Consider the following 163,887-nt stretch of genomic DNA (forward strand, 5'->3'; position numbering starts at 1 on the left):
TCGCCCAGCGCACCCGTGAACTGGGCCTGCTGCGGGCCCTCGGCGCGGACCGGCGGCAGGTGCGGCGCTCGGTGCTCGCGGAGGCGCTGCTGCTCGGGCTGGTCGGTTCCACGCTCGGCCTCGCGGCCGGGATCGGGCTGGCACTGGGCCTGATCCGGCTGATGAGCGCGTTCGGGATGAACCTGAAGGCCACGGAGATGGTCATCGGCTGGGGCACGCCCGTCGCGGCGTACGTCGTCGGTCTCGGCGTCACGTTCGTGGCCGCCTATCTGCCCGCGCGGCGCGCGGCGGCCGTCTCGCCGATGGCGGCGCTCGTGGATGCGGAAGTGGCCGGTGTGGGCAAGCCGTTGCGGACGCGGGCGGTCGTCGGTGCGCTGATCGGGGCGGTCGGCGCGGCGGCGCTGGCCGGGTGCGTGGCGGCCACGAAGACCGCCGAGGCGGCCTCGCTGCTCGGTCTCGGCGTGGCCCTGACCCTGATCGCGGCCGTCGTCGCCGGGCCGCTGCTGGTGCGGCCGGTGATCCGGGTGCTGGGCGCGGCCTTCCCCGTGCTGTTCGGCCCGGTCGGGCTGATGAGCCAGCGCAACGCCCTGCGCAACCCGCGTCGCACGGGGGCCACCGCCGCCGCGCTGATGGTGGGGCTGGCTCTGGTCGGCGGGATGTCGATGGCCAGCGCCTCGATGTCCGCGTCCTTCGACCAGCAGATCGACAAGACGCTCGGCGCCGACTTCATCGTCCAGAACACCAACTTCACCCCGTTCACCCGGCAGGTGCGGGACACCGTGGCCCGAACGCGCGGCGTGGCGCTCGTCGTACCTCAGCGGCTCACCCAGGTCGCCGTACGGCTGCCGAAGGGCGACCGGGTCACGACGGCGGCCGCCGCGTACGGCCCCGGGCTGGACGACGTCGTGCACCTCACCTACGCGCAGGGCGGTTCGACGACGGCGCTGGCGGAGGGTCACCTCGCCATGGACGCCGACTTCGCCAGGGACCACGGCGTGCACGTCGGCAGCGTCCTCCCCGTCGTCTTCCCGGGCGGGCGGCACGCCGGGCTGACCGTCGCCGCGCTCACCAAGCAGGAGACGGCCGAGGGCTTCGGCGCCCAGGGCGGCCTGTACTTCGGCCTCGCCACCCTCGAGAAGTACGCGCCGGGCGCACTGGACTCCGCGCTCTACGTCAACGCGGCCCCCGGCACGAAACCGCAGGACCTGCGCCCCCGCCTGGAACGCGCGCTGAGGCCGTACCCGCAGGTCCAGGTGCGCAACCAGACCGACTACAAGAAGCTGGTCCACGACCAGATCGCCGTCCTGCTCTATCTGGTGTACGCGCTGCTCGGGCTGGCGATCGTCATCGCCGTGCTCGGAGTGGTCAACACCCTCGCCCTGTCGGTGGTGGAGCGCACCCGTGAGATCGGGCTGCTGCGCGCGATCGGGCTCGGGCGACGGCAGTTGCGCCGGATGATCAGACTGGAGTCGGTGGTGATCGCGGTGTTCGGCGCGGTCCTCGGGCTGGCGCTGGGACTCGTGTGGGGCGTGTGCATGCAGCAGGTGCTGGCCCTGCGCGGGCTGACGGCGCTGGCGATCCCCTGGAGCACGATCGTCGCCGTCGTGATCGGCTCGGCGGTGGTGGGCGTGGTGGCGGCGCTGCTGCCGGCGCTGCGGGCGTCGCGGATGAACGTGCTGGCGGCGATCGCCCACGAGTGATGGAATCGCAGCGGTCACCAAGTCGGCTGCCGTCGAGGAGAGTTCATGCCGCGTCCGTTCCGCTTCGGGGTCAACCTGCTCACGCCCGCGCCGGCCGCGGAGTGGCGCGCGAAGTGCCGGCGCGCCGAGGAACTGGGCTACGACGTGATCCTCGTCCCCGATCACCTCGGGATGCCCGCTCCGTTCCCGGCGCTGGTCGCGGCGGCCGAGGCGACGCGTCGGCCCCGGCTCGGCACGTTCGTGCTCAACGCGGGGTTCTACAACCCGGCCCTGCTGGCCCGTGATGTGGCGACCACGGACGCGCTCACCGGCGGGCGCCTCGAACTCGGGCTGGGCACCGGGTATGTGCCGGCCGAGCACGAGAGGGCGGGGCTGCCGTACGGCTCACCGCGCGAGCGGGTGGACCATCTGCGGCGCACGGTCGAGGAGTTGGACCGACTGCTCGGCTCCGAAGAGCACCAGCCACGCCCCGCCCGGCCCCGGGTGCCGCTGCTCATCGGGGCGAACGGCGACCGGATGCTGCGGCTGACCGCCGAGTACGCGGACATCGCGGCCTTCACCGGAGCCCGGCCGGGATCCGCTCCCGGATCGCTGGAGCCGCTGACCGCCGAGGAGCTGGAGGAGCGGGTGGCGCGCTACCGGGGCCTGGCGGCGGGCCGGGCGGAACCGGCGGAGCTGAACCTGCTCATCCAGCTCGTGGCGGTCACCGACGACCCGGAGCCCGTGCTGAAGCCGCTGCTGGAGCGGCAGTCGCAGCTGACCCCGGACGCCGCGCTGGCCCTGCCCATCGTGCTGGCCGGCCGGCTGGAGGAACTCGTGGCGCGGGTGCGGGCGCAGCGCGAGCGGTTCGGCTTCTCCTACCTGACCGTGCTGGAGCCGTACATGGAGGCCTTCGCGCCGGTGATGGAGCGGCTGCGCGCAGAGTCCGCATGATGGAAATCCCCGCGCGCGGCTCACGCGGCATGCTCCGATGATCACATGACCGATCTCCGTATCCGCCCGGCAGCCCGCACCGACCTCGACGCCGTCCTCGCCTTCTGGAAGACCGCCGCCGAGGGCACCAGCATCAGTGACGACCGGGACGGGGTGGAGCGGCTGGTGGCCCGCGACCCCAAGGCGCTCATCCTGGCCGAGCAGGGCGGCGGGCTGGTGGGCACGGTGATCGCGGGCTTCGACGGCTGGCGCTGCCATCTGTACCGGCTCGCGGTGCATCCGGAGCGGCGCCGTCAGGGCATCGGCTCGGCACTGCTGGCCGCCGCCGAGGAGCGGTTCGCGGGGCTCGGCGGGCGGCGCGCGGACGCGATGGTGCTGGTCCGCAACGAGACCGCGCACCACGCCTGGGGCGCTGCCGGCTATGGCCCGCAGGAGCAGTGGCGGCGCTGGGTGAAGCCGCTCACCGACTGAACACCGAGCAGCCTTTGCCCATCCTTTACCATGGAAGGAGCACTCGGCCCTCTGTGAAAGGTTGTGAGCGTCCGCCCATGGGCGAGCCTCCCGGTCCGTGCCACCGCGCGTCGTGTCGTGCCCTGTCCGATCATGGGACGGGGGTGACCCGATGACCGAAGTGCTGCTCCTCCTGGTGGCCATCCTGCTGTCACTGGCCTGCGGCGCCTTCGTGGCGGCGGAGTTCTCCCTGACCACGGTGGCACGCGGCGAGCTGGAGCGGGCCGCCGAGCGCGGTGAGCGCGGCGCCGCCGGTGCCCTCAAGGCCGTACGGAACCTGACCTTCCAGCTCTCCGGCGCGCAGCTCGGGATCACCGTGACCAACCTGGTCGTCGGCATGCTCGCCGAACCGTCGATCGCCAAGCTGCTCGCCGGCCCCTTCCGGGCGATGGGTCTGTCGGACGATACGGCGAGCTCGGTCGCCCTGGTGCTCGGTACGGCCCTGTCGACGGTGTTCCTGATGGTCGTCGGCGAGCTGGTGCCGAAGAACTGGGCGATCTCCGCGCCGCTGGCCATGGCCAAGCGGGTCGGCAACCCGCAGCGCTGGTTCAGCGCGGCCTTCCGCCCCTTCATCACGCACCTGAACAACGCGGCCAACCGCGTCGTGCGCCGGTTCGGCATCGAGCCCGCCGAGGAGCTGGCCTCCGCGCGCGGTCCGCAGGAGCTCGCGGCCCTCGCCCGGCACTCCGCCAAGGAGGGCGCGCTGGAGCCGGACACCGCCGAGCTGTTCGTGCGGACGCTGAACCTGGCCGACCTGACGGCGGAGAACGTGATGACCCCGCGCGTCCAGGTCATCGCCCTCGAGTCGCAGGCGACCTGCGAGGACGTGGCGAACGCGACCCGGGCCACGGGCCTGTCCCGGTTCCCCGTCTACCAGGGCAGTCTGGACTCGGTCGTCGGGACCGCCCACATCAAGGACGTCCTGGCCGTCCCCGCCGACCAGCGGCGCCACCGCACCGTCGCCCAGGTGATGCGCGAGCCGCTGCTGGTCCCCGAGTCCCTGACCGTCGACCGGCTGCTGGACCGCCTCGGCGGCAGGCGCACCATGGCCGTCGTCATCGACGAGTACGGCGGCACGGCCGGCGTGGCGACCCTGGAGGACATCGTCGAGGAGGTCGTCGGCGAGGTGCGGGACGAGCACGACCCGCACGAGACGCCCGACCTCGCCCCCGCCGGGGCGGACGAGCAGGGCCGGGCCCTGTACTCGGCCGACGGCGCCGCCCGCACCGACCAGCTCGCGCGCGTGGGACTGCGGGTGCCCGAGGGGCCGTACGAGACCCTGGCCGGTCTGGTCGCGACCCTGCTGGGCCGGATACCGGTGACCGGTGACACGGTCCAGGTCGCGGGCTGGCGGCTGGACGTGGTGGACGCCACGGGACGCCGGGCGGCTCGGGTGCTGCTGCACGCGCCCCTGGACGACGAGCAGGCCCAGGAGACCACGGAGGGGGCGCGATGACCGCCGTACAGTTGCTGATCGGTCTGGCGACCCTGGTCGTCAACGCCTTCTTCGTCGGCGCCGAGTTCGCGCTGATCTCCGTGCGCCGCTCGCAGGTCGAACCCCTCGCCCAGGCGGGCGACCGGCGCGCGAAGAGCGTGCTGTGGGGCCTGCAGCACGTCTCCGCGCTGCTGGCCGCCGCCCAGCTCGGCATCACGCTGTGCACGTTGGTCCTGGGTGTGGTCGCCGAGCCGGCGATCGCCCATCTGCTGGAGCCGGTGTTCCGTGCGGTCGGCGTGCCCGTGAGCGCGGGTCACGCGGTGTCCTTCGTGATCGCGCTGACCCTGGCGACCTATCTGCACATGCTGCTGGGCGAGATGGTCCCGAAGAACATCGCGCTCGCCGAACCGGTGCGCAGCGCGCTGCTGCTCGGGCCACCGCTGGTCGCGCTGTCCCGGGCGCTGCGCCCGGTGATCTTCGCGATCAACGCCTTCGCCAACGGGCTGCTGAAGCTGCTCAGGGTGGAGGCGAAGGACGAGGTCGCGGCCACCTTCACGGACACCGAACTCGCCGAGATCGTCAAGGACGCCAGCCAGGCGGGTCTGATCGACGACCGGGCGCAGGAGCGGCTGCACGACGCCCTGGAGCTGGGCAGCCGGCCGGTGCGGGATGTCGTGGTACCGCTGGAGCGAGTGGTGTACGCCCACATGGGCGTCACCCCGGAGCAGTTGGAGCGGCTGTCGGGCGACTCGGGCTTCTCGCGGTTCCCGGTGGTCGACGTGGGCCGTCGGATCGTGGGGTATCTGCACGTCAAGGACGCGCTGGACGCCTCGCCGCGGGACGTGCCGTTCCGGCTGCGGGACATGCGGCCCATCGCGCGCGTACGGGAGCGGACCCCTCTGGACGACGTGCTCACCGCGATGCGCGGCAGCCGAACCCATCTCGCGGCAGTACTCGGCGACGACGGCCGCCTGGCAGGCCTGGTGACCATGGAGGACGTACTACGGCAACTCTTCGGCCAACCCGCGTGAGCCTCCGCCGTGGGAGCGGGGGCGGGCTGGAGCGCGGGTGGGGCCGGGGCTCGGGGTTCGGGTGGGGCTGGGGGCCGGAGGACCGGGCGGGTCCCGGGCACAGGAGGATCGGGCGGGTCCGGGCGCTGGAAGGCCGGGCAGTCCGGCGGGGCCGGAGCCCGGACAGGTCCGGGGGCCGGAGGACCGGGCGGGTCGGGAGGTGGGGTGGGTGGGGATTTCCGGGGTGACCGACCGGCGGGTATGTAGGCGGGATACCATCGCTGACGCCATGCAGACGAATCCCGCTTCTCCCCCGTACAGCAGCCTGGTCGCGGTCGGCGACTCCTTCACCGAGGGCATGTCGGACCTGCTGCCCGACGGCTCCTACCGGGGCTGGGCCGACCTGCTCGCCGCGCGGATGGCCGACCGCACGCCGGGCTTCCGGTACGCCAACCTGGCCGTGCGCGGGAAGCTGATCGGGCAGATCGTCGACGAGCAGGTGGACGTGGCGGCGGCCATGAACGCCGACGTGATCACGCTGGTCGGCGGGCTGAACGACACCCTGCGACCCAAGTGCGACATGGGCCGGGTCAAGGGCCTGCTGACCGAGGCCGTGGAGCGGCTGGCACCCTCCTGCAAACAGCTGGTGCTGATGCGCAGCCCCGGCCGGCAGGGCCCGGTGCTCGAGCGGTTCCGGCCCCGCATGGAGGAGCTGTTCGTCTGCGTGGAGGAGCTGGCCGGCAGGCACGGCGCGGTCGTCGTCGACCTGTACGGGGCGCCCGCGCTGGGCGACCCCCGGCTGTGGGACGTGGACCGGCTGCACCTGACGGCGGAGGGGCATCGCCGGGTCGCCGAAGCGGTGTGGCAGACGCTCGGCCACGAGCCGGAGGACACCGAGTGGCATGTGCCGATGCCGGCCACGGTGCCGCCGGGCTGGGTGACACGCCGGGTGGCGGACGTGCGGTTCGCCCGCGAACACCTGCTCCCCTGGATAGCCAGGCGCCTGACCGGCCGCTCCTCGGGAGACGGCCGCCCGCCGAAGCGTCCGGAACTGCTGCCGTACGAGGGGCAGGCGTAACAGGGTGACCGGGGTCTCGTAGCTTCCGCCGAACCGGGGCATGGCGTTGGCCTGCACAAACCGCCAGTAGAATCTGGACACGTGACTTCTGCGCCCGCCAAGCCCCGCATCCCGAACGTCCTCGCCGGACGCTACGCCTCCGCCGAGCTCGCCACGCTCTGGTCCCCCGAGCAGAAGGTGAAGCTGGAGCGGCAGCTCTGGCTCGCCGTACTGCGCGCCCAGAAGGACCTCGGCATCGAGGTGCCGGACGAGGCGATCGCCGACTACGAGCGCGTCCTCGACACCGTCGACCTGGCCTCCATCGCCGAGCGCGAGAAGGTCACCCGGCACGATGTGAAGGCGCGGATCGAGGAGTTCAACGACCTCGCCGGGCACGAGCACGTGCACAAGGGCATGACCTCCCGCGACCTCACCGAGAACGTCGAGCAACTGCAGATCCGGCTCTCGCTGGAGCTGATGCGCGACCGTACGGTGGCCGTCCTGGCGCGCCTGGGCAAGCTGGCCGGCGAGTACGCCGAGCTGGTCATGGCCGGCCGCTCGCACAACGTGGCCGCGCAGGCCACGACGCTCGGCAAGCGTTTCGCGACCGCCGCCGACGAGCTGCTCGTCGCCCACGGCCGCGTCGAGGAGCTGCTGGGCCGCTACCCGCTGCGCGGCATCAAGGGCCCGGTCGGCACCGCACAGGACATGCTGGACCTGCTCGGCGGTGACGCCTCCAAGCTCGCCGAGCTGGAGAACCGGATCGCCCGGCACCTGGGCTTCTCGCAGGCCTTCACCTCGGTGGGCCAGGTCTACCCGCGCTCGCTGGACTACGAGGTCGTCACCGCCCTCGTCCAGCTGGCCGCCGCCCCCTCCTCGCTCGCCAAGACGATCCGGCTGATGGCCGGGCACGAGCTGGTCACCGAGGGCTTCAAGCCCGGCCAGGTCGGCTCCTCCGCCATGCCGCACAAGATGAACACCCGTTCCTGCGAGCGCGTCAACGGCCTCATGGTGATCCTGCGCGGTTACGCCTCGATGACCGGCGAGCTGGCCGGCGACCAGTGGAACGAGGGCGACGTGTCCTGCTCGGTGGTGCGCCGGGTCGCGCTGCCGGATGCGTTCTTCGCGCTGGACGGCCTGCTGGAGACCTTCCTGACGGTCCTCGACGAGTTCGGCGCCTTCCCCGCCGTCGTCGCCCGCGAGCTCGACCGCTACCTGCCGTTCCTCGCCACCACCAAGGTGCTCATGGGCGCCGTGCGGTCCGGGGTCGGCCGTGAGGTCGCGCACGAGGCGATCAAGGAGAACGCCGTCGCCACCGCGCTCGCCATGCGGGAGCAGGGCGCCGAGCGCAACGACCTGCTGGACAAGCTCGCCGCGGACGACCGTCTGCCGCTCGACCGCGGCCGGCTGGCCGCGCTGATGGCCGACAAGCTGTCCTTCACCGGTGCCGCCGCCGACCAGGTCGGTGTGGTCGTCGGCCGGATCGAGGAGATCGTCAAGCAGCACCCGGAGGCCGCCGGGTACACCCCCGGAGCGATCCTCTGACCCGCCTCACGAAAGCGGACCTGGAGGCCGCCCGCGACCGTCTGGTACCGGACGTCGTCGCCGACGGCCTCCGGGTGCTCTTCTGCGGCATCAACCCGGGGCTCATGACGGCGGCGACCGGACACCACTTCGCCCGCCCCGGCAACCGCTTCTGGCCGGTGCTGCACCTGTCGGGCTTCACGCCGAGGCTGCTGAAGCCGGCCGAGCAGCAGGAGCTGCTGTCGTACGGGCTGGGCGTGACGAACGTCGTGGCGCGGGCGACCGCGCGGGCGGACGAGCTGACCGCCGAGGAGTACGTCGAGGGCGGGCGGCTGCTGAGCGAGAAGGTGACGCGGCTCGGGCCGCGGTGGCTCGCCGTGGTCGGGGTGACCGCGTACCGGGCCGCCTTCGGCGACCGCAGGGCGCAGGTGGGGCCCCAGGAGCGGGCGCTCGGGAGCACCCGAGTGTGGGTGCTGCCCAATCCCAGCGGCCTGAACGCCCATTGGACGGCGGCGACGATGGCGGAGGAGTTCGCCCGGCTGCGGCTGGCCGCCGAGGGCGGGTGATCACGGCGGGTCCGTCTCGGTCACTATGCCGAGGAGCTGGAACGGCAGCTCCTCGTACCCGTGGGACACACCGAGGGCGACCCATCTGCCCGACTCGGGCGCCTGCCACAGGTGCACGTCCGGCACGTGCTCGCTCAGCCCGGCCCAGGGTTCCGCCATGTTCTCTCCCTCCATCGCCCGGCCGAAGACGCTGCTCAGGCTGAAGCGTTGCGGCAGTCCCCACCGCTCGGTGAGCCGCTCCGCGAGAGCCTCGCGGTCGGCCTCGTACTGTGCCGCCGTCTCCTCCCGTTCCGTGCCGTCGTCCTCCCAGAAGTCGCCACTCGTCCGTAAGGCGGCCATGTGGAATCCGGGCCCGCTCTCGCCGTGCTCCGTCCGGCTGTGATCCGCGGGGAACCCACGGGCGCACAGCAGGTCGATGACGGTCAGGCACTTCGCGATGTCCATGCGATCCAGTAAAGCGGGCACCACTGACAATTGGCGGGCCGTCAGGCGCCCCGGCGGTCGAGGGTCCACGTGGCCGCGAGCAGGGCCGCCGCCGTCCACAGCGCGCTCACGGCGAGCCCGCTCCAGGGGCCGAGGGGGCCGTCCCAGGTGCTGTGCAGGACCACTTGGCCGGCCCGGTCGGGCAGGAAGTCGGCCATTCCCGAGGACATGTCACCGATGACGAAGGACCCGATCAGCAGGAACGGGATCAGGACGGCGAGGGTCGCGACGCCGCTGCGCAGCACGGCTGTGAGTCCGGCCGCGAACAGCGCCATCAGCGTGAGCTGGAGGCCGCAGCCGACCGCACCGCGCGCTCCCTGTGCCCAGGTCGGGCCGGAGGCACCGAGGACGGACCTGCCCACCAGCAGCGTCACCGCCCCGGTGAGCAGTCCGACGGCGAGGACGGGCAGCGCGATCGCGGTGGCCTTCGCGGCGAACCAGCGCCGCCGGTCCGGCACGGCCGCCAGCGTCAGCCGCAGCGCGCCGCCCCGGAACTCCGACGACACGGCCGTCGTACCGAAGGCGATCGCGGCGATCTGCCCGAAGCTGATGCCGAAGAACGCCGAGAACAGCGGGTCCTTGTCGCCGGCGTCGGGGGACGCGGAGGCGAGCGCGGAGAACGCGGCTGTGGCGAGCAGGATCGCGGCGAGGGCGCCGAGGAGCGAGCGCAGTGTCCGGATCTTGATCCATTCGGCGCGCAGAACCGGCGTGAACGGCATGGTCAGGCCTCCTGGGGCTGGGCGGTGAACTCGGCTTCGGCCGCGGTCAGATCGAAGTAGGCCTGCTCCAGGGTGGCCTCCTGGGCGGCCAGTTCCAGTAGGGGTACGCCCGCCTCGGACATGAGACGGCCGAGGTCGTCCACGCGCGCGTGCCGCACGACCCACGTCCCGTCCTCGTGCCGGGTGGCGTCGTGGCCGTGCCGGTCCAGCAGGGCGCCGAGCGCGGCGGCGTCGGTGGTGCGGATCCTGACCTGCGGCCGTACGCGCGCGTGGATGAACTCCTGGACGGGGGTGTCGGCGAGGAGGCGGCCGCGGCCGAGGATCACGAGGTGGTCGGCGAAGGCAGCGGTCTCGTGCATCAGATGGCTGGAGACCAGGACGGTACGGCCCTGCGCGGCGAGCCCGCGCAGCAGGGTGCGGATCCAGGCGATGCCTTCGGGGTCGAGGCCGTTGGCGGGCTCGTCCAGGAGGATCACCTCGGGGTCGCCGAGCAGGGCCGCGGCGATGCCGAGCCGTTGGCGCATGCCGAGGGAGTAGGTCTTCACCCGGCGCCGCGCCACCTCGGCGAGGCCGGTCTGCTCCAGGACCGTGTCGACCCGGTGGCCGGGGATGCGGTTGCTCGCCGCAAGGGCCCGCAGATGGTCGTGTGCGGTGCGGGAGCCGTGCGCGGCGCGCGCGTCCAGCAGGGCGCCCACCCGGCGCAGGGGCTCGCGGAGTGCGGCGTAGGCCCGGCCGCCGATGGTGGCGGTGCCGGAGGTGGGCCGGTCCAGGCCGAGGACGAGCCGCATGGTGGTGGACTTGCCGGCGCCGTTGGGGCCGAGGAAGCCGGTGACACGGCCGGGGCGGACGCTGAAGGTCAGGTGGTCCACGGCCCGCCGGGCGCCGTACTCCTTGGTGAGGTCGCGTACGTCGATGCTGGTCATGGCTTCAGCCTGGCGTGTTGCGGGAGTTGGCTCCTCCCCCGCCGGTGGAGACCGTCTCCCCCGGGCGGGGGAGGCCCGTTGTCAGTGCCGCTTGCGACGATGACGTCATGGTCCACATGCCCCGCTTCCTGCGCCCGCTGCTGCGCGGTACGACGTACACGCGGCTGCTGCATCTGTGGGTGCCCATGCTGATCGAGAGCGTGTGGCTGTTCATCGACATGTCGAAGCCCTGGGTGCCCGCGCTGGTGCTCGTCCCGGTGGGCCTCCTGCCCGCCGTGCGGACGGGCGAGGGGGTGCAGGCGCGGCTGCTGCTGACGCCCGGCGAGAAGGAGCCGGGCATCTCCGAGGCGCCCTCGGGGACATGGCGGGACCGGCTGCGCACGGTGCTGTGGCTTCAGGTGCGGTGGGTCTTCGGCTTGGCCGCGTCTCTCGCCACGGTGTGGTTGCCCGTCATCGCGGTCGAGCTGGCGCGCTGCGCGTGGGGGCGGGCGCCGTCCGGGGTGCCGCTGCTGGACCGGCTGCCGCCGGACCGCGCATGGGCGCTGCTGACGCCGCTTCCGCTGCTCGTGCTGTACGGCGTGGTCGTCGGCTTCGGCGAGCTGATCACGTTCTGCGCGCGCCGGCTCCTCGGGCCGTCCGCCGCCGAGCGGCTGGCCGCGTTGGAGGAGCGCACCGAGCAACTCCTGGAACGCACCCGCATCGCACGGGAGTTGCACGACTCCATCGGGCACGCTCTCACGGTGGCGGTGGTGCAGGCCGGGGCGGCGCGGGCGGCCGGTGATCCGGAGTTCACCGACCGCGCCCTGGAGGCCATCGAGGAAACCGGCCGGGCCGCGCTCGAGGACCTGGAGCGGGTGCTCGGAGTGCTGCGCGAGTCGGAGCGGCCGGTCAGTGCCCGGCCCACGCTGGCCGACGCCGACCGCCTGCTGGACTCGGCGCGTGCCTCCGGCGCCAAGGTCGACGCGGAGGTGACCGGCCCCGTGGCGGCGGTGCCGGGGCCCGTCTCGCGCGAGGGGTACCGCATCCTCCAGGAGGCACTCACCAATGTGCTGCGGCACGCGGGAGCCGTACCCGTGCGGGTCCGGGTGTCCGTCGCCGACGGCACGCTCGTGCTGGAGGTCCGCAATCCGCTGGCGGCCGCGATACCCGGGCCCGGGCGGGGCAGCGGTCTGCGCGGCATACGGGAGCGCGCCGCTCTGCTCGGGGGCAGCGCCCGTACCGGGCCGGACGAAGGGGACTGGCAGGTGCGCACGGAGCTGCCGCTCGGCTGATCTACGCTGGCCGGATGCCGATCACCGTGCTCCTCGTCGACGACGAACCCCTGGTCCGCGCGGGTCTGCGGGCCGTGCTGGAGGCCCAGCCCGACATCGCGGTGGTGGGCGAGGCGGCGGACGGGGCGGCGGTCATCCCGCTGGTGCGCCAACTGCGTCCCGACGTGGTCGCGATGGACGTCCGTATGCCGCTGATGGACGGGATCGAGGCCACGCGCGCGGTGCTGCGCACGGTCGACACCCCGCCGAGGATCCTCGTGGTGACGACCTTCGAGGAGGACGAGTACGTGTACGAGGCGCTGCGTGCGGGAGCCGACGGCTTCCTGTTGAAGCGGGCGCGGCCGGCCGAGATCGTCCACGCGGTGCGGCTGGTGGCCGAGGGCGAGTCGCTGCTGTTTCCCGCGTCCGTACGACAGCTCGCGGCCCGGTACGGCGGCCCTCGCCGCCAGCGTGCCCCGCTCGCGGAGGCCGGTCTGACGGAGCGGGAGGCGGAGGTGCTGCGGCTCATGGCCCGCGGGCTGTCGAACGCGGAGATCGCCGCCCGGCTGGTCGTGGGCACGGAGACGGTCAAGTCGCATGTGAGCGCCGTGCTGGCCAAGCTCGGCGCGCGCGACCGCACGCAGGCGGTGATAGCGGCGTACGAGTCGGGGTTCGTGGAGCCGGGGTGAGCCGGGCCCGCCCGTGCGGAGCCCGGCACTCGCCGGGGGCGCGCCGGGCCGAGTACGATCCGGCCAACACGCCCGCGAGCTGGAAGGACCGACGGTGGGGCAGCTGACCGGCGGCGATCCCTCGCTGCTGCGAAGGATCAATTCCGCGGTGGTGCTGCACGCGTTGCGTGGCACGGACTGCGCGACGCTCACCGAGATCACCCGGGCCACGGGACTGTCCCGGCCGACCGTCGAGGGCGTCGTCGAAGGGCTCATCGAGGGCGGGCTGGTCGTGGAGACGGCGGCCGACGAGGGCACCGCGCGCCGTCAGGGGCGGCCGGCGCGCCGGTTCCGCTTCCGGGCCGAGGCGGGGCATCTGCTGGGCCTGGAGATCGGGCCGCACCGGGTGGCCGCGCTGCTGTCCGACCTGGACGGGCGAGTGCTGGGCGCGCAGGCCAAGGAGGTCGACGAGGCGGCGCCGGCTGACGAGAGGCTGGACCGGCTGCGCGGGGCCGTCGCCGAGCTGCTGCGCCGGGCCGGGGTCGCGCGCGGCTCACTGCGGGCCGTGGGCGTGGGCACGCCGGGGATCGTGGAGGCCGACGGCACGGTGCGGCTGAGCACGGCGCTGCCGCAGTGGACGGGCCTGCAGCTGGGTGAACGGCTCAGCCGCTCCTTCAAGTGCCCGGTGCTGGTGGAGAACGACGCCAACGCGGCGGCCGTCGCCGAGCACTGGAAGGGCGCGGCCACCGAGTCGGACGACGTGGTGTTCGTGCTGGCCGGGCTGAGCCCGGGCGCGGGATCGCTGATCGGCGGACGGCTGCACCGCGGCTACGGCGGTGCGGCCGGGGAGATCGGCGCGCTGCATCTGCTGGGCCGTGAGGCGACCCCGGAGACGTTGCTGTCCACCACCGACGAGCCGCTGCACCCGCTGGACGAGCAGGCGGTCGCCGAGGTGTTCGCGCTGGCCCGGAAGGGCGACCAGCGCGCCCGGGCGGCCGTGGAGCGGTTCATCCAGCGGCTCGTGCACGACGTGGCCGCGCTGGTGCTGGCGCTGGATCCCGAGCTGGTGGTGATCGGCGGGTGGGCGGCCGGTCTCGACGGCGTCCTGGAACCGCTGCGCCGCGAACTGGCCCGCTACTGCCTGCGGCCGCCGCAGGTGGCCCTGTCCGTGCTGGGCGAGGCGGCGGTGGCGACGGGGGCGCTGCGCCTGGCCTTGGACCATGTCGAGGAGCAGCTGTTCGCGGTGGACGGCACGGTGACGCGGCGCTGAGCCCCGGCCGTGCCGAGCGCGGGCAGTCGTACCGCCGCGGCACCGTCGTGGCTGGTCCCGCCCCCGTGGCGGAGCCGCGCTTCGACACGGCCCCGCGCCCCAGTGGAGCTGTCCCCCACCCTGCGGTCAAGGGGTACCGGTACTCAGGAAGCCCGGCGCTCAGGGTCGTGGTGTATTTCCACGTCGGGTGAGTCGCCGAACGTCAGCCGGCAGGTGTCGGCGCGGTAGGTGGCGACGGAGAGTGCCGCGGTGCGGCCCCCGGCGAAGAAGCGGGTGGTGACGACCAGGACCGGGGAGCCGGGGAGCCGGTCGAGGTCCTTGGCGTCGTCGGCGCGGGCGGAGCCCAGTTCGACGGCGCGGTCCTGGCCCTCGAGGGTCAGGTGCTGGAGCTCGCGCAGCACCGCACGCGCGCGTGCCGGGCCGGACGGGGCGTCGATGGCGGTGAGATCCGGGACCGAGGCCGCCGGGACGTAGAGGAGTTCGGTGGCGACCCGCTGGCCGTGGGACATGCGGGAGCGGCGCACGATGTGCACGGGCTCGTCCACGCCGGTCTCCAGGGCCGTGGCGACGGCGGCGGGCGGCATCGCCTGGTCGCAGTCGACGGGCTGCCAGGCGTCCGAGGCGGCGCCCGGCCAGGCGTGCTGCTCGGTGCCGACGGCCACGCCCACCCGCGGGGGCGCGACGGTCGTACCGACACCGCGGCGCCGCTGCAGCCGGCCTTCCAGCTCGAGCTGTTCGAGAGCCTGGCGGAGCGTGGCGCGGGCCACGCCGAAGCGGGCGGCGAGGTCACGCTCGTTGGGCAGGATCTCGCCGACCGAGAACTCGGAGTCGAGTGCCTCGCTGAGCACGGTCTTGAGATGCCAGTACTTCGGTTCCGGCACCGATTCCAGCTGCGTGGTCCCCACCCTGTCCTCCGCAAGAGCCGTGGTCCGGCGGTTTTTCGCGCCCTTGTTTATTAAAGGTTGTTGCACTTCTCTGCGACCATAGGGCGGCCTTCACCCTTGGTCAAGACCAATCCTCGTTCCCCTGGGCGACGCGCGGGCGACCCGCCGCGGAGCGTTCACACGGCGTTCGCGCACGACGGTGTGCGTGACATCGCGGCAAAGCCCCCGTCGCGGGACGGGAGCTCATGGGGCGCGGGTGATGCGGCGGTGTGCTCCTCAGCGGTCGGCGAGGTGCCGCAGCTTGTCCGGGTTGCGGACGATGTACACGGTCGCGACGCGGCCGTCGGCGACGTCCACCTGGACCAGGCTCTCGGGCTTGCCGTCGGAGAGCAGCAGCAACGCCGGACCGCCGTTGGCCTCCAGGAAGCGGTAGGACAGGCCCGCGGCGGACTGCGGCGCGACGGCGACGAGGAACCGGCCGACCTTGTCGGCGGTGTGCAGGATCCGCAGGGGCGCCTTGGCCTTGCCGCCGCTGTCGCCGACCAGGCGGACGTCCGGGGCGAGCAGGGACATGAGCCCCTCCAGGTCACCGCCGGCCGCGGCGGCGAGGAAACGTTCGGTCAGCTCGCGCCGCTGACCGGGGTCGACCTCGTAGCGCGGGCGTCGTTCGCCGACGTGCCGGCGCGCCCGCCCGGCCAGTTGCCGTACCGCCGGCTCACCGCGGTCGAGCAGGGCGGCGATCTCGGCGTACGGATAGCTGAACGCCTCCCTGAGCACGAAGACCGCGCGCTCCAGCGGCGACAGCGACTCCAGGACGACCAGCAGGGCGAGGGAGACGCTGTCGGCGAGCACGGCGTGGTCCGCCGCGTCCGGGGCCGCGTCGCCGAACTCGGTGAGATACGGCTCCGGCAGCCACGGTCCGACGTACGCCTCGAGGCGCGTCTGCACCTGGCGCAGCCGGTCGATGGCCAGCCGGGTGGTGATGCGCACCAGGTAGGCGCGCGGTTCGCGGACCTCCGCCCGCTCGGCGCGGGACCAGCGCAGCCAGGCGTCCTGGACCACGTCCTCGGCATCGGCCACGCGGCCCAGCATGCGATACGCGACGCCCATCAGCAGGGGGCGGTGCTCTTCGAAGACATCGGTCGCGGTCCCGGTGGTCACCGCACCATCCCATCCGACACGCGCGGGAGCTGTCCACCCGGAATCGGCCCGTCCGGCGCGGGTCCGGATCACAATGACCGCGGACCGCCGGAAGCAGGCGGCCGGCAACGGGAGGTGGCCGATGCGATTCGCGGTGCTGGGCACGGGCGAGGTGGGCCGCACGCTGGGCGGCAGGCTGGTGGAGCTGGGGCACGAGGTGACCCTGGGGTCGCGCGTCAAGGACAACCCGGTGGCGCTGGAGTGGGCCACGGCCTCCGCGGAGCGTGCCCGCGCGGGCACGTTCGCGGAGGCGGCCGCCGCGGCCGAGGTGGTCATCAACGCGGTGGGCGGCCGGGTGGCGCTCGACGCCCTGCGGGCGGCCCGCGCGGAGCACCTCGACGGCAAGGTCCTGGTGGACGTCTCCAATCCGCTGGCCTTCGAGGACGGCCAACCGCGGCTGGACCCGGTGGAGTCGGACAGTGTGGGCGAGCAGATCCAGCGGGCCTTTCCGCACGCGCGCGTGGTGAAGACGCTGAACACGGTCAACTGTCAGGTGATGGTGGATCCGGGCCGGGTGCCGGGCGCCCACCACCTGTTCGTGTGCGGTGACGACGCCGGGGCCAAGGCGCAGGTGACGGCGCTGCTCGGCGAGTTCGGCTGGCCGGCCGAGCGGGTGCTGGACCTGGGCGGGATCCGGGCGGCGCGGGCGACGGAGATGTATCTGCCGCTGTGGCTCACCATGATGCGGCAGCTGGGGACCGCGGACTTCAACATCGAGGTGCGCCGGGCGGATTGACCACCGTCGCGGCGCCGGCGTACTGCCCTTGGGGGCTACCGGCCGGTAGCAATTGCTGACAAGCTGTCTACGGCGTCCGTCAGCACCCAGACGAGGAGCACCCCATGTCCGCCACCGCCTCCTTCAAGGTCCCCACTCCGCTCGGCCCGAAGGACGTGGCCGTGTCCTACGCGCGCGTGGGACACGGCGAGCCGCTGGTGCTGCTGCACGGCATCGGCCATCACCGGCAGGCCTGGGACCCGGTCGTGGACATCCTCGCCACCGAGCGCGACGTGATCGCCGTCGACCTGCCCGGCTTCGGGGCGTCCCCGGGGCTGCCGGACGGCCTCGCCTACGACCTGCCCACCACCAACGCGGTGCTCGGCGCCCTGTTCGAGACGCTGGAGCTGGACCGGCCGCACATCGCCGGCAACTCCCTGGGGGGCCTGCTCGCCCTGGAGCTCGGCCGCGAGAAGCTCGTACGGTCCGTCACGGCCCTGTCCCCGGCCGGCTTCTGGACGGAGGCCGAGCGCCGGTACGCCTTCACGGTACTGCTCGCGATGCGGGGCATCGCCCAGCGGCTTCCGCTGCCGCTGGTGGAGCGGCTGTCGCGCACCGCGGCCGGCCGTACGGCGCTGACGAGCACCATCTACGCGCGACCCGCGCGCCGCCCCCCGGAGGCCGTCGTCGCCGAGACGCTCGCACTGGTGGGCGCCACCGGGTTCGACGCGACGCTGCGTGCGGGCGCCACGGTCCGGTTCACCGACGAGCTGCCGGGTCTGCCGGTCACGGTGGCGTGGGGCTCCCGGGACCGGCTCCTCGTACGCCGTCAGGGCGTGCGCGCCAAGCAGCTGATCCCGCACGCCCGGCTGGTACGGCTGCCCGGCTGCGGCCACTGCCCGATGAACGACGACCCCGCACTCGTGGCGCGGGTCATTCTGGACGGCAGCCGCTGAACACGCCGGACGGCGGGCGAGCTTCGGAGCGCTGAAGCCGACGGGGAGCGGGAGTGGCCCTCGGTGCCGAGCTGCCCGGCCACCGGTGCCGCGCTGTACGCGCGCGTACGAACGGGCACGGATCCTTCCGCCGAGCTGGACGTGACGTGCCCGCCCGCCGCGCCCCGGGGTGGCCTCCCACGGCACCCGGCGGTACGCACGCGTGGCTGCGACGCCGTAAGGCACCGACGGCCGGCCGACGGGCTCGTGCGGAGAACGGGGCTCCGCCCGGCGGCTCTGCCCCAGGGCTCGTTGTTCACTTCGGGTTTGCGCGCGCGCCGCAGCCTCCCAGTAGGTGTGGCTCTGCACACCGGCCGGATCCCGCTCCTGGAGGCACAGCCATGTCAGACCGTCCGTTCCCCGGCCGCCGCAGCGTTCTGCGCGGCGGCCTCGCCGCGTCGGCGGCCCTCACCCTGCCCGTCGGCCTCGGCGCGGCCCCGGCGTTCGCCCGCTCCGGGCGCCCCCAGGCGAGCTGGGGCGTGCAGGCGGGCGACGTGTCCACCGACTCCGGCCTGGTGTGGGTGCGTTCGGACCGGCCGGCCCGGATGATCGTGGAGACCTCGGCCACCGAGTCGTTCCACAACCCGCGCAGATGGCACGGTCCGCTGCTGGGCTCCGGCACGGACTTCACCGGCACCACCCGGCTGCACGGTCTGCCGTCGGGCGAGCAGGTCCACTACCGCGTGCTGCTCGCCGACCCGGACGACCCGCGCCGCACGAGCGAGCCGGTCACCGGAACCTTCCGTACCGCGCCCGCCCGGCGCCGTCAGGGCGTGCGGTTCGTGTGGTCGGGCGACCTGGCCGGACAGGGCTGGGGCATCAACGAGTCCATCGGCGGCTACCGCATCTTCGACGCGATGGCGAAGGTCGACCCCGACTTCTTCCTGTGCAGCGGCGACAACATCTACGCCGACGGCCCCATCGCGGCGACCGCGACCCTGCCCGACGGCAGCGTCTACCGGAACGTCACCACCGAGGAGAAGTCGCACGTCGCGATCACCCTGGACGACTATCGGGGCAACTTCCGCTACAACCTCCTGGACTCGGCGCTGCGCCGGTTCAACGCCCAGGTGCCGAACATCATCCAGTGGGACGACCACGAGGTGCGCAACAACTGGTACCCGGGCGAGGTCATCGGCACCGGCACCCCCTACCCGGCCGGCACCAGGCTCGACGACCTGGCACTGCGCTCCCGGCAGGCGTTCTCCGAGTACTTCCCGATCTCGACCGTCAGCGAGCGCCCGGACGGCCGGATCTACCGGGTCGTCCACCACGGTCCGCTGCTCGACGTGTTCGTGCTCGACATGCGCACCTACCGCAACGCGAACTCCCCCGACAACCAGACCGCGGACCCGGTGGGCATCCTCGGCCGCGAGCAGCTGGAGTGGCTCAAGCGGGAGCTCGCCAAGTCCCGCGCGGTGTGGAAGGTGATCGCCAACGACATGCCGCTCGGGCTGGTCGTGCCCGACCCCGTCGAGGGCAAGCCGAACTTCGAGGCCGTCGCGCAGGGCGACCCGGGCGCTCCGCTCGGCCGTGAGCTGCAGATCGCCGAACTGCTGCGCTTCATCAAGCACCGGCGGATCACCGGCACCGTGTGGCTGACGGCCGACGTCCACCACACCTCCGCCCAGCACTACGACCCTTCGCGGGCCGCGTTCAAGGACTTCGAGCCGTTCTGGGAGTTCGTCTCCGGCCCGCTCAACGCGGGTGCCTTCCCGGCCAACGCGCTGGACGGCACGTTCGGCCCGGACCGGGTGTTCGTCAAGGCGCCCACCGCGTCCAATGTGTCGCCGGCCCAGGGTTACCAGTTCTTCGGCGAGGTCGACATCGACGGCGACAGCGGCGAACTGACGGTCCGGCTGCGCGAGTACGACGGCACCGTGCTGTTCACGCAGACGCTCCAGCCGGGCCGGGTCGGCCAGTAGGCACGGGCGGGGCCGCCGGTCCCGTACCCTTCATCCGTGCCGCGCACCGGCGTCATCCCACGGAGCGCGGCACGGTCAACGCCTCTGCCCTACGGCCCTTCGCAGGTCAGGCCGATTGTCAGTGGTCGCCTCTACGGTTTTCGTATGACGCGAGCACTGGATGACGACAATGCCACGATCTGGGGCCGAGCGACGCGGAGCCGACAGGACGTAGAAAATCCAACAAAACGGACGGAGCATGCTTTACCCATCGGTCACAAGCAGTTCGTGATCACGCAACACCGTTCCTTCACAGTGGCTGCATGACTCCAGAGATGTCTGATGTGACCCGGGCGAAGCACGGCCGCCCCGTACACCACTGGCGACGGGACGTCGTCGAGCTCGCCGCGCTGTTCACGGCCGTCGCCGTGGCCGACGGGGTGGCGAACCTGGTCGGGCACGGCCCGGACGGTCCCGCCCTGCTGGTGATCTCGGCGCTCGTGCTCGCCGCGACGGCCGGCTTCCACATCTGGTGGGCACGCCGCCACGGCCACGCACCGCCCGCCAGCGATACCGGCGCCCGGCCGGCCGCCGAGACGCGGTCGGCCGGGCCGTCCGGGCAGCCGGGCAACGGAACGGACGACGCGGCCGGCAGCGACGACGTGGCCGACACCGGTGCGCTGTGGCGGATGCGGACCACGGTGAAGGACGAACCCGGCTCGCTGGCGGCACTGTGCACCGCACTGGCCGGGCGGCGCGTCGACATCCTGAGCCTCCAGACCCACCCGCTCGCCGACGGCACGGTGGACGAGTTCCTGCTGCGGGCTCCGGGCGCTCTGGAGGCGACCGAGCTCACCCGGGCGGTCTCACAGGCCGGCGGGGAGTCCACCTGGATCGAGCGGGCCGACGCCCACGACCTGGTCGACGCCCCCACCCGAGTGCTCGGGCTGGCCGCGCGCACCGCGTTGGACGCCGCCGAACTACCGCTTGCGCTGCGCCAGTTGCTGGGTCGGTGCACGATCCGCTCGCTGCCCGGGACACCGGTCGGCGGGGGCCGCGGGCCCGAGCCGGTGCCGGTCGAGGGCGTACTGGAGGACACCCTGATGCGGCTGCCGGCCCCGGAGGGCGGGGTGCTCACCGTGGAGCGGCCGTATCTGCCGTTCACGCCCACCGAGTTCGCCCGGGCGCGGGCGCTGGTGGACCTCGACAACCGGCTCGGTCCACGCATCCCGCGCGGCAAGGACGTGTTGACGCTGCCCGAGGGCAACGACATCACCATCCGCCGGGCGGACACCGCAGACGTGGCCGCGGCACGGGCGATGCACGAGCGGTGCTCGCCGCGCACCCTCGGGATGCGCTACCACGGCCCGGTCGGCGACGCGGCCCGCTATCTGAACCACCTGCTCAGCCCCCGTTTCGGCCGGACGCTGGCCGCGCAGACCACCTCCGGCCGCATCGTCGGCCTCGGGCATCTGCTGTGGGACGGCGACGAGACCGAGGTCGCGCTGCTGATCGAGGACGACTGGCAGCAGCGCGGCATCGGCGGTGAACTGCTCGGCCGGCTCGTGGCGATGGCCGTGGAGGCCGGCTGCGAGAGCGTGTACGCCGTGACGCAGGCGTCCAACACCGGCATGGTCGCCGCGATGCGCGGCCTCGGCCTGCCCCTCGACTACCAGATAGAGGAGGGCACGCTGGTCATCACCGCCCGGCTGCACACCGCACGGGACGCCGCCCGGTCGCCGTACGACACCGGCCTCCGGCGCCTCGGCGGCCCGGCCCGCCGCGACTGACCCACGGCCCGGCCCTCGCCGACCTCCGTGTGCACCCCGGGCGGGCCCGGCGTCCAAGCGGGGGCCGGGCGGGACACCGGCCCGGGGCGGAGGCGGCAGCCGGGCGGGCGGCCGGGCCGGCCGACGACAAGGCTGCGGCGCCGACCCAGGGCAGAGGCCGCAGCCGGCCGGGGGCCGGTAGGGAGATGACGAGGCCGGGGTCCCGGCCCCGGGCTGCGGGGCCGGTCGCGCCCCGGCGGCAGCCGGGCCCCGGCGCGCTGACAAGACACCCGCGCCGCCGCGAATCCCCCGCCAAGGCACCCGGCGGAGGCGGCGGTGTCGGTGGCCGTCCCCCACGCCCTTCAGGCAGTGGGGGAAGTGCCGAACCTCGCGCCACGCACGGGGCGGCGGCCGGTGCCCCTCAGTGCACCGCTTCCCGCAGCGGCGCCGGCGTCCGGACGGGCTGCCCCAGCGCCTGGTCCAGGTCGGACCAGAGATCGTCGACGTCCTCCAGCCCCACCGACAACCGCAGCAGCCGGTCGCTCACCCCCGCGCCGCGGCGGTCGTCGGCGTCGACGATGCGGTGGCTGATGGAAGCGGGATGCTGGATGAGCGTGTCGACGCTGCCGAGGCTCACCGCCGGGGTGACGAGCCGGACCCGGGAGATGACCTCGTGCGGATCGCCGTTCACCTCGAAGGCGATCATCGCGCCGCCGATGCGCGGATAGTGGACACGAGCCACGCGCGGGTCGGCGGCCAGCCGGCCGGCCAGTTCGGCGGCGTTCGCGGAGGCGGCCCGCACCCGCACCGGGAGCGTGGACAGTCCCCTCAGCAGCAGATAGCCGGCCAGCGGATGCAGGACGCCACCGGTGGCGAACCGTATCTGCCGCAGCCGGCCCGCGAACTCCTCGTCACAGGCGACCACTCCGGCCAGCACATCGCCGTGGCCGCCGAGGTACTTGGTGGCGCTGTGCAGCACCAGGCGGGCGCCGTGCTCGGCCGGGCGTTGCAGAACGGGCGTGGCGAAGGTGTTGTCGGCGAGAAGGGGCACCGAACCGCAGGCGTGCGCGACGGCCCGCAGGTCGAGCTCGGCGAGGGTCGGATTGGCCGGGGACTCGACCATCACGAGCCCTGTGTCGGGGCGCAGCGCGTCGGCGATGCCGGCCGGGTCGGTCCAGGTGACCTCGGTGCCGAGCAGCCCGGCGGTGAGCAGATGGTCGCTGCAGCCGTACAGGGGCCGTACCGCGACGACGTGCCGCAGTCCCATCGCGGAGCGCGCGAGGAGGACCGCGCTGAGCGCCGCCATGCCGCTGGCGAAGGCGACCGCGGACTCGGTGCCCTCCAGGCGGGCCAGGGCGGTCTCGAAGCGGGCGACGGTCGGGTTGCCGAGACGCCCGTAGACCGGCGGTCCGACCGGGTCGGCACCGTCGGTGGCGAAGGCGTCGATGCGGGCGGCCTCACCTCGGCTGTCGTACGAGGGGTAGGTGGTCGACAGGTCGATCGGCGGGGCGTGCAGGCCCTGGCGGGCGAGATCGTCGCGGCCGGCGTGCACGGCCTCCGTGGCCAGGGCTCTCGATGCGGTGCGTACGCCGTCGTAGGCACCGGTGCTCGCTGTGTCCATGCGCGGAAGGGTGAACAGCGAACGGTTCACTGGATTCGAACACCGTGCTACGTTCGGCCAATGGCCGAATCTGTCGTACTGGATCCGGTGGATCTCCATCTGCTGCGGCTCCTGCAGAACGACGCCCGGACCACCTACCGTGATCTGGCCACACAGGTGGGCGTGGCGCCGTCGACGTGTCTGGACCGGGTGACCCGGCTGCGCCGGTCGGGCGTGATACTCGGGCACCGGCTGGAGCTGGATCCGGCCAAGATCGGCCGTGGGCTGCAGGCGTTGCTGTCGGTGCAGGTCAGACCGCATCGGCGGGAGCTGGTCGGGCCGTTCGTGGAGCGGATCCGGGCGCTGCCGGAGGCACGGACGGTGTTCCATCTGACCGGGCCGGACGACTATCTGGTGCATGTGGCCGTCGCGGACATGGCTGATCTGCAGCGGCTGGTGCTCGACGAATTCACGGCGCGGCGGGAGGTGGCCCGGGTGGAGACCCGGTTGATCTTCCAGCAGTGGGAGTGCGGGCCGCTGCTGCCGCCCGGCCACGCCCAGAGCTGAATCCCCCATACGTGGGTGACGAGGTGATCCTTCTCGTACGAGGATGGTCATATGTCTGAGACCAAGAGCCCGCTGCCCCGCCAGGTGGCAGACGCGTACGTGGACGACCTCATCGCCCTCGACCCGGTCACCGGTACCTACCTCGGTGTGAAGGAGAGTTCGAGCCGCCTGCCCGACTACTCGCCCGCGGGCCAGGCGGCCCTCGCGGAGCTGGCGCGGACCACCCTCGCGAAGCTGGACGAGGCGGAGCGGCAGCCGGGGGCGGAGACCGACGCGGAGCGGCGCTGCGGGCGGCTGCTGCGGGAGCGGCTGACCGCCGAACTCGCCGTGCACGACGCGGACGAGCACCTGCGCGCGGTCGGCAACATGGCCACGCCGGGCCACTCGGTGCGGGACATCTTCACGGTCACCCCGTCGCAGACGGACGAGGACTGGGCGGCGATCGCCGAGCGGCTGCGCGCGGTCCCGGGAGCGCTCGCGGGCTACCGTGAGTCGCTGCAACTCGGCCTGGACCGCAAGCTGTTCGCGGCGCCGCGGCCGACGGCGACGTACATCGAGCAGCTCACCGAGTGGACCGACACGGACGGCAAGGGCCGCGGCTGGTACGAGGACTTCGCCGCCGCCGGACCCCAGGCGCTGCGCCCGGAGCTGGACGAGGCGGCCCGCGCGGCGACCGGCGCCCTGGTGGAGCTGCGGGACTGGCTGCGGGACGTGTACGCGCCGGCGATCGAGGGCGCCCCGAACACGGTGGGCCGCGAGCGCTACGCGCGCTGGTCCCGCTACTTCAACGGCACCGATCTGGACCTGGACGAGGCGTACGCGTACGGCTGGTCGGAGTTCCACCGGATCCTCGGCGAGATGAAGCAGGAGGCGGAGAAGATCCTGCCGGGCGCCGGGACCCCGTGGGTGGCGCTCGCGCACCTCGACGAGCACGGCCGGCACATCGAGGGTGTGGAGGAGGTGCGGGAGTGGCTGCAGGGCCTGATGGACAGGGCCATCGAGAACCTGGACGGCACGCACTTCGAGCTCGCCGAGCGGGTGCGGAAGGTGGAGTCGCGCATCGCCCCGCCCGGCGGTGCGGCGGCCCCCTACTACACGGCCCCGTCGGAGGACTTCTCCCGCCCGGGCCGCACCTGGCTGCCCACCATGGGCCAGACCCGCTTCCCGGTCTACGACCTGGTCTCGACCTGGTACCACGAGGGCGTGCCCGGGCATCACCTCCAGCTCGCGCAGTGGGTGCACGTGGCCGAGAACCTGTCCCGCTACCAGGCGACGGTCGGCGGGGTGAGCGCCAACGCCGAGGGCTGGGCGCTGTACGCGGAGCGGCTGATGGACGAGCTGGGCTACCTCACGGATCCCGAGGAGCGGCTCGGCTACCTGGACGCGCAGATGATGCGGGCGGCCCGGGTGATCGTGGACATCGGCATGCACCTGGAGCTGGAGATCCCGGCCGACTCGCCGTTCCACCCCGGCGAGCGGTGGACGCCGGAGCTGGCGCAGGAGTTCTTCGGCTCGCACAGCAGCCGGCCGGCGGACTTCGTGGAGAGCGAGCTGACCCGGTATCTGACGATTCCGGGGCAGGCGATCGGTTACAAGCTCGGTGAGCGGGCGTGGCTGCTGGGCCGGGAGAAGGCGCGCGAGCGACACGGCGACGCGTTCGATCTGAAGTCCTGGCACATGGCGGCGCTGTCGCAGGGCTCGCTGGGCCTGGACGACCTGGTGGACGAGCTGGCCCGGCTCTGACCGCCCGGCATCAGCGCCGGAAGCCGCCTTCCGAGTTGATGACCTCCCCGGTGATCCAGCCGGCCTCGTCGGTGGCCAGCCAGGCGATGAGGCGGGCCGGGTCGTCGGGGAGGCCCCAGCGCCCGCCGGGGAACCGGGCCGCGACTGCGGCATGGGCCTCACCGGTGGCGTAACCGGTGTCCACCGGGCCGGGGTTGACGGCGTTCACCGTGATGCCCCGGTCGGCGAGCGGACCGGCCAGGGAGCGGGTGATCGAGGCGAGGGCGCCCTTCTGGAGGGCGTAGGCGATCTCGCCCGGCATGCCGCCGTCGCGGTCCTGTCCGGAGGTCATCAACACCACCCGCCCGCCGGGAACACCATCGGTCGGCCGGGCGCGTGAGCGGGCGTAGGCCTGGACGAGCAGCAGGACCGAGCGGGTGTCGACCGCCCAGTGCGCGTCGAGCATCGCTGCGTCGATCTCGTCCAGGGTGCCGTCCGAGCCGCTGAGGGCGTGGTTGGCGACGAGGATGTCCAGACGCCCGAACTCACCGACGACCGTGTCGATCAGCCGGGCCGGTTCCTCCGGGTCGGCGAGGTCACCGGGTCCGGACACGACACGGGCCCCGGGATCACCGAGCACCGCACGCACGGAGCCGACGACAGCCTCGGGACTGTCGGCGCCCCACGGCATCGCGGCGTCGTGCGGCACATGATGATGCAGGTACACGCTCGCCCCGTACGCCGCCAACCGCCGCGCCACGGCATGCCCGATCCCGGCCCGCCGACTCGCCCCGGTGACCAGGGCGGTACGGCCGCGCAGGGGCAACGGGTCGCGCCGCGGGTCTTGCGGTGCCGGGCTCTTGTTCGCAGGCATGGCGCATCACCCTAGGGGTGGGGTCGGCGGGGCGCGAGCGAATTGGGGGCGAGGCCGAGGCCAGGCACCTGGACCTGGGCCGACGGCGGACGGTGTGGGGCATGCGGATGCGAGGTCAGACACCGGGGACGCGACCGCATCGGAGAAGGGGGCGAGGCACGATCTCAGGCCAGGGCCGCACGACCACGGGCCGGGGCGAGGCCCGCGCGCTGAGGAACCGAGCGCAAGGACGCGCGTGTTGACGGGCCAGAGGCCATGCGCAATCAGGGAGCTGGTCGAAGCACATGCGCCGGGGGGCTGGGCCAGGGCGAGGCGCGCGCCGGGGAGCCGGCCGGGGCGAGGCGCGCACACAAGTGCTGGGCCCTGACCAAACCACGCACGCATGAGACCTGGGCCGGCGCAACGCGCGCAGAAGAGCCGGGCCGGGACAAGCACGCGCGCGGGAAGCTGGGCCAGGACACGACACGCGTGCACGAGGCGTGCACCTCGGCCGAGCCACGCGCGCGGAGGACCGGGCCGAGACAAGACACGCGCGCGTGCGAGCGAATGCGGCGACGACTTGGAGCATGACCGCCGGTACCGCACCCGCCGAGCCGCCTCCTCTCGACTCCGGGCCCAAGGACACCGACAGCCGACCGCCGGACCACCCCATGCCGCCCCGCCGTGGGCAGCCGTGGCGCAGGGCGGGTCGGGTGCGGTCCGGGGCTGCAGCCCCGGACCGCACCCACCGCTCCCAAAGCGTGGAGGGCTCCTCTTGCGTGGCCGAGGAAGGTCGCAGGGCCGGCCGGACCGTGACGGCCCGAGCCGGCTCACCCCTCGCCAGGGGCCACGTGTTGCTGGTGGTCCCGGCCCCGGCGCAGCCGTGGTCATGGCCGTCCCGTGCCCTTACATCGCTCCGCCGTCCGGCCGTTACCGGTGGCGGGGGCCGACGGGCAGGGGGCTAGCTGGTGGCGGAGTCGTCGCTGAGGAGGCGGGCCGGCATGCATCGGAAGGGGTCGGCGCAGCAGGCGCTGGAGGCGCCGCGGGCCGCCGGGCTGGCCGGAGTCGTGTTCGCGCTGCTGCTCGCGGCGGCGATCGTCCTGGTCCGGCTGGGGCTGCCCCAGGGAGCCGGCGCGGCCACCGCCCAGGGGTTCACCAACTCCGCGCGACGCGGCGCGCTGCAGACGGCCCTCGCGCTCGTGCCGTTCGCCGGCATCTTCTTCCTGTGGTTCATGGGCGCGATCCGGGCGCACGTCGGCGCGGCCGAGGACAGGTTCCTGGCCACCGTGTTCCTGGGCAGCGGCCTGGTCTTCACGGCCACGATGTTCGGCGCCGCCGCGGCGGCCGGTGCCGTGCTCTCGGTCGCGCACCCGGCCGGCACGGCGCCCGCACCCGCGTCCTGGGACTTCGGCCGGCACTTCGCGTACACGATGATGGTGGGGTACGCGATGCGGATGGCGGCCGTCTTCGTCTCCGTGGTGTCGGCGATCGGCCACCGTCTCGGGGTCCTGCCCCGCCGGCTCACCGCCCTGGGCTGCCTGACCGCCCTGACGCTGCTCTTCTGCTCGGGCAACGTGCCCTGGTCGGAGCTGGTCTTTCCCGCCTGGTCGCTGGTGCTCAGCGGGTACATCCTCGTGGCGGGCGCGCGCTCGCGCTCACGTCCCGCGCCTCGGGCGTGACGGATCGGCCGGGCGGGCCCGGTGCGGGCGACCCGGACGGGTTCCCCGACGGGCGATCTCGCCGTACCGGACTGATGCTGACAAACGGGACATGACCGCCGTCCGGGCATGCCGGGCGACTGGGCCGGCGCACCGGACCTGGCCACCGGAAGGCGGAGCGCCGATGCGGCTCGTCGTCGATCTCAACAAATGTCAGGGCTACGCCCAGTGCGCGTTCCTCGCGCCCGACGTCTTCGCCATGCACGGCGACGAGGCGTTGATCTACAATCCGCACGCCCCCGAGGAACAGCGGGAACGGCTGGCCCGCGCCGTCGCCGCCTGCCCGGTGCAGGCGATCAGCGCGGACGGGCTGGACGACGCGGGAGGCGTCCAGGAGGCGTCCGATGCCCGCTGACCACGTCGACTGGCTCAGGCGCGAGGGCCGGATCGTGATCGTCGGTGCCTCGCTGGCGGGCCTGCGCGCCGCCGAGACCCTGCGCGCCGAGGGCTTCGCCGGCGAGCTGACCCTGATCGGCGACGAGCCGTACGAGCCGTACGACCGGCCGCCGCTGTCCAAGTCCGTCCTGCTGGGCATGGCCTCACCGCACCGCACCGAGCTGCCGCACCGCAGGGAGATCGACGCCAAGTGGCGGCTCGGTGTCCCGGCGACCGGTCTGGATCTGGCGGCCAAGCGGGTACGGCTGGCCGACGGGGACGAGGTGGACTACGACCGGCTGCTCATCGCCACCGGGGTACGCGCCCGGCCCTGGCCCAGGGAGGAGGAGGCCCGGCTGGACGGCGTCTGCCTGCTGCGGACCCGGGACGACGCGGCCGATCTGTACCGGCGGCTGAAGGCGGGGCCGCGCCGGGTGTTCGTCATCGGTGCCGGCTTCGCCGGTTCGGAGGTCGCCTCGGCCTGCCGGGAGATGGGCATCCCCGTCACCGTGGCGGAGCGGGCGGGTGCGCCGCTGGTGGGCGCGCTCGGCGGCGTGGTGGGCGCGGTCGCCGCCGGCCTGCAGACCGAGAACGGCGTGGATCTGCGGACCGGGGTCACGGTGACCTCGCTTCAGGGCGACCCGGTCGGACGGGTACGGGCCGTCCACCTGTCCGACGCGAGTGTCGTCGAGGCGGACGTGGTCGTGGTCTCGCTGGGCTCGTTGCGCAACACCGACTGGCTGGCCGGGTCGGGGCTGGGCGCCGGACCCCGCGGGATCGCCTGTGACGCCGGCTGCCGTGCCTTCGACTTCCGGGGCATCGTCACGGACGACGTCTTCGTGGCGGGTGACGTCGCGCGCTCCCCGCACGCGCTGTTCGGCTACCAGTTCCTCTCGCTGGAGCACTGGGGCAACGCCGTCGCCCAGGCGGAGACGGCCGCGCACAACATGATCTGCCACGGCGCCGACCGGCGCCCGCACCTGTGGATGCCCGCCTTCTGGTCGTCGATGTTCGGCGTGAACATCAAGTCGGTCGGCGTGCCGCCCATGGGTGAACAGCTCATGATCACGCAGGGTTCGCTGGCCGAACGCCGGTTCGTCGGCGTGTACGGCTACCAGGGCCGCGTCATCGCCGCCGTGAGCTTCGACAACACCCGATGGCTGGAGTTCTACGCACGGCAGATCGAGCGGGGTGCGCCGTTCCCGGTGGAGTACCCGACGGTGGACCGGCGTCCCGAGGGCCGCCGGCCGGTGGCGGCCGACTTCCCCGACCCGTCGCTGCCGACCCACGGCCCCACCGTGACCCTCAGCGGCTACTCACCGGCCGACCAGCAGCTGGTCTTCCACCCCGCCCGCCACTGACCGCCGCCCGGCGCCGATGTTCCAAGGACTTGTCATGCCACAGGCCTCGCTGTCCCGCCAGATCACCGACTTCGCCAACCGCGCCAACCCCTATCCGCTGTACGAGGAACTCCGCAGGACGCCGGTGCTCCACGAGGAGGACGGCCCCTACGTCATCAGCTCGTACTACGACATCGAGGCCCTGCTCCACGATCCGCGGATCAGCTCCGACGCCGCCAATCTGGCCGCCGCCGGGGGCGACGAGCTGTCGGGGCCGGAGGCGACGGGGCTGCCTCCCAGCTTCATCCGGCTCGACCCGCCGGAGCACGACCGGCTGCGCAGGATCGCCATGAGCTCCTTCGGGCCCCCACACAGGCCGCGCCGGATCGACAGCATGCGGGGCGAGCTGGGTGAGATCGTCACCGGGCTGATCGACGGCTTCGGGGACGCACGGCAGATCGACCTCGTCGACCGGTTCGCGTACCCCTTCCCGGTGACCGTGATCTGCCGGCTGCTCGGCGTGCCGCGCGAGGACGAGCCCCGCTTCCGTGCCTGGGTCGACCCGATCGTCGCCGGTCTGGACCCCGACACCCGCACGAGCGCCGCATCGCAGCGGACCGCGCAGGAGGCCCGGTTGCAGCTCGGCATGTACCTGAACGGACTGGTGGAGCAGCGCGCCCGGGAACCTCGCGACGACATGCTCTCCGACCTGGTGAACAGTCGCGGTCCGGACGGCGCCATGACGACGATGGAAGTGCTCAGCACAGCGGTGCTGCTCCTCATCGCGGGCCACGAGACGACCGTCAACCTGATCACCAACGGCATGCTGACGCTGCTGCGCCACCCGGAGGTCCTGGAGCGGCTGCGCGACGACCCGGGCCTGTCGGTGCGGATCGTGGAGGAGCTGCTGCGTTACGAGCCGCCGGTGCAGATCGTGCCGCAGCGCACCTGTATCGCCGACATCGAGCTGCGCGGGGTCACCATCCCCAAGGGCTCGCGCATCTGGCTGATGCTGGCCGCGGGAAACCGCGACCCCGAGCGGTTCAAGGACCCCGAGCGCTTCGACCCGGACCGCGAGGACATCCAGCACCTCGGGTTCGGCAGCGGCATCCACAGCTGCTTCGGCGCTCCGCTGGCCCGTCTCGAGACCCAGATCGCCCTGTCGGAACTGGCCCGGCGCCTGGAGGGTCCCCGTCTGGTCGAGGACCCTCCGCCGTACCGGCAGAACGCGGTGCTGCGCGGTCCGAGGCACTTGAACATCGCGTTCGACGGCCTGCGTTGACGGCCCCCGGCGGTCCGGTCAGGGGCTGAGCCGCCGGAGCTGGACCAGGCCGAGCCAGGTCTCCGGGCCGGGCTGGGCGTACGCGGCGCGCACCGCGTAGGAGCCCGGCTCCAGGGGGATCCGCAGGTGCTCCTGGTGGGCGGCGGTGCCGCCCGGCCAGGCCGAGTCGAACAGCAGCACCGGGCCGGGCACCCGCCAGTGCACCTCGCTCCCCCACACGGCGGCGTGCAGGGCGGCGGGGACACCGGCGAGGAGCTCCGCCTCGGAGTTGGCGGCGGACCAGCGTACGAAGGTGGAGTGGTCCGGCAGGTACGAGGTGGAGGCGGGTTCCTCGCCGAACACCAGGGCCGCGCTGTCACCGACGGGCAGCAGACCGATGTGGCCGTCGACCTCGCACGCCCGGTCGTAGTCGGTGTCGAGTTCCTCGCTGTCGGCGCCCGCCCAGAACGGCAGCACCGTCTCCGGGACGGCTATCAGTGGGCCGCCGCCCGATTCCACCCACTCCAGCGCGCCTGGATCCGCGTATCGAGCCATGGGCAGAGAACCTACACGGGCGCCGGTCAGCAGCCGCACTCGCCTTCGACGGGCGCGGTCAGCGGGTCCGCGTTCCGCTGTTGCGGCCCCTGCCAGCTCTCGTAGGCGAAACCCTCGCGCACCCAGTACTCGAAGCCGCCGAGCATCTCCTTGACCGGGTAGCCGAGTTCGGCGAGGGCGAGGGCGGCGCGGGTGGCGCCGTTGCAGGCCGGACCCCAGCAGTACGTCACCACCGGGACGGACTTGTCCAGGAGCCGCTCGGCCTGCTCGGGGATGAGCGCGGTGGGCAGATGGACGGCGCCGGGGATGTGGCCCTGGTCCCAGGACTCGGTCGAGCGGGAGTCCACGACGACGAAGCCGGGGTCACCGCCGGCCGCGAGCGCGGCGGCCACGTCGGAGACGTCGGCGTGGAAGGCCAGGCTCGCCCGGAAGTGGGCGGCCGCCTCGGCGGGCGGGGCGGGAGGGACGCGCAGGACGGGGTTCTCATCGGTGATCATGGTGAAGAATCTACGGTCGGAGCCCCGCTCCCTGAAGGGGAGATCCCCGGCGCTCCCCTTGTCCACGCCGGGATTTCCCTGCTATCCATCCGGGATGACCGTGTATTCCCCGGACGCCACCGACTGGCGCATACTCGAGGTCCTCCAGCGCGAGGGCCGGGCCAGCTATGCCGAGCTGGCGCGGGCCGTCTCCATGTCGCCGAGCGCCGTCACCGAACGGGTCCGCCGGCTGGAGGAGGCAGGTGTGATCCAGGGCTACGCGGCGGTCGTCGACCCCGAGCGGCTCGGGCTGCCGATCCTGGCGTTCGTCCGGCTGCGCTACCCGAACGGCAACTACAGGCCGTTCCACGACCTGGTGGCCACAACCCCCGAAATCCTGGAGGCGCACCACGTGACGGGCGACGACTGCTTCGTCATCAAGGTCGCCGCACGCTCCATGGCGCACCTGGAGGAGATCTCCGGAAAGATCGGCGCGCTGGGCTCGGTGACCACCAGCGTCGTGTACTCCTCACCGCTGCCCCGGCGCGCGCTGGGCCGCTGACCCGGTCAGACACCCCGCTGCCGCAGCGTCGACCCCGCTCTCTCCCTGTACAGCCTCACCGCCAGGTTGATCCGGCGTTGCGTACGGAGACTTCTCAGCATCGGAATTGGAAGGATTTGCATCCTCCCCACGGTCGCCTAACCCAGGCTCTCAATTCGCTTGCTGTGCGGCTAGTTGACTCCATAGCATCAGGTTCACTGTCGCGAATCGATGGTTGTTCCGGTGCGTCGGGGGCCTGGTGTGACGTTGATGATGACGGTGGCGGCCGTCTGGGGTGTGCTGCAACTGTTCGCTGTTTCCTGGCCGACCCGCTCGGTGCGCTTGTTGACCGTGCTGCTGGCGCTTGCCCTGGGGGTGTACGGGTGCGGCGTGGCGACTGCGTTGGTGGAGTTCGCCTATACCCGTCTCTACGCGCACCAGTCGGGACAGTCGCTGGTGACGGTGGTGGACACCACCAGCTACACGGTGGCGCCCTGGGTGGAGGAACTGATCAAGGTTTCCCCTCTCCTGCTGGTCGGGTTGAGTCTGAAGGTGCGCCGCCAGTGGGGGCTGACCGACTTCACGGTGCTGGGTGCGGCGCTGGGGGGCGGGTTCGGTCTGCTGGAGGCGGTACTGCGGTACGGCTTGGACGCGAACCGGGCGATCGCCCGCGGTGGGGGCTGGATCATCCCGGACAGCTTGTCTCCGCCTTACGTGCCGGGTCTGGGGCAGGTGTTGACGGCGTGGCTACCAGCGCCGTTCAGCCAGTTGGACATGCTCGGTCCACCGGCCACCGAAACTTTCTCCCATCTGGTGTGGACGGCTATGGCCGGCTTTGGGGTCGGGCTGCTGTGGCGTGCACGAAGTTGGCTACGCCTGTTCTCGGTGGTCCCGCTCGCGGCCGCTGCCGCGTATCACACGGTGAACAATTACGCGGTCCAGAAACCCACCAGCCAGGCCGCGCACTGGCTTGAATCTCTGAACGGGCAGGCGTGGGCGGCGCCACTGACATGCCTGGCCATCGCCATGGTCGTCGACCTGCGCCACATCTACCGCGGCAAGCGCATCGTGCCGGGCCTACTGCTCACTTCTGAACGCGTCGACGGCGACAGCGCGGGAGCTCTGCTGCGGTACGCCGTCTGGCGTCCGCCATGGAGCCTGCTGATCGTCCTGCGCTATGTCAGGCTGCGGCGCTCCCTGCTGTACGCCGCCGCGTCAGCACCCCCCGCCGACACCGAGGAACTGCGTCGGGTGACCGCCGGGATCATCGCTCGGATGGACGCATCCGACAACCCGCACGTATGGCGGGGGCTGTACGTCCGCGGTCTGCTGAAGGCGGCCCGAGCAGCCCGTGGTTCCCGGGAGCGGTGGCTCCTAGTGATCCCGTGCGTGCTCGTACTGCCTTCGTTACTGTTCCTGGGTATCGGCTCGTTCACCTCGACTGCCGGTCTCCAGAAGTTCTTCAGCACCGGCTCAGGGCCGAGGATCCTCATGGGCTTCGGTATCGCCGCCCTGGCCTGGATCGCCTACCAGCTCACCACCCTGCTTCGTGCCTGGCGGACGGCGTCGGCCCAGCCCACGGCGGAACTGCTGGCGGTTCACCGCTTCCGTCTCGGTACCGCACTGGGTTCGGCCACCACCGGCGCACTCCTGCTGTGGCGTGGCTTCGGCGACGCCGGCCCCGGCGGCAGGGCGATCCACACGTTCCACCTGCTCGACGCGCTGAACACCTTCCTGGTCTATCTCGGCTTCGCCCTCCTCCTGCTCTCCCTGCTCGCCCTGTTCCCTCCCGGAGGCCTCGCGCTCGCCGGAGGCGGAGTGGCCGGCGCCCTCACAGCGGAGTCCATCGCCAATGCCGCCATCCTCGGCACGGCCGGGATCGTCCTCATGGCAGCCGGCGCGCGAGGGGACGGCATGTCCGGGCAGGGGGCGTCATCTTCGGGTGAGCCGCCTCGGAGCGGGCCGGAGGGGAAGAGCCGCGGAAGGATAGCGCAGGAGAGCGGAGATTCCTATGAAGACTTTCTCATGGAGAAGCTCGGTGGCACTCCGGGTCCCGATGGAAGGCCCGGCTTCAAAACTGGTGGTCGCCAATTTGACGGGCAATACACCGACCCGACGACCGGCAGTGAGACCTGGTACGAGGCGAAATCAGGCCGCTACTGGGACAGGGTGAACTCCAACGAGAAGGAAATGTTGAGGTTCAAGTCGAAGCTTGGCGATGCACGGCGAATTGCGCGTGAGAACGGCGCACAGTTTGGCTTGATATCGGAAAACGAGATACCGGACAACATCATCTCGTTCCTGAATCAGAAGGGGATTCCCTGGAGGGTCATTCCCCGGGGGTAGAATTGTACGGATGCGGTTTTCTGCCCGGCATCTTGACTCACCCAAACAGACGCAGCGCAAGGAAAGGTAGGCGTGATGAGTACGGACGTAGAGTTCGATTTCAGCATGTCTCAAGAAGAGTCAATCCCGAACATCATTGCTGCGGCCGAGGCGGCCGGATGGAGGTTCGAGGATGGCGAAAATCTGGCATACGTGACCGACACTGACCTATTCGAATGGTTCGCCGTGACGAAGAATGTAAGAGAAGAGGTGGTGCGTGAACTGGAGTCGGTACGCGTTCAAGGTCATGCCTGCGGCTTCATCATGACGCACCGAGAGGGCGACGCCGGCTGTATTTTCATCGTTGCCGACTCAGGGAAGTCCCTACTAGTCACACCGAATAAGAACATGGTCCCACGACAAGGGATGGAACGATTCGCGGACGGCGAATGGTACCTTGGCAAGCTACTCCCCATGTTTACCGGACTTCCGCTGGTTTCATATTCTCACTCCCAGGAATTGACATAGCCTTGCCGACGCACTGCGTGAAATCCCTACTTTCGATGACCTGCAGGGTTTCCCGCTACCGAAGGGGCACGGGCTGAATCGACCATGACCTGGACCTACTGCGAGCAGTGGAACAACCTGTACACCGCTGTCGCCTCCCCCGATGACCACTCCGCCGCGACACTGCGCGTGAAAATGCGCCTGGAAACCGGGTACACCTCAGTCATTTTCATGGATGCGCATGGCCGCGACACCCTCGACCATACATTCACCCTTATCAATGGCTCTCTCTTCCTGGAGACAGCGACCTCATACGATTACGGTGATTCACAGGAGCGCGGCGGATATGCAGAAGCGGAACGCACGGAATCCTACGGGTTCACCACCGATGGTCACGGCATTGACGTCACCAGCAACTGGGAGTCGGTTCCGAACTTCGGTGCCTACGATGCGTTGATCCGACGCGACCGCGCTGGCTGTCCCGTTGTGCGCTGCGACGAGTTCCACTCGGCCAGGACCGTAGGACAAGTCCCGCTAGACCAGGAATCCAACGAATGGGAGGCTGATCGGCAGGAGGATTCCTACCGCGGTTATCAGCATTCCTCTCGCCACCGCCCCCTTGGACCCGACCTTAGTGGCCAGCATGACGACGACGACAAGGTAGGCCAGCACAAAAAGCATGCCGGGAAAGAGTACGCAGAACAGTGCGAATGGCAGGAATATACCTCCCGACGCGACCATCATGGACATTTTCCAGGATGTGTTCTCCGCAGCTTTTACGCACAAGCAGGACACTAGCGCGATATAGAGGAGAAAGAAAAAGACATAGACATATATTCCACCATATCCGCCCACAATGCACACCATTTTCTCTGGAAGTTGGAGGGGGGAGATTTCTCCCCCCTCCTACGCCCACCACCGCAAGGTGGGGGAAAGTCTCCTTCCCGAGCTTGCGAAGGGAGGAGAACACCTCAAGACGCTACTGCGTGAGGTTGACGCCGAACTCCTCGACGGGGTCGTCGCAGTGGAAGACCAGAGACGGCTGGTTCCCGGGACCGTCTCCGATGAACGGCACGGGGGGCTTCACGTTCCACGGGTTGCCGCCGCTGCCGCGGTTCTTCGCGTCGCACCGCATATACGCGTTGCCGTCGACCGACTCCATGCCTGGGATGTTGGAGAAGTCCTTCCAGTCGCCTGCGTGGACCCGGTGGTTCGATGGACGGCCGAGGTTGTCGGTCATCTGGTCGTCGACGTACACGTACAGGTCGGGCATGTAGCTCTGGAAGACGAGCCCGTTGGACGAATCGATGTCCTTGTCCTCTTGCAGGTGCATCGGCTTGATACTGCCGTCGGCGCAGAACGCGCCGGCGATGTCGTGCCAGATGGGAGGAGCGTTACCAATCAGGCTGCCGAACGTGTTGGCGTCGCCGCTGTTCTTGAAGAACATCGAGTAGACGTCGCCAGCGAAGTTACGCACCGCGTAGTTCGTCTTGAGGCTGGAGTTGATCTCGTCCACCCATGCCTTGACATTGTCGTTGACGTACTTGTGGGCGATCATCGACCGGTAGCCGTGGACACCGCCGCCGACGGCCCGGAAGTCCACGCACTGCTTCGCGCTGTCCAGGCGGGCGGCCCGGAAGTGCGGGAAGTAGGCCTGGCCGGGGGTGTCGCCGTCCGTGTACGGGTGGGCTTCCTGGACGTTGCCGTATTCGAGCGCGTCCTGTGTGGTGTAGTCGATGTCCGGCGCCGTGATCCCGTAGTCCGCCTCGATCGCCTTCATGATCTTGGTGACGAAGTACGGAAGGTGCGCGTTGCCGACACGGGCCTGGTAGCTGGAGCCCACACTCCCGTCGACTATCTTCCCATCCTCGCCGATGACGAACGTGACCCCCACATCTGACTTGATCTTGTAGCTGTTGGGGTCCTGGAACGCCTGCGATGCTGGAAGTGACGTGTTGGGCCGCGGGTTTGCCATGCCCATCCACACCGGAACCGACATCGCGGGAGCGGACCCGTCAGCAGTGGGCTTGAACCCGCCGGCCTTGATGTCCTTGTACCACTCCTCCGCCGCGTCCCAGGTCTTCTGCCCCGTGCACTCGCCCTCTGCCTGCGGCGTGGTGCAGCGCGCCTCATTCGTCAGACCACTCGCGTCTGCCCCGGAGTTGTCCCAGCGCGGTCCTTGATAGGCAAGCCCCATGGCCCAGTCGTACAGGGCCACTTCCGACTTCAGCGGACTGGCGTTGAGCTGTCCTGCCGCCCAGCCAGGGTCGAGTTCCTGGTTCGGGTCGAAGACCGACGCGGCAGTCAGGGTGCGGTGGACAAACGTGCCCTTGATCGGCTTGAACGCCACGGAGTTCCACGCGATGTCATCGTCGCCAGTGCCGGTCTTGGTGTAGTTCGTCGGGGTCACCTTCGGCGTAGAGGTGAACTTGTGGGCGCCGAGTTGCACCCATTTGCCGTTGTTGGCGTTCTGGTCGACGACCCGGGTGTAGGGGCCGCCCTGGGCTCCGCTGATGGTGTACTGGGCGTTGCGGGTCTGCGCTCCGGTGTCCGGGATGTACGCGTACACGGCTGCCAGGTCGTAGGACTTCCCGGCGGTCCACTCGCCCTTGATGGTCATCCGGTTGTTGTCGCCTCCCAGATGGTTATCCTTGCGGGTGTGGGTGTACCAGAAGTGCCCGCCGTCTCCGCCGCCGATGGAATACAGGTCCGCCTTCGCCTCGTAGTGCTTGTCCCAGTCCGGATACAACGTGAACCGGAACTGACCCGTGGAGGACGCCTTCCCGCAGTCCGACCAGGTCTCTGTGCCGTTCGGGATCGAGGTGACGACGTCGGACCCCGCCGGCTGCGTGCCGCATACCGGGGTGCCGTTCTTGAGCCGGTATCCACGCCCTGGCTCGGCACGCAGGGTTGCGTATTTGATGTTCTCGTTGCCGCAGGTGGTGTCGCAGTCCTTCTTCCAGGTGGCGTTGGGCTGGTTCCGCCAGAACTGCTTGTAGCAGTCCTCGTCCGGACAGTCGACCGGGCTGGACGGATTGCAGTTGTTGTGAGCGTTGCAGAACGTGTCGAGCGGTGGCGAGACATGCGCCCGGTTGTACGGCGCGTTGCCTTCCACCGTGGCGGGCAGGTTCGTGCCGTTCCAGTAGGCGGGGCGGAACCCGGCGGTGGCGAATCCGGACTCGCCCTTCCAGTCCTGCCGGCCGTCGGTGCCGTAGGAGAATCCGGTGTCGATGGACCAGGCGGCCCAGCCCATCACCTTCTCCTCGTACGGCCAGTACTGCGGGTGTGCGGCGTCGGTGATGTTGTTGGGGTCCAGGTCCACGTTCATGAAGGGGTGGTCCCAGGCGCCCTGCTTGTACAGGGGATTGGCCGGGTTGTTGTACCAGCCCAGGCCCCAGTGCCCGCCGTTCTTCGAGGCGGCAGACTTAGGGTTGAGGCCGAGGTTGTAGTTCCAGGCGGCGGTGAACCAGTTCTCCACCTTGGCAGCGTTGTCGTTGTTGACGGTGACCTTCTGCCCGTCGGTGTGGACCTCGTTCCATTTGTCGGCGAGGATCTTCATCGACGCGGCGATGTTCGTCGCGTAGTCGATCGCGATCGCCTTCTGCAGCTTCGGGTCGAGACTGGTCTCGTTGGGCTTCTCGTGTCCCATCAGCCGCATGCCGTCGGTGACCTGGCCGACACCGTATCCGCAGTCGGACTTGTTCCAGTTGATGCGCCAGTAGCCCAGCAGGGTGTCCTTGGCGTCATGCCCGTAGTAGCCGTCCACGGCTGCCAGCGGGTTGCCCATCTGGCCGGGGATCGCGCCGGATTCGGCCTGCCACAGGTTGGACTCCTGCGCCAGGATGCCCAGCATCACGTTCGCGGGGATCTGCCCTCCCCCGTTCAGCTGGGGACGCGGGAACAGGCCCTGCGGGTCGATCGTGCCCAGACCTGCCCGCGAACGCCAGCCGCCCTGGGTGATCCACTGGGAGCGGAGCTGGTTGCGTACCGCCATGTTCACGGCCCATTCGACCTGGTTCGGCGTCGGCTGCAACGCCTGGACGCTCATGTCGTTCCGGGAGACGGAACACCACCGGTCGGTATCCGTGGGATCGTTGGAGACGTCATCCTTCACCCGGCTCACACCGCGCGGTTGGGACGAACCGGCAAGTGCCGGAGAGAGCACGTTCCCGTAACGCGGCTGGACCAGTGTGACGTGCTGGGTGAGCTTCTTCCCCGTGTCCGCGGCCGTGGACCTGATGACCGTGGTGGTGTCCTCCACCGCCGACTGCGGAGCCTGCCCGGACCGGTTCCGTACATCGGCCTGCGGCTCGTCGGCCTTCGTGAAGCCCTTTCCGGCGGCCTGGATGCGGGTCAGTCCGGCACGGATTCCCAGTGTGAGTACAGGCTCGACGGCCAGCCGGCCGTGGGAGGAGACGTCGGTGTCTGCCGGAACGTTCAGCCGGCTGACACCGCTGCCTCTCGTCCGGTCCGTGCCAGGGTGCCCGGTAAGGAAGACGCTTCCCTCGGCACCGGAGACCAGGTCGAGGTCTGCCAACGGCCCGGCTGCCACAATTTCCGGTTTGCCGTGCCGGTGAACACCTTTGCCTGGCCGGTTGTGGTGCCCTTCCGGTCCATGAAGCTGGTCTTTCCGCCGGGCATGGGCCGGATGTCGAACGGAATGCTGTCGCCGTGGGCAAGCTTGCGGATCCGGCCGTTCTTGCCGACCTGCACCAGGTCCTGGCCCAGGCCGGCCACCACGCCGTCGTTTACCGGAGCCGGAGAGGAAACCTGTCCCCGTAGCTCGCCACTCTTGTAGAGCGTCTTGCCGGCCATGTCCACCGTGATGACACGCGTCCGCAGCTTCGATGCGTCGTTCATCTCGCGGTACTGCGTGAACGCGGCCGTGTGCGTGACGGTGTTGCAGGACGGGTCGAAGTAGGCGAGTGTCCCGGTGAACGGGAGCTTCGTCACGTCACCGGTGCTGGTGTTGATGATCGCCGTGAAGGCACCGCCCTGCATCAGGTCCGGTTTGTTCGTGAACGACCGGGGCGCATACACAGCAGCCACATGGTCGCGGTCCATCACGCATGTGTTGCCGATCCACGAATCAGCTGGCATACCCGGCTCGGACAAGGCCGCGGCGGTCTTCCACTGGTAAGCGTCGGATTCGTCCGCGACAAGAATCTTGAACCATGTCGCGTCGGCCACGCCGGTGGCCACCCGGTCCGTGGATGTCTTCCACCCGTTACCCAGGCTATGGTCCGGATCACGATCCTCACACACCCCGCTGCTTTAGCGTCGACCCCGCTCTCCCCTTCACGACCTCCAGCTGCGCGTGGATGCGCCGCCGCAGGTCGGGGACGTGGCTGACGATGCCGACGCTGCGGTCGCGTTCGCGCAGGGAGTCCAGGACGTCGAGGACCTCGTCCAGGGTCTGGTCGTCGAGGCTGCCGAAGCCCTCGTCGATGAAGAGGGTGTCGAGGCGGACACCGCCGGCTTCGTCGGTGACGACGTCCGCCAGGCCGAGGGCGAGGGCGAGCGAGGCGAAGAAGGTCTCGCCGCCGGACAAGGTGGCCGTGTCGCGTTCGCGTCCGGTCCAGGCGTCGACCACATGCAGCCCGAGCCCGCTGCGGCCGCGTCCGGTGCGGTCGTCGGAGTGGACGAGGGTGTAACGGCCGGACGACATGCGCTGCAGCCGTGCGGTCGCGGCGGCGGCGACCTGCTCCAGACGAGCCGCGAGCACATATGACTCCAGGCGCATCCTGCGGTCGTTGTCGGCGGAGGTGCCCGCGGTGAGGGCGGCGAGGCGGGCGACCCGGTCGTACTCCTCGCGGAGCGGGGCGAGCCGGCGTACGGCCTTGGTGGCACCTGCGGAGAGGCGGTCCAGCTCGGCGCAGCAGCGGGCCGCCGCGTCGCGTGCGGACGCCGCCTCGCGCAGCCGGTGTTCGGCCGCGGCCGCCGCGCGCTCGGCGGCGGGCAGGTCGGCGGGCGGGTGCTGGGCGGCGGCCGCGGTGTCGGCCTCCGCCAGTACCGCGCGTACGGCGGCCTCCTCCGCCTGCCAGGCGTCCAGGCGGTGTTGCAGCTCGCGGTGGGCCGCGGCGTCCAGGAGGGCGGCGGCCGCGGCCTGCGGGGTGTCGAAACCGGCGCGGTAGGCGGCGTCGGCGAGGCGGGCGTCGGCGTCCTTCAGGCGCTGGGCCGCGTCCTCGGCCGCGCGTACGGCGTCGGCGGCGTCGGTGAGCAGCGCCGCCTGCCGCTCCAGCTGCGCGGCACGGGCGGCCACGCTGCCCAAGTTGCCGCGCGCCTTGGCCAACTCCGCCTCCAGCTGGGCCTGTTCGCGCTCCAGCGTCTCACGCCGGGTGAGCCGGGAGGCGGCCCGTACGGCGGCCTGCTGGCGGTCGGCGAGGCGCCGCTCGTGCTCGTGCTCGGCGTGCCGCAGTTCCTCGTGGGTGGCGTGCAGCGCGGAGGCGGCGCTGCGGGCACGGGTGTACTCCTGCTCCAACTCGACGGCGTCGGCTTCGAGTTGCGCGGTGGGCGTGTCGCCGGCCTCGGCCGTGGCGGCGGCCAGGGCCGCACGGACGCCGCCGAGCCGCCGTTCGTCCTCGGTGTGCTGCTCCTCGGCACGCTGGTACGCGGCGAGGGCCCGGTCCTCCGTCTCGCGGTCGACGTGTCCGGCGACCTTGCGGGCCGGCGCCGGGTGTTCGGTGGCTCCGCAGACGGCGCAGGGTTCGCCGTCGGTGAGGTGGGCGGCCAGTTCGGCGGCGATGCCGCTCAGCCGCTGTTCCTTGAGGTCCAGCCAGTGGGCGCGGGCGTCCAGGGCCCGCTGCTCGGAGGCGGCCGCTGTGCGCCGGGCCCCCTCCAGGTCGGCGGCCAGCCGGTCCCGGGTGCGGGCCGCGTCGAGGCGCCCCTGCATCGGTTCCCGCCGGACGGCGAGCTGTTCGGCGCGGGTGGCGGCCTCCTGGGCGGAGTCGACGCGGGACCGCAGCGCCGTCCGGGTGGCGTCCCACTCGGCGAGCCAGGCCTCGGCCTCGCGGAGCACGTCCTCGTCGGCGCGCTCCTGGCGGTCCAGCCCGGCGCGTTCCTCGGCGAGCTCGGCGAGCCGCCGCTCGGCGCGCCGGGCCGCGTCCAGGCCGCCCAGCTCCTCGGCGGCCCGGCGGGCGGCGGCGGCGAGTCCGGCCGCGCCCGCGTCGGCGTAGGAGCCGGGGAGCATGCCACGCGTGCGTGCCTCGGCCGCGGCCGCCCTGTGGTGCTCCTCCTCGGCGGCCCCGCGCAGTTCCAGCGCGGGCGCGACCGCCTCCGCCTTGCGGGACCGCTCCATGCGCCGCTGGGCCTCCTGATGGGCGCCCGCCCGCTCCTGAAGCCGCTCGGCGCGCTGCCGGGCCTCGGCGAACCGGCTCTGCAGGCGGGCGAGTTCGCGTACGTCGTCCAGGGCGCGCCGGGTCGCGGCGTGGGCCGACTCGGCGGCGGTGAGCCGGCAGTGGGCGACGGTGAGGCGTTCGCGGGCGGTGGCACGGGCGACGGCGGCGGCGCCGAGGACGGCGTCGGCCAGGCCGGGATCGCCGGGGGCCAGATCGGGCAGCTCCATGGCGTCGCCGGCCTCCTGCTGCATGCGGTGCGCGTCGGCGAGCAGGGCCGCATCGCCGTCACGCACGCGTGCCTCGGTGGCGCGGCGGCGCTCGGCGAGGCGCCGTTCGACGTCGGCGAAGCGCTGGGTGTCGAAGAGGCGGCCGAGCAGCCGGCCGCGGGCCTCGGCATCGGCACGCAGGAAGCGGGCGAAGTCGCCCTGGGGCAGCAGCACGACCTGGCAGAACTGCTCGCGGCTCATGCCGAGCAGCTGGGTGATCTCCTCACCGATCTCCTGGTGGGAACGGCTGCGGTCCTTCCAGACACCGGCTCGGGTGTCGTATTCGCGCAGCCAGGTCTGGGCCTTGTCGACGGTCGTGCCGGCGCCGCGCAGTTTGGGCCGCTCCCAGGGCGGCTGCCGGGTGATCTCGAGGCGGCGGCCGGCGACGGTGAGGTCGAGGCGGACCTCGGTGCGGGTGCGCGGCTGGGCGTGGTCGCTGCGCAGGCCGATGCCCTGACCGCTCTGCCGGGCGCCGGGGACCGCGCCGTAGAGGGCGTAGCAGACGGCGTCCAGGACGGAGGTCTTGCCGGCGCCGGTGGGGCCGTGCAGCAGGAAGAGCCCGGCGGCGGACAGGGCGTCGAAGTCGACGCTGTGCGCGCCGCCGAAGGGCCCGAAGGCGGTGATGTCGAGCCGGTGCAGCCTCACCGGGCCACCTCCCGCACGGCGGCGTCGGCGCGCACGGCGTCGAAGGCCTCGCGCAGGACGGCCGCCTCCCGTGCGTCGGGCCCGGCGCCGCGCACATGGGCGACGAAGTCCTGGGCGATCTGGTGGTCGCTGCGGCCCGCCAGGCGGCGCGCGTACGAGACGTCGGGGTCGTCCGGGGCGCGCTCGGGGGCGAAGACGAGGCTGAGGGTGTGCGGGAAGCGCTCGGCGAGCCGGGCCATGGGGTCGGCCGGGCGGACCGGGTCGGTGAGGGTGGCCTCGACCCAGGCCTCCTCGTGGCGGGTCAGCGCGGGATCGCCGAGGAGGCCGTCCAGCGTGCCCCTGATACGGGCCAGCGGGCGCGGCACCGGGCAGTCGACGCGCTCGGCGGATACGGAGCCGTCGGCGCCGAGGTCGACCAGCCACATGCTCTTGCGGTGGTCGGTCTCGGAGAAGGAGTAGGCGAGCGGGGAGCCCGAGTAGCGCACGCGCTCGGTGATGGTCTGGCAGCCGTGCAGATGGCCGAGCGCCACGTAGTCGACGCCGTCGAAGACCCCGGCCGGTACGGCGGCGACCCCGCCGACGGTGATGTCCCGCTCGCTGTCGCTGGTCCGGCCGCCGGTGACGAAGGCGTGGGCGAGGACGACCGAGCGGGTGCCGGGCGCGCGGGTGGCGAGGTCGGCGCGGACACGGTCCATGGCGGCGGTCAGTACGGCCTCGTGGCCGGGCCGGTCCACCGCGAATTCGTCCTTCACCAGGGCGGGTTCGAGGTACGGCAGGCCGTAGAAGGCGACCTCGCCGTGGCTGTCGGCCAGCACGACCGGAGTGCCGGCCGCCGACGGCTCGGTGCGCAGGTGGATGCCGGCGCGGCCGATGAGTCCGGCGCCGACGCCGAGCCGGCGGGCCGAGTCGTGGTTGCCGGAGATCATCACCGTGGGCACGCCGAGGTCGGCGAGGCGGTGCAGGGCGTCGTCGAACAGCTCGACCGCGGCGAGCGGTGGCACCGCACGGTCGTACACGTCGCCCGACACGACCACCGCGTCCACCTCGCGCTCGCGCACGGTGGTGACGAGGTGACCGATGAACTCGGCCTGGGCCCCGAGCATGTTCACCCGGTGGAAGGCCCGGCCGAGATGCCAGTCGGACGTGTGCAGGAGTCTCATGATCCCCGAGACTAACGGCCGGGTCTGACATCACGGGCGGTTACTCCCGTATCATCCCGGCACAATCGGTCAACTTTGCGGTTTTGCCCGAATTGATGCGCAGTGTCAGGCATCTCCGTAGGCCTCGCCGCCCAGTTCGACGCCTGCCGTGCCCGCCGTCACATCGGCGAGCCAGGCGCGGAAGGCGTCCACGTCGGCGTCCGGCAGGCCGATCTCGATGGTGACCGCCTCGCCGTAGTGCACGTCCCGCACCTCGCGTCCGGTGGCGCGCAGGTCGTTCTGGACCTTGCCGGCACGCTGGTGGTCCACGGTCACCGTGGCCAGCCGGAAACGGCGCCGGGTGAGCGTGCCGAGGGCGTCCAGGGCCTCGCCGACCGCGCCGCCGTAGGCCCGGATGAGTCCGCCGGCGCCGAGCTTGACGCCTCCGTAGTAGCGGGTGACGACCGCGACGACGTAGCGCATCTCACGGCGCAGCAGCATCTGGAGCATGGGGACGCCGGCGGTGCCGCCCGGTTCGCCGTCGTCGCTGGCCTTCTGCACGGAGGCGTCGGCGCCGATGACGTACGCCCAGCAGTTGTGGGTGGCGTCGGCGTGCTCCTTGCGCACGGAGGCGATGAAGTCCTGCGCCTCCTGCTCGGTGGCGGCCGGGGCGAGGGCGCACAGGAAGCGGGAGCGGTTGATCTCGGTCTCGTGCACGCCCGCGCGGGCGACTGTGCGGTACTCGTCCTGCATCCCGTCAGCCTATGCGGTGCCCGGGAGCGCCGGTCACGCGCGCGTGGCGCTACCTCTTCCTCCCGCGCGGCACGGTGAACGACGTCAGGAGGGCTGTGGCGGGGCCCAGGGCCGGCCATCCGGTGCCGTGCCAGGAGAGGACGGCGATCGCGGACGTGGGGAACTTCGTCCGCACCCGCTGCAGCGTGTCGTCGAGGCCGTCCCGTGCCAGCTCCAGGACCAGTTCCTCAAGACCGGGGTTGTGCCCGACCAGCAGCAGGGTCTCGACCTCGGGCGGCGCCTCGCGGACCACCTCCAGCAGCTCCGGTACGCCCGCCCCGTACAACCGCCGGTCGTAGCGCACCGGCGGCGGAGTGCCCCACTCCGCGGAGGCCAGCTCCCAGGTGCGGCGGGCGCGTACGGCCGGGGAGCACAGGGCGAGGTCGGGCAGGCAGTCCGCCTCGGCGAGGGCGCGTCCGGCGGCCGGGGCGTCGCGCAGCCCGCGCGGCGCGAGCGGCCTGCGGCGGTCCTCGACGCCCTCGGGCCAGGCGGACTTGGCGTGCCGCAGGACCACCAGCCGGCGCAGCGGGCCCGTGCCCGCCCGCACGATCACGCGAGGCTCCCGACGTCGCGGGCCAGGTCGAGGGCCAGAAGACGGTCGGAGTAGACGTACGTCTCGAAGCGGGCTCCGTCGGGCAGCTCCGGGGCGCTCTCCACGGCCCGCAGCACCTCCAGCACTCCGGGCAGGTCAAGGTCGTTCTCCCACGCGGAACGCAGCCGCGCCCGCACGTCGTCGGGCACGGGTCTCGAGGGCTGCCGCGCCCACCCCGCCACGGCCCGCCGCCACCGGGCCAGCCGCCCGGCGGCCTCTGCCGGCACGCCGGATCCCAGTCGGACGGGCTCACCGCGCGGCACGGAGAGCAGAGCGAGCCGAAGGGCAGCGGGATCGGAGAGCAGGCCCGGGAGCGCGGGGTGGGCAGCGGTCTGGGGGCCGGGCTCGGAGGCGCGGCCGAGCGGGACCTCAGGAGCATGGCCGGGAGCCGGCTCGGAGACATGCCCGCGACAAGCGGCCCCTCCAGCCCCTCCAGCCCCTCCAGCCCCTCCAGCCCCTCCTGCGCCTCCGACCTCTGGGGCCACTCCTTCCCCTCCAGCCTCACCCGCCGCCCCGCCCTCGCACGAGCCCACCGCCTCCGCCGTCCACTCCACTGGGGCCACCCACACCACCGGCCCGCTGCCGGAGGCGTCCGGGGCCTCGGCCGTCACATGGATCACCTGTGCCTCGCCCAGCCCCGACGGAAGGTCGTGGGCGTCCTCGAAGGGGCGGATGGACAGGGTGGTCGCGGCGGTGCGGAGGCCGGCGGGGTGGTGGGGTGCGGCGAGCGCCGCCCAGACCGGGGTGCCGCCCAGCTCCAGGGCACGGACCAGGAGGTCGGCGGTGAGCAGTACGCGCAGGGAGGTCGGATCGGGGCCGGAGGCGTGGGCCTCGATGCGGGTCAGGCCGCGGCGGGCGGGCGCGGCGGGGACGAGCTCACCGGTTCGGGCGTCGAGGATGCGCAGCACGGGCTGAGCGTAGGCGGGCGGGCGGTCGTACGCAGGCATCTCGTGCCGATTCCGGCCATGGTGGCGGGATGGCGGGCCGGGAATCGGACCCGACCCGGCACTGTTGCCCAGGCGAACAGTTTCCCGCAGCCCCGAGGAGGCGGCCGTGTACGGCGACGAAGCGACGATCCGCAGGATCCTGACCGAGCTGGGTGACACCTGGGCGGTGGTCGGCCTGTCCACCAACCCGAGCCGGGCGGCGTACGGGGTGGCGCAGGTGCTCCAGCGGTTCGGCAAGCGGATCGTCCCCGTGCATCCGAAGGCGGAGACCGTGCACGGAGAGCAGGGTTACGCCTCCCTCGCCGACATCCCCTTCGAAATCGACGTCGTCGACGTCTTCGTGAACAGCGAGCTGGCCGGCGCGGTGGCCGACGAGGCCGTGGTCAAGGGCGCGCGGGCGGTATGGTTCCAGCTCGGGGTCGTGGACGAGACCGCCTACGAGCGGATCCGGGCGGCAGGACTGGACATGGTCATGGATCGTTGCCCGGCCATCGAAATTCCTCTTCTCGACTAGTGAATCTTTCCTTCTACTCACAATCTGCTGCTGAATATTGACATTCCGGCCAGGCATCTGACCTGTGACAACTCAGTGACCGAGTGTGGGCTCAAGACACCGAAGATCCCGGGTCAAAATTTGGTTAACAGTCTTTTGCGGACGCGGAAAGCATCCCTAGCCTGTGGCCTCCTTGCTCGTTAACACCGCGTATAGATCTGAGAGGCCACTAGACATGGCGAACGTCGACCAGGCTGCGCCGGTAGCCACAAGCGACACCGGTGGCGGCCTGCGCCGCGATGTGGGGCTCATCGGCCTCATGTGGGCTTCGGTGGGTTCCATCATCGGCTCCGGCTGGCTCTTCGGTGCCGAGAAGGCCGTCGTGGCGGCCGGCCCCGCCGCGATCATCTCGTGGGTGATCGGGGCGGTGGCGATCGTGCTGCTCGCCCTCGTGCACGCCGAGCTCGGCGGCATGTTCCCGGTGGCGGGCGGTACCGCCCGTTACCCGCACTACGCCTTCGGCGGCCTGGCCGGTATGTCCTTCGGCTGGTTCTCCTGGCTGCAGGCCGCGACCGTGGCCCCGATCGAGGTCGAGGCCATGATCGGCTATGCCAAGCACTGGCACTTCGCCGACGGACTGCAGAACACCAACGGCACGCTGACCACCAGCGGCATCGTCGTCGCCGTGCTCCTCATGGCCGTGTTCGTCGCGGTCAACTTCCTCGGCGTCCGCGTCCTGGCACACACCAACAGCGCCGCCACCTGGTGGAAGATCGCGGTCCCGCTCGCGGCGATCTTCATCATCGCGATCGGCAACTTCCACCCGGCCAACTTCACCTCCGAGGGCTTCGCCCCGTTCGGCGCCAAGGGCGTCCTCACCGCGATCAGCTCCTCCGGCATCATCTTCGCGCTGCTCGGCTTCGAGCAGGCGATCCAGCTGGCCGGCGAGAGCCGCAACCCGAAGCGCGACCTGCCGCGCGCCACGCTGGGCTCGGTCGCGATCGGCGCGATCATCTACGTCCTGCTCCAGGTCGTGTTCATCGCCGCCCTGCCCCACGCCTCCTTCGCGAAGGGCTGGGCCAACCTGGCCTACGCCGGCATCAGCGGCCCCTGGGCCGGTCTCGCCTCGCTGGTCGGCCTGGGCTGGCTGGCCTGGGTCCTGTACGCCGACGCGATCATCTCCCCCGGCGGCACCGGCCTGATCTACACCACCGCCACGTCCCGTATCTCCTACGGCCTGGCCAAGAACGGCTACGCGCCGAAGCTCTTCGCCAAGACCGACTCGCGCGGTGTGCCGTGGTTCGGCCTGGCGATGTCGTTCGTGACCGGTGTGGTCTGCTTCGCGCCGTTCCCGAGCTGGCAGACGCTGGTCGGCTTCATCACCTCGGCGAGCGTGCTGATGTACGCGGGCGCCCCGCTGGCCTACGGCGTCTTCACGGACCGGCTGCCGAACCACGAGCGTCCGTACAAGCTGCCCTTCGGCAAGTTCATCTCCCCGCTGTCCTTCGTGGTCGCCAACCTGATCATCTTCTGGTCCGGCTGGGACACCCTGTGGCGCCTGGGCTGCGCGATCCTGATCGGCTACGTGCTGCTCGGCTCCTACGCCTGGTACGCGATCCGCAAGAACCTGCCCAACGCGCCGCGCCTGGACTTCAAGGCCGCGCAGTGGCTGCCGCCCTACCTGGTGGGCATCGGCGTGATCTCCTACCTGAGCACCTTCGGTGGTAACGGTGACCTGCCGCTGTGGTGGGACATCCTGGTCGTCGCGGTGTTCTCGCTCGCCATCTACTACTGGGCCAAGGCGACCGCCTCGAAGCCCGAGCAGATCGAGCGCGACATCGAGGAGGTCGTGGTCACCGACGCCCCGGCGCACTGACCCCGCTCCCCCTGGTGTCCCGTCGGCCGCACGCGGCTGACGGGACACCGTCATAATGCGGGGGTGATCTCCCCTTCCCCCCACCTCAGCTCCCCCCACCACGGCTCCGCGCCCGAGGAACACCGTACGGTCGTCGTCGTGGGCGCCGGGCCGGCCGGGCTCACCGTCGGCGGCATACTGCGGGCCGCCTCCGTCGACTGTGTCGTCCTGGAGACCGAGAGCAGGCAGTTCGTCGAGACCCGGCCCAGAGCCGGTGTCATCGAGGAATGGGCGGTGCGCGAACTCGGCCGACGCGGACTGTCCGCACGGCTTCCGGAGCGGGCCGGGGCGCACGGCGCGTGCGAGTTCCGCTTCGACGGCGAGCGGTACCGTTTCCCGTACGCCGACCTGACGGGCAGCCATCACTACGTCTACCCGCAGCCGTTGCTGGTGACGGACCTGGTCCGGGAGTACGCCGACGTACGCGGCGGCGACATCCGCTTCGGGGTGCGCGACGTCACGCTGCACGACCTGGACTCGGACCGGCCGGCGGTGTCGTACCGGTGCCCGGAGACGGGTGAACGGCGGCTTCTGCGCTGCGACTTCGTCGCGGGCTGCGACGGCGCGCGCGGCGTGACGCGGGACGCGATACCCGTCGAACGCAGGCGGATCGCGCGGCAGGACGACGGCATCGGCTGGCTGGCGGTGCTCGCGGAGGTCCCGCCGTCGACGGACTGTGTGCTGTTCGGCGTCCATCCGCGCGGTTTCGCCGGGCAGATGCCCCGCAACCCCGAGGTGACCCGGTTCTACCTGCAGTGTCCGCCCGGCGACGATCCGGAGAACTGGTCGCACGACCGGGTGTGGACGGAGCTGCGCGAGCGGCTCGGCGCGGCCGGAGCGCCCCCGCTCACCGAGGGCCGGCTGATCGAGAAGCGTGTCCTGGACATGCACCACTATGTCGTCGAACCCCTCGCCCACGGGCGGCTGTTCCTGGCCGGGGACGCCGGTCACCTGGTCGCGCCCATCGCCGCGAAGGGCATGAACCTCGCCCTGCACGACGCCTTCCTGCTCGGCGACGCGCTCGCGGCACACGTCACCCAGGGCGACGGCAGCGGTCTGGACGGTTACTCGGCAGCGTGTCTGCGCCGGGTGTGGGACTACCAGGAGTTCTCGCAGTGGCTGTCGGACATCTACCACGGTGTCGCATCCGGTGACCCGTTCCGCGCCGGCACCACACTGGCCCGGCTGCGCCGGCTGTTCACCTCACCGACGGCGGCGGCGGCCTTCGCCGAGCAGTACCTCGGCACCGCGACCGCCTACTGAATCCGCGGCGCCTGCCGTGGCGGAGCGGATCGGGTGTCCGCTGCCGACGAGGACGTAGGGGGCAGGTCGACCACGGCCGAGTCGATCAGCAGGGGCCGGCCGGCGGGCAGGGGTGGTCTCACCGCCCGGCTTGCCCGCGACCACACGCAGTTCGCCGACTGCTGCAGCATCCCGCGGCCGTACTGCTCCACGAAGACGGCCGTGTCGGCACAGCGCGGGTGGGGGTGCCGAAGTCTCCGATGGGTGCACGCATGGCCGCACGCCAACAGGCCGCCACAGTGCCGTTCAGCGCACGGGCGGCACCGAGACGGCCATCACCATCTCCATCGGTACGTCGCCCTCGTTGCCGTAGGTGTGCGAGGTGCCGGCCTCGAAGGTGGCGCTCGCGCCGGTCGGCACCAGGTGCTTCACGCCGTCCACGGTGAGGGTCAGTTCGCCCGCGGTGACATGGACCAGTTCCACCGTGCCCGCCGGGTGCGGCTCGGAGGGGCTCTGCTCGCCGGGCATCAGCCGCCAGTCCCACATCTCCAGCGGACCCGGCGCCTCCGTGCCCGCGAGGAGGCGGTTGTAGCTGCCGGCGTCGGTGTGCCACAGCCGTACGGCCTGGTCGGCGGGGACGATGCGGACGGTGGGGCCCTGTTCGTAGTCGAGCAGGGTGGTGATGCTGATGCCGAGGGCGTCGCCGATCTTGACGACGGTGCCGATGCTGGGGTTCGTCCGGGCCTGCTCGATCTGGATGAGCATGCCGCGGCTGACGCCCGCACGGGCGGCGAGCGCGTCCAGGGTGAAGCCGCGCTCGGTGCGCCAGCGCTTGACGTTGCGCGCCAGGGACTGGGTCAGCAGGTCGAGGTCCGACACATCACGTCCATCGAGGAGGAGTCCTGGGGTTCAATATATGGGATGACAGGGTTCACTTGACTGAACTACGGTGGGGTGTACCCGATCGTTCATCAAACTGTACTGCGAGGCAGGCCGTGACAGCATTCTTCGCCCTCATCACCAGCCTCCTGTGGGGCATGGCCGACTTCGGCGGCGGACTGCTGACCCGGCGTACGCCCGCGCTGACGGTCGTGGTCGTCTCCCAGGCCATCGCGGCGACGGTCCTCGGCGCGGTCGTCGTGGCGACCGGCGGCTGGAGCGAGGCCGGGCCCCGCCTCTGGTTCGCGTTCGCCGCGGGCCTGGTCGGACCGGTGGCCCTGCTCTCCTTCTACAAGGCCCTGGCCCTCGGCCCCATGGGGGTCGTCTCGCCGCTCGCGACGCTGAGCGTGGCCGTGCCGGTCGGGGTCGGTCTGGTCCTCGGCGAGCGGCCCGGGCTGCTCCAGGTCGCGGGCATCGCGGTCGCCGTCACCGGGGTCGTCCTCGCGGGCGGTCCGCAGCTGCGCGGCGCGCCCGTACAGCGGCGGACGATCCTGCTCACCCTGATCGCGGCACTGGGTTTCGGCACGGTCTTCGCCCTGATCACCGAGGCGTCGACCACCGTCACCGGCCTGTTCCTCGCCCTGTTCGTGCAGCGGCTGACGAACGTCGCGGTCGGCGGGGCCGCGCTCGCCGTCTCCGTCCGGCGGGGCGGCCGGGCGGTGCCGGAGGGCGGCTTCCCCTGGGCCTCGCTGCCCGCACTGGCCTTCGTCGGGCTCGCCGACGTGGCCGCCAACGGCACCTACGCGGTCGCCGCCCAGCACGGCCCGGTCACCGTGGCGGCCGTCCTCGCCTCGCTGTATCCGGTGGTGACCGCGCTGGCCGCGCGCGGCTTCCTCAGCGAGCGGCTGCGGGCGATCCAGGCGGCGGGCGCGGGACTGGCGCTGCTGGGCACGCTGCTGCTGGCGACCGGCTGAACCGGCCCGCGGTTTCGGTTCGGGCCGAGTCAGCCCTCGGGCTCGAGCTCCGCTAGCCGGGCCACCGCGTCCTCGTCCAGTTCCGCCAGCGCCCGCAGCTGCTGCGGCGTCGTCCCGTCCGGGATGGGCATCGGGGCCGGCGTCCTGAGCGGCGGCTGCCAGCCCTGCTCCGCCGTCCAGCGCCGGACGACCCGGGCGGGCGCCCCCGCCACCACGGCGTGGTCCGGCACCGTGCCCCGTACGACCGCGCCGGCCGCGACGACCACGTTCCGGCCGATCCGCGCGCCCGGCAGGATCACCGCGCCGGTGCCGATCCAGCAGCCCGGGCCGATCTCCACCGGCTCCATGCGCGGCCACTGCCTGCCGATGGGCTGGTGCGGGTCGTCGTAGGAGTGGTTGGTGGAGGTGACGTAGACGTACGGGCCGAAGTAGCAGTCCCTGCCGATGCTGACCGTCGTGTCCGCGATGACATGACTGCCGCGGCCGAGGACCACGCCGTCGCCGATGCGCAGGATCGGGTCCGGGCCGAGGTCCAGGTCCGGCATCAGGCCGGCGGTCAGCGTGACCTGTTCGCCGATGATGCAGTGGGAACCGAGGTGGATCCAGGGCTCGCCGAAGACCGTGCCGAGCGGGAAGGCGAGCCGGGTGGCCTCGCCGATCGCGCCGAACTTCAGGCGGCCGGGGTGATCGGCGGTGACGGAGCCGGTGCGCTGGGCCCAGGCCCAGGCCGCGTGTACGGCTCGCTGGGCAAGGCCCTGCCTCCAGGATGAGAACGTGTTCTTGCGCTTCGGCACGGGGTCACGTTACTCAGCGGTTGCCTTCGGGGAGAGGGTGGGCTGCTGTGATCTTTGCCCCACCCTTTGTCGTACCGTGCGGGGTACGGACGGATGCGAGGAGACGGTGATGGCACAGCAGGCGCTGATCGTGGGCATCGGTGGCAAGGAGCCCCAGGTCGATCCGGAGGCGTTCGTGGCGCCGACGGCTTCCGTGATCGGGGACGTCACGCTGCACGCGGGGGCCAGTGTCTGGTACGGGGCCGTGGTGCGCGGGGATGTCGAGAGGATCACCGTCGGGGCGCAGGCGAACGTGCAGGACAACGTCACGTTGCACGCGGATCCCGGGTTTCCGGTGAGCGTGGGTGAGCGGGTCTCCATCGGGCACAACGCCGTCGTGCACGGGGCGACCGTGCAGGACGACTGCCTCGTCGGGATGGGGGCGACCGTGCTGAACGGGGCCGTGATCGGGGCGGGGTCGCTCGTTGCCGCTCAGGCTCTGGTGCCGCAGGGGATGGTGGTGCCGCCCGGGTCACTGGTGGCTGGGGTGCCGGCGAAGGTGAGGCGCGAGCTGACCGAGGAGGAGCGGCAGGGGATCACCCTCAACGGCACGATGTATGCGGAGTTGGCGAAGGCGCATCGCGGGGTGCACGAGTAGGCCTTCGCGGCGCTTCAGTCCCCTGCGCCGACAGGCTCTGCTGCTCGCTCCGAGGCCTGGGCCTTCTTCGCCTTGCGCTTGATGATCAGCATGGTGGCGAGGCCGAGCACCACCGCCGCGGCCAGCCCCACGTAGGAGAACTTCTTCAGCCAGCCCTCGGCGACCACGCCGACGTAGTAGACGGCGGCCGTGGTGCCGCCGGCCCAGCAGATGCCGCCGAGGAGGTTGGCGATCAGGAACTTCCAGTACGGCATGTGGAGGACGCCCGCGAGCGGGCCGGCGAAGATGCGCAGGAGGGCGATGAAGCGGCCGAAGAAGACCGCCCACATGCCCCACTTCTCGAAGGACCGCTCCGCAGTGGCCACATGGCCGTCGCTGAAGTGCTTCGGGAACTTGTCGCCGAGCCAGGCCAGCAGCGGGCGACCGCCCTTGCGGCCGATCGCGTAGCCGATGGAGTCGCCGATCACGGCGCCCGCGGTCGCGCACGCGCCGAGGACGACCGGATTGATGCCCGAGTGCTGGGAGGACATCAGCGCCGCGGAGACCAGGATGATCTCTCCGGGCAGCGGGATGCCCAGGCTCTCCAGTCCGATCACCAGGGCCACCACGGCGTAGACGGCGGCCGCTGGCACCGTGTCGAGCCATTCCTGGACGTGCACCGGCGGGATCCTCCCCTGTCGCTGTCCTTGCCTTACGGGCCCGCGCATGTAAAGCGCGCCCCAAGGGAAGGCTACCTGGTCGGCGGTGGACGGCGGCCTGCGCGGACCCGCCCGGCGCCACCGTCCCGCCCTCGCGCCTTCGGTTTTCGGACATCCCCGTGTCACGCGGGAGGGGAAGGCTCCCCGCGGTATCGCCCGACCCGCCTCCCCCAGGTCCCCGCAGCGGGACCCGCTGCGGAAGGACGACGTCCCCGTGTCCTCACTGTCCCCGTCCCCCTCGCTCTCCTCCCCGCCGTGCCCCCGGACGGCGGATCCGCTCCCCGTCGGCTCCGGCGCTCTGCCGGACCTCGGCCCCGAGGCCGCTGCCCGGCCCGCGTCCCCGCTCGCGGCCCGGCACCTGCGGCTGGCCCTGTGCCTGGCTCCCCTGCTGCTCGCCGCCGGCTGGGCCGTCGCCAACCGGCCGGTGGTGTACGAGGGGGTCCGCCGGCTGGTCGCGGCCGACCCGGGGTGGCTGCTGGCCGGCGCCGGTCTCAGCTGCCTGAACTGTGTGGCGGCCGCGTGCGTCCGGCAGGGCGCGCTGCCCGACCGGGTGCCGCCGGGGCTGCTGCTGGCTTCGCAGTTCGCCGCGGGTGCCGCCAACCACGCGCTGCCGGGCGGGCTCGGCGCCCATGCCGTCACCCTGCGCTTTCTGCGGGGCCGCGGGGTGCCGCCGGCCCGGGCCACCGCGTCGATCGGGCTGTACTCACTGGCCAAGTCCGGCGCGAAGACCGTGGTGCTGCTGGTGTTCCTGGCCGCGTCGCCGGCCTGGCGGCGTCTCGGGAACCTGGTCCCGGACGGACGGCTCCTGCTCCCGGTCGCCGCCGTCGTGGGCGGGGCCGTCGTGGTGGCGGGAGTGCTGCTGACGGTCGTACGGCCGCTCAGGCGGCCGGTGACCGGGCTGCTGCGCTCCGCCCTCGCCGATGCGCGGGAGGTGCACACGCGGCCCTGCCGGGTGGCCGCGCTGTGGGGAGGGGCGGTCGCGATGCCGCTGGTGCAGGGGACCACCCTGGCGTGTGTCGGTGCCGCGCTCGGGCTGGGGCTGCCCTGGGAGCACGTGGTGCTCGCCTATCTCGCGGCGGGCACGGCCGTCGGTGCGGTTCCGGCGCCTGGCGGGTTCGCGGTCGACGCGGCGCTGGTGTGGACGCTGGTCACCTTCGGCTCCGCACCGGCGGTGGCCACCGCGACGGTCATCGGCTACCGGGTGCTGACCGACTGGGTGCCGCTGCTGCCGGGCACCCTCACGCTGTCGGCGCTGATCCGCGCCGAGGTGCTGTGAGTCCCGGTCACTCGCGGCGCGCCACCAGGCGGTAGGCGTTGGACAGGGCGAGGCGGTCGGACAGGGGGCGGATCGCGAACCGGTCGAGCACTGTCGCCGTGACGAGCGCGGGCACCCCCGCGAGGAGGAGTGCGGTGCGCGCGGCGCGGCGCAGGGCGCCGGGAGGCTCGGACAGCCAGGGGGCGTCCTCGCGCGGGGCGGTGTGGTCGAGGGCCAGCCAGAGAGCGGCGAGCAGGTCGACCGGGTCGTGCGCCGCGGCGTGCTGCTCGGCGACCACCGTGAAGCCCAGCTCGGCCAGCCGCCGCCGGAGATTGGCGACAGGCATGAAGTGCAGGTGCTGGGGCTGGAGCCAGGGCAGCCACCAGCGGCCGAGCAGCCGGGCATAGCGGCTCTCCGGGTCCGGCACCTCGATGAGGAGGTGGCCGCCGGGGCGTACGGCCTCGTGGGCGGCGCGGAGTTCGCGGTCCGGGTCGGTGCTGTGCTCCAGGTAGTGGAACATGCTCACCACGTCGTAGCGGGCGGTGAGTTCGGGGGCCAGCTCGGGGAAGGCGCCGCGGTGGGCGTGGTCCACGCGGCCCTCGCGGGCGGCGAGTTCGACGCCGTCGGTGAAGTCGAGCCCGTCGAAGGCGGTGCCGGGCAGGACGGCGCGGGCGCTCGCGCAGAAGTGGCCGTGGCCGGTGCCGACGTCCAGCCATGTCTTCGGGGCGGGATCGTGCGGGAGCATCGCCTCGGCGCGGGCCCGGTACATGGCGCCACGGCCGCCGAAGGTGCCGCTCATGCGCTGTTCACCGAGGCCGTCGTAGAAGTCCCGGTAGTAGAACTCCAGGCCCTCCTCGCTCAGTTGGGGATTCTGGAAGATGTGGCCGCAGCCGGCGCAGCGGTCGAGGGTGAAGCGGCCGGGCTTGTGCTGGAGCAGGTCGGTCGTGCGCAGGCGGGTGCCGAGCCGGTCCGAGCCGCACCAGGGGCAGTCGGGGCGGCGCGGGGCGAAGAAGCGGTCCGGGCCGGCGGCCAGGTCCCTGCGGTAGGCGGGGCGCAGGGCGGCGATGCGGGCCGCCTTGGCCTCCTTGCCGCTGTTGCTGTTGTTGCCGGTGTTGCCGTTGTGGTCGCTCATCGGCTCTCCGCTGCGAGTCGTTCGAGGTGGGCCGCCGCGGTCCGGGCGCCGCCCGCCGCGCGGAACGCGGTGCGGATCCGGGCGGCGGCGGCCCGGTGGGCGGGATCGGTGAGGACGGTGTCGAGGGCCGCGCCCAGCCGGTCCGCACGGACCCGGCCGAAGCGGACCCGGACGCCCGCGCCGGCGTCCACGACCTGTCCGGCCACGACGGGCTGATCGTCGCGAATGGGCGCGACGACGAGCGGAACGCCGTGCCACAGGGCCTCGCACACGGTGTTGTGCCCGGCGTGGCAGACGACGGCGTCCATCCGCTCCAGCAGCGCGAGTTGGGGCACCGACGGAAGGACCAGGACGTCCTTGTCGCCCGGCGGCACCGCAAGGGCCCCGCCCGGGTCGGCGATCACCGCCTGGACCCGGTCGGCGCGTTCGCGCAGCGCGGTGAGGCACTCGGCGAGGAACCGGCCGCCCGCGTCGGCGTTCGCCGTGCCCAGGGTCACCAGGACCTTCGACCGGGGCTGGTCCAGCAGTTCCCAGGGAAATCCGGGGCCCGCCGGGCGGTCGGCGAGGGAGGGGCCGACGTAGTGGATGTGCGGGGCCAGCGGCGCCAGGGGGCCGATGAGTTCGGGTGTGCTGAAGATCAGCAGGAGGTGCGGCGAGAAGCGTGGGTCGGCGGTGCCGGACGGGTCCCCGATCCGGGCGCGCAGTCCGGTCAGCCGGGCTCGCAGCCAGGCGGCGACCTTCGGCAGGCCGTCGTAGGCGCCGGTGAACTCCGCCGAGGTGGTGGCCGAGGTGGCCCACGGCAGTCCGAGGCGTTCGGCCACCAGGGCGCCGGCGAAGGCCTGCTGGTCGGCCACCACCACGTCCGGGCGGAACGCCTCGGCCGCCGCCCGGACACCCGGCGCCATGGCGTCGGCGAGCGGGAGCAGATACCGCTCCCACAGGAACTTCAGCGCCTCCGCGCCGCGCAGGTCCGGCGGCCGTACGGTGCCCTCGGCGCCCGGCACCGGGCCCGCGCAGCCGAACGCCTGGGCGTCCGCGCCCGCGAGCCGCCGCACCAGCGCCGGGTCCGCGCTCACCCAGGCCACGCGGTGCCCGTGCGCGGCCAGCCGGGCGGCGACGCCGACGGCCGGGTTGACGTGCCCGGTCAGCGGAGGCACCACGAAGAGGAAGGCGCTCATCGCACCCCCGCCCCGACACCGATCAGGTCCAGGATGTGCCCGCCCACGGCCGCCGGCGCCTCCACGAGCACCGAGTGCTCGTGCCCGGGCAGCACGACGGCCCGGTAGTCCGTCAGCAGCCCCCGCATCAGCGGCACCAGGTCCGCGAGGTCCGACTCGCCGCCGTACACGCCGAGGACCGGGCACCGTACGGCACGGATCGCGGCGTGGGTCAGCACCCGGCTGGCGGGGATGTCCCGGCCGAGGCTGGTCTCGCGGGCCAGCCGGGCCGCGCCCTTGGCCAGCCGGGCGGTGTTGTGGCCGCGGTGGGCGGTGATCCAGGCGAGGGCGGCGGGCTCGTTGTGCGCGAGTTCGCTCATGACCCGGTCGAGGATGCCGCCGAGTTTCGCCGCCCAGGCCACGGTCGCGGGCTCGGACTCGATCAGTGTCACGGTGGCCGTGCGCTCCGGGTGGCGGGCGGCGAAGCCGAAGGCGATGGTTCCGCCGTAGGAGTTGCCGACGAGGTGGACGGGCCCGGTGACGGCCAGCCGGTCGAGGAGGGCCTGAAGGTCGTCGATGTTGTGGTCGAGGGTGTAGCCGTGCGGCGGGCGCTCGCTGCGGCCGTGGCCGCGCAGGTCGTACATGACGACGTCGAGGCCGGCCGCGGCGAACGCGGGCGCGACGGTGAAGTAGTAGCTGGCCAGGCTGTCGGTGAGCAGCCCGTGCACCAGGACGACCGTGGCGTGCGGGACGCGGCCGTCGGCCGGACCCATGCGCTGGACGTGCAGCCGGATCCCGCCGACGTCGGCCATCGCCACGGCTCAGCCCGCCTGCGTGGTCTTCGGACGTGTGGTCTTCAGGCTCCACACGACGTACTCCACGAGCCGGCCGACGGTGAGCTCGATGATCTCGTCGAAGTCCATGCCGGCCAGGAACTCGGCGAGGTTGACCCGCTGCCCGTAGCGCTCCTCCAGCAGCCCGGCCAGGGTGACGAGGTCGATGCTCTCCAGTTCCAGGTCGCGGTTGAAGGTGGTGGACATGCCGATGACCGCGTCGTCGTCGCCGTACTCCGCGAGCACCGTGCGGAGCATGCCGGCGAGGTCGGCGAGCACGGTGTCCGCGGTGGGCTGCGCCGGGGCCGGCTGGGTGGGGTCCATCAGGAGTCCTGCCTTCTCGTGCGTGGGTGTCCGTCGTCGGCTCCGGGATCGGTGGTCCAGGCGACCACGTAGGTGCGCTGCGGCAGGGCGGGCGGGTTGGCCGCCGGTGCGCAGTGCACGGTGTAGAGGGGTTCCAGACGGCCGGAGACCAGCAGCCGGCTGCCGTCCGGGGAGGCCTCCAGCACCGTGAAGTCCCGTGGGCGGCCGCCGAATCCGACGCCCTCCGCCTTCGCTACGGCCTCCTTGGCGGCCCAGAACCGGGTGAACCACACGGCTTCCCCGCCGTCCGCGGCGTGGGCGCGCAGCAGGCGCAGTTCGGCCGGGCCGAGCGCGGTGGCGAGGGTGGCCGGGTCGCGTTCGGTGACCTCTTCGATGTCGATGCCGGGGCCGGGCCGCGGGGTGTGCGGCCGGACGATCGCCACGGCCGCCTCGCCGCGGTGGGCGAGCGAGACGTCCAGCGGGGGCAGCGCGCGTCCGTGCACCCCCGTGACGTACGGACGCCCCAACTCGTCGTTGAGCACGCACACTTCCGCCGGGAAGACGGGTCCTTCGCCCTGCCGCCAGAGCCACTGCCGTACGGCGTCCTTGGCCGCGATGCGACCGAGCAGCCACTGCCGGCGGCCGCGCGGCGGGCGCTCGGCGTACCCGGCGCGCTCGGCGCCGCCGAGCGCGTTGCGCATGATCAGCTCGCGGGAGGCGAGGTCCGGCCAGCGCTCGTGCACCAGCGCCCAGCCGCCGGGCATGGCCGCGGAGAGGGTGTGGCGCTCGGGGAAGCGTTCGACGGGCCGGGTGCTGGGGTCGTTGTCGAAGCGGCGGTCCTGCCAGCCGTCGATCACGGCCCACACCCGGCCGCCGACGGCGAGCTCGGCGTCGGCCTCCAGGACGGTGTCCGTGAGGGAGGTGATCCGCAGCACGCAGTCGACGTCCGCGCCCGGGGCCGGGTGGGGGCCATGGAAGCGCATGTGCCGCATCCGTACGGGGAAGACGACGGTCCGCTCGGTACGGGTCGCCATGATCCAGTAGCCCAGCAGCTGGCCCACGTTGTCCAGCAGCGCGCCGGGAGCGGCGGGCGCGGTGATCACTCCCCGGATGTGCCGCTCGCCGATCGCGGTGAGGTCGGTCAGGCCCTGGAACCCGGGGCCGTGGAACATCCAGCGGTCGCGGTAGATCTGGGCCGCGGTGTGCTCGGGGCGGCGTTCGGGGGCGGCCGGGAGGGCGCGGGACGGGGACGGGGCCGGGTGGTACGGGGCGAGTTCCACCGTGGCGCGGGCCGTGGGGCCGAAGGCGACGGTGACGCGGTCCGGACGGCCGGGGACCGGTACGACGGTGACGGTCACGTCGACGGGGGGTGTGGCGGTGAGCCAACGGTCGAAACGGGCCTCGTGCACGGCGACCGCCCGCAGGCCCGGGGCCGCCGCCTCCGCCGCGTCCATCATGTGCCGGACGATCGTGGTGGCCGGCACGACCGGCCAACGGTCCTCGATGTCCGGCCAGTTGGGGCGTTGGCGGAAGAAGCAGTGGTCCAGGAGGTGGGGCATGGTGTGGGGGGAGACGTGGACGGTGGTGGTCGTGGGGGGCGGGGGCACGGTCGGGGTCGTGGTGGGGGTGGGGGCTGGGGCGGTTCGTGCGGGGGCCGGGGGGCGCTGGAGGTTCGGAGCGGCGGGAGTGGGCGCCGCGGCGCCGGGGTCGGCGCCCGTCCGGGTGGGCCGGGCACGCCCCGCGATCAACTGCGCCGCGGTCTGCGCGGTGTCCCGCAGCAGGGCGGTCAGCTCGGCGGCGGCCGGGAAGTGCGGGGCGAGGTCGTCCAGTTCGCCGAGTCCTGGGGCGGCGGGGCGGGCTGTGGGGGCGGGCGGGGGCGCGGGGTGCGGGGCGGTGGACGGACCGGGGCGCAGGTCGGCGCGGAGTGCCTCCAGTGCCGGTCCGGTCAGTGAGACGAGGGCTCCGCCGAGGTCCAGCCGGATGGGTGGGAGGCGCCGGTGTGCCGGTGCGATCGCCGTGGCGGGCGTCGACTCGGCGGGCGTGGGTGCCGTGATGGGCGCGGGCAAGGCCGGTGTCGTGACCCGCGTCGCTGCGGTGTGCGGTGCCACCGCAGCCGCCACGGCCGCTCCCGCCGTCCACAACGCCGTGGCCACCCGGAGCAGTTGGGCCATGCCGCTGCGCTCTGGCACGTTGGCGGCGACGGCCAGGTGGTCGCGGTCGCCCAGGGTGTCGCCGATCAGGGAGGTGAGCCGGCCGGGGCCCATCTGGACGAAGACGCGGTGCCCGGCGCCGTACAGGGCCTCGGTCAGCTCGCGGAAGCGGACGGGTTCCAGCAGATGCCGCACGAACAGTTCACGCACCGCGCACTCGGCCTCGGGGAAGGGCGCGGCGGTCGTCCCGGACCACACCGGAACGGCCGGCGGGTGGAGCCGGAACCGGTCGGCGGCCTCCTTGATGGGCGCGAGGTACGGCCTCAGCATCGGCGTGTGGAAGCCGGAGCGGAAGGGCAGTACCTGGCAGATCACGCCCTGCGCGCGCAGGGACCGCACGAACTCCTCGACCGTCGCGCCGGGCCCGCAGACCATGGACTGGCGGGGCGCGTTGTCGTGCGAGAGCACGATCCCGGAGTCCGCCCAGGACTCGGCGAGCGCGGCGCGGACGTGCGCGGCCGAGGTGCCGAGGGCGGCGAAGGCGAGTCCGGGCACGGTGACGCTGTCCGGGTCGAACTCGGCCATGAAGGCGTCCACTTGGTCCGGTGCGTACAGCCCGCCCGCCGCCATGGCCGTCCACTCGCCGACGCTGTGCCCGGCGACCGCGTCCGGAACGACCCCCATGCGGCGCAGCGCCCGGTCGAGCAGGCGGCCGGCACCGACGACGCCGAAGCCGTGCCGTCCGACGTCACCGACCCGGACGTCCGTGCCCGGCGGTGGGGTGAGGCCGAAGTGGGCGGCGATGTCGTCGGTGCGGGGCGTGAAGTCGCCTTCCAGGCCGGGGAAGACGAACACCGGCCCACCGGCGCCGCCGGCCGGGCCGAGCAGCGGGCCCGGCCGGAACCACACATCGCCACGGCCGTGCCAGCCGCGCCCCTTGGCGACGGCTCGGCGGGCCAGGGCGAGCCGCTTGGCGGTCGGGGCCACGATGCCGAGCCGGACCGGGCCGGCGTCGGGGTGCGGCAGGTCCGGGTCGAGCCCGGCTGCGAGGACGGCCGAGTCGTCGGCATCGAGGCGCGCGGCGAGGTCCGCCACGTCGTCGGCGGCGAGCAGCAGGATCCTCTCGGGCTCGATGACATGGGCGGGAGCGGCCGCGGACCGCGCACCGGGCGCCTCGTCCGGCGCCGAACCCGCCCGGACACGCTCCGGCGTCACGGAAGCGAGCCCCACGGCCCCACCAGGCCCGTACGGCGCCCGCTCGTCCTCGTGCACCCCGGCTCCGGCGCGGGCTGCCGCCGCACTGCCCGACCCGGCAGGCGCTGCGTCCGCGCTCGGCGAGCAGACACGCGCGGCCTCCGCAGACCCAGAGCATCCCGGCATGCCGCCCTGCGCCCCCGATCCAGCACGCGCGCCCTCCCCAGACCCCGAACCTGCACGGCCAGCCTCCGCAGACCCCCAACCCGCACGCGCGCCCTCCCCAAGCCCCGAACCTGCACGCGCGCCCTCCGCGGACCCCGAACCCGCACGCGCGGCCTCCGTAACCCCCGAACGGGAGCGCGAGGCCCTCGTCCGGCCGGACGGTGCGGTCCCGGTCTCCCCCCGCGCGCCACCACGACCCGGTGCCTCCTCCAGCACCACATGGGCGTTGATCCCGCCGAAGCCGAACGCGTTGACGGCGGCCCGGCGGACCGGCCGGCGGGCGTCCGTCTCCCACGGGCGGGCCTGCCCCAGTGTGCGGAAGCGGGTGGCGGCGAGGGCGGGGTGGGGGTCGTCGCAGTGGAGGGTGGGCAGAAGGGTGCCGTGGTGGAGGGCGAGGGCGGCCTTGACCAGACCGGCGACCCCGGCGGCCGGCATGGTGTGGCCGATCATCGACTTCACCGAGCCCAGGACGGGACGGTGGCCCTTGGCCTGCGCGGGCCCGAACACCTCGGTGAGGGTGGCGAGTTCGGCCGCGTCCCCGGCGGGGGTGGCGGTGCCGTGCGCCTCCAGCAGGCCGAGGGAGTCGGGTGCGGCGGGGTCGAGCCCGGCAGCCCGCCACGCCTGGCGCACGGCTCTGGCCTGCCCGCCCGGGTCCGGTGCGGCCGGCCCCGCCGTACGGCCGTCGCTGGCCACGCCGGTGCCCCGGATCACCGCGTACACACGGTCGCCGTCGCGTTCGGCGTCCGCGAGTCGCTTCAGTACGACGACGCCCGTGCCCTCGCCGATGAGGATGCCGTCGGCGTCGCGGTGGAAGGGGCGGATGCGCTGGCTCGGGGACAGGGCGCGCAGTTGGGCGAAGACGCTCCAGAGCGTGATGTCGTGGCAGTGGTGCACTCCCCCGGCCAGCATCAGGTCGCAGCGGCCGGTGGTGAGTGAGGTGACCGCCTGGTCCACGGCGACAAGGGAGGAGGCGCAGGCCGCGTCCACGGTGTAGGCGGGGCCGCGCAGGTCGAGCCGGTTGGCGATGCGGGAGGCGGCCAGGTTGGGGACCAGGCCGATCGCGGACTCCGGGCTGTCGGGTCCGAGCCGTTCGGTGAACGCCGTGCGGACACGGTCGAGTTGGGCCTCGGAGAGCTCGGGTAACAACTCGCCGAGGGTGCGGGTGAGTTGTCCGGCCGTGCGCACGCGCTGGTCCAGGCGGACCAGGCCGGGGGTGAGGTAGCCGCCGCGGCCCAGGGCCACGCCGATCCGGTGCCGTTCGGGCAGCCGCTCCTCTCCGCCGGCGTCGGCGAGCGCGGCGGCGGCCACGTCGAGGGCGATCAGCTGGTCGGGCTCGGTGCCGGGCACCGTGGCGGGCATGATGCCGTACCGGGTGACGTCCACCTCGGCGAGGCCGTCCACGAACCCGCCGCGCCGGCAGTAGATCCGGTCGGGGGCGGCGGGTCCGGTGGCGGAGCCGGGCCGGTAGTAGGCGGCGTCCCAGCGGTCCGCGGGGACCTCGCTGATCGCGTCGACTCCGTCGCGCAGGTTGCGCCAGTAGGCGTCGAGGCCTGGGGCGCCGGGCATCAGCACCGCCATCCCGACGACCGCGACGGGAAGCTGTCCTGCCGTCATGTCACCAGCCCGACGCGGTGTAGACGACTGCGCGGACCGATGGTTCGCCCCAGGCGAGTTCGCGCAGCAGGGCCGCGGTGCCCTCGTCGGGGTCGATCAGCTCGATCCCGCGCCGGGCGTACTCGCGCCCGAGTTCCGCGCCGACCATGCCGCCGTGCGCCGCGGACGGCGCCCAGGGTCCCCAGTGGACGGTCAGCGCGCGCCCCCCCGCACGGTCGGCCCAGTCGGCGCCGAGGGTTTCCAGGGCGTCGTTGGCGGCGGCGTAGTCGGCCTGGCCGCGGTTGCCGAGCACGGCGGCGATGCTGCCGAACAGCACGGTGAACGCGGGCGCGTCCGGCAGGTCGTCCAGGGCGGCGAACAGGGCCGCTGCTCCGGCCGTCTTCGTGCCGTAGACCCGCTGGAAGGACTCGGGGGTCTTGTCGGCGATCAGCCGGTCCTCGATGACACCGGCGGCGAAGACGACCCCGTCGAGGCGGCCGTGTTCGGCATGGATCTCCTTGACCGCCCGTAGCACGGCGTCCCGGTCCCGGAAGTCCACCGAGCGGTAGCGTGCCGCGCTGCCGAGTGCACCGAGCTCCGCGAGGGTCGTGGTGATCTCCCGCTGGGCGAGGACGAGTTCGGCGGCCCGGTTGATCTCGGCGGGGCTGGTCGCCGCGCCGGGACCGGCGGCGAGCGCCGCCCGCAGCTCGGCGGGGGTGCGCGCGGCGGCGGTGCGGGGGTCCTCCGGCGCGGTGGGCGCGGGCGTACGGCCCAGCAGCTCGACACGGCACCGGCAGGCGGCGGCCAGCGTGGCCGCGAACCTCGCGGTGATGCCCCGGGCGCCCCCGACCAGCAGCACGACGGAGTCACGGTCGAGACCGAGTGCCGCCGCCTCGGCGGCGCCGTCCCCCGCGGGCCCGGCGCCGGTGGTGGCGAGCGGGCCCAGGGGGGCGGGCACCAGTGCGAGCCCCTGCCGGGCACCGGCCGCCGTACGCAGGACGACGGGGGCCGGCCCGGGCGCCCGCAGCTCGGCGAGCAGGGCGTCGGCGACGGCCGCCGGGGCGGTGTCCGCGACGGCGACGACCCGGGCGAGCAGGTCCGGGTACTCGCGGCCGACGCTGCGGAACAGGCCGTCGAGGCCGGCCGCCCTGAGCGCGCCCGCGCGGTCGGCGGCCCTGGGGGCGAGCAGCCGGCGCGGGCCGCACGCGAGCGCCGCGCGGAGCACCGGAAAGGCGTCCGGCAGCGCCGGGAGGTCGGGGCCGGGCAGCGCGCCGAGGTACACGACACCGTCGACCGGGCCGTCGGCCGCGGTGAGGAGGTGGCCCGCGTCGAGCGGTACGGCTTCGGCGCCGTGCCCGGCGAGCCGCGCCGCGACCTCCGCCGCCGCGCCCGCACCGTCCCCCAGGAGGACGAAACGCCGACCGGACAGGGCGGGGCCTTGGTCGTCACCGGCAGCCGGGTCCGGCTCCGGGAGCGGCGCGGGCCGCAGCTCACAGCGCCGGGGCGGAACGCCGAGGACGGAGGCGGGGGCGGACCCCGTCGAGGCGGACGCCGCGGCGGCCGGGCCCTGGGCACGCCCGGCCGCCGCGTCGGTGAAGGCACCCTCGGTCCGCTCCTCCGCGTACCCGGCCCGGCCGGCCGCGGGGGGCTCGTCGTGCCGCCCTCCCCCGTCGCCGGACTGCGCCCCCACCCGCGCCGTCAGCCATCCCGTCACCGCGGCGGCCGTACGCGCCTTGGCCAGTTCCTCCAGTTCGGCGTCGTCCAGCACGTCGGCGCCGCCCGCGATGCCCAGCCGTCTGGCGAGTTCGCCCGCTATCTCGGCCCGCTTGATCGAGTCGATGCTGAGGTCCGCCTCCAGGTCGAGGTCGGGCTCGATCATGTCCACGGGGTAGCCGGTGCGTTCGCTGATGATCTCCAGGACGACCCGCTCGACGTCGGCCATCGGGGCTTCATCCACCGGTTCAGTCAACTCCCTTTGCACCGGCGGCAGTTCATGGGCGACCGCCTGCGGCAGCGGTACGGCCGGGAGGGGCGCCGGCGGTGTCGCGCCGGGTGCCGCGCCGAAGTAGGTGAGCAGGACATCGCGCTGGGCGGCGATCATCTCCCGGCTGGTGCGCAGGAACTCGGAGATGAGCGCGTCCCGGTCGGCGGGGGCGCCGTACGGCTGGTCGGTGGTCACGGTCGTCTCCACGACTCGTCGGGCCGGTGCGAGGGCACCGGGCAGGAGTGCTCCGTCGGCGGTGCGGACGAGGTGCCCGTCGACCGTCCAGCCGGGCCGTTTCGGTGCCGGGCCGCGCAGCGCGTCGACGGCGTCCCGGCCCCGCAGCAGCCAGGCGGTGCGCACCGGCTGTCCGGCGACGGCGAGGCGGGCGAGGGCGTCGAGCCAGCCGCGCAGGCCGCTGTGAGGGTCCGGTTCGCAGGCGACCGTGCGATGCGGGCGGTTGCCGAGGATCCGTGCGACGAGCCGGGTGAGGACCGTGCCGGGGCCCGCCTCGACGAAGACGCGCGCGCCCGCCTCGTACATGGCCTCGATCTGCGCGGCGAACGCGACGGGGGCGGCGATCTGGGCGGCGAGCTCGGCACGCACCCCGTCGGGGTCGCGCGGATAGGGCGCGGCGGTCCGGTTGGACCAGACGGGGAACTCCGCCGCCCGCACCGTCTTGTCCGCGAGCACCTTGGCGAACCGTTCCCCCGCAGCGGCCACGAGCGGGCTGTGGAAGGCACAGGCCACGGGGATGCGCCGCGCGCCGAGCCCGGCGTCGCGCAGCAGCCGTACGGACGTCTCCACATCCGCCGTGGGTCCGGAAACCACCGTCTGGTCGGGTGAGTTGAGGTTGGCGACGACGACGGAGGCGGGTGCGCCGGTCGTCCGCAGGGCGCGTACGACGGTCTCGGCGGGGGCGCCGACGGCGGCCATGGTGCCCGGGTCGTCGCCCGCCGCCGCCAGGATCGCGCCGGCCCGCTCGGCGCTCAGCTCCAGCAATGTCTCGGGGTCTAGGGCGCCGGCCGCGGCGAGGGCGACCAGCTCGCCGTAGCTGTGCCCGGCGGCCTGGTCGGGGTGGACCCCGGCCGAGGTGAGGAAGGCGTGTGCGGCGAGGCCCGTGATGCCGAGGGCGGGCTGTGCGGTCCGGGTGTCGGTGAGGGCGGCCCGCCGGCGCTCCCGCGCGGCGTCGTCGAAGGCGGCGGGCGGATGGACGGTGTCGGCGTGCGCGCGACCGAGGTCCAGGTAGTGCTGTAGCTCGGGGAGGTGGACCAGGAGCTCGGCGAGCATCCCGGGACGCTGACTGCCCTGACCGGGGAACAGGAAGACGACCTTGCCCGCCACCGGCCCCTCGATCGGCCCGGCCTCCTCCTCCGCCGGCTCCGGCAGCGGATCCGCCCCATGGATGCCGGCGGCCGGATCGTGGTCCCCGGCGAGGAGGCGCCGCAGTTGTGCGGTGAGTTCCTCGGTGTCCCCGGCCACGAGCGCGGCCTGTACCGGTTCGTGCGAGGTGTCGGCGCGGCGGGCCGCGGCGAGGGCGAGGTCGCGCAGGCGCCAGGGGTGGGCGTCGGCCTCGGCGGCCCGGAGGATCTCCTGCACCTGCCGGTGGGCCGCCGCCGTGTCCCGGCCACGGAAGAGGAACAGCTCGGCCGGCCAGACGTCCAGGGAGCGGCGGGACGGTACAGCGTCGGTGTGCGCGGCCAGCACGGCGTGGAAGTTGGTGCCGCCGAAGCCGAACGCGCTGACCCCGGCGAGGCGTTCGGCGGCCGGTGCCGTCCAGGGCCGGGCGCGGGTGTGGAACGCGAACGGGCTGTCGTCCTCCGACCACGCGGGGTTGGGCCGCTCCAGGTGGAGGGTGGGCGGGGTGACACCGGTGTGGAGCGCGAGAGCGGTCTTGATGAGGCCCGCGAGACCGGCGGCGCACTTGGTGTGCCCGATCTGCGACTTGACCGAGCCGAGGGCGCAGCGGCCTCTCTCCGCACCCGCCCGGCGGAACACGTCGCTGAGTACGGCGAGTTCGGTGCGGTCGCCGACGACCGTGCCGGTGCCGTGCGCCTCGACCAGGCCGACGTCCGCGGGCGAGACACCGGCGTTGCGGTACGCGCGCTCCAGCGCCGCCCGCTGGCCCTCGGGGCGAGGCGCGGTGAGGCCGAGGGAGCGGCCGTCGCTGGCGGAGCCCAGGCCCTTGACCACGCCGTAGATCCGGTCGCCGTCCCGCTCGGCGTCCGCGAGCCGTTTCAGGACCAGGCAGGCCACGCCCTCGCCGAGGGCGATGCCGTCGGCCGAGGCGTCGAAGGCGCGGGAGCGTCCGGTCGGGGAGAGCGCGTGGACGGAGGAGAACAGGACGAAGTCGTTGATGCCGTTGTGCAGGTCGGCGCCGCCGCACAGTACGACGTCGCTGGTGCCGGAGACGAGTTCCTTGCAGGCCACGTCGAGGGCGGCGAGGGAGGAGGCGCAGGCGGCGTCGACGGTGAAGTTGGCGCCGCCGAGGTCCAGCCGGTTGGCGATCCGCCCGGAGATGACGTTGGCGAGCATGCCGGGGAAGGAGTCCTCGGTCAGCCGGGGCAGTTGCTCCTCGATGCCGTCGGGCACCTTGCCGTAGTACGACGGGAGTACGGCGCGCAGGGTGACGGCGCCGGACAGGTCGCTGCCCGCCTCCGCGCCGAAGACGACGGAGGTCCGCGCGCGGTCGAAGGCCCGCCCCCGCTCGCCGTATCCGGCGTCCTCCAGCGCCCGGCGGGCCGCCTCCAGGGACAGCAGCTGGACGGGTTCGATGCTGCCGAGGGAGGCGGGCGGGATGCCGTAGCGCAGCGGGTCGAAGGGGATGCGGGGCAGGAATCCGCCCCACTTGGACGCCGTGCTGCCGGCCGCGTGGTGGACGGCCGGGTCCCAGCGTTCGGCCGGCACCTCGGTGACGGCGTCGCGGCCGCTGACGACGGTGGACCAGAAGGCGGCGAGGTCGGGGGCCTCGGGGAACATGCAGGCCATGCCGACGATGGCGACGTCCAGCGGTGCGGGCGGCTCCGGCGCGGCGGCGGGGGTCGCGTCCGGTCGGGCGGCCCGCCGCGTCAGGAAGTCCGCGGCGCCGTCGGTCACCGAGCGGTGCAGGTCGGCCAGGGTGGTGGGCGCCGAGCGCAGCACGGCGACGTCGCCGGCCATGAACATCCCGTCCGCGAGCTGCCGTTCCTCGTCCACGCCGGCCAACGCGCCGTCGGCCCCGCGCTCGACGCCCTTGCTGGCGATGCGCAGCCGGCCCACGTTGAGCCGTTCCAGTCCCTCCCAGACCTCGCGGTCGGTCAGTCCCTGCGCGCGCAGAGCGGACTCGCGCGCACGGTAGTCGCCGGTGAAGGGGCTCGGGACACAGCGGGTGGCATGGCCGGGGGCGGTCTCCAGCAGTGTGGTCGCGGTGGCGGTGAGCACCTGCCGCTGGAAGAGGGGCCGCACGGCGCCGTGCGCGACGGCCTCCTCGGTGAACAGGTAGGCGGTGCCCATGAGCACGCCCACGGCGGCGCCCCGGGCGGTGAGCGGTGCGGCCAGGGACGCGACCATCGCCGCCGACCGCTCGTCGTGGACGCCACCGGCGAAGAACACCTCCAGCCGCCGGGCGGTCGTGTCGTCGGCGCCCGTCAAGAAGTCCTCCAATGCGGCGAGTTGGGCCTCCCACAGCGGAAAGGAGGCCCGGGGCCCCACGTGTCCACCGCACTCGGATCCCTCGAACACGAACCGGCGCACGCCCGCGTCCAGGAACTGCCGCAGCAGTCCCGGTGAGGGCACGTGCAGGTAGGTGCGGATCCCGGCGCGCTCCAGCGTCTCGGCCTGTGCGGGCCGCCCGCCGGCGACGATCGCGTGCGTGGGCCGCAGGTCCCGTACGGCGTCCAGCTGGGCGTTCCTGATCTCCTCGGGCGCGAAGCCGAGCACGCCCACGCCCCAGGGCCGCCCGTCCAGCACCGCCCGTGCCTCGGTGAGCATCGACCGGGTCCGCTCGCCGTCGGCCAGGGCCAGCGCGAGAAACGGCAGCGCCCCGTCCGCGGCGACGGCCGCGGCGAAGCCCGGCTGGTCACTGACCCGGGTCATGGGCCCCTGCGCGACGGGGAGCCGGGTGCCGAGCGCCCGGCTCATGGCCGACCCGGGGCGCAGGGCCGCGGCCGCACCACCCTCCGCCGCGCCACCGTCCGCCGCGCCACCGTCCGCCGCGCCACCCTCCGCCGCGCCACCGTCCGCCGCGCCGAGCATCGCCGCGGACACCTCCCGCACCGACCGCCGTACGTCGCCGAACCGTTCGGCGAACCGGGCGGCGAGGAAGCCGTCCTGACCCACCGGCAGCAGCCGGCCGCGCAGGTCATCGGCGCCCAGCAGGGCCGCGACCGCGCCGGGGTCGTCGGCCGGCGGGCGCGGGGCGTCCGGTCCCCGGCGCCGCAGTACCCGGTGGCCGCCGAGCACCACGGTCTCCGAGCCGTCGAGGGAGCGCAGCACCGCACGGACCGTCTCGGGCAGCCCCGATTCGGCGAGCAGGGCCAGTTGGCTGTCGAGGACCACCCCGGCGGCACCCCCGGCCACGGCGGCCGCCGCCGTACGCGGGCCGATGCCGCCGCAGGCCCAGACCGGGACGCGGCCCGACTCCTCGTCGGACAGCAGTTGTTGCAGCAGGACGAAGGTGCTCAGCTCGCCGACCCGGCCGCCGCTCTCACCACCGCGGGCGATGAGCCCCTGGGCACCCGCGCGCACGGCCGCGCGGGCCTGCTCGATGTCCGTGACCTCCGCCAACACACGCCAGTGGGAAGGGAGTTCGGAACGAGTCCAGGTTGCGTCCGCGGTGCGCACCACGGTGTCGGGGGCGTCGCCGACCTCGGCCGGGGTCAGCGCGCAGCGCCCGGTCACCCGCACCCCGAAGGGGCCCGGCGCGGACCGTCTCAGCCGGGACAGGGCCTCTCGGGACCTTCGGTCTCCGGCGCCGAGGTCGAGGATGCCGAGCGCGCCGGCGGCACAGGCCGCGGCGGCGAGACCCGCGTCGGGTTCTCCGAACGGGGTGAGACACAGGACGAGGTCACGGAGGCGCACAGGCGAGGTCATGATGCTCCGGCACGATCGGCGAGACAGCACGGTGGGGGGTGTGCGGCGGAACGATCTGGTGCGAGGGCACCGGAAACTAGCCTCGGCCTACTCACGGGTCAATAACGACGTCCCCTTTTCGCGTCCGGTGACATCGATTCGGCCATCGGGTCGAATTCCCCGCAAGAGCCGGAAAACGCGGCAATTCCCCTGACCGCTGCGGGCGGGAAACCATCCGGCTTCCCGCGCCACACCACCACAAACCCGGCAAAGCCCCCGCCCGCTTCACCGCGCACTCACCCGGCCGCAACGCGACGGGACAGCCACTCGAAGTCTGTAAATTCCACATGACTTCGGCGCCGTGGCTCGATCGCGGTCAGGGCCCGGGGGAACGGCCCGCGCCGCGGGTCAGCGGAGCGGTGCGCCCACGGTCCCCGGTACGGCGGCGACCGTGCCGGCGACCCGCGGAGCGACCCGGTGCGCCGCACGCACCGCCCGCACGGGCGACACGGAACCGGTGCGCCACCCGTCGTGCCCGGCGCGGACCTGGGCGATCCGGGTCTCGTCCGCCCGGCCCGGCTCCCCTGGCTCCCCCCACTCGGCGGGCCCGCCGGCCGCGCCCTCCGGCTTCCCGCGCGAGGTGTTCCCGCGCACGGGGCCGTCCCCGGCATCGCCCCTCGAGGACCCACCACCCCTGGCGGACCCCGGCTGCCGCTCCCCTGGCGCGTCCGCCCCGCTCGGCTCCCAGCCCTCTCCAGGCGCGCCGGGACCGCCCGGAGCGCCCATTCCACTCAGAGCACCGGGAACGCCCGGTGCGCCCGGCGCCGCGTACGGCCGCCCCGCCCGGTCGGCCCACGGCTCCAGCACCCAGCGCTGCTCCGGCGAACCGTCTCGCGGCGCCAGCGCGACACGGGCGGACGCGTCGCGGGGGCCCGGAGCGAGCGCGAGGCCCTCGTACCGACGCGGCAGGATCTCGCCGCGCACGGTGATGTCGTACGCCACCTCTCCGGCGTGCACGACGCATCCGGCCAGCACGACGTTCTTCGTCCCGGGGTCGGCGGCCAGGCACAGGGACGGGTCGGCGGCGCTGTGCAGCAGTCCGTCGGCCTGGTACGACCACTGCTGCGAGGCGGCGGCGGAGCACGGCGCGAGTCCGACACCGGCACCCGCGCGCACTCCGTCCCCGCGCACGTCCAGGCAGCGCCCGGAGGCCAGGCCGCGCAGGCCGCCGCGGGCCACCTCGACGGGTTCACCGACCGAGGCGACGGAGGGGGAGGTCGCGGCCCGGGCGCCGGTGCCGCCCGGGTGCGTGGTGTGGCCGACGGGGGCACCCCAGGTGGCGCCCGGTGCGGGGACACCGCTGTCATCGGACCAGCTCCTGACCGCCAGGACGGTGGCGAGCAGCGCGAGCGAGGCCAGTCCGACGCCGATGACCACTGCGGTGCGGTGGCCGCCGACGGGCCCGGTGCGGTGCCTGCCGCCCGCCCCCGCCGGCGCCGGGGCGGGTGCCGGCGCACAGGGCAACTCCTCGGCGGCTCCGCGTCCCGGTCGCGAGTCGAGATAGCGGCGGGCGCCCCAGCCGAGCACGGTCTCGGCGAGCAGGAGGCCCAGGCCGCCGTCGAACAGCGCGAAGGTGTCGGCGGCGTGCCGGCAGTACGCGCAGGCCGTCAGGTGCTGTCGTACGTCCGGCAGCAGGGCGCCGCCGCGGCGCATGGGCACGTCCAGAAGGCGGTTGTAGAAGCGGCATTCCGTGGAGGGCGCGAGTTCCCGGTGGGCGCGTACGCAACCCGCCCGGAATTGCTCGCGCGCCTGTTCCAGGGCAGCGGTCGCGGTGGCCGGGTCGATACCCAGCAGACCGGCGGGTATGTTTATCGGTTCCGCTTCTACCTCGGTGTGCCACAGAAGGCATTGCGAGGCGCCGGGAAGTGCGCGGAACGCGCGTTCGGCGAGTTGTCGTCTTTCCGGCGTTCCGGGCTTTGTCGCACACAGTCCGCGGCCTCCGGCCGGCTTGCGCAATTCCGGCAGGGTCGCGCAGGTCACGTCGTCCGCCGCCCAGGCACGGACGATGTCACGGACGGCGACGAGCAGGTGCGGGCGCAGGGCGCCGCAGGCCGCTCCGCCCGCCATCCGGCCGAGGACCTCGTGGAAGGCGGCGGTGGCGACGAGTTGCGGCGCGGGACCCGCGGAGGCCAGACAGACGACGGCGTAGTCACGGGCGGCCCGCCAGTGCCGGGCCAGCAGCAGGGCCACGGAGTGGTGGTGGGCGGCGTGCGGGCCGCCGAGCCCGGCGGTGAGATAGCGGTCGGACTCCCCGGGCGAACCGGGCAGCGGCGGATAGGGCGGGCGTGGGGGGTGGGGGGACTGCACGGAACCATTTCCTTCCAGCCGCAGGACCGCACACGAAATGCCGTCCTGTCGGAAAGCAGTGCCGATGTGGTGCATACCTGGTCCTGGTACATACCTAAAGGGCCGGCCCGGGCGTTCGACGCCTGCCTTCGCCCTCCCGCGGGAAGGCTCACCTTGGCACACACGACTCACAGGAAACAAGAAGTTCGAATGACTCGGTTTCAAAGTCGGTGAATTGCACAAGAGTTACCGGCGGTATCACTTCCACAGCAGGTTCCCATGTTTCTCCGGGCGCACTCTCATCCGCGTCCCCGAGCATGGGCCTCATGATCGCCCCCCACTGCACAGCGACCCCCGCCTCCGCCCGTACGGTCCGCAAGGCGGTCGTACCGGCCGCCGGACTCGGCACCCGCTTCCTGCCCGCGACCAAGGCCACGCCGAAGGAGATGCTGCCGGTCGTCGACAAGCCGGCCATCCAGTACGTGGTGGAGGAGGCGGCCGCGGCCGGCCTGGAGGACATCCTGATGGTCACCGGCCGGCACAAGCGGGCCATCGAGGACCACTTCGACCACGCCTTCGAACTGGAGCAGGCGCTGGCGGCCAAGGGCGACACCGTGCGTCTGGACGCGGTGCGCGATCCGGCCCGGCTCGCCGACGTCCACCACATCCGCCAGGGCGACCCGCTGGGCCTCGGCCACGCCGTGCTGTGCGCCCGCCACCACGTCGGCGAGCAGCCCTTCGCGGTCCTCCTCGGCGACGACCTGATCGACCCGCGCGAGACCCTGCTGAGCCGGATGCTCGAGGTGCGCGAGCGTTACGCGGGCAGCGTGGTGGCGCTGATGGAGGTCGACCCGGCGCAGATCCACCGCTACGGCTGCGCCGCGGTGGAACCGGCCGGCGAGGACGGGTTCGTACGCGTCACCGGACTGGTGGAGAAGCCGGCGCCCGGGGCCGCGCCGAGCCGGTACGCGGTCATCGGCCGCTATGTCCTCGACCCGGCCGTGTTCGACGTCTTGGAGCGCACGCCGCCGGGCCGTGGCGGCGAGATCCAGCTGACCGACGCCCTGCAGGACCTCGCGGCGGACGGCACGGTGCACGGGGTCGTCTTCGGCGGTCTGCGCTACGACACCGGCGACAAGGCCGACTATCTGCGCACGGTGGTCCGGCTGGCCTGCGCCCGCCCCGACCTCGGACCCGAATTCACCGGCTGGCTCAGGGAGTTCGTGGCGGGACTGGAGCAGGACACGACCGACGGCCGGGACGGACGCCGGGCCGCGTGGAGCGGCGCACACACGTAGAGGGGCCCCTCCCGCGGGCCCCTTTCCCGTACCCCCGTCTCGTCCGGCCGTTGGGCCGCGGCCTCCGGACGACGGCCATCCGGCCCGTCCAGGTGTTCATCACGGGCCGGGCGTCGCACGCGGGCCCGGAGCCGGCGGTCGGTGTGCACGCGCCGGTCGAGGCGGCGCACCAGGTGTTGGACATCGCCACGCCGAGCCGGCCGCGGAGAAGAAGCGGATCGAGTCGGCGCCCGCGGCACCGGGCTGTGAAGGCGGTCCGCGGCTCTCGGGGAGAGTGGGGGTGCGCGCGTCGTGAGCGCCCGCCGCACCCCGGTGCCCTCGGCACCGGGGTGTCCGAGCACCGGCGCGCGTCCGGCGTACCAGGCCGGCGGGGGCGCGAGCGGCCGAACAGGCCGTTCATGCAGTCCTCGTGCCGAGCAGAGTGCACGGCTCCGCCTCCCCGCAGCACGGCCTGCGGGCAGGCGCAGTCCTCGGCCGCGCCGCGCCACCCGGGTGCGCGCTTCAGCAGGACGCGGGATTGAAGAGGGCGATGATGAGGCGGGCGCCGGGCACGCTGCACGGTGCGGCGGCGGTGAGTGTCACCATGCCCGCTCCGAGCCGGGCGTGATGCAGTGGCCGCTCGTCCCCGTCCGGATGCACGCGGACCTCGGCCAGGCGCGCGTAGAGGGGACCGGTCTCGGGGTCCTTCTTGACGTCGTGCTCCAGGCGGCAGAGCGTCTCGTCCTGCGGGTACGCGGCGCAGGCGGCCCGCAGTTGACCCATGAGCGCCGGGGCCCAGCTCCGCTTCCAGTCCAGCAGGGACACCGTGCGGGCCTCGGGGCACAGGAGCATCCAGCGCATGGAGTTCTGCGGCACCGTGCCGGAGGGGAACATGGCGGCGAACGCCTTGTTGTAGCCCAGTACGTCCCACCGGAAGTTGCTGATGAAGGCCATCTCCCCGATGCGGTTGACGGCTCGTTGCCATACGTCCGGGACTCTGAGGCCGTCCTCGGGGCGCAGAGGTGCCGGAGGGACGTGACCGCGCGAGTAGAGCCACAGAGCGGTCCACTCCTGCTCGCCGAAACCGAGGATGGTGGCGACATCGGTCAGCAGGTCGCGCGGCGGGCTGGGCAGGTCACCCCGTTCGAACCTGCCGTACGTGCCCATGGCTCGCTGCAGCAGATGGTCCATCTGGTACTGGGACAGGCCTAGCGCCCTCCGGCCACGGCCCGCAGGGCGCTGCAACCCGTGGCCCTCCGGATCCCCCTGCGCCCGTCGTGCCACGAGGAGCTTCCTCAGTGCCTGGCGATCCATCCCCCGTACTCCCCTCTCTTTCCCAGCCCGCATGAACTTCCATAATGTGGAATATTCATTCCGTTCTTGGCTTCTGGAGGCTAGATGCCGAACCGGCAAGATCTCAACCGGAATCTCACTGCTCAAGACACACCGCAACGGCAAAGGTGGCGCTGTTTTCCATGCATAAAGAGCCCCTGGAATTGGCGGCCTCCGGTTGATCAACATGGTCTCGACCGCTGAACGCGACCGGGGACGGGCGTACTGACGCCCATCTGCCCCGGCAAAAAGGGGGAACGACCGCCGTGTCCCGTGGACCAGGGCTGCCCGCAGGGGAGACAGCGCCCGTCGAGAAGACCATCGCACCCGGCGCCTCGGCCGAACGGCACCGCCGTGCCGGCATCGGCGTGCGGTCGCTGGTGATCTTCTACGTCACCAGCATCGTGGGCACCGGAATCCTCTACGTCCCCGGCGTGACGGCTGAGCAGGCCGGCCCCTCGTCGCTGCTCGCCTGGACGGCGCTGGCCGCCGCCTCCTATCCCTTCGCGAAGTTCTTCGCCGAGATGTCCGCCTGGCGCCCGGATGCCTCGGGGCTGACCGTCATGGTGCGCCTCGGTTTCGGCGAGCGTTCTGCCCAAGCGGCCGCACTGCTTCTGATCGCCACCTATGTGATCGGCAACCCGGTGATGGGCATCGTCTCCGCGCGGTACTTCCTGGACCTGGTCGGTCACCCCGACGGTCCGGTGTACGCGGTGGCGACCGTGTTCATGGCGCTGTCGGTCCTGTTCAACACGCTGGGCCTGCACACCGGGGCGCGGGTCCAGGCGGTCTGCCTGGTGGTTCTGCTCACCGGCCTCGGCGTGTCCGTGGCCCTGGCCGCCCCGCACATGGACGCCGACCGCTACCGCCCGTTCCTCGATCACGGGTGGGGCGGTGTGGGAGCCGCCGTGGTCAGCGCGTTCTTCTCCTTCCTCGGCTGGGAGAACGTCTCAACCCTCGCCGACGACGTATCGGATCCGGCCCGCAGTTACCGTCGTGCCGTGCGCTGGGCCGTCCCGGTGATCGGCATGCTCTACCTGTCGGTGACCGCCGCGTACCTCGCGGTCCCGTCGCGCGGAACCATGGTCCTCACCGCGCTCCTCGCGGCACCCCTCGGACAGACCGGAAGGATCGTCGGCGGCCTGGTGGCTCTGGGGCTGGCCGTCGTGGCCACCAACGCCTGGGTGCTGGGCGCTTCGCGTCTCGTGGCGGCCGGAGCCCGGGACGGTCTGCTTCCGCGGTCGCTGGCGGTCACGTCCGTCGCCAGGGGCGTGCCGGTCCGCGTCCTGCCGGTGCTCGCCCTGTGCTACGCGGCCGTGCTGGGCGGCCTGTCCGTCACCGGACTCGGCGACACCGTCATCCTCACGATGACCAGCAGTTCCTTCCTGATGCTCTACGTCGCGACCGCGGCCGCGGCGATCCGGGCGCGGGCTCCGCGGGCGATCCGCCGCACCGGCCTGCTCACCCTGCTCATCGCCCTGGGGTTCCTGTGCTTCGGCGGCGTCGGCCTGCTCCTGGCCGCGGTGTTGGCCGCCGTCTGCGCGGCCCTGGGTGTGCTGCGCGGCCAGGGCCGCAACTCGGCCTAGCGCGCCGCGGGCGGCCGGCGCCGCCCTCGCATCGGGTCCACAACGGCGCGGACTCGCCCGGGGGGCCGCATGCGCCCTTCCGTGTGCCTCCCGCCGGCAGTCGGCTGCTCGCCCGGAACCGCGCGCCGGCGTCCACTTCACCACCTCGCCATCCCCCCAACCTCGAGCTGAAAGGCCTGGTCACGACCATGCAGCACGACCCGCAGAACGAACCGCCCCTGCACGATGTGGTGGGCATCGGCTTCGGCCCGTCGAACCTCGCCCTGGCCATCGCCATCGAGGAGTACAACGAGAGCGTCCCGCGGCACGAAGCACTCACCGCCGCGTTCGTGGAACGCAAACCGGAGTTCGGCTGGCACCGCGGGATGCTGATCCCCGGCGCCACCATGCAGGTGTCGTTCCTCAAGGACCTCGCCACGCTCCGCAACCCCACCAGCCGGTTCGGTTTCCTCCCCTACCTGCACGACCGCGGCCGCCTGGTGGACTTCACCAATCACAAGGTCTTCTTCCCGACCCGTGAGGAGTTCCACGACTACCTGGAATGGGCCGCCACCGGTGTGGACCACATGGTCCGGTACGGCCTGGAGGTCACCGAGATCAGGCCCGTGGAGTCCCGCGGCACCGTACCGGTGCTGGAGGTGGTGGCGCGCGCGGTCGACGGCTCGGGTGAGATCGTCCTCCACCGGGCCCGGAACATCGTCCTGGCCACCGGGCTGCGGCCCCGGCTGCCCGCCGGCATCGAGTCCTCCGCGCGCCAGTGGCACAGCGGCGAATTCCTGTCCCGGCTCGCCGAGTTGGGCGACACCGCGCCCGAACGGTTCGTGGTGGTGGGCGCGGGCCAGAGCGGCGCCGAGATCGTCGACCATCTGCACCGCACCCACCCGCAGGCGGAGGTGCACGCGGTCATCTCGCGCTACGGCTACAGCCCCGCCGACGACAGCCCCTACGCCAACCGCATCTTCGATCCGCAGGCCGTGGACGTCTATTACGCCGCCGACGAGGCCGTCAAGCGCCGGCTCATGGACTACCACCGCAACACCAACTACGGGGTGGTGGACCTCGACCTCATCGACGAGCTGTACCGCCGTTCGTACCAGGAGAAGGTGCGGGGCGCCGAACGGATCCGCATCCACGGCGCCTCGTCCCTCACCGGCGTCACCGAGCACCGGGAAGGTGTCGACGTCCGCATCACCGACACGGCCACCGGCCGCACGAGCGACTTCACCGCCGACGCGGTGGTGTACGCCACCGGTTACGACGCTCCCGACCCCGCTCTGCTGCTCGGTGACGCCCAGGCGCTGTGCCTGCGCGAGCCCTCGGGGCCGTTGAGCGTCGCGCGTGACTACCGGGTACGCACGACGGAGGAGCTCACCGCGGGCATCTACCTGCAGGGCGGCACGGAGCACAGCCACGGCATCACCTCCTCGCTGCTGTCCCTGTCGGCCGTGCGCGCGGGGGAGATCCGGGACTCGCTGCTGGACCGCCGCTCCGGCGCGCCGACCAGCCGGCCGGCCGCACTCAGCCCGGCGCGGGCCTAGGGGACGACATGCCGCTGACCGAACCCATCCGCCCGGCCGGCACCACTTGGTGCGCGCCGCGGGAGCGTGCCCGGACCGCCGACAGACGGCGTCTGCTGACCTGGACGCCTGCCGGCGCCGTCGTGGGCTCCTGGCGGACGTTGTGCGACGCCTACCGTCGGCTCGGCCACGTCGTGGAGGTCGTGGAACCGTTGCCGGATGTGCCCCACCCGGCCCTGGCCGCCGCCGTGGTCGACGGCAGGGTGCTCGGTGCCCCCTCGGCCGAGACCGACCGAGGATCGGCGTTCCTGCGGTGGTTCGCCCGGAACGGCTGCCGCGCCGTCCGCCCTGCGTCCCACCCGCACGCCGGTCAGGGCGACTACCTGCTGGTCCGCGACCGTCTGCTGGCCGGTCACAGCGACCGCACCGGCCTGTTCTCCCATGCCGAGGCACAGGAGTTCCTGCAGGTTCCGGTCACTCAACTCACCCTGGTGGACCCGCGCTTCCCCCACCTGGACACCGCGCTCACCGTGCTCTGCGCCGACGAGGTCATGTACTACCCGGGAGCCTTCTCCCCCGGCAGCCGGGCCGTCCTGCGCCGGCTGTTCCCCGACGCCCTGCTGGCGACGGAGGCCGACGCCCGGGCCCACGCGTTCAACGCGTTCTCGGACGGGCGGCACGTGCTGCTCCCCGCCACCGCCACGGCCGTCATGGGCCGACTGCGCAGCCGCGGCTACGAGCCGATGGGCCTCGACCTGCCCGCGCTCGACCGGCACTGGGGCATCAAACGAAGCACGCTCGAACTCCGCGCGTCCTGAACACGCACCCCTTGAACCGGGCGCCCCTGACCCCCGCGCCTTCGACACACCCGACGTGCACACCCGACGTGCACACCCGACCTGCACAACCCGTTCGCACACCAACTCGCACACCCGACCGAGGAAGAACCATGGTCACAAAGTTCCGCATCCATGAAGCCCATGCCGCACGGGAGTTCGGCATGGCGTGTCAGCGCATCATCCCCTGGCAGGGGGCAGCTCAGGAGCCGCCCGTGGGGGCCATGGCGTGCTTCCTCGACGGCGGTGCCAGTTCCGCCCCCGACTGCCACGACCAGGACGAGGTCATGATCATCATGTCGGGGTACGGCAGCGTCACCCTGGCCGGCGAGACGGACACCTTCGAGCCCGGTGACGTGGTCGTCCTGCCCCGGAACCAGGAACACGTCGTGCACAACCCCGGGGAGGACCAGTTGACCTGGGTCTCCCTGTACTGGCCCCTGCACGAGCCGGCCGCGGGCGGTGCGGCATGACCTCCTCCACCCCTTCCTCCGGGCAGACCTGGATCACCGCCACTCCGCCGACCCCCAACGGCCCGCTGCACATCGGCCATCTGGCCGGGCCGTACCTGGCGGGCGACGTACTGCGCCGCTTTCTGCGTGCCGAGGGCCAGGACGTCAGGTACACCACCGGACTCGACGACCATCAGAGCTATGTGCCCGTACGGGGCGTGAAGGACGGGGGGCGCGGCCCCGAGGAGGTCGCCGACGGGCACACCGAGACGATCGAGCGCGTCTGGCGCACCGCCGGCGTCGGGTTCGACCGCATCGTGCACCCGCGCGGCGAACCCGGCTACCGGGAGTTCGTCCAGCAGTTCTTCCAGCGGCTGTACGACGCCGGGCACCTGGTGGCACGCACCCGGCCACTGCCGTACTGCGAGCCCTGCGAACGCTGGCTGTACGAGGCGTACGTGGTGGGCGACTGCCCGCACTGCGGCGCCCGGTCCAACGGCAACGCCTGCGAGCCGTGCGGCAGGCCCAACGACTGCGGGGACCTGCTGAACCCGCACTGCACGCTGTGCGGCGAACCCGCCGGGGTGCGCGACTGCCGTCGGCTCTACTTCCCGCTGGCCCCCTTCGCCGACGAACTCTCCGCCTTCTGGGCCCGCGTGGACATGCCGCCGCACCTGAGGGCCCTGTGCGAGCGGATGGCCGCCGACGGGCTGCCCGAGATCGCGGTCAGCCACCCGGGGAACTGGGGGGTCCCCGTGCCGGTCGACGGGCTGCGGGAGCAGCGGATCTACGTGTGGTTCGAGATGGCTCCCGGCTACCTGTGGGAGCGGGACCCCGAGCACGGTGAACGGGGCGACTCGGGGCCCGTGCAGTTCTTCGGCTTCGACAACGGCTACTTCCACGCGGTGCTCTTCCCCGCGGCGTTCACGGCGTACGACCGGAGCATCGCACTGCCCCGCGCCTTCGTCGTCAACGAGTTCTACCGGCTGGAGGGCCTGAAGTTCTCCACGAGCCGCCGGCACGCGGTGTGGGCGCACGAGGAACTCGGCCGCACCGGTCCGGACGTGCTGCGTTACCACGTCCTGGCCGACCGCCCCAACGGCAGGCAGACGAGCTTCAGTCTCGCCGACCTCGCCCGCAGCCGCGAGCACCTCGCGCACGGCTGGGACGACTGGCTGGGCGGTCTGTTCACCGCCGTGGCCGAGGAGTGCGACGGCCGGGTGCCCGCCGAAGCCCCCGGGGGCAGCCTGTGGGACCGACTGGGCGCCCGGCTGCGCCGGCACGTCGCCGATCTGCGGGACGCCTACGGCGTCGACGGCTTCGACCCCCGCAGGGCGATCGCGCTGCTGGACGAGATCGTCGCGTGTGCCGTCGACTTCGGTCACGTCTGCGCCCATGAGCGGGACCGGACGGACGGCGCGGCGGCGTACCGCGCCGCACTGGCGGGGCAACTGGCCGTCGCGGCGGCGCTCTCGGCGTGGGCCGCTCCCGCCCTGCCCCACGGCGCCGACCGGCTGGCCGCGCTGCTCGGGCTGCCCCCGGGCCGACGGGTCCACGAAGAGGCCCTCGTCCCGCCGCCCGCGGGCACGGTCGTCGGCGGACCGGACCAGGTCAAGGAGATCTTCTGTGCGTGACGGAGCAGAGCCGGCCCGGGTCGCGGTCGTCGGCCCCTTCAGCGGCCCCCGAGCGGCCTGGGGCCGGCTGCTGAGGGACGGCGCCGCCCGTGCGGCCCGCCCCTGGCTGCGTTGGGACTTCCATGACGACCGGGGTGACGGCCCGGCCGGCGGATCCGTGGCGGCCGCCGTCGTCGCCCATGGCGGCTACGACGCGGTGATCGGGCACTTCAACAGCATGGGCGCCCGGGCTGCTCTGCCGCTCTACCGGGCGGCGGGCGTGCCGCTGGTGCTGCCGCTGGCCACCGCGCCCGGGCTGCTCGACGGCGGCGGGGGCAGCGCACTGCGGTGGTGCGCCACCGACCGCGAGCAGGCTGCCGCCCTGTGCGCGGACGCCGCTGCACGCGGGCACCGCCGGCTGCTGGTGAGCGACGACGGCAGTGAGTACGGCGGTCGGCTGGCCGACCTCTTCGCCGAGCCGACCGCGCAGCCGCCCGGCCTCGCCGTCGAGCGGACGGCGGCCCTGACACGGCCGACGGCACCCGGGACGGCGGTGGTGGTGTGCGGGACGCACTTCGGTGCCGCGCGCACCGCCCGACGGCTGCGCGCAGCGGGCTTCGCCGGTCAGTTGTACTTCACCGACGACTGTGCGGTGGCCGAGTTCGCGGAACTGGCCGGCCCGGCGGGGCAGGGCGCACGGGTGGCCCGGCTGCGCGGCGGCGCCCCGGCGCTGGTCGGCGCGGCCTTCGCCGCACTCGTCGCCGCGCTGGAGACACGGTCCGCGGGCGACGGGAGTGCGCAACTGCTCGCCGCGCTGCGCGACCGCGCGGGATTCGGCTTCACCCCGGACGGTGATCCGGTGGCTTCTTCCCCCGGCCACGGCTGGGAGGTCGTCACGGTCCCCGCCACAGCCCGGCGCCGCCGGTACGAGCGGGTGGCCTCCCGTTCCGGGACCGCCGAGTACGACGTGATCGTGATCGGCGCGGGGGTCGTCGGATCGGCCACCGCCGCGGCGCTGTCGGCGGCCGGACGCCGGGTCGCCCTCACCCTGCCCGCCCCGAAGCGGCCCGGAGCCACCGACTTCTCCGGCGGCCTGGTACGGGCCTACGAACCGGAGCCCGCCCAGCGGGCGTTGGCGATACGCAGCAGCACCCTGCTGTGGGGCCGTGACCCAGCCGCCCGGCACGCCGACGGGCCGGACTTCCGCTTCCACCGCACCGGATCGCTGGTGCTGCTGGGCGCGGAGGACCTCGCCGAAGCGCGTACCGGGGTGGCGGAGCTGACCGCCGCCGGCATCGAGGCCCACCTGCTCAGCCCGGGCGAAGTCCACGCCCGTTTCCCGGAGATGGCGGTGGACGACCTCGCGGGCGCCGTGTGGGAACCCGCCGGCGGCTACGCCCATCCGCCCGCTGTGGCCCGGGCCCATCGCGAGCTGGCCCTGCGCGACGGCGCCACCGCCCTGACCGGCATCGTCCGGGAGGTGGCGCAGGGTCCGGACGGCGTGCGCGTGACCCTGGACTGCGGCACGGTCGTCGCCCGGGTGGCGGTGCTCGCCGCGGGTGCCGGAACGCCCGCCATCGCCGGCCACCGGCTGTCGGCCGGGAGCCCCGCGGGCTCCGCTCCGCGGCCTCGGCTGCGCACCCGGCGCATCCGCTACGCGTTCTTCGACCGGGCCGGACGGCTGTTGCCCGCGGTCAACGACCTCGTCACCGGCGTCTGGGGCCGCCCCCAGATGGACGGGCCGGCCGCGGGCGGCTTCCTCGCGGGACGGCCGGTGGACGAGTGGGACGTACCGGCGGGCGGCGGCGAGGAGCTGACCGGTGAGCAGGTCGCGCACATCAGGGCCGGTGTCCGCCGGCGCTGGCCGTGGCTCGGCCATGCCGCGTGTCTCGGCGGCCGGTTCGGTGTCGACCTGTACAGCGAGCGGGGACATTTCCTGGGCGCCGAGGCGCCGGAGTCCCCCCTCGTGCTGGCCGCCGCCTGGTCGGGTGCCGGGTTCAAGACGGCACCCGCCGCGGCGGCACGGGCCGCCGACGCCGCCCTGGCCCTGCTGGCGAGACGTCCCCTGCCCGTCCCGGAAGAGGCCGGGGTGACGACCGCCCCGTGACGTCCCGGCACCCTCACACCCGACCGTCGTTCCAAGGAGTTCCCCATGACAGCTGACGCCGCGTCCGGACCGGAGCTTCCGGTCAACGACCGGACCCGGTTGCGCCGGATGCGTGAGAAGAGCCGTACCCGGCGCTCCGACCTGGATGCCGTACTGGCCGCGGGTTTCCTGTGCCACCTGGGTGTCGTGGTCGACGGCACGCCCATGGTCGTCCCGACCGTGTACGGCGCCACGGCCGACACCCTCTATGTGCACGGGTCCGTGGCCAGTCGCAGCCTCGTCCAGGCGCCCGACGCCACGGTCTGCGTGACGGTGACCCACCTCGACGGCCTGGTCCTGGCCCGGTCCGTCTTCGAGCACGGGGTCAACTACCGCTGCGCCATGGTGTACGCCACGCCGCGCGTGGTCACCGGTCGCGAGGACAAGCTCGAAGGCCTGCGTGTACTGACGGAGCAGTGCATGCCCGGACAGTGGGACTATGCCCGTGGGCCGAGCCGGAAGGAACTCGCGGCCACCACGCTGCTCGCGATCGACCTGGCGGAAGCGTCCGTGAAGGTGCGCACCGGCCCGCCCGACGACGGCGACGGCCCCGACGCCGACCTGGACGTGTGGGCGGGCGTGCTGCCGGTCACCACGGTGTGGGGGCAGCCGGTGGCCGACCCTGCGCTGCGGACCGGCATCGCCCTGCCGCCGCATGTCGACATGGCGGCCGGCACCGAGGTCTTCCCCGCGCGCTCCGGGCGGACGCCGTGACGGCCGGTACGCGCGCCGTGGATCCGCGCACCGGTGCCGCGGTGAAGGCGGCCGACCGCGCACACGTCTTCCACTCCTGGTCCGCGCAGAGCCTCATCGACCCGCTGCCCGTCGCCGGGGCCGAGGGCGCGTACTTCTGGGACTACGACGGCAACCGTTACCTCGACTTCTCCTCACAACTGGTGAACACCAACATCGGCCACCAGCACCCGAAGGTGGTCGCGGCCATCCAGGAGCAGGCCGCCAGGCTGTGCACGGTCGCCCCGGGTTTCGCCGTGGACGTGCGCTCCGAGGCCGCCCGTCTCATAGCGGAGCGGACGCCCGGAGACCTCGACAAGGTCTTCTTCACCAACGGGGGCGCCGAGGCGGTGGAGCACGCCGTGCGCATGGCCCGGGTGCACACGGGCCGCGCCAAGGTGCTGTCCGCCTACCGCTCGTACCACGGCGCCACCGCCGCGGCGATCCACCTGACCGGCGACCCGCGGCGCTGGGCCTCGGACACCGGTGCCGCCTCCGTCGTGCACTTCTGGGGTCCGTACGCCTACCGTTCGGCCTTCCACTCCAGGAGCGAGGAGGAGGAGTGCGAGCGTGCCCTGCGTCACCTGGAGGACGTGATCGTCTTCGAGGGGCCGCAGACCGTGGCCGCCGTGCTGCTGGAGACCGTGGTCGGTACCGCCGGGATCCTCGTGCCGCCGGCAGGGTATCTCGCCGGGGTGCGTGAGATCTGCGACCGGTACGGCGTGGTCTTCATCCTCGACGAGGTGATGGCGGGCTTCGGCCGCACCGGCCGCTGGTTCGCCGCCGACCACTGGGACGTGGTCCCCGACCTGCTCACCTTCGCCAAGGGCGTCAACTCCGGCTACGTCCCGCTCGGCGGAGTGGCCATCAGCGGTGCGATCGCGAGCACGTTCGACCACGTCCCCTATCCCGGGGGGCTGACGTACTCCGGGCACCCGCTGGCCTGTGCGTCCGCGGTGGCGACCCTCACCGCCATGGCCGAGGAAGGCGTGGTGGAGAACGCGGCCTCGGTGGGCGAGCGGGTGCTGGGGCCCGGACTGCGGGCGCTCGCCGAACGCCATCCGAGCGTGGGCGAGGTGCGCGGCCTGGGCGTCTTCTGGGCCGTGGAACTGGTCGTGGACCGTGAGACACGTGAGCCCCTGGTGCCGTACGGCGCGACGGGATCCGCGACCGCGCCCATGGCCGAGTTCGCCGCCGCGTGCCGCAAACGCGGGTTGTGGCCCTTCGTCCACATGAACCGCACCCACGTGGTCCCGCCGTGCACGGTCACCGCCGAGGAGGCCGCGGAGGGGCTGGCCGTCCTCGACGAGGCGCTGAGCGTCGTGGACGCCCACTGCCGACCACGGTGACCGACCCGTCCGTCCGCGTCTTGCCCCCTCTTCCGGCTCTCACAGGAGAAGTGCAATGTCCAGCGTGGTGAACCACAGACCTCGCATCGTTCTGTCGACCGTCTCGTCCGACGCGCACACCTGGAACCTCGTCTTCCTCCAACTGCTCCTGGAGGAACTGGGATACGAGGTGCGCAACCTCGGCGCCTGCGTGCGCGACGAGGACCTCGTCGAAGCGGTCCGCGACGCCCGGCCCGAGGCCGTGGTGATCTCCACCGTCAACGGCCACGGGCACCTCGACGGCGCCCGGCTGATCGCCCGCCTGCGCTCGGACCGGGATCCCGCCGTCGCCGGCACGCCCGCGCTCATCGGCGGCAAGCTGGGCGTGGCGGGCACGGCCGACGCGTCCTTGGCCGAGGGTCTGCTCACCGCCGGCTTCGACGCCGTCTTCACCGACGGCGCCGCACTCGCGGAACTGGGCTCCACGCTCAAGGAACTGATGACTGATCAGTTCGGTGAGGAGGTGGCGGCCTGATGCCGAACACTCCGGACGCCGCCGCCCGCCCCCTGCCCGACCTGCAGGAATACGTGGAACAGGCCGCCGCCCGGGGCGAACTGGTGGTGCAGCCCCGCATGGGCATGTCCTGCCCGCGCCGCATGGCCGACGGACTGCGCTCCGTGACCGGGGCCCGCGCCACCACGCTCGGCACCCTCACGATCGACTCCTACACGCGCGTGGAGGACATCGACGGGGCCGCGGCGGCGCTGACGGCGGGACAGAGCCTCAATGGGTTTCCCCTCGTCAACCACGGCCCGGAAACGACCGCGCAGGTGGTCGCCGCGGTCGAGGGACGCATACCGGTCCAGGTGCGCCACGGCTCGGCACGGCCGGGCCACATCTTCGACGCGATGCTCCCCGCGGGCCTGTACGCGTCCGAAGGCGGGCCGGTGTCCTACTGTCTGCCGTACTCCAAGCTCCCGCTGGCGGCGTCGGTGCCCGCCTGGGCGGACGCGGCCGGCGCGCTGGCCGACGGCGCCGCGGCCCGGGGGCGGCGGGCGCACCTGGAAACCTTCGGCGGCTGCATGCTGGGACAGCTGTGCCCGCCCTCGCTGCTGATCGCCATCAGCGTCCTGGAGGCGATGTTCTTCGCCCAGCGCGGTGTGCCGTCGGTGTCCCTCTCGTACGCCCAGCAGACCAGTCCCGTCCAGGACGTCGAGGCACTCGCGGCGCTGCGGCACCTGGCGGAAGGGCTTCTGCCCCCTTCGGTCGACCGGCACCTCGTGCTCTACACCTACATGGGCGTCTTCCCCGGCACCGAGGCGGGTGCCGGACTGCTGCTGGACGCCTCCGCCCGGATCGCGGTGCGCGGCGGTGCGCAGCGACTGATCGTGAAGACCACCGCCGAGGCCCACCGCATCCCCACGGCTGCGGAGAACGTCGTCGCGCTGGAGCGGGCGGCACGCTCCGCCGCCGCGGCGCGCGGTCCAGCGGAAGATCTTCCCTGGGCGCACCAGGCCGACTACGAGACCGTGTACCGCGAGGCGCTGATGCTGGTGGAGGCGGTCCTGGAGCAGCATGCCGACATCGGCACCGCGCTGCGCAGGGCCTTCGCGGCCGGGATCCTCGACATCCCGTTCTGTCTGCACCGCGACAACGCCGGCCTGGCCCGGGGCGCGATCGGCGACGACGGCCGGCTGGTGTGGTCGCGCACGGGGGCCATGTCCCTGCCCGCCCCGTCCGCCCGCGCCCCGCGGATCACCTCGGACCGGCTGCTGGCCATGCTGCGGCACACCGCCGACTCCCACGACCGGGCCGCGGTGGAGTTGTCCGCACCCGTCGGCGACAGGCCCCACCGGATCGCGGTGGTGGGGTCCGGGCCGCGCGGCCTGGCCGTCGCCGAGCGGCTGGCGGCACGTCTGGCGGAGCTCCCGACCGGGCGCCCGGTCGAGATCAGCCTGATCGACAAGGTGCAGGTGGGCGCGGGCCGAATCTGGCGCACCGGGCAGGACGACTCGTTCCTGATGAACACCGCATGCGGCGAGGTGACCATGTTCTCCGGTCCCCCGGACGACGGGCCGGCCCGCGCCGGGGCCGGACCTTCGCTCGGCCAGTGGTGGGCGTCGACGACTCCGGCCTGCCCCGGCCCGAACGCCTACGCACCGCGCGCCGTGTACGGCAGCTATCTGCGCTTCTTCCTGGATGCCGTGGAGGCGTCGCTGCCCACGGGAGCCGTGCTGCGCCGGGTCACCGCGGAAGTGGTCGATCTCCAGCCGCGCGACGGTGCCTGGCAGCTGACCCTGCGCGACGGCGGGACCCTCGTCTGCGACCGGGTGGTGCTGGCGACCGGCCACCCCGTGCCGGAGCTGACCGGGCAGCAGGCGAAGCTGGCGAGGTTCGCCACCGATCGCCCCGGAGTGCGCTACATCCGGGCCGACAGCGCGGCCGACATGCCGTTGGCGGAGATCCCCCCGGGCGCGCGCGTCGGCGTGATCGGTCTGGGACTGTCGTTCTACGACGTCACCGCCGCGCTCACCACGGGCCGCGGCGGTGTCTTCACCGAGGAGGGCGGGGCACTGCGGTACCTCCCCTCCGGACGCGAGCCGCGGATCGTGGCCGGCTCACGCTCGGGGGTACCGGTTCTGGCCAGGGGCCGGAACCAGAAGGGCCCCGACTGGCGCTACCGGGCACGGCTGTTCACGCCGGCACGGGTGGAGCGGTCGGGGCGCGGCGGTCCGCGTGACTTCGACACCGCGATCCGCCCCTGGCTGGAGGCCGAGATGCGGCTCGTCCACCACGCGACGGCGGTCCGCGCCGCCTGCGGTCGCCAGGCCGAACGGGAGTTCCTCACCCGCTGCGCGGCAGCCGTCGAACGGCACGGACCGGAGAGCGCCGAGGACATCCTCGGCCGGCGCGCCCGTGAACTGGGTGCGGCCGCGCTGTCGCCGCTGGACCTGGAGCGGCTCCACCGGCCGTTCGAGGGCCGGCACTTCAGCAGTCCGGAACGGTTCACGGCCGCGCTGTGCGCCCTCCTGGACGACGACATCGCCCAGGCACGGCTCGGAAACGTGGACGGGCCGCTGAAGGCCGCCCTCGACGTGCTGCGGGACGTGCGCGGCACCCTCCGCAGGGCCGTGGACGATGCCGGACTGACCGCCGCCTCGCACGCCGCGTTCCTCGACCGGTTCGCCCCTTTGAGTTCCTTCCTGGCGGCCGGTCCCCCCCTGGGACGGCTGCGGCAGATCCGCGCCCTGATGGACGCGGGAGTGCTGTCCGTCGTGGGACCTGCCACCCGGTTCGAAGCGGATTGCGGACGCGGCTCGTTCACCGTCTCCTCGCCCCAGGTGGACGGGGCGGAGCAGACGTGCGAGGTGTTGCTCGACGCCCGTGTCCCCGGGCCCTGGCTGACCCGTGACCCGGCCCCGCTGACGCGTCGGCTGGTCGAGGCGGGACTGTGGTCACCCTGGGTCAACCGCGCGGGGACGCCCCGGCTGGAGACCGGAGGGGTTGCCGTCACGGCCGCTCCCTACCACCCGGTCGATGCTCGGGGCGAGCCCGTCCAGGGGCTGTACGTCCTCGGGATCCCGACCGAGGGACAGCGCTGGTTCATGCAGGTGGGCTCGGCCAGGCCGGGCCCGTGGACGGAATTCACCAAGGACGCCGACGCCATAGCGGCCGACGCGCTGCGCGCCGGCGCCGCAGCCGTTCCGCTCGGCGGCGGCCACCGGACAGCTCGCGTCGACGAACCGCAAGGAGCCCTGAGATGACCGCATCCGCCACCGGGCGCCCCGCCAGGTCCGCCGACAGCAGCGTGCGTGCTCCCGCCGCGGCGGAAGACACGGCTGAAGGAACAGCGGAGGGAACGGCTGAAGGAACGGCTGAAGGCGGCGACGCGTGGCAGGCACTGCGCCGCACGCCCGCACACGAACTCTTCGCCCGAAGCCGTCGGCTGCTGCTCGACCTGCGCGACGACCTGGACGCGGCCCGGTCGGCCTTCGACTGGCCCAGGCCTGAGCACTTCAACTGGGCTCTGGAGTGGTTCGACGTGTTCGCGCGGGGAAACGAGCGGTGCGCGCTGGAACTGCCGTCCCGCACGGGGGTGCGACAGGTGTCGTATCACCGGCTGTCCCACCGGTCCGACCAAGTGGCCAACTGGCTCACCGACCTGGGAGTGTCCCGCGGTGACCGTGTGTTCCTCGTCCTCGGTCAGCAGCTTGCCTGGTGGGAGACGGTCCTGGCCTGCCTGAAGCTCGGTGCGGTGGTGATCCCGGGCTATCCCGCGCTCACCCGCTCCGAGGCGGTGGACCGGGTCACCCGGGGCGGCGTGCGCCACGTGGTGTGCCGAAGCGACGCGACCGGGCTGTTCGAAGGCGTCGACCTGGGCATCCGGGTCGCGGTGGGTGAGCCGGTGCCCGGGTGGCAGGAGTACGCGAACTCCGGCGCGGCCGTGGCGCGTTTCCTTCCCGCGGCACCGACTCCTGCGACCGATCCCGCGTTCGGCTACTTCACCTCGGGCACGACGGCGGCCCCCAAGCTGGTCCTGCACACCCATGCCTCCTACCCCATCGGTCACCTGTCGTCCCTGTACTTCAACGGCCTGCTGCCCGGCGACCGGCACGTGAACATCTCGGCCCCCGGCTGGGCCAAGCACTCGTGGTCGAGTCTGTTCGTCCCGTTCACCGCGGGCGCCACCCTGGTGGTGCCGCCCGACCGGGACGCCGAGCCCGCCGCACTGCCGGATGTGCTGCTGCGGCGTCGGGTGTCGAGCCTGTGCGCGCCCCCTTCCTACTGGGCGCGGCTCGTGCCGCACCTCGGCACCGCCCGGCCGCCACTGCGGGAGGCGACCACCGCAGGCGAACCGCTCCCGTCGGGGGTCGCCGAGGCGGTACGCCGCAGCTGGCGCGTGCCCGTGCGCGAAGGGTACGGGCAGACCGAGACCACCGCTCTCATCGGCACCACGCCCGGCATGACGGGCCGTCCGGGATGGCTCGGGCGGCCGCTTCCGGGTTGGGACGTGGTGGTCGAGGACGAGGAGATCCGCATCCGGCTGGAGCAGCGCCCCACCGGCCTGATGGCCGGGTACGACGGCGACGAGGCCCGTACCCGAAGCGCCTTCGCAGGCGGCCGGTACCGCACCGGCGACATCGGAGAGAGCGGACCGGACGGCTGGTTCCGGATCCTGGGACGCAGCGATGACGTGTTCAAGTCCGGAGGCCACCGCGTCTCCCCCTACGAGCTGGAAGCGGTCCTGCGCGCGCACCCGTCGGTGAGCGCCGCCGCGGTCGTGCCCCGGCCTCATCCCGTACTCGGGTCCGCGGCGCACGCCGTGGTGCAACTGCGTCCCGGGTGCACCACCACCGCGGAGGAACTGACCGGCCACGTCGCCGACTTGGTCAACGACGCCGTGCGGGTGCACTCGGTGGAGTTCACCGAGGCTCTGCCACGCACCGCCTCGGGGAAGATCCGGCGCGCCGCCCTGACCCCTGCCGCCGTCCCGGACGCCGAGGAGCAGACAGCATGACCGAGTTCTCCGGGCCCGGCGCCGACGTGGCCACCCTCGTCGCGTCGCCCGGCACCACGGCGCGACGCCCCCGGTACGCGGTGGGCGTTGTCACCTATCTGCTGTTCGCCGTCATGCTCGGCGGTACCGCACCGACACCGTTGTACCCCCTGTACGCCCAGCGGCTCTCCTTGTCCCCCACGATGATGTCGGTGGTCTTCGCCGTCTACGCCATCGGGATCGTGGTCTGTCTGGTCCTCCTCGGAGGCATGTCGGACCGTGTCGGACGTCGCCGTACTCTCGCGGCCGCACTCGGTGTGTCCGCCGCCAGCAGCCTGGTGTTCATCCTGTCCCCGTCGCTCCCGGGGCTGCTGGCCGGGCGGAGCCTGTCCGGTGTCTCCGTGGGCCTGGTGACCGGGGCCGGCACCGCCTACCTCGGCGAGCTCCATTCCAGCCGGCCCCGCGCCGCGCTGATCGCCTCGGTGACCAACATGCTGGCCCTCGGCGCCGGGCCGCTGATGTCGGGGCTGCTCGCGCAGTACGCCCCCGCTCCCACCGCGGCCCCGTACGCGGTGCTCCTCGCGCTGCTGCTGCCCGGAGCCGCGCTGGCCGCACTGCCGGAAACGGTGACCGCCACGACCGGCCGGGCCCTCCCGGGGCGGCTGCGGATCCCCGCCCGGCTGCGCCGTACCTTCATGGCCGCCGCCGTGGCCGTGTTCACCGGTTTCGCGGTACTGGGCCTGCTGGCCGCGCTCACCGGCGACTTCCTCGCCACCGGCCTGCACAACACCAGCCGCCTGATGACCGGTACGGTCGTCTTCGGTGGATTCGCCGCCGCCGGCGCAGCCCAGCTCCTTGCCATCCGTCTCACCCCGCGGACGGGCGCGGTGACGGGCCTGGCGGCCGTCCCGGCGGGACTGACCGTGCTCGTCACGGCACTTCCCGCCCACTCCCTGGCCCTGTTCCTCGCCAGCTCGGTCCTCAGCGGGGCCGGTACGGGACTGGTCTTCAGATCCGGACTCGCCCTCACCCTGGCCGGCACCCCCGCCGAGCAGGCCGGGGAGGTCTCCTCCTGCTATTTCCTCGCGGCCTACCTGGGCCTGACGCTGCCGGTGATGGGCACTGCGGTACTGATCACCCACGGCACCCTGCTGACCGCTGCGCTCACCTTCAGCGTGCTGCTGACAGCACTGGCGGTGCCGAGCGCGCTCGCCGTCCTGGCCACCGTCCCGTCCCGGAGCGGAGCTGCGGAGCGAGCCGGTGGGGAGGACTCCATGTCATAGTCGCGGTGGGCTGCGGGACGAGGGAGAGTGCCGGCGGGGCCGCGAGGGCGAGCAGCGTGCCCCAGGCCACGTACCGCGATTCACCCGAGGACGAGACCCGAGCCGGGCCCGCGGGCATCCCGGTATCCCGCCCTGCGACTCAGCCGTTCGGCCGCAAGGTCCAGACAACCGTCATCTCGCCCGTGACGGCGCCGTCCGCGCGCCGGATCTCGATCGCCACGGGGAACTCGGGACGCTGCCCGGCGTCCAGCTCGGCGACGACCTCGGCGGCCGGACGGCCCAGCGTGGCGGTCGCGGTGACGGCACCCATCGCGAGCTTCTTGTAGGCGATGTCGGCCCGCACGGCGAGCGGCACCGCACGGGAGAGCTGGTCCCCGAAGGCGGCCAGCACGATGGCCCCGCTGGCCGACTCCCCGAGGGTGAACATCGCACCGGCGTGCGGCCCGCCCACGTGGTTGTGGTACGCGCCCTGGTCCGGCAGGGACACGACGGCCTGGTCCGGGGTGGTCTCCAGGAACTCCAGGTTCAGCGTCCGGGCCATGGGCACGGTGGCGGCGAGCATCTCGCCGATCGACATCTGGTCTGCGCTCATGGCGCCATGTTACTCATGAGTAGGAGAAACTGACCAGCACGAATCCGTCACCCGCCGGGCAGCGCCACGGCGTCGGCCCCGCTTCGCAACGACCCTGACGAGGACCGGTGACCGAATCGTGTCTCCGGCGGCACTAGGGTTACTGGCCATGTGGCCAGATCAGCAGCCGCCAGGGGGCGCGCCGAACCCGCAGGGCAATCCGCAGGGCAACCCGCAGCACAATCCGTATCAGCAGCCGGGTTACCAGCAGTCGGGTTACCAGCAGCCGGGCAACCAGCAGCAGAACCCGTACCAGCAGCCCGGGTACCAGCAGTATCCGCAGGCCGGGCCGTACGGTCAGCAGCCGCAGTGGGGGCCGCAGCAGCCGCCCACCGTGCCCGTGCCGCAGGCCCCGCAGGGCGGGGGCCGCACGAAGCTGATCGCGATCGTCGCGGCCGCGGCGGTCGTGGTCGCCGCCGGCGTGACCGGCTATCTCGTCCTCGGCAAGAAGGGCGGCACGAACGACCAGGCCGACGGCGGCAAGGGCGGGCAGCACGCGAGCCAGTCGCCCGCCCCTCAGCCCACGCCCACCTCGTCGGCGTCCGACGACCCGCGCGGCACCCAGTCGGAGAAGCCGACCGTCCCCGGCTGGAAGGTCGTGGTGAACCCCAGGTGGGGCGTCGCCTACGACGTGCCCGCGGACTGGCAGGTCCAGTCGCCGGGCCTCGACATCGGCTTCGACCTCCCGAAGCAGAAGAACGGGATGTCCGACAACATCATCCAGTCGGGCACCGCCGAGGACCAGCCGAAGTGGTGCACGTCCGACGACGACAAGGACGGCCGCACCGAGGACACCCCCCTGGCCGTCGTGGGCTCCAAGGGCGCGAGCGGCGCCAAGAACACGGACGAGATCGCGATCAACACGCCGGCCTGGTGGGTCTACGGCGGCTACACCCAGCCCGACAAGAAGAGCATCACCTTCGACAAGAAGGCCACCCCCTTCACCACCACGTCGGGCATCAAGGGCAGCTACGGATGGGCCCGGTCGAACCACACGCCCCGGAAGGGCAAGTGCGCCAGCGACGGCAAGGCCCTCACCTTCGGCTTCCAGAACTCGGTCCACGACTACGTGTCGTTCAACTTCTACGGGGCCAAGGGCGTGAAGGGCGAGGTGCCCGAGGCGACCATCATGAAGATCCTCAGCACGGTCCGGCTGCACGGGGACCCGACGAACCAGTGAGCCGACGCGGTGTTCCGGCCTGCCACGGCACGGCGGGCCGGAACACCCCGGTGACCGCGTCAGCCGATGCCGAACGCCCCGCCGGGGGGCTCGGGGGACGGTACGGCGTCGGCGTCCTCGACCGGTCGCGCGGAACCGGTGAACTCCCGCACCGCCGCCCCGTGTTCGACCCGCGCCGGAAACGCGTCCGCCGCGGTGCGCCGGGCCAGCGCGGCGGTGTCCAGGGGCCGGTGCGCGGCGGCGAGTACCGCGTTCCCGAACCGTCGGCCGCGTAGCACCGCCGGCTCGGCGATCAGCACCAGCTCCTCGAAAACCATGGCCAGTGTGGCCAGTTGGGACCGCAGGAACCCGAACGGCGCGCCGTCCGCGAGGTTGGCCAGATAGACCCCGCCCGGCCGCAGCACCCGCTCGGCCTCCCGCGCGTAGGCGAGCGTGGTCAGATGCGCGGGCACCCGGGACCCGCCGAAGACGTCGGCGATCAGCACGTCGGCGTGATCGTCCGGGGCCGTCTCCAGCCAGGCCCGGGCGTCGGCGGCGTGCACCGCGACACCCGAGCCCTCCGGCAGTGGCAGATGCTCGGCGACCAGCTCCAGCAGCCCCCGGTCGGCCTCGACGACATCCTGCCGGGATCCGGGCCGGGTGGCCGCCACGTAGCGCGGCAGCGTGAGCGCTCCTCCGCCGAGGTGGAGCACGTCCAGCGGCCGCCCGGTCTCGGCGACGACATCCAGCACGTACCCGAGCCGCCGCGCGTACTCGAACTCCAGATACGCCGGATCGTCGAGATCGACGTACGACTGCGGCGCCCCGTCGACGGTCAGCAGCCAGGCCCGCTCACGATCGACGTCGGGCATGAGCTTGGCGGTGCCGTGGTCGGTGGTGCGGGTCACGGGTATCGATTCGTTCACCTACCCATTGTGGTCCGGCCCCACCGTGGACACGGTCCCCGCACCCACGGTCCGCCCACCCTCACGGATGGCGAACCCGAGCCCCGGCTCCAAGGGCACCTCCCGCCCCAGCTCGACCGTCATCTCGACCATCTCCCCGGGCCTGGCCACACCCACCGGACCGAGGTCCACGTCCCCCACCACATCCGCCGTACGGATGTAGAACTGCGGCCGGTACCCGGTCGCCACCGGCGTCGTACGACCCCCTTCGCGCCCCGACAGCAGATACACCCGCGCCGAGAACCGCCGGGCGGGCACCATGCTCCCCGGAGCCGCCACGACATGCCCGCGGCGCACGGCGTCGCGGGGCACACCCCGCAGCAGCACCGCCACGTTGTCCCCGGCCTGCGCCTCCTCCATCGGCTTGCCGAAGGTCTCGAGCCCGGTGACCACACTGTCCACCCCGGCGCCGAGCACCGAGACCCGGTCCCCCAGGCGGAGCGTCCCCCGCTCCACGGCGCCGGTGACGACCGTGCCCCGGCCGGTGATCGTGAGCACGTTCTCCACGGGCAGCAGGAACGGCGCGTCCAGGTAACGCTCCGGCATGGGCACATAGGTGTCGACCGCGTCGAGCAGCGCCTCGACGGACGCCGTCCAGCGCGGGTCGCCCGCCAGCGCCCGCAGCCCGGAGACCCGCACGACCGGTACGGCGTCGCCCGGGTAGCCCTGGGCCGTGAGCAGGTCGCGGACCTCCAGTTCGACGAGGTCGACGAGCTCCTCGTCGTCCGTGCCGTCGGCCTTGTTGAGCGCGACGACGATGTGGTCGACGCCCACCTGCCGGGCGAGCAGCACGTGTTCGGCGGTCTGCGGCATGATCCCGTCGAGCGCGGAGACGACGAGGATCGCCCCGTCGAGCTGCGCGGCGCCGGTGACCATGTTCTTGACGTAGTCGGCGTGGCCCGGCATGTCCACGTGCGCGTAGTGCCGGGTGTCGGTCTCGTACTCGACGTGCGCGATGTTGATGGTGATGCCGCGGGCGGCCTCCTCCGGGGCGCGGTCGATCCGGTCGAACGGCACGAAGGTGCCGGTGCCGCGCCGGGCGAGGACCTTGGTGATGGCGGCGGTCAGGGTGGTCTTGCCGTGGTCGACATGACCCATGGTGCCGATGTTCAGGTGCGGCTTGGTGCGCACGTAGGCCGTTTTGGACATGGCTGTACCTCGAAGTCTCTTTCCGGTGGTACGGAGCTGCGGGACCCCAAGGGACTGGCCGACCCTCCCCCTGCGGGGTCCGCCGGACGTTCCGGAGAGGGTCAGCTTCGGGCGCCGTCGACAGCGGCCACGAGGATCGGGACGGCAGCCTTCGGCGCATCCGCGACGGCGGATGCTGCGAGGAGGAAGGCGTACCGGAACATGCGGTCGATCATCGCCGAGCGGATGTCCGGCGTCGAACGATTTTCGGCAGCGGGCGAGTTGGAGCCCCCTCAGGCACCGATGTTCTTCAGCGCCTCCCGGACGGTCAGCGGGGCGAACCGGCCCCGCTCCCGCGCCAGGAAGGCCCGTACGGCCCCGGGGTCGGTCTTGGCGTACTCGCGCAGGGCCCAGCCGATCGCCTTGCGGACGAAGAAGTCGGGGTGCCCGGACTGGAGCAGGCAGTAGGTGAACAGCCGGTCGGTGTCGGTGTTTTCCTTGCGGGCCAGCTGGTGGAGCAGGGCCGTGCGCACCGGCCACAGGTCGCCGTCGGTGATCCAGGCGTCCATGTCGGCGGTGAGCCGTGGGTCGGCGACGACCAGGCGCCCGACCACGTGCACGGCGAGCAGGTCCACGGTGTCCCACCAGGGGACGGTCGTGATGAGGTGCCGGGTCACCGGGAGGAAGCCGGAGGAGCACCGTCCGGCGTGCCGGCGCAGATAGTCCACCGCGAAGTAGTGGTACTCACGCTCGGGCAGCGCCCAGCAGCGCAGCGCGATCGCGGTGCAGTCGGCCTCGTCGGGGCGCGGGGTGCCCGCGAGGACGGTACGGGACAGGGTGCGGCGGTCCGGGGTGGGGATGCCGAGGAAGGGCGCCACGTCCTTCATGTACGCCCGCATCGGACCGGCCCGCCCGGGGTCGGCGGCGGCCGCGAACACGGACCTCAGCCGCTCCAGCACGGTGTCGGCGAGAGCACTGCGCGGCACATGCGGCAGGGCCGCACCGGTGACGGTCATGAAGGAACCCTACTATCGAATACGAGTTCGATCGCAGCCCTCGAACAGCAGCGCAGCGCCGCCTCAGGGGGTGGGTTGCACCCCCTTCCGTACCGGCGTTACCTGGAATTACTGGCGGTGAAGCGGCGGAGGTGACAGAGGTGAAAGCCGTCGTCTACGAAGAGCCCTTCAGCGTGGTGGTGAAGGACGTCCAGGATCCCCGTATCCAGCATCCCAACGATGTGCTCGTACGCGTCACGTCGACCGCCATATGCGGCTCCGACCTGCACATGTACGAGGGCCGCACGGCGGCCGAGTCGGGCATCGTCTTCGGGCACGAGAACCTCGGCATCATCGAGGAGGTCGGCAGCGGGGTGACCTCCCTGTCCCCGGGTGACCGGGTCGTGATGCCGTTCAACGTCGCCTGCGGATTCTGCAAGAACTGTCTCGCCGGCAAGACCGGCTTCTGCCTGACGGTCAATCCCGGATTCGCGGGCGGGGCCTACGGCTATGTGGCGATGGGACCCTACAAAGGCGGCCAGGCCGAGCTGCTTCGGGTGCCGTACGCCGACTTCAACTGCTTGAAGCTGCCTCCGGGCGAAGAGTTCGAGACCGATTTCGTGCTGCTCGCCGACATCTTCCCGACGGGCTACCACGGCTGTGAACTCGCCCAGGTCTCCCCCGGCGAGAGCGTGGCCGTCTACGGCGCCGGACCGGTGGGGCTGATGGCCGCCTACTCGGCACTGCTGCGCGGAGCGGCGAAGGTGTTCTCCGTCGACCGGGTGCCCGAGCGGCTCGCCAAGGCGGAGGAGATCGGGGCCATCCCCATCGACTTCACCAAGGGCGACCCGGCAGAGCAGATCAAGGAGCAGACGGGAGGTGAGGGAACCGACAAGGGTGTCGACGCCGTCGGCTACCAGGCCCAGGCACACGACGCCAGCCACGAGGAACCCGCCATCGTCCTCAACGAGCTGGTCCAGACAGTGCGGCCGACGGGCATGCTCGGCGTACCGGGGCTGTACGTGCCCTCGGACCCGGGCGGCCCCGACGACCACGCCCGGCACGGCCAGCTGCTGGTCTCCATCGGCAAGATGTTCGAGAAGGGCCAGCAGATGGGCACCGGTCAGTGCAACGTCAAGCGGTACAACCGCCAGCTGCGCGACCTGATCATCGCCGGGCGCGCCAAGCCCAGTTTCGTGGTCTCCCACGAGCTGCCGCTGGACCAGGCGCCGCAGGCGTACGAGAAGTTCGACAAGCGGATCGAGGGCTACACCAAGGTGGTTCTGCACCCGGGTCACGCGCTCGCCGCGTGAGACACGGGTCCACGGGGACACGGGTCCGGGCGCCACAGGTGCCCGGGCCCGCTCGGTGCGACACACTTGACGGCGATCACACGTGTTCGTCGGTTAATGTCACCGGATGCTCGATGCCAACCGCTCTGGCACCGCCACGGCCTCTCCCCGGGCCGCCGCCACGGAGCTCGTCGAACGCGTGTCACCCCTGCCCCGCGCCGGGTTCGCCGGGCGGTGTGCGCGGGCGCTGGCGCATCCCCACGCCCGGCTGTCGCTGTTGCTCGCCCTGCTCGCCGGTGCCGCCGCTTGTGTGCTGGCCTTCGAGCCGCAGCGGCTGCTGACGCACGGGTGGCCGCCGCAGCTGGGCGGGGCCGCTGCGGCCGCGGTGTTCGGCCTGGCGTACGGGCTGTGCACCGTGGCGTTCGTGCCCCGCCCCTTGCTCAACCTGGCGGCGGGCGCGTTGTTCGGCTCGCAGCTGGGACTGGCGACGGCGCTGGCGGGCACGGTGCTCGGGGCGGGCGTGGCGTTCGGGCTCGGCCGGCTTCTCGGGCAGGAGGCGCTGCGCCCCCTGCTGCGGGGCCGCTGGCTCAGGGCGGCCGACGGTCAGCTGAGCCGGCACGGGTTCCGGTCCATGCTGGCGGCCCGGCTCTTCCCGGGGGTGCCGTTCTGGGCGGCGAACTACGTCGCGGCCGTCTCCCGTATGGGCTGGCGGCCGTTTCTGCTGGCCACGGCCGTCGGCTCGGTCCCGAACACCGCCGCCTACGCGGTCGCCGGCGCCCGCGCCTCCGCGCCGACGTCTCCCGCCTTCCTGATCGCGATGGCCACTATCGCCGTACCGGCGCTGCTGGGCACGGTGGTGGCCTGGCGCAAGCGTCACCACTTGCGCGGCCGGTAGGGGGCGAAGGGTCACGCCGGTCGGACGGCCTCCAGGATCATGGCGTTGGCCAGTCCGCCCGCCTCGCACATCGTCTGCAGGCCGTAGCGGGCGCCGCGCTCGCGCAGGGCATGGACCAGGGTGGTGGTCAGCCGGGTGCCGCTGGCGCCGAGCGGGTGGCCCAGGGCGATCGCGCCGCCGTGCACATTGACCTTGCCCAGATCGGCGCCGGTCTCCTGCTGCCAGGCCAGCACCACGCTGGAGAACGCCTCGTTGACCTCGAAGAGATCGATGTCGGCCACCTTCAGTCCCGCCTTGCGCAGCACCTTCTCCGTCGCCGGGACGACCCCGGTGAGCATCAGCAGCGGATCGGAGCCGGTGACCGCGAAGCTGTGCAGACGGGCGAGCGGGCGCAGGCCGAGGCGGGCCGCGGTCTCGCTGGACGTGATCAGGACGGCGGAGGCACCGTCGTTGATGGGGCTGGCGTTGCCCGCGGTCACGTTCCACTCGATCTGCGGGAAGCGCTCGGCGAAGGCGGGGTCGTAGTAGGCGGGCTTGAGGCCGGCGAGGATCTCCGGGGTGCTGCCGGGGCGGACGCACTCGTCGCGGGCGACGCCGTCCAGCGGCGCGATCTCGGCGTCGAACAGCCCCTTGTCCCAGGCTGCGGCGGCCTTGTGGTGGGAGGAGACGGCGAACTCGTCCATGCGCGCCCGCGTGAGCGACCACTTGGCGGCGATCAGCTCCGCGCTGATGCCCTGCGGGACCAGGCCCTCGGGGTAGCGCTCGGCGACACCGGGACCGAACGGGTCCTTTCCGGCAGGCACGTTGGACCACATCGGCACCCGGCTCATCGACTCCACGCCGCAGGCGATCACGAGGTCGTACGCCCCGGACATGACGCCCTGCGCGGCGAAGTGCACGGCCTGCTGGGAGGAGCCGCACTGGCGGTCCACCGTGGTCGCCGGGACCGTCTCCGGGAACCCGGCGGCGAGGACCGCGTACCGGGTGGTGTTCATGGCCTGCTCGCCGACCTGGTCGACGGTGCCGCCGATGACGTCGTCGATCAGCGCGGGGTCGACGCCGGAGCGTTCGACCAGGGTGCGCAGGGTGTGGGCGAGCAGTTGCACGGGGTGGACGTGGGCGAGGGAGCCGTTCGGCTTGCCCTTGCCGACGGGAGTGCGTACGGCTTCGACGATCACTGCGTCGCGCATGGCGCGGGCCTCCTTGGCCGTCTGGCTGTCCGTGGCGAGCCGGTCGGCCCACCACGGGCAGCTACCAGTGAGTAGGAAATCCAAACTCACCATAGCTCGACGGGTTGGAAAATCAAACCCTCCTCTAGACTGGCCCTCATGGCCGCACGAAAGACCACGCACGACCCGCGCCCCTGCTCCATCGCCGACGCCCTCGCGCTGGTCGGCGAGAAGTACTCCCTGCTCGTCCTGCGCGAGGTGTGCCTGGGCAACGGCCGCTTCGACCAGCTCGTGCGCAACATCGGCGCCCCGCGCGACATCCTGGCCGCCCGGCTGCGCCGGCTCGTGGACGCCGGGATCCTCACCAAGCGCGTCTACAGCGAGCGCCCGCAGCGCTTCGAGTACCGGGCCACACAGGCGGGCCTGGAGCTGGAGCCGGTCCTCATGACGCTCAAGGAGTGGGGCGACCGCCACATCCGCAAGGGCGCCGACCTGCCCATGGCGGTCGAGCACACCTGCGGCAACGAACTGGTCCCGGTCGTCACCTGCCGGGCCTGCGGCGAAGAGGTCCACCACGAGGACCTCACGGCACATCCGCAGGCGCCGGGGTGGACGCTGACCGGACCGACGGCGGCGTGACAGCGCCCCGAAGAGGCGGAGGGCTGCATCGATGTGCGGCTCCGCCGCGTGGGCGCGAACAACCGCGACGAGGCCGCAGGGGCTCGACGGCCTAGCGCGGCACCTGCACCGGCGTGCCGTACACATCGAGTCGGCCGCACATCCCGAACCGCCCCCGCTCAAGCGGCTGCTCGGCGCGTACGGCGGCCTCGGCGAGGTGGGCGGCGTCGCCCGCCGCCAGCTGATCCAGATGCCGCCCCGTCGCCTCGGCCGCCGCCAGCGCGCCGCTCCTCCAGCGCCGGCGCCACTCGGCGACCCGGGGTCGTACGAGCGCGGCGGCGGCTCGGTGGAAGGCGGCCAGCGCTTCCGGGCCGGGAGCGGCCCGCAGGGCTTGATAGCCCTCCAGCGCCAGGTCACGCCGAGCGCGCGCGACCCGCTCCCGCTCGGCCTCCGGGGCGTCGGCCGGGATCGTGGTGGCGGCGGCGTACGCTGCCGGGTCGGCCAGGTACCGCGGCGGAAGCGTGAGCACCGCGTCCCCGGCCTCCGGCAGCCCGCTGTTCTGCATGAGGACGGTGATGCGCAGGTCGTCCTCGTTGACCAGCCGGTGGATGGTGCCCGGCGTGAACCAGGCGACCGTGCCGGGCGTGAGCGGGGTGACCGCGTAGCCGGAGGCGGTCAGCGTCTGCACCGCGCCCCGGCCGCCGGTGACGACGTACGCCTCCGAACAGGCCAGATGGACATGGGGAGTTCCGCCCCGCGCCCCGTCGACGGCGGGCCAGTCGTACACGCACAGCCGGGACACGCCGACCCCGCCCGGCAGGCCCGTGAACGGGTGCTCCCCGGCGCTCACCATGTATGCGCCTCCAGATACTCCACGACGTCCGCCCGCTTCCAGGCACCGTCCGCCACGACGACCCGGTAGCGGCGGCGGAGCGTGTCGCCGGGGGCGAGTTCCAGCTCCTCGAAGAAGGACCAGGAAGGGGCGACGGCGGCGAAGGGCTCGTTGCGGACGAACCAGTGGGCGGGATGGGTGCCGCCCGCGCCGGAGTGGTCGTTCTCCGGGGCGTGCGCGAAGACGAGGGTGGCGTGGCCGTCGGCGCCGTCGTGCTCGCCGGAGTACGCGAGCCAGGGCGCCCGCGTGCCCATCAGCGCGGGCCCCTCCCCCTCCGGACCGGTGATCCGCCCCTCCCGGAAGGCCCGCGGGCCCCTCCAGAACAGGCCGGTGTAGCCCGCGAGTTCGCGCCCGGCCGTGGTCGGGCTGCCGAACCGCAGCGGCTCGGCGCGCCGGTTGGTGACGGCACTGGTCCAGGTGAGCGCCCAGGAGCCGGAGTCCGGGTCGATGTCGTGGACCTCGATCCGCCGCTCCTCCTCGGCCCACAGCTCACCGTCGTACGGATGCCAGGTCAGCCGCTCGGCGATCACCGCCCCGCCGTCGGCCGCGGAGACCTCGTCGAAGCCGGCGTGGCGCATCGAGCCGACCCGTTCGGGCAGTTCGAGGTACCCCTGCCCGTGCACATAGGTGTTGCCGCCCCACAGGTTCGCCCCGGACAGGTGGGAGGCGGTCAGGGACAGACCCTTGTGCCAGCGGTGGTCGTTCGGGCGGTAGTCGGTGACGACGGCGCCGGCGAGGGTGCGGACCGGGTGCAGGTAGGGCCGGGGCGCCTCCCATGCGGCTTCGGGGCGGTAGACGTAGGCGAACAGCTCGACCCCGGTGGCCGGTTCGCGGACGGTGATCCGGTCGCCGTACGCGTGGACCACCCGCAGTCCGCCGGTCATGCCGGGACCTCCTCGGCGGCCACGGGCGCCCAGCCGGGGGCACCGCCGTGCAGGGCGGTGTAGTAGGGGTCGCCGGGGCCGATCCCGCCGGCGCGGACGGTCGTGTCGGTGAAGGCCGACTTGTAGAGGGCCGTGATCAGCTCCAGGCTGGTCCGCCCGTCCGCGCCGCTGCTGCGCGGCCGCTCGCCCGCGCGCATGCTACCGATGAGTTCGCGCAGTTGGGCCAGGTGCGAGCTGGGCACATCAGGGCCGAAATCCCGCCATTTTTCGGTCAGTTCAGCGGGAACGTCCGGGGCCGGGGTGATGCGCCAGTTGTCGTTGGCGTGCCCGTACAGGTGGGTCAGCTCGACGGTCGCGCGCTCGCAGTCGATGCGGATGCGGCTGACCTCGTCGGGGCTCAGCACGCTGTTGACGACGGTCGCGAGGGCTCCGCTCGCGAAGCGGACCAGCGCGGTGGAGACGTCCTCCGTCTCGACGTCGTGCACCAGCCGCCCTGCCATGGCCCGCACCTCGCTCCACGGACCGAGCAGGTCCAGCAGCAGGTCCATCTGGTGGATGCCGTGGCCCATGGCCGGGCCGCCGCCCTCGGAGTGCCACCGGCCCCGCCAGGGCACCGCGTAGTAGGCGGCGTCCCGGTACCAGCTGGTCTGGCAGTGTGCCACCAGGGGCCGCCCGAGGGCGCCTTCGGCGAGCAGCCGGCGCACCTGCCGGGTTCCGGAGCCGAACCGGTGCTGGAAGACGATCGCCGCGTACGGCCCGCCGTCCGCTCCCTCCTCCGCCTCGATCGCGTCGAAGTCGGCGAGCGAGGGCACCGGCGGCTTCTCGCACCACACCCAGGCTCCGGCGCGCAGCGCGGCCACGGTCTGGGCGCGGTGCAGGGTCGGCGGGGTGCAGATGCTGACCAGGTCGGGCCGCTGCTCGGCCAGCATCCGGTCGAGGTCGGTGTAGGCGTGCGGGATGCCGGTCTCGGCGCAGAAGGACTCGACGGCGCCCTGGTCGATGTCGACGGCGGCGACGACCTCGGTCTCGCCCTCCCGTGCGAGCTGGGCCAGTGCGGGCAGATGGGAGCCGCGTCCGATGGCGCCGGTGCCGATGACGGCGGCCCGGATGCGCCGGCCGGTGAACGCGGTCGTCGAACGGGAGTGGTCGGGCCTGGGCTGGCGGGGAGAGGGCGGCATGGGCGGGTTCAGCACTCCTCCGGTTCGGCGGGCGCGCGGGCCGACGATGCGGCAAGCATGTCCAGCAAGCGCTTTCTCCTGCGCTGCAACGTAAGCGGCGGCGCAGGGACCGGTCAACACCAGGGAGCGATCGAACCGTTCAACCACCGATGCGACGCGGCGGCTCCGGCCGGGTGCACGACCCCGCGGCGACGTGGGCTTCCTGGGCCACCCCGACGTGTACGACGGCTGCTGCGAGCCGCCACTGTTTCGGACATCACCCGCGCCTCCTTCCGCGGGGCGGCTCGGCAGGGTATCCGCGTGGTGGTCTGGATCGGCTGAGGGCGCTGCGGCCGGCGACGGTGACCAACCGCATACGTTCTGTGTAGCCGGGCGGTAGCGCAGTGTCAGTCCTTGCCCCTAGGCTGTCCGCATGTCCCCCGATGTCCCGTCCTCTGGTTCCGTGCGGTCTGCCGCCGAGCTGAACGAGCAGATCCGGGCGCTGTGGCTGCGTGCGGGCGGCACCCTGTCGGCCCAGGAGCGCGCGGAGTACGAGCTGCTGGTGGTCGAGTGGGCCGAGGCGATCCGCGGTGCGGTCGTCGAGGCGGCCTGACCCGGCCGACCGGCCGCCCGCCTACGCCCGCAGATGCGCGAGCGCCTCGTCCGCCACCGGATACGGCCGCTCCTCACGCAACAGCCCTGCCGCGCGCACGCCGGCGCAACTGCCGCTTCCAGGTCGTCCCGCCACTGGCGTGACCACACAAACGCTTGGGGGCGGCTCGACTTGGAAGCGTGGCCCGGAGGAGGCCGGCCACCAGGCCCGCGACCACCGACACGAGAAGGACGGTCACGACTTCGTAGCCCCGATGGCGATCTGGAGCGGTGACGGTCGAGCGTGGTCCGGGTCGGGTGATCCTGCCGTGGCGAGGGCATGAGGAAGAGCGGCAGCGCCCGCCTCCACCCTGCGCCCGTGGACGGAGGGGCTCGACCGCTACACTGCCCGCGCTGGTCGAACTGGTGATCCAAGGGCTGGGGCTGTGAATCTCAAGGCAAGACGCGTCGCGTGCGCAGCGGTTCTCTCGCTGGGCATTGTCCCGGTGTCGGCGTGCAGCAGCGCGGGCGGGACCGCCCAGGCAACCCACAAGCCTTTGCCAACTGCCACACGGCGGTCGACGCAGTCGAGCTCCCACCCCACCCACTCACCAGCCGACTCCACTTCGCCTTCGGCAGCAAGTGGGGCACCCATGACGGAGAGCCGGCTCGAGGATGCCGCGATAACCGCCGCAGACGTTCCGGGCCTGCGAGCCGACACAGCACACGACAGCACCGGGATCATGACCCGAACGCTCACAGCGAGCTCTGGGGGGCCGGCATGCACGGAATTCCTGAACGCTTCCAACGCGTCCGCAGACACCTACCATCCCTCTTCCGAGCTGGGCAGGGCCTTCATCACCCACACGGCCGCCGGAACGATGAAGATCAGGGTCTCGTGGGTGGGCCATGCCTCGCCGACCGATGCTCAGCGGGTCATCAACGACACTCGTAGCTCCGCCAAGGGGTGTCCCCGTCTTACGGACGAGGACGGGCAGCAGCGCATGAGCTTGGCCCCCCTGTCACAGCCGGTAATGGGCGACGATTCCACCGTTGTCCGTGTCGGTCTGATCTCCGGCAGGCTCAGCGAATGCGCGACCGTTGGCCTGGTGCGAGTTGGCACGGTATCGCTCACCGTCACCGTGTTCGCACATGACGGGTATTATCCCCAAATACTCCAAGAGGTGGCAAAAGCATCCGTGAGCAAGCTCCAAAAAGCACAACGCTCGACTTGATGGAGCCGGTGCCGGTCAGCGAGCGCCTCAGGATGCGCTGGTAGCCGACTGGCGGCACCGACCAGGCCGGCCCTTCACGCCACACCGGCACCCGCGGCTCCGGGGTGACCTCCGTGTCGGCGGTGGTGTCGCCGCCCGGAGCCGGCGCCTCTACGAAAAACGCGTCCCAGGTTCGGTACGCGAACAACTGCTCAGAAAAGGCTGAACCAGTCACAGAGGAGTCAGGCTTCAGCGCCGGACCTGTGGCTGTGGCCGGTCCCGCGAGTCCAAAGGGACAGACCGCTGCTCGTCGCTACGGCAAGGGTCTGCCCGGAGGGCGAGAATCCAGCGGCACGGAGCTCGGAGTGGTTGGAGTGGAAGATGTGCCACCAACGCTTCGCGCGCGGACCGGAGTGCGGCAATCCGCCGTCGCGAGAGGGATCCGCGTCGCGAAGAACCACGCCCATCGCAAAGGAGCCAACCAGCAAGGCGAACGCCGGCCCAGTAGGCGGTGACCGTGGAGTCCGTGTACCGGGCCCGGACGGGGAACTTCGGTTCCGGGCCGGTGGATTGATCGTTCATGGCAACGGGTTCGGGGCTCCGGCCCGCCCCGTACCGCCGAATGTCACCGCACACCGATTGTCCCCGGCGCGCCTCTTGGCTCCGCGCCCGCCATGCCCAACACTGTGCCGATGACGCAGCGCGCTGAGCTCGCGACCGTGATGGACCGGTTGGCCGTGGACGAGTTGGTCACGGCGTACGCGGTGGCGGTGGACGACGGTGACTGGACCGGGTACCGGATGCTGTTCACGGCGGACGGGCGGGCCGACTACCGTTCGGCCGGCGGCATCGAGGGTGACGCGGGGCAGGTCGCCGGGTGGCTCGCCGAGAGTCTGGCGCTGTTCGCCATGCGCCAGCACCTGATCGTCAACCGCCAGGTCAGGTTCGGCGTCCTGGAGCACGACACCGGCGACACCGCCTCGGTGCGGGCCGACTACCTCAATCCGATGCGGTTCGCGACGAACGGCGGCCCCCCGGCGCCGGACCTGGTGTGCGGCGGCCGCTACGGCTTCACGCTGCTCCGGACACCGGAGGGCTGGCGGCTGCGCAAAGTGACGGTCGAGGAAAAATGGCGGCGCCTTCCGGGACAGGGGACTGCAACCCCGTAAGGGGCGCGGCAAGGGGCGCGGGGCACCGCGCGATCAACCGACGACGGGCCGCGGACACCGCACGACCGCCACCACCCGAGCTCTTCCCCGCACCGCGAGATCCGCCCTACGGCATGGGGTCGCCTCGGCGCCGCCCGCCCCCATGCCCCCTGTCCTAGATCGCCCCGGACGCGCACACTGGAATCAGCGCAGGGTAGGGAGGGCCCACATGAGGACGATCGACCACTGGCTCGCCTCTCCTTGGCGGCGTTCCGGCATCGCGGCCCTGGCCGGTGCTCTCCCCGTGCTCGCGTTCCCCGCGCCGTCGCTGTGGTGGTTCGCGTATGTCGCCCTGGTCCCCTGGATCCTGCTGGCCCGCTCGGCCCCGAGCGGGCGCCGCGCGGCGTACGACGGCTGGAGCGGCGGCTTCGGCCTCCTGGTGGCCGTGCACCACTGGCTGCTGCCGAGCCTGCACGTGTTCATCTTCCTGATAGCCGTCCTGCTGGGCGTGCTGTGGGCGCCCTGGGGCTGGCTGGTGCGCCGCTTCCTGGGCGGGCGGCCGACGCCGGGCCGGTGTACCGCCGCGCTGCTGGTACTGCCGTCCGGCTGGCTGATGGTGGAACTGGTCCGGTCCTGGCAGGGGCTGGGCGGGCCGTGGGGCATGCTGGGCGCCAGCCAGTGGCAGGTGGCGCCGGCACTGCGGCTGGCATCGGTCGGCGGAGTGTGGCTGCTGAGCTTTCTGGTCGTGGCCGTCAACGTGGCGGCGGCCGTGCTGACGTCCGTGCGCGAGGCCCGTGTCCCGGCCGTGGCCTCGCTGGTCGCCACGGCCGCCGCGACCTCGGCCGTGTGGGCCTGGGCGCCGCGCCCGGAGGTCGACGGGCGGGTGCGGATCGCCGTCGTACAGCCCGGGATCGTGGACGGGCATGACAGCGTCGAGAAACGGCTCGACCGCGAGGAGCAGTTGACCAGGCGGCTCGCCGGGCAGGACCTCGATCTGGTCGTGTGGGGCGAGTCCAGCGTCGGATACGACCTGCGCGACCGCCCCGACCTGGCCCGGCGGATCGCCGCCCTGTCCCGCGAGACCGGCGCGGACGTGCTGGTGAACGTGGACGCCCGCCGCTCCGACCGGTCCGGGATCTACAAGAGTTCGGTGCTGATCGGTCCGGACGGCCCGACCGGCGACCGGTACGACAAGATGCGGCTCGTGCCCTTCGGCGAGTACATACCGGCCCGCTCGCTCCTCGGCTGGGCCACCTCGGTCGGCAAGGCGGCCGGCGAGGACCGCGGGCGCGGTAGCGAGCAGGTCGTGATGAACGTCGGGCACGGGCTGCGGATCGGCCCGCTGATCTGCTTCGAGACCGCGTTCCCCGACATGAGCCGGCATCTGGCGGAGGACGGCGCCGAGGTCCTGCTCGGACAGTCCGCCACGTCCACCTTCCAGGGCAGCTGGGCGCCGGAGCAGCACGCCTCGCTCGCCGCGCTGCGGGCCGCCGAGACCGGCCGCCCGATGGTGCACGCGACCCTCACCGGTGTGTCGGCCGTGTACGGTCCGGGCGGCGAGCGGCTCGGTCCGTGGCTCGGCACCGACGCGAGCACCGCCCGGGTGTACGAGGTACCGCTCGCACACGGCATCACGCCGTACGTGCGTTACGGCGACTGGCCGGTGCACGGCGCGCTGCTGGTGCTGGCGGCGCTGTGCGCCTTCGAGAGCGCGCGGGCGCTCAGGCTGCGGCGCGGCGGTCCCCAACCGCTCGTACCACCCGCTCGCACAGTTCATGGGTCGCCAGCGCGTCCCGGGCACTGAGCACCTTCCCGGCGCGCACGGCGTCGAGGAAGGCGAGGACCGCCTGCTCGACGCCGCGCTGCCGGGCCACCGGCACCCAGTCGCCGCGGCGGCGCACCGTGGGCTGGCCCTTGTGGTCGATCACCTCGGCGAGGTTGAGCACCTGACGCTTGGTGTCCTGCCCGGAGACCTCGAGGATCTCCTCGGCGGAGCCGCTGAGCCGGTTCATCACGCCGAGCGCGGTGAAGCCGTCCCCGCCGAGCTGGAGCACGACGTGGTGCAGCAGCCCGTCCTCGACGCGGGCGCGCACGGTGACGTCGTCGACCGGGCCGGGCACCAGGAACCGGAGGGTGTCGACGACGTGGATGAAGTCGTCCAGGATCATCGAGCGCGGTTCCTCGGGCAGCCCGATGCGGTTCTTCTGCATGAGGATCAGCTCGCGCGGGTGTTCCAGGCACTGTGCGTACCCGGGCGCGTACCGTCGGTTGAAGCCGACGAACAGGGTGACCCCGCGCTCCTCTGCGAGGCCCACCAGCCGCTCGGAGTCGGCGAGTTCGTAGGCGAGCGGCTTGTCCACGTACGTCGGTACGCCCGCCTGGAGCAGCCGGGTGACGATCTCGGGGTGGACGGCGGTCGGCGCGTGCACGAAGGCCGCGTCGAGTCCGGCGCCGAGCAGGGTGTCGAGCGTGGTGTGCCGCCGGCCGGCGGGCAGGTGCAGGCTGTCCGCGATCCGGTCGAGGGTGGCGGGGGTCCTGGTCTGGAGGTGGAGGTCGACCCCCGGCTGCATGGCCAGCACCGGCAGGTACGCCTTCTGCGCGATGTCCCCGAGTCCGATGCAGCCGACCTTCACGTGCCTGTCCCCTACCGCTCGATTGTCTCTCCGGCAGCATACGGGGGCCGCCAGTCGGCGATGCCGTCGAAGCCGCGCAGGAGCAGCGCGGGTGCGGCCTTCGAGAGGGCCGCGATCACGGTGTCGCGTACGGCGACGACGGCGGGGCTGGCGGCCATGTTCAGGCGGGCGGCCCTGACGGCCTGGCGGGTGATCGCGGTGGTGCGCGGCAGCCGGGCGGCGGTGTAGGCGCCGAGGTCGCGGCTGTGGTGGGCGAGGACGACAGCGTCCTCGATGGCCTGGTTGCCGCCCTGGCCGAGGGTCGGCGGCATGGCGTGGGCGGCGTCGCCGAGCAGGGCCACCCGGCCCGCGTGGTAGGCGGGGAGGGGCGTGACGATGTGGTGGACGTCGTGCCGGAGCACGTCCTCGGGGCGGGCGGCGGCGAGCACGGCAGGGATCGGATCGTGCCAGTCGCCGAAGAGGCGCAGGAGTTCGGCCTTCTCGTCGTCGGGTGCCCGTCCGCCGGCGGGGGTCATGGCCGCCGCGTAGGCGTAGACGCGGCCGTCCTTGAGCGGGTGGGTGCCCCAGATGCGGCCCCGGCCCCAGGTCTCGTGCGGGGCGAAGTCCACGCCGGGCACCGGGATCAGCATCCGCCAGGTGGTGAACCCCGCGTACTCCGGGCCGGGATGGTCCGGGAACAGGGCGGTGCGCACACGGGAGTTGATGCCGTCGGCGCCGACCACCAGCTCGGCCTCCAGTTCCTCGTCGCCGGTGCCGACCCGGGCGGGCCGCCGGCCGTCCCCGGGATCGGCGAGGGTGGCGGCCGCCGCGGTGCGGACGGCACCGGCCGGGAGCAGGGCAGCGAGGCGGTCGACCAGGGTGGCGCGGGGCAGCAGGACCAGGGGGCCGCCGAAGCGGGCGGCGGCCGCCTCGGCGCTGGAGCGGGACAGCCAGCGCCCGCGCGCGGTGCGCAGCCCGCCGTCACCCTGCCAGGCGGCGAGGTCGCGGATCTCCTCGCCGATGCCGAGCACGTCCAGGGCACGCAGGGCGTTGGGGGCGAGCGAGATGGCCGCACCGACCGGTTCCAGGGAGCGGGCCCGCTCCAGCACGGTGACGCCCCAGCCCCTGCGGTGCAGGGCCGCCGCCGCGGCCAGCCCTCCGATGCCGCCGCCGATGACGATCGCCCGGTCCGACTCGGCCATGGTTCCTCCCGAACCCCGATGGACTACACCTGTAGTACACGCGACTCTACTACAGCCGTAGTGAGACAGATAGGGTCACCTCATGGCCGTACGCACCCCCAGCGCCTCCCGCGCCGACCTCGTCGCCGACGCCGCCCTCGCCCTGCTCGCCGAGCGCGGGATGCGCGGGCTGACGCACCGGGCGGTGGACGAGACGGCGGGGCTGCCGCCGGGCTCGACGTCGAACGTGGCCCGCACCCGGCAGGCCCTGCTGGAACTGGCCGTACGACGGCACGCCGAGCGCGAGGCCCGGGTGCTGGCCCCGGCGGAGCTGCCGGATCCGAGCGGCGGAGCAGACGCGCTGGCCGACGGGCTGGCCCTGGCCCTGCACCGCTCCCTGACCCGGGGCCGCGACCTGCTGATCGCCCGCTACGAACTCGCCCTGGAGGCCACCCGCCGCCCCGAGCTGCGCGCTTTCTACGACCGCGCCGGCGCCGTCTTCAAGGAGCAACTGGCCGCACTCCTCACCGCGGTGGGATCGACCGACCCGGCCCGGCATGTGCTGTCCCTGGTCGCCTGGGCGGACGGGCTGATGTTCTCCTGCGCGGCGGGTTCGTTCAGCGCCGAGGAACCGGGTCTGGAGGAGATCCGCAAGGGCCTGCGGGAACTGCTCACGGGGATGCTGGGCCGGTGAAAAATCCCTGGTGGAGGGCATGTTGTTCGGCGAGGATACGGGCATGACGACCGAACGCCGAGAGCCCGCCCCGACCGCCGGTGAACGCGCCATGCTGGAGGGCTGGCTGGACTACCACCGCCGGACGCTGGCCTGGAAGTGCGAGGGACTGACCGACGAGCAGCTGCGGACCGCGTCCGTGCCACCCTCCGAGCTGTCCCTCATGGGGCTGGTGCGGCACCTGGCCGAGTGCGAGCGCGGCTGGTTCCGCAAGGTGCTGGTGGGCGACGACCCCGGCCCGATCTACTACACGGAGGAGGACCGGGACGGCGAGTTCCATCTCACGGAGGCCGACACCTGGCAGGAGGCGTACACGACCTGGCAGGCGGAGATCGAGATCGCCCGGCGGAACGCGGCCGGCTTCGAGCTCGACGACCTGTCCAAGGGAAGGAGCCGGTTCAGAGACGAGCCGTTCACCCTTCGCTGGATCTACACCCACATGATCGAGGAGTACGCCCGGCACAACGGCCACGCCGACCTGATCCGCGAGCGCATCGACGGCGCCACCGGCGGCTGAACGTCAGCCCCTGTGCACCGGAACCCTCCGTACGGGGCACGAGATCACCCGTGCGGGGGCATCAACCTCGGCTCCCTGCCGCCAACCCGGCCGCCGAACCAGCAGAGTTGACCGGGTGCATCGAACGACGACCACCGCAGCGCTCCTGGTCACCGTGGCCGTCTCGGCCCTCTCCGGCTGTGTGACGGTACCGCGCCCCGCGACACCCGCGCCGCAGAGGGACACGGCCCCCTCGCTCCCGACGGCACCCCGGCCGGACGGCAGCACGAAACCCCGCTCGGTGCAGGCACCGGCGCAGGAGGCACTGGAGATGACGGGGCCGTCCCGGCATCCGAGCCCCAGGCCTCCCGCGTCCCCGGACCACCCGACCGGGCCACCCCGGGTCGTACACCGCCCACCGGCTCCCCCGAGCCACCACGCCTACCCCGAGCCGCCCCGGCACTCCCGCAGCACCGTCCCGGACCCGTCGAGGGCAGCCCCGAAGACACCGGACGTGTGCGCCCTCGGCAGGCAGTACGGCGGCTGGCGCACGGACAGCCCGGAGGCGGAGATCTGCGAGCGGGCATACGGCCACTGACAAGCAGCCCGGCGCTAGGGCCTGTCTGACAATTCGCGTCGTCGCCCGAAGGGCGGCCGCGCGGCGTCAGGTGCGTGCTCTGGGGGTCCCCCCGGCCGAAGGCTGGGGGAGTGCCGGCCCCAGACCCTCGTACTGGACGTACTTGGGTCTGGGGCCGGTGCGGCGAGAGTGCGTGCATGGCGTCGCGCGGCAGACGGGAATTGTCAGACAGGCCCTAGTCGCCCAGCCGCAGCTCCAGCCGCCCGATGGCCGCCCACACCCCATCGCCGTACCCGTCGTCGGCCAGAGCGGCAGCGAACTCACGGGCCCGGCACAGATGACTGCGGGCGGCCTCGTCCCGGCCCAGCTTCACGTAGTCGGCGGCAAGATTGAGATGGAGCGAGGGAAACAACCCCCGCACGCTCAGCGGAGCGCCCCGCTCCTCCGCCGCCGACAACGCCCGGAGGTCCCAGGCGAGTTCGGCCTCCGGGTCCTCCTGGGTGTCGGCGAGATAGTGGGCCAGGGTGCAGCGGTGCAGCGGGTCGCCGTCCTCGCCGATCTCCGCCCACAGGTTCAGGAAGCGGCTGCGGGCCTCCTCGCGGTCACCGCCGTGGTGCAGCATCACGACCTGCCCGATCCGCGTCAGCAGGGCATCCGGTGCCGCCTGCTCCTGTTGCTCCGCCACGGGGCCCTCCGGGCTGTCGACCGTTGTGTGGTGCTGACGCTAAACGGCGCCGCCGGGATAACCCGGCAGGCGGCGCCGTGGTGCGATCGGCAGATGGTCGGCTGGGGGCTCGTCGTGGCGGGTCGTGCCCACGCGGCGGAGCCGCATGTCGATACGGCCCCGCGCCCCTTCGAGGCGCCGCCCTCAGCCCAGGTCGGGGATCCGCCAGTCGATCGGCTCGTGTCCCTGCGCGGCGATCGCCTCGTTGATCCGGGTGAACGGGCGGGAGCCGAAGAACTTCTTCGCGGACAGCGGCGAGGGGTGGGCGCCCTTGACCACGACGTGCCGCTCCTCGTCGATCAGCGGCAGCTTCTTCTGCGCGTAGTTGCCCCACAGGACGAAGACCGCCGGGTCGGGGCGGGAGGCCACCGCGCGGATCACCGCGTCGGTGAACTTCTCCCAGCCCTTGCCCTTGTGCGAGTTCGCCTCGCCGGCCCGCACCGTCAGCACCGCGTTCAGCAGCAGCACGCCCTGCCGGGCCCACGGCATCAGATAGCCGTTGTCCGGGACCGGCAGGTCCAGCTCCTCCCTCATCTCCTTGTAGATGTTCCGCAGGGAGGGCGGGGTCTTCACGCCCGGACGGACCGAGAAGCACAGGCCGTGGCCCTGGCCCTCGCCGTGGTACGGGTCCTGGCCCAGGACGAGGACCTTGACCTGCTCGTACGGCGTCGCGTCCAGCGCGGCGAAGACCTCCTCGCGCGGCGGGTAGACGCAGCCCTTCGCCCGCTCCTCCTCGACGAACTCGGTCAGCTCCTTGAAGTAGGGCTGCTGCAGCTCGTCGCCCAGAACCCCGCGCCAGGACTCGGGCAGCATGGCGATGTCGGTCACGTCAACGTCCTCACGATGTGGATCAACTACGGCGTGTGGTCACTTCCAGGCCTCAGAACCTACAGGCGACCACTGACAACCGGCATGAGAAGGCCGGTTCGCCGAACATCACCAGCTGGTCTTGCGGTGGAGTGCCCACATCATCATGATCGTCGACGGGTCGAGGGCCTGCTCGCCGCCCGAGATGTCCTCGCTGGCCGCGATGAACTGACGGCCCTGCCACAGCGGGATCAGCCGGGCGTCGTCCACCATGATCTGCTGAGCCTGCTCCATGTCCTTGACCGTCTGGGCGCGGTCGCTCTCCGCCCGCGAGTGGGGCAGCAACTGGCCGGTGATCTCCTTGGACGGGTAGGGCGTACCCAGCGCGTTGTGCTCGCCGACGAACGGGGCGATGAAGTTGTCCGCGTCGGGGAAGTCCGGGAACCAGCCGCGGCCGAACACCGGGTACTCGCCGTTCTGGTAGCCGACCACATAGGTCTTCCAGGGGCGGCTCTTGAGCGTGATCGTGAACAGGCCGGAGGCCTCCAGCTGCCGCTTCAGCTCCTGGAACATCAACGCGGTCTCGGAGCCGTAGCGGTCGGTGGTGTACCAGAGGGTGAGCGGGACGGGCTGGTGGATGCCCGCGTCGGAGAGGATCTTGCGGGCCTTGGGGACGCTCGGGTCGCCGTAGTCGTCGAAGAAGCCGGTGGTGTGTCCGGTCAGGCCCTTGGGGACCATCGAGTACAGCGGGTCGACCGTGTCCTTGTAGACCTTGTGGGCGATGGCGCCCCGGTCGACGATCTGGGCGACGGCCTTGCGGACGGCCGGCTCCTTGGCCCAGGGGTCCTTGGGGTTGAACACCAGGTAGCTGATGTCGACGCCGGAGCCGTCGACCAGCTGCAGGTTGCTGGTGGCGTGCTGCTGGAGGGCGAGGATGTCGTCGGCGGCGAGGCCGCGGTAGGTGACGTCGATCTGCTTGTCCCGCAGCGCCTTGACCATCTCGGCCGAGTCCTGGAAGTAGCGGATGGTCACCGCGTCGTTCTGCCGCTTGGCGAAGCCCTGGTAGTTGCCGTTGGCGACGAGGACGGCCTGCTTGCCCTCCTCGTAGGACTGGACCTTGTACGGCCCCGAGCCGTAGACCTGGTCGTCCTTGCGCAGGGAGCGCGCGGGGTAGTCGTCCGGGTCGACGATCGACATGGCGGGGGTGGCCAGCACGAACGGGAAGGTGGCGTCGGGCTGGTTGAGGTGGAAGACGAGCTCGCGGTCGCCGAGCGCCTGCACCCGGTCCAGGCTGCCGAGCAGCGGCGCGGGTCCGCCGGGGGCGTTGATCGTGCGGATGCGGTCGATGGACTGCTTGACGGCCTGGGCGTTCAGCGGGTTGCCGTCGGCGAACTTCAGGCCCGCGCGCAGGGTGCAGCGGAAGGTGCGGCTGGAGGAGTCGGCGAAGGAGCAGCTCTGGGCGGCGTCGGGCTGGGGCGTGGTGGCACCGTTGGGGTAGGCGAGGAGCGTCTGGAAGATGTTCCGGTACAGCTCCCAGGAGCCGTCATAGGCGCCGGCGGGGTCCAGCGTGCTGGGGGCGCTGGTGGTACCCACGACGATCGGGCCCTTGCTGTCGCCGCTGTTGTCGGAGAGCAGGCCGCAGCCGGCCACCAGGGACATGGACGCGATCGCCGCGACTCTCCGCAGGAATCGGTTCCGGTTGAACACGCGCACGCTCCTCGATCTGCCATACCAAGGGTCGGCAGACCATACCGCAGCGTCCGGCGCCCTGAACCTCCCCGGAAAAAGGGGCTTCTTGATCGATTTCGCGATGACGACGTTGTCAGTCCGCTGTGCGGATTCCACCGGGCGTTCCGGGCGCCGATCCGTCCGAAAATCGGCGCCCGGAAGGTGGCTCAGTGCACGCCGGCGTTGAGGAACATGCCGCCGTCCACGACGAGCGTCTGACCGGTGATCCAGTCGGACTGCCCGGAGGTGAGGAAGGCGGCGGCCCCGCCGATGTCGGAGGGGACGCCGAGCCGGCCGAGGGGGTAGGCGGCGGCCGCCTCCTCCTCCCGGTTCTCGTAGAGGGCCTGCGCGAACTTGGTCTTGACCACGGCCGGGGCGATCGCGTTGACCCGCACCTTCGGCGCGAACTCGTGCGCCAGCTGCTGGGTCAGGTTGATCATCGCGGCCTTGCTGACGCCGTAGGCGCCGATGAACGGCGAGGGCGCGAGGCCCGCGATCGAGGCGATGTTGACGATCGCACCGCCGTTGTCCTTCTGCCAGGCGTGCCAGGTCTTCTGGGCGAGGCCGAGCGCGGAGATCACGTTGGTCTCGAAGACCTTGCGGGCCACGTCCAGGTCGAGGTCGGCGATGGGGCCGAAGACCGGGTTGGTGCCCGCGTTGTTGACCAGGAAGTCCAGGCGGCCGAAGGCCTCCATGGTGCGCTCGACGGCCTCGGCCTGGTGGGCCAGGTCGTGCGCCTTGCCGGCGACGCCGATGACGCGGTCCGAGCCGAGCTTGTCGACGGCCTCCTTCAGCGCGTCCTCGTTGCGGCCGGTGATGCACACGCGGTCGCCGCGGGCGACCAGCGCCTCGGCGATGCCGTAGCCGATGCCGCGGCTGGCGCCCGTGACGAGTGCGACCTTGCCCGAGAGCTCGGGGAGTTCAGCGGAAGTCATGTACCTGTTCCCTCAGTTGAGCGGTCCGCCGGCGACGTACAGCACCTGGCCGGAGACGAAGCCGGCCGCCTCGCCGGTGAAGAAGGCGATGGCGTTGGCGATGTCCTCGGGCTCGCCGACGCGCTGCACGGGGATCTGGGTGGCGGCGGCCTTCTTGAAGTCGTCGAAGCCCATGCCGACGCGGTCGGCGGTGGCCTTGGTCATCTCGGTGGCGATGAAGCCGGGGGCGACCGCGTTGGCGGTGATGCCGAACTTGCCCAGCTCGATGGCGAGCGTCTTGGTGAAGCCCTGCAGGCCCGCCTTGGCGGCGGAGTAGTTGGCCTGGCCGCGGTTGCCGAGCGCCGAGGAGGAGGACAGGTTGACGACACGGCCCCAGCCCGCGTCGACCATGTGCTTCTGGACGGCCTTGGTCATCAGGAACGAGCCGCGCAGGTGGACGTTCATGACGGTGTCCCAGTCCGAGACGCTCATCTTGAACAGCAGGTTGTCGCGCAGTACGCCCGCGTTGTTGACCAGGATCGTCGGGGCGCCGAGCTCGTCGACGATCCGGGCGACGGCCGCCTCGACCTGCGCCTCGTCGGAGACGTCGGCGCCGACCGCGATCGCCTTGCCGCCGGCGGCGGTGATCTTCTCGACGGTGTCCTTGCAGGCGGCCTCGTCGAGGTCGATCACGGCGACCGCGCGGCCCTCGGCGGCCAGCCGTACGGCGGTGGCGGCGCCGATGCCACGCGCCGCGCCGGTGACTACCGCGACCCGCTGTTCAGTGGTGGACATTGCTGCTTCTCCTCGCCCTTGAGAGAACCCGTCAGGTCCTTCGGGGACCTTGTCGGTGCGGTGAGCGACCGCTTAGTACCTTCAGCACACGTGACGCTAGAAGCCCTGGCACCCGGTGTCAACGGCACACCGGGTGCGTGTGATCCATTACCTCACCAACAGGTCCAGCAACCGTTCCGTCTCGGCCGCCGGGTCGGTGGTCAGGCCGGTGTGCACGGGGCCGGGCTGGACGACCGTGGAGCGGGGCGCGATCAGCCAGCGGAAGCGGCGCCCGGCGTCGTCCCCGGCCGCCTGGCCGGCCTCCTCGCCGCCCGCGCAGTGCCGCTCGATCGCGCCGAGCGCCGCCCCGATCCCGGCCACGTCCGCCTCCGGGTCCAGCGCGAGCAGCCGGGCCTCGTCCAGGTGGGTGCGGGCGCCGACATAGGCCCGCGCGCGGCTGTAGACGACGACGCCGGCGTTGATGCACTCCCCGCGCTCCACGCGCGGTACGACCCTGAGCAGCGCGTACTCGAAGACGTCCCGGTCGCCGCCCTGGCCCGCCCGCGTGATGTGCCGCTCGGTGACATGGCCGGCCATGTGGATGTGGGTCTCGCTCACTTGGTCCCCTCGATGCCGGTGATGCGTTCGTGGACCACTGCCGCCCGCGCGAGCAGCGGCCGTGCGTAGGCCCGGCGCAGGTCGTCCGGGGTGTCGAAGCCGGGCTCGCCGGTGAGCCAGGCGTCCGGGATCTCGGCGGTGACCTCGGCGAGCAGGTCCTCGGTGACGAGGGGGGCGAGGGAGCCGGCGGCGGCCCGGACGTCCGGGGCGAAGCGGGCGAGGGCGTGGTCGGAGGCGTCGTAGGGGCGGGCCGCGGAGGATTCGGCGGAGGGCCAGTTGTGGTGCCAGATCATCGTCGCGCCGTGGTCGATGAGCCACAGTCCGCCGCGGTGCACCAGGAGATTGGGATTGCGCCAGGACCGGTCCACGTTGTTGATCAGCGCGTCGAACCAGACGATCCGGCCGGCCTCCCCGGGGCTCACCGGAAAGGCGAGCGGGTCGTAGCCGAGGGCGCCGGAGAGGAAGTCCATGCCGAGGTTGGTGCCACCGCTGGACCTGAGCAGGTCCTGCACCTGCAGTTCGGGTTCGCCGAGGCCGAGGACGGAGTCCAGTTGGACCGTGACCAGCCGGGGCATCCGGAATCCGAGGCGGCGGGCGAGTTCGCCGCACACCACCTCGGCGACGAGCGTCTTGCGGCCCTGTCCGGCACCGGTGAACTTCAGGACGTAGGTCCCGAAGTCGTCGGCCTCGACGAGCCCCGGCAGCGAGCCCCCCTCACGCAACGGCGTGATGTAGCGGGTCGCGGTGACTTCCTTGAGCATCGCCCCAGGTTACTGGGGCACGGCCGACCGGCTTGACGTGGTGGGGACGACAGGTTCGGCGGATGGCGCGACAGCGGGCTCACAGCAGTCCGAGAGCTGTGGCTTACGGCCGTCTCATGCCCGCACCGCAAGGATCGATCTGGATGCCCGTCTGAACGGGTGGCGTCCGGGCGCCGTACCCCTGGACGGATCACGAGAAGCTCCGCGGAAGGGAACCCCACATGACCAGCGCATCGCCCCAGCCCCATGCCGGACCGGCCCGCCGTACCCTCGTGGCGGCGGCCGGAGCTGCGGGACTCGCCGCCGCGCTGACCGCCTGCGGTTCGGGCGACAACTCGTCGGACACGGCGAACACCGGGTCCGGTTCCTCCGGCTCGACCGGTTCCACCGGGTCGACGGGGAGCACCGGCTCCACGGGCGCGTCGCAGAACGGCGGCGGTTCGGCCGGTGGCACCGCCCTCGCCAAGACCTCGGACATCCCCGAGGGCGGCGGCAAGATCTTCAAGGACCAGGGTGTCGTCGTCACCCAGCCGGCAGCGGGCCAGTACAAGGCCTTCTCGTCCAAGTGCACCCACCAGGGGTGTGCCGTGGGCAGCGTGGCGAACGGCGTGATCGTGTGCCCGTGTCACAACAGCCACTTCTCCGCCGACGACGGCAGCGTGAAGCAGGGTCCCGCGACCCAGCCGCTGCCCGCGGCGAAGATCACCGTCTCCGGCGACGAGATCAAGCTGGCCTGAGCCGTCTCAGGCTCGCCCGCGCGGCCGTTCGAGACAGCCGAGCACCTCGTCGGTGGTCGGGACCGTGGCGACCAGCGCGAGGGTGTGCCTGATCACCGCGGGGGTGTACTCGGCCGGTACCCCCGCGACGGCGTCGGCCGGAACGACGACGGTGTAGCCCAGGTTCACCGCGTCGAACACCGCGTTGGGTATCGCCACATTGGCGGAGACACCGGTGACGATCAGCGTGCGGCAGCCGAGGTTGCGCAGCAGGGCGTCGACGTCGGTGCCGTGGATCGGGGACAGGCCGTGCAGCCGGCGTACCACGAGGTCCTCCTCGGCGACCTCGATCGGCGGCGCGACCCGCACCGCCGTGCTGCCGCTCAGCTGCTGCACCGCAAGCCGTTCGGCGGCCCGGAACAGCCGGGCGTTGCGGCTCGCGCCCCGGCCGTCCGGTCGGCGCTCGGCGATCGCGTGGACGACCTGGACACCGGCCTCGTGGGCGGCGGCGACCAGCCGGGCCACGTTGCGCAGCGCGCCGGAGGAGCGGGCCTCGCGGGCGAGTTCCGGCAGGGCGCTGTCCGGTCCGACGACCCCCTGCTGGCACTCCACGGTGAGCAGAACGGTGCTCACGGGGTCGAGGAGTTCGCTGAGCTGTTCGTACGGCGGCATACCCGTTTCCTTTTCTGACGAACTGTCAGAGGATCGCCAGGACACGATAGTTCGCCGACACGACGTGGGAGAAGAGGGGGCCGTATGACCGTGACGGAGCAGCGCCGGGGCCGGAAGATCATGATGACGCCGGGCGAGCTGGACGCGTTCCTGACCGCCCAGCGCACCTGCCGGGTCGCCACCGTCTCGGCCGACGGCGCACCGCACGTCAGCGCGCTGTGGTTCGCCTGGGACGGCACCTCGCTGTGGCTGTACTCGGTGGTGCGCAGCAGGCGCTGGGCGCAGCTGCGCCGGGATCCGCGGGTGGCCGTCGTGGTCGACTCGGGCGAGGAGTACGACCAGTTGCGCGGCGTCGAGCTGTCCGGCCGGGTCGAGTTCGTGGGCGAGGCGCCCCGCACCGGGGAGCTGTGCGCCGAACTCGACACGCCCGAGACGCTGTTCGCGCGGAAGAACTTCGGCCTGGACGAGATGCCGCACGACGGCCGCCACGCCTGGGCGCGGCTGACCCCGGAGAAGATCGTCTCCTGGGATTTCACCAAGCTGGGGGCGCTGTAGGGCTCAGCCGACCTTCTGTGCGGCGGTGCGCAGGGCGTCCACCGCCGCCCGGATCGACGGGCGGCGGTCGGCGTCGGCCCGCCAGATGACGTACACGTGCCGGCGCACCCGCTGCCTGAGCGGCACGAGGACCACGCCCTCCGGCACCGGGTGCCGGCCCAGCAGCGGCGCGATGCACACGCCCAGGCCCGCGGCGACCAGGCCGAGTTGGGTGTGGGTCTCGCCCGCGCGGTGGCCGACGATCGGCTCGACGCCCTTGGACCGCAGCGTGAACATCAGCCACTCGTGACAGAACTCGCCCTCGCCCCAGGTGATCCACTCGTCCTCGGCGAACTCGGTGAGGTCCACCTCGTCCCGGCCGGCGAGCCGGTGCCCGACCGGCATGGCGACCTCGGCCGGATCGTCCAGCAGGGGCGCCTTGACCAGGCCGTCGGGCACGGGCATCGGCTTGTTGTACCAGTCCAGGACCACTGCGAGATCGAGATCACCCCGGACCACACCCGCGATGCCCTGCTCCGGCTCCAGCTCGCTGGAACGCACGCGCAGCCCGGGATGCCCGGCCCGCAGCGCGCCGAGCGCGACCGGGAAGAGTCCGCGCGCGGCGGTCGGGAACGCGGACAGCCTGAGCTCGCCGACGACCTGCCCGCGATGCGCCTCCAGGTCGGACTCGGCGAGCTCGACCTGCGAGAGGATGCGCGCCGCGTGCTCCGCCAGCAGCCGGCCGGCGTCCGTGAGCCGCACCCCGCGACCGTTCCTGGCCAGCAGCTGCTGGCCGATCTCGCGCTCCAGCTTGCCCAGCTGCTGGGACACGGCGGAGGTGGTGACGTGCAGCGCGTCGGCGGCGGCGCTGACCGAGCCGTGCCGGGCGAGGGCGTCCAGGGTACGCAGGCGCTCCAGGTTCAACATGTAAGTGATTCTACGAGATACCAGGTGAGAAATCTCGATTGTGCTACGAGGTCGTCTCCAGCATCGTGGAGACCATGAGCACGGTCACCGCACCCCGAACCCAGTCCCCCGCCCCCGCCCGTCCCCGCGCCCGCCTCGACTGGCGGCTCCGCTTCGGCGCCCTGTCCCTGATCTGGGGCTTCAGCTTCCTGCTGATCAAGGTGGGCACGGAGGGCTACGCGCCCTTCCAGGTCACCCTCGGACGTCTGGTGTTCGGTACGGCGGTACTGGCGGCGACGATGGCGGTCAAGCGGGAGAGGCTGCCGCGCGGGGCCCGGCTGTGGGGCCACATGGCCGTCGCCGCGTTCTTCCTGAACGCCCTGCCGTTCTCCCTCTTCGCCTACTCCGAGCTGACGATCCCGTCCACCCTGGCCGGCATCTGCAACGCCACCTCGCCCCTGTGGGGCATGGCCCTGTCCCTGGTCGCCCTCTCCGAGGACCGGCCGACGCGCGTCCGTGTGGCCGGCCTCGGCCTCGGCTTCCTCGGGGTGCTGACGGTCCTGGGCGCGTGGCAGGGCTTCCACGGCCTGGACGCCACGGGTACGGCGATGGCGCTGCTGGCCTCGCTGAGCTACCCCGTCGGCTGGATCTACGTCCGGCGGACGCTGGCCGGAACCGGGAACTCGCATCTGTCGATGACGGGCGGGCAGCTGTTGCTCGCAGCGCTTCAACTGGCCGTCGTGACGCCGTTGTTCACCAGCTTCCCCGCGCATTTCTCGCTCGTTCCGCTGCTGGCGATCGCCACACTGGGTGCGCTGGGCACGGGGCTGGCGGTCCTCATTCAGTACGGCCTGGTCGCCGAGGTCGGACCGACCACCGCACAGATGGTCACGTACTTCATTCCCGTCATCGCCACGGGTGCGGGTGTGGCCATCCTCGGGGAGTCGTTGCGGTGGACGACGCCGGTGGGGGCGCTGATCGTGCTGGCGGGGGCGGCGCTCACCCAGGTTCGGGGGAAGAAGGGCGCCTGAGAGGGAGGCCCCGCCGCCCCTCGCCCACTCGCCCTCAGCCGTACACGCGTGCCGGAGACGGTCGTACCGCTGCCGCCACCGCGTCGGCCAGGGGGGCGATGTCCTCCTCGCCGAGCGTCGAGATCGTGACGCGGATCGCCGGTCCGCTGTTCAGGCGGAAGCGGGCCCCGGGTGCGACGGCCCAGCCCGCCTGCAGCAGCCGGGCCACCGCACCCGTCTCGTCGGGGACCGGTACCCATACGTTCATGCCGCTGCGGCCGTGGGCGACGACTCCCCGTTCCGCGAGCGCGTCCACCAGCGCGTCCCTGCGGGAGCCGTACGCCTTCGCCACCGCCGCCCGGTCCACCGCGCCCTCCCTCCACAGCCGGACCACGGCGCGCTGCAGCAGCAGACTCACCCAGCCGGGACCCAGGCGCTGGCGGCCGCGCACCCGGTCGACGGTGACCGGGTCGCCGGTGACGACGGCCACGCGCAGGTCGGGACCGTAGGCCTTGGAGGCGGAACGGACCACGGCCCAGTGGTCGGTGACTCCCGCGAGGGGGTGCAGCGGGAGGTCGACGATGCCGTGGCCGTGGTCGTCCTCGATCAGCAGGGTTCGCGGGTGCTCGCGCAGGACCGCGCGCAGGGCACGCGCGCGTGGGGCGGTCACCGAGGCGCCGGTCGGGTTCTGCGCGCGGTCGGTGACGATCAGCGCGCGGGCCCCGGACTCCAGGGCCCGGCGCAGGTCGTCGGGGCGCGGTCCGTCGTCGTCCATGCCGACCGGGAACGTGCGCAGGCCCAGCGCGGGGACCAGGTCGAGGACGCTGCCCCAGCCGGGATCCTCGACGGCGACCGCGTCGCCCGGTCTGAGGTGCGCGGCGAGGACGCGCTCGATGGCGTCGAGGGCGCCGGACATCACGGTCAGCGGGCCCTCCGGTACGCCGTCGGCGTCGAGTTCCGCGCGGGCCATGCGGATGAGCTCCGGGTCGACCGGGTCACCGCCGTAGAGGACGGGCCCCAGATCGCCCTCCTCCGCCGCCGCGGCGAGGGCCGGGGCCAGGCGGGGCAGCAGGGCCGGGTCGGGGTTGCCGGCCGCCAGGTCGCGGCCCCCGGCGGGGACCTCCACACGCAGTTCCTCGCGGCCGGTGGTGGCCGGCTTGGCCCGGACCCGGCTGCCCCGGCGGCCGGCCGTCTCGATGACCCCGCGCTCGCGCAGGGTGCGGTAGGCGGCCGCCACGGTGTTCGGGTTCACACCCAGCCGGCTCGCCAACTCCCGCATGGGAGGCAGGACTTGGCCCGGCCGCAGCGCACCGGCGCCGACGGCCCGCTCGACGCTGGCCGCGATCTCGGCTGCGCCGCGCCCTTCGATGGGATACTCTCCTAGCACAAAGAACATTATGCACTAGTGCAATGTTCTCCGCCAGATCCGCCAGATCCGCCAGATCCGCCAGAATCGCCGTTGCTCGTCGATGGAGGAACCGTCATGCAGGGGACGACCGAGGAAACCCAGGCCGCCGCCTACACCCCGACCGACCGCACCGTGCCCACCCGCTCCGCGGACCGGGCGTCGTACGACAGGGAACTGGTGCACGCGATACTCGACGAGGGGTACGTCTGCCACCTCGGCTTCGTCCGCGACGGCGCCCCCGTGGTGCTGCCGACCCTGTACGGCCGGGTCGGCGAGCGGCTGTACGTGCACGGCTCCACCGGTTCCCGCCCGCTGCGGATGACCGGCGAGACCGACCCGGGCCTGCCGGTGTGCCTGACGGTCACCCACGTGGACGGGCTGGTGCTGGCCCGCTCCGCCTTCCACCACTCCATCAACTACCGCTCGGTGGTGGTGCACGGCATCGCGCGCCAGGTCACCGACCCCGAGGAGCGGCGGCTGGCCCTGGACGCGCTGGTGGACCATGTCGTGCCGGGCCGCGCCGCCGACTCCCGGCCCGCGAACAAGAAGGAGCTGGCCGCCACCGCGGTGATCCGGCTGGACCTGGACGAGGTCTCGGCCAAGGTCCGCACCGGCGGCGCGAACGACGAGCCGGAGGACCTCGCCCTGCCGCACTGGGCCGGCGTCGTCCCGCTCCAGAAGGGCTACGCGACCCCGGTCCGCAACGCCGACCTGGCGCCGGGCATCGAACTGCCGGACTACCTCAAGGCCCGGTAGGACCGGCCGGGAGTCACACAGGGGCCGATTCCCCGCCGCCGGCCGCGCGGGCCTCGCTCACCGCGAGGCCCGCGACCGCCCCGAGCAGGAGCAGGGTGCCGGCCGCGGTGGTCGCCGTGAGCCGCTCGCCGAGCAGGACGACGGCGAGCACGGCCGCGGTCACCGGCTCCAGCAGCATGACCACGGACACGGTGGCGGACCGTACGACGGCCGCCCCGGCGAAGTACAGGGCGTACGCGAGGGCCGTGGGCACCGCGGCGATGTAGAGCACCAGCCACAACAGCCGTGCCGGGTGGGCGGTGTGCGGGAGCAGGCCCTCGTGCGGGGCGAACGGCAGCAGGCACAGGCCGGTCACCGCGAAGGCCCCGACGGTGGTGTCGGAGGCGTCGGTGCCTCCGCCCCTCCCCCACCAGCGGGTCAGCAGGGTCATGGCGCCGTAGCCCGCGGCCGAGAGGAGTGCCAGGAGCACGCCCGTCGGCCGTACGGTCGCGGCCGAGCCGCCGAGGGTCAGCACGGCCAGCCCGGCGAGCGCCCCGGCGACCGCCATCACCCCGCCGGCGCCGAGCCGTTCACCGAGCAGCAGCCGGGCGCCGAGCGCGATGAGGACGGGACCCGCGCCGAGGGTGACGACGGTGGCGACGGCCAGGCCCGTCGAGTCCACGGCGGCGAAGTAGGCGGTCTGGAACACCGCCAGGCCGAGGCCGGTGGCGAGGACCTTCCCGGCCCGGCGGAGCGGGGGTTCGGTGCCGGCCGGGCGGGTCCGGGGGCGCAGTCCGCGTCCGGCGAGCAGCAGGACCAGGCCCAGCGCGCAGCGCCAGAAGGACAGTCCGAAGGCGCCCATGTCACTGGTCCGGTAGACCAGCGAGGCGGCGGCGCCGGCGGTGCCCCAGGCGGCACCGGTGATGATCAGGTAGAGCAGGCCACGCCCGACGGGCAGGCCAGAGGCAGCGTTCGACGTCGTCAAGGGAAACTCTTCCGCAGAAACGCACCCGGAGGTGCGGAAGTTCGGGGGCGGCCCGCTCCAGCGGGGCGCGCGGACTTCGTCTGCGGGCAGCACCGTCCGGCCCGGCGCAACTGCGCGGGCCGAGGTCCCGGAGGCCCGCCTCAGGCGGCCGGGGGCGGAAGGACGAGTGCGTTCGACGGCATGACCGGCACCTTATGCAGTCGTGCCCCGGGGCGCCACATCCCTTTCGAGGCCGCCGGCCGCGACCGGCTCGGCGGAGCCCTTCGCGGGGGTCGAGGACTGGGCGATGAACGCGCCGACCAGGACGACCGCTCCGCCGGCCACCTGGGGCGCCGACAGGTGCTCGCCGAGCAGCACCCAGGCCAGCACGGTGGCGACGACCGCCTCCAGGCAGGCCACGACCCCGGCGACCTGCGGCGACAGCCGGCGCACGGACAGCACCCCGGTGACGTACGCGACGACGGTGGCGACCAGCACGATCCAGCCCAGCAGCGCGAGGGCCGGTACGGCGGTGCCGTTCATGTCGGCGGAGCCGGTCAGCACCGACCAGCGCATGCTCCAGGGGCGGGCGACGACCGTCAGCGCGAGGGCACCGACGAGCAGGCCGTAGGCGATGACGCCGAGCGGATCGGGTGCCTCGTCCCCCGCGTCGCCGCCGTGGTCGGCCAGGACGAAGTAGCCCACCTGGCAGCAGGCGGCACCGAGCGCGAGCAGCAGGCCCAGGGCGTCGAAGCTCAGCCCTGACCAGACCTCCACCACGCAGGCGAGTCCACCGGCCGCGAGGACCACACCGAGCGCCGCGGCGCGCGTCACGGGCCGCCGCTGCACGAACCGGACCCAGCCGAGCACCAGCGCGGGCGCCAGGTACTCGATGAGCAGCGCCACGCCCACCGGGATGCGGGAGAGGGCGGCGAAGTAGCAGGCCTGGACGCCGGCGACGGCGAGCAGTCCGAACCCGGCGAGCAGCGCGGGACGGCGGCGCAGCAGCGCGCGGTGCCGTACGGCGACGGGCAGCATGACGACGGCGGCGCCGGCCACGCGCAGCCAGACCACGTGGAGCGGGTCGAGTCCCGCCTCGATCAGCGGCTTGGCGGCCACTCCTGACCCGCCGAAGGCCAGCGCCGAGGCCAGCGCGAGACCGAGCCCGACGCCCTTGCCGCGGCTGCCCTGACTGCTCTCTGACGTATGCACCGGCACATGATGACAGGCCACGACATGAGCGTCATCCCTGTTGACACCTGTCTCAGGGGCTGGACGTCTCCGCCGGTGTCAGCGGCCCGGACCGCCGTCGCCGGCGTACTCGTCCACGCCGGCTGCGATCCGGTCCGCCCCGGGGCCGGTTCGGTCCGTCCCGGGTCCGAGCCGGGTGTTCAGCTCGCGGACGCCCGCGCGTTCGAGGACCTCGACGGCCCGCGAGGCCGGGTCCGCGGTGAGCGCGGCGAGCAGGTCGATGCCGCTGACGCGGGGCTCGCCGCGCAGCCGGGCCCGCTCGCGGGCGTCGGCCAGGGCCGTCGCGGCCGTGGGCGACCAGCCGGCGGTGTCCCTCGGCCCGCGTGCACGGGGGACGGCCGCGGCGGGAACGACGGCGAGCGCGCCGGAGTCCTCGACGCTGCCCTGCCAGCGCAGCCCGTAGCCGATGCTGCGCTGCACGAGGTAGCCGAGCAGCCGGGCGAGTTGCTGCGGGCCGCCGACGGCGGCGCGGACCTCGGGGTCGTGTTCCAGGAGGGAGTGCAGCAGATGGGCGGTGTCGGTCTGGCGGTCCCCGTCCCGGACGGCCCTGCGGCGGGCACCGGCGACCACCGCTGCCAGCTCGGCACCGAGCACGGCATCGTCGTCCGGGTGCGCGGCCGCCTCGTCATGGGCGGTCCAGGGGGTTGTACGGGGTTGCACAACCCCCACCCCATCAGCCTCAGCGGGCGGAGTCATCCACGAGGGGAACCATCTTCGCGTCCCACGGGGAGTGGACGCCGGCGTTCGGGATTTCATCCTTACGGAGGAGATTCGGCGGAACTGACGGTTCATCAGTATTGTATGTTCGCGCCTCTGCGGCTACGTTCCGCGACACCCTAGCCCGCTACGCCCGATCTGAAGGGGTGGTCGCATGGCCGAAGTCAGCGCGGAGGCACGCATCCAGGCACCGGCCGAGAAGGTGTGGGCCCAGCTCACCGACTGGTCGTCGTACGGAGAGTGGAACGCCACCCACACCAGCTTCCCCAAGGGGGGCCCTCAGACGCTGGCCGTGGGCGGGACCTTCCAGGAGAACATGAAGCTGATGGGCTTCCCGGCCGAGGTCGACTGGACCATCGAGGAGCTGGAGCCGGCACGCGTCTTCGCCATCCGGGGCAAGGGCCCGATGGCGGTGACGGTTGCCACCCGCTACACCCTCACGCCCGACGGCGGCGCCACGGCCGTCCGGATCGACGGCGAGTTCACCGGCGCCGCAGTGTCGCTGATGGCGGGCAAGCTGAAGGACTCGGCGACGGCCGCGCTGAACGAGTCGCTGCGCAAGCTGGCCGGCCTGGTCGCCTGAGCCGGGACACGGGAAGGCGCCCCGCGGAGGTGCTCCGCGGGGCGCCCGGACCGTCGTACGAGCCCTCAGTGCTGGTCCGACCGTCGTACGAGCCTCAGTGCTCGTCGGCGAGGATCAGGTACAGCTTCTTGCGGGCGTCGTTGATGACGGCCAGCGCCTTTTCGCGCTGTTCCTTGCTGCCGGTCTTCCAGACCTGGCTGAAGGCCTCCATCAGACCGAAGCCGGCCTGCCGGATCTCGCCGAGGGCCTCCCAGTCGACCCCGCGGGAGGCCTCCTCCCAGGGGGCGTCCGGACCCTCGTCGGCGGCGGCGCGCCCGTCCTCCGTGAGCGCGAACAGCTTCTTGCCCCCCTCGCTCTCACTGGCGATCAGGCCCTCGTCCTCCAGGAGCTGGAGCGTGGGGTAGACCGAGCCGGGGCTGGGCTTCCACGCGCCGCCGCTGCGTTCGGCGATCTCCTGGATCATCTCGTAGCCGTGCATGGGGCGGTCCTTGAGCAGGGCCAGGATCGAGGCCCGCACATCACCGCGCCGCGCCCGCCCCCTCGGGCCACCCCGCCCCCTGGGCCCCCAGGGGCCGGGACCGAAACCCGGGCCGCCGGGGCCGAAGCCCGGACCACCCGGGCCGAAGGGCCCGAAGGCGGCCCGCCCCCGGTCGAATCCGCCCATGCCTCGCGAGCCGGGGCCGTCGTGCCCATGTCCACGCTCGTATCCGTGGGTACGCATGGCGATCACTCCATTCCATCGATGATCTGTCTCGTCCGTATCGCGTACCTTTCGCGATGGCTCAACGATATATCGGAACCGATCGCATGACAAGGCCCTTCCCGGCAGCGGGGTCCCCTGACCTGTCGCAGCGAAGTTCGACCGGTCTCACTGAAGATCGGCGACCGACGCCGAGCGGCCCTGTGCGCCCTGAGAGGATCAGGGCATGGCGGACTCACCTGTGCAGATCAATGCCCTGATCGTCGATGCCGCTGACCCTGAGCGGCTTGCGGCGTTCTGGTCCGAGTTGCTTGGCCGGCCAGTTGTGGGCCGCATGGGACCCTATGTATGGCTGCAACGCGAGAACGGTCTGGGCCTGGGCTTCCAGCGAACCGGCGAGCCCAAGTCGGTGAAGAACCGCATGCACTTCGACGTCACCTCACCCAACCCGCCTGCGGAGCAAGAACGTGTCGAGGCGCTCGGCGGGCGCCGGCTGGAGGAGTACGACGCCGGCGGGTTCCTGGTGATGGCGGACCCCGAGGGCAATGAATTCTGCATCATCCCCGAAGGCCCCTTCGAACTCGATGACGAGGGACGCGCGGACTACCTCGTCTGACCGCCCTTCCCGTCCGAACCGGAAGGCCGTCGACTCCCCCGCCGTCACCAGAGTTGCGGCGGTGCTCCAGCTCACGCCACCCGTCGCCCTCGCTGCTCGACAAACGGCATGAGGAATCACTGAGACGAGTCAAGTGGGGTGCCCTTGGGTGCTACGGCCGGTCAGCCGCCCGCAGAGGGCAGCCGGTGCCGACGCGGGAGGTCAGGTCCGCGCGGAGTGCGGTGAGCTCGGCCATGCGCGCGTCGATGACCCGGATCTTGTCCTCGAACAGGGCGGACAGGGCCTCGGCGCTGTCGGGGGCCGCCCGCAGCTCCTCGCCGTGCCGGGCGATCTCGGCCAGGGTGAAGCCGAGCGCCTGAGCGGTGCGCACATAGCGCAGCCAGATCACGGTCTCCGGCGGGAAGTCGCGGTACCCGTTGGGGAGACGGTCGCCGTCGAGCAGGCCGATCTTCTCGTAGAAGCGAAGGGTGTCCTTCGACAGCCCCGTACGCGCGGCCAGTTCTCCGATGCGCATGACTCCCCCGCACGCAGGTCGACTTGACCTTGGAGCGTACTCCGCTGTTTAGCGTGGGCGGCGCCCGAGCGAGCCCTCCCGAGGAGCCCCCCATGCCCCCTGCCGCCCCCGCCTATCTGCGCCTCGTCCGCACGAGCGGCTGGTACGACCTGATCGTCACGGCCGGTTTCGCCACGCCGTGGACCTACGCACTGCTGCACCACCTGCTGTCGGCCGGAGGCGACGCGGTCGGTCTGGGCACCATGCCGGCCCTCACCCCCATGCAGACCCTGTACGCCAACCTGATGGGCTCGGTCGTGGTCGTCTGGTCCGTCCTGCGCGTGGTGCGGCCCCTCCCCCTGCACGGGCTCCTCGACGGCACCGCCCGCGCCCTCTTCTCCCTGTGGCAGGCCTACGCGCTGGCGCACGGCGGGCCCGCGGTGCTGTGGCCGTTCCTGGTGCTGGAGGCCGCGTTCGGCCTCGCCCAACTCGCCCCCTGGGCCGGGGTGCGGGCCGCCACCGTGCGCGGCGCGGGCCAGGGTTCGTGAATTGGCCTTTGGGCCGGCGGCCGGCGCGGCACTAGCGTCGCCGCCATGCGCATTCGAATCGTGGACGCCTTCACCGACCGCCCCTTCGCCGGCAACCCGGCCGGAGTCCTGCTCCTGGACGACGTCTTCCCGGACGACGACTGGCTCCAGAACATCGCCATGGAGGTCAACCACGCCGAGACCGCGTTCGCCCGCCGGCTGCCCGAGGGCGGCGAGGCCGACTGGGCGCTGCGCTGGTTCACGCCCGTCGCCGAGGTCGACATGTGCGGGCACGCCACGCTCGCCACCGCCCACGTCCTGCACACCACCGGCGCCCACGAGGGCCAGGTGCGGTTCACCACCCGCAGCGGCGTGCTCATCGCCACGCCCGCCCCGGACGGCTCGATCACCCTCGACTTCCCCACGGCCCCGCTCACCCCGGCCGAGATCCCGGCCGGGGTCGCCGAGGCCCTCGGCGCGCAGCCGGTCGCCGCCTTCGACACCGGCCCGAACGTCGGAGACCTGCTGGTCGAGCTGGCCGACGAGAAGACGGTCCTGGGCCTCGCACCGGACCACAAGGCCCTCGGCGCCTACTCCTCGCGCGGCATCATCGCCACGGCCCGCGCCGACGACCCGTCCCGCGGCTACGACTTCGTCTCCCGCTGCTTCTTCCCGAACGTCGGCATCGACGAGGACCCGGTCACCGGCAGCGCCCACACCGCGCTCGCCCCGCACTGGTCCGCCCGCCTGGGCCGCGACGACCTCACCGGGCTGCAGGCCTCCCGCCGCACCGGTCTGGTCCGCACCGGCCTGCGCGGCGAACGCACCCTGCTCACCGGCCGCGCGGTCACGGTGATCGAGGGCGAACTGCACGCGTGACCCCGGTCCTCAGGCAGTCGGCAGCCAGCCCACCCTGCCCGCGAGCAGGGCGTAGCCGACGAACGCGCCGATGTCGAGCAGGGAGTGGGCGACGACCAGCGGACCGACCCGCCCCCAGCGGCGGTACAGGTACACGAACACCACGCCCATGACCATGTTGCCGATGAAGCCGCCGACGCCCTGGTAGAGGTGGTACGAGCCGCGCAGGACCGCGCTGGCGACCAGCGCGGTCCCCGGGGTCCAGCCCAACTGGCCCAGCCTGCGCAGCAGATAGCCGACGACGATGACCTCTTCGAGGACCGCGTTCTGCACGGCGGACAGGACCAGCACCGGGAACTTCCACCACACGTCGGGCAGCGCCTCGGGCACGACCGTGAGGTTGAAGCCGAGGCCGCGGGCGGCCAGGTAGAAGGCGATCCCGGTGCTGCCGATCACCGCCGCGACCCCGGCGCCCCGGCCCAGGTCGGGCCAGGGCCGGGTGCGGTCGAAACCCAGCGTGCGCAGGCTGCCGCCCTCGCGCATGAGCAGGTGGGCGACCAGGGCGACGGGGACCAGCGCGGTGGCGATGCCGAACAGCTGCCAGGCCAGGTCGAGCCAGGGGCGGCCGGGTGCGGCGGAGGCGTTGAGGGTGGCCGCCTGGTCCTTCAGACCGCCCGGCTTGGTGACCGCGCCGATGAAGCTGATCAGCGCGGAGACCCCGCTCGCGCCCAGCGAGAGCGCCAGGACGAGCAGCGTCTCGTCCCGCAGGATGCGCCGCGGGTCGTGCTTCCGCGCCCCGGAACCGGCCACCGAGTCAGCCTCCACCTGCACCCCTGCCTCCATGCGGCTCATGGGCCCCTGGCCCACCTCTGCCCGGCAAGGATCGCAGAAGGAGTGATGAGGACGGCGTACAGGGCGGCGCAGCGGCCCTCAGCCCAGGGGAACGGCCTCCGGCAATCCCACCGGCCACATGTGCACCGGTTCCCCGACATGCATCAGCTCGGCGTAACGCCGTGTCGTCGCCGCCAGTGCCGCCTCGCGGGTCAGCCCCTGCTCCAGCAGTCGGTGGAACGTGGCCGCCTGCCAGGACGCCCCGTTCACCCGGCGCCGGCAGCGCTCCTCGATGACGCCCAGGTAGAGGTCCCGGTCGGCCGCCTCCACGCCCCACGCGTCCAGCCCGGCCGACGCCAGGGGCAGCAGCTCGTCGCGGACCAGGGTGACCGCGTCGACCTCGCCCGTGCCGCCGTAGCGTCCCCGCCGGGGCCACACGAACCGCGCGTCGATGCCGTACCGGCACGCGGCGTCGAAGTTGGCCTCCGCCACGGCGAAGGGCAGCCGGCTCCACACCGGGCGGGACTCCTCGGCGAGGGCGCGGACCAGGCCGTAGTAGAAGGCGGCGTTGGCGATCACGTCGGTGATGGTCGGCCCGGCCGGCAGCACCCGGTTCTCCACCCTGAGGTGCGGGACGCCGTCGGCGATGCCGTACACCGGCCGGTTCCAGCGGTAGATCGTGCCGTTGTGCAGCACCAGTTCGGCGAGCCTCGGTGTGCCCCCCGCCTCGACGACCTCCAGCGGGTCCTCGTCGTCGCAGATGGGCAGCAGGGCGGGGAAATAGCGCAGGTTCTCCTCGAACAGGTCCTGGACGGAGCTGATCCACCGCTCGCCGAACCAGATGCGCGGCCGTACGCCCTGTGCCTGGAGCTCGGGCGGGCGGGTGTCGGTGGACTGCAGGAACAGCGGGGGCCGGGACTCGCGCCACAGTTCGTGGCCGAACAGGAACGGGGAGTTGGCGCCGACGGCGATCTGCGCGGCGCACGCCACCTGCGCGGCGTTCCACACGTCGGCGAACCGGGCGGGGGTGACCTGGAGGTGCAGCTGTACGGAGGTGCAGGCGGCCTCCGGGACGATCGACTTGGAGGTGCAGACGAGGTGCTCCACGCCCTCGATGTCGAGCCGGAAGTCCTCGCCGCGCGCGGCCACGATCTGGTCGTTGAGCAGGGTGTAGCGGTCGTTCTCGGAGAGGTTGGAGGAGACCAGGTCGTCGCGGTCGAGGGTGGGCAGGATGCCGATCATGACGATGCCGGCGTCCACCTCTCCGGCCTTGCGGTCCGCGTAGGCGAGCGAGGTCCGCAGTTCCTCGGCGAGCCGGTCGAATACCCGGCCGCCCAATCGGTGTGGGGCGATGTTGACTTCCAGGTTGAACATGGCGAGTTCTGTTTGGAAATCGCGGCTCGCGATACGTTCCAGCACCTGTCCGTTCAACATTTTCGGCATACCGTCGGACCCGGCGAGATTCAATTCGATCTCGACTCCCATGAGGTTCTTGGGACGGTCGAATCGCTTCTCCCGCAGCAGTCGCTCCAGTCCCGCGAGACACTTCTGGAGCTTTTCGCGGTAGCGCTGGCGATCGGACAGGTCGAACCGCCCCGCCACGACCTTCTCCCCCATCGAAGTGTCCCTCCTCGGATGGGCGGGCCGGCGATCCGGCCGCCGGGCTCCCGGGTGCAGGGGGGATGATGCCCAGCGGAAGCGATCGATAACGCCCCGCGCGGGCCCGGTACCCGCTAGTCTCTCCGAATGTTCCCCGCGGCACATTCACGGGGCATGCGTCGGTCTGCAGCAACGGGTTCCCGCAACACCTCGTGAAAAACGCCGACGACATTCGGCCGACCGCTACCTGCGCGTATGACGAGGTCAGCGGTGGCGGGCGGGCCGGGGATCGGGAGGAGCCCCGCAAATCGTCGGCGTATTACCGCCTTGCGCGACTTCCCGAAATGAGATAGACGAAACAACGGCCGAACAAGCGTCATATAAACTTCGCCCACAAGGCGGAAGGTTGACGCCTCGGTCCTGGTTCCTGCCGTGTTCAGGCCGTCCCGGTGACGGGCGGCAGGCCGAGCCGCACCCTTGTTCACCGAACCGGGCCTTCACCCTTTCGGCCTTCTGTGAGCAGACAGCGCCGTCCGCCCCACCCCTCCTCGCGCCGCCGCGCCTGTCGAACGAGAGAGGCGACCCACATGCCGCTGCACGTGCCCCCTGCCCCCGCGCCTGCCCTGCGCTCCGTCCTCACCGCCCTCGGTTCCCCCACCGCGGTACGTGAGGCCCCTACCCCCTCCCTGCGCGCCGCGCAGGGGCCGACGACACCCGAACTCCCACTGCCCGTGCATGTCCTGGACCGCATCACCGCACCGGGCCTGTCCGCGACCCGGCTGGCCGGCTGGCGCTTCCTGATCCGCTGCGGCGACCGGGCGGTGGCCGCGGCCGACACCATGCTGACCCCCGACGGCTGGGCCTTCTCGCACTTCTTCGAGGGCCCGTACGTCCTCTCCACCGAGCGCGCCCTGCACCAGGCCGAGGCGCTGCAGCAGCCGTACCAGGCGCGGCTGCTGTCCGTGCCCGGTCTGTACATGCTCACCCTGTGGCTGCACGGCGACCTCACCGCCGACGGGGCCGAGGGACACCCCGCCGACACCGATCTGCTCGTCCCGCTGGCGCCGGCACCGCCCGGCATACCGGCGCACCGCCCGTTCCGGGTCACCGAGTTGCTCCCGGTGCTGACCCATCGCGCGACCCCGCTGCCCCTGCTCGGCCCGCCCGTCCTGGACACCCCCGCCGCCTGACCGGTCGGCCGCGTGCCCCGCTCACCCGGAAGGGATGCGGGGTACGTCCATGTCAGGGGTCTGGCCTGCAGGGACTAGCCCGATCCGACCACTGCGAACCATCCGAAGTGACAGTGCACTTGGACTGAACCGTCCGCGCGGGTGACGCGTCATGAACCTGTGAGAAGCGGTGCTGCGAAATCCCTGCGGAACGACGCCGAGAAGGCAACACTGGGTTCCGACCGACTTATCACCACGGGGGACGGCCATGACCACGACAGAGCGAGAGATCCCACCCATGTGCCAGCACCAGCCGCCGTGTCCGCCAGCCGAGTCCGCCGACCGGGAGTCCGCCCGTCTCGTGGCGCACCACCCGGAACAGGGGTGGAGTCTGCTGTGCAACGGCGTCCTCCTCTTCGAGGACACCGGTGAGCTGCTGCCCGACGGCCGGGTCATCGCTCCGCACCGCCCGCTCGGTGCGGAGCAGGTGATGACCGCGGCCTGAGCGGAGCGCGGGCGAACGACCCGAGGGGCCGGCCGCACCCTGCGAGGAGTGCACCGGCCCCGATGTGTGTCCAGAGGTGGCTACCGTGTGTAGCCGGGCCCTAGCGCAGTGCCTCCCGCAGTGCCTGGTACGCCGGCTTGGGGTTCAGCTGCTCGTCCCACGGCAGGGCGGCGCCCTCGCCCGGGAAGACGGCCGGGATCCAGGAGTACTTGTCGGTGTAGTCCCAGATGGTCACGCCCACGCACCGGCGCACGGCCAGGCAGGCCTCCGTCAACTGCCGGTACCAGCTCGCCTGCTCGGTCAGCTTCTCCTCGGTCGCCGGCAGTTGCATCCGTACGTCGACCTCGGTGAGGGCGGTGTCCAGGCCCAGGCCGGAGAAGCGGCGCAGGTTGTCCTCCAGGCTGGAGGGATAGCCGTACTGCAGAGCGAGGTGGGTCTGGAATCCGATGCCGTCGAGCGGCACGCCCCGGGCCCTGAGGTCCTTGGCCAGCGCGTAGTAGGCGTCGCTCTTCGGGCCTGTCGCCTCGATGTTGTAGTCGTTCAGATAGAGCCTGGCGTGCGGGTCGGCCTCGTGGGCCCAGCGCAGGGCGTCGGCGATGTAGCCGGGGCCGAGGGTCTTGTACCAGAGGGTCTCGCGGTAGCTGCCGTCCTCGTTGAAGGCCTCGTTGACGACGTCCCAGGAGTACACCTTGCCCCGGTAGTGCCGTACCTCCGTGGTGATGTGCTTCTTCAGCACGGCCCGCAGTTCGCTCGCGGTCCACTGCCCGGAGGTGAGCCAGTCGGGCAGCTGGCTGTGCCAGACCAGGGTGTGGGCGCGGACCTTCTGGTGGTTCCTCCGGGCCAGGTTCACGATCTCGTCGCCGTTGGTCCAGTCGAAGACGCCCTGCTGCGGCTCGGTGGCGTACCACTTCATGCCGTTGCCGGGCGTGATCATGTCGAACTCGCTGCCGAGGATCTTCGTGTAGGCGCTGTCGGCGAGTTCGGGGTTGTCGGTGGCGCTGCCGAAGTAACGGCCGTGACGCTGGGCCAGTTCCGCGAGCGTCGGCTGCTGTGGACCCGCCTGGGCGGCGGGTGCGGCGAATGCGGCGGCCACGAGGGCGGCCGCGAGGGCGCCGGTGAGTCTGAGACGGGTGCTCTTGCTGGGCATGGTGCGACTCCTGTCTCTCAGAGGTGGGTTCAGCCCTTGGTGGCGCCCGCCGTGAGACCGCCGACGAGCTGGCGTTCGGCGACCGAGTAGAAGGCGAGGGCGGGGACCATGGCGAGGACGAGGTAGGCGAAGACGCGTGCCGTGTCGGCGGAGTACTGGCCCTGGAACTGCTGCACGCCGATCGGGATGGTCCACCAGGTGCTGTCGGTGAACACCAGCAGGGGCAGGAAGAAGTTGTTCCAGCTGGTGACGACCGCGAGCACGGAGACCGTGCCGAGCGCGGGGCGGGCCATCGGCAGCAGCACCCGCCAGAAGAAGCCGAGCGGTCCGCAGCCGTCGAGGGTGGCGGCCTCCTCCAGTTCGCCCGGGATCTGCCGGAAGAAGCCGCGCAGGATGATGATCGTCATCGGCAGCCCGAACGCGGCCTGCGGAAGGATCACGCCGAGCGGGTTGTCGAGCAGGCCCATCGAGCGCAGCAGCAGGAACAACGGCAGCGCCGCCACCGCGAACGGGAACATCAGCCCCATCGTGAACAGCGTGAACAGCACTTCCCGCCCCCGGAAGGCGAACCGCGCGAAGGAGAACGCGGCCAGCGCCGAGACCGCGACGACGATCACCGTCGTACCGACCGCGATCAGCGTGCTGTTGCCGACCAGCCGCCAGAAGGAGCCCGAGCCGAGGATGTCGCCGTAGTTGGCGAAGACCCACGGCTTCGGCAGCCCGACGGGGTTGCGGGAGAGCTGGTCGGTGGACTTGAAGCCGGAGAGCAGCGCGTACAGCAGCGGTACGGCCATGACGGCACCGACCGCCACCAGGACGACGTGCAGCGGAAGCGTACGGCCCCTGCGGCGGGCGCTCATGCTCCGGCTCCCCTCATGTTCGTGGTGGCCCCTTCGAGGTCGCGGCGCAGGACGAACCGCTGGTAGGCGAGGGCGAAGACGAGGCTGATGGCGAACATGACCACGCTGATCGCGCTGGCGTAGCCGACCTGGTAGCGCTTGAAGCCGTACTGGAACATGGTCACGGCCATCGTCTCGGAGTGGTGGTCGGGACCGCCCGCGGTGACGACCCAGACCAGGTCGAACAGCTGGATCGACCCGATCACGGACAGGAACACGCTGATCCGCAGCGTGGGCGCGAGCAGCGGCAGTGTGACGTGCCGGAAGCGCTGCCAGGGACCCGCGCCGTCGACGATCGCCGCCTCGGTCAACTCGGCCGGTATGGACTGCAGTCCGGCCAGGTAGAGCATCATGTGGAAGCCGAAGTACTTCCACATCATGACGAGGAACAGCGTGGCCATCACGGTGGAGGTACCGGCGAACCACTGGCCGCCGAGCCCGTCGAGGCCGATCGCCTTGAGGACGTGGTCGGCCAGCCCCTGGTCCGGTGCGAAGATCATGCTGAACAGCACGCCGGTGATGGCCTCGGACAGCACGTACGGCGCGAAGAACAGCATCCGGTACACCGCCCGGCCGCGCACCTTCTGGTTGAGCAGGACGGCCATGGCGAGCGCGAACGGCAATTGCAGCGCGAGCGAGAGCACGACCAGCAGCAGCATCCGCCACAGGTCGCCCTGGAACACCGGATCCTGCAGCAGACGGCTGAAGTTGTCGGTGCCGGTGTAGTCGGACGGCATCCCGAAGCCGCCCCAGCGGAAGAAGGACGCGTACAGCGCGAACAGGATCGGCAGCAGGACCAGGACGCCGAAGAGCGCCAGGGCGGGCAGCTGGAGGCCGACGGCGGTGAGCCAGTGCAGGGCGCGCCGACGGCTGCGCTGCCGGCCGGCGCCGGCCGCCGGGGCGGGCAGGACGGCGCCGGGCCCGCCCCGCTTACCCCGTCTGCCCCGCTGATCCGGGAGGAAGGTGGAGGTCATCGGGCGCCCTACTGCTCCTGCTTCGCGGTGCTGGTGATCGCCTGCGTGACCTGCTGCGGGGACTTGGAACCGGCGATCAGTCCGGCCACGCTGTCGTTGACCTGCTGACCGAGGGCGGGGGCGTAGGCCTGGTCGAGGTAGAGCTGGAAGCCGGTGGCACCCTTCAACTGGGCCTGTACGGCCTTGATGTTGGGGTCGGTGAGGACGCTCTCGGCCGCCGGTACGACGGGAAGGGTCTTGGTCTTCTGCACGAGTTCCCGGTCGGTGGTCTCGGAGGCGAAGAACTTCAGGAAGTCCACGGCCGCCTGCGGGGCACCCTTGCGCAGGGCGTGGCCACCGCCTCCGCCGAACACCTCGGTGATCTTCCCGGCCCCGCCCTCGACCTCGGGGAACGGGAAGAATCCGAGGTTCGCGCCGAGCCCCTTGCCGGCGTCGGCCTCCACGACCGGCGCCCACTGGCCCATGAGTTCCATGGCGGCCTTGCCGTTGCCGACGGTCGCGGCCTGCCCGGTCGGGGAGGAGTAGGCGGCGCCGAGGAAGCCCTTCTGGAAGGGCTGGAGGTCGACGAGGTCCTTCAGGTGCTGCCCGGCCTGGACGAAGCCGGGGTCGGTGAAGTCCTTCTTCTCGTCGGCCTTCTGCAGGGCGTCGACCCCCGCGGTGCGCATCGCGAGGTACGCCCAGTAGTACATGCCGGTCCAGCTCTCCTTGCCGGCCAGCGCGAGCGGGGTGATCCCGGCGGACTTGAGCTTCTTCACGGCGTCCAGGAAGCCGCTCCAGGTGGTCGGGGGCGCGCTGATCCCGGCCTTCCTGAAGAGCGCCTTGTTGTACCAGAAGCCGATCATGCCGATGTCGAACGGGATGCCGTACAGCTTGTCGTCGATGAGGTACGGCTGCTTGGCCACCGACATCAGCCCGTCGGCCCAGGGCTTGGTGCGGTCGGTGAGGTCCTCGACCAGCCCGGCGTCCACCTGCTGCTTGAGCACGCCGCCGCCCCAGGTGTGGAAGATGTCCGGCAGCTTCCCGGAGGCGATCAGCGCCGTCATCTTCGATTTGTAGGCGTCGTTCTCCAGCTGGACTATCTTGATCTTGACCTTGGGGTTCTGGGCCTCGAACTTCTTGGCGAGACCGGCCCACACGGTCTTGGTGGGCTGTGTGGTCGAGATGTTCCACCACTCGATCGTGGTCGTCCCCGAGGACGACCCCCCGTCCGAGCCGCCGCCGCAGCCGCTGAGTGCGGTCACACCGAGACCGGCCGCGACGGAGGCCGCCAGGAAGCCGCGGCGGGACAGTGCAGGGTCGCCCATCGTGCGCTCCTTCGAAAATTTCGGAGTTGCTTCGCAGGGGTTCGGTTCCGAAACATTCGAAGAAAATCCCGAACGTTCCGAACGGCGACTCTAGAAAGGCCCGTAGGGGGCGTCAAGGTGTCGTGCAGGGCCACCTGACCGGGCAGGCCGCGGCCGTCCCTTTCGGCCGGAGTTCGGCGACCCGGCGACGCAGCGAGCCGATGCGCGTGTGGCCCACATCGGCAGCGGGCATTCGAGCACGGCAGTTGACGCTGCCGGACGCCGTACCGACCTCGGGCGGCGTCTACGCCCCCGGCAGGGATCGCCCAGAGGGCCTCGAAAGTTTCGGCCGAGCCCGCCGAATCTTGGCGGCGGGCCGGCCACCGCCCGGCGAAAAGAGTCCGTCCGTCCGGCTGGTCGGATCGGCGCTTGGGGAGTGGGATGGAAGGAAGCAACGGCCTTGCAGGGCGGGCACGTCCGCGCGCGAGACACCCGGCGTCGCCCGCGAGGAACGGTGGAGTGATGTCCGGTTACGACGCCTCGGCGACCGCTCGGGTGGTGGTCGGTGTGAGCGGCTCCCTGGGCAGCGTCACGGCACTGCGGCGGGCCACCGCGCTCGCCCGCCGGCTGGGAGCGGAACTGTGGCCCGTGCTGGCCTGGGAGCCGCCGGGCGGTGATTCCGCCGCGCGCCGCTCCCCCGCCGCCGGCCTGCTGGTCGAGGACTGGCAACGGCTGGCCCGACAGCGGCTGGTCTCGGTGCTCGAGGAGATCTTCGGCGGAGGCTCCCCGGGTGTGCCGATGCACGCCCTCGTCGTCCGCGGTGCCCCGGGCCCGGCGCTCGTGGCGACCGCGGACCGGGAGGACGACGTCCTGGTGGTGGGCGCGGGCCGGCGCGGTCTGCAGCGCGCCTTCTCGGGTCACGTCTCCCGGCACTGCCTGGCGCACGCGGTCTGTCCGGTGCTCGCGATACCCCCGTCACCGCTGGAGTCGGAGCTGCTGTCCGTCCACCGGCGCAACGCCTGGCATCTGCGCATGGACCTCCGGCGCCTGTGAAGCCGGCTCCGTGCACTGCACGGCGGGGCCTCCGCCACGGTGGGTCGATCAGCACTGTGAACCATGACACTCGGTGGCCGTCCATGGGGCGCCGGGCGACCTGTGAGCCGGTCGGCCCTGCTCCCCGGCAAACCCCTCCGGCCTCCGCTTCTTGATGCGGCTCTGGCATTCCCACGTCATTCTTAACGCAAGATTGACGCCCCCCGAGCCCGTATGCGTGGGCCCAGGCGTCACTCTCCGCTTACGCTGATGCCGCCGTCCGCGTGATGGCCGGAATAGAGCTGAGCCGCACACAGGAGCCCACTGATGGCCACGACCGAGCAGCCTCCCAGTACCAACCGCCTCCGGGCCTGGATGCTGGAGGGGCTGTCCGACATGGGCAAGGCCGGCGGCCACACCGGCCCGCACGCCGAGCCGGAACCCGCGCACAAGGGCCAGCGCTGGTACCGGGTGATGTGCCTGACCGGTGTCGACTACTTCTCGACCCTCGGCTACCAGCCCGGCATCGCGGCCCTGGCGGCCGGCCTGCTGTCCCCGATCGCGACCATCGTGCTGGTCATCGTCACGCTGGCCGGTGCCCTTCCCGTGTACCGCAGGGTGGCCGAGGAGAGCCCGCGCGGCGAGGGTTCCATCGCGATGCTGGAGCGACTGCTGTCGTTCTGGCAGGGCAAGCTGTTCGTGCTCACACTGCTCGGCTTCGCGGCCACCGACTTCCTCATCACCATCACCCTGTCGGCCGCCGACGCCTCCACGCACCTCGTCGAGAACCCCCACCTGACCAGCTCCCTGCACGGCCACCAGATGGTGATCACGCTGTTCCTGGTGGCGCTGCTGGGCGCGGTGTTCCTGAAGGGCTTCCTGGAAGCGATCGGTGTCGCGGTCGCTCTGGTCGGCATCTACCTGGCGCTCAACCTGGTCGTTGTGATCGTCGGCCTGTGGCACGTCATCACGGCCGGGCACGTGGTCACCGACTGGAGCACCGCCCTGACGGCCCAGCACGGCAACATCTTCGTCATGGTCGGCGTGGCCCTGGTGGTGTTCCCCAAACTGGCCCTCGGCCTGTCCGGGTTCGAGACCGGCGTCGCCGTCATGCCCCACGTCCAGGGCGACCCGGACGACACCGAGGACGCCCCCAGGGGCCGGATCCGCGACACCAAGAAGCTGCTGACCACCGCCGCCGTCATCATGAGCGGCTTTCTGATCGCCACCAGCTTCATCACCACGCTGCTCATCCCGGAGAACGAGTTCAAGACCGGCGGCCAGGCCAACGGCCGCGCCCTCGCCTACCTCGCCCACCAGTACCTCGGCGGCGCCTTCGGCACGGTCTACGACGTCTCGACCATCGCCATCCTGTGGTTCGCCGGCGCCTCCGCGATGGCGGGCCTGCTGAACCTGATGCCGCGCTACCTTCCCCGCTACGGCATGGCCCCGCACTGGGCCCGCGCCGTGCGCCCGATGGTCATCGTCTTCACGCTCATCGCCTTCCTGGTCACCTGGATCTTCGACGCCAACGTCGACGCCCAGGGCGGCGCCTACGCCACCGGCGTGCTGGTGCTCATCAGTTCCGCCGCGATCGCGGTGACCATCGCCGCGCGCAAGGCCGGGCAGCGCAAGTGGACCATCGGGTTCGCCGTGATCTCCGCGGTGTTCCTCTACACGACCGTGGTGAACGTCATCGAGCGTCCGGACGGTGTGAAGATCGGTGCCTGCTTCATCGTCGGCATCATCCTGGTCTCGCTGCTGTCCCGGCTGGCCCGCGCCTTCGAACTGCGCGTGACCCACATGACGCTCGACCCCATGGCGGAACGATTCATCCGGGACATGGCCAGCCGGAAGATACGGTTCATCGCCAACGAACCCGGGCACCGGGACAAGGCCGAGTACCGCGACAAGGTCGAGCAGATCCGGGCCGACAACGACATGCCGGAGCAGGAGGACTTCGTCTTCGTCGAGGTCACGGTCACCGACCCGTCCGAGTTCGAGGCGGGCCTGACCGTGCGCGGCGAGGTCCTGCACGACCGTTACCGTGTGCTCACCCTGGAGTCCTCCTCCATCCCCAACGCCCTCGCCGCACTCCTCCTCCATGTGCGCGACACGACCGGCTGCACCCCGCACATCTACTTCGAGTGGACCGAGGGCAACCCCTTCGCCAACTTCCTGCGCTTCTTCCTCTTCGGCCAGGGCGAGGTCGCCCCGGTCACCCGCGAGGTACTGCGCGAGGCGGAGCCGGACCGGGAACGCCGGCCGCGGGTGCACACCGGGTGAGACCGGGGGCGCGGGGCTGTGTTGATATGCGGCTCCGCCGCGACGGGGGTCCTCCGGGTTCGAGCGAAGCCGAGAACTGGGGGGAGTGACCAGCCACGACGGACCCGCAGACGCCCGGCGGCACATCGCGGCACTTCCAGCGGAGCGCTCAGCGGCCGAACCAGCGCCTGGGCGGCCGTACCTCCAGCCGCCCCATGCTGAGCCGGCCGTGTATCCCCACCCGGAGCACGGCCGACGTCCCCGCGTCGCCGGCCGGCCGCACCTTGGTCTTGCCGTAGCCGATCACCAGCGCGTCGGCGTCCACGACGACGCCGGGCCGGGTGATCAGCCGCAGGGTGCCGCCGCGCATGTCGAGGTCGATGCGGAGGGTGTCGTGCGTGATCACCGCGCCGGAGAAGTCGAGGGTCACGTCTCCCCAGGCGGACGCGATCTCCATGCGGCGCGGCACCGCCCAGCCGTCCGCGCGCACGGCCGACGCGCCCTGCTGCTCGATCCGCACGACGTCCTTGACCCGTGCGGTGCCGCCCGCGTCCGGCAGGTCGGCGGTGAGCACCGACAGCTCGCCGAGCGTGCGGGCGGACAGGGCGGCCGTCACCCGCTCGTCCAGTTCCTCGGCCGTGATCCGGCCGTCGCCCGCGGCGCGCGTCAGCGCGTCCACCACCCGGTCCCGGTCCGCGTGCGAGGCACGCAGTCCGGACGGCACCTCCGTGTGCAGCAGCTCGGCCGCCATACCCTCACCCCGATTCAGCACGCCCCCGCAGGGAGCCATCGTCACGCACTAACGCTATATCGCGTTATACCCAACGGCCAACCCCACGTCCACGGTTCCCCTGGTGTAGCCCTATCGTGACCGGCATGCAGTCCTACACGATCGGCCAGGCGGCTCGGCTGCTCGGCGTGAGCCCGGACACCGCCCGCCGCTGGGCCGACGCGGGGCGGGTGGCGACCCATCGCGACGAGTCCGGGCGACGGCTCATCGACGGCAGGGATCTCGCCGCGTTCTCGGTCGAACTGGCCAAGGCGGGCAGCGGCGAGGAGGACGCCTCCTACACCTCCGTACGCAACGCCTTCCCCGGCATCGTCACGGCGATCAAGCTCGGCGACGTCGCCGCCCAGGTGGAGATCCAGGCCGGCCCGCACCGGCTGGTGTCGCTGCTCACCCGGGAGGCCGTCGAGGAACTGGGCCTCGAGGTCGGCATGGAGGCCACCGCACGCGTGAAGTCCACCAACGTGCACATCGACCGCGTCTGACCCACCCCGCCCGACGCGAAGCGCCACGCGCGCGCGGTTCAGCGAGGTGCCGCAGCCATGGGCCCGGGTGAGGCGGGCACCGGGCCGTCACAGCGGTAGCCGCCGTCCACCCGGATCGCCGTGATGCCGCTGATGTGCCGGGCCCCGCACCGGTCCTGCGGAAGCACCAGCTGGGGCCCGGCCATGTCCAGCGGGGTGTCGTCGATGCGCACGCCCAGCAGGACCGGGGCGTCCGCGAAGTCGGGGTCGATCTCGGCCCAGGACAGCACCGCGTGATGGCCGTCGGTGCCGGTCACCGCGATGAGGAAGCGCAGCCGGTCCTTGCGGCGCGCCGCGTCGAAGCCCGGCCCCGCGTCGGCGAGGACGTCGTACAGGCGCGGGCCCGCGAACCGGTGGTGCTGGACGCCGCTGGTCGCACACTCGAAGCTGACGGCCACCCGGTGCTGCGGCCAGCGGAGCAGGTCCGGCACGGTCAGCCGGGCGGGCCGGGCCAGATCACCGGTCAGGGCGACTTCCACGAGCGTCATCTGCGACCACCTCCCGCAGGACCGTACCCGCCGCGAAGCGCCGTACAAACGCACATGCAAGCTACAAATCCCAAGTCTGCAGCTCATGCGATGCGACAGGAGACTTACAGCTGGCAGATGCGGCAGTATCATCGCCGCACGGCCGGTGGTCCCGGCCGTGACAGGGCGCGACCGTCGTTCCACAGAACCGAGGAGTAGATCCGTGATGACCCGTTCCGTGCGCCGGACCCGGCGGATGCTGCAGCTGGCCGGTGCGGGAGCCGCCGCCCTGATGGCACTCAGCGCCTGCTCCTCGTCCTCGGACTCGTCCAACGCGAAGTCGGACACGTCGAACTCCGCCTCCCCCAAGCTGTCCGGCAACGTCACCGTGTTCGCCGCGGCCTCCCTGAAGGAGAGCTTCACGGCTCTGGGCAAGGAGTTCGAGCAGCAGCACCCGGGCACCAAGGTCAGCTTCAACTTCGGCGGCAGCGACACCCTCGCCGCGAGCATCACCGGCGGTGCCCCGGCGGACGTCTTCGCCGCCGCCAGCCCCAAGACCATGGCGATCGTGACGGGCAAGAAGGACGCAGCAGGCACGCCGGCGACCTTCGTGCGCAACCAGCTGGAGATCGCCACCCTCCCGGGCAACCCCGGCAAGGTGTCCTCCCTGAAGGACCTCACCAAGTCCGGCCTGAAGGTCGTGCTGTGCGACAAGACCGTGCCGTGCGGCGCTGCCGCGCAGAAGGCCCTGGACGCCGCCAAGCTCAAGCTGACCCCGGTCTCCTACGAGCAGGACGTCAAGAGCGCCCTGAACAAGGTGGAGCTGAAGGAGGCGGACGCGGCGGTCGTCTACAAGACCGACGTGAAGTCCGCCGGCGGCAAGGTGGAGGGCGTGGAGTTCCCCGAGTCGGCCAAGGCGATCAACGACTACCCGATCGTCCTGCTGAAGAACGCGCCGAACGCCCAGGCCGCCAAGGCGTTCGTCGCCCTGGTGCAGTCCGCCGAGGGCCAGAAGGTGCTGAGCGAGGCGGGGTTCCTCAAGCCGTGACCTCGCTCCACGAGCCCGGCGCCGCGACCGGTCCCCGCACGGACCGGCCGCGGCGTCGCCGCGTCGGCACGGGGGGCCGGCGCGGGGTGCCGTTGCCGCTGCTGCTGCCGGGCGTGCTGGCGCTGGCGTTCCTGCTGGTGCCGCTTCTCGCGCTGCTCGTCCGCGCGCCCTGGCGCAGCCTGCCGGGCCAGCTGACGGGCACCGAGGTGTGGCAGGCGCTCCAGCTGTCGCTGGTCAGCGCCACGGCGGCGACGGCGGTGAGCCTGGTGCTGGGCGTGCCGCTGGCCTGGCTGCTGGCCCGTACGGAGTTCCCCGGCCGGGGCCTCGTACGGGCGCTGGTGACGCTGCCGCTCGTGCTGCCGCCGGTGGTCGGCGGTGTGGCGTTGCTGCTGGCCCTCGGCCGCAACGGCGTGATCGGCCAGTGGCTGGACTCCTGGTTCGGGATCACGCTGCCGTTCACCACCACGGGGGTCGTGATCGCGGAGGCGTTCGTCGCGATGCCGTTCCTGGTCATCAGCGTCGAGGGCACCCTGCGCGCGGCCGACCCGCGCTTCGAGGAGGCGGCGGCCACGCTCGGCGCCTCCCGCTTCACCGCGTTCCGCCGGGTCACCCTGCCGCTGATCGCGCCCGGCATCGCGGCCGGGGCCGTCCTGGCCTGGGCCCGCGCGCTCGGTGAGTTCGGCGCGACGATCACCTTCGCGGGCAACTTCCCCGGCCGCACCCAAACCATGCCGCTCGCCGTCTACCTGGCCCTGCAGAACGACCCCGACGCCGCGATCGCCCTCAGCCTGGTCCTGCTGGCGGTGTCGATCGCGGTGCTGGCGGGGCTGCGGGACCGTTGGATGAGGGGGGCGTGAGCGTGGCAGCGGACCCGGGGCATGTGCGAACGTACAGACCCATGACCGACATCGACGCCCCCGAAGCCGGCCTGCTGACGGTGGGCGACGAGGGACTCGACGCCCGGCTCGTCGTGGACCGCGGCTCCTTCGCGCTCGACGTGGCCCTGAGCGCCGCCCCCGGAGACGTCCTCGCCCTCCTCGGGCCGAACGGCGCCGGCAAGACCACCGCCCTGCGCGCCCTCGCCGGACTCACCCCGCTCACCGGCGGCCATCTGCGCCTCGACGGCACCGCCCTGGAACACACTCCCCCGGAGTCCCGCCCGGTCGGCGTGGTCTTCCAGGACTATCTGCTCTTCCCGCACCTGTCCGCGCTGGACAACGTGGCCTTCGGCCCGCGCTGCCGGGGCGCGTCCAGGGCCGAGGCCCGGGCCCGGGCCGCCGCATGGCTGGACCGCCTGGGCCTCGCCGGCCACGCGGCCGCCAAGCCACGCCGCCTGTCCGGCGGGCAGGCCCAGCGCGTGGCCCTCGCCCGCGCCCTGGCCACCCACCCGAGGCTGCTGCTCCTGGACGAGCCGCTTGCTGCCCTAGACGCCCGTACCCGGCTGGAGGTCCGCGCCCAACTGCGCCGCCACCTGGCCGAGTTCGAGGCGGTCGCCGTCCTGGTCACGCACGACCCGCTGGACGCCATGGTGCTCGCCGACCGGCTGGTCGTCATCGAGCACGGCCGGGTCGTCCAGGAGGGCTCACCCGCCGACATCGCCCGCCATCCGCGCACCGACTACATCGCCCAGCTGGTCGGCCTCAACCTCTACCGGGGACAGGCGGACAGGCACACGGTGCGGCTCGACGCGGGTCCCACCATCACGACCACCGAGGTGCTGTCCGGTCCGGCCTTCGTGGCGTTCCCGCCGTCCGCCGTCACCCTGTTCCGGGACCGGCCCACCGGCGCCAGCGCCCGTAACCTCTGGCGCTGCGAGGTGGCCGGCCTGGAGACGCACGGCGACCAGATCCGCGCCGACCTCACCGGCGAACTCCCGCTCGCCGCCGACCTCACCACGGTCGCCGCCGCCGACCTCGACCTGCATCCGGGCGCTGCCGTCTGGGCGACGGTCAAGGCGACGCAGACGCACGCATACCCGGCCTGAGCGGGCGGGCGCCTACCGTGGGTGCCCATGACCCTGAGCATCCGCAACCAGCTCCCCGGCACCGTCACGGAAGTGCGACCGGGAGAGGCCATGGCCACCGTCAAGCTCCGTCTGGAGGGCGGCCAGCACCTCATGGCGGCCATCACCAAGGAGTCCGCCGAGGAGCTCTCCCTCGCCCCCGGCTCGCCCGTCCGCGCGCTCGTGAAGTCGACCGAGGTGTCCCTGGCCACCCGTCGGGTGGAGGGCCTGTCGATCCGCAACCAGCTCCCCGGCGCGATCACCGGCCTCACCACCGGCGCCGTCATGGCCACCGTGAAGATCTCCGTCGACGGCGGCGAACTGACCGCGGCGATCACCAAGGACGCGGTCGCCGACCTCGGCCTCTTCGTGGGCTCCGACGTGTTCGCCCTCATCAAGGCGACCGAGGTGTCACTGGCGACGGCCTGAGACGGCGGGGCCCCGCCCGGAAACCGGACGGGGCCCCGGGGGTCACCGCTCGCTCAGTCCTCGTACGCGTCCAGCGGCGGGCAGGAGCACACCAGGTTGCGGTCGCCGAAGGCCTGGTCGATACGGCGCACCGGAGGCCAGTACTTGTCGGCGGCCGAGACACCGGCCGGGAAGACGGCCTGCTCGCGGCTGTAGGCGTGCGCCCACGCGTCGCCGAGGGCGGCGGCGGTGTGCGGCGCGTTCCGCAGCGGGTTGTCCTCCGTCGGCCACTCGCCCGAGCCGACCTTCTCGATCTCCGCGCGGATGGCGATCATCGTGTCGCAGAACCGGTCCAGCTCGGCGATGTCCTCCGACTCGGTCGGCTCGATCATCAGCGTGCCGGCCACCGGGAAGGACATGGTCGGCGCGTGGAAGCCGTAGTCGATCAGGCGCTTGGCCACGTCGTCCACGCTCACACCGGTCGCCTTGGTCAGCGGGCGCAGGTCGATGATGCACTCGTGCGCGACCAGGTTGCCGGGGCCCGTGTAGAGCACCGGGTAGTGCGGCTCCAGGCGCTTGGCGATGTAGTTCGCGGAGAGCACGGCCACCTGCGTGGCCCGCTTGAGGCCCTCGCCGCCCATCAGCCGGACGTACGCCCAGGAAATGGGCAGGATGCCCGCGGAGCCCCAGGGGGCGGCCGAGATCGGGCCGACGCCCGTCTCCGGGCCCGCGGCCGGCTGCAGCGGGTGGTTCGGCAGGTACGGCGCCAGGTGCGAGCGGACCGCGACCGGGCCGACGCCGGGGCCACCGCCGCCGTGCGGGATGCAGAAGGTCTTGTGCAGGTTCAGGTGGGAGACGTCACCGCCGAAGTGGCCGGGCTTGGCGAGGCCGACCAGCGCGTTGAGGTTGGCGCCGTCGACGTACACCTGGCCGCCCGCCTCGTGCACCTGGGCACAGATGTCGGCGACGTGCTCCTCGAACACGCCGTGCGTCGACGGGTAGGTGATCATCAGTACCGCCAGCTCGTCGCGGTACTGCTCGATCTTCGCCCGCAGGTCCTCGACGTCGATCTCGCCGTCCTCGGCGGTCTTGACGACGACGACCTTCATGCCGGCCATCACGGCGCTGGCGGCGTTGGTGCCGTGCGCGGAGGACGGGATGAGGCAGACGATGCGCTGCTCGTCGCCGTTGGCCCGGTGGTAGCCGCGTACGGCGAGCAGACCGGCCAGCTCGCCCTGTGAACCGGCGTTCGGCTGCAGGGAGACCTTGTCGTAGCCGGTGACCTCGGCGAGACGTTCCTCCAGCTCACGGATGAGCGTGAGGTAGCCCTCGGCCTGTTCGGCGGGCGCGAAGGGGTGCAGCTGACCGAACTCGGGCCAGGTGACCGGCTCCATCTCGGTGGTCGCGTTGAGCTTCATGGTGCAGGAGCCCAGCGGGATCATGCCGCGGTCGAGCGCGTAGTCGCGGTCGGCCAGCCTGCGCAGGTAACGCAGCATCGCCGTCTCGGAGCGGTGCTGGTGGAAGACCGGGTGGGTGAGGTACGTGTCGGTGCGCAGCAGCGCCTCGGGCAGGGCGTCCTCGGCGGTCTCGTCGAGGGCCTCGATGTCGCCCTTGACGCCGAAGGCGGACCAGACGGCCTCCAGCTGGGCCCGCTTGGTGGTCTCGTCGCAGGCCAGGGAGACGTGGTCGGCGTCGGTCAGGTGGAGGTTGACGCCGTTCTCCCGCGCGGCGGCGACGATCTCGGCGGCCTGGCCGGGCACGCGCGCGGTGAGGGTGTCGAAGAAGGCGCCGTGCACGATCTCGACCCCGCCGGCCTTCAGGCCCTCGGCGAGGAGGGTGGCGTACCGGTGCGTGCGGCGGGCGATGGTCTTCAGGCCCTCCGGCCCGTGGTAGACGGCGTACATGCCGGCCATCACGGCCAGCAGCACCTGCGCGGTGCAGATGTTGCTGGTCGCCTTCTCCCGGCGGATGTGCTGCTCACGGGTCTGCAGCGCGAGCCGGTAGGCCTTGTTCCCGTCGGCGTCGACGGAGACGCCCACGAGGCGGCCGGGCAGGCTGCGCGCGAACTTCTCGTGCACCGCCATGTAGCCGGCGTGCGGACCGCCGAAGCCCATCGGCACGCCGAAGCGCTGGGTGGTGCCGACGGCGATGTCGGCGCCGAGCTCGCCGGGCGAGGTCAGCAGCGTCAGGGCGAGCAGGTCGGCGGCGACGGTGACGAGCGCGCCGAGCTCGTGCGCCTGGTCGATGACCGGCTTGATGTCGCGTACGGCACCGGAGGCGCCCGGGTACTGGATCAGCACGCCGTTGATGTCACGCGCGGCGATGTCGGCCGGGATGCCGTCGCCGAGGTCGGCGACGACCACCTCGACGCCGGTCGGCTCGGCGCGGGTCTGGATGACGGCGATGGTCTGCGGAAGCGCGTCCGCGTCGACCAGGAAGAGGCCCTTCTTGTTCTTGCCCATGCGCCGGGACAGCGCCAAGGCCTCGGCGGCGGCGGTGCCCTCGTCCAGCAGGGAGGCACCGGAGGTCGGCAGGCCGGTGAGGTCGGCGACCACGGTCTGGAAGTTCAGCAGGGCTTCCAGCCGCCCCTGGGAGATCTCCGGCTGGTACGGCGTGTAGGCCGTGTACCAGGCCGGGTTCTCCATGACGTTGCGCAGGATGACCGGCGGCGTGAAGGTGCCGTAGTAGCCGAGGCCGATCATGGAGTCGAGGACCTGGTTGCGGTCGGCGAGCGAGCGCAGCTCGGCGAGCACCTCGGCCTCGGTACGGGCGCCCGGCAGGTCGAGGGCGTCGGCGTTCTTGATCACATCCGGGACCGCCGCGGCGGTCAGCTCGTCCAGCGAACCGTAGCCGACCTGCGCGAGCATCTTGGCCCGCGCCTCCTGGTCGGGCCCGATGTGGCGCTGCTCGAACGGGATGCCCGCTTCGAGCTCCGAGAGCGGAATACGATGGGCGGTCATTGCGGAGGCCTCCTGGTCTGACGCGACCTTCGAAGGGCACCACGGCGCGGGTGCCCGGACGGCCTCCCCCTCTGTCATCTCAACCTGAGAGCTTCACCGGGTACGTCCCGGTTTTCACCGTCGGTGAGAGCGGGAGCCGTCGACACCCGCCCTGCTTTCCAGAGTGACCTCGTCCGTGCGGTACGTGAGCCTGAGAGATTCCGGGGAGGATTTGCTCCTTCGGCGCCTCCGAGGTGGTCGGAGGACTCTCCCGCACGGGGTCAGCAGCCGCTGTCAGCCTACCAGCGAGGTCAACGCCCGAGCCCTCGAGTGGCCGCCTCCCTGAATGTGCTCTTTTGTAGTGCTTACGGATGAGTTGCGACCACGTGGAGGGAGAGGGACCGTGCAGACCGACATCGATCCGCGCAACCTGATCGGCCGCAAGGCGTTCGACCGCAACGGCACCAAGATCGGCACCATCGACGAGGTGTACCTCGACGACGCGACCGGCGTGCCCGAGTGGGCGGCCATACGCACCGGCCTGTTCTCCCGCGACGCCTTCGTCCCCCTGGAGCCGAGCGAACTGATCGAGGGCACCCTCCGTGTCCCCTTCGACCGCGCGCTGATCAGGGACGCCCCGGACTTCGGCGTGGGCCGCCACCTCTCCCCCGAGCAGGAGCTCCAGCTCTACCACCACTACGGCCTCGACGTGGCCTCACCTGCCTCGGCCCCGGACCACGAATTCGGCAAGCTGGCGGGGTCGGAGGAAACCTGATCGTCCTCAGGGGTCCGGGGCGGAGCCCCGTGCCGGTGATCCGAGACCAAGGGCAACGGATCAGCGGCCTCCAGCGCAGGATCCTCGACGAAGAACGTCCGCACCCGCCCCGGAGCGGACTGCGGCGTCTCGAAGCGCACGGTGACCCGCCCCAGCCCACTCCCCTGCACCCACCCGTGCCCGTACTCCGCGTGCCGGACGTCCTGTCCCGCCCGCCAGTGCCTTTCCACGGGCTCCGGCCGCTCCACGACCACCTCGGCCTCGGCCTCCTCCGGCGCCTCCGCCGCCCGCGCGGGCAGGGCCTGCGCGAACAGATCCTCCTGCGTGTAGTCGGCGAGCCCGGAGACGCCCACCCCCAGCAGCCGTACCCCGCCCGTGGTGTCCACGGAGTCCAGCAGCCGCGCCGCCGCCTCCCGCACCACCGCCGGATCGTCCGTCGGCCCCCGCAACGTCTCCGACCTGGTCAGCGTCGAGAAGTCGTACCGCCGTACCTTCAGCACGATCGTCCGCCCCGACAGCCTGGCTCCGCGCAGCCGCCCCACGCACCGGTCGGCGAGCCGCTGCACCTCCAGCCCGATCCGCAGCCGGTCATGGATGTCCACGTCGTAGGTGTCCTCGACCGACACCGACTTCGCCTCGCGCTCGGCGACCACGGGCCGCTCGTCGTGGGCCAGGGCCATGGCGTACAGCGCGTGCCCGTGCGCCTTGCCGAGCAGCCGGACCAGCTCGTCCTCGCCCGCTTCGGCCAGCTCCTCGACCGTGGTGATCCCCGCCCTGCGCAGATGGTCCCCGGTGGCCGGACCGACCCCCGGCAGCGTCCGCACCGGCATCGGGGCCAGCAACGCCCGCTCGGACCCCGGCTCGATGACCACCAGGCCGTCCGGCTTGGCCTGCTCCGAGGCGATCTTGGCGAGCATCTTGGAGGCGGCGAGTCCCACCGATCCGGTCAGCCCGGTGACCGCCCTGATGTCCGCGCGCAGCTTGATCCCGGCCAGCCGCGCCGACTCCTCGTCCCAGGCCGTCCCGCCCGCCTCCAGATCCACGAACGCCTCGTCCAGGCTGAGCGGCTCCACCAGCGGCGACAGCTCCCGCAGCAGTGCCATCACCTGCTCGCTGATCGCCCGGTACACGGTGAAGCGCGGCACCAGATACGCGGCATTGGGTGCCAGCCGGCGCGCCTGGGCCATGGGCATCGCCGAGTGGACCCCGAAGACCCGTGCCTCGTACGACGCGGTGGCCACCACCCCGCGCGGTCCGAGCCCGCCCACGACGACCGCCTTCCCGCGCAGGCTCGGCTTGGATGCCTGCTCCACCGAGGCGTAGAAGGCATCCATGTCGAGATGCAGGATCGTGGGCGCGTTTCTCACATCTCCGATGCTGCACCACGGCACTGACAATGCCCCGCCGCGGACGGGACCGGTGTCAGACCGCCCGGTTGCGGCGCCGCGCCAGTTCGTCCGCGGGGTTGTGCCCGACGAGGGTCTCCCCGGTGTCGATGCGCTCGCCGTGCAGCTGGGAGAGCGCGCTTTCCACGTCCCGCCACACCACGCCGACGGCGATCCCGAAGATGCCCTGACCGCCCTGGAGCAGGGCGTGGACCTCGTCCGGCGAGGAGCACTCGTACACCGTGGCGCCATCGCTCATCAGGGTCATCCGCTCCAGGTCGCGGAAACCGCGTTCCCTGAGGTGCTGCACGGCCGTGCGGATGTTCTGCAGCGAGACCCCGGTGTCCAGGAAGCGCTTGACGATCTTCAGTACGACGACGTCACGAAAGCTGTACAGCCGCTGCGTGCCCGATCCGTACGCGGGCCGCACGCTCGGCTCGACCAGACCGGTGCGCGCCCAGTAGTCCAGCTGCCGGTAGGTGATGCCCGCGGCCGCGCAGGCCGTCGGGCCGCGGTAACCGATCTGTTCCGACCCCATGGACGCCGCCCCTCCGCCGTTCGGCACCACCGTTGGCCGCTGCGGGGCGTGATCGACCGCGCTGCTCGGCTGGGGGTACCCCCTGTTCGAACGCAGCTGAGAGCTCGGGGGAGGGTACGGACCGCTCTCCCCGAACCCGCGTCCGGGGGCACCCCCAGCCGTACCGTCGCCGCTGGTTCTCACGCCGACCTCCGTCCTTGACCTGCCCTCACGACGGTAGGCAGTCACCAGGGGTGCGTCAACGATCGCCACACTCGGCACGCCGAGTGATAATCACCCTAGGAGTGGTTTCCCGTGTCCCACCGCGGGGAAAGGCTAGCCGAATGCGTTCGGGGGAGGGCCTAGGACGCTCTCAATGGCCGGTGGCACGTGCCCGTGCACGGGGTGCCGACGCTCACCGGCGTTCGTCTTCACTGGCTGCTGGTGCCGAAGTCCTCGGGCGAGATCTGGTCGAGGAACTCGCGGAACTTCTCCACCTCGTCCTCCTGCTCGTCCGGGATGGCGATGCCGGCGTCGTCCAGCACCGCGTCACTGCCGTAGATCGGCGTTCCGGTGCGCAGGGCCAGCGCTATGGCATCGGAGGGACGCGCGCTGACCTCGACGCCGCTGGCGAAGACCAGCTCCGCGTAGAAAACACCTTCCCGCAGATCGGTGATGCGTACTTCGGTCAGCTCCTGGCCCACGGCCTCCAGCACGTCCTTGAACAGGTCGTGGGTCAGCGGCCTGGCGGGGGCCATGCCCTGCTGGGCGAAAGCGATCGCCGTCGCCTCCCCCGGCCCGATCCAGATGGGGAGGTAACGGTCGCCTCCCACTTCGCGCAGGAGCACGATCGGTTGGTTGGAGGGCATTTCGACCCGGACACCTACGACATCGAGCTCGTTCACACAGCAACCCTAGGCCGTGCCCGGGATGTTTGGGTAGTCGGGCCGGGAACAGGTGCCCGATCCGGCCGCCGGCGGCTCCGGGCGTTCACGGCAGCCGTACCCCGAGGGCGGTCTGCACCAGCGCCGCGTGCAGTTTCACCGTGAGCGCCGCCAGCTCCTTCGTGCGGGCCTCGGCATGGGCCCTGGTCTGCGGGTTGCGGTGGCGCCTGAGCGGGGCCACCACCTGGTCGACCAGCCCGGCCTCGCGGTCGGCGGCCGCCTTCATCACCCGCAGGTGCCGTGGCTCGATCCCGAACCGGCCCAGCTCGGCGACGAGCGAGGCCACGGTGACCGCCTCGGCGTCGTACGCCCCGTCCTCCAGGGGAGCGATGAGCCCGTACGACTCCCACTCCTTGAGGTCGCCCTCGTCGATCTCCGCGGCCGCCATCAGCTCGGTCCTGCCGATCCGTGCCACCGTGGGCGCCGTGGCCTGCTCCGGAGCGTCCTCACTCGTGCGCTGTCGGCCCACCACGGGCAGCTGGACGGCCTCGCCCCGCTCCATGGCGTCCAGGTGCTCGCGGATCACCTTGAGCGGCAGATAGTGGTCCCGCTGCATCCGCAGCACATGCGCCAGGCGCTCGACATCCCCGGCGCTGAACTTGCGGTACCCCGACGGGGTCCGCTGCGGCTCGATGAGCCCCTCCGACTCCAGGAAACGGATCTTGGAGATGGTGACTTCGGGGAACTCGTCGCGCAGCGCGTTCAGCACCGTGCCGATGCTCATCAGCCCACTGTCCCTGGCGGCGGTACCGCTCCCGGCACCGCCGCTCGGTGTTTGAAGCATGGACCTTCCCTGGGAGTCCCCCCGGACACCGGTCCGGGGGCGGGTCAGATGCCCTGCCGGCTCGCGTAGAACACCAGCCGGTACTTGCCGATCTGCACCTCGTCACCGTTCGACAGGGCGACCTGGTCGATCCGCTCGCGGTTGACGTACGTGCCGTTCAGACTGCCCACGTCGGCCACGGTGAACGAGCCGTCCGGGGAGCGCCGGAACTCCACGTGCCGGCGCGAGACCGTGACGTCGTCCAGGAAGATGTCGCTCTGCGGGTGGCGTCCGGCCGTGGTCAGGTCGCTGTCCAGCAGGAAGCGGCTGCCCGAGTTCGGTCCCCGGCGGACCACCAGGAGTGCCGAGCCCATCGGCAGCGCGTCCACCGCGGCCTGCGCCTCGGGCGACAGCATGGGCACCTGCGTCTGGCCGGTGACCTCGGAGTCGTAGGCCTCGAGACCGGAGATCGAGATCGTGGACGTCGTCTCGGCGGCACGCTCCGGCGCCACCCCGGGGCGCAGCGGCGCGCCACAGTTGGAGCAGAAGCGGGCGTTCTCCGCGTTGCGGTTACCGCACCTCGTACACACCAGGACCGACATCGACGGATCCTCCTGCGGCTGCCCCGCCGGGGCGTTGGACGCGTACGGACCGGGGGCGAACCCTCCACCCGCACCTGAGGTTGACGGTTGCCCGAAACCTATGCCGCCGGACTGGGCAGGGTCAACCGACGCCCCGCCCTGACCTCCGGAAATGTCGCCGCCCGGACCAGCGACCTGATCCCGGAACAGCGGGCGCCGCCCCTCCGCGTCAGGCTGTGCGCGGTGACGAGCGGTCGCGTTGTCGCCGCCCTCTCGCGCGCTCTTGCGGAACAACTTCGCAAACAACTTCACGGGCGATTCCCCTTGACCGAAACAGACCCGCCCGTGGGGCAGGACGAACCCTGATTGCCTACACCGGCCGAGCCGGACATTCTCACAACGTCCGTATCCACCGGACAGTTTCCACCACGCACCACCCCTTCGATGCGCCGACCCCCCGCAACCTCATGCCCTTGCCGGACGTCCCCCATGCACCACCGGTTCACTGGGAGGACGACCGAGCGTAGTCAGGCCGCTTCGCCTGCCGCAAGGCGTCGGCGACGATCTTGCCCGACTGCTGGACCGTCACCGTGGCCTGCTCCTTCTCCAGTGTCTGCACCACGCCTCCGGGAATGTTCAGCGCCGGCTCCAGGTCCTGCGGCTTGCCGATGACCTTGAAACGATAGGGGGCGTTGATCTTGTTCCCGTCGACGCCCACGCCGTTGCCGGAGTCCGTGAAGTACGTGCCGGCAACCACCCGGACCCCGTTCACCTGGATCGCCTCCGCACCGGCCGCGCGCAGCTCCTGGATCGCGTCGAGCAGCATGTCCGCCTTGACCGTCCCCTTCGTGTCCTCGATCGTCATCGTGATGCCGGGACCCTGCGCCGCCACGGTGCCCGCCAGGATGCCGAGTTGCTTCTCCTTCTCGGCCGTCTGCTTGCGAGCCTCCGCCGCCTGGTCGGAGCTGCTCTGCAGTTCCTGGCGCTGCTTTTCGAGTCCCTGCTTCTCGTCCTCAAGACGCTGAGTACGCGCATCCAGTTCATCGAGGATGCGGACAAGATCCTCCTGACGTGCGCCGCGCAGCGCGCTGTCGCTGTCGCTGGTGGACGCCACCTGCACCGCCAGGCCGAACCCGAGGCCGAACAGCAGCAGGGCGACGATGAGTTGGGCCCGGGTCAGCCGCGGTGGCCACAACCCCTTCACCAGCCGCTGCCGGCCGGTCAGCGGCTCCTCCGTCTGCTGCTCCGGCGCCGGCTCCGGTGCCGGCGCGGGCACCTCCTCGGGCAGTTCCTTGCGCAGCCTGTTCTCCGGCTTCGCCGGCTGCTCGTCCGGCGCGTTCGGCTCGTTCTGCTCACTCATCGGTGTCACGCCCGGAACACGTGTCGCCGGATCGCCGCGGCGTTGGAGAAGATCCGGATGCCGAGGACGACCACGACACCCGTGGACAGCTGCGCACCCACGCCCAACTTGTCGCCCAGGAACACGATCAGCGCGGCGACGACGACGTTCGACAGGAACGACACCACGAAGACCTTGTCGTCGAAGATCCCGTCGAGCATGGCCCGCAGACCGCCGAACACGGCGTCCAGCGCCGCGACGACGGCGATCGGCAGATAAGGCTCGACGACCGCCGGAACCTCGGGCCGGACCAACAGGCCGGCCACGACTCCCACGACGAGGCCCAGTACGGCGATCACGATGTGCCCTTCTCAGTCTTGCCGGTGCTCGGCTGTGCTGTGCGTACGATCACACTCGGTGCGGCAGGCAACCGCACGTCACTCTCCGTGGAGATGGTGGCGCGGATGCCGAAGTCCTGCTCCAGCGCGTGCAGATACAGGCCGTCCGCGCTGTTCTGGAACCGGTTGTTCAACCGGCCCCCGTCCCCCACCGCCAGCACCGTGTACGGCGGCACCAGCGGCCTGTTGTCGACCAGTATCGCGTCGCCCGCGGCCCTGATCGCGGACAGGGAGGTCAGCCGCTGCCCGTTGATGGAGACGGCCTCGGCACCGGACTGCCACAGCCCGTTCACCACGCGCTGCATGTCCCGGTCGCGCACCCGGCCGGTGTCGGAGAACCCGGAGGTCTGCCGCGGGTTGGTGCCGTCACCGCCGGTGCTGGCCTCCTTGGCGTCGTCCACGACGAGCCTGACGCCCGGACCGTGGACCGCCGTGGCGCCCGACAGCACGCCCACCAGGTCCGCCGGCGCGCTGCCCCCGCTCGACTCCAGCGCCGCCCGCTGGCGCGCGCCGACGTCGTCCCGGAGCCTGTCGACCGTACCCTCCAGCTTGTCCGCGTTCGCGGTCTCGCTGTCGATGCGGTCGATCAGCTCCTGCCGCTCCTTGGCCACCACTGGGGCCGCCGCCTGCGTCTGTGCCGCCCCCACGGTCACGACCAGCGCCGCGAGGACGAGGCCCGCCGCGAGGCCGAGCTTCGCCCTGAGGGTCCTGGGCAGACCGCCCTCACCCTGGGACTTCCTGCGGGCGGCGGCCTCGGCATACCCGTCGTCGAGACTGTGGTCCATGACGTTGGTGATCAACGACATGGAGGCGTCCGGGCGCTGCGCCCGCGTGGGGCTGCTCCGAACGGGGGGTTGCTGCGGCATGCCGCACATCGTCGCATGTCGCGAGGAGTACCTCCGAATGGCCCCACCGGCGTGCCGGACAGGCCCCCTTGGGGGACACTTGTCCGGCACGCGCGCGTGCGTGGATTTTGCCGTCCGGTGGTCCGAGTTCCCTTACCTTCTCTTACCGTCCGGCGCTGTCCACGACGGCCGACCACTCGTCCAGCAGGGCCTGCGCCGAGGCGTCGTCGGGGCCCTCGGCCCACAGGTGGGTGACGGCCTCGGCCGGGTCGGGCAGCACCATCACCCAGCGCCCGTCCGTCTCCACGACCCGCACACCGTCCGTCGTGTCGACAAAGCGATCTCCTGCGGCCTCGACCACCCGCCGCATGACCAGACCCTTGACGGCCCACGGCGTGGCCAGATCCCGCTTGAGGACATGCGCCCGCGGGATCCGCGCGTCGATCTGGCTCAGCGTGAGCTGCGTGCGCGCCACCAGCCCGATCAGCCGCACGAAGGCCGCCGTGCCGTCGTAGACGCTGCTGAACTCGGGGACGATGAAGCCACCCTTGCCGTCGCCGCCGAAGATGGTGCCCTCCTCGCCGCCGACCCGCGTGAGGTCGTCCGGCGAGGTGGTGGTCCACTCGACCTGGGTGCCGTGATAGGCGGCCACCTGCTCGGCGATCCGGGTCGTCGTCACCGGCAGGGCCACCCGGCCGCTGCGCCGCTCCGCGGCCACCAGGTCCAGCATCACCAGCAGCGCGCGGTCGTCCTCGATGATCCGGCCCTTCTCGTCCACGAGCGACAGCCGCTCCCCGACGGGGTCGAACCGGACACCGAACGCGGCTCCCGAGGACGCCACTATCTCGCCGAGCCGCACCAGTCCCTTGCGGCGCATCTCCTCCGTCTCCGTGGGCCGGGACTCGTCCAGACCGGGGTTGATGGTCAGGGAGTCCACGCCCAGCTTGCCGAGCAGGCTGGGCAGCACCAGCCCGGCACTGCCGTTGGAGGCGTCCACGACCACCTTGAGACCGGCCTCGGCGATCCCGGTGGTGTCGACGTTCCGCAGCAGTGATCCGGTGTACGAGTCGAAGACGCTCGCCGGGAAGTACAGGTCGCCGATCTCGCCGGGGAACGCCCGCCGGTACTCCTGCCGCGCGAACACCCGGTCCAGCTTGCGCTGGCTGCCCTGCGACAGGTCCGCGCCGTTGCCGTCGAAGAACATGATGTCGACCGAGTCCGGCACACCCGGCGAGGTCCGGATCATGATGCCGCCGGCGCTGCCCCGCGCGGTCTGCTGGCGGGCCACCGGCAGCGGCACGTTCTCCAGGTCCCGCACGTCGATGGCGCTGGCCTGCAGAGCGGAGATCACCGCCCGCTTGAGCGCACGGGCGCCTCGGGAGTGGTCGCGCGCCGTGGTGACCGTGGAGCCCTTCTTGAGGGTGGTCGCATAGGCGCCGGCCAGCCGCACGGCGAGTTCCGGCGTGATCTCCACGTTCAGGATGCCGGACACGCCACGGGCACCGAACAGATGGGCCTGTCCCCTGGACTCCCAGATGACAGAGGTGTTGACGAAGGCGCCGGCTTCGATGGTCTTGAACGGGTAGACCCGGACGTTGCCCTGCACGATCGATTCCTCACCGATCAGGCACTCGTCACCGATGACCGCGCCGTCCTCGATCCGCGCAGCGCGCATGATGTCGGTGTTCTTGCCGACGACGCAGCCACGCAGATTGCTGTGCTGCCCGACATACACGTTGTCGTGCACGACCGCCTTGTGCAGAAAGGCGCCGCTCTTGACGACGACGTTCGAGCCGACGACCGTGTGCTCCCGGATCTCCGCGCCGGCCTCGACCTTCGCGTAGTCGCCGATGTACAGCGGTCCACGCAGCACGGCATCGGGGTGCACCTCCGCACCTTCGGCCACCCACACACCAGGAGAGATCTCGAAGCCGTCGATGTCGACGTTCACCTTGCCCTCGAGAACATCGGCCTGGGCCTTCACATAGCTCTCGTGGGTGCCCACGTCCTCCCAGTAGCCCTCGGCGACAAAGCCGTAGATGGGCTTGCCTTCCTTCATGAGCTGCGGGAAAACGTCGCCGGACCAGTCGACCGGAACGTCGGGTTCGACGTAGTTGAATACCTCGGGCTCCATGACATAGATGCCCGTGTTGACCGTGTCGGAGAAGACCTGTCCCCAGGTCGGCTTCTCCAGGAAACGCTCGACCTTGCCTTCCTCGTCGACGATGGTGATGCCGAACTCCAGCGGGTTGGGAACCCGGGTCAGACAGACCGTGACCAGGGAGCCCTTCTCCTTGTGGAAATTGATCAGCTCCGTGAGGTCGAAGTCGGTCAGGGCATCGCCGGAGATGACGAGGAAAGCATCGTCCTTCAACGCCTCTTCGGCGTTCTTGACGCTTCCGGCGGTACCGAGTGGCTTCTCCTCATTGGCATACGTGAGCTCCATTCCGAGCTCTTCGCCGTCGCCGAAGTAGTTCTTGACGAGCGATGCCAGGAACTGGACGGTGACAACGGTCTCGGTGAGCCCGTGCCTTTTGAGCAGCCGTAGCACGTGCTCCATGATCGGGCGGTTGGCCACAGGCAGGAGCGGCTTGGGCATGCTAGAGGTCATGGGGCGCAGGCGGGTGCCTTCGCCCCCGGCCATCACGACGGCCTTCATGTCGGAAGCGTCCTCCTCCAAGAGACGACGGTCTAGCCGACTTCACCCGTCCAGATTGTCCCGCACTTTTCCACCGCGGGCCATCGTGGCGTAACGTCCGGACAATCGCCGAGCTCAATCGGCCATGGCGTCCGCACGAACCAGACGGCGGACCTGTACCACGTAGAGCACTCCTGCCCACCAGTAGAGCGTTGTACCCCATCCGGCGAACGCCCATCCGAAAATAGCAGCCAGTGACGCGATCCAGGTGCTGCCGTCGCTGAGGAGCAGCAACGGGAAGGCGTACATCAAGTTGAAGGTCGCTGCCTTCCCGAGGAAGTTCACCTGCGGCGGCGGATACCCGTGCCGGCGGAGGATACCCACCATCACCAGGAGCATCAGCTCACGCGCGAGCAGGAGGGCGGTCAGCCAGAGCGGCAGGATCTCCCGCCAGGTGAGACCGACCAGCGTGGAAAGGACATAGAGCCGGTCGGCGGCGGGGTCGAGAAGCCGGCCGAGACTGCTGATCTGATTCCAGCGCCGTGCGAGCTTGCCGTCGAGATAGTCACTGATCCCGCTGAAGGCCAGCACGAGGAGGGCCCAGCCGTCGCTCTTGGGACCCCCGAACTCGGGCCTGAGGATCAGCCACAGGAAGAGGGGTACGCCGACGAGCCGCGCCATGCTGAGGATGTTGGGGATGGTGAGGACCCGGTCCGTCTGGACACGGGTCTCCTGGACCTCCACCCGGGGGCCTCCTGTGCGAAACGAGCCAACGATGCTCCCTGACCCTACCTCAACGCAAAAAAGCTCCGGCTCCTGGGCAAGTGCCCAAGAGCCGGAGCTGTAAAAGGAGTTCGGCGGCGTCCTACTCTCCCACAGGGTCCCCCCTGCAGTACCATCGGCGCTGTGAGGCTTAGCTTCCGGGTTCGGAATGTAACCGGGCGTTT

General features: G+C 72.1%; 144 protein-coding genes, 1 rRNA gene, 1 pseudogene and 1 riboswitch (1 of these 147 cut by a window edge). Of the genes and pseudogenes, 73 read left to right on the plus strand and 73 right to left on the minus strand.

The features are described 5' to 3' along the window. From ACFYZB_RS13155 to mug, 8 genes are all read left to right on the plus strand, one after another. Window positions 1-1,700: the 3' portion of an ABC transporter permease gene (locus ACFYZB_RS13155; RefSeq protein WP_388757874.1), read on the plus strand. The gene continues 871 nt to the left of window position 1, outside the view; 1,700 of the gene's 2,571 nt are visible here — the last part of the coding sequence; its start codon lies beyond the left edge, outside the window; its stop codon occupies window positions 1,698-1,700. Window positions 1,701-1,745: 45 nt separating this feature from the next. Then, window positions 1,746-2,633, plus strand: a complete 888-nt coding sequence (locus ACFYZB_RS13160) for an LLM class F420-dependent oxidoreductase (protein WP_388757876.1) — start codon at window positions 1,746-1,748, stop codon at window positions 2,631-2,633. 45 nt (window positions 2,634-2,678) lie between these two features. After that, entirely contained in the window at window positions 2,679-3,104 is a 426-nt protein-coding gene (locus ACFYZB_RS13165) for a GNAT family N-acetyltransferase (RefSeq protein ID WP_388757878.1), read from the plus strand. Window positions 3,105-3,255: 151 nt separating this feature from the next. Next, window positions 3,256-4,599 (plus strand): hemolysin family protein, encoded by a 1,344-nt coding sequence (locus ACFYZB_RS13170; RefSeq protein WP_388757880.1) that lies wholly within the window; start codon window positions 3,256-3,258, stop codon window positions 4,597-4,599. Beyond that, on the plus strand, window positions 4,596-5,609 hold the full coding sequence (locus tag ACFYZB_RS13175; protein WP_388757882.1) for a hemolysin family protein: 1,014 nt from the start codon (window positions 4,596-4,598) through the stop codon (window positions 5,607-5,609). The genes ACFYZB_RS13170 and ACFYZB_RS13175 overlap by 4 nt, the downstream gene beginning before the upstream one ends. A 268-nt stretch (window positions 5,610-5,877) precedes the next feature. Then, window positions 5,878-6,666, plus strand: a complete 789-nt coding sequence (locus ACFYZB_RS13180) for an SGNH/GDSL hydrolase family protein (protein ID WP_388757884.1) — start codon at window positions 5,878-5,880, stop codon at window positions 6,664-6,666. A gap of 81 nt (window positions 6,667-6,747) precedes the next feature. Then, window positions 6,748-8,190 (plus strand): adenylosuccinate lyase, encoded by a 1,443-nt coding sequence (purB, locus tag ACFYZB_RS13185; protein ID WP_388757886.1) that lies wholly within the window; start codon window positions 6,748-6,750, stop codon window positions 8,188-8,190. Next, window positions 8,187-8,735 carry a G/U mismatch-specific DNA glycosylase gene (mug, locus tag ACFYZB_RS13190; RefSeq protein ID WP_388758114.1) on the plus strand — a complete coding sequence of 183 codons (549 nt, stop codon included), beginning with the start codon at window positions 8,187-8,189 and terminating at the stop codon, window positions 8,733-8,735. The genes purB and mug overlap by 4 nt, the downstream gene beginning before the upstream one ends. On the opposite strand, the gene ACFYZB_RS13195 is transcribed toward mug, so the two are convergent. The 3 genes from ACFYZB_RS13195 to ACFYZB_RS13205 are packed head-to-tail and all read right to left on the minus strand — an operon-like array spanning window position 8,736 to window position 10,860. After that, on the minus strand, window positions 8,736-9,179 hold the full coding sequence (locus tag ACFYZB_RS13195) for a hypothetical protein (protein ID WP_388757888.1): 444 nt from the start codon (window positions 9,177-9,179) through the stop codon (window positions 8,736-8,738). 41 nt (window positions 9,180-9,220) lie between these two features. Next, window positions 9,221-9,937: an ABC transporter permease gene (locus ACFYZB_RS13200; RefSeq protein WP_388757890.1), complete on the minus strand. Its 717-nt coding sequence runs from the start codon at window positions 9,935-9,937 to the stop codon at window positions 9,221-9,223. Window positions 9,938-9,939: 2 nt separating this feature from the next. Then, window positions 9,940-10,860 (minus strand): ATP-binding cassette domain-containing protein, encoded by a 921-nt coding sequence (locus ACFYZB_RS13205; RefSeq protein WP_388757892.1) that lies wholly within the window; start codon window positions 10,858-10,860, stop codon window positions 9,940-9,942. A gap of 116 nt (window positions 10,861-10,976) precedes the next feature. Here ACFYZB_RS13205 and ACFYZB_RS13210 point away from each other — a divergent pair, with 116 nt between their 5' ends. The 3 genes from ACFYZB_RS13210 (at window position 10,977) to ACFYZB_RS13220 (ending at window position 14,048) form a co-directional block, all read left to right on the plus strand. After that, on the plus strand, window positions 10,977-12,131 hold the full coding sequence (locus ACFYZB_RS13210; protein ID WP_388758116.1) for a sensor histidine kinase: 1,155 nt from the start codon (window positions 10,977-10,979) through the stop codon (window positions 12,129-12,131). 14 nt (window positions 12,132-12,145) lie between these two features. After that, window positions 12,146-12,799, plus strand: coding sequence for a response regulator (locus ACFYZB_RS13215; protein WP_388757894.1), 654 nt, complete (start codon window positions 12,146-12,148; stop codon window positions 12,797-12,799). A 94-nt stretch (window positions 12,800-12,893) separates the two neighbouring features. Further along, complete coding sequence (locus tag ACFYZB_RS13220) at window positions 12,894-14,048, plus strand: ROK family transcriptional regulator (protein WP_388757895.1); 1,155 nt, start codon at window positions 12,894-12,896, stop codon at window positions 14,046-14,048. Window positions 14,049-14,191: 143 nt separating this feature from the next. On the opposite strand, the gene ACFYZB_RS13225 is transcribed toward ACFYZB_RS13220, so the two are convergent. Together ACFYZB_RS13225 and ACFYZB_RS13230 are read right to left on the minus strand one after the other, a co-directional pair. Further along, on the minus strand, window positions 14,192-14,953 hold the full coding sequence (locus ACFYZB_RS13225; protein ID WP_388757897.1) for a GntR family transcriptional regulator: 762 nt from the start codon (window positions 14,951-14,953) through the stop codon (window positions 14,192-14,194). A gap of 255 nt (window positions 14,954-15,208) precedes the next feature. Further along, window positions 15,209-16,093, minus strand: a complete 885-nt coding sequence (locus ACFYZB_RS13230; RefSeq protein ID WP_388757899.1) for an RNA polymerase sigma-70 factor — start codon at window positions 16,091-16,093, stop codon at window positions 15,209-15,211. 121 nt (window positions 16,094-16,214) lie between these two features. Here ACFYZB_RS13230 and ACFYZB_RS13235 point away from each other — a divergent pair, with 121 nt between their 5' ends. From ACFYZB_RS13235 to ACFYZB_RS13250, 4 genes are all read left to right on the plus strand, one after another. Next, entirely contained in the window at window positions 16,215-16,868 is a 654-nt protein-coding gene (locus ACFYZB_RS13235) for an NADPH-dependent F420 reductase (RefSeq protein ID WP_388757900.1), read from the plus strand. Window positions 16,869-16,972: 104 nt separating this feature from the next. Next, a complete protein-coding gene (locus tag ACFYZB_RS13240; protein WP_388757902.1) occupies window positions 16,973-17,803 on the plus strand; it encodes an alpha/beta fold hydrolase in 831 nt (276 codons plus the stop codon). Between the two features lie 380 nt (window positions 17,804-18,183). Continuing rightward, complete coding sequence (locus ACFYZB_RS13245) at window positions 18,184-19,767, plus strand: alkaline phosphatase D family protein (protein WP_388757904.1); 1,584 nt, start codon at window positions 18,184-18,186, stop codon at window positions 19,765-19,767. Window positions 19,768-20,069: 302 nt separating this feature from the next. After that, complete coding sequence (locus ACFYZB_RS13250) at window positions 20,070-21,536, plus strand: GNAT family N-acetyltransferase (RefSeq protein WP_388757906.1); 1,467 nt, start codon at window positions 20,070-20,072, stop codon at window positions 21,534-21,536. A 400-nt stretch (window positions 21,537-21,936) separates the two neighbouring features. On the opposite strand, the gene ACFYZB_RS13255 is transcribed toward ACFYZB_RS13250, so the two are convergent. Next, window positions 21,937-23,136, minus strand: a complete 1,200-nt coding sequence (locus ACFYZB_RS13255) for a trans-sulfuration enzyme family protein (RefSeq protein WP_388757908.1) — start codon at window positions 23,134-23,136, stop codon at window positions 21,937-21,939. A 60-nt stretch (window positions 23,137-23,196) separates the two neighbouring features. On the opposite strand from ACFYZB_RS13255, the gene ACFYZB_RS13260 reads away from it, so the two are divergent. Beyond that, window positions 23,197-23,682: an Lrp/AsnC family transcriptional regulator gene (locus ACFYZB_RS13260; RefSeq protein WP_351204988.1), complete on the plus strand. Its 486-nt coding sequence runs from the start codon at window positions 23,197-23,199 to the stop codon at window positions 23,680-23,682. A 51-nt stretch (window positions 23,683-23,733) separates the two neighbouring features. After that, complete coding sequence (locus ACFYZB_RS13265) at window positions 23,734-25,425, plus strand: DUF885 domain-containing protein (RefSeq protein ID WP_388757910.1); 1,692 nt, start codon at window positions 23,734-23,736, stop codon at window positions 25,423-25,425. Between the two features lie 10 nt (window positions 25,426-25,435). On the opposite strand, the gene ACFYZB_RS13270 is transcribed toward ACFYZB_RS13265, so the two are convergent. Beyond that, complete coding sequence (locus ACFYZB_RS13270; RefSeq protein WP_388757912.1) at window positions 25,436-26,278, minus strand: SDR family oxidoreductase; 843 nt, start codon at window positions 26,276-26,278, stop codon at window positions 25,436-25,438. A 980-nt stretch (window positions 26,279-27,258) separates the two neighbouring features. Here ACFYZB_RS13270 and ACFYZB_RS13275 point away from each other — a divergent pair. The 4 genes from ACFYZB_RS13275 to ACFYZB_RS13290 all read left to right on the plus strand — a co-directional run bounded on the left by ACFYZB_RS13275 (window position 27,259) and on the right by ACFYZB_RS13290 (window position 30,972). Further along, window positions 27,259-27,936 carry a hypothetical protein gene (locus ACFYZB_RS13275; protein ID WP_388757914.1) on the plus strand — a complete coding sequence of 226 codons (678 nt, stop codon included), beginning with the start codon at window positions 27,259-27,261 and terminating at the stop codon, window positions 27,934-27,936. A gap of 163 nt (window positions 27,937-28,099) precedes the next feature. After that, window positions 28,100-28,330: a ferredoxin gene (locus tag ACFYZB_RS13280; RefSeq protein WP_351204996.1), complete on the plus strand. Its 231-nt coding sequence runs from the start codon at window positions 28,100-28,102 to the stop codon at window positions 28,328-28,330. Next, entirely contained in the window at window positions 28,320-29,711 is a 1,392-nt protein-coding gene (locus ACFYZB_RS13285; RefSeq protein WP_388757916.1) for an NAD(P)/FAD-dependent oxidoreductase, read from the plus strand. Before ACFYZB_RS13280 ends, ACFYZB_RS13285 begins: the two co-directional genes overlap by 11 nt. Window positions 29,712-29,745: 34 nt before the next feature. Then, window positions 29,746-30,972 carry a cytochrome P450 gene (locus tag ACFYZB_RS13290; RefSeq protein WP_388757918.1) on the plus strand — a complete coding sequence of 409 codons (1,227 nt, stop codon included), beginning with the start codon at window positions 29,746-29,748 and terminating at the stop codon, window positions 30,970-30,972. An 18-nt stretch (window positions 30,973-30,990) separates the two neighbouring features. On the opposite strand, the gene ACFYZB_RS13295 is transcribed toward ACFYZB_RS13290, so the two are convergent. After that, complete coding sequence (locus ACFYZB_RS13295) at window positions 30,991-31,506, minus strand: immunity 21 family protein (protein WP_388757920.1); 516 nt, start codon at window positions 31,504-31,506, stop codon at window positions 30,991-30,993. 26 nt (window positions 31,507-31,532) lie between these two features. Next, on the minus strand, window positions 31,533-32,003 hold the full coding sequence (locus ACFYZB_RS13300; RefSeq protein WP_388757922.1) for a rhodanese-like domain-containing protein: 471 nt from the start codon (window positions 32,001-32,003) through the stop codon (window positions 31,533-31,535). 94 nt (window positions 32,004-32,097) lie between these two features. Between ACFYZB_RS13300 and ACFYZB_RS13305 the strand changes: the two genes are divergently transcribed. From ACFYZB_RS13305 to ACFYZB_RS13320, 4 genes are all read left to right on the plus strand, one after another. Then, on the plus strand, window positions 32,098-32,544 hold the full coding sequence (locus tag ACFYZB_RS13305) for an Lrp/AsnC family transcriptional regulator (protein WP_388757924.1): 447 nt from the start codon (window positions 32,098-32,100) through the stop codon (window positions 32,542-32,544). Between the two features lie 249 nt (window positions 32,545-32,793). Beyond that, the gene (locus ACFYZB_RS13310) at window positions 32,794-34,869 is read left to right on the plus strand and encodes a PrsW family glutamic-type intramembrane protease (RefSeq protein WP_388758118.1); all 2,076 of its coding nucleotides are present in this window, start codon (window positions 32,794-32,796) and stop codon (window positions 34,867-34,869) included. Between the two features lie 75 nt (window positions 34,870-34,944). Next, entirely contained in the window at window positions 34,945-35,376 is a 432-nt protein-coding gene (locus ACFYZB_RS13315; RefSeq protein WP_388757926.1) for a hypothetical protein, read from the plus strand. Between the two features lie 84 nt (window positions 35,377-35,460). After that, a complete protein-coding gene (locus ACFYZB_RS13320; RefSeq protein ID WP_388757928.1) occupies window positions 35,461-36,153 on the plus strand; it encodes a hypothetical protein in 693 nt (230 codons plus the stop codon). Between the two features lie 181 nt (window positions 36,154-36,334). Here ACFYZB_RS13320 and ACFYZB_RS13325 read toward each other — a convergent pair whose 3' ends face one another. The 7 genes from ACFYZB_RS13325 to ACFYZB_RS13355 all read right to left on the minus strand — a co-directional run bounded on the left by ACFYZB_RS13325 (window position 36,335) and on the right by ACFYZB_RS13355 (window position 47,073). Then, a complete protein-coding gene (locus tag ACFYZB_RS13325) occupies window positions 36,335-39,892 on the minus strand; it encodes a hypothetical protein (protein ID WP_388757930.1) in 3,558 nt (1,185 codons plus the stop codon). After that, complete coding sequence (locus tag ACFYZB_RS13330) at window positions 39,793-40,545, minus strand: hypothetical protein (protein ID WP_388757932.1); 753 nt, start codon at window positions 40,543-40,545, stop codon at window positions 39,793-39,795. The genes ACFYZB_RS13325 and ACFYZB_RS13330 overlap by 100 nt, the downstream gene beginning before the upstream one ends. Window positions 40,546-40,612: 67 nt before the next feature. Continuing rightward, window positions 40,613-43,603: an AAA family ATPase gene (locus ACFYZB_RS13335; RefSeq protein WP_388757934.1), complete on the minus strand. Its 2,991-nt coding sequence runs from the start codon at window positions 43,601-43,603 to the stop codon at window positions 40,613-40,615. Then, complete coding sequence (locus ACFYZB_RS13340) at window positions 43,600-44,763, minus strand: exonuclease SbcCD subunit D (protein ID WP_388757936.1); 1,164 nt, start codon at window positions 44,761-44,763, stop codon at window positions 43,600-43,602. The genes ACFYZB_RS13335 and ACFYZB_RS13340 overlap by 4 nt, the downstream gene beginning before the upstream one ends. A 105-nt stretch (window positions 44,764-44,868) precedes the next feature. Beyond that, window positions 44,869-45,495 carry a YigZ family protein gene (locus tag ACFYZB_RS13345; RefSeq protein WP_388757938.1) on the minus strand — a complete coding sequence of 209 codons (627 nt, stop codon included), beginning with the start codon at window positions 45,493-45,495 and terminating at the stop codon, window positions 44,869-44,871. A gap of 49 nt (window positions 45,496-45,544) precedes the next feature. Further along, complete coding sequence (locus ACFYZB_RS13350; protein ID WP_388757940.1) at window positions 45,545-46,087, minus strand: SixA phosphatase family protein; 543 nt, start codon at window positions 46,085-46,087, stop codon at window positions 45,545-45,547. After that, a complete protein-coding gene (locus tag ACFYZB_RS13355; protein WP_388757942.1) occupies window positions 46,084-47,073 on the minus strand; it encodes a hypothetical protein in 990 nt (329 codons plus the stop codon). The genes ACFYZB_RS13350 and ACFYZB_RS13355 overlap by 4 nt, the downstream gene beginning before the upstream one ends. A gap of 106 nt (window positions 47,074-47,179) precedes the next feature. On the opposite strand from ACFYZB_RS13355, the gene ACFYZB_RS13360 reads away from it, so the two are divergent. From ACFYZB_RS13360 to ACFYZB_RS13370, 3 genes are all read left to right on the plus strand, one after another. Continuing rightward, on the plus strand, window positions 47,180-47,587 hold the full coding sequence (locus tag ACFYZB_RS13360; RefSeq protein ID WP_388757944.1) for a CoA-binding protein: 408 nt from the start codon (window positions 47,180-47,182) through the stop codon (window positions 47,585-47,587). A 214-nt stretch (window positions 47,588-47,801) separates the two neighbouring features. Then, on the plus strand, window positions 47,802-49,442 hold the full coding sequence (locus ACFYZB_RS13365) for an APC family permease (RefSeq protein ID WP_388757946.1): 1,641 nt from the start codon (window positions 47,802-47,804) through the stop codon (window positions 49,440-49,442). Window positions 49,443-49,505: 63 nt separating this feature from the next. Next, window positions 49,506-50,744, plus strand: coding sequence for a 4-hydroxybenzoate 3-monooxygenase (locus tag ACFYZB_RS13370; protein WP_388757948.1), 1,239 nt, complete (start codon window positions 49,506-49,508; stop codon window positions 50,742-50,744). A 285-nt stretch (window positions 50,745-51,029) separates the two neighbouring features. Here ACFYZB_RS13370 and ACFYZB_RS13375 read toward each other — a convergent pair whose 3' ends face one another. Continuing rightward, complete coding sequence (locus tag ACFYZB_RS13375) at window positions 51,030-51,602, minus strand: helix-turn-helix domain-containing protein (protein ID WP_351205040.1); 573 nt, start codon at window positions 51,600-51,602, stop codon at window positions 51,030-51,032. Window positions 51,603-51,718: 116 nt separating this feature from the next. Here ACFYZB_RS13375 and ACFYZB_RS13380 point away from each other — a divergent pair, with 116 nt between their 5' ends. Further along, a complete protein-coding gene (locus ACFYZB_RS13380) occupies window positions 51,719-52,576 on the plus strand; it encodes an EamA family transporter (RefSeq protein ID WP_388757951.1) in 858 nt (285 codons plus the stop codon). 29 nt (window positions 52,577-52,605) lie between these two features. Here the strand turns inward: ACFYZB_RS13380 and ACFYZB_RS13385 are convergent, their stop codons facing one another. After that, window positions 52,606-53,370: an acyltransferase gene (locus tag ACFYZB_RS13385; protein ID WP_388757953.1), complete on the minus strand. Its 765-nt coding sequence runs from the start codon at window positions 53,368-53,370 to the stop codon at window positions 52,606-52,608. A gap of 109 nt (window positions 53,371-53,479) precedes the next feature. On the opposite strand from ACFYZB_RS13385, the gene ACFYZB_RS13390 reads away from it, so the two are divergent. Then, a complete protein-coding gene (locus ACFYZB_RS13390) occupies window positions 53,480-54,007 on the plus strand; it encodes a gamma carbonic anhydrase family protein (RefSeq protein ID WP_388757955.1) in 528 nt (175 codons plus the stop codon). A gap of 14 nt (window positions 54,008-54,021) precedes the next feature. On the opposite strand, the gene ACFYZB_RS13395 is transcribed toward ACFYZB_RS13390, so the two are convergent. After that, entirely contained in the window at window positions 54,022-54,666 is a 645-nt protein-coding gene (locus ACFYZB_RS13395; RefSeq protein ID WP_388757957.1) for a DedA family protein, read from the minus strand. Window positions 54,667-54,919: 253 nt separating this feature from the next. Here ACFYZB_RS13395 and ACFYZB_RS13400 point away from each other — a divergent pair, with 253 nt between their 5' ends. Beyond that, complete coding sequence (locus tag ACFYZB_RS13400; protein ID WP_388757959.1) at window positions 54,920-55,981, plus strand: YbhN family protein; 1,062 nt, start codon at window positions 54,920-54,922, stop codon at window positions 55,979-55,981. A gap of 7 nt (window positions 55,982-55,988) precedes the next feature. Here ACFYZB_RS13400 and ACFYZB_RS13405 read toward each other — a convergent pair whose 3' ends face one another. The 7 genes from ACFYZB_RS13405 to ACFYZB_RS13435 all read right to left on the minus strand — a co-directional run bounded on the left by ACFYZB_RS13405 (window position 55,989) and on the right by ACFYZB_RS13435 (window position 73,944). Further along, a complete protein-coding gene (locus ACFYZB_RS13405; protein ID WP_388757961.1) occupies window positions 55,989-57,092 on the minus strand; it encodes a class I SAM-dependent methyltransferase in 1,104 nt (367 codons plus the stop codon). Beyond that, window positions 57,089-58,270 carry a nucleotide disphospho-sugar-binding domain-containing protein gene (locus tag ACFYZB_RS13410; RefSeq protein WP_388757962.1) on the minus strand — a complete coding sequence of 394 codons (1,182 nt, stop codon included), beginning with the start codon at window positions 58,268-58,270 and terminating at the stop codon, window positions 57,089-57,091. The genes ACFYZB_RS13405 and ACFYZB_RS13410 overlap by 4 nt, the downstream gene beginning before the upstream one ends. Beyond that, window positions 58,267-59,061, minus strand: a complete 795-nt coding sequence (locus tag ACFYZB_RS13415; RefSeq protein ID WP_388758120.1) for an alpha/beta fold hydrolase — start codon at window positions 59,059-59,061, stop codon at window positions 58,267-58,269. The genes ACFYZB_RS13410 and ACFYZB_RS13415 overlap by 4 nt, the downstream gene beginning before the upstream one ends. 9 nt (window positions 59,062-59,070) lie before the next feature. Further along, window positions 59,071-59,406: an acyl carrier protein gene (locus tag ACFYZB_RS13420; RefSeq protein WP_388757964.1), complete on the minus strand. Its 336-nt coding sequence runs from the start codon at window positions 59,404-59,406 to the stop codon at window positions 59,071-59,073. Beyond that, window positions 59,406-64,568, minus strand: a complete 5,163-nt coding sequence (locus ACFYZB_RS13425; protein WP_388757966.1) for a beta-ketoacyl synthase N-terminal-like domain-containing protein — start codon at window positions 64,566-64,568, stop codon at window positions 59,406-59,408. The genes ACFYZB_RS13420 and ACFYZB_RS13425 overlap by 1 nt, the downstream gene beginning before the upstream one ends. 1 nt (window position 64,569) lies before the next feature. Continuing rightward, the gene (locus ACFYZB_RS13430; protein ID WP_388757968.1) at window positions 64,570-71,598 is read right to left on the minus strand and encodes an SDR family NAD(P)-dependent oxidoreductase; all 7,029 of its coding nucleotides are present in this window, start codon (window positions 71,596-71,598) and stop codon (window positions 64,570-64,572) included. Window positions 71,599-71,985: 387 nt separating this feature from the next. Continuing rightward, complete coding sequence (locus ACFYZB_RS13435; protein ID WP_388757970.1) at window positions 71,986-73,944, minus strand: ricin-type beta-trefoil lectin domain protein; 1,959 nt, start codon at window positions 73,942-73,944, stop codon at window positions 71,986-71,988. A gap of 305 nt (window positions 73,945-74,249) precedes the next feature. Between ACFYZB_RS13435 and galU the strand changes: the two genes are divergently transcribed. Beyond that, window positions 74,250-75,221, plus strand: a complete 972-nt coding sequence (gene galU / locus ACFYZB_RS13440; RefSeq protein WP_388757972.1) for a UTP--glucose-1-phosphate uridylyltransferase GalU — start codon at window positions 74,250-74,252, stop codon at window positions 75,219-75,221. Window positions 75,222-75,722: 501 nt separating this feature from the next. Here the strand turns inward: galU and ACFYZB_RS13445 are convergent. Beyond that, window positions 75,723-76,514 (minus strand): XRE family transcriptional regulator, encoded by a 792-nt coding sequence (locus ACFYZB_RS13445; protein WP_388757974.1) that lies wholly within the window; start codon window positions 76,512-76,514, stop codon window positions 75,723-75,725. Between the two features lie 284 nt (window positions 76,515-76,798). Between ACFYZB_RS13445 and ACFYZB_RS13450 the strand changes: the two genes are divergently transcribed. The 12 genes from ACFYZB_RS13450 to ACFYZB_RS13505 all read left to right on the plus strand — a co-directional run bounded on the left by ACFYZB_RS13450 (window position 76,799) and on the right by ACFYZB_RS13505 (window position 93,523). Then, window positions 76,799-78,118, plus strand: a complete 1,320-nt coding sequence (locus tag ACFYZB_RS13450) for an APC family permease (protein WP_388757976.1) — start codon at window positions 76,799-76,801, stop codon at window positions 78,116-78,118. 188 nt (window positions 78,119-78,306) lie between these two features. Beyond that, window positions 78,307-79,656 carry a lysine N(6)-hydroxylase/L-ornithine N(5)-oxygenase family protein gene (locus tag ACFYZB_RS13455; protein ID WP_388757978.1) on the plus strand — a complete coding sequence of 450 codons (1,350 nt, stop codon included), beginning with the start codon at window positions 78,307-78,309 and terminating at the stop codon, window positions 79,654-79,656. An 8-nt stretch (window positions 79,657-79,664) separates the two neighbouring features. Beyond that, window positions 79,665-80,453 carry a dimethylarginine dimethylaminohydrolase family protein gene (locus ACFYZB_RS13460; protein WP_388757980.1) on the plus strand — a complete coding sequence of 263 codons (789 nt, stop codon included), beginning with the start codon at window positions 79,665-79,667 and terminating at the stop codon, window positions 80,451-80,453. Window positions 80,454-80,584: 131 nt separating this feature from the next. Then, a complete protein-coding gene (locus ACFYZB_RS13465) occupies window positions 80,585-80,944 on the plus strand; it encodes a cupin domain-containing protein (RefSeq protein WP_388757982.1) in 360 nt (119 codons plus the stop codon). Next, window positions 80,941-82,557, plus strand: a complete 1,617-nt coding sequence (locus ACFYZB_RS13470) for a methionine--tRNA ligase (RefSeq protein ID WP_388757984.1) — start codon at window positions 80,941-80,943, stop codon at window positions 82,555-82,557. Before ACFYZB_RS13465 ends, ACFYZB_RS13470 begins: the two co-directional genes overlap by 4 nt. Then, window positions 82,550-84,643 carry an FAD-dependent oxidoreductase gene (locus tag ACFYZB_RS13475; protein WP_388757986.1) on the plus strand — a complete coding sequence of 698 codons (2,094 nt, stop codon included), beginning with the start codon at window positions 82,550-82,552 and terminating at the stop codon, window positions 84,641-84,643. The genes ACFYZB_RS13470 and ACFYZB_RS13475 overlap by 8 nt, the downstream gene beginning before the upstream one ends. 45 nt (window positions 84,644-84,688) lie before the next feature. Continuing rightward, window positions 84,689-85,396 carry a pyridoxamine 5'-phosphate oxidase family protein gene (locus ACFYZB_RS13480; protein WP_388757988.1) on the plus strand — a complete coding sequence of 236 codons (708 nt, stop codon included), beginning with the start codon at window positions 84,689-84,691 and terminating at the stop codon, window positions 85,394-85,396. Next, entirely contained in the window at window positions 85,393-86,763 is a 1,371-nt protein-coding gene (locus ACFYZB_RS13485; protein WP_388757990.1) for an aspartate aminotransferase family protein, read from the plus strand. Before ACFYZB_RS13480 ends, ACFYZB_RS13485 begins: the two co-directional genes overlap by 4 nt. Window positions 86,764-86,818: 55 nt before the next feature. Continuing rightward, the gene (locus ACFYZB_RS13490; protein ID WP_388757992.1) at window positions 86,819-87,277 is read left to right on the plus strand and encodes a cobalamin B12-binding domain-containing protein; all 459 of its coding nucleotides are present in this window, start codon (window positions 86,819-86,821) and stop codon (window positions 87,275-87,277) included. After that, a complete protein-coding gene (locus tag ACFYZB_RS13495; protein WP_388757994.1) occupies window positions 87,277-90,507 on the plus strand; it encodes an FAD/NAD(P)-binding protein in 3,231 nt (1,076 codons plus the stop codon). Before ACFYZB_RS13490 ends, ACFYZB_RS13495 begins: the two co-directional genes overlap by 1 nt. Continuing rightward, entirely contained in the window at window positions 90,504-92,261 is a 1,758-nt protein-coding gene (locus ACFYZB_RS13500) for an AMP-binding protein (RefSeq protein ID WP_388757996.1), read from the plus strand. The genes ACFYZB_RS13495 and ACFYZB_RS13500 overlap by 4 nt, the downstream gene beginning before the upstream one ends. Further along, window positions 92,258-93,523: an MFS transporter gene (locus ACFYZB_RS13505; RefSeq protein WP_388757998.1), complete on the plus strand. Its 1,266-nt coding sequence runs from the start codon at window positions 92,258-92,260 to the stop codon at window positions 93,521-93,523. Before ACFYZB_RS13500 ends, ACFYZB_RS13505 begins: the two co-directional genes overlap by 4 nt. Window positions 93,524-93,662: 139 nt before the next feature. Here the strand turns inward: ACFYZB_RS13505 and ACFYZB_RS13510 are convergent, their stop codons facing one another. After that, a complete protein-coding gene (locus ACFYZB_RS13510) occupies window positions 93,663-94,115 on the minus strand; it encodes a DUF4442 domain-containing protein (RefSeq protein ID WP_351205066.1) in 453 nt (150 codons plus the stop codon). Between the two features lie 148 nt (window positions 94,116-94,263). On the opposite strand from ACFYZB_RS13510, the gene ACFYZB_RS13515 reads away from it, so the two are divergent. Further along, entirely contained in the window at window positions 94,264-95,334 is a 1,071-nt protein-coding gene (locus ACFYZB_RS13515) for a hypothetical protein (protein WP_351205068.1), read from the plus strand. Window positions 95,335-95,393: 59 nt separating this feature from the next. Here ACFYZB_RS13515 and ACFYZB_RS13520 read toward each other — a convergent pair whose 3' ends face one another. The 3 genes from ACFYZB_RS13520 to ACFYZB_RS13530 all read right to left on the minus strand — a co-directional run bounded on the left by ACFYZB_RS13520 (window position 95,394) and on the right by ACFYZB_RS13530 (window position 98,422). Further along, window positions 95,394-96,239: a fused MFS/spermidine synthase gene (locus ACFYZB_RS13520; RefSeq protein ID WP_351205070.1), complete on the minus strand. Its 846-nt coding sequence runs from the start codon at window positions 96,237-96,239 to the stop codon at window positions 95,394-95,396. Then, a complete protein-coding gene (gene tuf, locus ACFYZB_RS13525) occupies window positions 96,240-97,427 on the minus strand; it encodes an elongation factor Tu (protein ID WP_388758001.1) in 1,188 nt (395 codons plus the stop codon). Window positions 97,428-97,699: 272 nt separating this feature from the next. Then, window positions 97,700-98,422: a DNA alkylation repair protein gene (locus ACFYZB_RS13530; RefSeq protein ID WP_388758003.1), complete on the minus strand. Its 723-nt coding sequence runs from the start codon at window positions 98,420-98,422 to the stop codon at window positions 97,700-97,702. 140 nt (window positions 98,423-98,562) lie between these two features. On the opposite strand from ACFYZB_RS13530, the gene ACFYZB_RS13535 reads away from it, so the two are divergent. Both ACFYZB_RS13535 and ACFYZB_RS13540 read left to right on the plus strand, forming a co-directional pair. Further along, a complete protein-coding gene (locus ACFYZB_RS13535) occupies window positions 98,563-99,714 on the plus strand; it encodes a glutathione-independent formaldehyde dehydrogenase (protein WP_388758122.1) in 1,152 nt (383 codons plus the stop codon). Between the two features lie 106 nt (window positions 99,715-99,820). Then, window positions 99,821-100,588: a TVP38/TMEM64 family protein gene (locus tag ACFYZB_RS13540; protein ID WP_388758005.1), complete on the plus strand. Its 768-nt coding sequence runs from the start codon at window positions 99,821-99,823 to the stop codon at window positions 100,586-100,588. An 11-nt stretch (window positions 100,589-100,599) separates the two neighbouring features. Here the strand turns inward: ACFYZB_RS13540 and ACFYZB_RS13545 are convergent, their stop codons facing one another. Further along, on the minus strand, window positions 100,600-101,778 hold the full coding sequence (locus ACFYZB_RS13545; protein ID WP_388758007.1) for a thiolase family protein: 1,179 nt from the start codon (window positions 101,776-101,778) through the stop codon (window positions 100,600-100,602). A 138-nt stretch (window positions 101,779-101,916) separates the two neighbouring features. On the opposite strand from ACFYZB_RS13545, the gene ACFYZB_RS13550 reads away from it, so the two are divergent. Continuing rightward, on the plus strand, window positions 101,917-102,396 hold the full coding sequence (locus tag ACFYZB_RS13550; protein WP_388758009.1) for a winged helix-turn-helix transcriptional regulator: 480 nt from the start codon (window positions 101,917-101,919) through the stop codon (window positions 102,394-102,396). Window positions 102,397-102,487: 91 nt separating this feature from the next. On the opposite strand, the gene ACFYZB_RS13555 is transcribed toward ACFYZB_RS13550, so the two are convergent. From ACFYZB_RS13555 to ACFYZB_RS13565, 3 genes are read right to left on the minus strand one after another with little or no spacing between them, the layout of a single operon-like run. Further along, window positions 102,488-103,228, minus strand: a complete 741-nt coding sequence (locus tag ACFYZB_RS13555) for a cupin (RefSeq protein ID WP_351205082.1) — start codon at window positions 103,226-103,228, stop codon at window positions 102,488-102,490. Next, on the minus strand, window positions 103,222-104,151 hold the full coding sequence (locus ACFYZB_RS13560) for a PmoA family protein (protein WP_388758012.1): 930 nt from the start codon (window positions 104,149-104,151) through the stop codon (window positions 103,222-103,224). The genes ACFYZB_RS13555 and ACFYZB_RS13560 overlap by 7 nt, the downstream gene beginning before the upstream one ends. Beyond that, complete coding sequence (locus ACFYZB_RS13565) at window positions 104,148-105,329, minus strand: Gfo/Idh/MocA family protein (RefSeq protein ID WP_388758014.1); 1,182 nt, start codon at window positions 105,327-105,329, stop codon at window positions 104,148-104,150. The genes ACFYZB_RS13560 and ACFYZB_RS13565 overlap by 4 nt, the downstream gene beginning before the upstream one ends. A gap of 412 nt (window positions 105,330-105,741) precedes the next feature. Here ACFYZB_RS13565 and ACFYZB_RS13570 point away from each other — a divergent pair, with 412 nt between their 5' ends. Then, window positions 105,742-105,921 (plus strand): hypothetical protein, encoded by a 180-nt coding sequence (locus ACFYZB_RS13570; RefSeq protein ID WP_388758016.1) that lies wholly within the window; start codon window positions 105,742-105,744, stop codon window positions 105,919-105,921. Between the two features lie 631 nt (window positions 105,922-106,552). Next, window positions 106,553-107,134 (plus strand): hypothetical protein, encoded by a 582-nt coding sequence (locus ACFYZB_RS13575; RefSeq protein ID WP_388758017.1) that lies wholly within the window; start codon window positions 106,553-106,555, stop codon window positions 107,132-107,134. A 221-nt stretch (window positions 107,135-107,355) separates the two neighbouring features. Here ACFYZB_RS13575 and ACFYZB_RS13580 read toward each other — a convergent pair. Beyond that, window positions 107,356-107,550 (minus strand): annotated as a pseudogene (locus ACFYZB_RS13580) (hypothetical protein); the annotation flags it as partial. A gap of 255 nt (window positions 107,551-107,805) precedes the next feature. Here ACFYZB_RS13580 and ACFYZB_RS13585 point away from each other — a divergent pair. Together ACFYZB_RS13585 and lnt are read left to right on the plus strand one after the other, a co-directional pair. Next, the gene (locus tag ACFYZB_RS13585; RefSeq protein WP_388758019.1) at window positions 107,806-108,282 is read left to right on the plus strand and encodes a nuclear transport factor 2 family protein; all 477 of its coding nucleotides are present in this window, start codon (window positions 107,806-107,808) and stop codon (window positions 108,280-108,282) included. A gap of 208 nt (window positions 108,283-108,490) precedes the next feature. Continuing rightward, entirely contained in the window at window positions 108,491-110,065 is a 1,575-nt protein-coding gene (gene lnt / locus ACFYZB_RS13590) for an apolipoprotein N-acyltransferase (protein ID WP_388758021.1), read from the plus strand. Here the strand turns inward: lnt and ACFYZB_RS13595 are convergent. Beyond that, window positions 109,983-110,894: a Gfo/Idh/MocA family protein gene (locus ACFYZB_RS13595; protein ID WP_388758023.1), complete on the minus strand. Its 912-nt coding sequence runs from the start codon at window positions 110,892-110,894 to the stop codon at window positions 109,983-109,985. The genes lnt and ACFYZB_RS13595 overlap by 83 nt on opposite strands. Window positions 110,895-110,905: 11 nt before the next feature. Beyond that, entirely contained in the window at window positions 110,906-112,075 is a 1,170-nt protein-coding gene (locus ACFYZB_RS13600) for an FAD-dependent monooxygenase (protein WP_388758024.1), read from the minus strand. Between the two features lie 82 nt (window positions 112,076-112,157). On the opposite strand from ACFYZB_RS13600, the gene ACFYZB_RS13605 reads away from it, so the two are divergent. The 3 genes from ACFYZB_RS13605 (at window position 112,158) to ACFYZB_RS13615 (ending at window position 113,881) form a co-directional block, all read left to right on the plus strand. After that, window positions 112,158-112,748: a TetR/AcrR family transcriptional regulator gene (locus tag ACFYZB_RS13605; protein ID WP_388758026.1), complete on the plus strand. Its 591-nt coding sequence runs from the start codon at window positions 112,158-112,160 to the stop codon at window positions 112,746-112,748. 43 nt (window positions 112,749-112,791) lie between these two features. Further along, window positions 112,792-113,304 (plus strand): DinB family protein, encoded by a 513-nt coding sequence (locus ACFYZB_RS13610; RefSeq protein ID WP_351205102.1) that lies wholly within the window; start codon window positions 112,792-112,794, stop codon window positions 113,302-113,304. A gap of 115 nt (window positions 113,305-113,419) precedes the next feature. Further along, window positions 113,420-113,881, plus strand: coding sequence for a hypothetical protein (locus tag ACFYZB_RS13615; protein ID WP_388758028.1), 462 nt, complete (start codon window positions 113,420-113,422; stop codon window positions 113,879-113,881). 214 nt (window positions 113,882-114,095) lie between these two features. Here the strand turns inward: ACFYZB_RS13615 and ACFYZB_RS13620 are convergent, their stop codons facing one another. The 7 genes from ACFYZB_RS13620 to ACFYZB_RS13650 all read right to left on the minus strand — a co-directional run bounded on the left by ACFYZB_RS13620 (window position 114,096) and on the right by ACFYZB_RS13650 (window position 120,186). Next, a complete protein-coding gene (locus ACFYZB_RS13620) occupies window positions 114,096-114,545 on the minus strand; it encodes a hypothetical protein (RefSeq protein WP_388758030.1) in 450 nt (149 codons plus the stop codon). 183 nt (window positions 114,546-114,728) lie between these two features. Continuing rightward, window positions 114,729-115,412, minus strand: a complete 684-nt coding sequence (gene ung / locus ACFYZB_RS13625; protein ID WP_388758032.1) for a uracil-DNA glycosylase — start codon at window positions 115,410-115,412, stop codon at window positions 114,729-114,731. Between the two features lie 108 nt (window positions 115,413-115,520). Then, the gene (locus tag ACFYZB_RS13630; protein WP_388758034.1) at window positions 115,521-117,098 is read right to left on the minus strand and encodes an ABC transporter substrate-binding protein; all 1,578 of its coding nucleotides are present in this window, start codon (window positions 117,096-117,098) and stop codon (window positions 115,521-115,523) included. 188 nt (window positions 117,099-117,286) lie between these two features. Next, window positions 117,287-118,054: an SDR family oxidoreductase gene (locus tag ACFYZB_RS13635; RefSeq protein WP_388758036.1), complete on the minus strand. Its 768-nt coding sequence runs from the start codon at window positions 118,052-118,054 to the stop codon at window positions 117,287-117,289. Window positions 118,055-118,066: 12 nt separating this feature from the next. Further along, a complete protein-coding gene (gene fabG / locus ACFYZB_RS13640; protein WP_351205114.1) occupies window positions 118,067-118,828 on the minus strand; it encodes a 3-oxoacyl-ACP reductase FabG in 762 nt (253 codons plus the stop codon). Window positions 118,829-118,975: 147 nt separating this feature from the next. Continuing rightward, window positions 118,976-119,425: a DUF3037 domain-containing protein gene (locus ACFYZB_RS13645; RefSeq protein ID WP_351205116.1), complete on the minus strand. Its 450-nt coding sequence runs from the start codon at window positions 119,423-119,425 to the stop codon at window positions 118,976-118,978. Next, a complete protein-coding gene (locus ACFYZB_RS13650; protein ID WP_388758039.1) occupies window positions 119,422-120,186 on the minus strand; it encodes a HipA family kinase in 765 nt (254 codons plus the stop codon). Before ACFYZB_RS13650 ends, ACFYZB_RS13645 begins: the two co-directional genes overlap by 4 nt. A gap of 221 nt (window positions 120,187-120,407) precedes the next feature. Here ACFYZB_RS13650 and ACFYZB_RS13655 point away from each other — a divergent pair, with 221 nt between their 5' ends. Continuing rightward, complete coding sequence (locus ACFYZB_RS13655; protein WP_388758041.1) at window positions 120,408-120,923, plus strand: Rieske (2Fe-2S) protein; 516 nt, start codon at window positions 120,408-120,410, stop codon at window positions 120,921-120,923. A gap of 6 nt (window positions 120,924-120,929) precedes the next feature. Here the strand turns inward: ACFYZB_RS13655 and ACFYZB_RS13660 are convergent, their stop codons facing one another. Beyond that, the gene (locus tag ACFYZB_RS13660) at window positions 120,930-121,574 is read right to left on the minus strand and encodes a cysteine hydrolase (protein WP_351205122.1); all 645 of its coding nucleotides are present in this window, start codon (window positions 121,572-121,574) and stop codon (window positions 120,930-120,932) included. Window positions 121,575-121,658: 84 nt separating this feature from the next. Here ACFYZB_RS13660 and ACFYZB_RS13665 point away from each other — a divergent pair, with 84 nt between their 5' ends. Continuing rightward, the gene (locus ACFYZB_RS13665) at window positions 121,659-122,129 is read left to right on the plus strand and encodes a pyridoxamine 5'-phosphate oxidase family protein (RefSeq protein WP_388758044.1); all 471 of its coding nucleotides are present in this window, start codon (window positions 121,659-121,661) and stop codon (window positions 122,127-122,129) included. A gap of 3 nt (window positions 122,130-122,132) precedes the next feature. Here the strand turns inward: ACFYZB_RS13665 and ACFYZB_RS13670 are convergent, their stop codons facing one another. Further along, window positions 122,133-123,035 (minus strand): LysR family transcriptional regulator, encoded by a 903-nt coding sequence (locus tag ACFYZB_RS13670; protein ID WP_388758046.1) that lies wholly within the window; start codon window positions 123,033-123,035, stop codon window positions 122,133-122,135. A gap of 74 nt (window positions 123,036-123,109) precedes the next feature. Here ACFYZB_RS13670 and ACFYZB_RS13675 point away from each other — a divergent pair, with 74 nt between their 5' ends. Then, the gene (locus tag ACFYZB_RS13675; RefSeq protein ID WP_388758048.1) at window positions 123,110-124,045 is read left to right on the plus strand and encodes a DMT family transporter; all 936 of its coding nucleotides are present in this window, start codon (window positions 123,110-123,112) and stop codon (window positions 124,043-124,045) included. 34 nt (window positions 124,046-124,079) lie between these two features. On the opposite strand, the gene ACFYZB_RS13680 is transcribed toward ACFYZB_RS13675, so the two are convergent. Then, window positions 124,080-125,411, minus strand: a complete 1,332-nt coding sequence (locus ACFYZB_RS13680; protein WP_388758050.1) for an aminotransferase class I/II-fold pyridoxal phosphate-dependent enzyme — start codon at window positions 125,409-125,411, stop codon at window positions 124,080-124,082. Window positions 125,412-125,507: 96 nt separating this feature from the next. Here ACFYZB_RS13680 and ACFYZB_RS13685 point away from each other — a divergent pair, with 96 nt between their 5' ends. After that, window positions 125,508-126,188 (plus strand): pyridoxamine 5'-phosphate oxidase family protein, encoded by a 681-nt coding sequence (locus ACFYZB_RS13685; protein WP_388758052.1) that lies wholly within the window; start codon window positions 125,508-125,510, stop codon window positions 126,186-126,188. Window positions 126,189-126,201: 13 nt separating this feature from the next. Here the strand turns inward: ACFYZB_RS13685 and ACFYZB_RS13690 are convergent, their stop codons facing one another. The 3 genes from ACFYZB_RS13690 to ACFYZB_RS13700 all read right to left on the minus strand — a co-directional run bounded on the left by ACFYZB_RS13690 (window position 126,202) and on the right by ACFYZB_RS13700 (window position 129,042). Next, entirely contained in the window at window positions 126,202-127,152 is a 951-nt protein-coding gene (locus tag ACFYZB_RS13690; protein WP_388758054.1) for a DMT family transporter, read from the minus strand. 192 nt (window positions 127,153-127,344) lie between these two features. Beyond that, entirely contained in the window at window positions 127,345-128,349 is a 1,005-nt protein-coding gene (locus tag ACFYZB_RS13695) for a DMT family transporter (protein WP_388758124.1), read from the minus strand. Between the two features lie 72 nt (window positions 128,350-128,421). Then, on the minus strand, window positions 128,422-129,042 hold the full coding sequence (locus ACFYZB_RS13700; RefSeq protein ID WP_388758056.1) for a Clp protease N-terminal domain-containing protein: 621 nt from the start codon (window positions 129,040-129,042) through the stop codon (window positions 128,422-128,424). A gap of 211 nt (window positions 129,043-129,253) precedes the next feature. On the opposite strand from ACFYZB_RS13700, the gene ACFYZB_RS13705 reads away from it, so the two are divergent. Then, window positions 129,254-129,682: an SRPBCC family protein gene (locus tag ACFYZB_RS13705; protein ID WP_351205138.1), complete on the plus strand. Its 429-nt coding sequence runs from the start codon at window positions 129,254-129,256 to the stop codon at window positions 129,680-129,682. A 94-nt stretch (window positions 129,683-129,776) separates the two neighbouring features. Here the strand turns inward: ACFYZB_RS13705 and ACFYZB_RS13710 are convergent, their stop codons facing one another. Then, window positions 129,777-130,403 (minus strand): PadR family transcriptional regulator, encoded by a 627-nt coding sequence (locus ACFYZB_RS13710; protein ID WP_388758058.1) that lies wholly within the window; start codon window positions 130,401-130,403, stop codon window positions 129,777-129,779. Between the two features lie 205 nt (window positions 130,404-130,608). Between ACFYZB_RS13710 and ACFYZB_RS13715 the strand changes: the two genes are divergently transcribed. Then, on the plus strand, window positions 130,609-130,998 hold the full coding sequence (locus ACFYZB_RS13715) for a VOC family protein (protein ID WP_388758060.1): 390 nt from the start codon (window positions 130,609-130,611) through the stop codon (window positions 130,996-130,998). A 151-nt stretch (window positions 130,999-131,149) separates the two neighbouring features. Here the strand turns inward: ACFYZB_RS13715 and ACFYZB_RS13720 are convergent, their stop codons facing one another. Further along, window positions 131,150-131,512 carry a MerR family transcriptional regulator gene (locus tag ACFYZB_RS13720; protein WP_388758062.1) on the minus strand — a complete coding sequence of 121 codons (363 nt, stop codon included), beginning with the start codon at window positions 131,510-131,512 and terminating at the stop codon, window positions 131,150-131,152. Between the two features lie 92 nt (window positions 131,513-131,604). On the opposite strand from ACFYZB_RS13720, the gene ACFYZB_RS13725 reads away from it, so the two are divergent. Both ACFYZB_RS13725 and ACFYZB_RS13730 read left to right on the plus strand, forming a co-directional pair. Beyond that, a complete protein-coding gene (locus ACFYZB_RS13725) occupies window positions 131,605-132,039 on the plus strand; it encodes a hypothetical protein (protein ID WP_388758064.1) in 435 nt (144 codons plus the stop codon). Window positions 132,040-132,084: 45 nt separating this feature from the next. Beyond that, window positions 132,085-132,897, plus strand: a complete 813-nt coding sequence (locus ACFYZB_RS13730) for a PhzF family phenazine biosynthesis protein (RefSeq protein WP_388758066.1) — start codon at window positions 132,085-132,087, stop codon at window positions 132,895-132,897. Between the two features lie 9 nt (window positions 132,898-132,906). Here ACFYZB_RS13730 and ACFYZB_RS13735 read toward each other — a convergent pair whose 3' ends face one another. Beyond that, window positions 132,907-133,707 (minus strand): CPBP family intramembrane glutamic endopeptidase, encoded by an 801-nt coding sequence (locus ACFYZB_RS13735; protein ID WP_388758126.1) that lies wholly within the window; start codon window positions 133,705-133,707, stop codon window positions 132,907-132,909. Between the two features lie 99 nt (window positions 133,708-133,806). Continuing rightward, entirely contained in the window at window positions 133,807-135,324 is a 1,518-nt protein-coding gene (locus ACFYZB_RS13740) for a glutamate--cysteine ligase (RefSeq protein ID WP_388758068.1), read from the minus strand. Window positions 135,325-135,893: 569 nt separating this feature from the next. Between ACFYZB_RS13740 and ACFYZB_RS13745 the strand changes: the two genes are divergently transcribed. Both ACFYZB_RS13745 and ACFYZB_RS13750 read left to right on the plus strand, forming a co-directional pair. Next, window positions 135,894-136,496 carry a hypothetical protein gene (locus ACFYZB_RS13745; RefSeq protein WP_351205152.1) on the plus strand — a complete coding sequence of 201 codons (603 nt, stop codon included), beginning with the start codon at window positions 135,894-135,896 and terminating at the stop codon, window positions 136,494-136,496. Window positions 136,497-136,773: 277 nt separating this feature from the next. Next, the gene (locus tag ACFYZB_RS13750) at window positions 136,774-136,980 is read left to right on the plus strand and encodes a DUF5999 family protein (RefSeq protein ID WP_041665012.1); all 207 of its coding nucleotides are present in this window, start codon (window positions 136,774-136,776) and stop codon (window positions 136,978-136,980) included. A gap of 100 nt (window positions 136,981-137,080) precedes the next feature. On the opposite strand, the gene ACFYZB_RS13755 is transcribed toward ACFYZB_RS13750, so the two are convergent. Genes ACFYZB_RS13755 through ACFYZB_RS13770 form a run of 4 tightly spaced genes read right to left on the minus strand, consistent with a single transcriptional unit; the run spans window position 137,081 to window position 141,304 of the window. After that, window positions 137,081-138,127, minus strand: coding sequence for an endo-1,4-beta-xylanase (locus ACFYZB_RS13755; RefSeq protein WP_388758070.1), 1,047 nt, complete (start codon window positions 138,125-138,127; stop codon window positions 137,081-137,083). A 29-nt stretch (window positions 138,128-138,156) separates the two neighbouring features. Then, entirely contained in the window at window positions 138,157-138,987 is an 831-nt protein-coding gene (locus tag ACFYZB_RS13760; RefSeq protein WP_351205156.1) for a carbohydrate ABC transporter permease, read from the minus strand. After that, window positions 138,984-140,000, minus strand: a complete 1,017-nt coding sequence (locus tag ACFYZB_RS13765; RefSeq protein ID WP_351205158.1) for a sugar ABC transporter permease — start codon at window positions 139,998-140,000, stop codon at window positions 138,984-138,986. Before ACFYZB_RS13765 ends, ACFYZB_RS13760 begins: the two co-directional genes overlap by 4 nt. Window positions 140,001-140,008: 8 nt before the next feature. Further along, window positions 140,009-141,304, minus strand: coding sequence for an extracellular solute-binding protein (locus tag ACFYZB_RS13770; protein WP_388758073.1), 1,296 nt, complete (start codon window positions 141,302-141,304; stop codon window positions 140,009-140,011). A gap of 501 nt (window positions 141,305-141,805) precedes the next feature. Between ACFYZB_RS13770 and ACFYZB_RS13775 the strand changes: the two genes are divergently transcribed. Together ACFYZB_RS13775 and ACFYZB_RS13780 are read left to right on the plus strand one after the other, a co-directional pair. Next, window positions 141,806-142,336, plus strand: coding sequence for a universal stress protein (locus tag ACFYZB_RS13775; protein ID WP_351205162.1), 531 nt, complete (start codon window positions 141,806-141,808; stop codon window positions 142,334-142,336). Between the two features lie 306 nt (window positions 142,337-142,642). Continuing rightward, entirely contained in the window at window positions 142,643-144,601 is a 1,959-nt protein-coding gene (locus ACFYZB_RS13780) for an APC family permease (RefSeq protein ID WP_388758075.1), read from the plus strand. A gap of 148 nt (window positions 144,602-144,749) precedes the next feature. On the opposite strand, the gene ACFYZB_RS13785 is transcribed toward ACFYZB_RS13780, so the two are convergent. Continuing rightward, on the minus strand, window positions 144,750-145,331 hold the full coding sequence (locus ACFYZB_RS13785) for a DUF1707 domain-containing protein (RefSeq protein WP_388758077.1): 582 nt from the start codon (window positions 145,329-145,331) through the stop codon (window positions 144,750-144,752). A gap of 125 nt (window positions 145,332-145,456) precedes the next feature. Between ACFYZB_RS13785 and ACFYZB_RS13790 the strand changes: the two genes are divergently transcribed. Beyond that, the gene (locus ACFYZB_RS13790; protein WP_388758078.1) at window positions 145,457-145,852 is read left to right on the plus strand and encodes a molybdopterin-binding protein; all 396 of its coding nucleotides are present in this window, start codon (window positions 145,457-145,459) and stop codon (window positions 145,850-145,852) included. Between the two features lie 38 nt (window positions 145,853-145,890). Here the strand turns inward: ACFYZB_RS13790 and ACFYZB_RS13795 are convergent, their stop codons facing one another. Continuing rightward, window positions 145,891-146,379: a molybdopterin-dependent oxidoreductase gene (locus ACFYZB_RS13795; protein ID WP_388758080.1), complete on the minus strand. Its 489-nt coding sequence runs from the start codon at window positions 146,377-146,379 to the stop codon at window positions 145,891-145,893. 205 nt (window positions 146,380-146,584) lie between these two features. Here ACFYZB_RS13795 and modA point away from each other — a divergent pair, with 205 nt between their 5' ends. From modA to ACFYZB_RS13815, 4 genes are read left to right on the plus strand one after another with little or no spacing between them, the layout of a single operon-like run. Continuing rightward, on the plus strand, window positions 146,585-147,406 hold the full coding sequence (modA, locus tag ACFYZB_RS13800; protein ID WP_388758082.1) for a molybdate ABC transporter substrate-binding protein: 822 nt from the start codon (window positions 146,585-146,587) through the stop codon (window positions 147,404-147,406). Beyond that, window positions 147,403-148,263: a molybdate ABC transporter permease subunit gene (modB, locus tag ACFYZB_RS13805; protein WP_388758084.1), complete on the plus strand. Its 861-nt coding sequence runs from the start codon at window positions 147,403-147,405 to the stop codon at window positions 148,261-148,263. The genes modA and modB overlap by 4 nt, the downstream gene beginning before the upstream one ends. A 41-nt stretch (window positions 148,264-148,304) precedes the next feature. Next, complete coding sequence (locus ACFYZB_RS13810; protein ID WP_388758086.1) at window positions 148,305-149,390, plus strand: ABC transporter ATP-binding protein; 1,086 nt, start codon at window positions 148,305-148,307, stop codon at window positions 149,388-149,390. Between the two features lie 27 nt (window positions 149,391-149,417). Beyond that, window positions 149,418-149,837: a TOBE domain-containing protein gene (locus ACFYZB_RS13815; RefSeq protein ID WP_351205178.1), complete on the plus strand. Its 420-nt coding sequence runs from the start codon at window positions 149,418-149,420 to the stop codon at window positions 149,835-149,837. A 53-nt stretch (window positions 149,838-149,890) separates the two neighbouring features. Here ACFYZB_RS13815 and gcvP read toward each other — a convergent pair whose 3' ends face one another. After that, window positions 149,891-152,776 carry an aminomethyl-transferring glycine dehydrogenase gene (gcvP, locus tag ACFYZB_RS13820; RefSeq protein WP_388758088.1) on the minus strand — a complete coding sequence of 962 codons (2,886 nt, stop codon included), beginning with the start codon at window positions 152,774-152,776 and terminating at the stop codon, window positions 149,891-149,893. Window positions 152,777-152,944: 168 nt separating this feature from the next. Further along, window positions 152,945-153,039: riboswitch (glycine riboswitch) on the minus strand. Between the two features lie 119 nt (window positions 153,040-153,158). Between gcvP and ACFYZB_RS13825 the strand changes: the two genes are divergently transcribed. Then, a complete protein-coding gene (locus ACFYZB_RS13825; protein ID WP_388758090.1) occupies window positions 153,159-153,530 on the plus strand; it encodes a PRC-barrel domain-containing protein in 372 nt (123 codons plus the stop codon). On the opposite strand, the gene ACFYZB_RS13830 is transcribed toward ACFYZB_RS13825, so the two are convergent. From ACFYZB_RS13830 to rrf, 11 genes are all read right to left on the minus strand, one after another. Then, window positions 153,452-154,897, minus strand: coding sequence for a DNA polymerase IV (locus tag ACFYZB_RS13830; RefSeq protein WP_388758092.1), 1,446 nt, complete (start codon window positions 154,895-154,897; stop codon window positions 153,452-153,454). The genes ACFYZB_RS13825 and ACFYZB_RS13830 overlap by 79 nt on opposite strands. Before the next feature lie 55 nt (window positions 154,898-154,952). Then, window positions 154,953-155,636, minus strand: coding sequence for a MerR family transcriptional regulator (locus tag ACFYZB_RS13835; RefSeq protein ID WP_388758094.1), 684 nt, complete (start codon window positions 155,634-155,636; stop codon window positions 154,953-154,955). A gap of 227 nt (window positions 155,637-155,863) precedes the next feature. After that, a complete protein-coding gene (locus ACFYZB_RS13840; protein ID WP_053666762.1) occupies window positions 155,864-156,337 on the minus strand; it encodes a bifunctional nuclease family protein in 474 nt (157 codons plus the stop codon). Window positions 156,338-156,422: 85 nt separating this feature from the next. After that, the gene (locus tag ACFYZB_RS13845; protein WP_388758096.1) at window positions 156,423-157,160 is read right to left on the minus strand and encodes a MerR family transcriptional regulator; all 738 of its coding nucleotides are present in this window, start codon (window positions 157,158-157,160) and stop codon (window positions 156,423-156,425) included. A gap of 44 nt (window positions 157,161-157,204) precedes the next feature. Further along, the gene (locus ACFYZB_RS13850) at window positions 157,205-158,032 is read right to left on the minus strand and encodes an FHA domain-containing protein (RefSeq protein WP_388758098.1); all 828 of its coding nucleotides are present in this window, start codon (window positions 158,030-158,032) and stop codon (window positions 157,205-157,207) included. 190 nt (window positions 158,033-158,222) lie between these two features. Then, complete coding sequence (locus tag ACFYZB_RS13855) at window positions 158,223-159,080, minus strand: DUF881 domain-containing protein (RefSeq protein ID WP_388758100.1); 858 nt, start codon at window positions 159,078-159,080, stop codon at window positions 158,223-158,225. Between the two features lie 5 nt (window positions 159,081-159,085). Next, window positions 159,086-159,418, minus strand: a complete 333-nt coding sequence (locus tag ACFYZB_RS13860; protein ID WP_003988855.1) for a small basic family protein — start codon at window positions 159,416-159,418, stop codon at window positions 159,086-159,088. Further along, entirely contained in the window at window positions 159,415-160,263 is an 849-nt protein-coding gene (locus ACFYZB_RS13865) for a DUF881 domain-containing protein (RefSeq protein ID WP_388758128.1), read from the minus strand. Before ACFYZB_RS13865 ends, ACFYZB_RS13860 begins: the two co-directional genes overlap by 4 nt. Window positions 160,264-160,465: 202 nt before the next feature. Further along, the gene (locus ACFYZB_RS13870; RefSeq protein ID WP_388758101.1) at window positions 160,466-162,961 is read right to left on the minus strand and encodes a sugar phosphate nucleotidyltransferase; all 2,496 of its coding nucleotides are present in this window, start codon (window positions 162,959-162,961) and stop codon (window positions 160,466-160,468) included. Between the two features lie 114 nt (window positions 162,962-163,075). Beyond that, window positions 163,076-163,684 (minus strand): CDP-alcohol phosphatidyltransferase family protein, encoded by a 609-nt coding sequence (locus tag ACFYZB_RS13875; RefSeq protein WP_388758103.1) that lies wholly within the window; start codon window positions 163,682-163,684, stop codon window positions 163,076-163,078. Between the two features lie 108 nt (window positions 163,685-163,792). Continuing rightward, a 5S ribosomal RNA gene (rrf, locus tag ACFYZB_RS13880) occupies window positions 163,793-163,887 on the minus strand; the annotation flags it as partial.

It is taken from the genome of Streptomyces sp. NPDC001852 (assembly GCF_042891825.1).
Classification (GTDB): domain Bacteria; phylum Actinomycetota; class Actinomycetes; order Streptomycetales; family Streptomycetaceae; genus Streptomyces.

Excerpts from the sequence above, each read along its gene's own strand:
- ACFYZB_RS13160 (WP_388757876.1), top strand. The coding sequence starts at position 1,746 with ATGCCGCGTCCGTTCCGCTTCGGGGTCAACCTGCTCACGCCCGCGCCG.
- ACFYZB_RS13165 (WP_388757878.1), top strand. The coding sequence starts at position 2,679 with ATGACCGATCTCCGTATCCGCCCGGCAGCCCGCACCGACCTCGACGCC.
- ACFYZB_RS13170 (WP_388757880.1), top strand. The coding sequence starts at position 3,256 with ATGACCGAAGTGCTGCTCCTCCTGGTGGCCATCCTGCTGTCACTGGCC.
- ACFYZB_RS13175 (WP_388757882.1), top strand. The coding sequence starts at position 4,596 with ATGACCGCCGTACAGTTGCTGATCGGTCTGGCGACCCTGGTCGTCAAC.
- ACFYZB_RS13180 (WP_388757884.1), top strand. The coding sequence starts at position 5,878 with ATGCAGACGAATCCCGCTTCTCCCCCGTACAGCAGCCTGGTCGCGGTC.
- ACFYZB_RS13195 (WP_388757888.1), bottom strand. The coding sequence starts at position 9,179 with ATGGACATCGCGAAGTGCCTGACCGTCATCGACCTGCTGTGCGCCCGT.
- ACFYZB_RS13200 (WP_388757890.1), bottom strand. The coding sequence starts at position 9,937 with ATGCCGTTCACGCCGGTTCTGCGCGCCGAATGGATCAAGATCCGGACA.
- ACFYZB_RS13205 (WP_388757892.1), bottom strand. The coding sequence starts at position 10,860 with ATGACCAGCATCGACGTACGCGACCTCACCAAGGAGTACGGCGCCCGG.
- ACFYZB_RS13210 (WP_388758116.1), top strand. The coding sequence starts at position 10,977 with ATGCCCCGCTTCCTGCGCCCGCTGCTGCGCGGTACGACGTACACGCGG.
- ACFYZB_RS13215 (WP_388757894.1), top strand. The coding sequence starts at position 12,146 with ATGCCGATCACCGTGCTCCTCGTCGACGACGAACCCCTGGTCCGCGCG.
- ACFYZB_RS13235 (WP_388757900.1), top strand. The coding sequence starts at position 16,215 with ATGCGATTCGCGGTGCTGGGCACGGGCGAGGTGGGCCGCACGCTGGGC.
- ACFYZB_RS13240 (WP_388757902.1), top strand. The coding sequence starts at position 16,973 with ATGTCCGCCACCGCCTCCTTCAAGGTCCCCACTCCGCTCGGCCCGAAG.
- ACFYZB_RS13245 (WP_388757904.1), top strand. The coding sequence starts at position 18,184 with ATGTCAGACCGTCCGTTCCCCGGCCGCCGCAGCGTTCTGCGCGGCGGC.
- ACFYZB_RS13250 (WP_388757906.1), top strand. The coding sequence starts at position 20,070 with ATGACTCCAGAGATGTCTGATGTGACCCGGGCGAAGCACGGCCGCCCC.
- ACFYZB_RS13255 (WP_388757908.1), bottom strand. The coding sequence starts at position 23,136 with ATGGACACAGCGAGCACCGGTGCCTACGACGGCGTACGCACCGCATCG.
- ACFYZB_RS13260 (WP_351204988.1), top strand. The coding sequence starts at position 23,197 with ATGGCCGAATCTGTCGTACTGGATCCGGTGGATCTCCATCTGCTGCGG.
- ACFYZB_RS13265 (WP_388757910.1), top strand. The coding sequence starts at position 23,734 with ATGTCTGAGACCAAGAGCCCGCTGCCCCGCCAGGTGGCAGACGCGTAC.
- ACFYZB_RS13270 (WP_388757912.1), bottom strand. The coding sequence starts at position 26,278 with ATGCCTGCGAACAAGAGCCCGGCACCGCAAGACCCGCGGCGCGACCCG.
- ACFYZB_RS13275 (WP_388757914.1), top strand. The coding sequence starts at position 27,259 with ATGCATCGGAAGGGGTCGGCGCAGCAGGCGCTGGAGGCGCCGCGGGCC.
- ACFYZB_RS13280 (WP_351204996.1), top strand. The coding sequence starts at position 28,100 with ATGCGGCTCGTCGTCGATCTCAACAAATGTCAGGGCTACGCCCAGTGC.
- ACFYZB_RS13285 (WP_388757916.1), top strand. The coding sequence starts at position 28,320 with ATGCCCGCTGACCACGTCGACTGGCTCAGGCGCGAGGGCCGGATCGTG.
- ACFYZB_RS13290 (WP_388757918.1), top strand. The coding sequence starts at position 29,746 with ATGCCACAGGCCTCGCTGTCCCGCCAGATCACCGACTTCGCCAACCGC.
- ACFYZB_RS13295 (WP_388757920.1), bottom strand. The coding sequence starts at position 31,506 with ATGGCTCGATACGCGGATCCAGGCGCGCTGGAGTGGGTGGAATCGGGC.
- ACFYZB_RS13300 (WP_388757922.1), bottom strand. The coding sequence starts at position 32,003 with ATGATCACCGATGAGAACCCCGTCCTGCGCGTCCCTCCCGCCCCGCCC.
- ACFYZB_RS13305 (WP_388757924.1), top strand. The coding sequence starts at position 32,098 with ATGACCGTGTATTCCCCGGACGCCACCGACTGGCGCATACTCGAGGTC.
- ACFYZB_RS13310 (WP_388758118.1), top strand. The coding sequence starts at position 32,794 with ATGATGACGGTGGCGGCCGTCTGGGGTGTGCTGCAACTGTTCGCTGTT.
- ACFYZB_RS13315 (WP_388757926.1), top strand. The coding sequence starts at position 34,945 with ATGAGTACGGACGTAGAGTTCGATTTCAGCATGTCTCAAGAAGAGTCA.
- ACFYZB_RS13320 (WP_388757928.1), top strand. The coding sequence starts at position 35,461 with ATGACCTGGACCTACTGCGAGCAGTGGAACAACCTGTACACCGCTGTC.
- ACFYZB_RS13340 (WP_388757936.1), bottom strand. The coding sequence starts at position 44,763 with ATGAGACTCCTGCACACGTCCGACTGGCATCTCGGCCGGGCCTTCCAC.
- ACFYZB_RS13345 (WP_388757938.1), bottom strand. The coding sequence starts at position 45,495 with ATGCAGGACGAGTACCGCACAGTCGCCCGCGCGGGCGTGCACGAGACC.
- ACFYZB_RS13355 (WP_388757942.1), bottom strand. The coding sequence starts at position 47,073 with ATGCCTGCGTACGACCGCCCGCCCGCCTACGCTCAGCCCGTGCTGCGC.
- ACFYZB_RS13365 (WP_388757946.1), top strand. The coding sequence starts at position 47,802 with ATGGCGAACGTCGACCAGGCTGCGCCGGTAGCCACAAGCGACACCGGT.
- ACFYZB_RS13390 (WP_388757955.1), top strand. The coding sequence starts at position 53,480 with ATGGCACAGCAGGCGCTGATCGTGGGCATCGGTGGCAAGGAGCCCCAG.
- ACFYZB_RS13405 (WP_388757961.1), bottom strand. The coding sequence starts at position 57,092 with ATGAGCGACCACAACGGCAACACCGGCAACAACAGCAACAGCGGCAAG.
- ACFYZB_RS13410 (WP_388757962.1), bottom strand. The coding sequence starts at position 58,270 with ATGAGCGCCTTCCTCTTCGTGGTGCCTCCGCTGACCGGGCACGTCAAC.
- ACFYZB_RS13415 (WP_388758120.1), bottom strand. The coding sequence starts at position 59,061 with ATGGCCGACGTCGGCGGGATCCGGCTGCACGTCCAGCGCATGGGTCCG.
- ACFYZB_RS13420 (WP_388757964.1), bottom strand. The coding sequence starts at position 59,406 with ATGGACCCCACCCAGCCGGCCCCGGCGCAGCCCACCGCGGACACCGTG.
- ACFYZB_RS13425 (WP_388757966.1), bottom strand. The coding sequence starts at position 64,568 with ATGACGGCAGGACAGCTTCCCGTCGCGGTCGTCGGGATGGCGGTGCTG.
- ACFYZB_RS13430 (WP_388757968.1), bottom strand. The coding sequence starts at position 71,598 with ATGACCTCGCCTGTGCGCCTCCGTGACCTCGTCCTGTGTCTCACCCCG.
- galU (WP_388757972.1), top strand. The coding sequence starts at position 74,250 with ATGATCGCCCCCCACTGCACAGCGACCCCCGCCTCCGCCCGTACGGTC.
- ACFYZB_RS13445 (WP_388757974.1), bottom strand. The coding sequence starts at position 76,514 with ATGGATCGCCAGGCACTGAGGAAGCTCCTCGTGGCACGACGGGCGCAG.
- ACFYZB_RS13455 (WP_388757978.1), top strand. The coding sequence starts at position 78,307 with ATGCAGCACGACCCGCAGAACGAACCGCCCCTGCACGATGTGGTGGGC.
- ACFYZB_RS13460 (WP_388757980.1), top strand. The coding sequence starts at position 79,665 with ATGCCGCTGACCGAACCCATCCGCCCGGCCGGCACCACTTGGTGCGCG.
- ACFYZB_RS13465 (WP_388757982.1), top strand. The coding sequence starts at position 80,585 with ATGGTCACAAAGTTCCGCATCCATGAAGCCCATGCCGCACGGGAGTTC.
- ACFYZB_RS13470 (WP_388757984.1), top strand. The coding sequence starts at position 80,941 with ATGACCTCCTCCACCCCTTCCTCCGGGCAGACCTGGATCACCGCCACT.
- ACFYZB_RS13480 (WP_388757988.1), top strand. The coding sequence starts at position 84,689 with ATGACAGCTGACGCCGCGTCCGGACCGGAGCTTCCGGTCAACGACCGG.
- ACFYZB_RS13490 (WP_388757992.1), top strand. The coding sequence starts at position 86,819 with ATGTCCAGCGTGGTGAACCACAGACCTCGCATCGTTCTGTCGACCGTC.
- ACFYZB_RS13495 (WP_388757994.1), top strand. The coding sequence starts at position 87,277 with ATGCCGAACACTCCGGACGCCGCCGCCCGCCCCCTGCCCGACCTGCAG.
- ACFYZB_RS13500 (WP_388757996.1), top strand. The coding sequence starts at position 90,504 with ATGACCGCATCCGCCACCGGGCGCCCCGCCAGGTCCGCCGACAGCAGC.
- ACFYZB_RS13505 (WP_388757998.1), top strand. The coding sequence starts at position 92,258 with ATGACCGAGTTCTCCGGGCCCGGCGCCGACGTGGCCACCCTCGTCGCG.
- ACFYZB_RS13510 (WP_351205066.1), bottom strand. The coding sequence starts at position 94,115 with ATGAGCGCAGACCAGATGTCGATCGGCGAGATGCTCGCCGCCACCGTG.
- ACFYZB_RS13515 (WP_351205068.1), top strand. The coding sequence starts at position 94,264 with ATGTGGCCAGATCAGCAGCCGCCAGGGGGCGCGCCGAACCCGCAGGGC.
- tuf (WP_388758001.1), bottom strand. The coding sequence starts at position 97,427 with ATGTCCAAAACGGCCTACGTGCGCACCAAGCCGCACCTGAACATCGGC.
- ACFYZB_RS13530 (WP_388758003.1), bottom strand. The coding sequence starts at position 98,422 with ATGACCGTCACCGGTGCGGCCCTGCCGCATGTGCCGCGCAGTGCTCTC.
- ACFYZB_RS13540 (WP_388758005.1), top strand. The coding sequence starts at position 99,821 with ATGCTCGATGCCAACCGCTCTGGCACCGCCACGGCCTCTCCCCGGGCC.
- ACFYZB_RS13545 (WP_388758007.1), bottom strand. The coding sequence starts at position 101,778 with ATGCGCGACGCAGTGATCGTCGAAGCCGTACGCACTCCCGTCGGCAAG.
- ACFYZB_RS13550 (WP_388758009.1), top strand. The coding sequence starts at position 101,917 with ATGGCCGCACGAAAGACCACGCACGACCCGCGCCCCTGCTCCATCGCC.
- ACFYZB_RS13555 (WP_351205082.1), bottom strand. The coding sequence starts at position 103,228 with ATGGTGAGCGCCGGGGAGCACCCGTTCACGGGCCTGCCGGGCGGGGTC.
- ACFYZB_RS13560 (WP_388758012.1), bottom strand. The coding sequence starts at position 104,151 with ATGACCGGCGGACTGCGGGTGGTCCACGCGTACGGCGACCGGATCACC.
- ACFYZB_RS13565 (WP_388758014.1), bottom strand. The coding sequence starts at position 105,329 with ATGCCGCCCTCTCCCCGCCAGCCCAGGCCCGACCACTCCCGTTCGACG.
- ACFYZB_RS13570 (WP_388758016.1), top strand. The coding sequence starts at position 105,742 with ATGTCCCCCGATGTCCCGTCCTCTGGTTCCGTGCGGTCTGCCGCCGAG.
- ACFYZB_RS13575 (WP_388758017.1), top strand. The coding sequence starts at position 106,553 with ATGACGGAGAGCCGGCTCGAGGATGCCGCGATAACCGCCGCAGACGTT.
- ACFYZB_RS13585 (WP_388758019.1), top strand. The coding sequence starts at position 107,806 with ATGACGCAGCGCGCTGAGCTCGCGACCGTGATGGACCGGTTGGCCGTG.
- lnt (WP_388758021.1), top strand. The coding sequence starts at position 108,491 with ATGAGGACGATCGACCACTGGCTCGCCTCTCCTTGGCGGCGTTCCGGC.
- ACFYZB_RS13600 (WP_388758024.1), bottom strand. The coding sequence starts at position 112,075 with ATGGCCGAGTCGGACCGGGCGATCGTCATCGGCGGCGGCATCGGAGGG.
- ACFYZB_RS13605 (WP_388758026.1), top strand. The coding sequence starts at position 112,158 with ATGGCCGTACGCACCCCCAGCGCCTCCCGCGCCGACCTCGTCGCCGAC.
- ACFYZB_RS13610 (WP_351205102.1), top strand. The coding sequence starts at position 112,792 with ATGACGACCGAACGCCGAGAGCCCGCCCCGACCGCCGGTGAACGCGCC.
- ACFYZB_RS13635 (WP_388758036.1), bottom strand. The coding sequence starts at position 118,054 with ATGACTTCCGCTGAACTCCCCGAGCTCTCGGGCAAGGTCGCACTCGTC.
- fabG (WP_351205114.1), bottom strand. The coding sequence starts at position 118,828 with ATGTCCACCACTGAACAGCGGGTCGCGGTAGTCACCGGCGCGGCGCGT.
- ACFYZB_RS13650 (WP_388758039.1), bottom strand. The coding sequence starts at position 120,186 with ATGCTCAAGGAAGTCACCGCGACCCGCTACATCACGCCGTTGCGTGAG.
- ACFYZB_RS13655 (WP_388758041.1), top strand. The coding sequence starts at position 120,408 with ATGACCAGCGCATCGCCCCAGCCCCATGCCGGACCGGCCCGCCGTACC.
- ACFYZB_RS13660 (WP_351205122.1), bottom strand. The coding sequence starts at position 121,574 with ATGCCGCCGTACGAACAGCTCAGCGAACTCCTCGACCCCGTGAGCACC.
- ACFYZB_RS13665 (WP_388758044.1), top strand. The coding sequence starts at position 121,659 with ATGACCGTGACGGAGCAGCGCCGGGGCCGGAAGATCATGATGACGCCG.
- ACFYZB_RS13670 (WP_388758046.1), bottom strand. The coding sequence starts at position 123,035 with ATGTTGAACCTGGAGCGCCTGCGTACCCTGGACGCCCTCGCCCGGCAC.
- ACFYZB_RS13675 (WP_388758048.1), top strand. The coding sequence starts at position 123,110 with ATGAGCACGGTCACCGCACCCCGAACCCAGTCCCCCGCCCCCGCCCGT.
- ACFYZB_RS13685 (WP_388758052.1), top strand. The coding sequence starts at position 125,508 with ATGCAGGGGACGACCGAGGAAACCCAGGCCGCCGCCTACACCCCGACC.
- ACFYZB_RS13705 (WP_351205138.1), top strand. The coding sequence starts at position 129,254 with ATGGCCGAAGTCAGCGCGGAGGCACGCATCCAGGCACCGGCCGAGAAG.
- ACFYZB_RS13710 (WP_388758058.1), bottom strand. The coding sequence starts at position 130,403 with ATGCGTACCCACGGATACGAGCGTGGACATGGGCACGACGGCCCCGGC.
- ACFYZB_RS13715 (WP_388758060.1), top strand. The coding sequence starts at position 130,609 with ATGGCGGACTCACCTGTGCAGATCAATGCCCTGATCGTCGATGCCGCT.
- ACFYZB_RS13720 (WP_388758062.1), bottom strand. The coding sequence starts at position 131,512 with ATGCGCATCGGAGAACTGGCCGCGCGTACGGGGCTGTCGAAGGACACC.
- ACFYZB_RS13725 (WP_388758064.1), top strand. The coding sequence starts at position 131,605 with ATGCCCCCTGCCGCCCCCGCCTATCTGCGCCTCGTCCGCACGAGCGGC.
- ACFYZB_RS13730 (WP_388758066.1), top strand. The coding sequence starts at position 132,085 with ATGCGCATTCGAATCGTGGACGCCTTCACCGACCGCCCCTTCGCCGGC.
- ACFYZB_RS13740 (WP_388758068.1), bottom strand. The coding sequence starts at position 135,324 with ATGGGGGAGAAGGTCGTGGCGGGGCGGTTCGACCTGTCCGATCGCCAG.
- ACFYZB_RS13745 (WP_351205152.1), top strand. The coding sequence starts at position 135,894 with ATGCCGCTGCACGTGCCCCCTGCCCCCGCGCCTGCCCTGCGCTCCGTC.
- ACFYZB_RS13750 (WP_041665012.1), top strand. The coding sequence starts at position 136,774 with ATGTGCCAGCACCAGCCGCCGTGTCCGCCAGCCGAGTCCGCCGACCGG.
- ACFYZB_RS13755 (WP_388758070.1), bottom strand. The coding sequence starts at position 138,127 with ATGCCCAGCAAGAGCACCCGTCTCAGACTCACCGGCGCCCTCGCGGCC.
- ACFYZB_RS13760 (WP_351205156.1), bottom strand. The coding sequence starts at position 138,987 with ATGAGCGCCCGCCGCAGGGGCCGTACGCTTCCGCTGCACGTCGTCCTG.
- ACFYZB_RS13765 (WP_351205158.1), bottom strand. The coding sequence starts at position 140,000 with ATGACCTCCACCTTCCTCCCGGATCAGCGGGGCAGACGGGGTAAGCGG.
- ACFYZB_RS13770 (WP_388758073.1), bottom strand. The coding sequence starts at position 141,304 with ATGGGCGACCCTGCACTGTCCCGCCGCGGCTTCCTGGCGGCCTCCGTC.
- ACFYZB_RS13775 (WP_351205162.1), top strand. The coding sequence starts at position 141,806 with ATGTCCGGTTACGACGCCTCGGCGACCGCTCGGGTGGTGGTCGGTGTG.
- ACFYZB_RS13780 (WP_388758075.1), top strand. The coding sequence starts at position 142,643 with ATGGCCACGACCGAGCAGCCTCCCAGTACCAACCGCCTCCGGGCCTGG.
- ACFYZB_RS13785 (WP_388758077.1), bottom strand. The coding sequence starts at position 145,331 with ATGGCGGCCGAGCTGCTGCACACGGAGGTGCCGTCCGGACTGCGTGCC.
- ACFYZB_RS13790 (WP_388758078.1), top strand. The coding sequence starts at position 145,457 with ATGCAGTCCTACACGATCGGCCAGGCGGCTCGGCTGCTCGGCGTGAGC.
- ACFYZB_RS13795 (WP_388758080.1), bottom strand. The coding sequence starts at position 146,379 with ATGACGCTCGTGGAAGTCGCCCTGACCGGTGATCTGGCCCGGCCCGCC.
- modA (WP_388758082.1), top strand. The coding sequence starts at position 146,585 with ATGACCCGTTCCGTGCGCCGGACCCGGCGGATGCTGCAGCTGGCCGGT.
- ACFYZB_RS13810 (WP_388758086.1), top strand. The coding sequence starts at position 148,305 with ATGACCGACATCGACGCCCCCGAAGCCGGCCTGCTGACGGTGGGCGAC.
- ACFYZB_RS13815 (WP_351205178.1), top strand. The coding sequence starts at position 149,418 with ATGACCCTGAGCATCCGCAACCAGCTCCCCGGCACCGTCACGGAAGTG.
- gcvP (WP_388758088.1), bottom strand. The coding sequence starts at position 152,776 with ATGACCGCCCATCGTATTCCGCTCTCGGAGCTCGAAGCGGGCATCCCG.
- ACFYZB_RS13845 (WP_388758096.1), bottom strand. The coding sequence starts at position 157,160 with ATGCTTCAAACACCGAGCGGCGGTGCCGGGAGCGGTACCGCCGCCAGG.
- ACFYZB_RS13855 (WP_388758100.1), bottom strand. The coding sequence starts at position 159,080 with ATGAGTGAGCAGAACGAGCCGAACGCGCCGGACGAGCAGCCGGCGAAG.
- ACFYZB_RS13865 (WP_388758128.1), bottom strand. The coding sequence starts at position 160,263 with ATGTCGTTGATCACCAACGTCATGGACCACAGTCTCGACGACGGGTAT.
- ACFYZB_RS13870 (WP_388758101.1), bottom strand. The coding sequence starts at position 162,961 with ATGAAGGCCGTCGTGATGGCCGGGGGCGAAGGCACCCGCCTGCGCCCC.